The sequence below is a fragment of the Pseudomonas extremorientalis genome (assembly GCF_001870465.1).
GTDB classification, from domain to species: Bacteria; Pseudomonadota; Gammaproteobacteria; order Pseudomonadales; family Pseudomonadaceae; genus Aquipseudomonas; species Aquipseudomonas extremorientalis.
Window position 1 is genome coordinate 1 of sequence record NZ_MDGK01000031.1, and the last position, 221,884, is coordinate 221,884.

Annotated in this window: 222 protein-coding genes and 4 tRNA genes (1 of these 226 cut by a window edge); 142 read left to right on the forward strand and 84 right to left on the reverse strand. The window is 60.6% G+C overall.

Annotated features, from left to right (window positions below; all coding sequences use genetic code 11):
* The first annotated feature begins 160 nt into the window (after positions 1-160).
* The 49 genes from birA to bfr all read left to right on the forward strand — a co-directional run bounded on the left by birA (position 161) and on the right by bfr (position 35,580).
* Positions 161-1,120, forward strand: a complete 960-nt coding sequence (gene birA, locus BFN10_RS11710) for a bifunctional biotin--[acetyl-CoA-carboxylase] ligase/biotin operon repressor BirA (RefSeq protein ID WP_071489827.1) — start codon at positions 161-163, stop codon at positions 1,118-1,120.
* On the forward strand, positions 1,110-1,856 hold the full coding sequence (locus tag BFN10_RS11715; protein ID WP_071489828.1) for a pantothenate kinase: 747 nt from the start codon (positions 1,110-1,112) through the stop codon (positions 1,854-1,856). Before birA ends, BFN10_RS11715 begins: the two co-directional genes overlap by 11 nt.
* A gap of 7 nt (positions 1,857-1,863) precedes the next feature.
* Positions 1,864-2,310, forward strand: coding sequence for a hypothetical protein (locus tag BFN10_RS11720; protein WP_071489829.1), 447 nt, complete (start codon positions 1,864-1,866; stop codon positions 2,308-2,310).
* 143 nt (positions 2,311-2,453) lie between these two features.
* Positions 2,454-2,538, forward strand: a tRNA-Tyr gene (locus BFN10_RS11725).
* A gap of 24 nt (positions 2,539-2,562) precedes the next feature.
* A tRNA-Gly gene (locus BFN10_RS11730) sits at positions 2,563-2,636 on the forward strand.
* Positions 2,637-2,661: 25 nt separating this feature from the next.
* Positions 2,662-2,737: transfer RNA gene (locus BFN10_RS11735), tRNA-Thr, on the forward strand.
* A gap of 161 nt (positions 2,738-2,898) precedes the next feature.
* Positions 2,899-2,974, forward strand: a tRNA-Trp gene (locus tag BFN10_RS11740).
* A gap of 45 nt (positions 2,975-3,019) precedes the next feature.
* Positions 3,020-3,388 (forward strand): preprotein translocase subunit SecE, encoded by a 369-nt coding sequence (secE, locus tag BFN10_RS11745; RefSeq protein ID WP_071489830.1) that lies wholly within the window; start codon positions 3,020-3,022, stop codon positions 3,386-3,388.
* A gap of 9 nt (positions 3,389-3,397) precedes the next feature.
* The gene (gene nusG / locus BFN10_RS11750) at positions 3,398-3,931 is read left to right on the forward strand and encodes a transcription termination/antitermination protein NusG (RefSeq protein ID WP_003176436.1); all 534 of its coding nucleotides are present in this window, start codon (positions 3,398-3,400) and stop codon (positions 3,929-3,931) included.
* 117 nt (positions 3,932-4,048) lie between these two features.
* The gene (gene rplK / locus BFN10_RS11755; protein ID WP_003176435.1) at positions 4,049-4,480 is read left to right on the forward strand and encodes a 50S ribosomal protein L11; all 432 of its coding nucleotides are present in this window, start codon (positions 4,049-4,051) and stop codon (positions 4,478-4,480) included.
* Entirely contained in the window at positions 4,480-5,175 is a 696-nt protein-coding gene (gene rplA / locus BFN10_RS11760) for a 50S ribosomal protein L1 (protein WP_003232403.1), read from the forward strand. The genes rplK and rplA overlap by 1 nt, the downstream gene beginning before the upstream one ends.
* A 200-nt stretch (positions 5,176-5,375) precedes the next feature.
* Positions 5,376-5,876, forward strand: coding sequence for a 50S ribosomal protein L10 (rplJ, locus tag BFN10_RS11765; protein ID WP_016969477.1), 501 nt, complete (start codon positions 5,376-5,378; stop codon positions 5,874-5,876).
* Between the two features lie 78 nt (positions 5,877-5,954).
* Positions 5,955-6,320 carry a 50S ribosomal protein L7/L12 gene (rplL, locus tag BFN10_RS11770; protein WP_071489831.1) on the forward strand — a complete coding sequence of 122 codons (366 nt, stop codon included), beginning with the start codon at positions 5,955-5,957 and terminating at the stop codon, positions 6,318-6,320.
* 219 nt (positions 6,321-6,539) lie between these two features.
* Positions 6,540-10,613, forward strand: coding sequence for a DNA-directed RNA polymerase subunit beta (rpoB, locus tag BFN10_RS11775; RefSeq protein ID WP_019819139.1), 4,074 nt, complete (start codon positions 6,540-6,542; stop codon positions 10,611-10,613).
* 64 nt (positions 10,614-10,677) lie between these two features.
* Positions 10,678-14,877: a DNA-directed RNA polymerase subunit beta' gene (gene rpoC, locus BFN10_RS11780; protein WP_071489832.1), complete on the forward strand. Its 4,200-nt coding sequence runs from the start codon at positions 10,678-10,680 to the stop codon at positions 14,875-14,877.
* A gap of 217 nt (positions 14,878-15,094) precedes the next feature.
* Positions 15,095-15,466, forward strand: coding sequence for a 30S ribosomal protein S12 (rpsL, locus tag BFN10_RS11785; RefSeq protein WP_002555494.1), 372 nt, complete (start codon positions 15,095-15,097; stop codon positions 15,464-15,466).
* A 118-nt stretch (positions 15,467-15,584) separates the two neighbouring features.
* Positions 15,585-16,055 (forward strand): 30S ribosomal protein S7, encoded by a 471-nt coding sequence (gene rpsG, locus BFN10_RS11790; protein WP_002555493.1) that lies wholly within the window; start codon positions 15,585-15,587, stop codon positions 16,053-16,055.
* Positions 16,056-16,085: 30 nt separating this feature from the next.
* Positions 16,086-18,191: an elongation factor G gene (gene fusA / locus BFN10_RS11795; protein ID WP_010206921.1), complete on the forward strand. Its 2,106-nt coding sequence runs from the start codon at positions 16,086-16,088 to the stop codon at positions 18,189-18,191.
* Positions 18,192-18,221: 30 nt separating this feature from the next.
* Positions 18,222-19,415 carry an elongation factor Tu gene (gene tuf / locus BFN10_RS11800; protein WP_010206920.1) on the forward strand — a complete coding sequence of 398 codons (1,194 nt, stop codon included), beginning with the start codon at positions 18,222-18,224 and terminating at the stop codon, positions 19,413-19,415.
* A gap of 158 nt (positions 19,416-19,573) precedes the next feature.
* Positions 19,574-19,885, forward strand: coding sequence for a 30S ribosomal protein S10 (gene rpsJ / locus BFN10_RS11805; protein WP_003186070.1), 312 nt, complete (start codon positions 19,574-19,576; stop codon positions 19,883-19,885).
* An 81-nt stretch (positions 19,886-19,966) separates the two neighbouring features.
* Entirely contained in the window at positions 19,967-20,602 is a 636-nt protein-coding gene (gene rplC, locus BFN10_RS11810; protein ID WP_003194649.1) for a 50S ribosomal protein L3, read from the forward strand.
* A 12-nt stretch (positions 20,603-20,614) separates the two neighbouring features.
* Entirely contained in the window at positions 20,615-21,217 is a 603-nt protein-coding gene (gene rplD / locus BFN10_RS11815) for a 50S ribosomal protein L4 (protein ID WP_003176424.1), read from the forward strand.
* Positions 21,214-21,513: a 50S ribosomal protein L23 gene (rplW, locus tag BFN10_RS11820; protein WP_002555488.1), complete on the forward strand. Its 300-nt coding sequence runs from the start codon at positions 21,214-21,216 to the stop codon at positions 21,511-21,513. The genes rplD and rplW overlap by 4 nt, the downstream gene beginning before the upstream one ends.
* 14 nt (positions 21,514-21,527) lie before the next feature.
* Entirely contained in the window at positions 21,528-22,352 is an 825-nt protein-coding gene (gene rplB, locus BFN10_RS11825) for a 50S ribosomal protein L2 (RefSeq protein WP_003186055.1), read from the forward strand.
* 16 nt (positions 22,353-22,368) lie between these two features.
* Positions 22,369-22,644: a 30S ribosomal protein S19 gene (rpsS, locus tag BFN10_RS11830; RefSeq protein ID WP_003232420.1), complete on the forward strand. Its 276-nt coding sequence runs from the start codon at positions 22,369-22,371 to the stop codon at positions 22,642-22,644.
* A gap of 11 nt (positions 22,645-22,655) precedes the next feature.
* A complete protein-coding gene (gene rplV, locus BFN10_RS11835; protein ID WP_003103908.1) occupies positions 22,656-22,988 on the forward strand; it encodes a 50S ribosomal protein L22 in 333 nt (110 codons plus the stop codon).
* A 13-nt stretch (positions 22,989-23,001) separates the two neighbouring features.
* Complete coding sequence (rpsC, locus tag BFN10_RS11840; RefSeq protein ID WP_003176422.1) at positions 23,002-23,688, forward strand: 30S ribosomal protein S3; 687 nt, start codon at positions 23,002-23,004, stop codon at positions 23,686-23,688.
* 12 nt (positions 23,689-23,700) lie between these two features.
* Positions 23,701-24,114, forward strand: coding sequence for a 50S ribosomal protein L16 (gene rplP, locus BFN10_RS11845; protein WP_003176421.1), 414 nt, complete (start codon positions 23,701-23,703; stop codon positions 24,112-24,114).
* A complete protein-coding gene (gene rpmC, locus BFN10_RS11850) occupies positions 24,114-24,305 on the forward strand; it encodes a 50S ribosomal protein L29 (protein WP_002555481.1) in 192 nt (63 codons plus the stop codon). The genes rplP and rpmC overlap by 1 nt, the downstream gene beginning before the upstream one ends.
* A 2-nt stretch (positions 24,306-24,307) precedes the next feature.
* Positions 24,308-24,574, forward strand: coding sequence for a 30S ribosomal protein S17 (rpsQ, locus tag BFN10_RS11855; RefSeq protein WP_003176419.1), 267 nt, complete (start codon positions 24,308-24,310; stop codon positions 24,572-24,574).
* Positions 24,575-24,597: 23 nt separating this feature from the next.
* Complete coding sequence (rplN, locus tag BFN10_RS11860; RefSeq protein ID WP_002555479.1) at positions 24,598-24,966, forward strand: 50S ribosomal protein L14; 369 nt, start codon at positions 24,598-24,600, stop codon at positions 24,964-24,966.
* 11 nt (positions 24,967-24,977) lie between these two features.
* Complete coding sequence (gene rplX / locus BFN10_RS11865; RefSeq protein ID WP_003176416.1) at positions 24,978-25,292, forward strand: 50S ribosomal protein L24; 315 nt, start codon at positions 24,978-24,980, stop codon at positions 25,290-25,292.
* 22 nt (positions 25,293-25,314) lie between these two features.
* Entirely contained in the window at positions 25,315-25,854 is a 540-nt protein-coding gene (rplE, locus tag BFN10_RS11870; protein ID WP_003194642.1) for a 50S ribosomal protein L5, read from the forward strand.
* A gap of 13 nt (positions 25,855-25,867) precedes the next feature.
* Positions 25,868-26,173, forward strand: coding sequence for a 30S ribosomal protein S14 (gene rpsN / locus BFN10_RS11875; RefSeq protein WP_003176414.1), 306 nt, complete (start codon positions 25,868-25,870; stop codon positions 26,171-26,173).
* Positions 26,174-26,379: 206 nt separating this feature from the next.
* Entirely contained in the window at positions 26,380-26,772 is a 393-nt protein-coding gene (rpsH, locus tag BFN10_RS11880) for a 30S ribosomal protein S8 (RefSeq protein WP_010206883.1), read from the forward strand.
* A gap of 12 nt (positions 26,773-26,784) precedes the next feature.
* The gene (gene rplF / locus BFN10_RS11885) at positions 26,785-27,318 is read left to right on the forward strand and encodes a 50S ribosomal protein L6 (RefSeq protein ID WP_003194640.1); all 534 of its coding nucleotides are present in this window, start codon (positions 26,785-26,787) and stop codon (positions 27,316-27,318) included.
* Positions 27,319-27,328: 10 nt separating this feature from the next.
* Entirely contained in the window at positions 27,329-27,679 is a 351-nt protein-coding gene (gene rplR, locus BFN10_RS11890) for a 50S ribosomal protein L18 (RefSeq protein WP_003186037.1), read from the forward strand.
* 3 nt (positions 27,680-27,682) lie between these two features.
* The gene (rpsE, locus tag BFN10_RS11895; RefSeq protein WP_003176409.1) at positions 27,683-28,183 is read left to right on the forward strand and encodes a 30S ribosomal protein S5; all 501 of its coding nucleotides are present in this window, start codon (positions 27,683-27,685) and stop codon (positions 28,181-28,183) included.
* A 2-nt stretch (positions 28,184-28,185) separates the two neighbouring features.
* Positions 28,186-28,362 (forward strand): 50S ribosomal protein L30, encoded by a 177-nt coding sequence (gene rpmD / locus BFN10_RS11900; protein ID WP_003176408.1) that lies wholly within the window; start codon positions 28,186-28,188, stop codon positions 28,360-28,362.
* 3 nt (positions 28,363-28,365) lie between these two features.
* Complete coding sequence (rplO, locus tag BFN10_RS11905; protein ID WP_003176407.1) at positions 28,366-28,803, forward strand: 50S ribosomal protein L15; 438 nt, start codon at positions 28,366-28,368, stop codon at positions 28,801-28,803.
* Positions 28,804-30,132: a preprotein translocase subunit SecY gene (gene secY / locus BFN10_RS11910; protein WP_003176406.1), complete on the forward strand. Its 1,329-nt coding sequence runs from the start codon at positions 28,804-28,806 to the stop codon at positions 30,130-30,132.
* 28 nt (positions 30,133-30,160) lie between these two features.
* Positions 30,161-30,277, forward strand: coding sequence for a 50S ribosomal protein L36 (rpmJ, locus tag BFN10_RS28760; RefSeq protein ID WP_002555468.1), 117 nt, complete (start codon positions 30,161-30,163; stop codon positions 30,275-30,277).
* 129 nt (positions 30,278-30,406) lie between these two features.
* The gene (gene rpsM / locus BFN10_RS11915) at positions 30,407-30,763 is read left to right on the forward strand and encodes a 30S ribosomal protein S13 (RefSeq protein ID WP_003194635.1); all 357 of its coding nucleotides are present in this window, start codon (positions 30,407-30,409) and stop codon (positions 30,761-30,763) included.
* Positions 30,764-30,793: 30 nt separating this feature from the next.
* Complete coding sequence (gene rpsK / locus BFN10_RS11920) at positions 30,794-31,183, forward strand: 30S ribosomal protein S11 (protein WP_002555466.1); 390 nt, start codon at positions 30,794-30,796, stop codon at positions 31,181-31,183.
* Positions 31,184-31,201: 18 nt separating this feature from the next.
* Positions 31,202-31,822 (forward strand): 30S ribosomal protein S4, encoded by a 621-nt coding sequence (gene rpsD, locus BFN10_RS11925; RefSeq protein ID WP_003176404.1) that lies wholly within the window; start codon positions 31,202-31,204, stop codon positions 31,820-31,822.
* Between the two features lie 22 nt (positions 31,823-31,844).
* Positions 31,845-32,846 (forward strand): DNA-directed RNA polymerase subunit alpha, encoded by a 1,002-nt coding sequence (locus tag BFN10_RS11930; RefSeq protein ID WP_003176403.1) that lies wholly within the window; start codon positions 31,845-31,847, stop codon positions 32,844-32,846.
* A 41-nt stretch (positions 32,847-32,887) separates the two neighbouring features.
* Positions 32,888-33,274 carry a 50S ribosomal protein L17 gene (rplQ, locus tag BFN10_RS11935; RefSeq protein ID WP_003176402.1) on the forward strand — a complete coding sequence of 129 codons (387 nt, stop codon included), beginning with the start codon at positions 32,888-32,890 and terminating at the stop codon, positions 33,272-33,274.
* Positions 33,275-33,511: 237 nt separating this feature from the next.
* Positions 33,512-34,960 (forward strand): catalase, encoded by a 1,449-nt coding sequence (locus BFN10_RS11940; protein ID WP_071489833.1) that lies wholly within the window; start codon positions 33,512-33,514, stop codon positions 34,958-34,960.
* Between the two features lie 155 nt (positions 34,961-35,115).
* On the forward strand, positions 35,116-35,580 hold the full coding sequence (bfr, locus tag BFN10_RS11945) for a bacterioferritin (protein ID WP_033900044.1): 465 nt from the start codon (positions 35,116-35,118) through the stop codon (positions 35,578-35,580).
* A 65-nt stretch (positions 35,581-35,645) separates the two neighbouring features.
* Here the strand turns inward: bfr and uvrA are convergent, their stop codons facing one another.
* Entirely contained in the window at positions 35,646-38,480 is a 2,835-nt protein-coding gene (uvrA, locus tag BFN10_RS11950) for an excinuclease ABC subunit UvrA (RefSeq protein WP_071489834.1), read from the reverse strand.
* Positions 38,481-38,658: 178 nt separating this feature from the next.
* Here uvrA and BFN10_RS11955 point away from each other — a divergent pair, with 178 nt between their 5' ends.
* Together BFN10_RS11955 and BFN10_RS11960 are read left to right on the forward strand one after the other, a co-directional pair.
* Positions 38,659-40,053 (forward strand): MFS transporter, encoded by a 1,395-nt coding sequence (locus tag BFN10_RS11955; RefSeq protein WP_071489835.1) that lies wholly within the window; start codon positions 38,659-38,661, stop codon positions 40,051-40,053.
* 9 nt (positions 40,054-40,062) lie between these two features.
* Positions 40,063-40,578, forward strand: a complete 516-nt coding sequence (locus BFN10_RS11960) for a single-stranded DNA-binding protein (protein WP_071489836.1) — start codon at positions 40,063-40,065, stop codon at positions 40,576-40,578.
* A 57-nt stretch (positions 40,579-40,635) separates the two neighbouring features.
* Here the strand turns inward: BFN10_RS11960 and BFN10_RS11965 are convergent, their stop codons facing one another.
* Positions 40,636-41,553 carry a LysR family transcriptional regulator gene (locus tag BFN10_RS11965; protein ID WP_173668595.1) on the reverse strand — a complete coding sequence of 306 codons (918 nt, stop codon included), beginning with the start codon at positions 41,551-41,553 and terminating at the stop codon, positions 40,636-40,638.
* Between the two features lie 101 nt (positions 41,554-41,654).
* Here BFN10_RS11965 and tam point away from each other — a divergent pair, with 101 nt between their 5' ends.
* Positions 41,655-42,416: a trans-aconitate 2-methyltransferase gene (gene tam, locus BFN10_RS11970; RefSeq protein ID WP_071489838.1), complete on the forward strand. Its 762-nt coding sequence runs from the start codon at positions 41,655-41,657 to the stop codon at positions 42,414-42,416.
* A gap of 21 nt (positions 42,417-42,437) precedes the next feature.
* On the opposite strand, the gene BFN10_RS11975 is transcribed toward tam, so the two are convergent.
* Positions 42,438-42,998 carry a cysteine hydrolase family protein gene (locus BFN10_RS11975; protein ID WP_071489839.1) on the reverse strand — a complete coding sequence of 187 codons (561 nt, stop codon included), beginning with the start codon at positions 42,996-42,998 and terminating at the stop codon, positions 42,438-42,440.
* Positions 42,999-43,094: 96 nt separating this feature from the next.
* Here BFN10_RS11975 and BFN10_RS11980 point away from each other — a divergent pair, with 96 nt between their 5' ends.
* From BFN10_RS11980 to BFN10_RS11990, 3 genes are all read left to right on the forward strand, one after another.
* Entirely contained in the window at positions 43,095-44,054 is a 960-nt protein-coding gene (locus BFN10_RS11980; RefSeq protein WP_071489840.1) for a GlxA family transcriptional regulator, read from the forward strand.
* Positions 44,055-44,225: 171 nt separating this feature from the next.
* Complete coding sequence (locus BFN10_RS11985; RefSeq protein ID WP_071489841.1) at positions 44,226-45,335, forward strand: DUF3182 family protein; 1,110 nt, start codon at positions 44,226-44,228, stop codon at positions 45,333-45,335.
* The gene (locus BFN10_RS11990) at positions 45,325-46,080 is read left to right on the forward strand and encodes an alpha/beta hydrolase family protein (protein ID WP_071489842.1); all 756 of its coding nucleotides are present in this window, start codon (positions 45,325-45,327) and stop codon (positions 46,078-46,080) included. The genes BFN10_RS11985 and BFN10_RS11990 overlap by 11 nt, the downstream gene beginning before the upstream one ends.
* Before the next feature lie 4 nt (positions 46,081-46,084).
* Here BFN10_RS11990 and BFN10_RS11995 read toward each other — a convergent pair whose 3' ends face one another.
* Genes BFN10_RS11995 through BFN10_RS12005 form a run of 3 tightly spaced genes read right to left on the reverse strand, consistent with a single transcriptional unit; the run spans position 46,085 to position 49,060 of the window.
* Positions 46,085-47,032, reverse strand: coding sequence for a lysylphosphatidylglycerol synthase domain-containing protein (locus tag BFN10_RS11995; RefSeq protein ID WP_071489843.1), 948 nt, complete (start codon positions 47,030-47,032; stop codon positions 46,085-46,087).
* Positions 47,022-48,284 (reverse strand): cardiolipin synthase ClsB, encoded by a 1,263-nt coding sequence (gene clsB / locus BFN10_RS12000; RefSeq protein ID WP_071489844.1) that lies wholly within the window; start codon positions 48,282-48,284, stop codon positions 47,022-47,024. Before clsB ends, BFN10_RS11995 begins: the two co-directional genes overlap by 11 nt.
* Positions 48,281-49,060, reverse strand: a complete 780-nt coding sequence (locus tag BFN10_RS12005; RefSeq protein WP_071489845.1) for an endonuclease/exonuclease/phosphatase family protein — start codon at positions 49,058-49,060, stop codon at positions 48,281-48,283. The genes clsB and BFN10_RS12005 overlap by 4 nt, the downstream gene beginning before the upstream one ends.
* Positions 49,061-49,231: 171 nt before the next feature.
* On the opposite strand from BFN10_RS12005, the gene BFN10_RS12010 reads away from it, so the two are divergent.
* Positions 49,232-51,337, forward strand: coding sequence for a mechanosensitive ion channel family protein (locus BFN10_RS12010; protein ID WP_071489846.1), 2,106 nt, complete (start codon positions 49,232-49,234; stop codon positions 51,335-51,337).
* Positions 51,338-51,393: 56 nt separating this feature from the next.
* Here the strand turns inward: BFN10_RS12010 and BFN10_RS12015 are convergent, their stop codons facing one another.
* Positions 51,394-55,662, reverse strand: coding sequence for a DEAD/DEAH box helicase (locus BFN10_RS12015; protein ID WP_071489847.1), 4,269 nt, complete (start codon positions 55,660-55,662; stop codon positions 51,394-51,396).
* A 141-nt stretch (positions 55,663-55,803) separates the two neighbouring features.
* Between BFN10_RS12015 and BFN10_RS12020 the strand changes: the two genes are divergently transcribed.
* Positions 55,804-56,688, forward strand: coding sequence for a sugar nucleotide-binding protein (locus BFN10_RS12020; protein WP_083351508.1), 885 nt, complete (start codon positions 55,804-55,806; stop codon positions 56,686-56,688).
* Between the two features lie 92 nt (positions 56,689-56,780).
* On the opposite strand, the gene BFN10_RS12025 is transcribed toward BFN10_RS12020, so the two are convergent.
* The 5 genes from BFN10_RS12025 to BFN10_RS12045 all read right to left on the reverse strand — a co-directional run bounded on the left by BFN10_RS12025 (position 56,781) and on the right by BFN10_RS12045 (position 60,672).
* On the reverse strand, positions 56,781-57,479 hold the full coding sequence (locus tag BFN10_RS12025) for an OmpW/AlkL family protein (RefSeq protein ID WP_071489849.1): 699 nt from the start codon (positions 57,477-57,479) through the stop codon (positions 56,781-56,783).
* A 94-nt stretch (positions 57,480-57,573) separates the two neighbouring features.
* A complete protein-coding gene (locus BFN10_RS12030; protein ID WP_071489850.1) occupies positions 57,574-58,086 on the reverse strand; it encodes a DUF3299 domain-containing protein in 513 nt (170 codons plus the stop codon).
* An 11-nt stretch (positions 58,087-58,097) separates the two neighbouring features.
* Positions 58,098-59,363 carry an ABC transporter permease gene (locus BFN10_RS12035; RefSeq protein WP_071489851.1) on the reverse strand — a complete coding sequence of 422 codons (1,266 nt, stop codon included), beginning with the start codon at positions 59,361-59,363 and terminating at the stop codon, positions 58,098-58,100.
* Position 59,364: 1 nt separating this feature from the next.
* Positions 59,365-60,075: an ABC transporter ATP-binding protein gene (locus tag BFN10_RS12040; protein ID WP_071489852.1), complete on the reverse strand. Its 711-nt coding sequence runs from the start codon at positions 60,073-60,075 to the stop codon at positions 59,365-59,367.
* A gap of 6 nt (positions 60,076-60,081) precedes the next feature.
* The gene (locus BFN10_RS12045) at positions 60,082-60,672 is read right to left on the reverse strand and encodes a DUF2796 domain-containing protein (protein ID WP_071489853.1); all 591 of its coding nucleotides are present in this window, start codon (positions 60,670-60,672) and stop codon (positions 60,082-60,084) included.
* A gap of 131 nt (positions 60,673-60,803) precedes the next feature.
* Between BFN10_RS12045 and BFN10_RS12050 the strand changes: the two genes are divergently transcribed.
* On the forward strand, positions 60,804-61,151 hold the full coding sequence (locus tag BFN10_RS12050) for a hypothetical protein (RefSeq protein WP_071489854.1): 348 nt from the start codon (positions 60,804-60,806) through the stop codon (positions 61,149-61,151).
* On the opposite strand, the gene trxA is transcribed toward BFN10_RS12050, so the two are convergent.
* Genes trxA through BFN10_RS12065 form a run of 3 tightly spaced genes read right to left on the reverse strand, consistent with a single transcriptional unit; the run spans position 61,148 to position 63,167 of the window.
* Positions 61,148-62,020 carry a thioredoxin gene (gene trxA, locus BFN10_RS12055; protein WP_071489855.1) on the reverse strand — a complete coding sequence of 291 codons (873 nt, stop codon included), beginning with the start codon at positions 62,018-62,020 and terminating at the stop codon, positions 61,148-61,150. The two genes, BFN10_RS12050 and trxA, sit on opposite strands and share 4 nt — an antisense overlap.
* A gap of 32 nt (positions 62,021-62,052) precedes the next feature.
* Positions 62,053-62,715, reverse strand: a complete 663-nt coding sequence (locus BFN10_RS12060) for a class I SAM-dependent methyltransferase (RefSeq protein WP_071489856.1) — start codon at positions 62,713-62,715, stop codon at positions 62,053-62,055.
* Positions 62,712-63,167 carry a YbaY family lipoprotein gene (locus tag BFN10_RS12065; protein WP_071489857.1) on the reverse strand — a complete coding sequence of 152 codons (456 nt, stop codon included), beginning with the start codon at positions 63,165-63,167 and terminating at the stop codon, positions 62,712-62,714. Before BFN10_RS12065 ends, BFN10_RS12060 begins: the two co-directional genes overlap by 4 nt.
* 140 nt (positions 63,168-63,307) lie before the next feature.
* Here BFN10_RS12065 and nrdR point away from each other — a divergent pair, with 140 nt between their 5' ends.
* The 11 genes from nrdR to BFN10_RS12120 all read left to right on the forward strand — a co-directional run bounded on the left by nrdR (position 63,308) and on the right by BFN10_RS12120 (position 71,498).
* Complete coding sequence (gene nrdR / locus BFN10_RS12070; RefSeq protein WP_010206843.1) at positions 63,308-63,772, forward strand: transcriptional regulator NrdR; 465 nt, start codon at positions 63,308-63,310, stop codon at positions 63,770-63,772.
* Entirely contained in the window at positions 63,769-64,905 is a 1,137-nt protein-coding gene (gene ribD, locus BFN10_RS12075; RefSeq protein ID WP_071489858.1) for a bifunctional diaminohydroxyphosphoribosylaminopyrimidine deaminase/5-amino-6-(5-phosphoribosylamino)uracil reductase RibD, read from the forward strand. The genes nrdR and ribD overlap by 4 nt, the downstream gene beginning before the upstream one ends.
* A gap of 47 nt (positions 64,906-64,952) precedes the next feature.
* Positions 64,953-65,615, forward strand: coding sequence for a riboflavin synthase (locus BFN10_RS12080; protein ID WP_071489859.1), 663 nt, complete (start codon positions 64,953-64,955; stop codon positions 65,613-65,615).
* A 15-nt stretch (positions 65,616-65,630) separates the two neighbouring features.
* Positions 65,631-66,722 (forward strand): bifunctional 3,4-dihydroxy-2-butanone-4-phosphate synthase/GTP cyclohydrolase II, encoded by a 1,092-nt coding sequence (gene ribBA / locus BFN10_RS12085; RefSeq protein ID WP_071489860.1) that lies wholly within the window; start codon positions 65,631-65,633, stop codon positions 66,720-66,722.
* 90 nt (positions 66,723-66,812) lie between these two features.
* Positions 66,813-67,289 carry a 6,7-dimethyl-8-ribityllumazine synthase gene (gene ribH / locus BFN10_RS12090; protein ID WP_003176356.1) on the forward strand — a complete coding sequence of 159 codons (477 nt, stop codon included), beginning with the start codon at positions 66,813-66,815 and terminating at the stop codon, positions 67,287-67,289.
* On the forward strand, positions 67,286-67,786 hold the full coding sequence (gene nusB, locus BFN10_RS12095; RefSeq protein WP_010206836.1) for a transcription antitermination factor NusB: 501 nt from the start codon (positions 67,286-67,288) through the stop codon (positions 67,784-67,786). Before ribH ends, nusB begins: the two co-directional genes overlap by 4 nt.
* Before the next feature lie 18 nt (positions 67,787-67,804).
* The gene (gene thiL / locus BFN10_RS12100; protein ID WP_071489861.1) at positions 67,805-68,770 is read left to right on the forward strand and encodes a thiamine-phosphate kinase; all 966 of its coding nucleotides are present in this window, start codon (positions 67,805-67,807) and stop codon (positions 68,768-68,770) included.
* A gap of 66 nt (positions 68,771-68,836) precedes the next feature.
* Complete coding sequence (locus BFN10_RS12105; protein ID WP_071489862.1) at positions 68,837-69,556, forward strand: substrate-binding periplasmic protein; 720 nt, start codon at positions 68,837-68,839, stop codon at positions 69,554-69,556.
* A 129-nt stretch (positions 69,557-69,685) separates the two neighbouring features.
* Positions 69,686-70,303, forward strand: coding sequence for a GTP cyclohydrolase II (gene ribA / locus BFN10_RS12110; protein ID WP_016978544.1), 618 nt, complete (start codon positions 69,686-69,688; stop codon positions 70,301-70,303).
* The gene (locus tag BFN10_RS12115) at positions 70,300-70,719 is read left to right on the forward strand and encodes a nuclear FMR1 interacting 1 family protein (protein WP_071489863.1); all 420 of its coding nucleotides are present in this window, start codon (positions 70,300-70,302) and stop codon (positions 70,717-70,719) included. Before ribA ends, BFN10_RS12115 begins: the two co-directional genes overlap by 4 nt.
* Positions 70,716-71,498: a cobalamin-binding protein gene (locus tag BFN10_RS12120; RefSeq protein WP_071489864.1), complete on the forward strand. Its 783-nt coding sequence runs from the start codon at positions 70,716-70,718 to the stop codon at positions 71,496-71,498. The genes BFN10_RS12115 and BFN10_RS12120 overlap by 4 nt, the downstream gene beginning before the upstream one ends.
* Here BFN10_RS12120 and BFN10_RS12125 read toward each other — a convergent pair.
* The 6 genes from BFN10_RS12125 to BFN10_RS12150 all read right to left on the reverse strand — a co-directional run bounded on the left by BFN10_RS12125 (position 71,495) and on the right by BFN10_RS12150 (position 77,718).
* Positions 71,495-73,384 carry a TonB-dependent receptor domain-containing protein gene (locus BFN10_RS12125; protein WP_071489865.1) on the reverse strand — a complete coding sequence of 630 codons (1,890 nt, stop codon included), beginning with the start codon at positions 73,382-73,384 and terminating at the stop codon, positions 71,495-71,497. The two genes, BFN10_RS12120 and BFN10_RS12125, sit on opposite strands and share 4 nt — an antisense overlap.
* 79 nt (positions 73,385-73,463) lie before the next feature.
* Entirely contained in the window at positions 73,464-75,362 is a 1,899-nt protein-coding gene (gene dxs / locus BFN10_RS12130; protein WP_071489866.1) for a 1-deoxy-D-xylulose-5-phosphate synthase, read from the reverse strand.
* Between the two features lie 110 nt (positions 75,363-75,472).
* Entirely contained in the window at positions 75,473-76,360 is an 888-nt protein-coding gene (ispA, locus tag BFN10_RS12135; protein ID WP_071489867.1) for a (2E,6E)-farnesyl diphosphate synthase, read from the reverse strand.
* Entirely contained in the window at positions 76,357-76,599 is a 243-nt protein-coding gene (locus tag BFN10_RS12140) for an exodeoxyribonuclease VII small subunit (RefSeq protein WP_003176346.1), read from the reverse strand. Before BFN10_RS12140 ends, ispA begins: the two co-directional genes overlap by 4 nt.
* 158 nt (positions 76,600-76,757) lie before the next feature.
* Positions 76,758-77,135 (reverse strand): MerR family transcriptional regulator, encoded by a 378-nt coding sequence (locus BFN10_RS12145; protein WP_071489868.1) that lies wholly within the window; start codon positions 77,133-77,135, stop codon positions 76,758-76,760.
* Positions 77,074-77,718, reverse strand: coding sequence for an NAD(P)H-dependent oxidoreductase (locus BFN10_RS12150; protein WP_071489869.1), 645 nt, complete (start codon positions 77,716-77,718; stop codon positions 77,074-77,076). Before BFN10_RS12150 ends, BFN10_RS12145 begins: the two co-directional genes overlap by 62 nt.
* Positions 77,719-77,904: 186 nt before the next feature.
* Here BFN10_RS12150 and BFN10_RS12155 point away from each other — a divergent pair, with 186 nt between their 5' ends.
* Positions 77,905-78,936: a PDDEXK nuclease domain-containing protein gene (locus BFN10_RS12155; protein WP_071489870.1), complete on the forward strand. Its 1,032-nt coding sequence runs from the start codon at positions 77,905-77,907 to the stop codon at positions 78,934-78,936.
* 15 nt (positions 78,937-78,951) lie between these two features.
* Here BFN10_RS12155 and BFN10_RS12160 read toward each other — a convergent pair whose 3' ends face one another.
* The 12 genes from BFN10_RS12160 to exaC form a co-directional block, all read right to left on the reverse strand.
* Positions 78,952-79,386 (reverse strand): hypothetical protein, encoded by a 435-nt coding sequence (locus BFN10_RS12160; protein WP_071489871.1) that lies wholly within the window; start codon positions 79,384-79,386, stop codon positions 78,952-78,954.
* 29 nt (positions 79,387-79,415) lie between these two features.
* Positions 79,416-79,982: a hypothetical protein gene (locus BFN10_RS12165; protein WP_071489872.1), complete on the reverse strand. Its 567-nt coding sequence runs from the start codon at positions 79,980-79,982 to the stop codon at positions 79,416-79,418.
* 149 nt (positions 79,983-80,131) lie between these two features.
* Positions 80,132-80,764, reverse strand: coding sequence for an isochorismate family cysteine hydrolase YcaC (gene ycaC / locus BFN10_RS12170; protein WP_071489873.1), 633 nt, complete (start codon positions 80,762-80,764; stop codon positions 80,132-80,134).
* Between the two features lie 498 nt (positions 80,765-81,262).
* Positions 81,263-82,039 (reverse strand): LexA family transcriptional regulator, encoded by a 777-nt coding sequence (locus tag BFN10_RS12175; protein WP_071489874.1) that lies wholly within the window; start codon positions 82,037-82,039, stop codon positions 81,263-81,265.
* A gap of 214 nt (positions 82,040-82,253) precedes the next feature.
* Positions 82,254-82,781 carry an inorganic diphosphatase gene (gene ppa, locus BFN10_RS12180; protein ID WP_003219382.1) on the reverse strand — a complete coding sequence of 176 codons (528 nt, stop codon included), beginning with the start codon at positions 82,779-82,781 and terminating at the stop codon, positions 82,254-82,256.
* A 109-nt stretch (positions 82,782-82,890) separates the two neighbouring features.
* The gene (locus tag BFN10_RS12185; protein WP_071489875.1) at positions 82,891-83,706 is read right to left on the reverse strand and encodes a M90 family metallopeptidase; all 816 of its coding nucleotides are present in this window, start codon (positions 83,704-83,706) and stop codon (positions 82,891-82,893) included.
* Positions 83,707-83,712: 6 nt separating this feature from the next.
* Positions 83,713-84,369, reverse strand: coding sequence for a DedA family protein (locus BFN10_RS12190; protein ID WP_028618093.1), 657 nt, complete (start codon positions 84,367-84,369; stop codon positions 83,713-83,715).
* 305 nt (positions 84,370-84,674) lie between these two features.
* Positions 84,675-85,133, reverse strand: coding sequence for a GNAT family N-acetyltransferase (locus BFN10_RS12195; RefSeq protein WP_017528964.1), 459 nt, complete (start codon positions 85,131-85,133; stop codon positions 84,675-84,677).
* A gap of 92 nt (positions 85,134-85,225) precedes the next feature.
* Positions 85,226-86,059, reverse strand: a complete 834-nt coding sequence (eutC, locus tag BFN10_RS12200) for an ethanolamine ammonia-lyase subunit EutC (RefSeq protein ID WP_071489876.1) — start codon at positions 86,057-86,059, stop codon at positions 85,226-85,228.
* Entirely contained in the window at positions 86,056-87,450 is a 1,395-nt protein-coding gene (locus BFN10_RS12205; protein WP_071489877.1) for an ethanolamine ammonia-lyase subunit EutB, read from the reverse strand. The genes eutC and BFN10_RS12205 overlap by 4 nt, the downstream gene beginning before the upstream one ends.
* Positions 87,451-87,502: 52 nt before the next feature.
* On the reverse strand, positions 87,503-88,936 hold the full coding sequence (eat, locus tag BFN10_RS12210; RefSeq protein ID WP_071489878.1) for an ethanolamine permease: 1,434 nt from the start codon (positions 88,934-88,936) through the stop codon (positions 87,503-87,505).
* 118 nt (positions 88,937-89,054) lie between these two features.
* The gene (exaC, locus tag BFN10_RS12215; protein WP_071489879.1) at positions 89,055-90,575 is read right to left on the reverse strand and encodes an acetaldehyde dehydrogenase ExaC; all 1,521 of its coding nucleotides are present in this window, start codon (positions 90,573-90,575) and stop codon (positions 89,055-89,057) included.
* A gap of 272 nt (positions 90,576-90,847) precedes the next feature.
* On the opposite strand from exaC, the gene BFN10_RS12220 reads away from it, so the two are divergent.
* The 5 genes from BFN10_RS12220 (at position 90,848) to BFN10_RS12240 (ending at position 96,342) form a co-directional block, all read left to right on the forward strand.
* Entirely contained in the window at positions 90,848-92,764 is a 1,917-nt protein-coding gene (locus tag BFN10_RS12220) for a sigma-54-dependent Fis family transcriptional regulator (RefSeq protein WP_071489880.1), read from the forward strand.
* 490 nt (positions 92,765-93,254) lie between these two features.
* Entirely contained in the window at positions 93,255-93,992 is a 738-nt protein-coding gene (locus BFN10_RS12225) for a hypothetical protein (RefSeq protein WP_231999530.1), read from the forward strand.
* A gap of 97 nt (positions 93,993-94,089) precedes the next feature.
* Positions 94,090-95,439: a UDP-N-acetylmuramate:L-alanyl-gamma-D-glutamyl-meso-diaminopimelate ligase gene (gene mpl, locus BFN10_RS12230; protein ID WP_071489881.1), complete on the forward strand. Its 1,350-nt coding sequence runs from the start codon at positions 94,090-94,092 to the stop codon at positions 95,437-95,439.
* Positions 95,436-96,065 (forward strand): flavin prenyltransferase UbiX, encoded by a 630-nt coding sequence (ubiX, locus tag BFN10_RS12235; protein ID WP_028618086.1) that lies wholly within the window; start codon positions 95,436-95,438, stop codon positions 96,063-96,065. The genes mpl and ubiX overlap by 4 nt, the downstream gene beginning before the upstream one ends.
* Positions 96,058-96,342 (forward strand): YceK/YidQ family lipoprotein, encoded by a 285-nt coding sequence (locus BFN10_RS12240; protein WP_071489882.1) that lies wholly within the window; start codon positions 96,058-96,060, stop codon positions 96,340-96,342. Before ubiX ends, BFN10_RS12240 begins: the two co-directional genes overlap by 8 nt.
* A gap of 52 nt (positions 96,343-96,394) precedes the next feature.
* On the opposite strand, the gene BFN10_RS12245 is transcribed toward BFN10_RS12240, so the two are convergent.
* The 3 genes from BFN10_RS12245 to BFN10_RS12255 form a co-directional block, all read right to left on the reverse strand.
* Positions 96,395-97,036: an oxidoreductase gene (locus BFN10_RS12245; protein ID WP_071489883.1), complete on the reverse strand. Its 642-nt coding sequence runs from the start codon at positions 97,034-97,036 to the stop codon at positions 96,395-96,397.
* A 29-nt stretch (positions 97,037-97,065) separates the two neighbouring features.
* Positions 97,066-98,784 carry a C13 family peptidase gene (locus BFN10_RS12250; protein ID WP_071489884.1) on the reverse strand — a complete coding sequence of 573 codons (1,719 nt, stop codon included), beginning with the start codon at positions 98,782-98,784 and terminating at the stop codon, positions 97,066-97,068.
* Positions 98,785-98,889: 105 nt separating this feature from the next.
* Positions 98,890-99,345, reverse strand: coding sequence for a MaoC family dehydratase (locus BFN10_RS12255; RefSeq protein WP_071489885.1), 456 nt, complete (start codon positions 99,343-99,345; stop codon positions 98,890-98,892).
* Positions 99,346-99,508: 163 nt separating this feature from the next.
* On the opposite strand from BFN10_RS12255, the gene BFN10_RS12260 reads away from it, so the two are divergent.
* The 3 genes from BFN10_RS12260 to BFN10_RS12270 are packed head-to-tail and all read left to right on the forward strand — an operon-like array spanning position 99,509 to position 101,187.
* Entirely contained in the window at positions 99,509-99,862 is a 354-nt protein-coding gene (locus tag BFN10_RS12260; protein ID WP_015886074.1) for a CidA/LrgA family protein, read from the forward strand.
* The gene (locus BFN10_RS12265; protein WP_058427779.1) at positions 99,859-100,575 is read left to right on the forward strand and encodes an LrgB family protein; all 717 of its coding nucleotides are present in this window, start codon (positions 99,859-99,861) and stop codon (positions 100,573-100,575) included. Before BFN10_RS12260 ends, BFN10_RS12265 begins: the two co-directional genes overlap by 4 nt.
* A 21-nt stretch (positions 100,576-100,596) precedes the next feature.
* Positions 100,597-101,187, forward strand: a complete 591-nt coding sequence (locus tag BFN10_RS12270; RefSeq protein WP_058427778.1) for an LON peptidase substrate-binding domain-containing protein — start codon at positions 100,597-100,599, stop codon at positions 101,185-101,187.
* Here the strand turns inward: BFN10_RS12270 and BFN10_RS12275 are convergent.
* Together BFN10_RS12275 and BFN10_RS12280 are read right to left on the reverse strand one after the other, a co-directional pair.
* A complete protein-coding gene (locus BFN10_RS12275; RefSeq protein ID WP_071489886.1) occupies positions 101,184-102,500 on the reverse strand; it encodes a bifunctional DedA family/phosphatase PAP2 family protein in 1,317 nt (438 codons plus the stop codon). The two genes, BFN10_RS12270 and BFN10_RS12275, sit on opposite strands and share 4 nt — an antisense overlap.
* Before the next feature lie 16 nt (positions 102,501-102,516).
* Positions 102,517-103,200: a DNA-3-methyladenine glycosylase gene (locus BFN10_RS12280; protein WP_071490027.1), complete on the reverse strand. Its 684-nt coding sequence runs from the start codon at positions 103,198-103,200 to the stop codon at positions 102,517-102,519.
* 174 nt (positions 103,201-103,374) lie between these two features.
* On the opposite strand from BFN10_RS12280, the gene BFN10_RS12285 reads away from it, so the two are divergent.
* From BFN10_RS12285 to BFN10_RS12345, 13 genes are all read left to right on the forward strand, one after another.
* Positions 103,375-104,640 (forward strand): glutamate-5-semialdehyde dehydrogenase, encoded by a 1,266-nt coding sequence (locus BFN10_RS12285; RefSeq protein ID WP_071489887.1) that lies wholly within the window; start codon positions 103,375-103,377, stop codon positions 104,638-104,640.
* Positions 104,640-105,284 (forward strand): nicotinate-nucleotide adenylyltransferase, encoded by a 645-nt coding sequence (gene nadD / locus BFN10_RS12290; protein ID WP_071489888.1) that lies wholly within the window; start codon positions 104,640-104,642, stop codon positions 105,282-105,284. Before BFN10_RS12285 ends, nadD begins: the two co-directional genes overlap by 1 nt.
* A 69-nt stretch (positions 105,285-105,353) precedes the next feature.
* Positions 105,354-105,848, forward strand: coding sequence for a ribosome silencing factor (gene rsfS, locus BFN10_RS12295; RefSeq protein ID WP_071489889.1), 495 nt, complete (start codon positions 105,354-105,356; stop codon positions 105,846-105,848).
* A gap of 9 nt (positions 105,849-105,857) precedes the next feature.
* Complete coding sequence (gene rlmH / locus BFN10_RS12300) at positions 105,858-106,325, forward strand: 23S rRNA (pseudouridine(1915)-N(3))-methyltransferase RlmH (RefSeq protein ID WP_003176297.1); 468 nt, start codon at positions 105,858-105,860, stop codon at positions 106,323-106,325.
* A gap of 15 nt (positions 106,326-106,340) precedes the next feature.
* Positions 106,341-108,239 (forward strand): penicillin-binding protein 2, encoded by a 1,899-nt coding sequence (gene mrdA, locus BFN10_RS12305; RefSeq protein ID WP_071489890.1) that lies wholly within the window; start codon positions 106,341-106,343, stop codon positions 108,237-108,239.
* A gap of 31 nt (positions 108,240-108,270) precedes the next feature.
* Complete coding sequence (gene rodA / locus BFN10_RS12310) at positions 108,271-109,374, forward strand: rod shape-determining protein RodA (RefSeq protein ID WP_042570827.1); 1,104 nt, start codon at positions 108,271-108,273, stop codon at positions 109,372-109,374.
* A 17-nt stretch (positions 109,375-109,391) separates the two neighbouring features.
* The gene (mltB, locus tag BFN10_RS12315; protein ID WP_071489891.1) at positions 109,392-110,402 is read left to right on the forward strand and encodes a lytic murein transglycosylase B; all 1,011 of its coding nucleotides are present in this window, start codon (positions 109,392-109,394) and stop codon (positions 110,400-110,402) included.
* Complete coding sequence (locus BFN10_RS12320) at positions 110,402-111,400, forward strand: septal ring lytic transglycosylase RlpA family protein (protein ID WP_071489892.1); 999 nt, start codon at positions 110,402-110,404, stop codon at positions 111,398-111,400. The genes mltB and BFN10_RS12320 overlap by 1 nt, the downstream gene beginning before the upstream one ends.
* A gap of 179 nt (positions 111,401-111,579) precedes the next feature.
* Entirely contained in the window at positions 111,580-112,737 is a 1,158-nt protein-coding gene (locus tag BFN10_RS12325; RefSeq protein ID WP_071489893.1) for a D-alanyl-D-alanine carboxypeptidase family protein, read from the forward strand.
* Positions 112,738-112,821: 84 nt separating this feature from the next.
* Positions 112,822-113,103, forward strand: a complete 282-nt coding sequence (locus BFN10_RS12330; protein WP_071489894.1) for a DUF493 domain-containing protein — start codon at positions 112,822-112,824, stop codon at positions 113,101-113,103.
* Entirely contained in the window at positions 113,103-113,750 is a 648-nt protein-coding gene (gene lipB, locus BFN10_RS12335; RefSeq protein ID WP_071489895.1) for a lipoyl(octanoyl) transferase LipB, read from the forward strand. Before BFN10_RS12330 ends, lipB begins: the two co-directional genes overlap by 1 nt.
* Positions 113,751-113,776: 26 nt before the next feature.
* Positions 113,777-114,778 (forward strand): lipoyl synthase, encoded by a 1,002-nt coding sequence (lipA, locus tag BFN10_RS12340; protein ID WP_162276411.1) that lies wholly within the window; start codon positions 113,777-113,779, stop codon positions 114,776-114,778.
* Between the two features lie 148 nt (positions 114,779-114,926).
* A complete protein-coding gene (locus tag BFN10_RS12345; protein WP_071489897.1) occupies positions 114,927-115,847 on the forward strand; it encodes a S66 peptidase family protein in 921 nt (306 codons plus the stop codon).
* A gap of 110 nt (positions 115,848-115,957) precedes the next feature.
* On the opposite strand, the gene BFN10_RS12350 is transcribed toward BFN10_RS12345, so the two are convergent.
* The 5 genes from BFN10_RS12350 to leuS form a co-directional block, all read right to left on the reverse strand.
* Complete coding sequence (locus tag BFN10_RS12350) at positions 115,958-117,283, reverse strand: lytic murein transglycosylase (protein ID WP_071489898.1); 1,326 nt, start codon at positions 117,281-117,283, stop codon at positions 115,958-115,960.
* Positions 117,284-117,344: 61 nt separating this feature from the next.
* Positions 117,345-117,509, reverse strand: coding sequence for an alternative ribosome rescue factor ArfA (gene arfA / locus BFN10_RS12355; protein WP_071489899.1), 165 nt, complete (start codon positions 117,507-117,509; stop codon positions 117,345-117,347).
* Positions 117,510-117,592: 83 nt separating this feature from the next.
* Positions 117,593-118,630 (reverse strand): DNA polymerase III subunit delta, encoded by a 1,038-nt coding sequence (holA, locus tag BFN10_RS12360; protein ID WP_058427766.1) that lies wholly within the window; start codon positions 118,628-118,630, stop codon positions 117,593-117,595.
* A 39-nt stretch (positions 118,631-118,669) separates the two neighbouring features.
* Positions 118,670-119,275: an LPS-assembly lipoprotein LptE gene (locus tag BFN10_RS12365; RefSeq protein ID WP_071489900.1), complete on the reverse strand. Its 606-nt coding sequence runs from the start codon at positions 119,273-119,275 to the stop codon at positions 118,670-118,672.
* A gap of 88 nt (positions 119,276-119,363) precedes the next feature.
* Positions 119,364-121,970: a leucine--tRNA ligase gene (gene leuS, locus BFN10_RS12370; RefSeq protein WP_071489901.1), complete on the reverse strand. Its 2,607-nt coding sequence runs from the start codon at positions 121,968-121,970 to the stop codon at positions 119,364-119,366.
* Between the two features lie 261 nt (positions 121,971-122,231).
* Here leuS and BFN10_RS12375 point away from each other — a divergent pair, with 261 nt between their 5' ends.
* Both BFN10_RS12375 and BFN10_RS12380 read left to right on the forward strand, forming a co-directional pair.
* A complete protein-coding gene (locus BFN10_RS12375; RefSeq protein ID WP_071489902.1) occupies positions 122,232-122,549 on the forward strand; it encodes a hypothetical protein in 318 nt (105 codons plus the stop codon).
* Positions 122,550-122,647: 98 nt separating this feature from the next.
* Positions 122,648-123,409: a YdcF family protein gene (locus BFN10_RS12380; protein ID WP_071489903.1), complete on the forward strand. Its 762-nt coding sequence runs from the start codon at positions 122,648-122,650 to the stop codon at positions 123,407-123,409.
* Positions 123,410-123,471: 62 nt separating this feature from the next.
* Here the strand turns inward: BFN10_RS12380 and lnt are convergent, their stop codons facing one another.
* The 5 genes from lnt to miaB form a co-directional block, all read right to left on the reverse strand.
* On the reverse strand, positions 123,472-124,995 hold the full coding sequence (lnt, locus tag BFN10_RS12385) for an apolipoprotein N-acyltransferase (RefSeq protein ID WP_071489904.1): 1,524 nt from the start codon (positions 124,993-124,995) through the stop codon (positions 123,472-123,474).
* A gap of 8 nt (positions 124,996-125,003) precedes the next feature.
* Positions 125,004-125,843: an HlyC/CorC family transporter gene (locus BFN10_RS12390; protein WP_010206772.1), complete on the reverse strand. Its 840-nt coding sequence runs from the start codon at positions 125,841-125,843 to the stop codon at positions 125,004-125,006.
* A 41-nt stretch (positions 125,844-125,884) separates the two neighbouring features.
* Positions 125,885-126,343 (reverse strand): rRNA maturation RNase YbeY, encoded by a 459-nt coding sequence (gene ybeY / locus BFN10_RS12395; protein ID WP_071489905.1) that lies wholly within the window; start codon positions 126,341-126,343, stop codon positions 125,885-125,887.
* Entirely contained in the window at positions 126,336-127,340 is a 1,005-nt protein-coding gene (locus BFN10_RS12400; protein WP_071489906.1) for a PhoH family protein, read from the reverse strand. The genes ybeY and BFN10_RS12400 overlap by 8 nt, the downstream gene beginning before the upstream one ends.
* A gap of 203 nt (positions 127,341-127,543) precedes the next feature.
* A complete protein-coding gene (gene miaB, locus BFN10_RS12405; RefSeq protein ID WP_071489907.1) occupies positions 127,544-128,872 on the reverse strand; it encodes a tRNA (N6-isopentenyl adenosine(37)-C2)-methylthiotransferase MiaB in 1,329 nt (442 codons plus the stop codon).
* Positions 128,873-129,003: 131 nt separating this feature from the next.
* Here miaB and BFN10_RS12410 point away from each other — a divergent pair, with 131 nt between their 5' ends.
* Positions 129,004-129,330, forward strand: coding sequence for a DUF1820 family protein (locus tag BFN10_RS12410; protein WP_003194436.1), 327 nt, complete (start codon positions 129,004-129,006; stop codon positions 129,328-129,330).
* Positions 129,331-129,338: 8 nt separating this feature from the next.
* Here BFN10_RS12410 and BFN10_RS12415 read toward each other — a convergent pair whose 3' ends face one another.
* The 4 genes from BFN10_RS12415 to BFN10_RS12430 form a co-directional block, all read right to left on the reverse strand.
* The gene (locus BFN10_RS12415) at positions 129,339-129,893 is read right to left on the reverse strand and encodes a tetratricopeptide repeat protein (protein WP_071489908.1); all 555 of its coding nucleotides are present in this window, start codon (positions 129,891-129,893) and stop codon (positions 129,339-129,341) included.
* A gap of 225 nt (positions 129,894-130,118) precedes the next feature.
* The gene (gene hemL / locus BFN10_RS12420) at positions 130,119-131,402 is read right to left on the reverse strand and encodes a glutamate-1-semialdehyde 2,1-aminomutase (RefSeq protein WP_071489909.1); all 1,284 of its coding nucleotides are present in this window, start codon (positions 131,400-131,402) and stop codon (positions 130,119-130,121) included.
* An 11-nt stretch (positions 131,403-131,413) separates the two neighbouring features.
* On the reverse strand, positions 131,414-132,043 hold the full coding sequence (thiE, locus tag BFN10_RS12425) for a thiamine phosphate synthase (RefSeq protein WP_071489910.1): 630 nt from the start codon (positions 132,041-132,043) through the stop codon (positions 131,414-131,416).
* An 18-nt stretch (positions 132,044-132,061) separates the two neighbouring features.
* Positions 132,062-132,859: a hydroxymethylpyrimidine/phosphomethylpyrimidine kinase gene (locus tag BFN10_RS12430; RefSeq protein ID WP_071489911.1), complete on the reverse strand. Its 798-nt coding sequence runs from the start codon at positions 132,857-132,859 to the stop codon at positions 132,062-132,064.
* A 275-nt stretch (positions 132,860-133,134) separates the two neighbouring features.
* On the opposite strand from BFN10_RS12430, the gene BFN10_RS12435 reads away from it, so the two are divergent.
* The 4 genes from BFN10_RS12435 to BFN10_RS12450 all read left to right on the forward strand — a co-directional run bounded on the left by BFN10_RS12435 (position 133,135) and on the right by BFN10_RS12450 (position 139,609).
* A complete protein-coding gene (locus BFN10_RS12435; protein WP_071489912.1) occupies positions 133,135-135,525 on the forward strand; it encodes a hybrid sensor histidine kinase/response regulator in 2,391 nt (796 codons plus the stop codon).
* 69 nt (positions 135,526-135,594) lie between these two features.
* Positions 135,595-137,250: an acyl-CoA dehydrogenase family protein gene (locus BFN10_RS12440; protein WP_071489913.1), complete on the forward strand. Its 1,656-nt coding sequence runs from the start codon at positions 135,595-135,597 to the stop codon at positions 137,248-137,250.
* A gap of 179 nt (positions 137,251-137,429) precedes the next feature.
* Entirely contained in the window at positions 137,430-138,902 is a 1,473-nt protein-coding gene (amn, locus tag BFN10_RS12445; protein WP_161630243.1) for an AMP nucleosidase, read from the forward strand.
* 71 nt (positions 138,903-138,973) lie between these two features.
* The gene (locus BFN10_RS12450) at positions 138,974-139,609 is read left to right on the forward strand and encodes a pseudouridine synthase (RefSeq protein ID WP_071489914.1); all 636 of its coding nucleotides are present in this window, start codon (positions 138,974-138,976) and stop codon (positions 139,607-139,609) included.
* Here the strand turns inward: BFN10_RS12450 and BFN10_RS12455 are convergent.
* Both BFN10_RS12455 and BFN10_RS12460 read right to left on the reverse strand, forming a co-directional pair.
* On the reverse strand, positions 139,604-139,813 hold the full coding sequence (locus BFN10_RS12455) for a DUF2788 domain-containing protein (protein WP_025999909.1): 210 nt from the start codon (positions 139,811-139,813) through the stop codon (positions 139,604-139,606). The two genes, BFN10_RS12450 and BFN10_RS12455, sit on opposite strands and share 6 nt — an antisense overlap.
* 199 nt (positions 139,814-140,012) lie before the next feature.
* On the reverse strand, positions 140,013-140,492 hold the full coding sequence (locus tag BFN10_RS12460) for an Lrp/AsnC family transcriptional regulator (protein ID WP_003194418.1): 480 nt from the start codon (positions 140,490-140,492) through the stop codon (positions 140,013-140,015).
* Between the two features lie 397 nt (positions 140,493-140,889).
* Between BFN10_RS12460 and BFN10_RS12465 the strand changes: the two genes are divergently transcribed.
* Positions 140,890-141,918, forward strand: coding sequence for a DUF6515 family protein (locus BFN10_RS12465; protein WP_071489915.1), 1,029 nt, complete (start codon positions 140,890-140,892; stop codon positions 141,916-141,918).
* On the opposite strand, the gene BFN10_RS12470 is transcribed toward BFN10_RS12465, so the two are convergent.
* Both BFN10_RS12470 and BFN10_RS12475 read right to left on the reverse strand, forming a co-directional pair.
* Positions 141,915-142,808 carry a cation diffusion facilitator family transporter gene (locus tag BFN10_RS12470; protein WP_071489916.1) on the reverse strand — a complete coding sequence of 298 codons (894 nt, stop codon included), beginning with the start codon at positions 142,806-142,808 and terminating at the stop codon, positions 141,915-141,917. The two genes, BFN10_RS12465 and BFN10_RS12470, sit on opposite strands and share 4 nt — an antisense overlap.
* A gap of 9 nt (positions 142,809-142,817) precedes the next feature.
* Positions 142,818-143,237 carry a polyribonucleotide nucleotidyltransferase gene (locus BFN10_RS12475; RefSeq protein ID WP_071489917.1) on the reverse strand — a complete coding sequence of 140 codons (420 nt, stop codon included), beginning with the start codon at positions 143,235-143,237 and terminating at the stop codon, positions 142,818-142,820.
* Positions 143,238-143,361: 124 nt separating this feature from the next.
* On the opposite strand from BFN10_RS12475, the gene hrpB reads away from it, so the two are divergent.
* Positions 143,362-145,872, forward strand: a complete 2,511-nt coding sequence (hrpB, locus tag BFN10_RS12480; RefSeq protein WP_071489918.1) for an ATP-dependent helicase HrpB — start codon at positions 143,362-143,364, stop codon at positions 145,870-145,872.
* 122 nt (positions 145,873-145,994) lie between these two features.
* On the opposite strand, the gene BFN10_RS12485 is transcribed toward hrpB, so the two are convergent.
* Positions 145,995-147,083 (reverse strand): endonuclease/exonuclease/phosphatase family protein, encoded by a 1,089-nt coding sequence (locus BFN10_RS12485; protein ID WP_071489919.1) that lies wholly within the window; start codon positions 147,081-147,083, stop codon positions 145,995-145,997.
* Positions 147,084-147,123: 40 nt separating this feature from the next.
* Entirely contained in the window at positions 147,124-147,783 is a 660-nt protein-coding gene (locus BFN10_RS12490) for a YciC family protein (protein WP_071490028.1), read from the reverse strand.
* Between the two features lie 175 nt (positions 147,784-147,958).
* Between BFN10_RS12490 and BFN10_RS12495 the strand changes: the two genes are divergently transcribed.
* The 3 genes from BFN10_RS12495 (at position 147,959) to BFN10_RS12505 (ending at position 149,928) form a co-directional block, all read left to right on the forward strand.
* The gene (locus tag BFN10_RS12495) at positions 147,959-148,696 is read left to right on the forward strand and encodes a DUF2076 domain-containing protein (protein ID WP_068932002.1); all 738 of its coding nucleotides are present in this window, start codon (positions 147,959-147,961) and stop codon (positions 148,694-148,696) included.
* A 118-nt stretch (positions 148,697-148,814) separates the two neighbouring features.
* Entirely contained in the window at positions 148,815-149,291 is a 477-nt protein-coding gene (locus BFN10_RS12500; protein WP_025858209.1) for a LabA-like NYN domain-containing protein, read from the forward strand.
* A 25-nt stretch (positions 149,292-149,316) separates the two neighbouring features.
* A complete protein-coding gene (locus BFN10_RS12505; RefSeq protein WP_071489920.1) occupies positions 149,317-149,928 on the forward strand; it encodes a 3'-5' exonuclease in 612 nt (203 codons plus the stop codon).
* 151 nt (positions 149,929-150,079) lie between these two features.
* On the opposite strand, the gene BFN10_RS12510 is transcribed toward BFN10_RS12505, so the two are convergent.
* A complete protein-coding gene (locus BFN10_RS12510) occupies positions 150,080-150,376 on the reverse strand; it encodes a DUF6124 family protein (protein ID WP_071489921.1) in 297 nt (98 codons plus the stop codon).
* Between the two features lie 490 nt (positions 150,377-150,866).
* On the opposite strand from BFN10_RS12510, the gene BFN10_RS12515 reads away from it, so the two are divergent.
* Positions 150,867-151,433: a hypothetical protein gene (locus BFN10_RS12515; protein WP_071489922.1), complete on the forward strand. Its 567-nt coding sequence runs from the start codon at positions 150,867-150,869 to the stop codon at positions 151,431-151,433.
* Positions 151,423-151,686: an acyl carrier protein gene (locus tag BFN10_RS12520; RefSeq protein ID WP_071489923.1), complete on the forward strand. Its 264-nt coding sequence runs from the start codon at positions 151,423-151,425 to the stop codon at positions 151,684-151,686. Before BFN10_RS12515 ends, BFN10_RS12520 begins: the two co-directional genes overlap by 11 nt.
* A gap of 88 nt (positions 151,687-151,774) precedes the next feature.
* Here BFN10_RS12520 and BFN10_RS12525 read toward each other — a convergent pair whose 3' ends face one another.
* Positions 151,775-152,236, reverse strand: coding sequence for an Lrp/AsnC family transcriptional regulator (locus BFN10_RS12525; RefSeq protein WP_010174823.1), 462 nt, complete (start codon positions 152,234-152,236; stop codon positions 151,775-151,777).
* A gap of 161 nt (positions 152,237-152,397) precedes the next feature.
* Between BFN10_RS12525 and yedA the strand changes: the two genes are divergently transcribed.
* Both yedA and rhlE1 read left to right on the forward strand, forming a co-directional pair.
* On the forward strand, positions 152,398-153,294 hold the full coding sequence (gene yedA, locus BFN10_RS12530) for a drug/metabolite exporter YedA (protein ID WP_071489924.1): 897 nt from the start codon (positions 152,398-152,400) through the stop codon (positions 153,292-153,294).
* A gap of 48 nt (positions 153,295-153,342) precedes the next feature.
* Entirely contained in the window at positions 153,343-154,677 is a 1,335-nt protein-coding gene (gene rhlE1, locus BFN10_RS12535; protein WP_071489925.1) for an RNA helicase RhlE1, read from the forward strand.
* A 121-nt stretch (positions 154,678-154,798) separates the two neighbouring features.
* On the opposite strand, the gene BFN10_RS12540 is transcribed toward rhlE1, so the two are convergent.
* Together BFN10_RS12540 and BFN10_RS12545 are read right to left on the reverse strand one after the other, a co-directional pair.
* Complete coding sequence (locus BFN10_RS12540) at positions 154,799-156,025, reverse strand: TIGR03862 family flavoprotein (RefSeq protein ID WP_071489926.1); 1,227 nt, start codon at positions 156,023-156,025, stop codon at positions 154,799-154,801.
* A gap of 166 nt (positions 156,026-156,191) precedes the next feature.
* A complete protein-coding gene (locus tag BFN10_RS12545; protein ID WP_071489927.1) occupies positions 156,192-157,112 on the reverse strand; it encodes a histone deacetylase family protein in 921 nt (306 codons plus the stop codon).
* A 75-nt stretch (positions 157,113-157,187) separates the two neighbouring features.
* On the opposite strand from BFN10_RS12545, the gene BFN10_RS12550 reads away from it, so the two are divergent.
* Genes BFN10_RS12550 through BFN10_RS12560 form a run of 3 tightly spaced genes read left to right on the forward strand, consistent with a single transcriptional unit; the run spans position 157,188 to position 159,261 of the window.
* Positions 157,188-157,757 (forward strand): GNAT family N-acetyltransferase, encoded by a 570-nt coding sequence (locus BFN10_RS12550; protein WP_071489928.1) that lies wholly within the window; start codon positions 157,188-157,190, stop codon positions 157,755-157,757.
* Between the two features lie 38 nt (positions 157,758-157,795).
* A complete protein-coding gene (tesB, locus tag BFN10_RS12555; protein WP_025858197.1) occupies positions 157,796-158,665 on the forward strand; it encodes an acyl-CoA thioesterase II in 870 nt (289 codons plus the stop codon).
* Entirely contained in the window at positions 158,662-159,261 is a 600-nt protein-coding gene (locus BFN10_RS12560; protein WP_071489929.1) for an HAD family hydrolase, read from the forward strand. Before tesB ends, BFN10_RS12560 begins: the two co-directional genes overlap by 4 nt.
* Before the next feature lie 39 nt (positions 159,262-159,300).
* Here BFN10_RS12560 and BFN10_RS12565 read toward each other — a convergent pair whose 3' ends face one another.
* Genes BFN10_RS12565 through BFN10_RS12575 form a run of 3 tightly spaced genes read right to left on the reverse strand, consistent with a single transcriptional unit; the run spans position 159,301 to position 161,633 of the window.
* Positions 159,301-160,275: a hypothetical protein gene (locus tag BFN10_RS12565; RefSeq protein ID WP_071489930.1), complete on the reverse strand. Its 975-nt coding sequence runs from the start codon at positions 160,273-160,275 to the stop codon at positions 159,301-159,303.
* Positions 160,276-161,163, reverse strand: coding sequence for a KPN_02809 family neutral zinc metallopeptidase (gene ypfJ, locus BFN10_RS12570; RefSeq protein ID WP_071489931.1), 888 nt, complete (start codon positions 161,161-161,163; stop codon positions 160,276-160,278).
* Positions 161,164-161,216: 53 nt separating this feature from the next.
* Positions 161,217-161,633 (reverse strand): membrane lipoprotein lipid attachment site-containing protein, encoded by a 417-nt coding sequence (locus BFN10_RS12575; protein WP_071489932.1) that lies wholly within the window; start codon positions 161,631-161,633, stop codon positions 161,217-161,219.
* A gap of 184 nt (positions 161,634-161,817) precedes the next feature.
* On the opposite strand from BFN10_RS12575, the gene BFN10_RS12580 reads away from it, so the two are divergent.
* Positions 161,818-162,696, forward strand: a complete 879-nt coding sequence (locus BFN10_RS12580) for a DMT family transporter (protein ID WP_071489933.1) — start codon at positions 161,818-161,820, stop codon at positions 162,694-162,696.
* A 13-nt stretch (positions 162,697-162,709) separates the two neighbouring features.
* Here BFN10_RS12580 and BFN10_RS12585 read toward each other — a convergent pair whose 3' ends face one another.
* Positions 162,710-164,044, reverse strand: a complete 1,335-nt coding sequence (locus tag BFN10_RS12585) for an MFS transporter (RefSeq protein ID WP_071489934.1) — start codon at positions 164,042-164,044, stop codon at positions 162,710-162,712.
* 219 nt (positions 164,045-164,263) lie between these two features.
* Between BFN10_RS12585 and quiC the strand changes: the two genes are divergently transcribed.
* Both quiC and BFN10_RS12595 read left to right on the forward strand, forming a co-directional pair.
* Positions 164,264-166,165 carry a 3-dehydroshikimate dehydratase QuiC gene (gene quiC / locus BFN10_RS12590; RefSeq protein WP_071489935.1) on the forward strand — a complete coding sequence of 634 codons (1,902 nt, stop codon included), beginning with the start codon at positions 164,264-164,266 and terminating at the stop codon, positions 166,163-166,165.
* Between the two features lie 77 nt (positions 166,166-166,242).
* Positions 166,243-166,884: a TetR/AcrR family transcriptional regulator gene (locus tag BFN10_RS12595; RefSeq protein WP_033897904.1), complete on the forward strand. Its 642-nt coding sequence runs from the start codon at positions 166,243-166,245 to the stop codon at positions 166,882-166,884.
* A 138-nt stretch (positions 166,885-167,022) separates the two neighbouring features.
* On the opposite strand, the gene BFN10_RS12600 is transcribed toward BFN10_RS12595, so the two are convergent.
* Entirely contained in the window at positions 167,023-167,871 is an 849-nt protein-coding gene (locus BFN10_RS12600) for a shikimate dehydrogenase (RefSeq protein WP_071489936.1), read from the reverse strand.
* Positions 167,868-168,317, reverse strand: a complete 450-nt coding sequence (gene aroQ / locus BFN10_RS12605; RefSeq protein ID WP_010206717.1) for a type II 3-dehydroquinate dehydratase — start codon at positions 168,315-168,317, stop codon at positions 167,868-167,870. Before aroQ ends, BFN10_RS12600 begins: the two co-directional genes overlap by 4 nt.
* A 206-nt stretch (positions 168,318-168,523) precedes the next feature.
* On the opposite strand from aroQ, the gene BFN10_RS12610 reads away from it, so the two are divergent.
* The 9 genes from BFN10_RS12610 (at position 168,524) to BFN10_RS12650 (ending at position 179,175) form a co-directional block, all read left to right on the forward strand.
* On the forward strand, positions 168,524-169,045 hold the full coding sequence (locus tag BFN10_RS12610) for an RNA polymerase sigma factor (RefSeq protein WP_071489937.1): 522 nt from the start codon (positions 168,524-168,526) through the stop codon (positions 169,043-169,045).
* 63 nt (positions 169,046-169,108) lie between these two features.
* Positions 169,109-170,107: a FecR family protein gene (locus tag BFN10_RS12615; RefSeq protein WP_071489938.1), complete on the forward strand. Its 999-nt coding sequence runs from the start codon at positions 169,109-169,111 to the stop codon at positions 170,105-170,107.
* 150 nt (positions 170,108-170,257) lie between these two features.
* Positions 170,258-172,915: a TonB-dependent receptor gene (locus tag BFN10_RS12620; protein WP_071489939.1), complete on the forward strand. Its 2,658-nt coding sequence runs from the start codon at positions 170,258-170,260 to the stop codon at positions 172,913-172,915.
* 81 nt (positions 172,916-172,996) lie between these two features.
* Positions 172,997-173,617 carry a heme acquisition protein HasA gene (locus tag BFN10_RS12625; RefSeq protein WP_071489940.1) on the forward strand — a complete coding sequence of 207 codons (621 nt, stop codon included), beginning with the start codon at positions 172,997-172,999 and terminating at the stop codon, positions 173,615-173,617.
* A 162-nt stretch (positions 173,618-173,779) separates the two neighbouring features.
* Positions 173,780-175,516 (forward strand): type I secretion system permease/ATPase, encoded by a 1,737-nt coding sequence (locus tag BFN10_RS12630; protein WP_071489941.1) that lies wholly within the window; start codon positions 173,780-173,782, stop codon positions 175,514-175,516.
* Positions 175,513-176,838 (forward strand): HlyD family type I secretion periplasmic adaptor subunit, encoded by a 1,326-nt coding sequence (locus BFN10_RS12635; protein WP_071489942.1) that lies wholly within the window; start codon positions 175,513-175,515, stop codon positions 176,836-176,838. The genes BFN10_RS12630 and BFN10_RS12635 overlap by 4 nt, the downstream gene beginning before the upstream one ends.
* Complete coding sequence (locus tag BFN10_RS12640) at positions 176,835-178,148, forward strand: TolC family outer membrane protein (RefSeq protein WP_071489943.1); 1,314 nt, start codon at positions 176,835-176,837, stop codon at positions 178,146-178,148. Before BFN10_RS12635 ends, BFN10_RS12640 begins: the two co-directional genes overlap by 4 nt.
* Before the next feature lie 134 nt (positions 178,149-178,282).
* Positions 178,283-178,711, forward strand: coding sequence for a DUF4160 domain-containing protein (locus BFN10_RS12645; RefSeq protein ID WP_071489944.1), 429 nt, complete (start codon positions 178,283-178,285; stop codon positions 178,709-178,711).
* A complete protein-coding gene (locus tag BFN10_RS12650; protein WP_071489945.1) occupies positions 178,708-179,175 on the forward strand; it encodes a DUF2442 domain-containing protein in 468 nt (155 codons plus the stop codon). The genes BFN10_RS12645 and BFN10_RS12650 overlap by 4 nt, the downstream gene beginning before the upstream one ends.
* Here the strand turns inward: BFN10_RS12650 and trmA are convergent.
* The gene (gene trmA, locus BFN10_RS12655) at positions 179,158-180,237 is read right to left on the reverse strand and encodes a tRNA (uridine(54)-C5)-methyltransferase TrmA (RefSeq protein WP_071489946.1); all 1,080 of its coding nucleotides are present in this window, start codon (positions 180,235-180,237) and stop codon (positions 179,158-179,160) included. The two genes, BFN10_RS12650 and trmA, sit on opposite strands and share 18 nt — an antisense overlap.
* On the reverse strand, positions 180,234-181,529 hold the full coding sequence (locus BFN10_RS12660; RefSeq protein WP_058427718.1) for an NCS2 family permease: 1,296 nt from the start codon (positions 181,527-181,529) through the stop codon (positions 180,234-180,236). Before BFN10_RS12660 ends, trmA begins: the two co-directional genes overlap by 4 nt.
* A 173-nt stretch (positions 181,530-181,702) precedes the next feature.
* Between BFN10_RS12660 and BFN10_RS12665 the strand changes: the two genes are divergently transcribed.
* The 4 genes from BFN10_RS12665 to BFN10_RS12680 all read left to right on the forward strand — a co-directional run bounded on the left by BFN10_RS12665 (position 181,703) and on the right by BFN10_RS12680 (position 185,918).
* Positions 181,703-182,149 (forward strand): DUF4879 domain-containing protein, encoded by a 447-nt coding sequence (locus BFN10_RS12665; RefSeq protein WP_071489947.1) that lies wholly within the window; start codon positions 181,703-181,705, stop codon positions 182,147-182,149.
* Between the two features lie 96 nt (positions 182,150-182,245).
* Complete coding sequence (locus BFN10_RS12670) at positions 182,246-182,752, forward strand: (2Fe-2S)-binding protein (protein ID WP_071489948.1); 507 nt, start codon at positions 182,246-182,248, stop codon at positions 182,750-182,752.
* Positions 182,749-183,738, forward strand: coding sequence for an FAD binding domain-containing protein (locus BFN10_RS12675; RefSeq protein WP_071489949.1), 990 nt, complete (start codon positions 182,749-182,751; stop codon positions 183,736-183,738). Before BFN10_RS12670 ends, BFN10_RS12675 begins: the two co-directional genes overlap by 4 nt.
* On the forward strand, positions 183,735-185,918 hold the full coding sequence (locus tag BFN10_RS12680; protein WP_071489950.1) for a xanthine dehydrogenase family protein molybdopterin-binding subunit: 2,184 nt from the start codon (positions 183,735-183,737) through the stop codon (positions 185,916-185,918). Before BFN10_RS12675 ends, BFN10_RS12680 begins: the two co-directional genes overlap by 4 nt.
* Positions 185,919-186,039: 121 nt before the next feature.
* Here BFN10_RS12680 and BFN10_RS12685 read toward each other — a convergent pair whose 3' ends face one another.
* Positions 186,040-187,290: an MFS transporter gene (locus BFN10_RS12685; RefSeq protein WP_071489951.1), complete on the reverse strand. Its 1,251-nt coding sequence runs from the start codon at positions 187,288-187,290 to the stop codon at positions 186,040-186,042.
* A 319-nt stretch (positions 187,291-187,609) separates the two neighbouring features.
* On the opposite strand from BFN10_RS12685, the gene BFN10_RS12690 reads away from it, so the two are divergent.
* From BFN10_RS12690 to BFN10_RS12700, 3 genes are read left to right on the forward strand one after another with little or no spacing between them, the layout of a single operon-like run.
* Complete coding sequence (locus tag BFN10_RS12690) at positions 187,610-189,049, forward strand: cytochrome ubiquinol oxidase subunit I (protein ID WP_071489952.1); 1,440 nt, start codon at positions 187,610-187,612, stop codon at positions 189,047-189,049.
* Between the two features lies 1 nt (position 189,050).
* Entirely contained in the window at positions 189,051-190,058 is a 1,008-nt protein-coding gene (gene cydB / locus BFN10_RS12695; protein ID WP_071489953.1) for a cytochrome d ubiquinol oxidase subunit II, read from the forward strand.
* A 12-nt stretch (positions 190,059-190,070) separates the two neighbouring features.
* Positions 190,071-190,238 carry a DUF2474 domain-containing protein gene (locus BFN10_RS12700; RefSeq protein WP_071489954.1) on the forward strand — a complete coding sequence of 56 codons (168 nt, stop codon included), beginning with the start codon at positions 190,071-190,073 and terminating at the stop codon, positions 190,236-190,238.
* A 66-nt stretch (positions 190,239-190,304) separates the two neighbouring features.
* On the opposite strand, the gene BFN10_RS12705 is transcribed toward BFN10_RS12700, so the two are convergent.
* Both BFN10_RS12705 and BFN10_RS12710 read right to left on the reverse strand, forming a co-directional pair.
* Complete coding sequence (locus tag BFN10_RS12705) at positions 190,305-191,429, reverse strand: methyltransferase (protein ID WP_071489955.1); 1,125 nt, start codon at positions 191,427-191,429, stop codon at positions 190,305-190,307.
* Positions 191,430-191,580: 151 nt separating this feature from the next.
* On the reverse strand, positions 191,581-192,291 hold the full coding sequence (locus BFN10_RS12710; protein ID WP_071489956.1) for a helix-turn-helix transcriptional regulator: 711 nt from the start codon (positions 192,289-192,291) through the stop codon (positions 191,581-191,583).
* Positions 192,292-192,671: 380 nt separating this feature from the next.
* On the opposite strand from BFN10_RS12710, the gene BFN10_RS12715 reads away from it, so the two are divergent.
* Positions 192,672-193,448 carry a ferredoxin--NADP reductase gene (locus BFN10_RS12715; protein ID WP_071489957.1) on the forward strand — a complete coding sequence of 259 codons (777 nt, stop codon included), beginning with the start codon at positions 192,672-192,674 and terminating at the stop codon, positions 193,446-193,448.
* Between the two features lie 43 nt (positions 193,449-193,491).
* On the opposite strand, the gene mscL is transcribed toward BFN10_RS12715, so the two are convergent.
* The gene (gene mscL, locus BFN10_RS12720; protein ID WP_071489958.1) at positions 193,492-193,908 is read right to left on the reverse strand and encodes a large-conductance mechanosensitive channel protein MscL; all 417 of its coding nucleotides are present in this window, start codon (positions 193,906-193,908) and stop codon (positions 193,492-193,494) included.
* Positions 193,909-194,195: 287 nt separating this feature from the next.
* On the opposite strand from mscL, the gene katB reads away from it, so the two are divergent.
* The 4 genes from katB to BFN10_RS12740 are packed head-to-tail and all read left to right on the forward strand — an operon-like array spanning position 194,196 to position 198,479.
* Positions 194,196-195,737, forward strand: a complete 1,542-nt coding sequence (katB, locus tag BFN10_RS12725; RefSeq protein ID WP_071489959.1) for a catalase KatB — start codon at positions 194,196-194,198, stop codon at positions 195,735-195,737.
* A 58-nt stretch (positions 195,738-195,795) separates the two neighbouring features.
* Positions 195,796-196,335, forward strand: a complete 540-nt coding sequence (locus tag BFN10_RS12730) for an ankyrin repeat domain-containing protein (protein ID WP_071489960.1) — start codon at positions 195,796-195,798, stop codon at positions 196,333-196,335.
* Between the two features lie 35 nt (positions 196,336-196,370).
* Entirely contained in the window at positions 196,371-197,738 is a 1,368-nt protein-coding gene (gene radA, locus BFN10_RS12735) for a DNA repair protein RadA (protein WP_049711449.1), read from the forward strand.
* 15 nt (positions 197,739-197,753) lie between these two features.
* Positions 197,754-198,479 carry a hypothetical protein gene (locus BFN10_RS12740; protein ID WP_071490029.1) on the forward strand — a complete coding sequence of 242 codons (726 nt, stop codon included), beginning with the start codon at positions 197,754-197,756 and terminating at the stop codon, positions 198,477-198,479.
* Between the two features lie 4 nt (positions 198,480-198,483).
* On the opposite strand, the gene BFN10_RS12745 is transcribed toward BFN10_RS12740, so the two are convergent.
* The gene (locus BFN10_RS12745; protein WP_071489961.1) at positions 198,484-198,852 is read right to left on the reverse strand and encodes a PilZ domain-containing protein; all 369 of its coding nucleotides are present in this window, start codon (positions 198,850-198,852) and stop codon (positions 198,484-198,486) included.
* Positions 198,853-199,026: 174 nt separating this feature from the next.
* On the opposite strand from BFN10_RS12745, the gene BFN10_RS12750 reads away from it, so the two are divergent.
* The 3 genes from BFN10_RS12750 (at position 199,027) to yjiA (ending at position 202,403) form a co-directional block, all read left to right on the forward strand.
* Positions 199,027-201,093, forward strand: a complete 2,067-nt coding sequence (locus BFN10_RS12750; RefSeq protein ID WP_058427703.1) for a carbon starvation CstA family protein — start codon at positions 199,027-199,029, stop codon at positions 201,091-201,093.
* A 15-nt stretch (positions 201,094-201,108) separates the two neighbouring features.
* Positions 201,109-201,306, forward strand: coding sequence for a YbdD/YjiX family protein (locus BFN10_RS12755; RefSeq protein ID WP_003194308.1), 198 nt, complete (start codon positions 201,109-201,111; stop codon positions 201,304-201,306).
* Between the two features lie 137 nt (positions 201,307-201,443).
* Positions 201,444-202,403: a GTPase gene (gene yjiA, locus BFN10_RS12760; RefSeq protein WP_071489962.1), complete on the forward strand. Its 960-nt coding sequence runs from the start codon at positions 201,444-201,446 to the stop codon at positions 202,401-202,403.
* Between the two features lie 45 nt (positions 202,404-202,448).
* Here the strand turns inward: yjiA and glyA are convergent, their stop codons facing one another.
* Together glyA and BFN10_RS12770 are read right to left on the reverse strand one after the other, a co-directional pair.
* On the reverse strand, positions 202,449-203,702 hold the full coding sequence (gene glyA, locus BFN10_RS12765; RefSeq protein WP_058427701.1) for a serine hydroxymethyltransferase: 1,254 nt from the start codon (positions 203,700-203,702) through the stop codon (positions 202,449-202,451).
* Positions 203,703-203,932: 230 nt separating this feature from the next.
* Complete coding sequence (locus BFN10_RS12770; protein WP_071489963.1) at positions 203,933-207,784, reverse strand: sensor domain-containing protein; 3,852 nt, start codon at positions 207,782-207,784, stop codon at positions 203,933-203,935.
* Between the two features lie 287 nt (positions 207,785-208,071).
* On the opposite strand from BFN10_RS12770, the gene ettA reads away from it, so the two are divergent.
* Together ettA and gdhA are read left to right on the forward strand one after the other, a co-directional pair.
* Entirely contained in the window at positions 208,072-209,736 is a 1,665-nt protein-coding gene (gene ettA / locus BFN10_RS12775) for an energy-dependent translational throttle protein EttA (RefSeq protein ID WP_071489964.1), read from the forward strand.
* 246 nt (positions 209,737-209,982) lie between these two features.
* On the forward strand, positions 209,983-211,320 hold the full coding sequence (gene gdhA, locus BFN10_RS12780; protein ID WP_071489965.1) for an NADP-specific glutamate dehydrogenase: 1,338 nt from the start codon (positions 209,983-209,985) through the stop codon (positions 211,318-211,320).
* Here gdhA and BFN10_RS12785 read toward each other — a convergent pair.
* Both BFN10_RS12785 and BFN10_RS12790 read right to left on the reverse strand, forming a co-directional pair.
* Complete coding sequence (locus BFN10_RS12785; protein ID WP_071489966.1) at positions 211,317-211,805, reverse strand: GreA/GreB family elongation factor; 489 nt, start codon at positions 211,803-211,805, stop codon at positions 211,317-211,319. The genes gdhA and BFN10_RS12785 overlap by 4 nt on opposite strands.
* A 70-nt stretch (positions 211,806-211,875) precedes the next feature.
* Entirely contained in the window at positions 211,876-212,232 is a 357-nt protein-coding gene (locus BFN10_RS12790) for a hypothetical protein (protein ID WP_071489967.1), read from the reverse strand.
* Between the two features lie 427 nt (positions 212,233-212,659).
* Between BFN10_RS12790 and BFN10_RS12795 the strand changes: the two genes are divergently transcribed.
* On the forward strand, positions 212,660-212,950 hold the full coding sequence (locus BFN10_RS12795; protein WP_071489968.1) for a DUF3077 domain-containing protein: 291 nt from the start codon (positions 212,660-212,662) through the stop codon (positions 212,948-212,950).
* Between the two features lie 187 nt (positions 212,951-213,137).
* Here the strand turns inward: BFN10_RS12795 and BFN10_RS12800 are convergent, their stop codons facing one another.
* The 4 genes from BFN10_RS12800 to BFN10_RS12815 all read right to left on the reverse strand — a co-directional run bounded on the left by BFN10_RS12800 (position 213,138) and on the right by BFN10_RS12815 (position 217,333).
* Positions 213,138-214,223 carry a type I restriction endonuclease gene (locus tag BFN10_RS12800; RefSeq protein WP_071489969.1) on the reverse strand — a complete coding sequence of 362 codons (1,086 nt, stop codon included), beginning with the start codon at positions 214,221-214,223 and terminating at the stop codon, positions 213,138-213,140.
* A gap of 216 nt (positions 214,224-214,439) precedes the next feature.
* Complete coding sequence (locus BFN10_RS12805) at positions 214,440-214,739, reverse strand: chorismate mutase (RefSeq protein WP_071489970.1); 300 nt, start codon at positions 214,737-214,739, stop codon at positions 214,440-214,442.
* Positions 214,740-214,897: 158 nt separating this feature from the next.
* Entirely contained in the window at positions 214,898-216,751 is a 1,854-nt protein-coding gene (locus tag BFN10_RS12810) for an Lnb N-terminal periplasmic domain-containing protein (RefSeq protein ID WP_071489971.1), read from the reverse strand.
* Positions 216,752-216,844: 93 nt separating this feature from the next.
* The gene (locus BFN10_RS12815) at positions 216,845-217,333 is read right to left on the reverse strand and encodes a DUF3015 domain-containing protein (protein ID WP_015885974.1); all 489 of its coding nucleotides are present in this window, start codon (positions 217,331-217,333) and stop codon (positions 216,845-216,847) included.
* A 267-nt stretch (positions 217,334-217,600) separates the two neighbouring features.
* Here BFN10_RS12815 and BFN10_RS12820 point away from each other — a divergent pair, with 267 nt between their 5' ends.
* Positions 217,601-220,039: a Lon protease family protein gene (locus BFN10_RS12820; RefSeq protein WP_071489972.1), complete on the forward strand. Its 2,439-nt coding sequence runs from the start codon at positions 217,601-217,603 to the stop codon at positions 220,037-220,039.
* Positions 220,040-220,291: 252 nt separating this feature from the next.
* Positions 220,292-220,600 carry a PA4575 family protein gene (locus BFN10_RS12825; RefSeq protein ID WP_058427690.1) on the forward strand — a complete coding sequence of 103 codons (309 nt, stop codon included), beginning with the start codon at positions 220,292-220,294 and terminating at the stop codon, positions 220,598-220,600.
* Positions 220,601-220,603: 3 nt separating this feature from the next.
* On the opposite strand, the gene BFN10_RS12830 is transcribed toward BFN10_RS12825, so the two are convergent.
* Positions 220,604-221,884: the 3' portion of a hypothetical protein gene (locus tag BFN10_RS12830; protein ID WP_083351507.1), read on the reverse strand. It continues 543 nt past the right edge of the window; 1,281 of the gene's 1,824 nt are visible here — the last part of the coding sequence; its start codon lies off the right edge, out of view; it ends in the stop codon at positions 220,604-220,606.

Genomic DNA, 221,884 nt, shown 5'->3' on the forward strand with positions numbered 1-221,884 from the left:
ATTAAATTCCAGAACCCCTGATTGCTAACGCAGTCAGGGGTTTTGTTTTGGGCGGTCGGAAAGTGCGCTGGGTATGGCCTCCAGCGCTAAAGTCCGGCCTTTCTATGCAATGACCCTGCGCATGGCTATCATGCGTGCCTCATTGTAAGGCGATGCTTGCATGCTGACGTTGTTGAAACTTCTGAAAGATGGCCGATTCCATTCCGGAGAAGCACTGGGTGCCGCCCTTGGCGTCAGTCGCAGTGCTGTATGGAAGCAGCTGCAGCACCTGGAAGCAGAGTTGAATCTGCCAATTCATAAGGTGCGAGGCAAGGGGTATCAGCTGGCATCCCCATTGGTGTTCTTGAGTGCTGAAGAGATTTCGCGGAGTGCGCCATCGCTAAGATGGCCCGTTCATATCTCCGACTCCATTGACTCCACTAATGCTGAAGCTTTGCGGCTGGTAGACGCTGGATGCGCGGCGCCGTTCCTGGTGCTCGCGGAGCAGCAAACTGCGGGAAGAGGTAGGAGAGGGCGAAAGTGGGTCAGCCCGTTCGCGCAAAACGTTTATTACAGCCTCGTATTGCGTATTGAGGCGGGGCTGCGCCAACTGGAGGGACTAAGCCTGGTTGTGGGTTTGGCGGTCGTGCAGGCCTTGCGCGAGTCTGGTGTTCAGGGCCTGGCCTTGAAGTGGCCGAACGATGTTTTGGTAGGGCAGAAGAAAATTGCTGGAATTTTGCTGGAATTGGTAGGTGATCCCGCGGATATCTGCCACGTGGTCCTGGGAATAGGTATCAACGTGAATATGCAGAGGGCTGACGAGGTCGATCAACAATGGACCTCAGTGCAGCTTGAGACGGGGGTTCGGGTGGATCGCAACCTTCTGGTGTCGCAACTGGGGCGGCAGCTGCAAGGCTACCTTGAGCGGCATCGGGAAGGCGGTTTTGTCGCGCTTCAGGGAGAGTGGGAGCAAAATCACGCTTGGCAGGGGCGGCCGGTCTCCCTTATCGCGGGTGTCCACCAGGTCGATGGGGTTGTGTTGGGTGTAGATCGTCAAGGGGCATTGCGCTTGAGTGTTGATGGCGTTGAGAAAGTATACAGTGGTGGTGAGTTAAGCCTGAGGTTGCGTGATGATTCTTGAGCTCGACTGTGGGAATAGCTTTATCAAATGGCGTGTACTAGCTGATAGTCCCGGTGCCTCGTCGGAGGGGGTGGTTGGTTCGGACCTGGCATTGATTGAAAGCCTGTTAGCCCTTCCTGGATTGTTGCTGACGCGCTGTCGCTTGGTGAGCGTTCGTGCGCTGGAAGAAACCAGCAAGCTGGTCGCGGCTCTGCATGAGGCATTCGGTATTGCTGTTTCGTGCGCTGCTCCCGCGCGTGAAATGGGCGGAGTGCGCAACGGTTACGAAGATTTCGAGCGGCTCGGCCTTGACCGCTGGTTGGCGATGCTAGGTGGATTCAAGCTCGCGCGAGGCGCTTGCCTGGTGCTTGATTTTGGTACGGCAGCCACAGCGGATTTCATTGCGGCCGATGGCGAGCACTTGGGCGGGTTCATTTGCCCGGGTATGCCTCTCATGCGCAATCAACTGCGAACTCACACGCGTAAAATACGCTACGACGACGCAGCTGCTGAAAGGGCGCTTGAGCGCCTCTCCCCTGGCCGTACGACCGTCGAGGCAGTGGAGCGCGGATGCACACTGATGCTGAGAGGGTTTGTACTCACTCAGTTAGAGTTGGCGCGAAGCTACTGGGGTGATGACTTCATCGTGTTCCTGACTGGGGGGGATGCTGATTTAGTGGCTGATGCAGTGCCGCAGGCGCGGCTCGTGCCCGATCTGGTGTTTGTCGGTTTGGCGATGGCTTGTCCTTTGTCCTGAGGTGGTTATGCGTTGGTTGTTTTTGCTTTTGCTTGTCCTCAACGCCTTCTATTACATTTGGCATCAGCAAGAAGCGCCGCTGCGCGCCAAGGATGTCACGCCTCTAAGCCTGTACAGGGGAGCGCAGCAGGAGATTCGGCTTCTCAGCGAATCTTCTGATGCCGTGGTGCGCAGAGACCGCGTAAAAGCATCTGAAGCGCAAAATACTTGCTTGTACATCGGTGGTTTTGCGGATCAGCGTCAAGCACAGTCTGTTGAGCAGCGGCTCACAAGTCTGGATATAAAGGTCAAGCTTCTATTGCTCAATACTACGGACGCCTCCGGCTATTGGCTTCGAGTAGCCCCTGAAAGCCGACGCCTGGCTGACGATCTGCCCTTTGAAAACCTTGCTAAGGAATTCAATGAGTTAAAACATAAAATAATGTTGTGCGAAGGCGTTGCAACTCTCGAATAGTTTGCATAGAATGGCGCCCGCTTCGCAGTGAAGACCTTATAGGTCAGCAGTGTGAAGCGAAGGTCAATGCAGCTAACCTCATATTTTTAAATGAGAAAATGCTTGACAGAAGGTCGGCGTAATGTAAAATGCCGGCTCGCTTAGGAGGGGTTCCCGAGCGGCCAAAGGGATCAGACTGTAAATCTGACGTCTACGACTTCGAAGGTTCGAATCCTTCCCCCTCCACCATTTTTAGCGTGAGCTGCAGGCTCCGCGGGTATAGTTTAGTGGTAGAACCTCAGCCTTCCAAGCTGATGATGCGGGTTCGATTCCCGCTACCCGCTCCAAGTTTGCAGGTTGTGCAGGTGTTTTGCTCTTGTAGCTCAGTTGGTAGAGCACACCCTTGGTAAGGGTGAGGTCAGCGGTTCAAATCCGCTCAAGAGCTCCATATAACAAGGCAGATATGAAAATATCTGCCTTTGTTTTAACAGCTGCCTCGGCTTGAAGGTGTTGAGTCTGGCGTTATTGTCAGGTGATTTCAGGTCTAGTGGGGTTGGTTGTTGTAAAGTCTTTTTCAGGCCTGCATAATGGTCGGCCTGATTTTGTTTTAGGTCAGTAGCTCAATTGGCAGAGCGACGGTCTCCAAAACCGTAGGTTGGGGGTTCGATTCCCTCCTGACCTGCCAGATTCACGTGGTGTGTCTGGCTTTCTTTTCACAGGATCTTCATAGATGACTCCTAAGGCTGAAGCTCAAAGCTCTCGTTTCGATCTGGTCAAGTGGCTTGCTGTAGTCGCCTTGGTGGTCGTAGGCGTTGTTGGCAATCAGTACTACTCTGCTTCGCCGATCCTGTACCGCGTGCTCGCATTACTTGCCCTTGCTGCTGTGGCTGCCTTTGTGGGCCTGCAAACCGCCAAAGGCAAATCTTTCGCGATCCTGGTAAAGGAAGCTCGCACCGAAATTCGTAAAGTCGTTTGGCCGACTCGCCAAGAAACCACGCAGACCACGTTGATCGTTGTGGCTGTTGTTCTGGTTATGGCGTTGCTGTTGTGGGGGCTTGATTCCCTGCTCGGCTGGCTTGTTTCCTTGATTGTTGGCTAAGGGTGTCCCGTGGCTAAGCGTTGGTACGTTGTTCATGCTTACTCGGGTTACGAGAAGCATGTTATGCGCTCTTTGCTGGAGCGCGTAAAGCTGGCAGGCATGGAAGATGGCTTCGGCGAAATTCTGGTTCCCACTGAAGAAGTGGTTGAAATGCGGAATGGTCAGAAGCGCAAAAGCGAACGCAAGTTCTTCCCTGGCTATGTGCTGGTTCAGATGGACATGAATGAAGGTACTTGGCACTTGGTCAAGGATACCCCTCGTGTCATGGGTTTCATTGGCGGTACCGCTGATAAGCCTGCTCCTATCACCGACAAAGAGGCAGAAGCGATTCTGCGCCGCGTTGCTGATGGTAGCGACAAGCCTAAGCCGAAGACGCTTTTCGAGCCGGGTGAGGTTGTTCGTGTCACAGATGGTCCGTTTGCTGATTTCAACGGTACTGTCGAAGAAGTTAACTACGAAAAGAGCCGGATCCAAGTGGCAGTGCTCATTTTCGGTCGCTCTACTCCGGTAGAGCTGGAGTTCAGCCAGGTCGAGAAGGTCTAGCTGACCAAGCATCCCAACCCCGCAGCCTTAGGCTGTGGGGTTTTGTCGTCACTGGGATAAACGCGCAAGTAACCGGGGAGCCTTTCGAGGCGTTTGAACCCGTAATTGGAGTGCCTCATGGCCAAGAAGATTACCGCTTACATCAAGCTGCAAGTGAAGGCCGCTCAGGCCAACCCTAGCCCACCCGTCGGTCCAGCTCTGGGTCAGCACGGCGTGAACATCATGGAATTCTGCAAGGCCTTCAACGCCCGTACTCAGGGTCTTGAGCCAGGTCTGCCGACTCCAGTGATCATCACTGTATACAGCGACCGTAGCTTCACTTTCGAAACCAAGTCGACTCCGGCTTCGGTTCTGTTGAAGAAAGCTGCTGGTCTGACTAGCGGTTCCGCTCGTCCTAACACCGTTAAGGTTGGCACCGTAACTCGTGCTCAGCTGGAAGAAATCGCGAAAACCAAAAACGCGGATCTGACTGCAGCTGATATGGATGCAGCCGTGCGTACCATCGCCGGTTCTGCTCGTAGCATGGGCCTTAACGTGGAGGGTGTGTAATGGCTAAGCTGACCAAGCGCCAAAAGGCTATCGCCGGCAAAATCGAAGCAGGCAAGGCCTACAACTTTGTAGACGCCGCTGCCCTGCTGACCGAGCTGTCGACTGTCAAGTTCAGCGAGTCTGTTGACGTTGCTGTAAACCTGGGTGTTGACCCACGTAAATCCGACCAGGTCGTTCGTAGCGCTACTGTGCTGCCACACGGTACTGGCAAGACTGTACGTGTAGCTGTCTTCACCCAAGGCCCAGCAGCTGAAGCTGCTCTGGCCGCTGGCGCTGACCGCGTTGGCATGGACGACCTGGCTGCCGAAATGAAAGGCGGCGACCTGAATTACGACGTAGTTATTGCATCCCCGGATGCAATGCGCGTTGTAGGTCAGTTGGGTCAGATCCTGGGTCCACGTGGCCTGATGCCTAACCCTAAAGTCGGCACCGTAACTCCAGACGTAGCTACCGCGGTTAAAAACGCCAAGGCTGGTCAGGTTCGTTATCGCACCGACAAAAACGGCATCATTCACACCTCCGTTGGCAAAGTCGGCTTCGATGCCGTCAAGCTGAAGGAAAACGTTGAAGCCCTGATCGCTGATCTGAAGCGTATCAAGCCAGCTTCTTCGAAAGGTATCTACGTCAAGCGCGTTACCCTGAGCACTACTATGGGCCCAGGTCTGGTCATCGACCAAGGCTCACTGGACGTATAAGACACAGATTGGTGCGAGCGATCGCGCCAATTGAAAAAAATTGGGGTCCCTGCCTGGCGGGGGCTATCCAAGACCGTAGGCGACGCAAGTCTTAAACCACAAGCCTACGCAGATGGTGCTCCCGGTTCCTTACCGAATCAGACACCAAAACGACATCCGGCTCCGGCCAGATGAAACGGTAACAAGCAGGAGTTAAACCCGTGGCAATTAATCTCGAAGACAAGAAGGCCATCGTCGCTGAAGTCAACGAGGCTGCCAAAGCTGCTCTGTCCGCTGTCGTGGCTGATGCCCGTGGTGTGACAGTAGGCGCTATGACCGGACTCCGTAAAGAGGCTCGTGAAGCTGGCGTATACGTACGTGTTGTACGTAACACCCTGCTCAAGCGCGCTGTTGCTGACACTGAATACAGTGTCCTCAACGACGTGTTCACCGGCCCGACTCTGATCGCGTTCTCCAAGGAACATCCAGGCGCTGCTGCCCGTTTGTTCAAGGAATTCGCCAAGAGTCAGGATAAGTTCGAGATCAAGGCAGCTGCGTTCGAGGGCAAGTTCCTCGCAGCTAACCAAATCGACGTACTGGCAACACTGCCGACCCGCGACGAAGCCATTTCGCAGCTGATGAGCGTGATTCAAGGCGCTACCAGCAAGCTGGCTCGTACTCTGGCCGCAGTTCGCGAGCAAAAAGAAGCTGCCGCAGCCTAAGGCTGAGCGACTTCTCTCGCGTATTTTTGTTTATTTCGATGGCCGAGTAGGCCGTCCCCCAATTCAGGAAATACAGCAATGTCTATCTCCCAAGACGATATCCTCAACGCCGTAGCTGAAATGTCGGTTCTGCAGGTTGTTGAGCTGATCAAAGCTTTCGAAGAAAAATTCGGCGTTTCCGCTGCCGCTGCTTCCGCTGGCCCAGCTGTTGCTGCTGTTGCTGCTGAAGAGCAAACCGAATTCAACGTCATGCTGGTAGAAGCTGGCGAGAAGAAAGTAAACGTGATCAAGGCAGTACGTGAACTGACCGGTCTGGGCCTGAAAGAAGCCAAGGCTGTAGTTGACGGCGCTCCTGCCCAGGTTCTGGAAGCAGTGTCGAAAGACGCCGCTGACAAAGCTAAAGCAGTGCTGGAAGAAGCAGGCGCTAAAGTCGAGCTGAAGTAAGCATCGACCTTGCGTCTCCAGCCCAAGCGTTAAGCTGAAGGCTGATGGCTGGTGGCTCTTGCCACCGGCCTTTTTCCGTTCTTGGCTGTCGACTCGGTCGCCGCCACTAACGCGCTGTAACCACCCGATGCGGTGGTGCAAACCATGGGGTTTGCAAGATTTTCTGGCTGCTCCCGTCGGAGGGGCCAAACAAGCAGGTGACCAAGCTGGGGAACGCTGATGGCTTACTCATATACTGAGAAAAAACGTATCCGCAAGGACTTTAGCAAGTTGCCGGACGTCATGGATGTCCCGTACCTTCTGGCTATCCAGCTGGATTCGTATCGTGAATTCTTGCAGGCGGGAGCGACCAAAGATCAGTTCCGCGACGTGGGCCTGCATGCGGCCTTCAAATCCGTTTTCCCGATCATCAGCTACTCCGGCAATGCTGCGCTGGAGTACGTCGGTTATCGCCTGGGCGAACCGGCATTTGATGTCAAAGAATGCGTGTTGCGCGGTGTTACTTACGCCGTACCTTTGCGGGTAAAAGTGCGCCTGATCATTTTCGACAAAGAATCGTCGAACAAAGCGATCAAGGACATCAAAGAGCAAGAAGTCTACATGGGCGAAATCCCATTGATGACCGAGAACGGTACCTTCGTTATCAATGGTACCGAGCGTGTGATCGTTTCCCAGCTGCACCGTTCCCCGGGCGTGTTCTTCGACCACGACCGCGGCAAGACGCACAGCTCCGGCAAGCTCCTGTACTCCGCGCGGATCATTCCGTACCGTGGTTCGTGGTTGGACTTCGAGTTCGACCCGAAAGACTGCGTGTTCGTGCGTATCGACCGTCGTCGCAAGCTGCCGGCCTCGGTACTGCTGCGCGCGCTCGGCTACACCACTGAGCAAGTGCTGGACGCTTTCTATACCACCAACGTGTTCAGCCTGAAGGATGAAACCCTCAAGCTGGAGCTGATCGCTTCGCGTCTGCGTGGTGAAATTGCCGTCCTGGACATCCAGGATGAAAAAGGCAAGGTCATTGTTGAAGCTGGCCGTCGTATCACTGCGCGCCACATCAACCAGATCGAAAAAGCCGGTATCAAAGAGCTGGAAGTGCCTCTGGACTACGTCCTGGGTCGTACTACCGCCAAGGTCATCGTTCACCCGGCTACAGGCGAAATCCTGGCTGAGTGCAACACCGAGCTGAACACCGAGATCCTGGCCAAAATCGCCAAGGCTCAGGTCGTTCGCATCGAGACCCTGTACACCAACGACATCGACTGCGGTCCGTTCATCTCCGACACACTGAAGATCGACTCCACCAGCAACCAATTGGAAGCGCTGGTCGAGATCTATCGCATGATGCGTCCTGGTGAGCCACCAACCAAAGACGCTGCCGAGACCCTGTTCAACAACCTGTTCTTCAGCCCTGAGCGCTATGACCTGTCTGCGGTCGGCCGGATGAAGTTCAACCGTCGTATCGGTCGTACCGAGATCGAAGGTTCGGGTGTGCTGTGCAAGGAAGACATCGTCGCGGTACTGAAGACCCTGGTCGACATCCGTAATGGCAAAGGCATCGTCGATGACATCGACCACCTGGGTAACCGTCGTGTTCGCTGTGTAGGCGAAATGGCCGAGAACCAGTTCCGCGTTGGCCTGGTACGTGTTGAACGTGCGGTCAAAGAGCGTCTGTCGATGGCGGAAAGCGAAGGCCTGATGCCGCAAGACCTGATCAACGCCAAGCCAGTAGCTGCGGCGGTGAAAGAGTTCTTCGGTTCCAGCCAGCTGTCCCAGTTCATGGACCAGAACAACCCGCTCTCCGAGATCACCCACAAGCGCCGTGTCTCCGCACTGGGCCCGGGCGGTCTGACCCGTGAGCGTGCCGGCTTTGAAGTGCGTGACGTACACCCGACGCACTACGGTCGTGTTTGCCCGATCGAAACGCCGGAAGGTCCGAACATCGGTCTGATCAACTCCCTGGCCGCTTATGCGCGCACCAACCAATACGGCTTCCTCGAGAGCCCGTACCGCGTGGTGAAAGACGCCCTGGTCACCGACGAGATCGTGTTCCTGTCCGCCATCGAAGAAGCTGATCACGTGATCGCTCAGGCTTCGGCCACGATGAACGACAAGAAAGTCCTGATCGACGAGCTGGTAGCTGTTCGTCACTTGAACGAGTTCACCGTCAAGGCGCCGGAAGACGTCACCTTGATGGACGTTTCGCCGAAGCAGGTAGTTTCGGTAGCAGCGTCGCTGATCCCGTTCCTGGAGCACGATGACGCCAACCGTGCGTTGATGGGTTCCAACATGCAGCGTCAAGCTGTACCGACCCTGCGCGCTGACAAGCCGCTGGTAGGTACCGGCATGGAGCGTAACGTAGCCCGTGACTCCGGCGTTTGCGTCGTGGCTCGCCGTGGCGGCGTAATCGACTCCGTTGATGCCAGCCGTATCGTGGTTCGTGTTGCCGATGACGAAGTTGAAACTGGCGAAGCCGGTGTCGACATCTACAACCTGACCAAATACACCCGCTCGAACCAGAACACCTGCATCAACCAGCGTCCGCTGGTGAGCAAGGGTGATCGCGTTCAGCGTAGCGACATCATGGCCGACGGCCCGTCCACCGACATGGGTGAACTGGCGCTCGGTCAGAACATGCGCATCGCGTTCATGGCATGGAACGGCTTCAACTTCGAAGACTCCATCTGCCTGTCCGAGCGTGTTGTTCAAGAAGACCGTTTCACCACGATCCACATTCAGGAACTGACCTGTGTGGCCCGTGACACCAAGCTTGGCCCAGAGGAAATCACTGCAGACATCCCGAACGTGGGTGAAGCTGCACTGAACAAGCTGGACGAAGCCGGTATCGTCTACGTAGGGGCTGAAGTAGGCGCAGGTGACATCCTGGTCGGTAAGGTCACTCCGAAAGGCGAGACCCAGCTGACTCCGGAAGAGAAACTGTTGCGTGCCATCTTCGGTGAAAAAGCCAGCGACGTTAAAGACACCTCCCTGCGTGTACCTACCGGTACCAAAGGTACTGTCATCGACGTACAGGTCTTCACCCGTGACGGCGTCGAGCGTGATGCTCGTGCACTGTCCATCGAGAAGACCCAGCTCGACGAGATCCGCAAGGATCTGAACGAAGAGTTCCGTATCGTTGAAGGCGCGACTTTCGAACGTCTGCGTTCCGCCCTGGTAGGCCATAAGGCTGAAGGCGGCGCAGGTCTGAAGAAAGGTCAGGACATCACCGACGAAATCCTCGACGGTCTTGAGCACGGCCAGTGGTTCAAACTGCGCATGGCTGAAGACGCTCTGAACGAGCAGCTCGAGAAGGCCCAGGCCTACATCGTTGATCGCCGCCGTCTGCTGGACGACAAGTTCGAAGACAAGAAGCGCAAACTGCAGCAGGGCGATGACCTGGCTCCAGGCGTGCTGAAAATCGTCAAGGTTTACCTGGCAATCCGTCGCCGCATCCAGCCGGGCGACAAGATGGCCGGTCGTCACGGTAACAAAGGTGTGGTCTCCGTGATCATGCCGGTTGAAGACATGCCGCACGATGCCAATGGCACCCCAGTCGACGTCGTCCTCAACCCGTTGGGCGTACCTTCGCGTATGAACGTTGGTCAGATCCTTGAAACCCACCTGGGCCTCGCGGCCAAAGGTCTGGGCGAGAAGATCAACCGTATGATCGAAGAGCAGCGCAAGGTCGCCGACCTGCGTAAGTTCCTGCACGAGATCTACAACGAGATCGGCGGTCGCAACGAAGAGCTGGACACCTTCTCTGACCAGGAAATCCTGGATCTGGCGAAGAACCTGCGCGGCGGTGTTCCAATGGCGACCCCGGTGTTCGACGGTGCCAAGGAAAGCGAAATCAAGGCCATGCTGAAACTGGCGGACCTGCCAGAAAGCGGCCAGATGCAGCTGTTCGACGGCCGTACCGGCAACAAGTTCGAGCGTCCGGTTACTGTTGGCTACATGTACATGCTGAAGCTGAACCACTTGGTAGACGACAAGATGCACGCTCGTTCTACCGGTTCGTACAGCCTGGTTACCCAGCAGCCGCTGGGTGGTAAGGCTCAGTTCGGTGGTCAACGTTTCGGGGAGATGGAGGTCTGGGCACTGGAAGCATACGGTGCTGCTTACACTCTGCAAGAAATGCTCACAGTGAAGTCGGACGATGTGAACGGTCGGACCAAGATGTACAAAAACATCGTGGACGGCGATCACCGTATGGAGCCGGGCATGCCCGAGTCCTTCAACGTGTTGATCAAAGAAATTCGTTCCCTCGGCATCGATATCGATCTGGAAACCGAATAACACGTGACGCGAATCGAGAGCGGGGCTGTTTAGCCCGCTCTCTGCTCCGCCAGGAGGAAAGGCCTTGAAAGACCTACTGAATTTGCTGAAAAACCAGGGTCAAGTCGAAGAGTTCGACGCCATCCGTATTGGGTTGGCATCGCCTGAGATGATCCGTTCGTGGTCGTTCGGTGAAGTTAAAAAGCCGGAAACCATCAACTACCGTACGTTCAAACCTGAGCGTGACGGCCTGTTCTGCGCCAAGATCTTTGGCCCGGTTAAGGATTACGAGTGCCTGTGCGGTAAGTACAAGCGCTTGAAGCATCGTGGTGTGATCTGCGAGAAGTGCGGCGTTGAAGTTGCACTGGCCAAGGTTCGTCGTGAGCGTATGGCGCACATCGAACTGGCTTCGCCGGTTGCTCACATCTGGTTCCTGAAATCGCTGCCGTCCCGTATCGGCTTGCTGATGGACATGACCCTGCGTGATATCGAACGCGTTCTCTACTTCGAGAGCTATGTCGTTATCGATCCAGGCATGACCACCCTTGAAAAAGGTCAGTTGCTGAACGACGAGCAGTACTTCGAAGCGCTGGAAGAATTCGGTGACGATTTCGATGCCCGCATGGGTGCCGAAGCTGTCCGCGAACTGCTGCACGCTATCGACCTGGAACACGAGATTGGCCGCCTGCGTGAAGAAATTCCGCAAACCAACTCCGAAACCAAGATCAAGAAACTGTCCAAGCGTCTGAAGTTGATGGAAGCCTTCCAGGGTTCCGGCAACTTGCCAGAGTGGATGGTGCTGACCGTTCTGCCGGTTCTGCCGCCAGACCTGCGTCCGCTGGTACCGTTGGACGGTGGTCGTTTCGCGACGTCCGACCTCAACGACCTGTACCGCCGCGTGATCAACCGTAACAACCGCTTGAAGCGCCTGCTTGATCTGTCCGCTCCGGACATCATCGTGCGCAACGAAAAGCGTATGTTGCAAGAAGCTGTCGATGCCTTGCTCGACAACGGTCGCCGTGGCCGCGCTATCACCGGTTCCAACAAGCGTCCTCTGAAATCCTTGGCTGACATGATCAAGGGTAAGCAAGGTCGTTTCCGTCAGAACTTGCTCGGTAAGCGTGTTGACTACTCTGGTCGTTCGGTAATTACCGTAGGCCCGACCCTGCGTCTGCACCAGTGCGGCCTGCCTAAGAAGATGGCACTTGAGCTGTTCAAGCCATTCATCTTCGGCAAGCTGGAAATGCGCGGTCTTGCGACCACCATCAAAGCGGCCAAGAAAATGGTCGAGCGCGAACTGCCAGAGGTTTGGGACGTTCTCGCTGAGGTGATCCGCGAACACCCGGTTCTCCTCAACCGTGCACCGACCCTTCACCGTCTGGGTATCCAGGCGTTTGAACCGGTACTGATCGAAGGTAAGGCTATCCAGCTGCACCCGTTGGTCTGTGCTGCGTACAACGCCGACTTCGACGGCGACCAAATGGCCGTGCACGTACCGCTGACACTGGAAGCCCAGTTGGAAGCACGTGCATTGATGATGTCGACCAACAACATTCTGTCGCCAGCCAACGGTGAGCCAATCATCGTTCCGTCGCAGGACGTTGTATTGGGTCTGTACTACATGACGCGTGAAGCGATCAACGCCAAGGGCGAAGGTCGTGTGTTCGCTGACCTGCAAGAAGTTGACCGTGTGTTCCGTGCCGGCGAAGCCGCATTGCACGCCAAGGTCAAAGTGCGGATCAACGAAACCGTCAACGACCGTGACGGCGGCAGCGTGACCAACACTCGTATCGTCGACACCACTGTCGGCCGTGCGCTGTTGTATCAAGTTGTGCCAAAAGGTCTGTCGTACGACGTCGTCAACCTGCCGATGAAGAAAAAGGCGATCTCCAAGTTGATCAACCAGTGCTACCGCGTGGTTGGTTTGAAAGAGACCGTGATCTTCGCTGACCAGTTGATGTATACCGGTTTTGCTTACTCGACCATTTCCGGCGTTTCCATCGGCGTTAACGACTTTGTTATCCCGGATGAAAAAGCCCGCATCATCGGTGCTGCCACCGAAGAAGTGAAAGAAATCGAAAGCCAGTACGCCTCCGGCCTGGTAACCCAGGGTGAGAAGTACAACAAGGTAATCGACCTTTGGTCCAAAGCGAACGATGAAGTTTCCAAGGCGATGATGGCCAACCTCTCGAAAGAGAAAGTCATCGACCGTCATGGCGACGAAGTTGACCAAGAGTCCTTCAACTCGATGTACATGATGGCCGACTCGGGCGCACGGGGTTCTGCTGCGCAGATCCGTCAGCTCGCCGGTATGCGTGGCCTGATGGCCAAGCCGGACGGTTCCATCATCGAAACGCCGATTACTGCGAACTTCCGTGAAGGTTTGAGCGTACTTCAGTACTTCATCTCGACTCACGGTGCTCGTAAGGGTCTTGCGGATACCGCGTTGAAAACTGCTAACTCCGGTTACCTGACTCGTCGTCTGGTAGACGTTGCACAAGATCTTGTTGTAACCGAGATTGATTGCGGCACCGAGCATGGCCTGCTGATGACGCCGCACATTGAAGGCGGTGACGTTGTAGAACCGCTGGGTGAGCGCGTATTGGGTCGTGTGATTGCCCGTGACGTATTCAAGCCAGGTACCGAGGAAGTTATTGTTCCTGCCGGCACCCTGGTAGACGAGAAGTGGGTCGAGTTCATCGAACTCAACAGCATCGACGAAGTGATCGTTCGCTCGCCGATCAGCTGCGAAACCCGCTACGGCATCTGCGCCAAATGCTACGGCCGTGACTTGGCTCGTGGTCACCAGGTGAACATCGGTGAAGCGGTCGGCGTTATCGCTGCCCAGTCCATCGGTGAGCCGGGTACCCAGCTGACGATGCGTACGTTCCACATCGGTGGTGCGGCAAGCCGGACCTCCGCAGCCGACAGCGTTCAGGTGAAGAATGGCGGTACCGTCCGTCTGCATAACCTGAAACACGTTGAGCGAGTGGATGGCCACCTGGTTGCCGTGTCCCGTTCCGGTGAGCTGGCAATCGCTGATGACTACGGTCGTGAGCGCGAGCGTTACAAACTGCCGTACGGTGCTGTGATTTCGGTTAAAGAAGGTGACAAGGTCGACGCTGGCGCAATCGTGGCCAAGTGGGATCCGCACACTCACCCAATTGTTACCGAAATGAAAGGTACCGTGACCTACGTGGGCATGGAAGAAGGCATCACGATCAAGCGTCAGACTGACGAATTGACCGGTATGACCAACATTGAAGTACTCGACGCGAAAGATCGTCCAGCTGCCGGTAAAGACATCCGTCCTGCCGTGAAGATGGTCGATGACAACGGCAAGGACTTGTTGCTGCCAGGCACTGACGTAATCGCTCAGTACTTCCTGCCAGCCAACGCCCTGGTCGGTGTAGCGGATGGTGCGAAGATCGCGATCGGTGATGTTATCGCGCGTATCCCGCAAGAAACTTCGAAAACCCGTGACATCACCGGTGGTCTGCCGCGTGTTGCCGACTTGTTCGAAGCTCGTCGTCCGAAAGAAGCGTCGATTCTGGCTGAAGTCAGCGGCACCATCGCGTTCGGTAAAGAGACCAAGGGCAAGCGCCGTCTGGTCATTACGCCGAACGACGGTAGCGATCCGTATGAAGAGCTGATTCCGAAGTGGCGTCACCTGAACGTGTTCGAAGGCGAACAGGTAAACCGCGGCGAAGTTATCTCCGACGGCCCGAGCGATCCACACGACATCCTGCGTCTGCTGGGTGTGAGTGCGCTGGCCAAGTACATCGTTAACGAGATCCAGGACGTTTACCGCCTGCAAGGCGTGAAGATCAACGATAAGCACATCGAGACCATCCTGCGTCAGATGCTGCGTAAAGTTGAAATCGCTGAATCCGGCGATTCCAGTTTCATCAAGGGCGACCAGATGGAACTGACTCACGTGCTGGTGGAAAACGAGCGCTTGGCGACCGAAGACAAATTCGTGTCCAAGTTCACTCGCGTGCTGCTGGGTATCACCAAGGCGTCGTTGTCGACTGAATCGTTCATCTCGGCGGCCTCCTTCCAGGAGACCACTCGCGTACTGACCGAAGCAGCGGTAACCGGCAAGCGCGATTACCTGCGCGGCCTGAAAGAAAACGTGGTTGTGGGTCGTCTGATCCCAGCCGGTACCGGTTTGGCTTACCACAGCGAGCGTAAACGCCGCCGTGATGCTGACAAGCCGTTGCGCGTAAGCGCCAGTGAAGTGGAAGCTGCACTGACCGAAGCGCTGAACTCCAGCGGTAACTGAGTTCTGCGATAAATAAGTCCGGGCCCTGGTAGCCCCCATTCGTCGGATCGAGGCAGTTTTGTCCCGGTTCGATGAGAGGGGATGTCGGGGCCTTGCCTTGACTGGGGGCAAGATCCTCTTTAGACTCTTGTACCCCTAAATTTGGCGGGAATTCGTTCCTGCCATTTTGCTTTTCTTGCAAGACAATAGCGTCGCAAGACAACAGTGGAGCTAGTAGATGGCAACTATCAACCAGCTGGTACGTCAGCCGCGTAAGCGTATCGTCGAGAAATCCGACGTGCCTGCGCTGCAGAACTGCCCGCAACGTCGTGGCGTATGCACTCGCGTGTATACCACTACGCCGAAAAAACCTAACTCGGCACTGCGTAAAGTATGCCGTGTGCGCCTGACCAACGGTTTCGAGGTTTCCTCGTACATCGGTGGTGAAGGTCACAACCTGCAAGAGCACAGCGTGGTACTGATCCGCGGCGGTCGTGTAAAAGACTTGCCAGGTGTTCGTTATCACACCGTTCGCGGCTCCTTGGATACTTCCGGCGTTAAAGGTCGTAACCAGGGTCGTTCGAAGTACGGTACCAAGAAGCCTAAGTAGTAGCGGCTTTTTGTAACACTGAATCATCTTATTTTCTGAGTCGATAAGAGTAAGGTCGGAGGCGTCCCGAAAGGGCACCGATTCCGAGCGAACCTGAAGACCGTTTGAGGGCTTATCCATGCCAAGAAGACGCGTAGCAGCCAAGCGCGAAGTGCTTGACGATCCAAAATACGGAAGCCAAATTCTGGCCAAGTTCATGAACCACGTAATGGAGAGCGGCAAGAAAGCCGTTGCCGAGCGTATCGTTTATGGCGCGCTGGAAAAGGTTAAAGAACGCAAGAACAGCGACCCCCTGGAAATCTTCGAGAAAGCTCTCGACGCCATCGCTCCGCTGGTCGAAGTGAAGTCGCGCCGTGTAGGCGGTGCTACTTACCAGGTTCCGGTTGAAGTTCGTCCGTCCCGTCGTAACGCTCTGGCAATGCGCTGGTTGGTAGACTTCGCCCGTAAGCGCGGCGAGAAGTCTATGGCTCTGCGTTTGGCCGGCGAGCTGTTGGACGCTGCTGAAGGTAAAGGTGCTGCTGTTAAGAAGCGTGAAGACGTGCACCGTATGGCTGAAGCTAACAAAGCTTTCTCGCACTACCGCTTCTAATCTTAGCTTCACTAATTTTGCGAGGGCTTTATGGCTCGTACTACTCCGATTAGCCGCTACCGTAACATCGGTATCGTTGCTCACGTGGATGCTGGTAAAACCACCACCACCGAGCGCGTACTGTTTTACACCGGCAAAAGTCACAAAATGGGCGAGGTGCATGACGGCGCCGCGACCACAGACTGGATGGTTCAGGAGCAGGAGCGTGGTATTACCATTACTTCTGCTGCTATTACCGCCTTCTGGAAGGGTTCCGAGAAGCAGTACAAAGACGAGCATCGCTTCAACGTAATCGATACACCGGGCCACGTAGACTTCACCATTGAAGTTGAACGTTCCCTGCGCGTACTCGACGGCGCTGTCGTTGTGTTCTGCGGTACCTCGGGTGTTGAGCCTCAGTCGGAAACCGTATGGCGTCAAGCCAACAAATACGGCGTTCCACGTCTTGTTTACGTAAACAAGATGGACCGTGCTGGCGCCAACTTCCTGCGCGTGATCGGTCAGATCAAGCAGCGTCTGGGTCACACCCCGGTGCCAATCCAATTGGCTATCGGTTCCGAAGACAACTTCCAGGGTCAGATCGATCTGATCAACATGGAAGCGGTTTACTGGAATGACTCCGACAAAGGCATGGTGCCTGTTCGTAAGCCTATCCCTGCAGAACTGCAGGAGCTGGCTGACGAGTGGCGCAACAACATGGTCGAGGCTGCGGCCGAAGCCAGCGAAGAGCTGATGAACAAGTACCTCGAGGGTGAAGAACTCACCAACGTGGAAATCAAGGCTGCTCTGCGTCAGCGTACTATCGCTGGTGAGATCGTCCTGGCTGTTTGTGGTTCTTCCTTCAAGAACAAGGGTGTTCCCCTGGTTCTCGACGCTGTTATCGACTACCTGCCGGCTCCAACCGACATTCCTGCTATCAAGGGTACCAACCCTGATAACGAGGAAGAAGAAATGGAGCGTCACGCCGATGACAGCGAGCCGTTCTCGGCTCTGGCGTTCAAGATCGCTACCGACCCATTCGTGGGTACTTTGACCTTCGTCCGCGTTTACTCGGGCGTGTTGGCCTCCGGCGACGGCGTGATCAACTCGGTTAAAGGCAAGAAAGAGCGCGTGGGTCGTATGGTGCAAATGCACGCAAACGCCCGTGAAGAGATCAAGGAAGTACGCGCTGGTGACATCGCGGCCCTGATCGGCATGAAGGACGTCACCACGGGTGAGACTTTGTGCGACGCTGCCAAGCCAATCATCCTGGTTCGCATGGACTTCCCGGAGCCGGTTATTTCGGTTGCCGTAGAGCCTAAGACCAAGGATGACCAGGAAAAAATGGGTATCGCTCTGGGCAAGCTTGCTCAGGAAGATCCATCTTTCCGCGTCAAGACTGATGAAGAGACTGGTCAAACGATCATCTCCGGCATGGGCGAGCTGCACCTGGACATCCTGGTTGACCGGATGCGCCGTGAGTTCAACGTCGAAGCCAACATCGGTAAGCCTCAGGTTTCCTATCGTGAGCGCATCACGAAGAACTGTGAAATCGAAGGCAAGTTCGTTCGTCAGTCCGGCGGTCGTGGTCAGTTCGGTCACTGCTGGATCCGTTTTGCTCCTGCTGACGAAGGTCAGGAAGGTCTGCAATTCGTGAACGAAGTGGTAGGTGGTGTGGTTCCTAAGGAATACATCCCTGCTATCCAGAAGGGTATCGAAGAGCAGATGAAGAACGGTGTTGTTGCCGGCTATCCGCTGATCGGCCTGAAAGCAACCGTTTTTGACGGTTCTTACCACGACGTCGACTCCAACGAGATGGCGTTTAAGGTGGCTGCTTCCATGGCAACCAAGCAACTGGCCCAGAAGGGCGGTGGTGAGTTGCTTGAGCCAATCATGGCGGTAGAAGTTGTTACACCTGAAGACTATATGGGTGATGTCATGGGCGACCTTAACCGTCGTCGCGGCATGATCTTGGGTATGGAAGACACGGTTTCCGGCAAAGTGATTCGCGCCGAGGTTCCGTTGGGTGAGATGTTCGGTTACGCGACCGACGTTCGCTCCATGTCCCAGGGTCGCGCAAGCTACTCTATGGAATTCAAAAAATACAACACAGCTCCGGCGCACATCGCTGAAACTGTATCCAAAAAACAAGGCTGATTCAGTCCTTTAGGCAAGGAGTTAATTGTCGTGGCTAAAGAAAAATTTGATCGTTCCCTACCGCACGTAAACGTTGGCACCATCGGCCACGTTGACCACGGTAAAACTACTCTGACCGCTGCTCTGACTCGCGTCTGCTCCGAAGTTTTCGGTTCGGCTCGTGTTGACTTCGACAAGATCGACAGCGCACCAGAAGAAAAAGCTCGTGGTATCACCATCAACACCGCTCACGTTGAGTACAACTCGACTATTCGTCACTACGCTCACGTTGACTGCCCAGGTCACGCTGACTACGTGAAGAACATGATCACTGGTGCTGCCCAGATGGACGGCGCGATCCTGGTTTGCTCGGCCGCTGATGGTCCGATGCCACAAACCCGTGAACACATCCTGCTGTCCCGTCAGGTAGGCGTTCCGTACATCGTGGTTTTCCTGAACAAGGCTGACCTGGTAGACGACGCTGAGCTGCTGGAACTGGTTGAGATGGAAGTGCGCGATCTGCTGAGCACTTACGACTTCCCAGGTGACGACACTCCGATCATCATCGGTTCTGCTCGTATGGCTCTGGAAGGCAAAGACGACAACGAAATGGGCACCACTGCCGTTCGTAAACTGGTTGAGACTCTGGACAGCTACATCCCAGAACCAGTTCGTCTGACCGACAAGCCGTTCCTGATGCCAATCGAAGACGTATTCTCGATCTCCGGTCGCGGTACTGTTGTGACTGGTCGTATCGAGCGCGGTATCGTTCGCGTTCAAGATCCACTGGAAATCGTTGGCCTGCGTGACACTACCGTCACCACCTGCACCGGTGTTGAAATGTTCCGTAAGCTGCTCGACGAAGGTCGTGCTGGCGAGAACTGCGGTGTTCTGCTGCGTGGTACCAAGCGTGACGACGTTGAGCGTGGCCAGGTTCTGGTTAAACCAGGTTCGGTTAAGCCTCACACCAAGTTCACCGCAGAAGTTTACGTTCTGAGCAAGGAAGAAGGCGGTCGTCACACTCCGTTCTTCAAAGGCTACCGTCCACAGTTCTACTTCCGTACTACTGACGTGACCGGTAACTGCGAACTGCCAGAAGGCGTTGAAATGGTAATGCCAGGCGATAACATTCAAATGACTGTTACCCTGATCAAAACCATCGCAATGGAAGACGGTCTGCGCTTCGCTATCCGTGAAGGCGGCCGTACCGTTGGTGCTGGCGTTGTAGCTAAAATCATCGAGTAATTATCTCTTCTGAGATAGCTCGGTTTTTTGAGAAGGCCCCCGCTTAGCGGGGGCCTTTTTTATTGGGTTGACACCCATCGGGGGCGTCTATAGAATTGCGCCTCCTTTTAACGGGCGCATTGCGCCCGGTGGGAATAGCAGCCGGAGTCTGAAATCCAATGCAAAATCAGCAAATCCGTATCAGGTTGAAGGCTTTTGACCATCGCCTGATCGACCAATCCACCCAGGAAATCGTGGAAACCGCGAAACGTACTGGTGCTCAAGTGCGTGGTCCAATTCCACTGCCTACCCGTAAAGAGCGGTTCACCGTTCTGGTCTCCCCGCACGTCAACAAAGACGCGCGTGACCAGTACGAGATCCGTACTCATAAGCGCGTACTGGACATCGTCCAGCCAACGGATAAAACCGTTGATGCACTTATGAAGCTCGATCTGGCGGCCGGTGTGGAAGTACAGATCAGCCTCGGCTAAGACTCGGGTCTTAGTCGTGTAACGCTCTGAAATGGGCGGCCATAGCGGGTGAAAGCCCCGTACACTCATGAGGTTTACAACATGACTATTGGTGTAGTCGGTCGTAAATGCGGTATGACCCGTATTTTCACCGAAGAAGGTGTCTCCATTCCGGTCACGGTCATTGAGATCGAGCCGAATCGCGTCACCCAGTTCAAAACTGAAGAAACCGATGGCTATCGTGCAGTGCAAGTCACTGTCGGCGAGCGTCGTGCTTCGCGTGTGACTGCTGCTCAAGCAGGCCACTTCGCTAAAGCAAACGTTGCAGCTGGTCGCACCGTTATGGAGTTCCGTCTTGAAGACGGCGACTACCAGGCTGGCGATCTGATCAACGCTGAAATCTTCGCTGCTGGTCAACTGGTTGATGTAACCGGTCAGTCCAAAGGTAAAGGCTTCCAGGGTACGATCAAGCGTTGGAATTTCCGTGGCCAAGACAACACTCACGGTAACTCCGTTTCCCACCGCGTCCCGGGCTCTATTGGCCAGTGCCAGACTCCTGGTCGTGTATTCAAGGGCAAAAAAATGTCCGGTCATATGGGCGCTGAGCGCGTGACCGTGCAGTCCCTCGAAGTAGTGCGCGTCGACGCTGAACGCAATCTGTTGTTGGTCAAGGGTGCTGTTCCTGGCGCTACTGGCGGCAACCTGGTTGTACGTCCAGCGGCCAAGGCTCGCGGTTAAGGGGAAGCTGACATGCAATTAAATGTAAATGACGCTCAAGCGATCGAAGTTTCCGAACTGACATTTGGCGGCGAATTCAACGAGACGCTGGTTCACCAAGCAGTCGTGGCCTACATGGCCGGCGGCCGTCAAGGTAGCAAGCAGCAAAAGACCCGTTCCGACGTACGTGGTGGCGGTAAGCGCCCTTGGCGTCAGAAAGGTACTGGCCGTGCTCGTGCCGGTACTATCCGTAGCCCAATCTGGCGTGGCGGCGGTACCACTTTCGCAGCTCGTCCGCAGGATCACTCGCAGAAGCTCAACAAGAAGATGTACCGCGCAGCTCTGCGCTCCATCCTTGCTGAACTCGTGCGTACTGACCGTCTGGTCGTGGTTCAGGACTTCGCTGTTGAAAGCCCGAAAACCAAAGATCTGCTGGGCAAACTGAACAACATGAGCCTGACCGACGTTTTGATCGTGTCGGAAGCTGTTGATCAGAACCTGTACCTGGCTGCTCGCAACCTGCCACACGTTGATGTACGTGACGTGCAAGGTTCCGATCCAGTTAGTCTGATCGCATACGACAAGGTGTTGATCACCGTGTCGGCCGTGAAGAAATTCGAGGAGCTGCTGGGATGAACCAGGAACGCGTATTTAAAGTTCTGCTTGGCCCGCACGTTTCCGAAAAGGCTACGGTTCTGGCTGACAAGAAGGGCCAGTTCGTTTTCAAGGTTGCAACTGACGCAACCAAGCTGGAAATCAAGAAGGCCGTCGAAAGCCTGTTCAGCGTGAAAGTAGAGCGTGTTACTACCCTGAATGTTCTGGGTAAGAGCAAGCGCACTGCTCGCGGTCTGGGCAAGCGTAATGACTGGAAGAAGGCAGTTATCTCCCTTCAGCCAGGCCAAGATCTCGATTTCAGCAGCAGTGCTGAGTAAGGAAGGGGTGCATCATGGCAATCGTTAAATGCAAACCGACTTCCCCTGGCCGCCGTTTTGTGGTCAAGGTGGTCAACCAGGAGCTGCATAAAGGCGCTCCTCACGCACCGCTGCTCGAGAAAAAATCGAAGTCTGGTGGTCGTAACAACAATGGTCGCATTACCACTCGTCACATCGGTGGTGGCCATAAGCAGCATTATCGTCTGGTCGACTTCCGTCGCAACGACAAAGATGGCATCGCTGCCACTGTCGAGCGTATCGAATACGATCCAAACCGTACTGCTCACATCGCTCTGCTGTTGTACGCAGATGGCGAGCGTCGCTACATCATCGCCCCTAAAGGCGTGAGCGCTGGCGACCAGCTGATCGCAGGTGCCCTGGCACCGATCAAGCCGGGCAACGCTCTGCAACTGCGCAACATTCCAGTTGGTAGCACCGTACACGGCATCGAATTGAAGCCAGGTAAAGGCGCGCAAATCGCTCGTTCCGCTGGTGCTTCGGCTCAGCTGATCGCTCGTGAAGGTGTCTACGTGACCCTGCGTCTGCGTTCTGGTGAGATGCGTAAAGTGCTGGCTGAATGCCGCGCGACCCTGGGCGAAGTCTCGAACTCCGAGCACAGCCTGCGTTCGCTGGGTAAAGCTGGTGCCAAACGCTGGCGTGGCGTTCGCCCAACCGTTCGTGGTGTTGCCATGAACCCGGTTGACCACCCACACGGTGGTGGTGAAGGTCGTACCTCTGGTGGTCGTCATCCGGTATCGCCATGGGGCTTCCCGACTAAGGGCGCGAAGACTCGTGGTAATAAGCGTACCGACAAAATGATCGTCCGTCGTCGCAAGTAAATAGAGGGATACGACAGTGCCACGTTCTCTGAAAAAAGGTCCTTTTATTGATCTTCACCTACTGAAGAAGATCGAAGTGGCGGCGGAAAAGAACGATCGCAAACCAGTTAAGACCTGGTCGCGTCGTTCGATGATCCTGCCACAAATGGTCGGTCTGACCATCGCTGTACACAACGGTCGCTTGCACGTCCCAGTTCTCGTGAACGAAGACATGGTCGGCCACAAACTAGGCGAGTTTGCCGGTACCCGCACTTATCGTGGGCACGTGGCAGACAAGAAAGCCAAGCGTTAAGGGGTAAGGAAATGGAAGTAGCCGCTAAGTTGTCGGGCGCTCGAATCTCCGCCCAGAAAGCCCGCTTGGTCGCCGACCAGATCCGCGGGAAGAAGGTGGGCGAAGCGCTCAACCTGTTGGCTTTCAGCAGTAAGAAAGCCGCCGAGATCATGAAGAAAGTGCTGGAGTCGGCCGTAGCCAACGCCGAGCATAACGAAGGCGCAGACGTTGATGACCTGAAGGTCAGCACCGTTTTCGTCAACGAAGGGCGTTCGCTGAAGCGCATCATGCCACGTGCCAAAGGCCGTGCTGATCGCATCGTCAAGCGGTCTTGCCATATCACTGTCAAGGTTGCTGACAAGTAACGGAGTCGAAGAGATGGGTCAGAAAGTACATCCCATTGGCATTCGCCTGGGAATCGTCAAGGAGCACACCTCCGTCTGGTACGCAGACGGTCGGACTTATGCGGACTACTTGTTCGCTGATCTGAAGGTGCGTGAGTATCTCCAAGACAAACTAAAAAGCGCGTCCGTAAGCCGTATCGATATCCATCGTCCGGCGCAAACTGCACGTATCACCATCCACACCGCTCGTCCAGGTATCGTTATCGGGAAGAAAGGTGAAGATGTTGAGAAACTGCGTCAGGACCTGACCAAGCAAATGGGTGTGCCTGTGCACATCAATATCGAAGAGATCCGCAAGCCGGAGCTCGACGGTATGCTGGTTGCGCAGAGCGTAGCTCAGCAGCTGGAGCGTCGCGTAATGTTCCGTCGCGCTATGAAGCGCGCTGTACAGAACGCCATGCGCATTGGTGCCAAAGGCATCAAAATCCAAGTGAGCGGTCGTCTCGGCGGTGCTGAAATCGCACGTACTGAATGGTATCGCGAAGGTCGTGTGCCACTGCACACCCTGCGTGCCGACATCGACTATGCCAACTACGAAGCTCACACCACTTACGGTGTGATCGGTGTAAAGGTTTGGATCTTCAAAGGCGAAGTAATTGGTGGTCGCCAAGAAGAACTGAAACCACAAGCACCAGCGCCTCGTAAAAAAGCTGCTAAGTAAGGGGTACGCCAAATGTTGCAACCTAAGCGTACGAAGTTCCGCAAGCAGATGACAGGCCACAACCGTGGTCTGGCTCAGCGCGGTAGCAAAGTCAGCTTCGGCGAGTTCGCGCTGAAGTCTGTAGCTCGTGGTCGTCTCACCGCTCGTCAGATCGAGTCAGCGCGTCGTGCTCTGACCCGTCACGTAAAACGTGGCGGCAAGATCTGGATCCGTGTATTCCCGGACAAGCCGATCTCCAAAAAACCTCTCGAGGTTCGGATGGGTAAAGGTAAGGGTAACGTGGAGTACTGGGTAGCCCAGATTCAGCCAGGCAAAGTCCTGTATGAAATCGAGGGTGTTTCTGAAGAGCTGGCGCGTGAGGCTTTCGCCCTGGCTGCTGCAAAGCTGCCGCTCGCCACCTCCTTTGTTAAACGGACGGTGATGTGATGAAAGCGAATGAACTTCGTGAAAAATCCGCACAGCAGCTGAACGAGCAACTGCTCGGCCTGCTGCGCGACCAGTTCAATCTGCGTATGCAGAAAGCAACTGGCCAGTTGGGGCAGTCTCATCTGCTCTCGCAAGTTAAGCGTGACATCGCTCGCGTGAAGACTGTGCTCAACCAGCAGGCAGGTAAGTGATCATGGCTGAAGCCGAAAAGACTGTCCGTACGCTGACTGGCCGTGTTGTCAGCGACAAGATGGACAAAACCATCACCGTTCTGATCGAGCGTCGCGTTAAGCACCCGATCTACGGTAAATATGTTAAGCGTTCGACTAAGCTGCACGCGCACGACGAAACCAATCAGTGCCACATCGGCGACAAAGTCACTATTCGTGAAACTCGTCCGCTGGCCAAGACCAAGTCTTGGGCACTGGTTGATGTTCTCGAACGCGCTGTGGAAGTCTAAGGACTAGGGGTCGGAGAAATTATATGATTCAGACTCAATCCATGCTCGATGTGGCCGATAACAGCGGCGCTCGCCGTGTTATGTGCATCAAGGTGCTGGGTGGCTCCCATCGTCGTTACGCTGGTATCGGTGACATCATCAAAGTTACCGTGAAGGAAGCAATTCCTCGCGGTAAAGTGAAAAAAGGCCAAGTGATGACTGCTGTTGTAGTCCGCACTCGTCACGGCGTACGTCGTGCTGATGGCTCCATTATCCGCTTTGATGGCAACGCTGCTGTTCTTCTGAACAACAAGCAAGAGCCGATCGGCACCCGTATCTTTGGGCCAGTGACCCGTGAGCTTCGTACTGAGAAGTTCATGAAGATCGTCTCGCTCGCCCCAGAAGTGCTGTAAGGAGATCCGACATGCAAAAGATTCGTCGTGACGACGAGATCATCGTGATCGCCGGCAAAGACAAAGGTAAGCGCGGTAAGGTGCTTAAGGTTCTCGCTAATAACCGTCTGGTTATCGGTGGTCTGAACCTGGTCAAGCGTCATACCAAGCCTAACCCGATGTCGGGCGTGCAGGGCGGTATCGTCGAGAAAGAAGCTCCGCTGGACGCTTCTAACGTCGCCATCTTCAACGGCGAAACCAACAAGGCTGACCGCGTTGGTTTCAAAGTAGAAGACGGTAAGAAAATTCGTGTCTTCAAGTCGACCCAAAAAGCGGTTGATGCTTGAACACTGCTAGGTAGATTAGACCATGGCACGACTACAAGAGATTTACCGGAAGGAAATCGCCCCTAAGCTTAAGGAAGAACTTAAGCTTGGGAACGTGATGGAAGTTCCGCGCGTTACCAAAATCACCCTGAACATGGGTTTGGGCGAAGCGATCGGTGACAAAAAAGTCATCGAGCACGCTGTTGCTGACCTGGAAAAGATCACCGGCCAGAAAGTCGTTGTGACTTACGCTCGGAAATCCATCGCTGGCTTTAAAGTCCGTGAAGGTTGGCCGATCGGCGTCAAAGTGACCCTGCGCCGTGAGCGTATGTACGAATTCCTGGATCGTCTGCTGTCGATCTCCCTGCCTCGGGTTCGCGACTTCCGCGGCCTGAATGCCAAGTCCTTCGATGGTCGTGGTAACTACAGCATGGGCGTGAAAGAGCAGATCATCTTCCCGGAAATCGACTACGACAAGATCGATGCTCTCCGCGGTCTGGACATCACCCTGACCACCACTGCCAAGAACGATGATGAAGGTCGCGCCCTGTTGCGTGCTTTCAAATTCCCGTTCCGCAACTGATTGGAGTAGGACCATGGCCAAGATGAGCATGAAAAACCGCGAGCTGAAACGTCAGCTCACGGTTGCCAAGTACGCCAAGAAGCGTGCAGCACTGAAAGCAATCATCGTTGATCTGAACGCAAGTCCAGAAGCGCGTTGGGAAGCTACAGTTGCTCTGCAGAAGCAGCCACGTGATGCAAGCGCTTCGCGCATGCGTAACCGCTGCCGCCTGACTGGTCGTCCACACGGCGTTTACCGCAAGTTCGGCCTCGGCCGTAACAAACTGCGTGAAGCGGCAATGCGTGGTGACGTACCTGGTCTGGTTAAAGCCAGCTGGTAAGTACTTTCAACGTCCAGGTGGTCGATGTCGCAAGATACTGACCGCCGGTGACCTTGAATCTGGAACAAGCCCCTTTTGGGGCTTGTTTCATTTCTGGAGTGTGTCTAAAATACGCGGCTCGCCTGAGCCCGTGTGTTTTACCCGGAGATTCTCGGCGACATATGTAGCCGCAAGGCTAATTTTTTTGTATTAGGAGCGTCTAGCCCATGAGTATGCAGGACCCGTTAGCGGACATGCTAACTCGTATCCGTAATGCCCAGATGGCTGAAAAGTCCGTCGTAAGCATGCCATCTTCCAAGTTGAAGGTTGCTGTTGCCAAAGTCCTGAAAGACGAAGGCTACATTGCGGGTTATCAGATCAGCAGCGATGTAAAAGCACTGCTGTCCATCGAGCTGAAGTACTTCGAAGGCCGTTCGGTCATCGAGGAAGTGAAGCGCGTTAGCCGTCCAGGCCTGCGTCAGTACAAGTCCGCTGAAGATCTGCCGAAAGTTCGTGGCGGTCTGGGCGTGTCTATCGTCTCCACCAACAAAGGTGTGATGACGGATCGTGCTGCGCGCGCTGCCGGTGTCGGCGGCGAAGTTCTTTGCACTGTGTTCTAAGGGGGGATAAGCATGTCTCGCGTCGCTAAGAACCCCGTTAAGCTGCCAGCCGGTGTCGAAGTCAAATTCGCAGGCCAACAGCTTTCGGTGAAGGGTGCCAAGGGTACTCTTGAACTGAACATCCATTCGTCCGTTGAGATCGTTGAAGAAGCGGGTGAGCTGCGTTTTGCTGCTCGCAATGGCGATCAACAAACTCGCGCAATGGCCGGTACCACGCGTGCGTTGGTAAACAACATGGTCCAAGGCGTAAGCCAAGGCTTCGAGCGTAAGCTCCAGCTGGTCGGTGTTGGTTACAAAGCGCAAGCAAAAGGCACGGTTTTGAACCTGGCCCTTGGCTTCTCGCACCCTGTGGATTACGAACTGCCAGCGGGCATCACTGCTGAGACTCCTAGCCAGACCGATATCCTGATCAAGGGCATCGACAAGCAGCTGGTAGGTCAAGTGGCCGCTGAGATCCGCGACTTCCGTCCACCAGAGCCGTACAAAGGCAAAGGTGTGCGCTACGCGGACGAAGTCGTCCGTCGTAAAGAAGCCAAGAAGAAGTAGGGCATAGCAAATGACCGACAAAAAAGTTACTCGACTGCGTCGCGCTCGCAAAGCACGCCTGAAAATGCACGAACTCGAAGTCGTGCGTCTCTGCGTGTTCCGCTCGTCGCAGCACATCTACGCCCAGGTCATCTCGGCCGACGGCAACAAAGTCCTGGCAAGCGCCTCGACTTTGGATAAAGAACTGCGTGATGGTGCCACCGGCAACATCGACGCGGCCACAAAGGTTGGCCAGCTGGTCGCTACGCGTGCTAAGGCCGCTGGCGTCTCGCAAGTGGCTTTCGACCGCTCTGGCTTCAAGTACCACGGTCGCGTGAAAGCGCTGGCTGATGCTGCTCGTGAAGCTGGGCTGGAGTTCTAAGTTATGTCAAATAACGACCAAAAGCGCGACGAAGGCTACATTGAGAAGCTGGTTCAAGTTAACCGCGTAGCCAAAACCGTTAAAGGCGGCCGTATCTTCACTTTCACCGCGTTGACCGTGGTAGGTGATGGTAAAGGGCGTGTTGGCTTCGGCCGTGGCAAGTCACGTGAGGTGCCTGCTGCGATCCAGAAAGCAATGGAAGCTGCTCGTCGCAACATGATCCAAGTTGATCTGAACGGCACCACGCTGCAGTACGCAATGAAGTCCGCCCATGGCGCTTCGAAGGTGTACATGCAGCCTGCTTCTGAAGGTACCGGTATCATCGCTGGCGGCGCTATGCGTGCTGTCCTCGAAGTTGCTGGCGTTCAGAACGTTCTGGCCAAGTGCTACGGCTCGACTAACCCGGTTAACGTGGTTCACGCCACTTTCAAAGGTTTGAAAGCTATGCAATCTCCTGAGTCCATCGCTGCCAAGCGTGGTCTGACTGTCAAGGAGATCTTCTGATCATGGCTACCGTTAAAGTAACGCTGATCAAAAGCATGACCGGCCGCATCCCTAACCACAAACTGTGCGTTAAAGGTCTGGGTCTGCGTCGCATCGGTCACACTGTAGAAGTCCAGGATACTCCCGAGAATCGCGGGATGATCAACAAGGCTTACTACATGCTGCGTGTAGAGGGTTAATCGATGAAACTCAATGATCTGAGTCCAGCGCCGGGTTCCCGTCGCGAAAAGCATCGTCCGGGCCGTGGTATCGGTAGCGGTTTGGGTAAGACTGGTGGCCGTGGCCACAAAGGTCAAACCTCCCGCTCCGGTGGCACCATTGCTCCAGGCTTTGAAGGCGGTCAACAGCCGCTGCATCGTCGCCTGCCTAAGTTCGGTTTCGTATCCCTGAAAGCCATGGATCGCGCAGAAGTGCGTCTGTCCGAGCTGGCTAAAGTGGAAGGCGACATCGTTACTGTGCAGACCCTGAAAGATGCCAACGTGATTAACGTCAACGTACAGCGTGTGAAAATCATGCTGTCCGGTGAAGTGACTCGCGCTGTCACTATCGGCAAGGGAATCGGCGCCACCAAGGGTGCGCGTTCGGCTATCGAAGCAGCTGGCGGCAAGTTCGAGGAATAAATGGCTAAGCAAGGTGCTCTCTCAGCGCTCGGCAAAGGCGGTATGTCTGAACTTTGGGCTCGTCTGCGTTTTCTGTTCCTGGCGATTATCGTCTACCGAATAGGCGCACACATCCCGGTTCCAGGTATCAACCCGGACCGACTCGCAGACCTGTTTCGACAGAATGAGGGGACCATTCTTAGCTTGTTCAACATGTTTTCCGGCGGCGCGCTGGAGCGGATGAGCATCTTTGCACTGGGGATCATGCCGTACATCTCGGCATCGATCATCATGCAACTGATGACCGCCGTCAGTCCGCAGCTGGAGCAGTTGAAGAAGGAAGGTGAAGCTGGCCGTCGCAAGATTAGCCAGTACACCCGCTACGGCACTGTCATCCTCGCCCTGGTTCAAGCTATCGGCATGTCCGTTGGCCTGGCCGGGCAGGGTGTTGCGTTCACTGGTGACTTTGGCTTCCATTTCGTCGCGGTATCCACGTTTGTGGCTGGTGCGATGTTCATGATGTGGCTGGGTGAGCAGATTACTGAGCGTGGTGTTGGCAACGGTATCTCGATGTTGATTTTCGCAGGTATCGTCGCCGGTCTTCCGAGAGCGATTGGGCAGTCTTTCGAGTCTGCACGTCAGGGTGATATCAATATCTTTGCCTTGGTTGCCATCGGTTTGCTGGCAGTAGCGATTATCGGTTTTGTGGTGTTCATTGAGCGTGGTCAGCGTCGTATTGCTGTTCACTACGCCAAGCGTCAGCAGGGCCGTAAGGTTTTTGCTGCGCAGACCAGCCACTTGCCGCTGAAAGTGAATATGGCCGGTGTTATTCCGGCAATTTTCGCGAGCAGCATTTTGCTGTTTCCGGCTTCGTTGGGTACCTGGTTTGGTCAGTCTGAAAATATGGGCTGGCTGCAGGACCTCTCTCAGTCGATCGCTCCTGGTCAGCCGTTGAATATTCTGCTGTTTAGTGCAGGGATTATTTTCTTCTGCTTCTTCTATACGGCGTTGATGTTCAATCCGAAAGACGTAGCGGAAAACCTGAAGAAGTCCGGTGCCTTTATTCCGGGCATCCGTCCAGGTGAGCAGTCTGCGCGCTACATTGATGGCGTTCTGACTCGTTTGACCCTGTTCGGTGCTCTATATATGACGGCCGTGTGCTTGTTGCCCCAGTTCCTGGTGGTTGCAGCAAACGTTCCGTTCTACCTTGGCGGGACCTCGTTGCTGATCGTGGTCGTGGTTGTGATGGACTTCATGTCCCAAGTACAATCGCACCTCGTTTCGCACCAGTACGAATCCCTGATGAAGAAAGCCAACCTGAAGGGCTACGGCAGCGGCATGTTGCGCTGAGTACCCCATAAGGTTCGAGGAGTTGGTGATGAAAGTTCGTGCATCGGTGAAAAAGCTGTGCCGTAACTGCAAGATTATTCGCCGCGAAGGTGTTGTTCGAGTAATTTGCAGCGCGGAACCGCGTCACAAACAGCGCCAAGGCTGAGTGTGATCCGCTTGAAGCCCGGCAGCTAGTGCGCTGCCGGGTTGATTATTTGTTATTACAGCGATATTATCTCGCGCCCTATTTCTTGGCTTCCGGGGCGTAGGTAGCTGTCAATTGGAGTCCCACTGAATGGCCCGTATTGCAGGCGTTAACATTCCAGATAACAAGCACACTGTTATCTCGCTGACCTACATCTATGGTGTTGGTCGCACTACTGCGCAGAAAATTTGCGCAGTCGCTGGTGTAAATCCAGCCGCTAAGATCAAGGATCTGAGCGACGAGCAGATTGAACAGCTGCGTGGCGAAGTGGCGAAGTTCACCACTGAAGGTGACCTGCGTCGCGAAATCAACATGAAAATCAAGCGTTTGATGGACCTCGGTTGCTATCGCGGTCTGCGTCATCGTCGTGGTCTTCCAGTACGCGGTCAGCGTACCAAGACTAACGCGCGTACCCGTAAAGGTCCGCGTAAGCCGATCCGCAAGTAATCGCCCCAGCGAATCGACAGGAAAATTATCATGGCAAAACCTGCTGCTCGTCCTCGTAAAAAAGTTAAAAAGACAGTGGTTGATGGCATCGCCCACATCCATGCTTCTTTTAACAACACCATCGTGACCATCACCGACCGTCAAGGTAACGCGCTTTCTTGGGCTACCTCCGGTGGTTCGGGTTTCCGCGGTTCCCGCAAGTCCACCCCGTTTGCTGCTCAAGTAGCTGCTGAACGTGCTGGTCAAGCTGCGCTGGAATACGGCCTGAAAAACCTCGACGTTAACGTCAAAGGTCCAGGTCCAGGTCGTGAGTCTGCTGTCCGTGCTTTGAACGGCTGTGGCTATAAGATCGCCAGCATCACCGACGTGACGCCAATCCCGCACAACGGGTGCCGTCCGCCGAAGAAGCGCCGCGTGTAATCCAGGAGATTGTAAAGAATGGCTCGTTACATTGGTCCAAAATGCAAACTCGCTCGTCGCGAAGGCACCGATCTCTTTCTGAAGAGCGGCGTGCGCGCGATCGAATCGAAGTGCAACATCGAAGCAGCACCTGGTATCCACGGCCAACGCCGCGGTCGCCAGTCCGACTACGGCACCCAACTGCGTGAAAAGCAGAAGGTCCGTCGTATCTACGGCGTTCTCGAGCGTCAGTTCAGCGGCTACTACAAAGAAGCTGCTGGCAAGAAAGGTGCAACCGGTGAAAACCTGCTGCAACTGCTCGAATGCCGTCTGGACAACGTTGTATACCGTATGGGCTTTGGTTCGACTCGTGCCGAATCCCGTCAGCTGGTATCGCACAAGTCGATCAGCGTTAACGGTCAGACCGTAAACGTTCCGTCCTACCAGGTTCGTGCTGGTGACGTGGTCGCAGTTCGCGAGAAAGCAAAAAACCAACTTCGCATTGTCCAAGCTCTCGATCTGTGTGCCCAACGTGGCCGCGTAGAATGGGTAGAAGTAGACACTGAGAAGAAGTCGGGCGTTTTCAAGAACGTTCCTGCTCGCAGTGATCTGTCCGCCGACATCAACGAAAGCCTGATTGTCGAGCTCTACTCCAAGTAAGGGCTAGAAAATAGGTGCATCCATGCAGATTTCGGTAAATGAGTTCCTGACACCCCGCCACATTGATGTGCAGGTTGTCAGTCCAACCCGCGCTAAGATCACTCTCGAGCCTCTCGAGCGTGGTTTTGGCCACACCCTGGGCAACGCGCTGCGCCGCATCCTGTTGTCCTCAATGCCCGGCTGTGCAGTAGTCGAGGCCGAGATTGACGGTGTGCTCCACGAGTACAGCGCCATCGAAGGTGTACAGGAAGACGTAATTGAAATCCTGTTGAACCTTAAAGGTCTGGCTATCAAGCTGCACGGCCGTGACGAAGTTACGCTGACCTTGTCGAAGAAGGGTTCGGGGGTGGTTACCGCTGCCGATATTCAGCTGGATCATGATGTCGAGATCGTTAACCCCGATCACGTAATCGCTAACCTGGCGTCTAACGGCGCCCTGAACATGAAGCTCACCGTAGCTCGTGGTCGTGGTTATGAACCGGCCGACTCGCGTCAGAGCGATGAAGACGAAAGCCGCAGCATTGGTCGCTTGCAGCTTGACTCTTCGTTCAGCCCGGTTCGCCGCATCGCATACGTGGTGGAAAACGCCCGTGTCGAGCAGCGTACTAACCTGGACAAGCTGGTTATTGATCTGGAAACCAACGGTACTCTGGATCCTGAAGAGGCTATCCGCCGCGCTGCAACCATCCTGCAACAGCAGTTGGCTGCGTTCGTCGACCTCAAGGGTGACAGCGAACCAGTGGTAATCGAGCAGGAAGACGAGATCGATCCGATCCTGCTTCGCCCGGTTGACGATCTGGAACTGACTGTACGTTCGGCTAACTGCCTTAAGGCGGAAAACATTTACTACATCGGCGACCTGATTCAGCGTACCGAAGTAGAACTGTTGAAGACTCCGAACCTGGGCAAGAAATCCTTGACTGAAATTAAGGACGTTCTGGCCTCCCGCGGTCTGTCCCTCGGCATGCGCCTCGACAACTGGCCGCCTGCAAGTCTTAAGAAGGACGACAAGGCGACTGCCTGATCGTCGTAATCACCGAACGTGAGTTTGGTAAGGAATGAACCATGCGTCATCGTAAAAGTGGTCGTCACCTGAGCCGTACCAGCTCGCACCGCAAGGCCATGTTCCAAAACATGGCGGTGTCGCTGTTCGAGCACGAGCTGATCAAAACTACACTGCCGAAAGCTAAAGAACTGCGTCGCGTTGCTGAGCCGCTGATTACTTTGGCCAAGACAGACAGCCTGGCTAACCGCCGTCTGGCTTTCGACCGTACTCGTTCGAAAGCTATCGTTGGTAAGCTCTTCAACGACCTGGGCAAGCGTTACGCTACCCGTGAGGGTGGCTACCTGCGCATCCTCAAGTGCGGTTTCCGCGCTGGCGACAACGCGCCTATGGCGTACGTCGAGTTGGTTGATCGTGCTACTGCTGGCGAAGCTGTAAGCGCCGAGTAAGACGACAAGCTGTAACGAAGAACCGGGCCTAGTGCCCGGTTTTTTGTGCGCGTTAGAAAAGCGCGATTTGTACAAGCTTCCGTCGATTGTGCTTGGCACTATGCACGAGGGGAGTTTGGTAGTTATTTTCTATCGAGGCCTACAATTTAATGAATTTGTAGGCGTCATGTTGATGATCAATACTCCCTCCAAGCCGATTAGCCGGCAGTTTCAAGTCCGACCTGAGGGAAATTGAGCATGAGCCAGAATAAAATCCTTACGACCGCCAGCGGTGCTCCCGTTGCGGACAACCAGAATTCCCGTTCCGCAGGCCCGCGTGGCCCGTTGCTCCTCGACGATTTTCACCTGATTGAGAAGCTCGCTCACTTCAACCGTGAAAACATCCCTGAACGCCGCGTACACGCCAAAGGCTCGGGTGCCTATGGCACTTTCACGGTCACCAAAGACATTACCCAATACACCAGTGCTAAGTTGTTCGAGTCAGTCGGCAAGCAGACGCCGACTTTCCTGCGCTTTTCTACGGTAGGTGGTGAGCGCGGTTCGGCTGATACCGAGCGCGACCCACGCGGGTTCGCCCTTAAGTTCTACACCGAAGAAGGCAACTGGGACATCGTGGGTAACAACACCCCTGTGTTCTTCATTCGCGATCCGTTGAAGTTTCCTGACTTCATCCATACCCAGAAGCGCTTGCCGCAAAGCAACCTGAAAAGCGCGCAAATGATGTGGGACTTCTGGTCTCACTCCCCTGAGGCGTTGCACCAGGTCACCATTCTGTTTTCCGACCGTGGCATTCCCGATGGCTACCGCCATATGCACGGTTTTGGCAGCCACACCTATAGCCTGATCAACGCCAAGGGCGAGCGTCACTGGGTCAAGTGGCACTACAAAACCAAACAGGGCATCAAGAACCTGGCGCCGGCCGAAGCTGGACGTTTGGCCGGTACTGACCCTGATTACGCCCAGCGCGATCTCTTTGGCGCGATCGAGCGCGGTGACTTCCCGAAATGGCGCGTGTGCATCCAGATCATGACCGAGGCCCAGGCCAACGCTCATTACGAGAATCCTTTCGATGTGACCAAAACCTGGTCGCAGAAGGAATTCCCTTTGATCGAAGTCGGCGAACTGGAGTTGAACCGCAACCCGCAGAACTACTTTGCTGAAGTGGAGCAAGCCGCATTCGGTCCGAGCAATATGGTTCCAGGCGTAGGCCTGTCGCCAGACCGCATGCTGCAAGGTCGTGTATTCGCCTACGCAGATGCCCACCGCTACCGCGTTGGTACCAATCACCAGCAACTGCCGGTGAACGCCCCACGTAGCCCAGTAAACAGCTACCAGCGTGATGGCTCGATGGCATTCGGCAGTAACGGTGGTGCGGCGCCTAATTACGAGCCGAACAGCTACGCCGATGCACCGAAGCAAGCGCCACAGTATGCAGAGCCTGCACTGGCACTTAATGGCGCGGCTGACCGCTACGATCACAGAGAGGACACTGATTACTACAGTCACGCAGGTGCGCTGTTCCGCCTGATGAGCGATGAGCAGAAAGCGTTGCTCACCAACAACATTGCCGGCGCAATGGGTGGCGTTTCCAGCGACGTGGTTCAGCGCCAGCTGCAACACTTCTACAAGGCTGATCCTGCTTATGGAGAAGCAATCGCAAAGGCGTTGGGTGTATCGCTTAACTGACTCTAAACGATAAGCAGAACCGCCCTCATTTGGGCGGTTTTTGCGTTAAATCCGCTACTTTTCTCGGGAAATCTTCACTTTTCTGCCGTTGGTCCCGTGACCTTCGAGTCATCATGGTTCAAACTACAGACTTTCAAGCAGGGAGATGTAGGGCGATGCAAGGTCACCCCGACGTAATCGATTACCTCAACACGTTGCTGACGGGCGAACTGGCGGCTCGTGACCAATATTTCATCCATTCGCGCATGTACGAAGACTGGGGCTTTACCGAGCTCTACGAGCGTATCAACCACGAGATGGAAGAAGAAGCACAGCACGCCGACGCACTGATGCGCCGAATCCTCATGCTCGAAGGCACGCCGCGTATGCGTCCGGATGACCTGGATGTGGGTACTACGGTCCCTGACATGCTCGCTGCCGACCTGCGCCTCGAATACAAGGTCCGTGCCGCGCTTTGCAAAGGCATCGAGCTGTGTGAACAGCACAGCGACTTTGTCACTCGGGAAATCCTGCGGGTGCAGTTGAATGACACCGAAGAAGATCACACCTACTGGCTGGAAAAGCAGCTGGGCCTGATCAAGTTGATTGGCCTGGAGAATTACCTGCAATCGCAGTTCTGATTCCCGGCAGCAAAAAGCCCCTGTCACTGCAAAGTGACAGGGGCTTTTCATTGGGCCCGAAAAAGTCAGGCCCGGTCGCGTTCCAACAGTGGTTTCAAGTAGTAACCAGTGTGTGACTGCGGCATTTCGGAAACCTGCTCCGGCGTGCCCACGGCGATAATCTGACCGCCCTTGGAACCACCTTCCGGCCCCAGGTCTACCAGCCAGTCGGCCGTCTTGATCACATCAAGGTTGTGCTCGATCACCACCACGGTATTGCCGTGGTCGCGAAGGCGGTGCAGCACGTCCAACAGTTGCTGGATATCCGCGAAGTGCAGGCCGGTGGTCGGCTCATCGAGGATATACAGGGTCTTGCCGGTGTCGCGCTTGGACAGCTCACGAGACAACTTCACCCGTTGTGCTTCACCACCAGACAGCGTCGTAGCTGACTGCCCCAGCTTGATATATGAAAGGCCTACATCCATCAGGGTCTGTAGCTTGCGCGCCAGCGCCGGAACCGCGTCAAAGAACTCACGCGCTTCCTCGATGGTCATCTCGAGGGTTTCATGGATGCTCTTGCCTTTGTATTTGATCTCCAGCGTCTCGCGGTTATAGCGCTTGCTCTTGCACACATCGCACGGTACGTAGATGTCCGGGAGGAAGTGCATCTCCACCTTGATCAAGCCATCGCCCTGGCACGCTTCACAGCGGCCGCCCTTGACGTTGAACGAGAACCGGCCCGGTCCGTAGCCCCTTGAGCGTGATTCCGGAACGCCCGCAAACAGCTCACGAATCGGTGTGAACAGTCCGGTGTAGGTCGCCGGGTTGGAGCGTGGTGTACGGCCAATCGGGCTTTGGTCGATATCGACCACCTTATCCAGGTGTTCCAGGCCCTTGATGCTGTCATGGGCCGCCGCTTCCAGGGTGGTCGCGCCATTCAGGGCGGTGGCACTCAGCGGGAACAGCGTGTTGTTGATCAGCGTCGACTTGCCCGAGCCGGAAACACCGGTCACGCAGGTCAGCAGGCCCAGTGGAATTTCCAGGTCGACATTGCGCAGGTTGTTGCCACGCGCGCCCTTGAGGTGCAGCGCCAGCTTTTTGTTGCGTGGCGTACGTTTGGCGGGTACTTCGATCTTCACGCGGCCGGACAGGTACTTGCCGGTCAGCGAGTCCGGGTGCGCCATGACTTCGGCAGGCGTGCCCTCGGCGACAATATGCCCACCATGCACACCCGCACCCGGGCCGATGTCGACCACGTAATCCGCCAGGCGAATCGCGTCTTCATCGTGCTCGACCACGATCACCGTGTTACCGATATCCCGCAGGTGTTTCAACGTACCCAGCAGGCGATCGTTGTCACGTTGATGCAAACCAATCGACGGTTCATCAAGGATGTACAGCACACCCACGAGGCCGGCACCAATCTGGCTGGCCAGGCGAATCCGTTGGGCTTCGCCGCCGGACAAGGTATCGGCGCTGCGATCCAACGACAGGTAATCCAGGCCTACGTTGACCAGGAACTGCAGCCGCTCGCGAATCTCCTTGAGGATCTTGTCGGCGATCTCCCCACGGCGACCGGTCAGTTTGAGCACGCCAAAGTATTCGCAGGCATCGCCGATCGGCAGGCTGGTCACCGCCGGCAGGGTCTTTTCGCCCACCCATACATGCCGCGCCTCACGACGCAGGCGCGTGCCGCGGCAATCCGGGCAAGGCTGGGTGCTGAGGAATTTCGCCAGCTCTTCGCGCACGCTGGCCGATTCAGTCTCGCGGTAGCGACGCTCAAGGTTCGGCACAATGCCTTCGAACGGGTGGGAGCGCTTGACGATATCGCCACGGTCGTTCAGGTACTTGAAGTCGACGTTCTGCGAGCCGCTACCATGCAGGATGACCTTCTGCTGGTCCGCCGGCAGTTGGTTGAAAGGCACTTCCAGGCTGAATTTATAGTGCGACGCCAACGACCCCAGCATCTGGAAGTAATAGACGTTGCGCCTGTCCCAGCCGCGTATGGCCCCCTCCGCCAGCGTCAGGTCACCGTTGACCAGGCGCTTGATGTCGAAGAACTGCTTCACGCCCAGGCCATCACAGGTCGGGCAGGCGCCGGCCGGGTTGTTGAAGGAAAACAGCTTGGGTTCCAGCTCGCTGATGGCGTGGCCGCAGATCGGGCAGGCAAACCGGGCGGAGAAGATGATCTCTTCGCCTGGCTCGTCGTCCATCGGCGCCACCAGTGCAATACCGTCGGCCAGTTTCAATGCGGTTTCGAAGGATTCCGCCAGGCGCTGCTGCAGGTCGGCGCGCACCTTGAAGCGGTCGACCACGACATCGATCGAATGCTTCTTCTGCTTGTCGAGCTTCGGCGCTTCGTCCAGCTCATACAGCTTGCCGTTGATCCGCGCACGCACAAAACCTTGCGCACGCAGCTCTTCGAAAACGGAAAGATGTTCGCCCTTGCGCTCACGGATCACCGGTGCCAGCAGCATCAGCTTGGCACCTTCCGGCTGGGCCAGCACCAGGTCGACCATCTGGCTGACGGTCTGGGCTTCCAGGGGAATGTCGTGGTCCGGGCAACGAGGAATACCCACGCGTGCATACAGCAGGCGCAGGTAATCGTAGATTTCGGTAATGGTGCCCACGGTGGAACGCGGGTTATGGGAGGTCGACTTCTGCTCGATGGAAATGGCCGGCGACAGGCCTTCAATGGTGTCGACGTCGGGCTTCTCCATCATCGACAGGAACTGCCGGGCATAGGCCGACAGGGATTCCACATAGCGGCGCTGGCCTTCGGCATACAGCGTGTCGAACGCCAGCGAAGATTTGCCGGACCCGGACAAGCCGGTGATGACGATCAGTTTGTCCCGGGGCAGGGTCAGGTCGATGTTCTTCAGGTTGTGGGTTCTAGCCCCACGAATCAGGATCTTGTCCAAGATGGCCTCGCACGGCGGGCGTAAATAATGCCGGAGTATACGGCGAAAGACTGGATGAATATACACTGTCAAAAGGCCGCTTGCAGCCTTAGATGAAAGCTGCGCGGCAAAGCGCCGCATATACCCTCTCAATCGATGGGACTGGTAGAATCGCCGCCGGTTCACACGAGGTTTTTCCATGCACGATCCCCACAGCGAACGCATGAGTAGCGGCGAGACCCGAGCGGCAAGCGGTCTGGCCCTGGTGTTCGCCTTCCGTATGCTGGGCATGTTTATGGTGTTGCCGGTGCTGGCGACCTATGGAATGGATCTCGCAGGCGCAACCCCCGCGTTGATCGGCCTGGCGATTGGCGCCTATGGCCTGACCCAGGCGATTTTCCAGATTCCGTTCGGGATCATTTCCGACCGCATCGGTCGCCGCCCTGTGATCTACCTGGGGCTGATCGTGTTCGCCCTCGGCAGCGTGCTCGCGGCTCAATCCGATTCCATCTGGGGCGTGATCGCCGGGCGCATCCTGCAAGGCGCGGGCGCGATTTCCGCTGCGGTCATGGCGTTGCTGTCCGACCTGACCCGCGAACAACATCGCACCAAGGCCATGGCCATGATCGGCATGACCATCGGCCTGTCGTTTGCCGTGGCCATGGTGGTGGGGCCCTTGCTGACTCGCGCGTTTGGTTTGCACGGGCTGTTCCTGGCCACAGGCGGTATGGCACTGTTCGGCATCGTGATCGTGGCCTTCATGGTGCCGCGCTCCACTGGCACGTTGCAGCACCGTGAGTCAGGCGTTGCGCGCAAGGCCCTGTTGCCGACGCTCAAGCACCCGGACCTGCTGCGCCTGGATTTAGGTATCTTCGTATTACACGCCATGCTGATGTGCAGCTTTGTCGCCTTGCCTCTGGCCTTGGTAGAAAAAGCCGGCCTGCCCAAGGAGCAGCACTGGTGGGTCTACCTTACTGCGCTGCTGATTTCGTTCTTCGCCATGATCCCCTTCATCATCTACGGCGAAAAGAAACGCAAAATGAAACGAGTTTTGCTCGGCGCCGTCGCGACGCTGATGCTCACTGAGCTATTCTTCTGGCAGTTCGGCGACAGCCTGCGGGCGCTGGTAATCGGCACGGTGGTGTTCTTCACCGCGTTCAACCTGCTGGAGGCGTCGCTGCCTTCGCTGATCAGTAAAGTTTCACCGGCCGGCGGCAAAGGGACGGCGATGGGGGTGTATTCCACCAGCCAGTTCCTGGGTTCCGCACTGGGCGGCATCATGGGTGGCTGGATGTTCCAGCATGGCGGTTTGTCGGTTGTGTTCCTTGGATGCGCAGGTCTGGCTGCCCTCTGGCTGGCCTTTGCTGTTACCATGCGCGAACCTCCCTATGTGACGAGTCTGCGCTTGCCGTTATCGCCCGAAGCGATCCGCGAAGCCGGTCTGGTCGAGCGCCTTAAGGCCGTTACTGGGGTTACCGATGCCGTGGTTGTTGCTGAAGAAGCCGCCATCTACATCAAATTGGACACCGAATTATTGGATCGCGCGACGCTCGAGCAACTGGTCAACCCAGTGCCGACAGCGCGCCCAGCCTAGGAGAACGTTATGGCCCGTGGGGTTAACAAAGTCATATTGGTCGGTACGTGCGGCCAGGATCCCGAAGTTCGCTACTTGCCTAACGGTAACGCCGTGACCAACCTGAGTCTGGCGACCAGCGAACAGTGGACCGACAAGCAGACCGGCCAGAAGGTCGAGAAAACCGAATGGCACCGTGTGTCGATGTTCGGCAAGGTCGCAGAGATCGCCGGCGAGTACCTGCGCAAAGGTTCGCAGGTCTACATCGAAGGCAAGCTGCAGACCCGCGAGTGGGAAAAAGACGGCATCAAGCGTTACACCACTGAAATCGTGGTCGACATGCAAGGCACCATGCAACTGCTGGGCGGCCGTCCACAGGGCGACCAACAGGGCCAGGGCGGCATGTCCAACTCGGCTCCGCGTCCACAGCCGTCGCGCCCGCAGCCAAGTCAGCAGCCACAGCGTGAGTCGCGTCCAGCGCCACAACAGGCCGCGCCGCAACCGGCTCCGGATTTCGACAGCTTTGATGACGATATCCCGTTCTGAGGTTTAACACCCGGAACACACAGAACCCCCGCTGGCTCAGGCCTCGGGGGTTTTTTATCACCCGTGATCAGCTTCAGTCGAGGCGGCGGTGACAACCATCTCCTTGAACCGCTGCAGCATCGCCGAACCGTCATCGATCCGCGTCGCCAAATGCAACGGCGCCACCAGGCTGCGGCACTCCGTCAATTCCCGATAAACGATGCCATCCCCGCGCAAGCGCTGCATCGACGCTGGCACGATGGATACCCCAAGTCCAGCAGCCACCAGGCTTAGTGTGGCGGTCATGCGCGGAGCTTCCTGCACCACCTGCGGGCTGAACCCTGCTTCACGGCAGGCCACCAGAATTGCGTCGTACAAACCCAGCCCCACACGCCGGCGGTAGAGCACGAAGGACTCGGTCGCCAATGCCGACAAGGGCAGGGGAGATCCCGGATCGATTGCCAGAGGATGATCCGTGGGCAACGCCAGCAACATGGGCTCCACCAAAATCGGTTTGTCTTGCAGCGACTGGGTTGCGCTGAGGGGCGAGCGGATAAATGCTGCATCGAGCTTCTCATGGATCAACGCGTCCAGCAGTTCGCCGGTCCCGGCTTCCTCCAGCACCACTGTCACGCCGACAAAGGTTTCGCGAAACCGCCGCAATACACTCGGTACAAAGGGATGCAGCGCCGCCGAACTGGTAAACCCGATCGCCAGGCGCCCACGCTCGCCCCGTGCGGCGCGGCGCACCACCTCTGCAATCCTGTCTGCCTGGGCGAGAATCTCACGTGCTTCGTCCAGCAATGCGAGCCCGGCCGTCGTGGGCCGCACGCCACGGGGCAGGCGCTCCATCAAGACCACACCCAGTTCGGCCTCAAGGCTTTGCAGCATCCGCGTCAACGGCGGTTGCTGCATGCCCAGGCGTTCGGCGGCGCGGGTGATATAGCCTTCTTCGGCGATGGCCACAAAAGCCTTGAGTTGGCGAAGTTCCAGCATAGGGATACTTTTCAGGTATGGGAGTGCATCAATCCTGGCATTTGTTCTCATGGCTCACAAGATTTAGGCTGTGGACAACCTCAAGAAGAAGGAAAGCCGTGATGACCTGGTCAGCCAAGCAGTACACGATGTTCGAACAGCAGCGCACCCGCCCTGTCCGTGACCTGGTCGCGGCCATTCCGAACGTTGAAGTGTACAATGCCGTCGATTTGGGCTGCGGTCCCGGTAACTCGACTGAGGTGCTGGCCGAGCGTTTCCCGCAAGCGCACATCACCGGTATGGACAGTTCCGATGACATGCTGGTCGACGCCCGCAAACGGCTACCGACATTGAACTTCGAACTGGCGGATATCGGTGCCTGGAACCCTGTGTGCGCCTTCGATGTGATCCTGGCCAACGCGTCCCTGCAGTGGCTGCCGGACCACGCCACGCTGTACCCGCACCTGGTCCGCCAACTGACGCCCGGCGGTACGCTGGCGGTGCAAACCCCGGACAACCTCGACGAACCCGCCCACCAGCTCGCCCGCGAAGTCGCGGCAGAGGGTCCATGGTCGGCAAAGATCGGTGCGGTCAAACACAACGAGCGCCACACGGCGAGCTACTACTACGAACTGCTGAGCAAACATTGCAGTACGGTCGATGTGTGGCGCACCACCTACCAGCACCCGTTGGCGAGCCACGCGGCAGTAGTGGAGTGGTTCAAGGCATCGGCGCTGAGGCCCTTCCTCGCGCCTTTGGCCGACAGCGAAAAAACCGCTTTCCTGCAGGAATACCAGGCGCGAATGACCCGTGCCTATCCAGCCCTGGCTGACGGCACTGTACTACTACCGTTTCCGCGCCTGTTCATCATCGCGACCCGCTGACGTCCAAAGGACAAGTGGCGGTCATGCCGCCGCTTGCGCCTTCAAATACTCATCCGCCGACACCACGCTCGCATACCCAAACGCCAGCGACGCCATGTAAGCCCCATGCACCTGCGCCGCCGGAATCACCTGCCCATTGAACTCCAGGTCCCGCGTGGCGCACGCGTCATGAACCACCGTGACCGTGTAGCCCAGGTCCGCCGCCGCCCGCACCACCGCGTCGATGCACATGTGGCTCATGCTGCCGACCACTACCAGGTCCGTGATGCTGCGCTGTTCCAACAGGGCACGCAGGTTGGTCTCGCGGAACGCATTCACGAAATGCTTGAGCACCACCGGCTCGTTGCCCTCGTTCAACACTTTGCCATGCAGGTGCGCACCCTCGGAGCCCGGCGTGAAGAACGGTGCGTCATCGGAGGTGAACTCATGGCGCACATGAATCACCGCATCGCCCGCCTGGCGAAACGCTTGCAGCACCTGCGCGGCTTTGTCCGCTGCGGCGTCCACGCCGTCAAGTGGCCACTTGCCCTGGGGGAAGTAGTCGTTCTGGATATCGATTAGGATGAGCGCTTGCTTGGCCATGTGTGTTGCCTCGTGATGGGTTGATGGGGCCAGTATCTTAGCTGGCGCCCACACCTGGGATTGGCTGCACCGACAATAACAGGGGGAAAACTGACAATGGTCGTGGTTGAGCTGGGCGTGTTGATCTACCAGGGGGCGCAACTGGCCGCCGTGCACGGTTTGACTGACCTGTTTGGCGTGGCCAATCGCATCGCCGCCGAGCATCAATCCGCGCAGTTGCCATTGCTGCGGGTCAGCCATTGGCAGGTGGATAGCGCCGGCACACCGGTGCGTGTTTTCAGCAGCTATCCCGGTCCCGAGCAGCCGATGATGGCGGTGCTGGTGCCGCCGTCGATCGGCGAGTTTACAGAAGACCAGGCACCCCCGGCGCTGCTGGAATGGATTCGCCAGCAACATGCGGCAGGCACGGTACTGGGCGGTGTGTGCATTGGCTCGATCATGTTGGCGCGCAGCGGGTTGCTCGACGGGCGCAGCGCCACCACCCATTGGTCCTCCGCCAAATCCTTCGCCAGCCGCTACCCGGCGGTGCGCCTGGAGGCCGACAAGCCGATCGTCGATGATGGCGACCTGATCACCACCGCCGGCTTGATGGCCTGGTCCGAACTCGGCCTGCGCCTGGTCGACCGCCTGATGGGCCCAAGCATCGCAGCCGATACCGCGCGTTTCCTGGTGATCGAGCACAGTGACAGCGCCAGCCAGTGCGGCAGCAACTTCGCGCCGATTCTTGGCCACGGTGACACAGCCATCCTCAAGGTTCAGCACTGGTTGCAGGCCAGCGGTGCGGTGGATGTTTCCCTGGCGGCAATGGCCCAGGAAGCCGGTTTGGAAGAGCGGACTTTCCTGCGGCGTTTTCGCAGCGCCACCGGTTTGAAACCCACCGAATACTGCCAGCACCTGCGTGTGGGCAAGGCGCGGCAGATGCTGGAATTCACCAACGGCACCATCGACCATATCGCCTGGACCGTGGGCTACCAGGACCCCAGCGCCTTTCGCGCCACCTTCAAGAAAATCACCGGCCTTGCGCCCAGCGATTACCGCAGCCGTTTTGGCGTGTGAATCGTGCAGAACGCCGCTGCGTTAACGCGGCGTCGTGCAGAATAAAACAGGCTAACTGCCATCGGTTTTTTCGTAACGCCTTGATTTGAAAAGCATCCTCCATGGAAGAGCCTTGGCCTGATCCCTGCAACCTTCTGCGTACACACATGGCGGGATGGCCAAGGGGGACGCATGACCCCGATTCAACGCAAGAAGCTGGTCGTTGCTCACTCCACGCGTGATGGCGCGCCGCTGCATGAGGTCGAAACCAATCGTGCCTTGGCACGCTGGCTGGCGCAGATCCTCGGGCTGAAGTTCGGTGGAAGCTATGACGCTGATCTGCACGCGGGGAGGGCGTTATACCTGCTGCCCACACAAACCCTGGTCGGTCCCGGCCAGGCGCGGGCACTGAATATCCAAGGTCCGGAGGATTTGTGGGGCGGTTATGTCGACCACGACTTCATCTGCACCAAGGCGATCAGTCATGGCTTGCTCAGCCCTGAAGCCAAAGCGCCCGAAGGGTGGTCGGGGTTGTTTGGCGAACGTGTGCGAAAAGTCGTGCTGGAGGGCTTGAGCGTCTTTGCGCTGGAAGACGCGCGACCCGCCGCTGCACGCTTGCTGTCCAGCGGCCCCATTCGCCTGAAACCCGTGCACGCCTGCGCGGGCCGAGGCCAGGAAGTTATCCACAGTCTGGATGAATTCGAAGCGGTGCTGACGCGACCGGATGCCGCACAACTCTTCAACCTAGGCGTGGTGCTGGAGCAAGACCTGCACAACGTGGTCACCCACAGTGTCGGCCAGAGTTTTATCGGCGATCACGTGTTCAGCTACTGCGGCGAGCAATACCTGACGAAAGATGGACAGGGCGAAGAGGTCTACGGCGGCTCCAACCTGTTGGTGGTGCCCGGTTACTACGACGACCTGCTGCAACTCGAATTACCCGACGACGTTCGCGAGGCCATCGAGCAAGCCCAAGTCTTCGACGCGGCCGCCGATGAAGCCTATCCCGGCTTCTACGCATCACGGCGCAATTACGACATCGCCCAGGGTCTCGACAATAACGGCCAGCGTCGCAGCGGCGTGCTCGAACAATCCTGGCGCATGGGCGGGGCCAGCAGTGCCGAAGTCGCGGCCCTGCAAAGCTTTATCAACAATCCCGGCCTGCGTGCGATCCATGTGTCCTCCGTGGAAACCTATGTGGATCGACCCTTGCCGGCTGATGCCATCGAGGTGTATCGCGGCCCGGCGGAAAACAGCGAGTTCCTTCTCAAGTACGTGACGGTTGAATCTTATGACGGCTAGAAGCGAAAGCATTGCGATCGATATCGACGACGAACAGATGAGCGGCACCTTCCTGAGCCCCAAATCCAAAGTGCCTGGCGTGTTGTTTGTGCACGGTTGGGGTGGCAGCCAGGAGCGAGACCTTGAGCGCGCCAAAGGCATCGCCGGCTTGGGATGTGTATGCCTGACCTTCGACCTGCGCGGGCACGCTGGCACGGGTATTCCTTTGTCCCGCGTCACCCGCGAAGACAATCTGCGCGACCTGCTGGCGGCCTATGACCGGCTGCTGGCTCACCCGGCCATCGACACCTCGGCGGTGGCGGTAGTGGGCACCAGTTACGGCGGCTACCTCGCGGCGATCCTCACCTCGCTGCGCCCGGTACGCTGGCTGGCGCTGCGCGTGCCGGCGCTGTACCGCGACCAGGAATGGCTCAAGCCCAAGCGTGACTTGGATAAGGCCGACCTGATGGATTACCGCAGCACCTTGGTCCACGCCGAAACCAATCGCGCCTTGCATGCGTGTTCGGCATTTACCGGGGATGTATTGATCGTCGAATCGGAAGCCGATGACCACGTGCCCCACGCGACCATCATGAGCTACCGTGCGGCGTGCCAGCAGACCCATTCCCTGACCCATCGCATCATCGATGGCGCCGACCATTCCCTCAGCGATCCGGTGTCCCAACAGGCGTACACCTCAATCCTGGTGGATTGGATCACCGAGATGGTGGTGGGCGAACGGTTGAGCATCATCCAGTCCCAGTAAGGGTTCAGGCGGGTGTTTTCTTCACCCGCAACGCCTTGGCCTTGGCCTCCACACCGAGGTACATCACCAGCGCGATCAGCAGCGGCAAGATGAAGTAAATCGCCCGATACGCGATCAATCCGGCGAGCAGACTGCCCCGCGACGCCTCATGCTGCAGCAGTGCAATAAACACCGCCTCCAGCACGCCCAGCCCGGCGGGAATATGGGTGAGCACCCCGGCAATCGCGCTGATCAGCAACACGCCCAACACCAGTGGATAGTCCAGCTTGGCCGGCAGCAGGGTGAAAATCACCGCCGCCATCAGCGACCAGTTCAACGCGCCGAGCAGCAACTGCAGGCACGCCATGCGCACCGACGGCAGGTTGATTTCCATGCCGCGAATCGTCCACGCGCGCTTCTTCGAAAACTGGCAGGCCACCAGATAGCCGAGGCTGGCCAGTACCAACAACGCGCCAATGCCCTGCAATGCCGTGGTGCTGACCTTCCACCCCGGCGGCATGGTCACCAGGCCGCTGCTGAACACCACCCCGGCAATCGCCATGTAGCCAAACCAATTGGTGGCCAGGCTCAGGCCGAGAATTTTGGCGATATTGCCGGTGCTCACGCCCAGGCGCGAATACAGGCGATAACGCATGGCGATGCCGCCCACCCACGCGCTCAGGTTGAGGTTGAAGGCGTAGCTGATGATGCCCACCGGCAGGATCTGCTTCCACACCAGGTTCTGGCGGATGTAGGTGCGGCCGATCAAGTCGAAGCTGGCGTATACCAGAAAGCTGCACAACGTCAGTGCGCCCGCGATCACCAGAGTGCGCACCTTGAAGTCACCCAGGGTCTGCAGCACTTCGCTCCAGTCGATACGCCGCGCCAGCAGAGTGAACAGCACGATCAGCACCAGGAAAAAGGCGATAGTCAGCGGTTTCTTCCAGCGTTTGAACCGGGATTCAGCGGTCATTGGCCTGGCTCTCGATGGGTTTCAATCGTGGCTTGTGCGCCGGCAGCCATCCCGTCAACGCTGGGAAGTGGCGCATCACATGAAATACCAGAAAGCCCACGGTCAATCGCCACAGCCACAAGCGTGGTTTGCGGTTTTCCGGCATGGTCTGGCAATGATTGTTGGCGAGTGTTTCCAGGCGTTCGTACAAGTGCTGGTTGAAGGCTCGGTCGCGTATCAACACGTTGGCTTCCAGGTTCAGCGACAGGCTCAACGGGTCCAGGTTGCTCGACCCCACGGTGCTCCATTCGTCATCCACCAACGCGACTTTGCCGTGCAGGGGGCGCTGGCAATACTCGTGGATCACCACCCCGTCCTTGAGCAGATAGTCGTAGAGCATCCGCGCCGCCAACTTGGCCAGCAGCACATCGGGCTGGCCCTGCATGATCAATTGCACCCTCACGCCACGGCGCGCGGCGTTGCGGATTTCCCGCAGCAAGCGGTAGCCGGGGAAGAAATAGGCGTTGGCAATCACCGCACGTTTTTGCGCCTTGCTCAGTGCGTGGATGTACGCCTCTTCAATATCATCGCGATGTTGCACGTTGTCGCGGTAAATCAGCCGCACCAGGCCATCGCCCTGGTCGGTGGACCACAACGAAGGCCGCTGCTGGCGCCGCCGCCAGCCACGTCGCGCGCGGACTTGGCGACCACTTTGCGCCAGGGCAAAATGATGCAGGTCCGCCACCGCCGGGCCCACCACCCGCACTGCATAATCCTGCTTGGCTTCTGGACCGAAATCTCCCAAATGATCGGCGGAGAAATTGATCCCGCCAATAAACGCCACCTGCGCATCCACCACCACAATCTTGCGGTGCAGGCGACGAAACCAGTTGGTGCGAAAGCCTAGTGTCTTGGACGCCGGGTCAAACATCTGCACCGTCACCCCGGCGTCCGCCAGCTCACCGAGAAACGAGGGCGTCAGCTCGCCGCAACCAAAACCGTCCAGGCTTGCCACCACTTTCACTCCACGCTGCGCGGCCTCGATCAGGATGCCGTGCAGCTCATGACCCACCTTGTCTTCGAAGAGAATGAAGGTCTCCAGCAGAATCTCACGCTGCGCCGCGCGCAGGGCTTCGAACACCTTGGGAAAATACGCCTCGCCATTTTCCAGCAACTCGATCTGGTTGCCACTCTGCCAGCCATAATCCAGGTCGCGGGCCTTGGTTTCGTCCGGCGGCTGGTCGGTGGAGATATGTTCCACGGCCACGTTCATAGCTCGATCTCCACCGATAGCGGCACATGGTCGGAGAGGTGGGACCATGGCCGCGTCGTCAGCACCCTGGGGTTATGCACCTTCAGGTTGCGTACATAAATCCGGTCCAGCGGCAGCAACGGCAAACGCGCCGGGAAGGTGCGCGCGGGTTTGCCCATGGACTCGATAAACACTTCCTTCAAACCCGCCTTGCTCAGGTCGGCCTTCTGGCGCCAATCGTTGAAATCACCGGCCACCACTAACGGTGCATCGGCCGGGATTTCGCTGATGCGCTGCTCGATCAAGCGTAATTGCTGCTGGCGGTGCACTTCACGCAAACCCAGGTGGATGCAGATCGCATGGATCTCCTGGCCGGTGCCCGGCAAGCGCAGCACGCAATGCAGCAGGCCCCTGTTTTCATGGCCGCTTTGGGAGATATCGAGATTGTCGTAACGCACAATCTGGAACTTCGACAGCAATGCATTACCGTGGTCGCCATGGGGATAGACCGCGTTACGACCGTAGGCGAATTGCGGCCAGATACTGTCGGCGAGGAACTCGTACTGCGGCATGTTCGGCCAGTCACTGAAGCGCTGGGGGTGGCGCTCGTGGGTGCCGTGGATTTCCTGCAGGAACACCATGTCGGCGCCCACGCTGCGCACGGCTTCACGCAATTCGGGCAGGATGAAGCGTCGATTCAGTGCGGTGAAGCCCTTGTGGATATTGACCGTCAACACCGTGAAGCGAGTGATGGCGACGCTGGGGGTGATGGGCACCCAGTCGGGAATCGCAGCCATAGTTGCTCCTGTGAAAAAGTGGTGGGGCCTGGCCCTCGTTTATGGCTGACTGTGATTTTTGACGGAAAGTTTCCAGCGTCCTACAGACGGCATAAAGATGCCGTTGAAGGGGAACGATCAACGCGCAAACCCGTCAGTTCCTTACAGACCCTTCTGAAGGAGCTCGGTGTTTTGCTGAATCTCAAGACTGCATTACTGCTCGGCGCGCTGCTGTTTTGCGGCAGCGGTGCGCTGCAAGCGGCGGCCACCGCGCCGGAACCTGAAGCGCCGGCCAAGCCGGAGTTGCTGGTGGAAGGCGGCCTTCTCGGTGCGATCAGTTCCAGCATTGATGATGTGCAGCAAAAACTGGACCTCAACCAGAACTTCATTGACGAATGGCGCCTGCGGGCCGACCGGGCTGCCAACGAAGTCGGTCGCCTGGTCAACCAGACCGCTGAGCGTTCGCCGTGGAGCGTGGCCGGGGACTTCCTGTTGCTGTCCGGTGTGTGGATCGGCGCCTTTACGCTGCTGACGTTACTGGGGCGCGTGATAGTGAGACGACTGGGGCAACGCAGGTTTTTCGAACGGCGCAAACGCCTCCTTGCGGTGCTGGGCTATGTGGTGCCTTACACGATCCCGGCGCTGATATGCCTGCCCCTGACCTTGTATGTCAGCCATTTCCTGCCCACCTCCGTGGGGCGGGCGCTGGCGCTGTGTTTTGCCTATGCCACCAGCAGTGGCATCTTCTCCACGTCAATGCTGCTGTGTGTGATCGTCATGTTCAATGTCGGCCACAAGCGCCCGGCGGTGCAGATCATTCGCGGCTACTGCCCCAAGCCGCTGTTCCTCATCGGCTTTCTCGCCGCCCTCAGCGACGCCTTGACCAGTCCGCAGATCGCACGCCAACTGGGCGGCAATATCACCAGCAGCATTGCGGTATTCACCGGCCTGCTTGCGACAGTAATCTTTGGCGTATTAGTGGTTCGCCTGCGCCGTCCGGTCGCCCACCTGATCCGCAACCGGCCGTTGGCGCAGCGCTTGAAACATCCGGCGCTCCAGCAATCTCTGCGGGTGTTTTCCGGGTTGTGGTACTGGCCGATCCTGTTGATGGTACTGGTCTCGGCAATCAACTTGATCGGTGCCGGCGACGATAATCAGAAGGCCCTGCGTTGCGCGTTGTTCACCACGATCCTGCTGATCGGCACGGTATTCCTCAGCACCGTGTTGCAACACCTGTTCAAATCCCGCAGCCAGGTGGCGATCCAGCGCAGCAGCGCCTACAAGGAACGTTTTCTCAGCCTGTTGCACGCGATCCTGCGCATCGCCATGGCCATTGCTTTTATTGAAATCCTCGGGCGGATCTGGGGCGTGTCGCTGTTCGAGTTCGCCCAACGCAACTCGGTGGGCCGCGCGATCAGCGATTCGCTGAGCAGCATCGGCCTGATCCTGCTGATGACCTGGCTGTTCTGGGTGGTACTCGACACGGCGATCCAGGAAGCCTTGAAACCACCGGTCAACAAGCGCTCCGGTCGCCAACCGAGCACGCGGGTGAAAACCATCCTGCCGCTGCTGCGCAATGCGGTGAAGATCGTCCTGGTGGTGATCTGCGCGATCACCACCATGGCCAACCTCGGGATCAACGTAGCGCCGCTGCTGGCCGGTGCCGGGGTGGTCGGCCTGGCCATTGGTTTTGGTTCGCAACAACTGGTGCAGGATGTGATCACCGGCCTGTTCATCATTATCGAAGACACGCTGTCCATCGGCGACTGGGTGGTGCTCGACTCCGGTCACGCCGGCACTGTCGAAGGCCTGACCATCCGTACCCTGCGCCTGCGCGACGGCAAGGGCTTTGTGCATTCGGTGCCGTTCGGGCAGATCAAGGCGGTCACCAACCAGTCGCGGCAATTTGCCTATGCGTTCTTCTCGGTACAGTTCACCTATGACACGGATGTGGACAAGGCGGTGGAACTGATCCGCGAGGCGGGGCAGTCGATCCGCGATGACGTGTTCCTCAAGTACAACCTGCAAGGCCCGCTGGAGGTGTTTGGCGTGGACAAGATGGACCTCAACGGCGTGGTGCTCACGGCACAGTTCCGCACGGTGTCGGGTGGGCAATATGCAGTGAGCCGCGCGTTCAACCAGCGCCTGAAAAAGCTTGTGGATAACTGTGACGAGGTGCATTTCGCGCAGACTTATCCACAGCAGGTGTTGCTGCCCAAACGTACGCCGCAGGTGGATGAGCCGGATGAAGACGTGCCCGCTTCGGTGGTGCTGACCGAGCAACCGCGAACGCAGTGACCCATGTGGTAAGCGGGCTTGGCCAACGCGGAACAAGCCTGCTCACCACAAAAGGTTCATCGTTTGATCAGTTTTTCTTGCAGCAGCGTGGTCTCGGGTGGACTCAGTTCCAGCAACATTTGTTGCGTGCCGCCGACCATTACCGCCGCCGGCAACCCATCCCGGTACACAATCCGATTACCGCTCACTGCCGGCACCTTGTTGCCGGGCAACAGTGTACCGACCAGGTTCAGCGGATCGGCCCCACACACTGCGATCAAACTCCCGTCATGGGGCCGCCGCCGTACTTCACGCAGCAACGGGATCGCCTCCGGCAGCGCAAACTGCTCACCTGCCAAACCACTGACAAACCGCCCGCCGCGAATTTCCCCGCGTGCTTCCAGCCGGTGAAACGTGCGCAGCAGCTCGCGCCAACTCGGCAGCCAATCTGCCTCACGCTCCAGCAAGCGCCAGAACACCACGCCATAGCGGCGCAGCAGGGTCATGGCGACATGCTCAAGTGCCTCGGCTGAATGGGGCCCGGCAGCCGTTGATGAACGTCGCACCAAGGCCCAGCGCCCGGCATCGTCCATGCCGCCGACAAACGCGCCGCGCCCGCGTCGGCTGCTGCGCGCCTGGCGTTTGCTGGCGGGGGTGGTCAGGGCGCGCAGGCCGGCGAAGCTGTCGGCGTTCACCAGCCCTGCGCCGACCAACTCCTGCAACGTGGTTTCCAGCTCGCTGCGCAACAGATGGGCTTCGTGGGACAGCTCATCAAAAAACAGCGCGCCGTGATCACACAGGGCCTGATGCACTTTCTGCGCCTTGGGCGACAGGGTGGTGACATCGGTAACTTCGGTCAATCCGCTCCATAACCCTACTTGGCTACGGGGCAGCAACACCACCGGCGTGCTGCGCAAGGCCATGGCGCTGGCCTTGTTGCTCAAGCGCAGCCACACCAGTTTGCCGCTGCGGCAGAGTTCGTCGAGCCATGTGGATGAATAATCCTTGAGGCGTGCGCTGAGCAGGTCGTTGTCCCAGGCGGACGTGGCGGCGGCATAGCCTTCAAACTGCCCGACGATTTGCGGCAGCATCGCGCTGCCCTGGCCACGGGTGCCGCCGGACAGGTGCTGCCAGTCGAACAGAAAACGCATGAAATCCTGTAACGCCACCGGTTCGATTTCCCGGCGCAGGCGCTTGACCGTGTAGCGATGAATGCGCGCCAGCAGGTGGCGTTCGCACCACTGCTCTTGTGTGGCCTCGGGGCTGAAATAGCCGCGTAACACGTAGCCTTCCTGTTCCAGGCGGGCCAGTGCTTGAGTGACCTGCGTGACCGACAACGCCAGGGGCGCGGCGATCTCGATCAGGCTCACCGGGCCGAACCCACCGAGGCGCGCGCGCAACACTTCCGTCACGGCATCCTTGTAGGTCCACGACTCATCGAAGCCGGGCAGCAACGGCAAGTTGCTCGGATAGATCGCCTGCAGGCAACCCAGGCGCTCAACGGCGACCCACAGGTTGGTGTGTAAGTGAGTGTACAGCTGATAGGCGCGGCCAGACTTGGCCAGGGCGTGCAGCCATTGCGCCCATTGCGGCGTGACTTCGTTGCCGGCGATACACGCCAGGCTCATCAGCGCCTCATGCATTTCATCCGGCCCGTTGGGCGCCGGCCAGGCTTCTTCGCGCACGGCGGCGATGGCATCGGCGTCCAGCGCACCGAGGTCGTCGGTGCTTTGCGGGTCGCTCCAGCGTCGTGTGAGCACGGCCTGGGTGCGGCGTTCCTCCAGCGGCGCATCGTCGAGAAAAGTGTACGGACGGGCGCTGAGAATCTCCGCCGCCATGGGCGAGGGTGCCGACAGGTCGCGGCTGATCAGGCGCACGTCGCCGCGCTCCATGCGCCGCAGCAGGGCCAGCCAGGCGTCGCAGTCCATGGCTTCATGCAGGCAGTCGTCGAGGGTTTGTTCCACTAACGGGTGCTCGGGCACGTCGCGCTCACCGGCGAGGTTTTCCAGGCAGGCAATCTGGTCCGGGAACACGCTGGCGATCAGGTCTTCGCTTTTCATGCGCTGGATCTGCGGCGCGACCTTGCGCCCACCGGCATAACGCGGCAACGCCAAGGCCACACCGGCATTCCAGCGCCAGCGCACGCCGAACAGCGGCGCATCCAGCACGGCCTGGATCAGGATATGTTCGGCGCTTTGGCTGTTGAGGTAGCGCCACACCTCATCCAGCTCGAAGCTGTGGCTGGTGGACAGCGACAGCACGATCGCATTTTCGCTGGCCGCCGCCTGCAACTCGAAGTTGAACGTGCGGCAAAACCGCTTGCGCAGGGCCAGGCCCCAGGCACGGTTGACGCGGCTGCCGAACGGCGTGTGGATGATCAATTGGGTGCCACCGGACGCGTCGAAAAACCGCTCCATGATCAGCGTGTCCTGGGACGGCAATGCACTCAGGGCCAGGCGTGCGCGGGCGAGGTAGTCGAGGAGCTGTTCGGCGCTGGCGCGGTTCAGGCCGAGTTCGCCGGTCAGCCAGGCCTGTGCGGCTTGCAGGTCGCCGGGTGTGGCGCCGAGCAGCGTGTCCAGTTGACCTTGCAAACGCGCCACCGCCGCCGACAGCTCGTGACTGCGCCCAGGCGCTTCGCCTAGCCAGAAGGGGATGGTCGGCGGTTGGCCATGGGCGTCCTCGACCCGCACTTTGCCGGCTTCGACCCGCAAGATCCGATAGGAGGAATTGCCAAGCTGGAAGATATCCCCGGCGATGCTTTCCACCGCGAAGTCTTCGTTGACGCTGCCGATGTTCAGGCTCTGGGGTTCGAGCAACACGCTGTAGTCGGCGTTGTCGGGGATGGTGCCGCCGCTGGTCACGGCGGTCAGCTTGGCGCCGCGCCGACCACGCAAGGTGCGGGTCAGGGCGTCGCGGTGCAGGTAGGCGCTGCGCATGCCCTGGCGACCGTTGTAGCCGTCGCAGAGCATCTGCAACAGTGCCTGGTAATGACGTTCGTCGAGTTCGGCGTAGGGCGCGGCGCGATGGATCATCTCCAGCAAGCCTTGCTCCGACCATTCACGGGCGCTGACTTCGGCGATGATTTGTTGGGCCAGCACGTCCAGTGGCGCCACCGGTATATGTAGGGTGTCCAGTTCGCCTCGACGCACGCAGTCGAGCAGGGCGGCGCATTCGATCAGATCGTCGCGGGTGGTAGCGAACAGGCGCCCTTTGGGTGTGCCGCCAACCTGGTGACCGGAGCGGCCGACCCGTTGCAGAAAACCGTTGATGGAACCCGGCGAACCGATCTGGCACACCAGGTCCACATCGCCGATATCAATCCCCAGCTCCAGGGATGCCGTGGCGATCAGCACTTGCAGCTCGCCGCCCTTGAGGCGCTGCTCGGCATCCAGGCGCATCTCCTTGGCCAGGCTGCCGTGGTGGGCAGCCACCGCAGTTTTGCCCAGGCGCTCGCTCAAGTGCCGGGCCAGGCGTTCGGCCAGGCGTCGGGTGTTGACGAACACCAGAGTGGTGCGGTGCTCGCGCGCCAGTTCGGCGAGGCGGTCGTAGACCAGCTCCCACACGTCATTGGCCATCACCGCCGAGAGCGGCACGGGCGGCACCTCGATATCCAGATCACGTGGGCGGGCGTGGCCGATATCCACAATCGCGCAGTCCCGACCAGTGCCCACCAGGAACCGCGACACCGCGTCGATGGGCTTTTGTGTGGCCGACAAACCAATGCGCATCAGCGGCCCGGCGCACAAGCCTTGCAGGCGCTCCAGGCTCAGGGCGAGATGGCTGCCACGTTTGCCGGCGGCGATGGCGTGGATTTCATCGACGATCACCGTGCGTGTGCTGGCGAGCATCTGGCGACCGGAGTCCGAGCCCAGCAGCACGTAGAGCGATTCCGGGGTGGTCACCAGGATATGCGGCGGGCGCTTGCGCATCTGGGCGCGGTCTTTTTGTGGGGTGTCGCCCGTGCGCACGGCGGTGCGGATGATCAGCGGCGGCAGACCCAGGCGCTGCAGGTGCTCGGTGATCCCGGTCAGCGGGTTTTGCAGGTTGATCTGTATATCATTGGACAGCGCCTTGAGCGGCGACACGTAGACCACCAGCGTCTCATCCGGCAGCTCACCGCCGTTGGCCAGGCCTCGGTGGACCAGGTCGTCCAGCACCGCCAGGAACGCGGTGAGGGTCTTGCCGGAGCCGGTGGGCGCGGCGATCAGGGTCGATTGACGCTGGCGGATCAGCGGCCAGGCCTGGGCCTGGGCGCCGGTCACCGAGGGGAACGTGCTGCGCAACCAGGCGCTGACGGCGGGGTGGAAGCCGGTCAATGCGGTATCAGTGGATTCAGGAAGGCTCATGCAATGATTGATAGCCCCAGTTCCAACAAGTTGCAATGGCACAGTTAATCCGTGACGGTTGCGCGATGAACCCGCAAAATGCAACGATTCTGACAAATACCTGAATAACCTTCGTTCCAACAGACCGGGCCTGCTCAATCTATGCGAATGCGCCTTATGTTACTGGGCGGCGGGAATGCCCTCGGGCAGGCGCTGATTCGCCTCGGTGCAGAGGAAGACATCGGTTTCCTCGCACCCAAACCGCCCCAAGACGGCTGGGATGCCGCAAGCCTCACCCAATTGCTCGACGACACCCGTCCCGACGCGTTGATCAACCTCGCCTACTACTTCGACTGGTTCCAGGCCGAAGCGGTCAGCGAGCCCCGTCTGGCTGCCCAGGAGTTCGCCATCGAGCGCCTGGCCGAGCTGTGCCAGCACCACAGCATCACCCTGTTGCAGCCATCCAGCTACCGCGTGTTCGATGGCTCCCGCGCCACCGCCTACAGCGAAAAAGACGAGCCGGTACCCCTGGGCCTGCGCGGCCAGGCGCTGTGGCGTATTGAACAGAGCGTGCGCGCCACCTGCCCGCAACATGTGTTATTGCGCTTTGGCTGGCTGCTGGATGACAGCGTCGACGGCACCCTCGGGCGCTTCCTGGCCCGGGCCGAGAAGCCGGATGAGTTGCTGATGGCGGACGACCGTCGCGGCAACCCGACACCGGTGGATGACGCGGCGCGGGTGATCATTTCGGTGCTCAAGCAACTCGATTGCGCGGCGCCGCTGTGGGGCACTTACCACTACGCCGGCCATGAGGCGACCACGCCGTTGGCGCTGGGCCAGGCGATCCTCACTGAAGCGCGCAACTACCACCCGCTGGCAATCGAATCCCCCACCGCCCAGGCCCACGCGGCCCGACCGGATGCGAGCGAAGAACCGCAACACGCGGTGCTCGCCTGCAAGAAAATCCTCCACACCTTCGGCATCAAGCCTCGGGCGTGGCGAGCGGGGTTACCGGCGTTGCTGGACCGGTTCTACCGCCATGGCTGACCCAACACAAAACCCAATGTGGGCATGAGCTAAATGTGGGAGGGGGCTTGCCCCCTCCCACATTGGTTTTTGTGTTGTTGGTCAGGTCGGTGTCAGAACTTGTAGCCGATACCCACCATGTAAACCATCGGGTCCACGTCCACATTGACCTTGGCGCGAGTGCCAGGGGCGACCGCGTTGTTTTCCACGGTGGCCTTGGTGCTGATGTCGATGTAGCGCGCCTGGGCGTTGATCATCCACTTGTCGTTGATCATGTAGTCGGCGCCGATCTGCGCGGCCCAGCCCCAGGAGTTCTCAGCCTTGAAGTTGCTGAAGCCTGCGCCTTGGGCACGGCTGCCGACGTGCTCGTCGTAGATCCAGGTGTAGTTGATACCGGCGCCCACGTACGGTTGGAAGGCCGACTTGTTGTCCAGCGGGTAGTACACGACGCTCAGGGTCGGCGGCAGGTGTTTCAGGGTGCCGAGCTTGCCGTTGGCGGCGCCGAGGGCGGTGCCCTTGATCTTCACGTCATGCTCGAACGGCGTGGCGGCCAGCAGTTCGATACCCACGTGATTGGTCAGCATGTAGGCGAAGTTCAGGCCCAACTGAGTGTCGCTGCTCATGGTCGCCTTGCCGCCCAGGTTGGCGCCGGCCAATGGGCCTTGGTCAACCTTGACGTGGCCGCTGTCGGCCTTCGGGTTCACGGTGATTGCACCGGCGCGAACCAGAATGTCGCCCGCTTCGTGAGCGTGTGCGACGGGGGCAACGAGGGCGAGCGCGAAGAGGGACGCGCCGAGCAGAGACTTGTTCATGGGAGCTCCAAAGGACGTTTAAAAGTTGTACGTCCAATGGTAAAGATCGTTCCGTTCGGTCTTTTGACTCAGCTCAATGAAAGGGCGATAAGCGTTATTCGGGCAATTCGTACATGTAAATCTTCTCGGCCTCCATCTGGTAACCGGCATCGGCCAGTTCGCTGGTGGACGGTTTGACCTGCATCGCGCCCTCGATCCAGTACGGCTGATACAGCTCATCGAGCTTCACGCCGATTTCGCTTTTGACATGCACGATCTGGTTCGACGGCGGCGGTGGCACATGGATACACGCGCCGAAATACGGCACCAGCAAGAACTCGGTGGTGCGGCCGTTTTCGCTGACCTCCAGTGGCACGATGTAGCCGGGCAAGCGAATGTGCTGGCCATCAAGCGCTGGCACCACCGGTGCGTTGGGCAGGTCCTGCTTGGCTGCGGGTGCCGATTCCAGCGCATCCGCCATGCTGGAGAGATTGTGCAGTGGTTGCATGTTCGGCACTTCTGGCGGGGCATCCGGCGGTATCAGTTCCGACCACGTCAGTTCTCTGGGCTCGGCTGCCCAGGCGGGCAGGGCAAGCAGCAGCAACAGTGCAAACAGGACGCGACGCATCAAAGCCTTCCTCATAAACGTATGGACAGGCCATCGGCCAGGGATTGCCGATAGGCGCGCCACGCGGGCACGCTGCCCATCAACAGCGCGGCGCCCAGGATACCGGCGAGCAGCGTCCATTCATATTCGCTCGGCCACGACATCGGCAGGTCCAGGCCGTAGTTGGCCTGCAGATACCCGCGCGACGCGGCGATGCACACGTAGAGCAAACCAACGCCCGCCACCACGCCGGACAGCGCCAGGGCGAAGGCTTCGAAGATCAGCAGCGTCGCGATATGCCAGGGCCGTGCGCCCACCGAACGCAAGATCGCCATTTCGCGGCGGCGCTCGTTGAGACTGGTGAGGATCGCCGTGAGCATGCCGATCAGGCCGGTAAGCACCACGAACAGCGAGATCACGAACAGCGCTTTTTCGGCGGTGCCCATCATGCTCCACAACTCTTGCAGCGCCACGCCTGGCAGGATCGCCAGCATCGGCTCGCCACGGAATTCGTTGATCTCCCGTTGCAGGGCGAAGGTGGAAATCTTGTTGTTCAGGCCGAGCATGAACGCGGTGATGGCTTGGGGCGTGAGGTCCATATTGCGCGCCTGGTCGGCGCTGATGCGGCCTTTGCCCTGGGCCGGTACGCCGTTGTGCCAGTCGATATGGATCGCTTCCATGCCGCCGAGGCTGATGTGCAAGGTGCGGTCCACCGGGGTGCCGGTGCGCTTGAGAATGCCGACCACGGTGAAGGGCTTGTCGTCGTGCTTGACCAGGCTGACCACTGCCACGCCATGGGCCAGCACCAGTTTGTCGCCAAGTTTGTAGTGCAACGCGTCGGCGACTTCGGCGCCCAGCACCACTTCGAACGGGTCGGTGGCGAAGGCACGACCGCTGGCCAGTTCGAGGTTCTGCTTGCGCCCGTACTGGTAGTGCTCGAAGTAGGACTCGTTGGTGCCCATCACGCGGTAGCCGCGATGGGAGTCGCCGAGGGAAATCGGAATCGCCCATTTCACCTGCGGGCTGGCGGCGAAGTGTTCGAAGCTGTCCCAGCGGATGTTGTTGGTGGCGTTGCCGATGCGGAATACCGAGTACAGCAACAGGTTCACCGAACCGGAACGGGCGCCGACGATCAGGTCGGTGCCGCTGATGGTACTGGCGAAACTGTTGCGCGCTTCAACGCGTACGCGCTCCACCGCGAGCAGCAAGCAGACTGAAAGCGCGATGGCGAACGCGGTGAGGAGCGCGGTAAAGCGGCGGTTAGCCAGGCTGGCCATGGCTAGACGGAACAGATACATCTCAAACCTCTGCGGGCGTGGCGGCGCGATTGAGTTCGGCCAGCGACAGGTTGCGGTCGAACAGCGAGGCCAGGCTCTGGTCATGGCTGACAAACAACAGGCTGGCGCCCGCTTCGCGGCATTCGGCGAACAGCAGTTGCAGGAAAGCTTCGCGGGCGTCGTAGTCCAGGGCCGAGGTGGGCTCGTCGGCGATCACCAGCTCCGGTTGGCCGATCAGCGCCCGGGCGGCGGCGACACGTTGTTGCTGGCCGATGGACAGCGAGTCGGCGCGGCGTTCCAGCAGGTTTTTGTCTTTCAAACCCAGGTGCGCGAGCAGGGCGGCGGCGGCCTGATCCACGCTGCCGTGGCGCTGCTTGGCGCGTTGCGCCCGCAATTTGGAGAAGTGGCAAGGCAACTCGACGTTCTCGCGCACCGACAGGAACGGCAGCAGGTTGAACTGCTGGAAGATATAGCCGGTGTGGTCGACGCGAAAACGGTCGCGAGCGCCGGCCGAGAGTTCGGTCAGCTCCTGGCCGAGCAGGCGGATGCTGCCCTGGCTGGGTTTCTGCACACCGCCGAGCAAGCCGAGCAGGGTGGTTTTGCCACTGCCGCTCGGGCCCTTGAGAAACAGGGTTTCCCCCGCTTCCAGGCGGAACGCGGGGATGTCCAGCAACTGCGGGTGGCCGGGCCAGTTGAAGCCCAGGCCGGACAGTTCGATCAATGCGTGGGTCATGTGAACTCAGAATTTCAGGGTGGCTGCGGTGGCCGTTGCTTCAACCCCTTGCTGGCCGCTCGGGCCGATCAGTTGTACCTGAATTTTCTGGGTGGCGGGGAAGGTCTTGAACACCTGGGTCAGGTCCAGGTTGCTCAGCGCAGTCGGCGTGGCGCAGGTGAACTGGTAGTGGGCGTGGATTTCGCTGTGGTCGTGATGATGCTCGTGGGCGCCGTCTTTGGCGTCATCATCATCGTCGTCATGGTCGGCTTCGGGCTTGTCGCCAAACAGCGGGCTGTTGAGTTCCTGGCTGCTGACCACACACCCGGCGGCCTTGGGCAGGTTGAACAACGCTACGGGGTTTTCCAGTTGTTTGCGTGCGGCGGCGACCTTGGCTTTGTCGGCAGGCGTGGTGGCCTGGTGTTCAAAACCCACCAGGTTCATTGCCGGGCTGTCCAGTTCAAGCTCCAGGGCCTGGCCGTCGAGTACCGCGTTGAGGCGGCCGACGCCATGCTCGTGCGCGCCAAGGCTGCCATGTTCATGGTCGTGCTCGTCATGAGCATGGGCAACCGCCAATGGCAGCAGGGCGAACGGCAAAGCAAGCAACAGACGGCGCATGGGAAGACTCCAGAACATGAAAGTTTTGTTATGTGATCTTATAACAATAGCGTCAGAGTTTGACCGCCCGCTTGGCGTTGCGCAAGCCGCATGGGAGCATGCCCGTCAGAAAAAGTGCAGGAGTGAGGACGATGTTGCGAATTCGTGGAACCGTTGGCGACTTGCCGGTGGACTTGACCCTGGAGCTGGATGACGGCGACTGGGCCCGCCTGGGCGCGCAATTGCAGGCCACGCCCGTTGCCAGCGCGACCGCCGCGCCGGTGGCTCCGGTCAAACCCAATGACGACCTGTGGCAGGGCGCCCAGGACCTGTTGCGCAAGGCCGGCCAGCTCAGCGGTCTGGAGTTGCTCGATCAACTGGAAGGCTTGGCTGGCGACGCCTCGGCGGGCAAGCGCCTGCTGGTGCGCCTGCGTCATAGCGCCAAGGTGAAGGTCAGCAGCGGCGCGGATACGCCGCTGTACAGCTGGGTCGGCGACTAGTACAACGCGGCAAACAACTTGCGACGGTACACGCTCACCAGCGGGTGATCGTTGCCCAGCAATTCGAACACCTGCAGCAAGGTCTTGTGCGGCAGGCCTTCGCTGTAGCTGCGGTTGCGGATGAACAACTTGAGCAAACCTTCCAGTGCCGCGTCGTACTGCTGGCGCGCCAGTTGCTGGATCGTCAACTGGTAGGCCGCTTCATCGTCCTGCGGGTTTTGCGCCAGGCGGCTTTTCAGGTCGGCGGCGTCCGGCAGGTCGGCTGCCTGGCGCAGGAAGGTGATCTGCGCCTTGGCCCCGGCGAGGGCGGCCTTGTGATCGTCGCTTTTCACCGCGTCCAGCACGGTCTGGGCTTCGCCCAATTCACCGCGCTCGGCCAGGCAACGTGCGTACAGGATCAACGCGCCAGCGTTGGTGTTGTCTTCGCCCAGCAGCGCCACCAGCACTGCTTCGGCGTCGCTGATGCGACCTTCGGCAAACAGTGCTTGAGCCTGTTCCAGCGGATCGGCTGCAGCCGGCGGTGGCATCTGCACATGCGGCTCCAGCATCGCTCGCACCGCCGACTCCGGCTGCGCCCCCGCAAACCCGTCCACCGGCTGGCCATCCTTGAACAACACTACCGTCGGCAGGCTGCGAATGCCAAAACGTGCAACGATATCCTGCTCGGCCTCGCAGTCCACCTTGGCCAGCAGCAACTCCCCCTGATAACTCTCGGCAATCTGCGCCAGCAGTGGCATCAATGCTTTGCACGGCGCGCACCACTCGGCCCAGAAATCTACCAGTACGGGTTTTTCAAAAGAGTTCTGGATCACTGCCTGGTCAAAGTTGGCGGTAGTGACGTCGAAGATATACGGCGTGGGCTCACTCATGGGGCGTCTCGAATAAAGCGGGAATGGGGCAACTATAAGGGCTGGCGCCGCGAATGGTACAGGCTCACCTTGCGAAACTCCCAAGGCTCCGCCAGATCCGGCAACGTCAGCGCATCAAGGATCTCCAGCCTTTGATAATCCGGGTGCTGAAAGTCCCGCACCCGCGAATCCGCCACCAGCGCTTCGCGGCCACGGGTCAGGAACTGATCCAGCAGCGGCAGGTTCGCGCGGTCGTAGAGCACGTCGGCCACCAGGATCAGGTCGAAGCGATCGGCTTCGGCGAAGAAATCCGCCGAATAACCCAGCTCTACGCCATTGAGTTCGGCATTCGCCCGGCAGGACGCCAGCGCCAGTGGGTCCAGGTCGCAGGCCACCACTTCCAGGGCGCCTGCCTTGACGGCGGCAATCCCGGCGACACCGGAGCCGGCGCCAAAGTCCAGCACACGTTTACCGGCGACCCATTCAGGGTTCGCCGCCAGATAGCGCGCCAAGGCCAAGCCACTGGCCCAGCAAAAACTCCAGTACGGCGGTTCATGCAGGATGCGCCGGGTTTCTTCGGGGCTGAAGGCGCGGTCCATGTTGTCCGCATCCAGCAGCCATAACGACAACTCAGTGCCTGGCAGCGGGCAGGGCACCAATTGCGCGTCGCCGATCAGTGCGCTGAGGGCGGCTTGCAGACCAAGCGGTGGTGTCATGGGGCCTTGACGAGTTGCAGGGGGCCGGTGGTCTGGGTGATCGCCTGGGTGATGCGCACGGCGGGCAGGTGCAGGATCAACTGGCCGGACTGGCTGGCGCGACCGCGCAATTCAACCCGGGCACCAGCCGGGAACGCTTCAGGATTGAAGCGCAGGCGGAAGGCCAGGGGCTTGCCGTTGCCGGTCAGCACGCTGCTGGCCAGCAATTGTTGCGGGCGCGAGCGGTCGTCGATCACCAACAGCGCCATCTCCACTTCGGCACCGGCCGGAATGTTGGTCAGGCTGCCGCTGATTTCACGCTGATAGACGGGCAGGGGGCCGAGGTCTTCAATACCCGGGACTTTTTTCTCTTGCGCGGGCGTCGGTTGAGGCGTGGTCGGTTTGGGGGCTTCGCTGCTGCAGGCGACCAGGAAACTGAACAGGGTGAGCAAAACAAGTGGTCGTAACTGCATGTACGGCTCCAGAAAGGACAAAATCCGTGGCTTGAAAAATATGAAACATAATAGTCAGCCTATATACCGTAAAGGCTATGGCTTGTCTTGCCACGGGGATGCGCTACCATGGCCCTCCCTTTATTTGTTGCCTGCCTACCATGCACTGTCCCTTCTGCGGTGCCAACGACACCAAGGTCATTGACTCGCGTCTGGTCGCCGAGGGCGATCAAGTGCGTCGCCGGCGCGAATGCCTGGCCTGCGGTGAACGTTTCACCACCTTCGAAACCGCCGAACTGGTATTGCCGCGCCTGATCAAATCCGACGGCAGCCGCCAGCCTTTCGACGAAGAAAAACTGCGCGCCGGTATGCAGCGTGCCCTGGAAAAACGCCCGGTGAGTGTCGAGCGGCTAGAGGCGGCGCTGGTGCACATCAAGCACAAGCTGCGTGCGACCGGCGAGCGCGAGGTCAAGAGCCTGGTGGTAGGAGAGTTGGTGATGGGCGAGCTGCAAAAGCTCGACGAAGTCGCCTACATCCGTTTCGCCTCGGTGTATCGACGCTTCCAGGACCTCAATGAGTTCCGCGAAGAGATCGACCGTCTGGCCCGGGAGCCTGCCAAAGAATGAACCCACCGTCTGCCGAACAAGCGGTGCTCGACGCCCATTACATGGCCCGCGCCTTGGAACTCGCGCGCAAAGGCTTGTACACCACCCATCCCAACCCGCGTGTAGGTTGTGTGATCGTGCGCGATGGGCAGGTTGTCGGCGAAGGCTGGCATGAGCGCACCGGCGAACCCCATGCCGAACCCAACGCCCTGCGTGCCGCCGGTGACAAGGCCCGTGGCGCCACGGTGTACGTGACCCTCGAGCCGTGCAGCCACCATGGGCGTACGCCGCCTTGCGCCGATGCCCTGGTCACGGCCGGTGTCGCCCGTGTCGTGGCTGGCATGCAGGACCCTAACCCCGAAGTGGCCGGGCGCGGCATGCAGCGCCTGGCGCAAGCCGGGATCGAGGTCTTGAGTGGCGTGCTGGAAGCCCAGGCCCGCGCGTTGAATCCGGGATTCCTCAAGCGCATGGAGCACGGCCTGCCCTTCGTGCGGGTCAAGCTGGCGATGAGCCTGGACGGCCGCACTGCCATGGCCAGCGGCGAAAGCCAATGGATCACCGGCCCTGCGGCCCGCGCCGCCGTGCAGCGCCTGCGTGCCGAGGCCAGTGTGGTGCTGACCGGCGCCGACACGGTGTTGGCCGACGGCGCCCGCCTGACCGTGCGCGCCGCCGAACTCGGCCTGGACGAAGCCACCACTGCGCTGGCCATGTCGCGCCCGCCGTTGCGCGTGCTGATCGATGGCCGTTTGCGCGTGCCGCTCAACGCACCGTTCTTCAAGGCCGGGCCGGCGCTGGTCATCACCTGCGTGACCCCGGAAAACCAGTTTCCCCGTGGCCCCGAGTGCCTGGTGGTGCCCGGCGTCGATGGCCAGGTCGACCTGCGTTCGGCGCTGGTCGCCTTGGCCGCCCGTGGCGTCAACGAAGTGTTGGTAGAGGCAGGCCCAAGCCTGGCGGGGGCCTTTGCCCAGCAAGGCCTCGTAGATGAGTACGTGATATTCGTCGCCGGCAAGTTCCTGGGCTCCGCCGCCCGGCCTTTGCTGGACTGGCCGCTTGAGAAACTGGCCGATGCCCCCCAACTCAAGATCACTGAAATGCGCGCTGTAGGCGACGACTGGCGAGTCACTGCCATCCCGCTTCCACCCGCGAGCGTATAATTCTGACCGGGCGCTCAAGTGCCCGTCCCGTTTTCCAGGAGAAGGCCATGTTCACCGGCATTATCGAATCCATCGGCAGCATCCGCGCCATGACCCCCAAAGGCGGCGACGTGCGCCTGCTGGTTGAAACCGGCAAGCTGGACCTGGGCGACGTCAAGCTGGGCGACAGCATCGCCGTCAGCGGCGTGTGCCTCACCGTCATCGACCTGCCGGGCAACGGCTTTGCCGCCGATGTCAGCCGGGAAACCCTGGACTGCACCGCGATGAACGACCTCAAGGCCGGCAGCCCGGTGAACCTGGAAAAAGCCCTGACCCCGACCACCCGCCTCGGCGGTCACCTGGTCAGCGGCCACGTCGACGGCGTCGGCGAAGTGGTAGCGCGCAGCGAAAACGCGCGTGCCGTGGAATTCCGCATCCGCGCGCCCAAAGAGCTGGCCAAGTACATCGCCCACAAAGGCTCGATCACCGTCGATGGCACCAGCCTCACCGTGAACGCCGTGAACGGCGCCGAATTTGAACTGACCATCATTCCCCACACCCTCAGCGAAACCATCATGGCGTCTTACCAGCCAGGTCGCCGGGTGAACCTGGAAGTGGACTTGCTTGCCCGTTACCTGGAGCGCCTGTTGTTGGGCGAAAAGGCCGCAGAGCCTGCAACCGGGAACATCACCGAAAGTTTTCTGGCCGCTAACGGCTACCTGAAATCCTGACCAAGGGGGTGCCGCGTGGCGCTCAATAGCATCGAAGAACTGGTTGAAGACATCCGCCAAGGCAAGATGGTCATCCTGATGGATGACGAAGACCGCGAGAACGAAGGCGACATCATCATGGCCGCCGAGGCCTGCCAGGCCGAGCACATCAACTTCATGGCCAAGCACGCCCGCGGGCTGATCTGCATGCCAATGAGCCGTGAGCGCTGCGAATTGCTCAAGCTGCCGTTGATGGCGCCGCGCAATGGCTCGGGTTTTGGCACCAAGTTCACTGTATCGATCGAGGCCACTACCGGCGTCACCACCGGCATTTCCGCCGCCGACCGCGCCCGCACCGTGCAAGCCGCTGCTGCCAAGGACGCCAAGGCCGAAGACATCGTCAGCCCCGGCCACATCTTCCCGCTGATGGCCCAGCCGGGTGGCACCCTGGCCCGTGCCGGCCACACCGAAGCCGCCTGCGACCTGGCGCGCATGGCCGGTTTCGAGCCCTGCGGCGTGATCTGCGAAGTGATGAACGACGACGGCACCATGGCCCGTCGTGCTGAACTCGAAGCCTTTGCCGCCGAACACAACATCAAGGTGGGCACCATTGCCGACCTGATTCACTACCGCATGATCCACGAACGTACCGTTCAGCGGATTGCCGAGCAGCCACTGGACAGCGAACTGGGCCAATTCAATTTGGTGACCTACCGTGATTCCGTGGAAGGCGACGTGCACATGGCGTTGACCCTGGGCACCATTTGCGCCGAAGAGCCGACCCTGGTGCGTGTGCACAACATGGACCCATTGCGCGACCTGCTGATGGTCAAGCAACCGGGTCGCTGGAGCCTGCGCGCTGCCATGGCTGCGGTCTCCGAGGCTGGCAGCGGTGTGGTGCTGCTGCTCGGTCACCCGCTGGATGGCGATGTGCTGCTGGCGCATATCCGCGAAACGGCGGACCACACGCCGGTGAAAAAACCGACCACCTACAGCATCGTCGGGGCCGGTTCGCAGATCCTGCGTGACCTGGGCGTGCGCAAAATGCGCCTGATGAGCGCACCGATGAAATTTAATGCGATATCCGGTTTCGACCTGGAAGTAGTAGAATACGTGCCCTCCGAATAAAGGCCGGCGATTTTCGCCCCTTGTTCGCGGTTCAAATATCACTAAGGGACGCGTCATACACGCGTCCCGGCTCTTTAAGAGATTTGTCGAATGACCCTGAAGACCATCGAAGGTACCTTCATCGCCCCCAAAGGCCGCTATGCCCTGGTGGTTGGCCGCTTCAACAGCTTCGTGGTTGAAAGCCTGGTAAGCGGTGCCGTTGACGCCCTGGTTCGCCACGGTGTGAGCGAAAGCGACATCACCATCATCCGTGCCCCTGGCGCCTTCGAAATTCCACTGGTTGCGCAGAAAGTTGCTCAACAGGGTGAATACGCGGCGATCATCGCCCTGGGCGCGGTCATTCGTGGCGGCACGCCGCACTTCGAATACGTGGCTGGCGAATGCACCAAGGGCCTGGCCCAGGTGTCCATGGAGTTCGGCGTACCGGTTGCGTTCGGCGTGCTGACCGTGGATTCCATCGAGCAAGCCATCGAGCGTTCCGGCACCAAGGCCGGCAACAAAGGCGCTGAAGCGGCCCTGTCCGCCCTGGAAATGGTCAGCCTGCTGTCGCAGTTGGAGGCCAAGTGATTTCCGACGAGAGCGACAACTTCAACCCGCGCGAGCCACGTCCAGCCGATGCTGGCAAGCCTTCGAAGAACGAGAAGCGTCGCGCTGCTCGTCAGTTGGCGACCCAGGCGCTGTATCAGCGTCACCTGGCGGGCGCGTCGTTGAACGAGATCGAAGCACAGTTTCGCGTCGACAACGATTTCACCTTTGCCGACCTGCCGTATTTCCACGACATCCTGCACGGTGTGCACGCGCACCTGACCGAGATCGACACCGCCCTGGCGCCTTGCCTGGACCTGACCATCGAAGAGCTGGACCCGGTTGAGCTGTGCGTGATGCGCCTGTCGGCCTGGGAGCTGCTGTATCGCGTCGACGTGCCGTACCGCGTGGTGATCAACGAAGGTATCGAACTGGCGAAAGTCTACGGTTCGACCGACGGCCACAAGTTCGTCAACGGCGTGCTCGACAAGCTGGCGCCGCGCCTGCGTGAAGCCGAAGTGAAGGCGTACAAGCGCTGAATCGCGCTTGAAACCTGAATGGGCGAGTTTGAGCTGATCCGCAACTACTTCGCCGCCGCGCCTTGTGCGCAGGGCGGCGAAGGCATTGCTCTGGGGATCGGCGATGACTGCGCCTTGCTGGCGCTTCCCGCTGGGGAGCAATTGGCAATCTCCACCGATACCTTGGTCGCCGGGGTGCATTTTGCCGACCCCTGTGACCCGTTCCTGCTGGGGCAGCGCTCGTTGGCCGTGGCGGTGAGCGACCTGGCGGCCATGGGCGCCAACCCCCTCGCATTTACCCTTGCCCTGACCACACCAACCGTCGATGCCGATTGGCTGCAACGCTATGCCCAGGGGTTGAACCTCATGGCGCAAAACTGTGGCGTGGGTCTGGTGGGCGGCGATACCACCCGTGGCCCCCTGAGTTTGACGCTGACCGTGTTCGGCCGCGTGCCGGCCGGGCAAGCCTTGACCCGCAGCGGTGCACAGCCGGGTGACCTGCTGTGTGTCGGCGGCGAGCTGGGCAATGCCGCCGGCGCCTTGCCGTTGGTATTGGGCCAGCGCAGCGCCGACGCAGCCATCGCCGAGCCGTTGCTCGCTCATTACTGGTCGCCCCGACCGCAGTTGGCCCTGGGTCTGGCGCTGCGTGGCAAGGCTACGTCTGCGATGGATATTTCCGACGGGCTCCTGGCCGATTGCGGGCATATCGCGATGGCGTCAAAGGTCAGCCTGTTGATCGAACGCGAGCGGTTGCCAATGTCCCAGGCACTGTTGTCGTTTGTCGGCGATGATGACGCGCGCGTGGCAGCCCTGAGTGGGGGCGACGACTATGTACTGGTGTTCACCCTGCCACCTGTCGAACTGGCGCCGTTGCTGGCTGATGGCTGGCCGATCCATGTGATCGGCCGGGTCGACGCGGGGCAGGGCGTCACGTTGCTCGATGGCCGCGGGCAGGACATCACCCCGGCCATCCGTGGTTATCAGCATTTTCGCGAGACACCCTGAATCGGCAAGCTGCGCTACCCTTCGTAGCGTTATCACGGATGCAAGGCCCTGTAGGAGGTCGTCACCATGGATGTGCGCCGTTGGCTGCTGATCGTGCTGTGTGTCTTCACAGCGGTGGTCCAGGCGCAGGACGTGCCCGGCAAGGTCATGCTGGCGAGTGAGGAATGGAGCGACTACACCAACAAAGACGGCACGGGCCTGGCCTGGGACGTACTGCGTCAGGTCTTCGAGCCGGCCGGCATCAACTTGCAGACCCGTTCCGTGCCCTACACGCGCTCGGTCGGCCTGGCCCAGCGCGGCGAGGTGGATGGTTGGGTCGGTTCCTACCGCAATGAAGCCGAAGGTGTGTTGTACCCCCACTGGAACTTCGATTCCGACCACATCTACGCCCTGGGGCTGGCCAGCCTACCGACGCCCACCGTAGCCACGCTGGGTAACTACCGCCTGGCCTGGGTGCGCGGCTACAAGTACGAGGAGTACTTGCCCAATGTGCGCCGTTTCAACCAGGTCGAGCGTCGCGATGGCATTTTGGCAATGCTGCTACACGGCCGTGCGGACTTCTACATTGATGCGTTGGCCGAGGCCAAGTACGTGCTCAGTCAGGCGGATGATCACTCGAAGTTCACGCTGACGCCGATTGCCGAACTGCCGTTGTACATCGGGTTTGCCGATAACGAACGGGGCAGGGGCTTGATGGCTGTCTTTGACCAGCGCATGGCGGCCCTGGTGAAAAGCGGTGAGTTAAAGCCGATATTCGAGCGCTGGAAACAACCCTATCCGTTCTGACGTGCATAGAACCAGGTCGAAGGCCAATCGAACCTATTGATCTTTATCAGCGATAATTCAGCTTAAGCGTCTGTAGGAACCTGCTGTTACAATGGCCGCCTCTGTAAAAACTGAAATCAGGAGCACACGGTGCCCGTCGTTTTCGTCGCCGCTTCCAAGCTGCCTACCCCTTTTGCCACGTTCACCATGAACGGCTTTCTCGAAGAAGCCACCGGGCGCGAGCACGTCGTGCTCAGCCTGGGCGATATCGCCGATGGCGCACCGGTGCTTGGCCGGGTGCACTCCGAATGCCTGACCGGTGATGCGTTGTTCAGCCAGCGTTGCGACTGTGGTTCGCAACTGGAGGCCGCCATGCGCGCGATCGCCCGTGAAGGCCGTGGTGTGCTGTTGTACCTGCGCCAGGAAGGCCGTGGCATTGGCCTGATGAACAAGATCCGCGCCTACGAGCTGCAAGATGGCGGCGCCGATACCGTCGAGGCCAACGAGCGCCTGGGCTTTGCCGCCGACCAGCGTGACTACGCGATCTGCTTGCCGATGCTCGAGCACCTGGGCGTCAAATCCCTGCGCCTGATGACCAATAACCCGCGCAAGGTCAAAGCCTTGACCGAGATGGGCATCACTGTGGCCGAGCGTGTGCCGCTGCACACCGGGCACAACCCGCACAACAAACTCTACCTGGCCACCAAGGCCAGCAAGCTCGACCATATGATGGGCAACGAGCACCAGGGCGAGGTCGACCGCGCGTGACCCGAGGCCAGGTGAAACGGCGACTGTCCTTCAATTGGTGGCAGTACCTGGCCCTGGCGCTGCTCCCCCTGTTTGTGCTCAACCTGGTGTTCGGCCAGGCCGAATCCCTGCTGCCGGTGCTGGCCATGCCGTTCTTCATTGCCGGCGTGGCCTCGATGTTCCTCAGCCTGCGCTACTTCAACGGCTATAAACACGCGTTGATTGCCACCTCCAAAGCCCTCGATACCCCCGAAGAACCGGCTGCCTGGATCACCCTGGCGGCGCGTCGGCGCACGGCATTGCTGGTTGCTGCCGTACCGGCCTGGATCGGGGCGTTGTCGGTCTTCGTCGGGTTGGAAGCGGTGCCACTGTTTCTGTTGGCGCTGTCGACCGTGGTGCTGTTCTTCCTCTACCGCATTCCCCGTCAACTGGGATGATTCGCCACTGGCTGGCCGTGTTGCTGGTATTCAGTGCCCAGGCGCTGGCGGCCGAGCGAGTGGTGAGCCTGGCGCCGTCCCTGTCTGAAATCGTGGTCGAACTGGGCGCAGCCGATGTGCTGGTGGGCGTGCTCGACGGCGGCGAACGCCCGGCGGCCTTGGCGCAAGTGCCGTCAGTGGGGCATTACGGTCAGTTGGACATGGAGCGCCTGATCAGCCTCAAGCCCGACCTGATCCTGCTCTGGCCCGGCAGCGTCGGCCCGGCCCAGCGTGAGCAATTGCAGCGCCTGAATATCCCGGTGTACGTCGCCGAACCCCATAGTCTTGAACAGCTCACCACCCAGGTCCAGGCCATTGCCGAGCAATTGGGCCGCGCTGACGCGGGTCGAGAGTTGGCCGCGCAGTTGCGCCAACGCCTGGCCGAGCTGCGACAGCGCTATCAGCGCGCCGAGCCATTGCGCGTGTTTTACCAGGTATGGAATAAGCCGCTGTTCACCGTGGGTGGCGGGCAGATCATCAGCGATGCGTTAAGGGTGTGCGGCGCGCGCAATGTATTTGATGACCTCAAGCTGCCGGCGCCGCAGGTGAGCATCGAATCAGTGTTGCAGCGTGACCCCGAGATGATTCTGGTGGGCGACCAGGCGCAGAAGGAGGCCTGGAAGGTCTGGCCGACGATGGCTGAGCGGGTGCGACGGGTGCCGGATAAAGGCCTGGAGCGGCCCAGCGGGCAGATGCTGGAAGCCGTAGCCCGATTGTGTGAGGTAATCGCGCCCCGCTAGAGGTCCGGCGTCCAGGTCACGCCAACCATCAGCGCCCGGCCTTCTTCCCGGTAGCCATATTGCTGGCCTTGGTACTGATACAGTGCCCGGCTGTAGGCCTTGTCCAGCAAGTTATCGAGCTTCATGCTCAGCGTGACTTCACGGTTCAGCGTCCAAGTGGCGCGCAGCCCGAGCAATCCATAGCCAGCCAACGGTTGCTGGTTCTTCGCGTCGTCGTAGCTGCTGCTGACCGCTTGCCAACTGGCGCCGACGCCGAATTGGTCGAATTGGCGATCCAGGTCCAGGCTCACGGTGCGCCTGGCGCGACGCGCCAGCGTACGTCCGGAATCGCGGTCTCGTGGATCAATCAGTGCCAGTCCCAGGCTGCCTTGCCAGCCGAACAGCTCTTGCTTGAGCGCGGCTTCGAAGCCGTTGATGCGCGCCGAACTGACGTTTTGCGGGCCGTCGCTGCCGAACACGATCGCATCCTGGATATCGGTGCGGTACAGCGAAGCTTCCAGGCGGCTGGTGTCGCTGAGTTGGCTACGCCATTGCACTTCGTAGCTTTTCGAGGTTTCGGGCTTCAGGTTTGGGTTGCTGTTCTTGAAGCCGTATTCGTCCGGGTAATACAGGTCATTGAACGTCGGGGCGCGGAAGCCCTCGCTGTAGCTCAGCAGCAGGTCGTTGTCCGGGTTGACTGGCAACGTGAGCGTGCCGCTCCAGCTGTTCTGCCCGCCAAACTGCTGGTTCTGGTCACGCCGCAGGCCCAGCTCGGTGGAAAACCATTCGCCATGGAAGCGATGCTGCACAAAGGCCGCGCGGTTCCAGCGACTGTTTTCGGTGAGGGTGGTGGAGCCGTGGAAGCGGTCCTCGTACCAGTCACCGCCGAGAATCAGGCTGTTCTGCTCATTCAGTGTCAGGTCGTTCTGCCAGTTGACCGAGTCGCGGTAAGTGTTGAACACACTGAAGTCATCACTGAGGGTGTCGCGCTTGGTGTCGCGGTTCTCGCTATGGCCCAGCTCCAGGCGCGATTGCCAGCGCTCGTTGAGCGTGGCGTCGACATAGCCGCTGGCGCTACTCAGGGTGTAGTCGGTGTAGGGCTTTTGCCCCACCGTTTGCCCGATGGCGACGTCGTAGCGGCCAAAGCTGTTGTCGTACTCCGACTTGCCGCGGTTATCCAACAGGTTGAACCCCGCCTCCAGCGCATCGCTGAAGGAATGGCTGAGGTTCAGGCTGAGGGACTGGTTGCGGTAGGCGTCATGATCGCCATCGCTGGGGAATGAGGTGTGCGTCGAGTTGATGCCGGCGGTCTCATCCAGGCTCGCGCCTAGGTTGAAGCGCGTGTATTCATCGCCACCGGACAGGCCGAGGCTGCGCTCCCAGGTCTTGTTGCTGCCAAACCCGAGCTTCAGACGCGGTTGCAGGCCTTGCCCGGCATTGCGCCGGGTAAACACCTGGATCACCCCGCCAATCGCATCGCTGCCGTAGATTACCGAACGTGAACCGCGCAGCACTTCCACCCGTTCGATCTGGTCGACGTTCAGGTATTGCAAGCCGCTGTCGCCGGAGGTGCTATTGGCAATGCGCTGGCCGTCCACCAACACCAGGCTTTGTGCGGATTTGGTGCCACGGATATAAATTCCCGGCAGGCTGCCGCGACCACCGGTAGGCGCTACCTGCACGCCGGGTACGCGGCTGATCAGGTCAGTGAGGCTGGTGGGTTGCAGGCGGTCGATGTCGTCGCGGGTGAACACGGTGTTGGCGGCGCTGCTGTCGTTGCGCGCCTGGACCTGGCGGTTGGCGCTGATGACCACGTTGGGAAGTTTCAGTGCGTCGTCGCGGGTGTCGGCGAGTAGTTCCGGGGAGGTCAGCAGTAACAGGGGCAAGGTGAGACTAAGATGTTTCATCGGCTGTCCATGGCATTTGAAGGTGCCGCAAATCAAATGTGGAAGGGGGCAAGCCCCCTCCCACATGTTGATCCGGTTTCTACAGGCCCAGCAGTGCCATGCGCTCGCGCACCGATGCCTCAATGCCGGCCTCATCCAACCCACACTCGGCCAGCATCTGCGCCGGCTTGGCGTGTTCGACATACACATCCGGCAAGCCCAGGTGCAGCACCGACTTGAGGATATTCTCCCGCGCCAGGAACTCGCTGACCGCCGCACCGGCGCCACCCATTATTGCGTTTTCTTCGACGGTCACCAGCAGCTCATGGTTGCCGGCAATCTCGTGTACCAAGGCTTCGTCCAACGGTTTGACGAAACGCATGTCGACCACGGTGGCGTCGATCTTCTCGGCGACTTTCAGCGCTTCGGCCAATTGCACGCCGAACACCAGGAAAGCGGTCTTGCTGCCTTGGCGACGCACGATGCCCTTGCCGATCTCGATAGGCTCCAGGTCCTTTTCGATCACCGCATTCGGGCCATTGCCGCGCGGGTAACGTACGGCGGCCGGGCCGTTATACAGGTGGCCGGTGCTGAGCATCTTGCGCAGTTCGTTTTCATCACTTGGCGTCATCACCAGCATGCCGGGGATGCAACGCAGGTAGGACAGGTCGAAGCTGCCGGCGTGGGTCGGGCCGTCTTCGCCCACCAGGCCGGCGCGGTCGATGGCGAACAGTACGTCGAGGTTCTGCACTGCCACGTCATGCACCAACTGGTCGTAGCCACGCTGCAGGAACGTGGAGTAGATCGCTACTACTGGCTTGGCGCCTTCGCAGGCCATGCCGGCGGCAAACGTGACCGCGTGCTGCTCGGCAATTGCCACGTCGAAGTAGCGCAGCGGGAAACGCTCGCTGAACGCCACCAGGTCGGAGCCTTCCTTCATCGCCGGGGTAATGCCCACCAAGCGCGGGTCGGCGGCGGCCATGTCGCACAGCCATTCGCCGAACACACCGGAGTACTTCGGCCCGCTGGCCTTTTTCGGCGCGGCGGCAGGAGCGTCCAGGGGTTCCAGCTTGGTGATGGCGTGATAGCCAATCGGGTCGACTTCCGCCGGGGCGAAGCCTTTGCCTTTCTTGGTGACGATATGCAGGAACTGCGGGCCCTTGAGGTCACGCATGTTGCGCAGCGTGGCGATCAGGGTCGGCAGGTCGTGACCATCGATGGGGCCGATGTAATTCCAGCCCAGCTCTTCGAACAGCGTGCCGGGCACCAGCATGCCCTTGGCATACTCTTCGGTGCGCCGGGCAATTTCCCACGCGCCGGGCAGGCGCGAGAGCACCTTCTTGCTGCCTTCACGCATGCTCGCATACGTGCGGCTGGAAAGGATCTTGGCCAGGTAATTGGACAGGCCACCGACGTTGCGCGAGATCGACATATCGTTGTCGTTGAGGATCACCAGCATATTGGCGTCCACTTCCGGTGCATGGTTGAGCGCTTCGAACGCCATGCCGGCGGTCAGCGCGCCATCACCGATCACCGCGATCGCCTTGCGGTCGCTGCCTTGCAGGCGGGCGGCAATCGCCATGCCCAGCGCGGCACTGATGGAGGTGCTGGAGTGGCCGACGCCGAAGGTGTCGTACTCGCTCTCGGCGCGGCGCGGGAAGGCGGCAATGCCGTCCTTCTGGCGCAGGGTGCCCATTTGCTCGCGGCGGCCCGTGAGGATTTTATGCGGGTACGCCTGATGGCCCACGTCCCACACCAGCCGGTCGTCCGGGGTGTCGAACACGTAATGCAGGGCGATGGTCAGCTCGATGACGCCCAGGCCGGCACCAAAATGCCCACCGGTCTGGCCGACCGTGTAGAGCAATTCCAGGCGCAACTCATCGGCCAGGGTTTCCAGCTCGGCTTCACCGAGTCGACGCAGGCCGGCCGGCGTGACAGCACGGTCGAGCAGGGGCGTGGACGGGCGCTTGCGGGGAATCTCTTGAAACGTCGTGGGCATCAGGCGAATCGTTATAGGTATAGAAGAGGCGGCAGTTTACCTCAAGCATCGCAAACTGCCCACGCGGAGCGCCGAACTTGGCCGATATGCGGCCGCAAAGGCCGCCGTTATCAGTGCCGACGTTCGACGATATACCGCGCCAGGTCACGCAGTGGCTCGGCAGCCGCGTCGAAAGGTCGCAGGGCATCCAGGGCTTGGTCGCGCAGTTCCAGGGCATAGGCCTTGGCGGCTTGCAGCCCGAGCAGCGCAGGATAAGTCGGTTTGTCCCGAGCGATATCGGCGCCTTGGCGTTTGCCCAGGGTGGCCGTGTCACTTTCTACGTCGAGAATGTCGTCCTGCACCTGGAATGCCAGGCCAATGGCCCGCGCGTAGGTCTTCAGCGAGGCCAACTGAGCGGCTTCGGCCCGCCCGCTGGCAAGTGCTCCCAGGTGTACGGCGGCCTCGATCAGGGCACCGGTCTTGTGGCGGTGCATGTATTCCAGCGCCTGTTGATCAAGCTTCTGGCCGACCGAGCCGAGGTCGATGGCCTGGCCGCCGACCATGCCGGCCGGGCCTGCCGCCATCGCCAGGGCGGTGACCATGCGCAAGCGGATCTCGGCATTCACGCTGCTCAATGTCGGGTCCAGCAGTGCGCTGAACGCCAGGCTTTGCAGGCCATCACCGGCGAGGATCGCGCAGGCTTCATCGAAGGCTTTGTGGGTGGTGGGCTGGCCGCGACGCAAATCGTCGTCGTCCATCGCCGGCAAATCGTCATGCACCAGGGAGTAGGCGTGGATCAACTCCACCGCACAGGCCGCGCCGTTGGCCTGTTCGGCGGCTGCGCCCAAGGCTTCGCACGCTGCATAGGCCAGCAACGGACGCACGCGCTTGCCGCCATTCATCACGCTGTAGCGCATGGCTTCATAAAGACGCTTGAGTTCGGGGCTTGGCGCAACAAACAAGGGTTCCAACGCCGCATTGACCCGGGCTTGGCTACTGGCCTGATACGCGTCGATCATTCGGGCTGTTCCGCATCGAAAGGTTCTTCGGCCAACTCCCCATCACGCTCCAGCAACACCTGCACCTTCTGCTCCGCCTGCGCCAGCGCGCTCTGGCAGTCACGGGTCAGGCCGATGCCTTGCTCAAACGCCGTCAGCGAGTCTTCCAGCGACAACTCGCCGTTCTCCAGCCGCTCGACCAGGGTTTGCAGGTCGGCGAGGGATTGTTCGAAATCGAGTGCAACTTTTTTGCGGGCCATGGCGGCTATTCCGGTAGACGGTAAACCGGCGGGACACTAGCAGACATGGGGATTCTGGGCAAATGAGCGGGGGAGGGTGTTCAGGCGGTGAGCCGAATAAGCGCCCTATACGGCTCATCAAATGAGCCGTATACCCATTTTATTCGGCTCACCGCCGGTCAGGATCTTTGCGCCATTGACGAGCATTGTTCTTGTGATGTTTTCAACTGTGCTTCAAATGTCTGCAATCCCACGTGCATTTCCTGTAGCGCGGCAATTTTCAGGGCTAGTTCCTGCTTCTTGTCTGCGATTGCCTGGTCCGCCCGCTCCCAGGGCAATACATCGCCTACGTGACCTGCAAGAATCTCCTGCAACTCCTTGAGCTTGAACCCCAATTGCTGCGCGCACTTGATAAACATCAGCAGCTCAACGTTCTGCGCCGAATAGACCCGGTATTGGCCCTGACGCCGCGGTTCTGGCAGCAGTCCGATCGCCTCATAGTGACGAATCGCCTTGATGGTCGTGCCCGACAACTGCGCGGCTTTGCCGATGTACATGAAAACTCCTTTTTTCCGTTAAAGCGCCGGCCTGTTTCAGCCATTTATCCCGCTGCGCCGCAGTGGAGCCCAGCACCGGCCCGAACAGCAGCGTGTTTGCAGTCTTGACACCACAAAGCCCCAGCGTGGTCTTGCGCATCTGGTGAATGCCCGGCATGCGATAGAACCAACGGTAATACCATGGCGGCGTGTCCAGGGTCACCAGTAGATGTGCCGTTCGGCCGTGGAGCAGTTTGTCAGGAAAAGCCTTGCCCGCTCGGTATTTAAAGGCAAAACCGGGTAGGAAGATTCGGTCGATAAAGCCCTTCATCAACGCCGGGATGCCACCCCACCAGATCGGGAAGACAAATGTCAGGTGAGTGGCCCAGAGGATGTCGGATTGCGCGCTGAGCAGGTCGGGCTCCAGCGGCTGAATCTGGGTGTAACCGTGATGAAGGACGGGGTCGAAAGCCAGGTCGCCCAAGCGTACGACACGTACTTCATGGCCGGCGGTTTTTGCCGCCTGGATGTAGGTATCGGCCAGGGCTGAACAAAAGCTGGAGGCGGAAGGATGGCCGAGGATCACCAGGGTACGCGGGGTCATGGGGAGGTCCTGAACAGGGTGTTCCAGGGTAAAGGCTGCTGTATAGGGGAGAGTCAAGTCAGTAGTCCGCAATGGCCAGCAGGACGTTTCTGTGGTTATTGAAGGGGCCTTCCTGGAACGACCTTCGCCCCTTGTGACCGTCAATGCGCCTGACTAGCCTGCCTCAAACCTCCAGAGTGACATGGCATGAGCGAACCCTGTATCGGCTTGACCGCACCACCAGCGGGCTACAGTGACTGGCTGACCGACCTGAAAGGCCGTATTCATGCGGCGCAACAGCGCGCAACACTGGCGGTGAATCGGGAATTGGTGTTGCTCTATTGGCAGATTGGCCACGACATTTTGACCCGCCAGGCGGAGCAGGGTTGGGGCAGCAAAGTCATTGATCGACTTGCCCAGGATTTGCGTGCGGCCTTTCCCCGAATGAAGGGTTTTTCGCCGCGAAATCTCAAGTACATGCGTGCTTTTGCCGAGGCGTGGCCAGATGCTGAATTTGTGCAAGAGGTGCTTGCACAATTGCCCTGGTATCACCATTTGGCATTACTGGACAAACTCCCCGGCCCCGAAACCCGCCGCTGGTACATAGCCCAGGCGATAGAGAACAACTGGTCGCGTAACTCGCTGGTGATGCACATCGAAAACCGCTTGTTGGAGCGCAGTGGCAAAGCGGTCAGCAACTTCGAGACCCACCTGCCCAAACCGCAATCCGACCTGGCGCGTGAGTCGCTGAAAGACCCTTACCGTTTTGACTTCCTCAGCCTGGCCCTGGACGCGCAGGAGCGCGACATAGAAAACGCCTTGATCAAGCACGTCACCGACTTTTTGTTGGAGCTGGGCGCCGGTTTCGCCTTTGTCGGCCAGCAAGTACTGCTGGATGTCGGAGGCGATGAGTTCTTTGTCGACCTGCTGTTCTATCACGTGAAGCTACGCTGCTACGTGGTCATCGAACTGAAAGCCGGCAAGTTCAAACCCGAGCATCTGGGGAAACTGAGCTTTTATCTGGCTGCCGTCGATGCCCAGCTTAAACATCCACAAGACGGGCCCACCATCGGCCTGCTGTTGTGCAAGAGCAAGAACGAAGTCGTCGCCGAATATGCGTTGCGCGATAACAATCGGCCGATTGGTGTAGCGGAATATCAACTGGTTGAGTCGTTGCCCGCAGAGCTGCGAACCAGCCTGCCAAGCATCGAGCAGATCGAGCGGGAGCTGGCGGGTTAAAACCGACTGATAGCCTCAAAACCCCGGCGGAATGTACCCCGGCACAAATGGCACATTCAGGCACTTGCCATGCAGGATCCGGCCATCCTCAATCCTGAACAGCACGATCTTCTTCGTCTTATCCACCGTGGCTTCCAGCTTGCAATCCGAACTGTGCCCGACCTGCTGGTAATACTCGGTGTACACCATCCCGTTCCCGGTGTGATTCATTGAAGTCCCGGCGGCTTCAGTGGTCGTCCATGAAGAGGATTTGTGCCAGGTCATCACCACCTGCGTGTCGCCATTGGGCGCATTCTGCTTCTTCATCGAGTCGGGCTTGCCGAACAAATCCAACGCCTCTTGCACGTCCCGGCCTTCCCAGCGCGATTGTGCAATAAGGTGGCACCCGTTGATAAACAGCACGGCGGGCAACCAAAGCCCAGCCAGCAACAGCCTTGTCCATTTAGGCATGGTGAATCCTTCTTGTAGGTGAGTGTTGCTCAGCGCTTGTTGCCCAGCATGTCGTCGAGGTCATCGATCATCTGGCTCTTCTCCTGAGTCGGCCCCAATTGCTGGAACATGGCCTTGGTGGTCTGGATCATCTGCAGGTGGGTCATCTTGCCCATGGCGATGGTGTCCTTGCTCTTGCCCGGTTCGCAGACATACGCGAGCGTGCGGTCGAGCCAGAACTCCTTCGGCGTCTGCCACGTGTTGGAGACCTTCAAGTGCGTAAGGGTGTAGGAAAATGGCGCAACCGACTGCCCGTTAAGAAAGCGCAGCTTGCGCGTGGAGCACTGCACTTCGATGTTGTACACATCGATCATGGGCTTGCCCGGTTCTTCATACACCACCGTGACGGCCACCAGTTTTGCGCCCTTGTTGTGGTTCGACGGCACCACCGAAGTGCGATCGGCCACATACATCACGTTTTTATGGGCCCGACCGCTGCCGTAGATGATCGACCAGTCGCCGATCGGTGTTTCTTCATCGGCCAATACCGACGTTGTGCTGATCAGCAAGACGGGCAGCAGTGCCAGGCAGCGCCCGATTTTGGTTAAGGTATTCAATAGCGTCCTTCCTTGAGACTCGAAATAAGCGAAGGACTTTAGTGGTGAGGCGGTGCCGTCTCAATTAGGGCGAGTGTGCTAATGGCGCATTGCTAGTTAACCAAAAAAGCCTGCGTTTCAAGGCAGGCTTAGTGTGTGCAGCGGTTGAATTAGTCCTTACGCGCCGTCAATGCCGCATACCCATTCATCAAGTTGCGATAGTTGGGAATGCGCTGGGACAACAGGTTCCCCAGGCCCTCGATATCGTTGCGCCAGTCGCGGTGCAACTCACACGCCACCGAGAACCAGTTCATCAATTGCGCACCCGCTTGCGTCATTCGGCTCCACGCCGCCTGCTGTACCGTGGTATTGAACGTGCCCGACGCATCGGTCACCACAAACACCTCAAACCCTTCCGCCAGCGCCGACAGGGTCGGGAACGCTACGCACACATCGGTGACCACGCCGGCAATGATGATCTGCTTGCGACCGGTGGCCTTGATTGCCTTGACGAAGTCTTCGTTATCCCACGCATTGATCTGACCAGGGCGGGCGATGTAGGGCGCGTCCGGGAACATCTCTTTCAGTTCCGGCACCAGCGGGCCATTGGGGCCTTGCTCGAAGCTGGTGGTGAGGATGGTCGGCAGGTTGAAGAACTTGGCCAGGTCAGCCAGGGCGAGCACGTTGTTCTTGAACTCGTTGGGCGAGAAGTCCTGTACCAGGGAAATCAGGCCGGTCTGGTGGTCGACCAGCAGGACTACGGCGTCGTCTTTGTTCAAGCGGTTGTAGGTTGCAGTGCTCATGGTTGAATCCTTTTTTGTTCAGGTTGGTAGGGCGTTGCGTTCAACATGGGCACAGATTAATGGGTGGGCTGTGAGGGATAAATCGGGTGAAACCGGTAATACCGTCAACTCATAGGGGACAATGGTAGCTGCGTCGCGGGTGCTTGGGGAGCCACTGGGTACGCCGCAGAGGGCGGTGTTGTATTTGATGGAGATGGAGAAGAGGGTGGCGAATCGGACTGTAAGCCGCCCGCTTTTGGTCATTCAATTGTCCAGCAGCTTGCTGGACAATTGACTTGGGATTTTCACGGGCATTAAAAAGCCGGCTTGTGGCCGGCTTCTCGGGGACTGCCTCAGCTTGTTTTTGACAAACCTCACCAGCCTTCAAATCGCTCAGCCCACAACACGTCTGGCTGAATAGTAGGGGCATCCGCGGGAACTCCTCCGCTTCGCCAGGCAAGGTGGATAGCGTAAAGCCACCCCCTGCCGAATGTGCGGCGCATGATACCCATATTCACCTCAGTTGCCCACCTCCGGGTCCGATTTAGAGCCTTCCCAGCCCAACAGATGCTCATCCAGCGGCACGGGCGGGCGTCGGTTATTCAGGGTGGACCACCAGAATACCCACCCCACAATCTGGAAGTTCTGCTCAAAGCGTTGTTCGTAGGTGAGGTATTCGTCGGGATGCTCGCCGGCATTGTGACTGCGCATGCGCAAACCTCCGCCGGGCCTGTTGTAGAGGTATTTGATACGCAGCATCCCGTCATGCTCTACCGCGTAGATTTCTCCGTCGATGATTTGCGTGCGGCCTCGGTCGATGGCGAGGGTGGCGCCTTGTTGGATGATGTCGATCATGCTGTTGTCGACCATGTAGGCGCCCAAAGCGCGGTCGGGGTTTACGTTCAGGGCCTGAAGGGTGTGCAGCGAGAGGCGGATGCGCTCGTTGGAGGTGAATGAAGGGTGGAGATCGATCTCCACGTCGGTTTTTTCCGGGAGGCAGGCGGGGCCTGTGAGGTATTTGCCGCTGGCTTCGCGGGTGGTGGGCAGTCCTTTTCGTGAGCTCGGGCCATCCAGCAGGAAGTTGGCCGGTGGGTGTTTGGGGCCTTCGCCGGTGCGCAGCCAACGGCTGGAGATGCACAGCAGTTCTGCGATCTCGTTGAGTCGGCCCATGGGTACACCGCGCTTGAACCAGTTGTTCACGTGCTGGGGCGTGACACCGCGGTTCTTGGCGAAGTCGGAGGCGGAAAGATGAACTTCCTGTAGTAGCGCTTTTAAACGATCACCTGATGTATTCATAAACGCAGAGTTTACTGGCCGGAATTACAGATCAAATAAACCATGCGTTGAGTTGCGCTTGTAGGGATTTACTTAGTTGTAGCCTGATACTTCGGATTTTGATTTAAACTAAACGTTGTTTATAAATCATTGAACTTTCCGTTTAATTTTTCCCACAAAAAAAGCCCCGAATAATCGGGGCTTTTTCAATTGCCGGGGCAATGAGGAGCGGGTATCAGCCTTTGTAGGCGGCAACCGACTTCAGGATCTCGGCGCGGGCGGCGTCTGCGTTGCCCCAACCGTCGATCTTCACCCATTTGCCTTTTTCGAGGTCTTTGTAGTTCTCGAAGAAGTGTTTGATCTGCTCCAGCAACAGTGGCGGCAGGTCGGTGTATTCCTTCACGTCCACGTACAGCTGGGACAGCTTGTCGTGTGGAACCGCGATCACTTTAGCGTCGCCGCCGCCGTCGTCGGTCATGTTCAGGATGCCGACTGGACGCGCACGGATAACCGAGCCTGGGGTAACCGGGTAAGGGGTTACCACCAGCACGTCGAGGGGGTCACCGTCGTCAGCCAGCGTGTTGGGGATAAAACCGTAGTTGGCCGGGTAGAACATCGGGGTGGCCATGAAACGGTCAACGAACAGGCAGTCGCTGTCTTTGTCGATTTCGTATTTGATCGGCGCGTGGTTGGCCGGAATCTCGATGGCGACGTAGATGTCGTTCGGCAGGTCTTTGCCAGCCGGAATCTTGCTGTAGCTCATTGGGCGTTGCCCCCGTTAATTGGCCATGAAACATGGCCGGATTGGCCTAAAAGTGGCGGCGATTATAGGCACATTCTGACGCCGATGCCATGCGCCAGACGTCGTACGGTCATTCGCCCGGTGGCTGATAGCGCGGGTCGCTGGCTTGCAGTTGAATGAGGCGGGCCAGGGGATCCTGGCGATAAAAGCGGCTGAGTTGGGCGTACACCTGTGGATAACTGCTGACCAGCAAATCCGGGGCGCTGAAAAAATATTCGCTGGTGACGGCAAAGAATTCAGCGGGGTTTTCGGCGGCGTAGGGGTCGATCTCGGTCTCGGCATCCGGGTTGGCATCGAGTTGGCGATTGAGATCGTCGTAGGCGCTCTGCATCACGTTGGCCCACTCCTGCACGCGCATGTCATGGTGCAGCGGCGGCAGGCCGTTGGCGTCGCCGTTGAGCATGTCGAGCTTGTGGGCCAGTTCGTGGATGACCAGGTTGTAGCCTTCCCACTGACCGCTGGCCAGCACGCCGGGCCAGGCGAGGATAACCGGGCCTTGTTGCCAGGCTTCGCCGCTGTGTTCGCCGTCCCACTCGTGTTCGATGCCGCTGCTGTCGCGGTGACGCTGGGGGCTGAGGAAGTCGTCGGGGTACAGCACGATTTCGTGGAAGCCCTGGTACCAGTCGAGGTCGCCCAGGTTCATCAGCGGCAATTGCGCCTGGGCGGCGAGCAGCAGGCGTTGTTCCTGATGCAGTTCGACGCCGGGCAGGGCGGTCAGGTGTTTTTCGGCGAGGAACAGCACGCAGGCTTCGCGCAGCCACTGGTCCTGCTCGGTGCTGATGCCGTCGAGGAAGGTCAGGTGATGGCGCACCCGTTGCCAGGTGTCATCGGCAATCGGGTGTTTGGCCAGCAAGCGCCGGCGACGCCAGGCGCTGAGCGACCACATCGCAGGTTACTGCGGCTTGGCTTCGGAGGATGTGCGGCCAAACCGGCTGCGGAACACCCCAATGATCATCGGCACGAGCGACAGCAGGATGATGAACACCACCAGCAGCGACAGATTTTTCTTGATGAACGGCACATTGCCGAAGAAATAGCCCAGGGTTACCAGGCCGCCGACCCAGAGGATGGTGCCGAATACGCTGAAGCCGAAGAAGCGCGGGTAGGGCATTTTCGCGATGCCGGCAACGAACGGCGCGAACGTGCGCAGGATCGGCAGGAAGCGCGCCAGGGTCACAGTTTTGCCGCCGTGTTTGTCGTAGAAGTCGTGGGTCTTTTGCAGGTAGTCGCGACGGAAAATCTTCGAGTTCGGGTTGCTGAACAAGCGCTCCCCGGCCGTTCGCCCGATCACATAGTTGGTGCTGTCGCCGAGGATTGCCGCCAGCATCAGCAGGCCGGCCAACAGCACCGGGTCCATGCCGCCACCCGCAGCGACTGCGCCGGCGATGAACAGCAATGAATCGCCTGGCAGGAACGGCATGACCACCAGGCCGGTTTCGCAAAAGATGACCAGGAACAGAATGGCGTAGATCCACGGACCGTAATTGGTTACCAGCAGGTCGAGGTAGACGTCGAGATGCAGGATAAGGTCGAGCGGGTTGAAATCCATGGATGGCACCTGTGTGAATGGCCCGGCTCAGCAGGCCTGTGCGGAAGCTCGGGTAATAAGGCTACAAGTGTATGCCGCATTTCTTACAACCCTGAAAGGTCCGCATTATACGGATTGAGAGGTGAAAAGCGTGTTGGTTTTGTAGCGAAGGATGTCGTGGTAGTTTCAGGCAAACATCCAGTCTGAACGTGGGAGGGGGCTTGCCCCGATGGGGTAGTGTCAGTCAACAGATCTGATACTGACCTACCGCAATCGGGGGCAAGCCCCCTCCCACAGCGGATTTATGGTGTTTTTGATAGCGGTGATCAATCCTCGCTGATCGGCAGCGTGTAGTTCTTGAACTCCGTGTCTTCGCGAAACCCAATGGACTCATAGGTCTTCTGCGCCACTTCGTTGTCGCTGCTGGTCGACACGCGCAGTCGCACCGCGTGGGTCTCCTTGGCCATTTTCTTCGCCGTGCGCATCAGGTTGTCCGCCACCAATTGCCGGCGGGCGTCTTCAGCCACATAGATGTCATTGAGGATCCACACCCGCTTGAGCGACAGCGACGAAAAGCTCGGGTACAGCTGGCAAAACCCCAGCAGCTTCTTGTCATCATCATCCGCCAGGGCCAGGTAGATCACCGACTCCTTGCGCCGCAGGCGCTTCTCCAGGAAGGCCCGCGACGAATCCGGGAACGGCAACGCCCCGTAGAACTCACGGTATTTGACGAACAGCGGGGTCAACAGGTCCAGGTGTTCCAGGGTCGCTTGAGTAATCCGCATGCCAGGCCTCAACTTCCAAATGGGGGATGACCACACAAGCGGCCGTGACTCGATGCTGCCTAATGGCGCGAAAAAGCGCAATCGTGCAGCGTTCAGTCATCCGGTGAACTGAGCAGGAAATTGCCTTTCATCAGGTCCGGATCATCCGACTCGAGGGTCTGCACCTGCGCCTCGTCCTTGAGATTGACCCCCGACAGCTGCCGGCGACACGCCTCTCGCATCAAGTAAAGCAAGCGATGGGCGGCCATGCCGTAGCTCAGGCCTTCCAGGCGCACATTGGAGATGCAGTTGCGGTAGGCGTCGGTGAGGCCGACCTTGGGGTTGTAGGTGAAATACAGGCCCAGGCTGTCCGGCGAGCTGAGGCCGGGCCGTTCGCCGATCAGAATGACGGTCATCTTGGCCCCGAGCAACTGGCCCACTTCATCCGCCACCGCCACGCGGCCCTGTTCCACCAGAATGACCGGCGACAAGGACCAACCGTCTGCGCTGCTCTGTTCTTCCAGGCGCGTCAGAAACGGCAAGGTGTGTTTATGCACCGCCAGTGCCGACAGGCCATCAGCGACCACCACCGCCAAGTCCACGCCGCCGGAGTTGGCCGATGCATGATCGCGCAGCAACTGGGCTGACTCATCGCTCAGGCGCCGCCCCAGGTCCGGGCGTTGCAGGTAAAGGTGACGGTCAGTGGCAGCACTGTGCAGCAACAGGCTGTCACGCCCGCGTTCGGCCAACTGACCGCGCAGGCCCGCATGGTCGAAGGGCAAGTGCACAGCATCCCGTGCCTGGGCGTGGGCAAATTGGAAATCCAGCTGCGCGCTAGTGGGGATGCTGGTGCCGGTGCGGCCCAGGGCTATTCGGGCTGGCGTCAGGCGGCGCAGTTCCAGCCAAGGGTTGTCAGGCAGGTCGAGTTGCACAGGCGGCTCCTTCATCCCAATTGCGCCAAGGCTTGGCGAAACGCCGGTGGAAGGCTGTTGCCGAAGTGCACCTTGCCGTCGGCTTGCGTGAAGATGCCCATCTTCGCCAGCCACTGTTCAAACTCCGGCGCCGGCTTTAAACCCAATGTTTGGCGGGCGTACAGGGCGTCGTGGAACGAAGTGGTCTGGTAGTTGAGCATGATGTCGTCGGAGCCGGGAATGCCCATGATGAAGTTGATCCCGGCCACACCCAGCAGGGTCAGCAGAGTGTCCATGTCGTCCTGGTCGGCTTCGGCGTGATTGGTGTAACAGATGTCGCAACCCATCGGCACGCCGAGCAGCTTGCCGCAGAAGTGGTCTTCGAGGCCGGCGCGGATGATCTGCTTGCCGTTGTACAGGTACTCGGGGCCGATAAAGCCTACGACGGTATTCACCAAAAATGGTTTGAAATGTCGCGCCACCGCGTAGGCGCGGGTTTCGCAGGTTTGCTGGTCGACGCCAAAGTGCGCGTTGGCCGACAGGGCGCTGCCCTGGCCGGTTTCGAAGTACATCAGGTTCTGGCCCAAGGTGCCGCGATTGAGGCTCAGGCCTGCTTCGTAACCTTCCTGCAGCACACTCAGGCTGATGCCGAAGCTGGCGTTGGCCGCCTCGGTGCCGGCAATCGACTGGAACACCAGGTCCAGCGGCACGCCACGGTTGATCGCCTCGATGGAGGTGGTGACGTGGGTGAGTACGCAGGCCTGGGTCGGGATCTCGTAGCGCTGGATGATCGCGTCGAGCATCTCCAGCATGGCGCAGATGGAGGCGATGCTGTCGGTAGCCGGGTTGATGCCGATCATGGCGTCACCGTTGCCGTACAACAGGCCATCGAGAATGCTCGCGGCGATGCCGGCCGGCTCATCTGTAGGATGGTTGGGCTGCAGCCGCGTGGACAAGCGCCCGCGCAGGCCCAGGGTGCCGCGAAACTGCGTGACCACGCGGATCTTCTGCGCCACCAGCACCAGGTCCTGCACACGCATGATCTTCGACACGGCGGCGGCCATTTCCGGTGTCAGCCCCGGCGCCAAGGCGCGTAGGGAATGTTCGTCGGCCGCGTCGCTGAGCAGCCAGTCGCGCAAGCCGCCGACGGTCAGGTGGCTGACCACGCTAAACGCCTGTTTATCGTGGGTGTCGATGATCAGTCGGGTGACTTCATCGCTTTCATAGGGGATCAGCACTTCTTCTAAAAAGTGTTTGAGCGGGATATTCGCCAACGCCATCTGCGCCGCCACGCGTTCACCGTCGTTCTGTGCGGCGACGCCGGCGAGAAAGTCACCGGAGCGTGCGGGGCTGGCCTTGGCCATCACGTCCTTGAGGCTGTCGAAGCGGTAGGTCTGTGCACCCACCGCGTGGGAAAAACTTGCCATACAGTGTCTCCTTGGCGACGCAGGCACGCGCCTGCGTCGAGGTTTACGGCTATCAGTGCAAGGCGGCCTCTGCGGCCTGGATCGCCGCGAATTCCTCTTCGGGCGTGCCCGCTACCAAGTGATGCCGGCTGTAGAAAGCAAAGTAAGCAATTAATACTCCATAGATGATCGCGGCGCCAATCACCACCCGTGGATCCACCAGAAAGCCCGCTACCACGGCCACGCAGGCCAGCACGAGGGCAACGCCGGAGGTGAAGACGCCGCCCGGCGTGCGGTACGGACGGTCCATTTTGGGGCGACGGATGCGCAGGGTGATGTGCGCGGCCATCATCAGCACGTAGGAAATGGTCGCGCCAAACACCGCCACCAGGATCAGCAGGTCACCCTGGCCGGTCAGCGACAGGCCAAAGCCGATGATGCCGGGGATCACCAACGCCAGCACGGGCGCCTTGCTTTTGTTGGTCTCGGACAGTTTGCGTGGCAGGTAGCCAGCACGCGACAGCGCGAAGATTTGTCGCGAATAGGCGTAGATGATCGAGAAAAAGCTGGCGATCAGGCCCGCCAGGCCTACCAGATTGACGAAGCTGCCCATCCAGGTCGAGCCGCCATAGGACAAGGCCAGCGCCTCCACCAGCGGGTTGCCGGACTTGATCAACGCGAACGTGCCGGCGCCGCCCGGTGCTATTACCAGGATCAGCAGGGCAAAGCTGGTCAGCACCACAATGGCGCCGATCAGGCCGCGCGGCAGGTCGCGCTTGGGGTTCTTGGTTTCTTCGGCGGCCAGCGGCACGCCCTCGACGGCCAGGAAAAACCAGATGGCATAGGGGATTGCCGCCCACACACCCACATAGCCGAACGGCAGGAAGGTGCTGGCACCCTTGGCCTCGGTCACCGGGATGTCCAGCAGGTTGGCAACACTGAAGTGCGGCACCATCGACACGAGGAACACGCCCAGGGCAATCGCAGCCACGGCGGTAATCACGAACATCAGCTTCAAGGCTTCGCCGACACCCAAGATGTGGATGCCGATAAAAATGATGTAGAACGCCAGGTAAATCATCCAGCCGCCAATGCCGAACAGCGACTCGCAATACGCGCCGATAAACACCGCGATGGCGGCGGGGGCGATGGCGTATTCGATCAGGATGGCGGTGCCGGTGAGGAACCCACCCCACGGCCCGAATGCGCTGCGGGCAAAGCCGTAGCCACCACCTGCAGTGGGGATCATGGACGACAGCTCGGCCAGGGAAAAACACATGCACAGGTACATGGTGGCCATCAGCAATGTGGCCAGGAACATCCCGCCCCAGCCACCTTGGGCCAGGCCGAAGTTCCAGCCGGCGTAGTCGCCGGAGATCACGTAGGCGACGCCAAGGCCGACCAGCAGTACCCAGCCGGCGGCGCCTTTTTTCAGTTCGCGTTGTTGGAAGTATTGGGAGTCGACTTTTTCGAAGTCGACAGAAGATCCAGTCGGTTCGCTAGGCATGGGAAAGTACCTTTCATTCTTATTGTTTTTAATTTGGCGTCTTTGTGTCGAACGCAAAATGTGGGAGGGGATAAGCCCCTCCCACATTTGATTGCATTTCAAATGTGCGAGGGGGTAATTAGAAGAAGCCCAGCGGATTAATGTCGTAACTCACCAGCAAGTTCTTGGTCTGCTGGTAGTGATCCAACATCATCTTGTGGGTTTCACGGCCAACGCCGGACTTCTTGTAACCACCGAACGCGGCATGGGCCGGGTACAGGTGGTAGCAGTTGGTCCACACGCGGCCCGCCTTGATCGCGCGGCCCATGCGGTAGGCGCGGTTGATGTCGCGGGTCCATACGCCGGCGCCCAGGCCGAACTCGGTATCATTGGCAATCGCCAGGGCTTCGGCTTCGTCCTTGAAGGTGGTGATGCTCACCACCGGGCCGAAGATTTCTTCCTGGAACACGCGCATTCTGTTGGTGCCTTTGAGCAGGGTCGGTTGGATGTAATAGCCGCCAGCCATGTCTCCGGTAAGCTTCTCGACTTTGCCGCCGGTCAGCAGTTGCGCGCCTTCGCCCTTGGCGATTTCCAGGTAGGACAGGATCTTGTCGAACTGCTGCTCGGACGCCTGGGCGCCGACCATCGTGTCGGTATCCAGCGGGTCGCCGCGTTTGATCGACTCGATCTTCTTCATCACCACTTTCATGAAGTCGTCGTAGATCGATTCTTCCACCAGTGCACGGGAAGGGCAGGTGCACACTTCGCCCTGGTTGAAGAACGCCAGCACCAGGCCTTCGGCGGCCTTTTCGATGAACGAAGGTTCGGCTTTCATGATGTCAGCGAAGAAGATGTTCGGCGACTTGCCGCCCAGCTCAACGGTCGACGGAATAATGTTCTCGGCCGCCGCATGCATGATGTGCGAACCCACCGGGGTGGAGCCGGTGAAGGCAATCTTGGCGATGCGCTTGCTGGTGGCCAGGGCTTCGCCGGCTTCCTTGCCGAAACCGTGCACCACGTTCAGCACGCCCGGTGGCAGCAGGTCGCCGATCACTTCCAGCAGCACGTTGATGCCCAGCGGGGTTTGCTCGGCGGGCTTGAGCACCACGCAGTTACCGGCGGCCAGCGCCGGGGCGAGTTTCCACGCGGCCATCAGCAGCGGGAAGTTCCACGGGATGATCTGGCCAACCACGCCCAGCGGTTCGTGGAAGTGGTAGGAGGCGGTGTGTTCGTTGATCTCGGCGCTGGTGCCTTCCTGGGCGCGAATGCAGCCGGCGAAGTAGCGGAAGTGGTCGGCCGCCAGCGGGATGTCGGCGTTGAGGGTTTCACGCACGGCCTTGCCGTTGTCCCAGGTTTCGGTGATGGCCAGCAGTTCGAGGTTCTGTTCGATGCGGTCGGCGATCTTCAGCAGCACCAGCGAACGGTCCTGGGCCGAGGTCTTGCCCCAGGCGTCGGCGGCGGCGTGGGCGGCGTCCAGGGCTTTGTCGATGTCTTTGGCGGTGGAGCGCGGGAATTCGGCAATTGCCTTGCCGTTGACCGGCGAAGTGTTGGTGAAATATTTGCCATCGACCGGCTCAACGAATTCGCCACCGATGTAGTTGCCGTACTTGGCCTTGAACGAAACGATGGCGCCTTCAGTACCGGGGTGTGCGTAACGCATGGTGGGTATCTCCTGGCTTTTATGTTTATTGGGAGCGCAGCGCAACGAGCGCTTGATAAGCGTAGAGCAAAGGTTGGGCCACCGCTGTGTGAGCCAGCTAAATCAAGGGGTTGGGCATTGTTGCAAGGCGTTGCTGTGGCAGGGTTGATACAGCCTGTGTGACAGTTTGTGCCGTAAACGGTACAGCCCGTGACCGGCGGGTCGGCACGGGATTGCATTGCCTGGATGGCTGGGGGATGCTGGGGGTTCTCACGCAGGGAGAATAATAAGAAATGCACAACGATCATTTCAGTCGCCATGCCCAGCAAGTGCTCACCGTGGCCCATGGTCGCGACCCGTCCAGCGATCCCTCCATCGCCCGCTCCTGGCTGCGCTGCCTGGAGGACTATCACCTCGACCCTGCGCAAACCATTGCCCCCACCGTGCTTGAACATGGCCGCCTGCTGGAAAGCCGCGAGCGCCTGCAACAAGTGCTGCATATCGCCGGCAGTGAGATGAACAGCCTGCACCAGCAGCTCTCGGGCGCCGGCCATGCGGTGTTGCTGACCGATGCGCGAGGCGTGATCCTCAACTGTGTCACTGCGCCATCCGAACGCAAGATCTTCGAGCGCGCCGGGCTGTGGCTCGGTGCCGATTGGAGCGAAGCGTGCGAAGGCACCAATGGCATCGGCACCTGCCTGGTGGAGCGCCAATCCCTGACCATTCACCGTGATGAGCATTTTCGTGGCCGGCACACCGGGCTGACCTGTTCGGCCAGCCCGGTGTTTGATCCCCATGGCGATCTGCTGGCGGTGCTGGATGTGTCCTCGGCGCGCGAAGCGGTGTCGCGCCAGAGCCAGTTCCACACCATGGCGCTGGTCAACCTGTCGGCGAAGATGATCGAGAGTTGCTATTTCCTGCGCCACTTTGAAAATCACTGGTTGCTGCGCTTTCACCTGCAGGCTGAGTCGGTGGGGTTGTTCAGTGAAGGATTGCTGGCGTTCGATGGCGATGGGCGCATCTGCGCGGTGAACCAAAGTGCGCTGAACCTGTTGGGGCAGTTGCGTGGCGGCCTGCTGGGCCAGCCGGTGGAGGCATTTTTCGAATGCACCCTCGATCAGTTGCTCGGCCGCGCCAGCGCCAATGCCACCGCCAGTTGGCCGTTGCGTACCCGCGATGGCCGGCATTTGTTCGCGGCGCTGCGCGGTCAGGTGCGCAGTATTCCCACACCCGTTGCCAAACCTGCGGTGGTGGAACGGCCGCGCCTGCCCGGCATCTGCCTGGGCGATCCGGTCCTGCAACAGGACTTCAGCAAGGCGTTGCGGGTTTTCGAGCGCGATGTGCCGTTGCTGATCAATGGCGAAACCGGTTCCGGCAAAGAGGCCTTTGCCAAGGCCGTGCATCAGGCCAGCCAGCGGGCCGACAAGGCATTTGTGGCACTCAACTGTGCCGCCATCCCGGAAAGCCTGATCGAAAGTGAATTGTTCGGCTATCGGGGAGGCAGCTTTACCGGTGCGCGCAAAGAAGGCATGCAAGGCAAGTTGCAGCAAGCCGATGGCGGCACCCTGTTTCTCGACGAAATCGGCGATATGCCCCTGGCGCTGCAAACCCGTCTGCTAAGAGTGCTGGAGGACCGGCTGGTGGTGCCGCTCGGCGGTGAGCCCCAGGCGGTAAACGTACGAATTATCAGCGCCACCCATCGGAATTTGTTGGCGCGTGTGCAGGACGGCACCTTTCGCGAAGACTTGTACTACCGGCTCAATGGTCTGGAAATTTCCCTGCCGGCACTGCGTGATCGCGCGGACAAATCCCAGTTGCTGGATTTTCTGCTGGGCCAGGAGGCGGGTGAGCAACCGGTCGCGCTGGATCCTGCTGCACGCCGAGTGTTGTTGGCGTTCGCCTGGCCGGGCAATGTGCGACAACTGCGCATGGTGCTGCGCACGTTGATTGCGTTATGTGCGGACGGCCTCGTTCGGCTTGAAGACGTGCCCGCCCGTGTCCGTGATTCGCAGACCGCACAGGTAAACGACACCCTGCCATCGGCTGATTCATCGCTTGATGTTGCCGAACGTGGCGCGTTGCTGGCCGCCTTGGCGCAGCAACACTGGCACATGAGCCAGACCGCAGTTTTATTGGGCATCAGTCGAAATACGTTATATAGAAAGTTGCGCAAGTACGGAATCGCTCGTCAATTGCGCCAGGAGTGTTAGTTGCCGGTTGCTTATTAACTGCGGTGTGTAAGTCACGGTTATTACTCACCGTCCGAGGGATCGGCTTTGTTTGCGCGGCATTGGTTTTCTGGAACTGGTGGCTGGTTTTTCAAGACGCAGAGGATAAGGCCAATGTGCAATTTGGCCTTGCCTGTCTCAACAACTATCCGTTTCAGAAGCTATTAGGGTGAAGGTTATGCGCATAACAGGTCAGACTCCGTCAATACCTATGCAAACTGAACAACCGTCCACTGAGTTATCAAAAGAGCCCACTGCACCGACCATTAATTATCCCAGTGATGAAGCCCAAAACGGGCAAGAGGTACACAGCCGTCGCAAGAGGGACTTGTTTTTCAACCCGTTCAGGCGGCGTCCGCCATCACCACCGACACGGGGATCCAGCGTTGGAGGCTCACCGCCACGCCTCAATCCCCCGCCTGCAAGCCCAGCGCCGCCGACGGGGTCTGTGGGAAGTGCCTTCAGGAGTATTTTGCCAAAGATCACTGGCCAGCCGGTGGCCAATGTGATTCCGTCCCAGAGCCATGCTGCTCCCAAGACCTTGGCCGAGGTGACGCAAAACCTGATCGTCGCGGACCGATTGCACAAGGCGGGTGTGTTTTCCACTTCCCCCCAACTCGGCACGGTGGCCCGTGATGCCTTTGTAAATGCGGGGATCAATGGGTTTGTCAGTGCGCCACTCAGTATTGCAACCTACGCAGGGTCCGCTTGGACAGGAGAGGCGATCAAAGGCCAGTACACCTCGCAGACCCCGATTCTGCCACCGGTGCACCAACCGGCCCCCAGCACTCAGGGAGCAACGTACGCGGGCAATGTTTCGACGCAGAATGCCAATGTGGACACGCGACTGGCCCTGGCCGAACTGCGTATCGAGGTCGTGGCGAATAACATCATGGCAATACGGGAGGGGACGGATGCGAAGGCCCTCAAATTGGTTGAACGTGATTCACAGTCTCCGAGTGAGCGACTGGCCGCGCTTGAGGCCTTGTACGACGTCGCCGAAAATCAACTCAAGATGATCGGTGAGGAAAACGACATGATCTTGCGACCTTACAAAGGCGCTTCCGGCGCAACGGCTGGTACCGACGGCAGCCGGCTGGACAGCCTGGATAAGCGTTTTGAGGCGGTGAACAAGTTCATCGGCAAACTCATCGTGCTCAAGGCCACCGACCTACCCGCTGAACCAATGGCTGATACGCCGACTGTCTGAGTTCCTGGGCGGCCTTCCGGGGCCGCCACCTGACAGCTAAAGAGTGCGATTTTCGCCCCCCTGCGCTAACCTGCCTCGATGTTTTACGAGGTCGACTATGCACATTCATATTCTCGGTATTTGCGGCACATTCATGGGCTCGATGGCCGTTCTGGCCAAAGAACTGGGCCACCATGTCACCGGCTCCGACGCCAACGTCTACCCGCCCATGAGCACGCAACTCGAGGCCCAGGGCATCGAGCTGACCCAAGGCTACGACCCGGCGCAATTCGACCCGGTCCCTGACCTGGTGGTTATCGGCAATGCCATGTCTCGTGGCAACCCGGCGGTCGAATACGTCCTCAATAAAGGTTTGCCTTATATGTCCGGCCCGCAGTGGCTGGCGGATCATGTGCTGCAAGGTCGTTGGGTCTTGGCGGTCGCCGGCACCCACGGCAAGACCACCACCAGCAGCATGCTGGCCTGGGTACTGGAGCACGCGGGCATGAGCCCGGGCTTTTTGATCGGCGGTGTGCCGCAGAACTTTTCGGTGTCGGCGCGCCTGGGCGACACGCCGTTCTTCGTGATCGAGGCGGATGAATACGACAGCGCCTTCTTCGACAAGCGCTCCAAGTTCGTTCACTACCGCCCGCGCACGGCAATCCTGAACAACCTGGAATTCGATCACGCTGACATCTTCACCGACCTGGCGGCCATCGAGCGCCAGTTCCACCACTTGGTGCGGACCATTCCGAGCGAAGGCCTGGTGATCCACCCGACCACCGAGCCTGCCTTGCAGCGCGTGATCGAGATGGGCTGCTGGACCCCGGTACAAACCACCGGCGCGGGCGGGCAGTGGCAGGTCAAGTTGCTCAGCGAAGACGGTTCCCGCTTTGAAGTGCTGTTCGAGGGCGAGGCCCAAGGCATCGTCGAGTGGGACATGACCGGCCAGCATAACGTCGCCAACGCTTTGGTGACCCTGGCGGCTGCGCGGCATGTAGGCGTAGTGCCGTCCATGGGCATCGCCGCGCTGAGTGCATTCAAGAGCGTGAAACGGCGTATGGAAAAGGTCGCCGACGTGAATGGGGTTACCATCTACGACGACTTTGCCCACCACCCGACGGCGATTGCCACCACCCTGGATGGCCTGCGCAAGCGCGTTGGCGATGCGCCGATCATTGCGATTGTCGAGCCGCGCTCCAACTCCATGAAGCTTGGCGCGCACCGCGACGGCCTGCCGGAAAGCGTCAACGATGCCGACCAGGTGGTCTGGTACGCACCGGCCAATCTCGGCTGGGACCTGCCGGCGATTGCCGCCCTGTGCACGGTGCCGTCCAGCGTCTGCGACTCCATCGAAGGCATCATCGAACACGTCAAGCACCAGGCCAAGCCCGGCACTCACGTAGTGGTCATGAGCAACGGCGGCTTTGGCGGCCTGCATGGCAAGTTGGCCGAGGCGCTGAAATGAGCGGCCCGGAGCGCGTCACCCTGGCGATGACCGGTGCATCCGGCGCACCCTATGGTTTGCGTCTGCTCGATTGCCTGGTGCGTGAAGACCGCGAAGTGCATTTCCTGATCTCCAAGGCCGCGCAGCTGGTGATGGCCACCGAGACCGACGTGGCGCTGCCGCCCAAGGTGCAGACCATGCAGGCCTTCCTCACCGAATACACCGGTGCGGCGGCGGGGCAGATCAAGGTCTACGGCAAAGAGGACTGGATGTCGCCGGTGGCGTCCGGCTCGGGAGCGCCGGCGGCGATGGTGGTGGTGCCGTGTTCCACGGGCACCTTGTCGGCGATTGCCACGGGGGCCTGCAACAACCTGATCGAGCGGGCGGCGGACGTCACGCTGAAGGAGCGCCGCCAGTTGATCCTGGTGCCGCGAGAAGCGCCGTATTCGAGCATTCACCTGGAGCACATGCTCAAGTTGTCGAACATGGGCGTGACCATTCTGCCGGCCTCGCCGGGTTTCTATCACCAGCCGCAGACCATCGATGACCTGGTGGACTTTGTGGTGGCGCGCATTCTCAACCTGCTGAACATTCCCCAGGACATGCTGCCACGTTGGGGCGAGCACCATTTGAGCAGCGATGAATAAGGCGCTGCTGGTCCTGCTGGCGCTGCAACTGACGGGCTGCGCCACCGCGCGTACGTTGGACGCGGCGCAACCGGGTGCGCCGGTGGTGTATGCCGGCACGCGCTTGGATTTGTATGCAATGAATGGTGGCTGCTGCGCCAAGGACAGGTTTGGTGCCGAGGCGCCGAGTTATCCTGGGGTGGATCTGCCGGCGAGTGCGTTGCTCGATACCTTGTTGTTGCCGCTGTCGGTTTTGACGGTGTTGGGCGTTGGTTTCAACGCCACGGGCGGCCTGTAACCCTGTGGCGAGCCCGCTCGCCACAGCAAGCCCTTCAGTGGGAAGGGACCGGTTATTTGCCGAGTTTGCGCAACTCGTCCGACTCCACTACCCGCACCCCATCCTGCTCTTCCAGCGCCAGGCGCCACATGGCGCGGGCCAGTTCGCACACTTCAATGCCGTGGTATTTGCCCGGAATCAACCGCGACAGCGGCCCGGCCAATTGCTCCGCCAGGCGCGGTTGCAAGCGTTCCCCCAGCAACAACGACGGCCGCACGATGGTCAGCTGTGGCCAGTCCTGGGCCCTCAAGGCTTGTTCCATTTCCCCCTTGACGCGGTTGTAGAACACCGAGGATTTGGAGTCGGCGCCAATCGCGCTGATCACGATCAGGTGCCGCGCACCCATTTCCCGCGCACGCTTGGCGAAGGCCACGACCATATCCAGGTCAACCGCGCGAAAGGCGGCTTCGGAACCGGCTTGTTTGAGGGTGGTGCCCAGGCAGCAGAAGGCGATATCTACCCGGCCGCTCAGTTGTGGCAGGAGCACCGCCGGGTCGCCCACCGGGTTGTCCAAATGCGGGTGTTGGGCCAGCGGCTTGCGGCTGGGCGCAAGCACGCGGGTCACGGTGGGTTCGTTGAGCAGGCGGTCGAGCAGGTGTTCGCCGGTAAGGCCGGTGGCTCCGGCGAGCAAGATATGCTGAGGCGTCAGGTACATGGTGTTTCCCCCTTGTTACACGTTACAGCTTAGTTGCCTTTGGCTTCCTTGCTATTCATTGAGACGCTTTCCAGCGCCTTTCGTGCCTGCTGTTTGCGTAATAATTGCCAGTGGGCGATCACACCCTTGGGGGCCCAGATCTGCGGTTCGGAGGCTTCGAAGTTGTCCGCCTGTTCGCGTTCGGCCACATGCAGTTGCGCCAGCTTGAAGGCTTGCTGCAAGTCGTCGGTCTGGTTGAGGGCTTGGGCGAAGAGGGCGTCGCCGAAGTAGGTGAAGTCGGCTTCCTCGGAGCAGCCGAAGGACACGCGGTCGGCCCGGGACGCGGTCATGATCAGCGTGTGCTCATCCTTCAGGGCCGGGATGAAGCCGCCGGAGTAGCAGGCCGAAATCACCACGATCTTGTCGCGGTTCTTCAGCGGTGCCAGCACGGCCGCCAGCTCATCGGCTGGCAGGTCGGCCAGCTCCATACGCGGCTGGTCCAGCACCAATTCGTGTTCGTGGGTACCGTGGCTGGTCATGTAGATGAACACCAGGTCTTCCGGGCCGGTGCGCTCGGCCAGGGTTTGCACGGCGCGCCGCAGGCTTTCGCGGGTGGCCAGGGGGCGATCGGTGATGTGGTCGCGGTGATTGACCAGGCGAATCTGCCCGCGTGCGCCGAAGCGGGTGGCGAGCATATTGCTGACGTAATCGGCTTCGCGCAGGAACACGCTTTGTTTACCGTCGCCAGCCACGGCCAGGGTGTACAGCTCCACGGCGGGGGTGGAGGCGGGCACGGCGGCGAGGGCTGCATCCAGCAGGCGGCCTTGGGCCAGCACGCCGATTTCCAGGGGGTCGGGCAGCAGTTTGCCGTCGGCGTCACGCACGCGCATGCCATTGACCCAGGTACCGGCCTGCACGGTGCCGTCGGTGAGGACCAGGGTGCCTTTGCCTTGATAGTTGTCGCCGTCGAAACCGCCGATATAGAAGCTGCCATCGGTGAGGTTCAGGCGGCCTTCACCGGTAAAGCGCCAGTCGCTGAACTGGCCGACGTAGTGGCTGCCATCCACACCGATCAATTCGCCCTTGCCGCTGAGCGCGCCTTCCTTGAATTGGCCGATCCACACGTCGCCGTCGGCGTTCTCGTAGCGGCCCTTGCCGTTGAGTTGGTTCTGCTTGAACTGGCCGACATAGATGTCGCCGTCGGCGCTGTTGAAGGTGCCGTTGCCTTCCAATTGGCCATCGACGAAATGGCCGCTGAACTGGTTGCCGCTGTCGTCGTTGCGCTGGCCTTCGCCATTGGGCTTGCCGTGGGCGAACTGGCCCTGGTACTGGCTGCCGTCCGCCAGTTCCAGGCGACCAAGGCCGGAATACTGGTCGTCCTTGAATTCGCCGCGATAGGTCATCTGCCCCTCTTTGAGGGTGCCTTCGCCATTGCGTCGTCCGTTCTTGAAGCCGCCCACGTAGTGGCTGCCCGCCGTGGTCAGGCTGCCCTGGCCATCGAACAGGCCTTGCTGGAACCGGCCTTTATAGACTTCGCCGTTACTGCCATGCCATTCGCCCTGGCCGTGCCACTGGCCCTTGTCGAACTGCCCGGCATACCAGCTGCCGTTGGGGTAGTCCACGCGGCCCTGGCCCTGCAGCAAGCCATCGACCACATCACCCCGGTAGCGGCCGCCATCAGGCAGGCGCGCATCGGGCGGCAACAGCGATTCGCCATCTCCGCAAGCGGTGAGCAACAGGGCAAGGGCGAGGGGAGCGAGTGGGCGCATAGCGGGATCCGGATAATTGAGCGCCGAGTATGCCGCAGCTGCGAGTTTCATACATAAATTTACATACGCTGTGGTGAGGTTTATTTCCCCACCACAGGCACGGCCTTATACAAAGCAGAGTGACAACGACTCGGCAATGTAAGCCGGTTTTTCCTGGCCTTCGATTTCCAGGGTGCAGGTTGCCTTGAGCAACCACTGGCCGGGCTTTTTCTCGGACACGTCGGTGAGGGTGACCGCCAGGCGCACGTTGGAGTTGACCTTCACCGGCTGGATGAAACGCACGCTGTCCAAACCATAATTGACTGCCATCTTCAGGCCTTCGGGCATGATCAGGATGTCTTCGATCAGCTTGGGAATCAGCGACAACGACAGGAAGCCGTGGGCGATGGTGCTGCCGAATGGCGTTTGCGCGGCCTTGACCGGGTCGACGTGGATGAACTGATGATCGCCCGTGGCCTCGGCGAACAGGTTGATGCGTGCCTGGTCGATGGTGAGCCATTCGGAACGTCCCAGTTCCTTGCCGACATAGTCTTTGAGCTGCGCTACGGGTACATGGGGCATTGCGTCTCTCCTTGGTTCATCGGTGCTGTTTTTATCGATTACAGAGAACCAATGTAGATCATCATGGCCAATCGGCTCGGTCAACCCACCATGCTTTTGGCGAATGCCGGCGCATAGGGCGGGCATGCTTATAATGCGGGCGAGTTTCGAGGGGGAAGAACGGATGCTGTTACGGGGCCTGACCTGGCTGGTGCTGTTTCAATTGATCGGCACCGCGATCAATCATTTGCTGTTGCCGGTACTGCCGGGGCCGATCATCGGGCTGCTGCTGATGCTGGGCTTCCTGGTCTGGCGTGGCGAAGTCGGCGAGCCATTGAGCCTGGCCGCCAGCAGCCTGTTGCGCTACTTGCCGTTGCTGCTGGTGCCGCCGGCGGTAGGCGTGATGGTGTATGCCAAGGACATCGCCGCGGACTTCTGGGCCATTGTCGGTGCGCTGGTGTTGTCACTGGTGATTGCCATGGGCTTTGTCGGCGTGTTGATGCAGCAGATGGTCAAGCGCAAGGAGAAGGATCAATGACCGTCGACTGGCAGGGCGCCTGGACGGCCGTAATCCATCACCCGCTGTTCGGCATTGGCATCACCCTGGGTGCCTATCAACTGGTACTGGCCGGTTTCGAGAAAACCCGCTGGATCTTCCTGCAGCCTGTACTGGTTTCCATGCTGCTGGTGATCGGCGTACTGATCAGCTGTGGCCTGAGCTACGCCGAGTACCGCAAGAGCACCGAGATCATGGGCATCCTGCTGGGCCCGGCGACGGTGGCCCTGGCGGTGCCGCTCTATTTGAACCTGCGGCGCATTCGCCAATTGTTCTGGCCGATTTTTACTACGCTGGTGATAGGCGGGGTGTTGGCCACCGGCCTGTGTGTACTGCTGGGCTGGTGGTTTGGCGCCGAACACAGGATGTTGATGACCATGGCGCCCAAGTCGGTGACCTCGCCGATCGCCATGCTGGTGGCCGAGCAGATTGGCGGTGTGGCGGCATTGGCGGCGGTGTTTGTGCTGATCACCGGGGTGATCGGCGCGATGATCGGCCCGGCATACCTGTCGCGCCTGGGCGTGCACAGCCCTGAGGCGCGGGGCATGGCCCTGGGCATGACCGCCCACGCGGTCGGCACCTCAGTGGCGTTGCAGGAAAGCGAAGAGTGCGGCGCCTTTGCGGCGCTGGCCATGAGTCTGATGGGCGTGGCCACGGCAGTGTTCCTGCCGCTGGCTGTGTCGGTGATCGTTTAAACCGGGTTTAAGGAAACCTTTATGAGTCTGGCGCTGTTCCCACTCAATACCGTGCTGTTCCCAGGCTGCACCCTCGACCTGCAATTGTTCGAGGCGCGCTATCTGGACATGGTCGCCCGCTGCATGAAAAAGGGCGAAAGCTTCGGCGTGGTGTGCATCCTCGACGGCAAGGAAGTGGGTCTGGCCCCGGACGGCTACGCGCTGATCGGCTGTGAAGCGCTGATCCGCGACTTCAAGCAGCAGGACAATGGCCTGCTGGGGATTCGTGTCGAAGGCGGTCGCCGGTTCCGGGTGCGTGACGCGGGCGTGCAGAAAGACCAACTGCTGGTGGCTGATGTGCAGTGGCTCGAAGAACTGCCGGATCAACCGCTGGAAGAAGAGGACGCCGACCTGCTGGCATTGCTCCAGGCGTTGGCCGAGCATCCGATGGTGGCCTCTCTGGACATGGACGCCCACGCCGACGGGCAGCAAGCCTTGGGCAATCAACTGGCGTATCTGCTGCCATTCACCGAGGCCGACAAGATCGACCTGCTGCAACTCGACGACCCGCAGCAGCGCCTGGATGCGATCCAGATGCTGCTCGATGAGTTGCAGGGTGAGTTGTTCACTTAATAGGCATAACGCAGCAGGGCGTGGGGCGTGCCGGTGAGGGCGATAAAGCTGAGCACCGCCACCAATGCTGGCAGCAACAGCCACCAGGCTTTTTGCGGCATCGCCGGCAGCGGGCTGCGGTACTGGCTGACCCCCAGGCTGAACGCACATACCGTCATCGCCAGCAGCGTGCCGGCCAGGATGTCTGTGGGCCAATGCGCGCCCAGGTAGACCCGCGACAATGCGATAAAGGCGGCGGGAATGCAGCCCAGCAGCATCCAGGTCAGGCGTAGTCGGATGGGTTGCCCGCGCCCGGCCAGGACCGCGAGGGCCAGGAAAAACGCAAACGCGCCGGATGCATGGCCGCTGGGCATACTGAAACTGGTCAGTGGGTCTGTGAGGATTTCCGGGCGGCCACGGGCGAAAAACAACTTGGTTCCGGTGTTGATCACCGCCGCACCGGCGAGGGTCGCGCCGACAAACACCGCATGGCGCCATTGCCGAGCCACTAGCAGCAAGCCGGTAAACACGGCGCTGGCGACGAACATCTTCTTGAATTCGCCCAGTTGGGTGATGCGCACCATCACTTCGTCCAGCCAGGGGCTGCGGTGCTCCTGTACCAGGGCGCTCAGGCCCTGGTCAAAGTCATTGAGGTGGGGGTAGCCGATAAACAAGGCGATCAACATCGTCAGGCTGGCGCAACCGATCCAAAGGGTGGCGCGACGATGGCCGCGCAGGCTGCTGTTCAAGCTCAGGCCCACCACCACCGCGATACAGGCTGCTACCACTCCCGCTTCAGGCCAGAAACCCTCCGGCAATGGCAGGCGGAACGCGGCGCCGGTCGCCCAGCCTGGCAGCAGGTACGCCACCGACCAGCCCGCCGCCGCCACGAGGCTGACAATCGCAAAACGCGGGAAGGGCATGTCGCACATCCCGGCCACCATCGGCAGCATGGGCCGCAGCGGGCCGATGAAGCGCCCGACCAGCAGGCTGGCAATGCCGTACTTGTGGAAGTAGGTTTCGGCGCCGTTCATCCATTCCGGGTGATGACGCAAGCCGGGCAAGCGCCGGATGTTCTGGTGGAAATGTCGCCCCAAGTAGTAGGAAACCCCGTCACCCAACAATCCGCCGAGGAAGCCCAGCAGCAGGGTCTCGCTCAGTGACAGCGCGCCGCTGCCGGCGAGGGCGGCAATGGCAAACAACAATACCGTGCCCGGCACGATCAGCCCGGCGATGGCCAGGCACTCCACGCAGGCGACAATAAACACCGCGACCGCCAGCCATTCGGGGTTCAGGGTCAACCAGCCGGTAATGCTATCGAGCCATTGGCCCATACAATCCACTCCATGCTCAAATCAAAAAATAATCGCGGCCTTCGACCTGGCCCCTGCGCAGCGGGTTCCGCGTGCAATAAGGCGCGTAGCCAGCATCGACGAAGCGGTACATCAGGTGTTCATCACGCCCGCTGGGGATCCCCAGGCGGGTGGTCTGGATGATCTGGGTCGGGGTCTGCCCCACATCCTCCACGTAGAGCCGTTCCTGATCGAAGCGCTTGGCATCCCACATCGGCACCTTCAGGCCCAAGGCCTTACACAGCAGGGTCTGGCCGGCGCACAGTTTTTGCGAGGCGCGGGGGCTGCCGTCGGGGTTCGGGTTGTTCAACAACATCTGTGCCAGGCTGGCCGGGCCTGATACGTCATCGACCCATGGATAGGCCGATTTGATCAACACGGCATTGCCTGGTCCATGGGCGCTGAAGTTCAGCGAATCGCCACCCCGGGCGTAGTACATGTAGATATGCCCGCCATCCAGAAACAAAGCCTTACGCTTTTCTGTGTAGCCCAATGAGGCGTGACTGCCTTTTTCCGCCACGTAATAGGCTTCGGTTTCAATAATCCGTGCTGAAAGCCAGGTTTCACCGACGCGATGGCGGATGACTTTGCCGAGCAATTCTTGCGCAAGCAGTTGCGCGTCACGGTCGAAGAAGCAGTCGGGCAGGGCGCTGGCGGGGAGTTGCGGCGATGAACTGGGCATGGCGGTCAGGGTAAATACGGCTAAATGTGACGGAATCATAACAACTCCCACCTTAATTACTGCTGAACCCCAGGTTTTTACAGTTCATTTCGACCATCCGCCCCTCACCGCTGTCAGTCGGGCGGCGTCACAGCTATAATCTGCCGCTTTCCTCCCTGCCAAGACTCCCTGACCATGACTGAGTCCGTTCTTGACTACATGACCCGCCTGGGTCGCGCTGCCCGTCAGGCCTCGCGGTTGATCGCCCGTGCGAGCACTGCGCAGAAGAACCGCGCCTTGCTGGCCGCCGCCGATGCCCTGGATGCTTCGCGCTCCGAGCTCAGCGCCGCCAACGAGCAAGACCTGGCCAACGGCCGCGCCAATGGCCTGGAGCCGGCCCTGCTGGACCGCCTGGCACTGACCCCGGCACGTATCGACGACATGATCGAAGGCCTGCGTCAGGTGGCCAAGCTGCCTGACCCCATCGGTGAAATCCGCGACATGCGTTACCTGCCGTCCGGCATTCAGGTCGGCAAGATGCGCGTGCCCCTGGGCGTGATCGGTATCATTTACGAGTCGCGTCCGAACGTGACCATCGACGCCGCGAGCCTGTGCCTGAAGTCTGGCAACGCCACCATCCTGCGCGGCGGTTCCGAGGCGATCAATTCCAACCGTGCCATCGCGGCCTGCATCCAGCAGGGCCTGGCCGTGGCCGAGCTGCCCGCCGAAGTGGTGCAAGTGGTGGAAACCACCGACCGCGCCGCCGTGGGTGCGCTGATCACCATGCCGGAATTCGTCGACGTGATCGTGCCGCGTGGCGGCAAGAGCCTGATCGAGCGCGTCAGCCGCGATGCCAAGGTGCCCGTGATCAAGCACCTGGACGGCGTGTGCCACGTGTACATCGACATCGCCGCCGACATCGACAAGGCGATCCGCATCGCCGACAACGCCAAGACCCACCGCTACGCCCCGTGCAACACCATGGAAACCCTGCTGGTGCACGTCGGCATTGCCGAGCGCGTGCTACCGCCGCTGGCTGCCATCTACCGCGACAAGGGCGTCGAGCTGCGCGGTTGCGAGCGCACCCGTGCGCTGCTGGGCGCGGACGTGATCGAGGCGACCGAGCTGGACTGGTACACCGAATACACCGCGCCGATCCTGTCGATCAAGATCGTCGATGACCTCGACGAAGCCATCGAACACATCAACACCTACGGCTCGAAGCACACCGACGCTATTGTTTCCGAGCATTTCAGCGATGCGCGGCGCTTCCTCAACGAAGTGGATTCCGCCTCGGTGATGATCAACGCTTCGACACGCTTTGCCGACGGCTTCGAATACGGCCTGGGCGCAGAGATCGGCATTTCCACCGACAAGCTCCACGCCCGTGGCCCGGTCGGGCTGGAAGGCCTGACCAGCGAGAAGTACGTGGTGTTCGGCGACGGTCATGTGCGCACTTGATGGGTAAACGCATCGGGCTGCTCGGCGGTACCTTCGACCCCGTGCACATCGGCCATTTGCGCAGTGCCCTGGAAGTTGCGGATGCCCTCGCGCTGGACGAGCTGCGCGTGATGCCCAATGCGCGGCCGCCCCATCGCGATACGCCGCAGGTATCGCCGCAGCAGCGCCTGGAAATGGTGCGCCTGGCGGTGGAAGGCATAACGCCGCTGGTGGTGGACGACCGCGAGCTCAAGCGCGATAAACCGTCCTACACTGTTGACACCCTGGAGCTGATGCGCGCCGAGTTGGCCGCGGATGACCAGTTGTTTTTGCTTCTGGGCTGGGACGCTTTTTGCGGCCTGCCCTCTTGGCATCGCTGGGAGGAACTCCTCCAGCATTGCCACATCCTGGTTCTGCAACGCCCGGATGCCGACAGCGAACCGCCGGATGCCTTGCGCAACCTGCTGGCCGCGCGGTCGGTAAGTGACCCCTTGGCCCTGACCGGGCCGAACGGGAATATTGCATTCGTCTGGCAGACCCCGCTTGCGGTGTCCGCCACCCAGATCCGTCAACTGCTGGCCAGCGGGAAGTCGGTACGTTTCCTGGTGCCTGACGCGGTCCTGGCCTACATCGATGCGCACGGGCTTTACCGTGCGTCGAACTGAAAAGGCGCGCTTGAACGCACGAAAAATCGTACGGCAGGCGCCCGAACATACGAGCAAAACGAGTTTTATATGATGAACAAAGACGTAAGCAAAGTTAAGCGCAAAGGCACTTTCAAAAGCGCGCCGTTGCCGGTTGAAGCCCACGTAGGCCCGGAACTGGCCGGCGAAGAGCTGGTAAAGGTTGCCGTGGCTGCCCTGGAGGACGTCAAGGCCCAGGATATCCAGGTGCTGGACGTGCGCGACAAGCAGAGCATCACCGACTTCATGATCATCGCCACCGGTACCTCGAACCGCCAGATCGGCGCGATGCTCGACAAGGTTCGCGAAGCCGTCAAAGCCCAAGGCGTGAAGCCGCTGGGTGAAGAAGGCAAGGGCGACAGCGACTGGGTGCTGCTGGACATGGACGATGTGATCGTTCACATGATGACCTCCAACGCCCGCCAGTTCTACGACCTGGAGCGTCTGTGGAAAGGCGCCGAGCAGAGCCGTGCCGCCGATGGCAAGCACCACAGCCCGGAAGTGGGCCACGCGCACTTCGACAAGCTGAACAAAGACCAGGAATAAGGAACGGCTGTGCGCCTGCGTCTGATTGCTGTCGGTTCACGCATGCCCAAGTGGGTGGAAGAAGGCTGGCACGAGTATGCCAAGCGTCTGCCCGCCGAGCTGTCGCTGGAACTGGTAGAGATACCGCTCAATACCCGGGGCAAGAATGCCGACGTGGCGCGCTTTATCCGTCAGGAAGGCGAAGCCATGCTGGCCAAGGTCGGCCCCAACGAGCGCATCGTCACCCTCGAAGTGCACGGCAAGCCCTGGAGCACCGAGCAGCTGGCGGTGGAACTGGATCGCTGGCGCCTGGACTCGCGTACGGTCAACTTCATGGTCGGCGGCCCCGAAGGGCTGGCGCCGGAAGTCTGTGCGCGGGCGGACCAGCGCTGGTCGCTGTCGGCGCTGACGCTGCCGCACCCGTTGGTAAGGATCCTGATCGGTGAACAGCTGTATCGCGCCTGGACAGTCCTGTCCGGGCACCCTTACCACAAATAATCTGCGCCCCTCCCGATGACCCAACCGATCCGCATCAAGGACCACGAGAAAGACGCACGTCTCGTACGCGCACGCGTGGTGTTTGGCGCGATCATGGTGGTGGCGTTGTTGGGCGTGCTGATCGCCCGTCTGTATTTCCTGCAGGTGATCCAGTACGACTATCACTCCACGCTGTCGGAAAACAACCGGGTGCATGTGCAGCCGATCCCGCCGACCCGTGGGCTGATTTTCGACCGTAATGGCGTGGTGGTGGCGGACAACCGGCCCAGCTTCAGCCTGAGCATGACCCGCGAGCGCTCTGGCGACTGGCAGCAGATCCTCGATGTGATCGTCGAGGTGCTGCAGCTGACGCCGGAAGACCGGGTGATCTTCGAGAAACGCATGAAGCAGGGGCGCCGGCCTTTCGAGCCGGTGCCGATCCTGTTCGAGCTGACCGAAGAGCAGATCGCGCGGATCGCGGTGAACCAGTTCCGCCTGCCGGGTGTGGAAGTGGTGGCGCAGTTGGTGCGGCATTACCCGCAGGGGCCGCACTTTGCTCACTCCGTCGGCTATATGGGGCGGATCAACGAGAAAGAGCTGAAAACCCTCGATCCGGTGAATTACAGCGGCACCCACCATATCGGCAAGACCGGCATCGAGCGTTTTTATGAGCCCGAGCTGCACGGCCAGGTGGGTTACGAGGAAGTCGAGACCAACGCCCGTGGCCGCGTGCTGCGGGTGCTCAAGCGCACCGACCCGGTACCGGGCAAGGACATCGTGCTGAGCCTGGACATCAAGTTGCAGGAAGCGGCTGAGATGGCCCTGGGCGGGCGTCGCGGCGCAGTGGTTGCCCTGGACCCCGCTACCGGTGAAGTCCTGGCGATGGTCAGCCAGCCGAGTTTCGACCCCAACCTGTTTGTGACCGGGATCAGCTTCAAGGCCTACGCCGAGTTGCGCGATTCCATTGATCGTCCGCTGTTCAATCGCGTGCTGCGCGGTCTGTACCCGCCGGGTTCGACCATCAAGCCGGCGGTGGCGATTGCCGGCCTGGACGCGGGTGTGGTTACCGCTTCCAGCCGCGTGTTCGACCCGGGCTACTACATGCTGCCCAACTACGATCACAAATACCGTAACTGGAACCGCACCGGCGACGGCTTTGTCGACCTGGACACCGCAATCATGCGCTCCAACGACACCTATTTTTACGACCTGGCCCATAAGCTCGGGATCGATCGCCTCTCTGCCTACATGGGCAAGTTCGGCCTCGGCCAGAAAGTCTCCCTGGACATGTTCGAAGAGTCCCCCGGCCTGATGCCGTCGCGGGAGTGGAAGCGCGCAACCCGCCGCCAGGCGTGGTTCCCGGGCGAAACTCTGATCCTCGGTATCGGCCAGGGCTACATGCAGGCCACGCCGCTGCAACTGGCCCAGGCCACGGCGTTGGTCGCCAACAAAGGCATCTGGAACCGTCCGCACCTGGCCAAGACCATCGAGGGCGAGAAGCCTCTGGATGAAAACCCGATCCCGAACATCGTGCTGCGCGATCCGTCCGACTGGACCAAGGTCAACCATGGCATGCAGCAAGTGATGCACGGTGCACGCGGCACCGCACGCAAGGCGGCCATTGGTGCGCAGTACCGCATTGCCGGCAAGAGCGGTACTGCCCAGGTGGTGGCGATCAAGCAGGGCGAAAAATACGACCGCTCCAAGGTTCAGGAACGCCACCGCGACCACGCCTTGTTTGTCGGCTTTGCCCCGGCGGACGACCCGAAAATCGTGGTCGCGGTGATGGTCGAGAACGGCGAGTCCGGCTCCGGCGTCGCGGCGCCCGTGGTGCGCCAGGTGATGGACGCCTGGCTGCTGGCCGACGACGGCAGGCTCAAGCCCGAATATGGCGGCCCCCCTTCAAGCACCGAGGTTACGGCCCGTGAAGAGTAATTTTGACCGCATCCTCTCCAGTGAGGATGTGATGCGTCGCCGTGCGACGTTGCTGCAACGCATGCACATTGATGGCCCGCTGCTGATCCTGCTGCTGACCCTGGCGGCCGGCAGCCTGTTCGTGCTGTATTCGGCCAGCGGCAAGAACTGGGACCTGCTGATCAAGCAGGCGTCGTCGTTCGGCCTGGGCTTGTTGTCGATGGTGGTGATCGCCCAGCTCGAGCCGCGTTTCATGGCGCGCTGGGTGCCGTTGGGCTACGTCGCCGGGGTGTTGTTGCTGGTGGTGGTCGACGTGATGGGCCACAACGCCATGGGTGCGACCCGCTGGATCAACATCCCGGGGGTGATTCGCTTCCAACCGTCGGAATTCATGAAGATCCTGATGCCCGCGACCATTGCCTGGTACCTGTCCAAGCGCACCTTGCCGCCGCAGCTCAAACATGTGGGCATCAGCCTGATCCTGATTGGCGTGCCGTTCATCCTGATCGTGCGCCAACCCGACCTCGGCACCTCGCTGCTGATCCTGGCGGGTGGCGCGTTCGTGCTGTTCATGGGCGGCTTGCGCTGGCGCTGGATCCTCAGCGTGCTTGCCGCTGCCGTGCCGGTGGCCGTGGCCATGTGGTTCTTCTTTATGCACGACTACCAGAAGCAGCGGATCCTCACGTTCCTCGACCCGGAAAGCGATCCGCTGGGTACCGGCTGGAACATCATCCAGTCGAAGGCCGCCATCGGCTCCGGCGGGGTATTTGGTAAGGGTTGGTTACTGGGCACCCAGTCGCACCTGGACTTTTTGCCCGAGAGCCACACCGACTTCATTATTGCGGTGATGGGCGAAGAGTTCGGCCTGGTGGGCATTTGCGCGCTGTTGCTGATCTATCTGCTGTTGATTGGTCGCGGCCTGGTGATCACCGCGCAGGCGCAGACGCTGTTCGGCAAATTGCTCGCCGGCGCCCTGACCATGACTTTTTTTGTTTACGTTTTCGTCAACATCGGTATGGTCAGTGGCCTGTTGCCGGTGGTTGGGGTGCCGTTGCCATTCATTAGCTACGGCGGAACTTCGCTGGTGACATTGCTGTCAGCGTTTGGGGTTTTGATGTCGATTCATACGCATCGCAAATGGATCGCACAGGTTTGAATAAGGTGAAGATGTCAATGCAAGTAATGCGCGGCTGGGCGACTCGGCACGCGTCCTGGATGGGCCTGATTGGGCTGCTGGGCGCAACGCAGGAGGCGCAGGCCGGTGACTATGATGGTTCACCCCAGGTCGCCGAATTTGTCGGTGAGATGACCCGCGACTATGGTTTCGCCGGTGAACAGCTGATGGGCGTGTTCCGCGAAGCCCAGAAAAAGCAGGCGATCCTCGACGCCATCTCGCGCCCCGCCGAACGTGTGAAGCAGTGGAAGGAATATCGCCCGATGTTCCTCACCGACGCCCGCGTGGCCCGTGGTGTGGACTTCTGGCGCCAGCACGAGGCCGTGCTGGCCCGCGCCGAGCAGGAGTACGGCGTGCCGGCCCAGGTCATCGTTGCGATCATTGGCATTGAAACCTTCTACGGGCGCAATACCGGCAGCTATCGGGTGATCGACGCCTTGTCGACCCTGGGCTTCGATTATCCGCCCCGCGCCGAGTTCTTCCGCAAGGAACTGCGCGAATTCCTGCTGCTGGCCCGCGAAGAGCAGGTCGACCCGCTGAGCCTCAAAGGTTCCTATGCCGGTGCGATGGGCTTGCCGCAGTTCATGCCGAGCAGCTTCCGCGCCTATGCAGTGGACTTCGACGGCGACGGGCATATCAATATCTGGAGCAACCCCGACGACGCCGTCGGCAGCGTGGCCAGCTACTTCAAGCGCCATGGCTGGGTCGCCGGCGAGCCGGTGGTGATCCGCGCCGATGTCAGTGGGGACCGCGTCGATGAAGGTCTGACTCAGGGCATCGAGCCGGCCAAGACGGTCGGGGAGTTGCGGGCGCTGGGCTGGTCGAGTCAGAATGCGCTGCCTGACGATATGCCGGTCACGGCATTCCGCCTTGAGGGCGAAAACGGCCCGGAATACTGGATGGGCCTGAAGAATTTCTACGCAATCACGCGTTATAACCGCAGTGTGATGTACGCCATGGCCGTGCATCAGCTGTCAGACATGCTGGTCCAAGCACGGGGCACTAAGTAATGCGGGCATCGCCGTTCAATCAACCGCTCAAGCTGGTGGCGTTCGTCGCGTTGTCCCTGCTGGTCGTCAGTTGCTCCACCAGCCGCGGTCCGGCGCAGAAGTCCGGGGGCACCGCAGTTCGTTCCCAGCCGGGCCTGGACATCAACCGTGCGCACAAAGACGGCGCGCCGTGGTGGGATGTCGATGTGTCGAAGATCCCGGACGCCACGCCCACCCTGCACACCGGTGCCTACAAGGCCAACCCGTACACCGTGCTGGGCAAGACCTATTTCCCGTTGCAGGACTCCAAGACCTACGTGCAATCGGGCACGGCGTCCTGGTACGGCACCAAGTTCCATGGCCAGAACACTGCCAACGGCGAAGTGTATGACCTGTATGGCATGAGTGCGGCGCACAAGACCCTGCCGCTGCCGAGCTATGTGCGGGTGACCAACCTGGACAACAACCGCACGGTGATCCTGCGCGTCAACGACCGTGGCCCGTTTTACTCGGACCGTATCATCGACCTGTCCTACGCCGCCGCCAAGAAACTCGGCTACGCCGAAACCGGCACTGCGCGGGTCAAGGTCGAAGGCATCGACCCGGCGCAGTACTGGGCCCAGCGCGGCAAGCCGGCGCCGTTGATGCTCAACGAGCCGCAGACACCACAACCGCAAATTACCGCATCGGCCGGCAAGGTCGAGCAGTGGACACCGCCGCCACAGCAGCACGCCCCGGACACCGTGGCTGTGCCGCAGGCTGCCCAGGGCGCGTCGCTGGCTGGCGGCCAATACTTGCAGGTGGGCGCTTTCGCCAACCCGGATGCGGCAGAACTGTTAAGGTCCAAGCTCAGCAGCATGGTCAACGCGCCGGTCTTCATCAGTTCCATCGTGCGTAACCAGCAGACATTGCACCGTGTGCGCATGGGCCCGATCGGCTCGCCGAGCGAAGTGGCGCAAGTGCAGAACAGCGTGCGCCTGGCCAACCTGGGGCAACCCAGCGTGGTCACCGCTGAATAAACAGAATTGATGGTTCTGGCCCGTGTGCGGGGCAGGGCTGTGGTTGTTGGCTCGTTGAACAATAAAAACCCGGGGGCAAGGGGTGAGCGGGCAACCGAACACGTGACAGTCTGGTAGCGGGCTGTCTGAATAAGTTTTGCCCGCGAGGGCAAGTTTCCATAAGCAATTTCGAGAGACGGATGAACATCACCACCTTAGCCAAACGCACGTGCCTGCTTCTTTCGCTGATCATCACCCCGGCCGCCTGGGCGGTTGAAATGGTGCCGGCTTCCCCGCAACTGGCTGCCAAGGCCTGGGTCCTCATGGATGCCGCCAGCGGCAACGTGCTGGTCGAGAACAACGGTGACCAGCGCCTGCCACCGGCCAGCCTGACCAAACTGATGACCGCCTACATCGCGACCCTGGAAATCCGTCGCGGCCAGATCGGCGAGAACGACCCGGTTACCGTCAGTGAAAACGCCTGGCGTACCGGCGGTTCGCGGATGTTCATCAAGGTGGGTTCGCAGGTGACTGTGAGCGACCTGCTGCACGGCATCATCATCCAGTCCGGTAACGACGCCAGCGTCGCCCTGGCCGAGCACATCGCCGGCAGCGAAGACGCGTTCGCCGACATGATGAACAAAACCGTGGCCGACCTGGGCATGACCAACAGCCACTTCATGAACCCGACCGGCCTGCCGAACCCGGAGCACTACTCGTCGGCGCACGACATGGCGATCCTGGCGCGCGCGATCATTCGTGTCGACCCGGTGCACTACGCGATCTACTCCCAGAAGGAGTTCTTCTGGAACAACATCAAGCAGCCTAACCGCAACCTGCTGCTGTGGCGCGACAAGACCGTCGACGGTCTGAAAACCGGCCACACCGAAGAAGCCGGCTACTGCATGGTGTCGTCCGCTGTGCGCGACGGCCAACGCCTGATCGCCGTAGTCTTCGGCACCAACAGCGAGCAGGCCCGTGCGGCCGAGACGCAGAAACTGCTGACCTACGGTTTCCGTTTCTTCGAAACCCAGACCTTCTACCAGAAGGGTACTGAGCTGGCGACCGCGCCGGTGTGGAAGGGCGCTACCTCCCAAGTCAAGGCCGGCCTGGCTGAAGACCTGACCCTGACCATGCCTAAAGGCCAGCTGAAGAAGCTGGCTGCCAGCATGACCATGAACCCGCAACTGGTTGCGCCCATCGCCAAGGGCGACGTGATCGGTAAAGTCGAAGTGAAGCTGGACGACAAGGTGGTGCACAGCGCCGACCTGATCGCCCTGGACGCCGTCGACGAAGGTGGTATCTTCCGCCGCGTGTGGGATAGCATCCGTCTATTCTTCTACAGCCTGTTCAACTGATTGTGTGCACCTGCAAAGCCCCGTGTTGATCCGACGCGGGGCTTTGCCCGTCGCCACGGCTTACGCTTACGAGGCCGTTACGCCATGACCGATAAAGAAGCAGAAGTAAAGGCGCCCAAGATCGAATTCCCAGTGACGGATTATCCCGTCAAGGTGATCAGCGATACCGGCGTGGGCCGTAAGGACACGATTCTCGCGATCGTTCGCAAATACGCGACGATCAATGACAACCGCGTGGACGAGCGTCAAAGCTCCACCGGCAAATACACCACGATCCAGTTGCACATCGTTGCGACGGATCAGGACCAGCTCTACAACATCAACAGCGAACTGCGGGCCACCGGCTTCGTGCACATGGTGCTGTGATGTCACAGGTTCTGGGCTTTCGCGAGCTCGGCCGGATGGACTACGAGCCCGTCTGGCACGCCATGCAGCGCTTCACTAATGAGCGCGGCACGTCGGCCCCCGATGAGATCTGGCTGGTGGAACACCCGCCCGTGTTCACCCAGGGCCAGGCCGGCAAGGCCGAACATCTGCTGCTGCCGGGGGAAATTCCGGTGGTGCAGGTCGACCGAGGTGGCCAAGTGACTTACCATGGGCCCGGCCAACTCGTGGCTTATTTGCTGCTGGATGTGCGCAAGCTGGGGTTTGGCGTGCGCGACCTGGTCAGCCGCATGGAGGCTTGCCTGATCGAGCTGCTGGCCAGTTACGGAGTGACTGCTGCGGCCAAGCCGGATGCGCCGGGTGTGTACGTTGACGGCGCGAAGATCGCCTCCCTGGGGCTGCGGATCCGCCACGGTTGCTCTTTTCATGGCCTGGCCCTGAACGTGGACATGGACCTGGCACCGTTCCGGCGGATCAACCCGTGTGGCTATGCCGGGTTGGCGATGACGCAACTGAGCGACCACGCCACACCGATTAAATTTGCCGAGGTAAGTGCCCGGCTGCGTGCGCAGCTCGTCAAACACCTCGACTATGCTGAGCAGACGACCCTTACGGGCGGAATCGACTGATTATGACTACTGATGCAGTGCAAACCATGATCCCGACGGTGGACGTTACCGAACGCCCAGCCCCGGTCCCGCGTGCCAAGGTAGAAGCCGGCGTCAAGCTGCGCGGCGCCGAGAAGGTTGCACGCATCCCGGTGAAGATCATTCCGACCACCGAACTGCCGAAGAAACCCGACTGGATCCGCGTGCGCATCCCGGTTTCGCCGGAAGTCGACCGTATCAAGGCGCTGCTGCGCAAACACAAGCTGCACAGCGTCTGCGAAGAGGCCTCCTGCCCGAACCTGGGCGAGTGCTTCTCCGGCGGCACCGCCACCTTCATGATCATGGGTGACATCTGCACCCGTCGTTGCCCGTTCTGCGACGTTGGCCACGGCCGTCCGAAGCCACTGGACGTCAACGAGCCGGAAAGCCTGGCCATCGCCATCGCCGACCTGCGCCTCAAGTACGTGGTGATCACCTCGGTAGACCGCGACGACCTGCGTGACGGCGGTGCGCAGCACTTTGCCGACTGCATCCGCGAAATCCGCAAGCTGTCGCCGAACGTGATGCTCGAAACCCTGGTGCCGGACTACCGCGGTCGCATGGACGTGGCGCTGGAAATCACCGCAGCCGAGCCGCCGGATGTGTTCAACCACAACCTGGAAACCGTGCCACGCCTGTACAAGGCCGCGCGTCCGGGTTCGGACTACCAGTGGTCGCTGACCCTGCTGCAGAAATTCAAGCAGATGATGCCGCACATCCCGACCAAGTCCGGCTTGATGCTGGGCCTGGGCGAGACCGACGAAGAAGTCATCGAAGTCATGAAGCGCATGCGCGAACACGACATCGACATGCTGACCCTCGGCCAGTACCTCCAACCGTCCCGCAGCCACTTGCCGGTGCAGCGTTTCGTGCACCCGGACACCTTCGCCTGGTTCGCCGAGGAAGGCTACAAGATGGGCTTCAAGAACGTGGCGTCTGGCCCGCTGGTGCGTTCTTCGTACCATGCGGACGAGCAGGCCAAGCTGGTCAAGGCAAGCCTGGTTTCCTGATAGCGCTGTGAGCGGCACCGCAGGTTAATGTGGGAGGGGGCTTGCCCCCGATAGCGGACTGTCAGTCAGCACTTCTGATACTGATACACCGCCATCGGGGACAAGCCCCCTCCCACAGTTGTTTCGCGTTAGCCAAGGAGAGTCGTGGATGACCGCTGCAGTACCTGCCCTCCGTAGCGAAGGCACCATCGCCCTGATCGCCCCCGCCGGCCCCGCCACCCTGGACGTTGAAAGAGCCGGCCAATGGATGCGCACCCGCGGCTACGACCTGCGCATCTTCCCGGGTGTCTATGAACGCGACGGCTACCTCGCCGGCGGCGATAAAACCCGCCTCAACGACCTGCACAAAGCTTTCGCCGACCCTGAAATCGACGCCATCTTCTGCCTGCGTGGCGGCTACGGCACGCCGCGCCTGCTCGATAGCCTGGACTTCGACCTGCTACGCGCCAATGCCAAACCCTTCGTGGGTTACAGCGACATCACCGCGCTGCACCTGGCAATCAGCCGTTACGCCGGCTTCGTGACCTTCCATGGGCCGATGCTCAACGCCGATCTCTTGGGCGACAAGCAACCACCTACCGAGTCTTCATTGTTCAGCATGCTGCGCGGCCAGTTGGGCGCTGGTAGCGAGTTAATGCACCCCGTGGCGTACCCGCTGACCACAATCGAGCCTGGCATTGCCTGTGGACGCTTGCTGGGTGGCAATCTGTCGATGATCGCGGCAGTCATGGGCACATCCTTTGAGATCGACGCAGATGGCATCATCCTGTTGATCGAGGACGTCAACGAGCCGATCTACCGTATCGACCGCCTGCTGACGCACCTGCGCCTGGCGGGCAAGCTGGAGCAGGTCGCCGGCGTGCTGGTAGGGGACGTGGCGGGTGTAGATCAGGGTGCGCTGGAGCGCTTGCTCAAGCAGACCTTCGAGCCATTGCGCATCCCGGTGTTGTCCGGTTGGCGCAGTGGGCATTGCGACCCGAACCTGACGTTGCCGATGGGCGCATTGGTGCGGTTGGATGCGGGGGAGCAGCGGGTGGTGTTGGAGCAGGATGTAGTGCTCAAAGCCTGAGTTTTTGTGGCCTGTCAGGCGTCATCGGGGCAAGCCCCCTCCCACAATGGAATGCTGTTGGAATGTGGGAGGGGGCTTGCCCCCGATAGCGATAGCCGCCATAGGCAGATCTATCGATTCTGCAACGACTCCAGCAGCTTCACCGTCGGATACCCATCCGCCGGCCAGCCCAAGGCCTGCTGCGCCGCACGAATCGCCTTGCGCGTATTGGCGCCGATAATCCCATCCGGGTTGCCCGCGTCATAGCCGTTGGCACTCAAGGCCGTCTGCAAGTCGATGCGCTGCGAGCGGCTCAATGGCAGCTCATCCTTCGGCCAATCGCCACGAATCACTCCACCGCCACCAAAGCGTTCCGACAACAAGCCAACCGCCAGTGCATAGGACGAAGAGTTGTTGTACTTGAGGATCGCACGGAAGTTATCCAGCACCAGGAACGCCGGGCCACGGTAGCCGGCCGGCAACAGCAGCGCAGCGGAGAGTTGGTCGACGTTGGGCGGCATGCTTGCGCCTGGCGGCAGTTGGATACCCAGTTTCAGCCATTCTGCGACCGTCTTGCGGATGCCGCCATCGGCCAGGGCGTAATCGAAGTTCGCCGGCAGTTGTTTCACTTCGAAACCCCACGGTTGGCCTTTCTGCCAGCCGGAGCTCTGCAGGTAGTGTGCGGTGGAGGCGAGGGCGTCTGACGGGCTGTTCCAGATATCGCGGCGACCGTCGCCATCGAAGTCGACGGCGTGGGTGTTGTAGGTGGTCGGGATAAATTGGGTCTGGCCCATGGCGCCGGCCCAGGAGCCTTTCATCTGGTCGGCCTGGATATCGCCGTGCTGGATGATCTGCAGCGCCGCCAGCAATTGCGCCTGGGCAAATGCCGGGCGGCGGCCTTCGTAGGCCAGGGTCGCCAGCGAGCGGATCACCGAGTTGTTGCCCTGGAACTGGCCGAAGTTACTTTCCATGCCCCATACCGACACCAGCGCCTGGCGGTCGACGCCATAACGTTGTTCGATGCTTTGCAGGATGTCGGCGTACTTGACCAGCAACGCCTGGCCGTTGCGCACGCGCACGGGCGACAGGGCACCGTCGAGGTATTCCCACACCGGGCGGGAAAACTCCGGCTGGCTGCGGTCGGCGCGGATCACCGCCATGTCGGGGGTAACGTTGGCGAATGCGTTGTCGAACACGGCGGCGGTGATGCCGGCCTGCAGGGCTTGCACGCGGAAGGCCGCCTGCCATTCGGCGAAGGTCTGGGTCGGCTGGATATCAAGATTATCCACAGCCAGCGGGGCCACGACAGCGGGCGCAACCGCAGGGGCGGTCTGGAGCTTGGGCAGCGGTTGAGCGTCGGCGGCGGTGGGTTTCTCCGCACAGGCGACGAGCAGGATGAGGCTGGAGGCAGCGATCAGTTGGCGAAAGTGCCAACGACGGGAAAGACTAGAGGGCATGCACAGGTCCAGGGATTGCAAATCAGGTGCAGACCTTATCATGCCAGAGGGCTGCTTGCCTTCAGGCAGCCAGAAAGTAAGAAGCCTCCCAGCTTTTAGACTGGAAGGCTTCGCGGCGGTAGCTGCCTTTGCCCTTGCCGGCGCGTTCCTGACGGCTACGGAACAGTGGCTGGGCGATGATGGATTTGGCCTTGTTGGGGCCATGCTTGGATGGCTTTTTGCTCATGGTCGTTACTCTCGTTGGGTGGTTGAAACGGTGCAAATCATCTGCCGATGTTGCGCCGCTGTAAAGCCCTTCGAGAGGTAGGACTATTCTGCCGGCAATGTCAGGCGCTGGCCGGCCATCAACAATGATAAACGGCTCAGGCTCATCCACGGCGAACCCGCCGCCTGGCCCTTGATCTGCGCGTCGATGCGTTGCGCTTCCAGCAGCAATTGCGCCCAGCGTTGCGCCGAGTGCCGCTGCAGTGCTTTGCTCATCAAGGGTTTGCGCTTGTCCCACACCGGTGGCTTGGCCTGGCTGAAGCATTTGTCCAGCGGCGTACCCTGGCTATATTGCAGGGCAATATTGGCCAGCACCCGCAGTTCCCGGGCCAGGGCCCAGAGAATCACCGGCGGTTCCACACCTTCGCCGCGCAGGCCTTCGAGCATGCGCAGGGCGTGGGCGGGCTCACCGTTGAGGATCGCATCCACCAGCCCGAACACATCAAAGCGTGCACTGTCAGCCACGGCGCCCTGGACGGTCTCGACGGTAATCTGCCCGTCTTCGGCCATCAGCTTGAGCTTTTCGATCTCCTGGGCAGCGGCCAGCAAATTGCCTTCAACCCGGGCGGCGATCAACTCCACTGCGTCCTGGGTCGCCGACAGTCCCGACTGCGACAGCCGCTGGCGAATCCATTGCGGCAACTGGCTGCTGTCCACCGGCCAGATCTGGATGAACTGGGTCTGCGCCCCTTCCACCAGAGCCTTGCCCCACTTGGTTTTCTGCGCGCTGCCATCAAGCTTGGGCAGGCTGATCAACAGCACGGTGTCTTCGGCGGGGCGCGAGCAGTATTCCATCAGGGCGGCCGCGCCTTTGTCGCCAGGCTTGCCCGAAGGCAGGCGCAGTTCCAGCAGGCGCTTCTCGGCAAACAGTGACATGCTCGCACCGGCCTGCAGCAGCGTGCCCCAGTCGAAGCTGGCGTCGGCGCTGAAGACCTGGCGTTCGTCGAAACCTTGCTGGCGTGCCGCCGTGCGAATGGCGTCGGCGGCTTCCTGACACAGCAGCGGATCATCACCGCTGACAATGTAGACAGGCGCAAGGCCACCTTGCAGGTGTTTGGCGAGTTGGGCGGGGGCGAGCTTCATAGGCGGGGTAAACGGGGCGCTTGGGGCGCCCCGTCCGGCTTACTCGACAGGGACTTCAACAGGCGACTGTTTCGGTGTGTTGTCTTCGTACTCTTGGGCGGCTTTCAGCGCGTCGGCGTCAGCCTTGGCCTTGTTGTCAGCTTGTTGCTGCAAGGCTTCCAGCTGCTGTGGCGTCAGGAACTGCAGGCGAACCATCATGCGCTGGATCAGTTCCCGGCGCATTTCCTTGCGCACCTGGACAACTTCCGAGTCCGAACCCACCAAGTTGTTGCCGTCGTGGCTGACAACCTTCTGCACCTGAACCTTGTCGCCCATCAACGGCTGATTATTCAGGCCTTGCACTTCAAAATTGAGCACCGTGCTCAGCTCGATATCCGACGCACGGCCGGCGCTGGCGTAGCTCAGGCTGCGCTGGGTTTCTTTCTCATCCACCAGCACCAGTTTGTAGGTCGCGCCGGTGTAGACGTGCACGCCGCTGTTTTCCAGGACCTGACGCAGTTGCACCACAGTATCGCCGTAAGCATTGCGGGCGCTGACGTCCAGTTCCTTGATCGCCAGTTGATTGGTGCCGGTGCCGCGTAGTTGGAAGCCGCAAGCGCTCAGCAGCACGGCAAGGCCCATCACCAGCAAATTGCGTTTGATCATTTTGTTGCTCCCCTTGAAACCATGTGGGCCTTATAGAGGCCCTGAAGGCTTTGTTCGACGCAGGGCCCAAGCCCTGCGCCCGATCCGATTAGCTCGCGACGATATTGACCAGTTTGCCAGGCACCACGATCACTTTGCGAATCGTCAGGCCTTCGGTAAAGCGCAGCACGTTTTCGTTGACGCGGGCAGCCGCTTCAACGTCTTCGCGGCTGGCGGTGGCTGGCATGTCGATCTGACCACGCAGTTTACCGTTGACCTGGATCACCAGTTGCAGCGTGTCCTGTACCAGGGCGCTGTCATCCTGCACCGGCCAGCGCGCATCGATGACGGCGTCGCTGTGGCCCAGGCGGTTCCACAGGTCGTGGCTGATGTGCGGCGTGATCGGCGCCAGCAGCAGGGTGACCGTTTCCAGGCCTTCCTGTACCAGTGCACGATCCTGCTCAGTCACTTGTGGGGCTTTTTCCAGCACGTTCATCAGCGTCATCACCTGGGCGATAGCGGTGTTGAACTTGTGGTTCTGGCCCACATCCTGGCTGGCTTGCTTGATGGCCAGGTGGGTGCTGCGGCGAATGAGTTTCTGCTCGTCGCTCAAGGCGGCCACGTCCAGTTTGCCCGGCAGGCCCTGGCTGATGTGAGCGTGCGCCAGGCGCCAGACGCGCTTGAGGAAACGGTGCGAGCCTTCGACGCCGGAGTCGGACCATTCGGCGCTCATGTCAGGCGGCGATGCGAACATCATGAACAGGCGGCAGGTGTCCGCGCCGAACTGATCGATCATCGACTGCGGGTCAACGCCATTGTTCTTGGACTTGGCCATCTTCTCGGTGCCGCCGATTTCCACCGGCAGGCCGTCGGCGATCAGCTTGGCGCTGACGACCTTGGCTTTGCTGTCGCGCTCAAGCTCGACGTCGGCCGGGTTGAACCAGGTATAAGCGCCGTTGGCTTCGCGGCGATAGTAAGTCTCGGCGACCACCATGCCTTGTGTCAGCAGGTTCTTGAACGGTTCATCGGAACTCACCAGGCCTTCGTCACGCATCAGCTTGTGGAAGAAGCGCGCGTACAACAGGTGAAGGATGGCGTGTTCGATACCGCCGATATACTGGTCAACCGGCAACCAGTGGTCGGCCGCGGATTTCTCTACCAGGCCGCCTTCATAGTGCGGCGAGGCGTAGCGGGCGTAGTACCACGAGGACTCCACGAAGGTGTCCATGGTGTCGGTTTCACGTTTGGCAGGCGCGCCGCATTTCGGGCAACTGCACTCGTAGAATTCGGGCATGCGCGCCAATGGCGAACCGGCGCCGTCCGGCACCACGTCTTCAGGCAGGACGACCGGCAGTTGGTCTTCCGGTACTGGCACGTCGCCACAGCTTTCGCAGTGGATGATCGGGATCGGGCAGCCCCAGTAGCGCTGGCGGCTGATGCCCCAGTCGCGCAGGCGGAACTGGGTGCGCGAGGCACCGAGGTTTTTCTTGATCAGGGCGACTTCAATGGCGTCGAAGGCGCCCTGGAAGTCCAGGCCATCAAACTCGCCGGAATTGATCAGCTCACCGTGCTCGCCGTAGGCGTCCTGCCACGGGGCCGGGTTGGTGTCGCCCGAGCTGGTACGCACCACGGACTTGATCGGCAGGCTGTACTTGGTGGCGAATTCGAAATCGCGCTCGTCGTGAGCCGGCACAGCCATGACAGCGCCATCGCCGTAGTGCATCAGCACGTAGTTGGCCACCCACACCGGCAGCTTTTCACCGGTAAGTGGGTGCTCGACGAACAGGCCGGTCGGCAGGCCTTTTTTCTCCTGGGTAGCGACGTCGGCCTCGGCCACGCTACCGCCTTTGCATTCGGCGATGAACGCCTGCAACTCAGGGTTGTTCTGTGCAGCCTGGGTGGCCAGCGGGTGTTCGGCGGCCACGGCGACGTAGGTCGCGCCCATCAGGGTGTCCGGGCGGGTGGTGAAGACTTTCAGTGCGCCCGCTTCGCCGATCGAGTCGACGTTGTACGGGAACTGCACTTCCATGCCCTTGGATTTGCCGATCCAGTTGCGTTGCATGGTCTTGACCTGCTCCGGCCAGCCCGGCAGGTCGTCGAGGCTCGACAACAGTTCATCCGCGTAGGCGGTGATCTTGAAGTAGTACATCGGGATTTCGCGCTTTTCGATCAGCGCGCCGGAGCGCCAGCCGCGACCGTCGATCACTTGCTCGTTGGCAAGGACGGTCTGGTCGATCGGGTCCCAGTTCACGGTGCCGTTTTTTTTGTAGATCACACCTTTTTCGAACAGGCGCGTGAACAGCCATTGTTCCCAGCGGTAGTAATCCGGCTTGCAGGTGGTGACTTCGCGGGACCAGTCCACCGCCAGGCCCAGGCTGCGCAGCTGGGTCTTCATGTAGGCGATGTTTTCGTAGGTCCACTTGGCGGGGGCCACGTTGTTTTTCATCGCGGCGTTTTCCGCCGGCATGCCGAAGGCGTCCCAACCCATGGGTTGCAGGACGTTCTTGCCTTGCATGCGCTGGTAACGGGAAATCACGTCGCCGATGGTGTAGTTACGCACGTGCCCCATGTGTAGTTTGCCGCTGGGGTAAGGGAACATCGATAGGCAGTAGTAAGTCTCCTTGCCTGGCTGTTCACTGACTTCAAAGGACTTGTGCTCGTCCCAGAAGGTTTGGGCGGCATTTTCTATTTCACGGGGCTGATATTGTTCGTGCATGGCTACTTTTGAACTGAATAGGGGTGGCCTAATCCTCTTCGGTGCAACATTCAGGTTGATCGACACCAAAAAGCGGCGCGTCCGTGCCCAAACCCTGCGGGAAGTGGAGTTACAGGAAGCGCCGTAGCATACATGACCCCACTCTATCGAGGGAAACCCTGATTGCTCTGGCAGGGCCGTCTGTCGCGGCGCCGGGCAGGCGCAGCCACGGGGGCTACGCTGTTTATTGGGGAGCAAGTCTTTCTTCAATGAGGTGAGGGGATGGTTGAATCGCAGCGAATCGTAACGAAACCGGAAATCTACGAAGGACTGATCGACCGATTGGGTCGTGCATTGGATGCAGCGAGGACAGCGGGCCGATTGCGTGATGAACGGCCTGTGGAGTTGGAACTGCGCGGTTTGACCCGCGCGGAGCTGGAACTGATCAAGGCTTATCTGGAACGGAATGGGCGCGGTGCGCCTCCTCTGGTGGCAACCCCGCCACCCAAGGAGGCCACGCACTCTGCCAAGGTGGTGTGGCTCAAGGACTTGTCGGTCGGTCGCGGCCCGGAAAAACGCCGCTTCGTACGCTACAAGTAGTTCACTCCCCCAGAGCAACACCTTCGCGTCATGTCACGGTAAAGATTGTCGCTAAACCCCGTTACACCTTAGGCTTCGGGCATCTTTGGAGATGCCCGATGCCTATTCGTTACTTCATCAAACAACTGCTCCTGCCGCCCGGCATTCTTTTGCTGTTGCTGGCCCTTGCCTGGTGGTTTCGGCGCAGCCGGCCACGCTTGGCGGGTTGCTGCTTTGCGCTGGGGTTTGGCGGTATGTGGCTGATCAGCCTGCCGGTGATGGTGGAGTGGGGCGCGCGAGCCCTGGAGACCGAGCCGCCGTTGGCGCGGGAAGACTGGTCGACGCTGGCGCAGCGCGCCGATGCGATTGTGGTGTTGGGCTCCGGGCGGGAGCGCGGGGACCCGGCCTGGGGCACCGATCAGCCGACGGGGACCGGCCTGGAGCGCCAGCGCTATGCCGCACGATTGGCCAAGGCCTCCGGGCTGCCGGTGCTGACTACCGGCGGCCTGCATTACGGCACACCACCCAGCGAGGCGGAACTGATGGCGGTATCGATGCAGGATGACTTCGGCGTGACAGTGCGCTGGAAGGAAGAACGCAGCCGAACCACCTGGGAAAACGCGCAGATGAGCGCGGAAATTCTCTTGCCCGAAGGCATCAAGCGCGTGGTGGTGGTGACCCAGGCCTGGCACATGCCGCGTTCGGTGTGGAGCTTCGAGAAGGCCGGTTTCACCGTGGTGCCTGCGCCGGTGGGCTTCCTGGGCGTGGATAACGCCCGGCCACTGGGTGGCTGGATGCCCGAGTTCGTATCAGTGTGGCGCAGCGGGCAGTTGATCAACGAAGCGGTGGGGCAGCTGGGTTATCGGTTGTTCTATCGATAACACGGCAGATCAACATCTGGGAGGGGGGCAAGCCCCCTTCCACATTGGTTATGGGGTGTCTGTCAGACGGTTTTGGACATGCGGCCCGCCAGCAGCGCCCAACCGAACAGCCCCAGGCACAGGATAATCAACGGCCACGAACGCCATTGCAGGTACGGCGTGAGGTTGTGCATCGGCACCACTTCGCCGTAGAGAATGCCGCGTTCGAATTGCGGGATCTGCGCCGTGATCTGTCCAAACGGGTTGATCAGGCCGGTCACGCCATTGTTGGTGGCGCGGATCATCCAGCGCCCGGCTTCCAGCGCGCGCATCTGCGCCATTTGCAGGTGCTGCAACGGGCCGATGGAGCGGCCGAACCAGGTGTCGTTGCTGATGGTCAGCAGCAGATCGCTCTGGGCCGACAGGCCGGCGGCGAATTCCGGGTACACCACTTCGTAGCAAATGAACGGCGCAATCTGATAACCCTTGGCCTGCAGCATCGCCTGATCAGAGGGACCGCGGGCGAAGTCCGACATCGGTAGATCAAAAAAGGCAATCAGGCCACGCAACATGTCCTGCAGCGGCACGTATTCACCGAACGGCACCAGCTTCTGCTTGAGGTAGGTACCGTCGCCTTCGCCGACCACGGTGATGCCATTGAAGTAGCGCTTCTGGTGGTGCACTTCCTGGCGAATCGGTACCCCGGTGATCAGCGCGGTGTGCCGGTCGGCGGCGAACTTGCCCATCATGCCCAGGTAGCCTTCGACAGACTCCTTGAGCACCGGCACCGCCGTTTCCGGCCATACCAGCAAGTCGACACGCTTGGAGCTGAAGCTCATGTCGCGATACAGCGCCAGCTGCGCGTTGAGCTGCTCCGGGTCCCACTTCATGCTCTGTTCGACGTTGCCCTGGATGGCGGCCACGCTCAGCGGCGCGCCGGACGGACTGGTCCAGGCGTGATGCTTGAGTGCCAGGCCGATCGCCCAGGGTGCTACCAGCAATACCAGGCCGGCACCGATAAAGGCGTTGCGCTTGCCGGCCAGCAGGCGCGGCAGGTTGCACAGCAGCGCGGCGGTGAGTGCCAGGGCAAAGGAGATCAGCCACATCCCGCCCAGCGGCGCGAGGCCGGTGAGCGGGCCATCGAGTTGGCTGTACCCGGAATACAACCATGGGAAACCGGTGAGGAACCAGCCGCGAAATGCTTCCTGGCCCACCCACAACGCCGCGAAGGTCAGGGCATCGGCCAGCGGCGCTTCGTTGCGACGCAACCAGCGCGCCCACAGCCAGGCGGGCAGGGCGAAGAACCAGGCGATGGCAGCGGTGAACAGCAGCATCAGGAACCCCGCCAGCAACACCGAAGCGCCTCCGAAGTGGTGGATGCTGTAGTAGATCCAGCTGGTGCCGGCGCCGAACAGGCCGAAGCCGAAACACCAGCCACGGCCCAGGGCCTGGCGTGGGCTCAGTTCCCGCAGCCCGATATAGAACAGGCCGACCGCCACCAGCGCAAAAGGCCACAGGTCGAACGGCGCCAGCGCCAGGGTGGTGATGGCGCCGGCCACCACGGCCAGCAAATTACCGGGCCAGCCGGGGCGGGTTAGGCGCTGCATGTCATTCCTTAGCGGGCAATTGGTGTCAGGCGGATCAGATGGATGCGACGGCTGTCGGCATTCAGGATGCGGAAGCGATACGCGCCGATCTCGGTGGTTTCGTTACGCTTGGGCAGGTGCCCGAACGCACTCATCACCAGGCCGCCCACGGTGTCGAACTCGTCATCGGAGAATTCGCTGTCGAAGAACTCGTTGAAGTTCTCGATCGGCGTCAGCGCCTTGATCAGGAAGTCACCGCTGGGCAGTGGCTTGATGTAGCTGTCTTCTTCCACGTCGTGTTCGTCTTCGATATCGCCGACGATCTGTTCCAGCACGTCTTCAATCGTCACCAGGCCAGCGACGCCGCCGTATTCGTCGATCACAATGGCCATGTGATTGTGGTTGGCGCGGAATTCGCGCAGCAACACATTCAGGCGCTTGGATTCAGGCACGAAGGTGGCCGGACGCAGCAAGTCCTTGATATTGAAGCTGTCGCCGTTTTCCTTGAGGATCAGCGGCAGCAGGTCCTTGGCCAGCAGGACGCCCATGACATCGTCATGGCTTTCACCGATCACCGGGTAGCGCGAGTGCGCCGAGTCGATCACGGCCGGGAGGAACTCCCGTGGGGTCTGGGTCGCCTTGATGCTGATCATCTGCGAGCGCGGGACCATGATGTCCCGTACTTGCAGGTCAGCCACCTGGATGGCGCCCTCGACAATGGCCAGCGCTTCGCTGTCCAGCAACTTGTTCTGATGGGCCTCGCGCAGCAGCTCCAAGAGCTCCTGGCGGTTTTTCGGCTCGTGGGCAAAAGCCTGGGTCAGTTTACCCAGCCATGACTTCTGCCCGTTGCTCGATCGGTCTTCGCTCATAGCGATTACTCTGAATCCTTTATTGTTACAGTTGAGTGTTTTTAAGCTTCGTCGTCGGCATATGGGTCCGGATGACCCAATTCTGCAAGCAACGTTTGTTCCAGTGTTTCCATTTCCTCGGCTTCCTCATCGTCTATATGGTCGTAACCCAAGAGATGCAAGCAGCCGTGGATGACTAGATGGGCCCAGTGGGCTTCAAGTTCCTTGCCTTGTTCCTTTGCCTCGCGCTCCACCACGGCGACACAGATGACCAGATCGCCCAGCAACGGGATATCCAGCAGCTCATCCGGCACATCGGCGGGGAAGGACAGCACGTTGGTCGCGTAATCCTTCTGGCGCCAGGTGTGATTCAGTTCGCGGCCCTCGGGCTCGTCCACCAGGCGAATGGTCAGTTCCGAGTCGGCGGTGCGCTGGCGCAGGGCCAGGTCGCACCACTGACGGAACTGGGCTTCGCTGGGGGCGGGCGCTTCGGTGGCCAGCTGCAGGTCTAGCTCAAGCATCGCGGCGAATGTCCTTGGCCGGTGCTTCGTCGCGATGGTCGAAGCGCTCGTAGGCTTCGACGATGCGCTGCACCAGCGGGTGACGAACCACATCCTTGGGCATGAAGTGCGTGAAGCTGATGCCCGGCACGTCCTTGAGCACCTCGATCACCTGGGCCAGGCCCGACTTGGTGCCTTTGGGCAGGTCGACCTGGGTGACATCACCGGTGATCACGGCGGTGGAGCCGAAACCGATGCGGGTGAGGAACATCTTCATCTGCTCGACCGTGGTGTTCTGGCTTTCGTCGAGGATGATGAAGCTGTTGTTCAAGGTACGACCACGCATGTAGGCCAGCGGGGCGATCTCGATCACCTGGCGTTCGATCAGCTTGGCCACGTATTCGAAGCCGAGCATCTCGTACAGTGCGTCGTAGAGCGGGCGCAGGTACGGGTCGATCTTCTGGGCGAGGTCGCCGGGCAGGAAGCCGAGCTTCTCGCCAGCCTCGACCGCCGGGCGTACCAGCAGGATGCGGCGCACTTGCTCGCGCTCCAGCGCATCGACCGCACAGGCCACGGCCAGGTAAGTCTTGCCGGTACCGGCGGGGCCGATGCCGAAGTTGATGTCGTTGCCGAGGATTTCCTTGACGTACTTCTGCTGATTCAAGCCGCGCGGGCGAATCATGCCTTTTTTGGTACGCAGGGCCACGCTGGCTTCGGCCACGGGGTTATTGGCCAGGTCTTCGACAGCCGATTCCTGCAGGTACAGGTGCACGGTTTCCGGCGACAGCTCGCTACCCTTGGTTTCACGGTAGAGGCGGCGCAGCAGGTTTTCTGCGGACGTGGTGTGTTGGGGTTCACCAATGAGCTCGAACTGATTGCCGCGATTGCGGATCTCGATGCTCAGGCGTTGTTCGATGAGGCGCAGGTGCTCGTCGAACTGTCCGCACAGATTGGCGAAACGGCGAGCCTCAAAGGGCTCGAGGAGAAAACGATGGGGTTCTGCTATGGGTGCGTTCAAGGTTGTTTTTAGCCGCCCTTTGGCTGTTGAGGTGAAAGAGAGAATAACGCCAGCTGCCCGTGCGCGAAAGCACTTACGTCATCGGAATGTTGCGCGGTCAGAATGTGGGAGGGCGCTTGCCCCCGATAGCGCCGGTTCAGATAAAACATCTGTATCTGACACGCCGTCAGCGGGGGCAAGCCCCCTCCCACCTAATCAGGCAATTATTGCCGCAATGACCCGCGCAACGAATGCGGCTGCGCCGCATCGATGTGCACATCGGCAAACTGGCCGATCAGGGTCGGATTATCGCAACGGAAGTTTACGATTCGGTTGTTCTCGGTACGCCCCTGCAATTCGCCCGGGTCTTTTTTCGAATAGTCGGTGACCAGGATGCGCTGGACAGACCCGACCATTTGTCGGCTGATCTCGAAACCCTGCTGGTTCAAGCGGTGTTGCAGCGCATTGAGGCGCTCTTTTTTCAGCGCTTCCGGGGTGTCGTCCGCCAGGTCGGCCGCCGGGGTACCGGGGCGTTGGCTGTAGACGAACGAATAGGAGAAGTCGAAACCGACGTCTTCGATCAGCTTCATGGTCTGCTCGAAGTCTTTCTCGGTCTCGCCGGGGAAGCCGACGATAAAGTCCGAACTGATGCAGATGCCCGGCACCGCTGCGCGCAATTTGCGCAGTTTGGATTTGTATTCCAGGGCGGTGTGGTTGCGCTTCATGGCCGCCAGGATGCGGTCCGAGCCCGATTGCACCGGCAAGTGCAGGTGCTTGACCAGTTCCGGCACTTCAGCGTGGGCCTGGATCAGGCTGTCGGAGAACTCCAGCGGGTGTGAGGTGGTGTAGCGGATGCGCTCGATACCGTCCACGGCAGCCACCACGCGGATCAGCTCCGCCAGGTCGGCCAGGCGGCCATCCTCGGTCAGGCCGCGGTAGCCATTGACGTTCTGGCCCAGCAGGGTCACTTCGCGCACGCCGTTTTCGGCCAGGTGGATGATTTCCGACAGCACATCATCAAATGGCCGGCTGACTTCTTCACCGCGTGTGTAGGGCACCACGCAGAAGGTGCAGTACTTGCTGCAGCCTTCCATCACTGACACGTAGGCGCTTGGCCCATCGATACGGGGTTCGGGCAAGTGGTCGAATTTTTCGATCTCCGGGAACGACACATCCACCTGCGGCAGCTTGGTAACGCGCGCGGCATCGATCATTTCCGGCAGGCGGTGCAGGGTCTGCGGACCGAAGACCACGTCGACATAAGGTGCGCGGTCGCGGATCGCGGCGCCTTCCTGGCTGGCCACGCAACCGCCGACGGCGATCACCATGTCCGGGTTGGCCAGCTTCAATTCGCGCCAGCGGCCCAGCTGCGAGTACACACGGTCCTGGGCCCGCTCGCGGATCGAGCAGGTATTGAGCAGGATCACGTCGGCATCTTCGGCGCGGGCGGTGACTTCCAGGGCCTGGTGTTCGCCCAGCAGATCGACCATGCGCGAGCTGTCGTACTCGTTCATCTGGCAACCGTGGGTTTCGATGTAAAGCTTCTTGGCCATGGGAATCGTCAACTGGTGGTAAAGAACCGCGCATTATAGGGGGCATGCCCATTGGTTCCTAGCGTTGTGCATCGGGTGCCATGCTATAGTTCGCGCCCTCTTTTATATCCCCGATGTGTTGTTCGCCCACCATGACCAAACGTGAAGCTCCAATCTACAAGGTGATTTTCCTCAACCAGGGCCAGGTGTTCGAAATGTACGCCAAGCAGATCTATCAAAGTGATCTGTGGGGTTTCCTGGAGGTGGAAGAGTTCGTCTTTGGCGAGCGCACCCAGTTGGTCGTCGACCCGGGCGAAGAGAAGCTCAAGGCGCAGTTCGAAGGCGTGGTGCGCAGCTTTGTGCCGATGCATTCGATTGTGCGAATCGATGAAGTCGAGCGCCTGGGCACGCCGAAGATCAGCGAGGCGCGGGGCACCAGCAATGTGATGCCATTTCCGATGCCAATGCCGGAGAAGTAAGGCGGCTGTCAGGGCAGCGGTGAGAAGGGCGAACGCCCATCGGCGCTCTGCAGTTCCAGAAGGTAGTTGCGGAAAATCTGGCCCAGCACCTGGGTCGCCACTTCCAGTTCATCGCGCTGCATGTGCTCGGCGACTTCGTCGGCGGTGTCCAGCGCGTCTTCAGCGCCGTTGACCGCGGCCATTTTCAGCACGATGTAGGCCTGGACGTTGTTGGCCGGCACGCCTTCGCCCTTGAAGAACATGTTGCCCAACTGGAATTGCGCTTGGGCATGGCCCTGCAACGACGCTTTCTCGAAGTAGCTCAAGGCCTTGTTGAGGTCGCGGGCAGGGTTCTTGCTGTCGTGGAAGTACTCGCCCAACTCGTATTGCGCCTGCGCATCCCCGCCGTCGGCCTGCTTCTGGCACGCGCTCAGGGCTTCGGCCTGGCTGTCTGGCTGGGTATTGAGGGTGCAACGACCCATCGCTGGGATTAACAACGAGTTGCCGCCTGCTTGTGCATGTGCCAGCAGCGGCTGAAGGAGCAACAGGCAGCCCAGAACCAGGGTGCGGCCGGTGCGTTTCATGGGAATCGACTTACCTCTGACGGGGCACGCGGACCCTCGGGGGATCCAATAAGCGCGCATTATGAAATAAGCAGGCCTCTGCTTACAAAGTCTTTACTCGTTTTTCTGCTGCTTGGCCAAGTTATCTGCCGGATTGCAGGTGAATTCTCGGAAAAACTCGGAAATATCTGTAAGCAAAGTAGCAAATCAGACACCGTTTGCGGGGTGCCTGATGGTTGCGGCCTATTACTTCAGTGCGGCGAAGGCGCGTTCGGCGGCGTCGAGGGTCAGTTTCAGCTCGGCTTCGCCGTGGGCGATCGAGGTGAAGCCGGCTTCGAAAGCGCTCGGTGCCAGGTATACGCCGCCTTCCAGCATCAGGTGGAAGAAGCGTTTGAACAGATCGGCATCGCTGCCCATTACGTCGTCAAAAGTGACGATATCGTCGGCACCGCTGAAGTACAGGCCGAACATACCGCCCGCCTGGGTGGTGACAAACGGAATGCCGGCGGCATCGGCGCGCTGTTGCAGGCCGTCGAGCAGGCGCGTGGTGTAGTCGGTCAGCTCGGCGTGGAAGCCCGGGCGGCTGATCAGGCGCAGGGTGGTCAGGCCGGCGGCCATGGCCAGTGGGTTACCCGACAAGGTGCCCGCCTGGTACACCGGGCCCAGCGGCGCGATGTGCTGCATGATCTCGCGCTTGCCGCCGAAGCAGCCCACCGGCATGCCGCCGCCGATGATCTTGCCGAAGGTGCTCAGGTCCGGCGTGACGCCGTAGTGCGCCTGGGCGCCGCCGAGGGCGACGCGGAAACCGGTCATCACTTCGTCGAAAATCAGCACCACGCCGTGTTTGTCGCACTGTTCGCGCAGGCCTTCGAGAAAGCCCGGCGCGGGCGGCACGCAGTTCATATTGCCGGCCACCGGCTCGACGATGATGCAGGCCACGTCCTGGCCCACTTCATTGAGCATCTGCTCGACGGCGGCGATGTCGTTGAACGGCAGGGTCAGGGTGTGCTTGGCAAACGCGGCTGGCACGCCCGCCGAGCTAGGGACACCTTGGGTCAGCGCGCCAGAACCGGCCTTGACCAACAGGCTGTCGGAATGGCCGTGATAGCAGCCTTCGAACTTGATGATGCTGTCGCGGCCGGTGAAACCACGGGCCAGGCGGATCGCGCTCATGGTGGCTTCGGTGCCGGAGCTGACCATACGCACCATTTCCATCGACGGCACGATCGAGCAGACCAGGTCCGCCATCTCGGTTTCCATGGCGGTCGGCGCGCCGTAGGACAGGCCGTGTTCCAGTTGCTTGCGCACCGCGTCCAGCACGTCCGGGTGGCTGTGGCCGAGGATCATCGGGCCCCAGGAGCCGACGTAGTCCACGTAGCGCTTGTCATCTTCGTCGGTGACGTAGGCGCCTTCGGCATGCTTGAAGAACAGCGGCGTGCCGCCCACGCTCTTGAACGCACGCACGGGGGAGTTCACACCGCCGGGTATGTGTTTCTGGGCATTGGCAAACAGCGTTTCGGAACGGGACATGATCGGGCTCTCTAAACTGAAATTTTAAGAAGGTCGTTGAACGCACGGGCGCGGCGCGTGACTTCCTGGGTGCTATCGGCGCCAAACAGGCCGTGCACCACCGCCAGCAGGTCGGCACCGTGGGCCACCAGGGGTTCGGCGTTCTCCAGGGTGATGCCGCCGATCACGCAGATCGGCAGCTGCAGGCGCGCACGGGCCTGGGCCAGCATTTCGAGGGTGGCGGCCGGGGCGCCGGGCTTGGTACTGGAATTGAAGAAGCGACCGAAGGCGACGTAGCTCGCACCTTCCTTGGCAGCCTGCTCGGCCAGTTCGATCTGGCTGTGGCAGGTGGAACCGATGATGGCCTTGGAGCCGAGCAGGGCACGGGCCGGGGTCAGCGGGCCGTCGGTCTGGCCCAGGTGCACGCCGACGCCGAGGCGCGCGGCCAGTTCGGCGTCGTCGTTGATAATGAGTTGGGTTTTGTAGCGCGAGCACAGCTCCCGCAGCTTTTCTGCTTCACGCAGGCGCCGGGCTTCGTCGCTGCTTTTGTCGCGGTATTGCAGCAGAGTCACGCCACCGTCCAGCGCCGCTTCGACGTAGGCGAGGAATTTGCCGGCCAACAGTTGGCTGTCGGTAATGGCGTAAAGGCCACGTAGTTTCATCAGGCAGGCCTCGTGCTGTTAAGAGCAGAAATCCAGCGGCAGACGGCGCGGCACGAACTGGCCCTGGCCGAGTTGTTCAGCGTCACGCAGGGTGCGCCAAGTGTAGTTGAGGGCCGATTGCACGGCGCTCACCAGGCCTTCGCCCTGGGCGATCCGGCCCGACAGGGCACTGGCCAGCGTGCAGCCCGAACCGTGATAACTGCCAGGCAGGCGCTGGCAGGTAAAGGTCTGGCGCGTGCCGTCGCGGCTGTAGAGGCGGTTGTGTACTTCGTGCTCGTCGCCATGCCCGCCGGTGATCAGCAAATGCCTGATATACGGCAGCAGCTTCTCGGCGCATTCGTCTGCCGAGCCGTCCGGCAGCTCGGCGAGGATGCGCGCTTCGGGCAGGTTCGGCGTGGCGATCAGCGACAACGGCAACAGCCGCTCGCGCATCGCATAACCGACCTCGTCCTTGCCCAGGCTACCGCCGCCACCGGCGCGCAGTACCGGGTCGCACACCACCGGCAGGTGCGGATGCGCCTGCAGCAGTTCGACCACGGTGTCGACCATCGCGGTGGAACCGAGCATGCCGAGCTTGACCGCCGCCACTTCGGAGTCGCCGAGCACGGCATTGGCCTGGGCCAGTACCCATTCGCGGTCGAGCACGCGGAAGTCGCTGACGTTGACCGTGTTCTGCACGGTCAGTGCGGTGATGGCCGGAGCCGCATGGCAACCCTGGGCGAGCAGGGCTTCGATATCTGCCTGCAAGCCGGCGCCACCACTGGGGTCATGGCCGGAGAGACAGAGGACAACGGGGCGAGAGCTGTAGATATTCATGGTGCGCGAGCTTACCACCAAACGCTTTTGGCGGGGCTGTTGCGCGAAAGAGGATTTTCACCGCGGGTGGAAGGTTTCAGCAATCCAGGTCAGTGCATGAATATTGCTGAAAGCACCGTTCTAGAGCCTTTCAAAAAATTATTTCAATGGTGTCCAATAGCCTTTAGTGGCTATGCTAGAGTGGATCCAAACTACTAACTGTATTGCCGGTGTACGTCTTCTCAAAAGGAATGGGGGGCTTTTTGACATAACCGGGCAGGCCACGCTGGGGCTCTATGCGCTATTTGCTGATTTTATTGTTGTGCGGGCTGCCGCTGCTCGCCAGCGCCATCGAGTTCAACCAGGACACGCGCAGCCTGCCGCTGGGTCGAGCCTTGCAAGTGCTCGAAGACCCGACCGATGCCCTCACGATCGCCGATGTCAGCGCACCCTCTGCCGTCACGCAGTTCAAGCCCCACGATAAAGACACGCTCAACGCCGGTTACTCACGTTCGGTGTTCTGGCTCAAGGTCAATCTGCACTACCTGCCTCAGAATCCTGAAGCCCAACGCACCTGGTTGCTGGAGCTGGCCTACCCGCCGCTCGACCATCTGGACCTGTACCTGCCCGACAGCACAGGCACCTATCGCCTCGCCGGGCGCACAGGGGATGCGCTGCCGTTTGCCGCCCGTGAGATTCGCCAGAACAACTACCTGTTCAAGCTCGACTTCACGCCGGGCGAAGCGAAAACCGTCTACCTGCGCCTGCAAAGCGAAGGCTCGATCCAGGCGCCCTTGACGCTGTGGTCCAGCACCGCCTACCTGGAACAACAGCCGCTGCGCCTGTATGTGTTGGGCCTGATCTACGGCGTGTTGCTGGGCATGCTGGTGTACAACCTGTTCATCTATCTCAGCGTGCGCGACACCAGCTACCTCTATTACATCCTGTATATCGCTTCATTCGGCATGTACCAGCTGTCGGTCAACGGCGCGGCAGTGGAGTACTTCTGGCCGGACAATCCCTGGTGGGCGAATGCCGCGACGCCGTTCCTGATTGGCTCGGCAGCGTTGTTCGGCAGCCTGTTTGCGCGCAGCTTTCTGCACACGGCCCAGCACAGCCGCTGGATCAACCGTCTGTTGCTGGGGCTGGTGGCGTGTGGCGGTGTGGTGATGCTGCTGTCGTTGATGACCAGCTACGCCCTGGCGCTGCGCCTGGCCACCGGCTTGGCGCTGGTATTTACCGTGACCATCTTTGTCGCGGCCATCAAGGCCTGGTATTGCGGGCAGCGGGTGGCGCGCTATTTCATCATTGCCTGGTCGGCGTTCCTGCTCGGCGGGGTGGTCAATACCCTGATGGTGCTGGGCTACCTGCCGAATGTGTTCCTGACCATGTACGCCAGCCAGATCGGTTCGGCGATCGAAGTAGCGTTGTTGTCCCTGGCCCTGGCCGACCGCATCAACGCAATGCGTGAGCAACAGGCGCAGATCCTGTTCGATGCCAGCCAGAAGCTCGAAGTGCTCAACCTCCAATTAGCCCGCAGCAACCGTCTCAAGGATGAATTCCTCGCCACCCTGACTCACGAACTGCGCACCCCGATGAACGGCGTGATCGGCTCCCTCGAACTCATGCAAACCGTGCCGCTGGATGCGGACCTGGCGCAGTACCAGCAAACCGCCGCCGGCTCGGCGCGGGACATGATGCGCATGGTCAACGGCATCCTTACCCTCACCGAGTTGCAGGCCGGGCGCCTGGTTGCGCGGCCCGAGGTGTTCAGCCTGCGCGGTACGCTCGACACCTTGCGCCAGCAGTTCAGCGCCAGCGCCCAGAGCAAGGGCCTGGCGTTTTCCATCGATGTAGCGGACGAGCTGCCGGACCGCGTGCTGGGCGATGCCGACAAACTGCTGCAGTGCCTCGATTGCCTGCTGGATAACGCCTTCAAGTTCACCCACGAAGGTTCGGTGCGCCTGCGGGTGGTCGGTGTGCCCCACAGCGATGGTCGCCTTCGCCTGAGTTTTATCGTCACCGACACCGGGATCGGCTTTGCTTTCCTTGATGAAGCCACCCTGTACCAGCGCTTTTTCCAGCTGGATGGCTCCACCACTCGCGAGTACGGCGGCCTGGGCATCGGCCTGGCCATCTGCCGGCAACTGGTCGAACTGCTGGGCGGGCGCCTCACCCATCATTCCGAGCCGCGCAAAGGCAGCCGCTTTCAGCTGGAAGTGGAGGTCAGCCCGGTCCCGTCCGAGTCAAAGCCTGGACCGGACAAACAACGTGCGCCCCAGGAATGCTCGGTGCTGTTGGTGGATGACAACAGCGTCGGCCAATTGGCGGTGCGCGGTATGTTGCTCAAGCTCGGTTACCGGGTGAAAACCGTGGACAGCGGCCCGAGCGCGTTGGCGGCGTTGCAGGCAGCGGATTTCGATGCAGTGCTGTTGGATGTTCCAGAAGGCGGTTTCTCGTTGTGCTGTCAGATTCGTGCGTTGCCTGGCTGCGGCGAATTACCGGTGATCGCCTTGAGCTCGTCACCGAATGTGTCGGAGCGCGAGGGCTGCCATGGCATCGGGATTTCCGAGCGCCTGGCCAAGCCTGTACGTTTCGAGGCGTTGCAGGTGGTATTGGAGCGTCGGTTGTTGTGTCCGTTAGAGGGCAAAAGCGCCGGACAATCGGCGGGTATGTCACTTTTTTAAGCGGTATGACGGTGCTTAACTGAAATGCAGGCCTCAACTGAACGTGGCCTTTTTTCTTGGAGGCCCGTCATGAACCTGCATCAATTTGCCGAAACCCACGACGTCACCAACCAGCCGCCGTCCCTGGACGGCACCAACCTGTACCGTATCGATCTGCCCCTGCAGGAATGGTCGCGCCGCTTTGGCGCCGGCTGGGCGCAGGCGCGTATCGATGCCTACGGTGTGTTGGCGGGCGGGCCGTTGATGGAAGCCGGGTTCCTGGCCAACCAGAACAAGCCGGTGTTCAACAGCCATGACCGTTATGGTCGTCGCATCGACCTCGTGGAATTTCACCCGGCTTATCACGAGCTGATGCGCACCGCCGTCGAACACGGCCTGCCGTCACTGCCCTGGGCCCATCCGCAGTCCGGCGCCCACGTGGCCCGCGCCGCCATGACCTACCTGCACAGCCAGGCCGAAGCGGGCACCGGCTGTCCGCTGACCATGACCTTCGCCTGTGTGCCGACGCTGCGTTTGCAGCCTGACCTGGCCGATATCTGGCTGCCGAAAGTCCTCAGCACCCAATACGATTCGCGCAACGTTGGCATCGCCCACAAGGCCGGTGCCACCATCGGCATGGCCATGACCGAGAAGCAGGGCGGCACCGATGTGCGTGCCAACACCACCCGGGCATATCCGGTGGGCGCCGGCGGGCCAGGGCAGGCTTATGAACTGGTGGGCCACAAGTGGTTCTGTTCGGCACCGATGTGTGATGCGTTCTTGACCCTGGCGCAAACCGACAAGGGCCTCACCTGTTTCCTGCTGCCCCGGCACCGACCGGATGACACACGCAACGAGTTCTACATCCAGCGCCTGAAAAACAAACTCGGCAACTGCTCCAACGCTTCCAGCGAAGTGGAATTCCGTGGCGCCCTGGCCTGGATGATCGGCGAAGAAGGCCGTGGCGTGCCGACCATCATCGAGATGGTCGCCATGACTCGCTTCGATTGCATGGTCGGCTCCAGCGCCCTGATGCGCCAGGCGCTGACCCAGGCCAGCCATCATTGTGCCCATCGTTCGGTCGGCGGCCGCGTGCTCAGCGAGCAGCCGTTGATGCAGAACGTGCTGGCGGACCTGGCGCTGGAAAGCGAATCCGCACTGGCCCTGAGCCTGCGCATGGGCCGGGCGCTGGATCATCTGGACGATGAACAGGAAGCCAAGTTCGCCCGGCTGGTGACGGCGGTGGGCAAGTATTGGATCTGCAAACGTGCGCCAGCGATGATCAACGAGGCCGCTGAGTGCATGGGCGGCGCGGGGTATGTCGAAGACAGCATTCTGCCGCGCCTGTACCGCGAGGCACCGGTGAACTCGACGTGGGAAGGGTCCGGCAATGTGCAGTGCCTGGACGTGCTGCGGGCGTTGTCGAAAGAGCCGGGCGTGCTGGAGGCACTGTTTGTCGAACTGGGCGATGGGCACGGCGACCGGCAGCTGGCGCGGCATATCGAGCAGTTGAAGTCGGCATTCATGGACACCCAGGACATCCAGTACCGTGCGCGGCAACTCACCGAAGACATCGCCGTGGCATTGCAGGCCAAGTTGTTGCTGGAGGCGGGGAATGCGGCGGTGAGTGATGGGTTTATTGCCAGTCGGTTGGGTGGCTCGTCTGGCCGTGTGTATGGAACCTTGCCACGCGGCGTAGATGTGGAGGCTCTCATCGCCCGCTCCACCCCCAATCTATCGGACTAAAATGCGGTAAACATGTGGGAGGGGGCTTGCCCCTGATAACGGTGTGTCAGCGATAGATGTGTTGGCTGACAGTCAGCTATCGGGGGCAAGCCCCCTCCCACATTTACCGCATTCCAACTCTGGTGTTTCGGTGAGGCCGGGATACAGGCAAGATAAAGGCCTGCAAGTCAGAACACAGGATGCTTACCGTGACCGAAGCTTTTGTTGTCGTTCAAACCGCTGAAGAAGCCGTGGACCGGCTGGCGGCCCTGCATGAGCGTGCCACTGGCGCGCTCAATCAAGCCCTCAAGCAATACCTCAAAGATCGCGTCGAGCCCGACGCCGAACAACGTGCGCTGTTTCGCTACCCGGAACTGCGCCTGACCTACCACTGCCACGGTGAAGTCCCACAGACCACCCGGGCGTATGCCAAGGTCCAGTTGCCGGGAACCTACAGCGTCACCGTCACCCATCCTGCGGCGTTCCGTAAGTACCTGCTGGAGCAACTGGTGCCGTTGATGCACGACTTCACCGTGACCGTGGAAGTCGGCGTGAGCCAGCAGAACATTCCGTACCCGTACGTGGTGGAGCAGGGCGACGAACTGGCCGGTTCCGGCGTGACCGCCGCGACCCTGGCCCGTGTATTCCCCAGCACCGACCTGTCGGCCGCCACCGATGGCATCGCCGACGGCTTGTACGACTGGGAAAACACCGACCCACTGCCCCTGGCACTGTTCGATGCGGCCCGCGTGGACTTCTCCCTGCGCCGCCTGGTGCACTACACCGGCAGCGACTGGCGCCATGTGCAGCCGTGGATCCTGCTGACCAACTACCACCGGTATGTCGACCAGTTCATCCTGCATGGCCTGGAGCAACTGCGCAGCGACCCGCGCTTTATCCGCATGGTGCTGCCGGGCAACGTGGTGATCGACAAGAGCATGGATCACGGTGAGGCGTCGGCAATTGCCGCCGGTGTGGTGTGGCACCGTTACCAGATGCCGGCCTATCACCTGCAGGCCACTGATGGCCATGGCGTGACCCTGGTGAACATCGGCGTCGGCCCGTCCAACGCCAAGAACATCACCGACCATCTGGCCGTGCTGCGTCCGCATTGCTGGCTGATGATCGGCCACTGCGGCGGCCTGCGCCAATCCCAGACCATCGGCGACTACGTACTGGCGCACGCCTACATGCGCCGCGACGGTATTCTCGACCGCGTGGTGCCGCCGAACATCCCGATCCCGGCGCTGGCTGAAGTGCAGCTTGCGTTGCAGCAAGCGGCGGCTAACGTTACCGGCGAAAAAGGCGAAGAGCTGAAAAAACGCCTGCGTACCGGCACCGTGTTGACCTACGACGACCGTAACTGGGAACTGCGCTGGGCCCAGGAACGCCCACTGATCAACCTGTCCCGCGCCGTGGCCGTGGACATGGAGAGCGGCACCATCGCCGCGCAAGGCTATCGTTTGCGGGTGCCGTACGGCACCTTGTTGTGTGTATCGGACAAACCGCTGCATAGCGAAATCAAGCTGCCGGGTTCGGCCAACGCGTTCTATGAGCGTGCGGTCAGCCAGCACTTGAAGATCGGCATCGAGGCGGTGGACCTGTTGCGCACCGAACTCAACTCGCTGCACTCGCGCAAACTGCGCAGCTTCGACGAGCCGCCGTTCCGCTAAGCGGTTGGGATGGTCATTTAACGGTCAGGCCACTAGCATTGTCGGTCCTGACCGTTAGATGTTCCTTTGCCATGTCCCGTCCCACCCGTCCCGATTCGCGCCGCCCTGGCGTGAAACCCCCGTATTCCGCTGCGCGGCGTGTCGCCAAGGCGCCTCCGGCCGAACCGAAGTTGATCCTGTTCAATAAACCGTTCGATGTGCTGACTCAGTTCAGCGACGAAGGCGGCCGCGCGACGCTCAAGGATTTCATCGATATTCCCGGCATCTACCCGGCGGGCCGTTTGGACCGTGACAGCGAAGGCCTGCTGCTGCTGACCAATGACGGCCAGTTGCAGGCACGGATTGCCGATCCCAAACACAAGCTGGCGAAAACCTACTGGGTGCAGGTGGAAGGCGAACCCACCGAAGAACAGTTGCAACGCCTGCGCAAAGGCGTCGAACTGAACGACGGCATGACCTTGCCCGCCGAGGCTCGGCAGTTGGATGAGCCCGAGCTGTGGCCGCGCAACCCGCCCGTGCGCTTTCGCAAAAGCGTCCCGACGCACTGGCTGGAACTGGTCATTCGTGAGGGGCGCAACCGACAGGTACGGCGCATGACCGCTGCTGTCGGTTTGCCTACTTTGCGCCTGGTGCGCGTGCGGATTGGCGATTGGTCGATCGACGGCCTGGACCAAGGCCAGTGGAAGGAAGTGCCGGCGCGCTTATAACGCGCCGGACTCGATCAGTCCGATCACCACGCTCTTGATGATGAACGCGGCCACGCCCAGGCCCAGCACGAAGAACAGAATGAACGAGCCAAAGCGCCCGGCCTTGGACTTCTTCGCCAGGTCCCAGACGATAAAGCCCATGAAAATGATCAGGATCGTGACCAGGCCGGTCATCATCCATTCTTCGAAGAGGGCGGGGTCGATGTTGTTCATGGGGGATTTTTCCGACAGGGCAGGCGGGCAGTATACGGCAGCGTTACCGACGCAACATTGACCTGGATCGAAGTGCAATCCAAATGTGGGAGGGGGCTTGCCCCCGATAGCGGTGGGTCAGTTGATAAATAACTGACTGACACTCAGCCATCGGGGGCAAGCCCCCTCCCACATTTGACCTTCACCGATCTTAAGTGCGCAGGTGGGTCAGGGGCAGTTCGGTGCTGTTCAATACCTGATTGAGCACAAAGCTGGAGCGCACGCTGGTCACCCCTTCGATACGGGTCAAATGCCCCAGCAGCAATTTCTGGTAGTGGTCCATGTCCGGCACCACCACCTTCAACTGATAGTCCGCATCCATCCCCGTCACCAAACTGCACTCCAGCACCTGGGGCAGGGTGCGGATCGCCGCCTCGAAATTCTCGAAACGCTCGGGGGTATGGCGGTCCATGCCGATCAGCACGTAGGCGGTCAGGCTCAGGCCGAGCATCTTTCGGTCGAGCAACGCGACCTGGCGGGCGATGTAGCCGTCATCCTCCAGTTGCTTGACCCGGCGTGAGCAGGGCGACGGCGACAGGCCGATGCGTTCGGCCAACTCCTGGTTGGAGATCCTCGCGTCGCGCTGCAATTCCGCCAAAATACTCAGGTCGTATCGGTCAAGCTTGCTCATTGGGTTGGCCTTTGTCGTAACTATTGCGGCGAATTATCCATGAAGGGTTAAAAATTGCGCAAGCACTGTTTATTGACGCAATCTTCGCAATCATCCGTCGGGCGCCTACGGGTATCTTTATCAACAGAATCACCGCCTGGACAACAGTCCACAGCAGCCCGCCCAATCAGGCTCGCTGCGGCCGCTACCCCAGCAGGGTTGAGCCGGCCTCCAGGCTGCACAATGTCCACAAGACGGCGTGAGGTGAGCCAACGTCAAAAGCGTTGAGCCAGGACGAAGTTCTCAAGGGGTGGCCGACGGGTCGCCCCTTTTCTTTTGCCTGCTGATAACCTGTGCGAGAACCGGGCCTGGCTTTTCCAGTCTCATGGACAGGCCCTAATCCGCAGTGAGGAATAGCATGAAGCGCATCTGGCGTATGGCAGGTGTAGGTTTGCTGGTGGTCACCGTTGGCGCCCAGGCAGTGGCCGACGAACGTGACAACGGGCCGCGTGGTGAAGGCGGTGGTCAGCATGAAAGAGGGCCGGAGGGCGGACGGCCAGGGGGCAATGAACAGCCGCGCCCGCAGAGCAACCCGCCACGGCCGGAAAACAATCAGCCACGCCCGCAGAATCAGCACTTTGATCGCGGCGGCCAGAACGGTGGCGGCCAATGGCAGGGACGTCCCCAGGGCAATGAGCAGGGGCGGCCGGTGCAACCCCCACCGCCACAACCGTCGAACAACCTGCCGATCCAGGGCCGCCCCGACACCGTACGCCAGACCCAGGAGCCCCGTCAGGGCTACTACCGCGACATCCCGCGCCGCAATGACGGCAATCAACACTGGGAAGCCGGCGGGCCCGGCTCGCGTCCCGGCGACAACCGCTGGCCAGGGCGCCCCGACGGTCATGGCAATGGCTGGGGCCCCGGCCCGCAACATCGCCCAGGCTATGTGATCGACCGTTTCCCCGACCGCAACTACCGTGTGCCTTACCGTGGCCAGGATTATTTCTACTCCGGCGGCTATTGGTATCGCCCGCAAGGCCCGCGTTATGTGGTGGTGACGCCACCGTACGGCATCCGTGTGCATTACCTGCCGGACTACGCGCGTGAAGTGTGGGTGGGCGGCGCGCTGTTCTTCCTCGCCGCAGGTGCCTATTACACCTACGAAAGCAGCTCCCAGCAGTACGTGGTCGTGCAACCACCGACGCAGGTGCCGCCGCCGCCCGCGCCGCAAGGCAATGGCTATGACGTGGTGGCGTACCCCGTCAACGGCCAATCGCCGGCCCAGGTGCAGCAGGACGGTTATGACTGCTATCGCTGGGCGGTGCAGCAAAGCGGTTTCGACCCGCAGCAAGTGACCTACGCCCCCGACCCGGCAGTGGTGCAAACCTATCGCCAGGCCCAGGGCAACTGCCTGAGCAGTCGCGGCTATCAGGTGCAGTACTAGGGTTTATTGCCCGTGACCACTTCCCGTGGGTCGGCGTGCACCAGCACTTCGGCACGCGGGTAGGCTTTGTGAATGGCATCGGCGGCCTGGTCGCTGATGCCGTGGGCCACTGACAGCGTCAATTCCCCCGGCAATTCCAAGTGCAACTGTACGAACCAGTGGCTGCCGGAAATCCGCGTGCGCAAATCATGGGCGCCCAACACTCCGGGCACACCACGGGCCAGTTCCAGCATGTGCTGGCTGACCTCCGGCGGCAGCTCCTCGTCCATCAGTACCGCAAAACTTTCCCGGGCGATCTGGATCGCGCTCCACAAGATATAGGCGGCAATGCCCAGGCCGAACCAGGCGTCCACCTGATGGTAGCCAAACCCTGCCAGCACCAGCGCCACCAGGATGCTGCCGTTGAGCAGCAGGTCCGAGCGATAGTGCAGTGAGTCGGCGCGCACGGCGTTGGAGCCGGTTTCGCGGATCACCCGGTGTTGCAGCATCAACAAGGCCACGGTCAGGACCAGGGAAAACACAATCACGCCAATGCTCAGCCACGGTGCGCCGACCGGCTCCGGGTGTTGCAGGCGCTGGTAGGCCTGGAACGCGATCAACACCGCACTGACGCCGATGAATAGCGCCTGGGCCATGCCGGACAGCGACTCAGCCTTGCCATGCCCATAGCGGTGATCGTCATCGGCCGGGCGCAGGGCGTAGTGCACCGCGAGCAAATTCAACAGCGAGGTCACGCCGTCCAACAGCGAATCGGTCAAGCCGGCGAGCATGCTCACCGAGCCGCTGAGCCACCAGGCGATGGCCTTGGTGATAATCAGCGCACAGGCCACGCCCACCGAAGCGCGGGTGGCCAGGCGCAAGAGCCTGGCGTGTTCGGGACTGCTGGTCATGGACGGTCCTTATGCGGCGGGTTGCAGGCCCAGGGACGCGAGTTGCTGCACACTCCCTTTGAACTGGATCATGCGCGGGTCGTCCAGCGGCAGGCTGCGGCCGGTTTCCTTCTGGATGATGCTTTGCAGCTTGGCATTGTCGACCTTGCCGTCGGCGCCAATGGCGTCGTGGAGTTTGGCCGGGTCGACCTGGGCAGTCTTGCCCGGTTCGAAATAGATGGCGCCGGTGGCGAAGTCCACGCCGAACGCGATCAGGCCGGGGATCACATAGAACAGCAGGCCCACGGCGTCGAGCACGGCAATGGTCGGGTCGATCTTGCCGTCTATCTGGCCACGGCGGTCGGGGTAGAAAATCGACCCGCAGGCGGTGAGTTGGCTCAGCAGGGTGACGGCGAGGACACCGCCGATGACACGGGAAGCGATACGCATGGGGACTCTCCTGAACACGGTGGATACGCGACTATATAGCAACGGCCTTACAGCAATGGCCTTGAGACCATCGTCGGCATTCGGCAGTTCGCCGTTATACTCGCCGCTCTGCTTTGGAGCCAGTATGAATTCGTTGCCGATCGATGAAGTTTTACCCGCGCTGCGTGACGCCTTGGCGAATCGCCATGAAGCCGTGTTGGAAGCACCGCCCGGCGCCGGTAAAACCACCCGTGTGCCTTTGGCGTTGTTGAACGAGCCCTGGCTGGCCGGGCAGACCATCCTCATGCTCGAACCCCGCCGCCTGGCCGCCCGTGCCGCGGCCGAGCGCCTGGCCAGCGAGCTGGGTGAAAAGGTCGGCGAAACGGTCGGCTATCGCATCCGCCTGGACAGCAAAGTCGGCCCTGACACCCGTATCGAAGTGGTCACCGAAGGCATCCTCACCCGCCGTCTGCAGGACGACCCGGCGCTGGACGGTGTGGGCCTGTTGATCTTCGACGAGTTCCACGAGCGCAGCCTCGACGCCGACCTGGCGCTGGCCCTGAGCCTCAACGGCCGCGAACTGTTTCGCGATGAGCAACCGCTGAAGATCCTGCTGATGTCCGCCACTCTGGAAGGCGAGCGTCTGGCCAGCCTGCTGGATGACGCGCCGATCCTGCGCAGTGAAGGCCGCATGTTCCCGGTGCAGATGCGCTGGGGCCGCCCTTATCAGCCCGGTGAATTCATCGAACCGCGGGTGGTGCAAACCATCCTCGAAGCCCTGCACGACGAAACCGGCAGCGTGCTGGTCTTCCTGCCAGGGCAGGCAGAAATTCGTCGGGTCCACCAGCAACTGGTCGACGTCCTCGGCGGGCGCCCCGATGTGCTGTTGTGTCCGCTGCATGGCGAGTTGGACCTCAACGCTCAACGCGCCGCCATCGACCCGGCGCCCGCCGGTAAACGCAAAGTCGTGCTGGCGACCAACATTGCCGAGACCAGCCTCACCATTAACAGCGTGCGCGTGGTGATCGATGCCGGGCTGGCACGCGTACCGCGTTTCGACCCGGGCAGCGGCATGACTCGCCTCGACACCCAGCGCATCTCCCGCGCCAGCGCCACCCAGCGCGCCGGTCGGGCAGGGCGCCTTGAGCCGGGCGTGTGTTATCGCCTGTGGTCCGAAGACCAGCATGAAGGCCTGGCCGCCTACGGCAGTGCGGAAATCCTCGCCGCCGACCTGGCTGGCCTGGCTCTGCAGCTGTCGCGCTGGGGCGTTACACCCAATCAATTGGTGTGGCTGGATGTGCCGCCGACCGCCGCGTATGCCCAGGCCCAGGATTTGCTGGTGCGCCTCGGTGCATTGAATGACGACGCACTCACCGCCCACGGCCAGAAAATGGCCGAACTGCCGGCCCACCCGCGTATCGCCCATCTGCTGTTGCGCGGGCAGGACCTGGGGCTGGCAAGCACCGCGTGCGATGTCGCCGCGCTGTTGGGCGAGCGCGATATCTTGCGCGGCGGCGGTGCGGACTTGCACAGTCGCCTGGCGCTGCTGTCCGGTGAAGAGCGCTCGCGCGGTACGCAAGGCGGCGTGCAACGGGCCAGGCAGTTGGCCCGGCAATACCGCGGCTATTTAAGAGCGCAGGCGACTCAAGCAGTGGCCGACCCCGATCATCCGCGCTGGCTCGGCGCCTTGCTGGCACTGGCCTACCCGGACCGCGTCGCCCAGCAACGTCGCCCAGGCGGTGCCGAGTACCGCCTGGCCAACGGCCGCGCGGCGCTGTTCGCCGAGGCCGATAGCCTGATGAAACAACCCTGGCTGGTCATCGCCGACCTGGGCAGCCGCCAGGGCCAGCGTGAAGAGCGCATCTACCTGGCGGCGGATTTTGACCCGGCGCTGTTCGACACGGTGCTTGCCGAACAAGTGCGCAACGTCGATCAACTCGACTGGGACGAGCGCGAAGGCGTGCTGCGCGCCGAGCGCCAACGCAAAGTTGGTGAGTTAGTGCTCAGCCGCGAACCCCTCACCGGCCTCGATGAGTCCGCGCGCAGTCAGGCACTGGTCAACCTGGTGCGTCGCAAAGGCCTGGAACTGCTGCCGTGGACGCCGGAACTGCGCCAATGGCAGGCCCGCGTCATGCTGCTGCGCCACCTTGACGCCGGCAAAACCAGTGAATGGCCGGATATCAGCGACAGTGCCTTGCTCGCCAGCCTCGAACACTGGCTGATGCCCTACCTGGGCAAAGTGTCGCGCCTGAGTCATTTCGCCAACCTGGATATCTCCAGTTTCCTGCACAACCTGCTGCCGTGGCCGCTGCCCCAGCGTCTCGATGAACTGGCGCCGCAGCATGTGAAAGTGCCGTCGGGCTCGTCGGTGCGGCTGGACTACAGCGAACAGCCACCGATCCTCGCGGTGCGCTTGCAGGAGTTGTTCGGGCTGGCCGACACCCCGCGCATTGCCGGTGGGCGCCAGGTGGTGAAGCTGCACCTGCTGTCCCCAGCGCGACGGCCGGTGCAGGTCACCCAGGATCTGGCGAACTTCTGGCGCAGCACCTACGCCGAGGTGAAGAAGGATCTGAAGGGGCGCTACCCCAAGCATTACTGGCCGGATGATCCGTTGGTGGCCGAGGCAACGGCGCGGATCAAGCCCCGCAAGTCGTAACACCACAGGCTCCAAATGTGGGAGGGGGCTTGCCCCCGATAGCGTTCTGTCAGCTAGAGAGGTATTGGCTGGCACACTGTAATCGGGGGCAAGCCCCCTCCCACATGGGCTTGTGTTGTTGGTTATGGCGCGGGGGGGAGCAGGAACCGGGCGATCACGGGCAGGTGGTTGGAAATGCGCAAGGTATCTTCCTGCCGCACTTTCGCTTCGACCCGCTTGATCTGCGGGCTGTAGAACAGGTAATCCAGTGTTCGGTCCGGCCCTTCCACACTGGGGTCGTTGGGGAAGTGGGTCAGCCACTTCTCACGGTCGATGCCGCTGGATTGGCTGTTGCTCGGGACCATCGGGTATTTGTCCCACAGCAGATGCAGCTCGCTGTCCGGCGAATACTGCCCGCGCTTGCCGGCGTCCAGGCGCAGGAATTGGCCCAGGGGCAGCAGGTTGAAATCCCCGCCGATCAGCCAGGGCGTGCCGCGCCCTTCGAATTTATCCAGCAGCTTGACCGTGGTCTGTACTTGTTCCAATACCGCGCTGCGCCCTGGGGCGTCACCGTCCAGGCGCGTGTTGAGCACCGCCAGTTGGCCGCCGTCGCTCAGGGGCAGGTAAGTCAGCAGCAAGGCCGGCTTGGGCTGGAACTGGCGGCTGAGGATGTTGGCCTCGGACGCCGGCAATTGCAGGCGTTCGGCGTGTTCGATCTGATAGCGGCTGAGTGTCGCGAGCTTGCGGCCGACGCTGCCGAAGATATGCCAATCGGGCACGAAGTCGGCTTTCCAGTCGAAGGCCTGGGCGCTGCATGGGTACAGGTCGACCAGGCGTTCTTGCAGCAGGGCCAGTTGGTCCTGATAGTGGGAAGGCTTGGCGTTTTCGTCGAGCTCCTGCAAGAGCAGGATGTCGGGTTGTTCGTCGCGGATCACCCGCGCCACTTCGTCAAGGCTGGCGGCCATGTCTTCCACGGTAGGCCGATCATCCGGGCCGCTGCCATCGGCCGTGTCGTACCAGAACACGTAGTTCTTGCCGGCAAGGTATTGCACGTTCCAGGTCATGACCTTGAGCGCCTGCCCCGGCAGCAGCGTGGGCGCAGGGGGCGCAACGCAACTCACCGGCAGGGTTTCCTTGGGCTCGGGACGCCAGGTCAGGCTGTAGACCATGGCTGCAAACAGCCCCGCGATGATCAGCAGGCTCAGCAAGGTGATGCGCAATAAACGGGTCATCGGCTCGGCTTATAGCGTTTCAGAAGTGGCACGGAGCATATCACCGCGCGTCGGCATCGCCACCGATCAGCATGAATAAACGGAACAGTACCACGCTGGTAAACAGCTGCAGGAAGCTGTGGGCGCTGTCCAGTAACAGGCCCAGCAGCGGCGCGGGCTCGGGGTAGGCCGCTACGCTGGCGCCCTTGAGCAGCCACAACGGCGTCATCACACACAGCAGGCACACCAGGATCCGCCAGAAATGCCCACGGCTCAGGCGGAAACTTTCCTTCATCGCCTCCAGCGCTGGCATGCCGCGCAGCACCAGCAGGTACTCGGCAAACGCCAGCACCACCATCAGCCACAGCCCCGGCAGGAAATACAGCGACAGCCCCAGCAGGATCAGCAGTGTGCTCATGGCCGTCAGCAGGGCAAAGCGCGGCCACAGGGTCAGGGCCATGGCCCAGACATCCTTGGTGCGCGGCGACTCGCCACGGGTGCGGGCATCCAGAAACAGGATCAAGGCCCCGGTGTACAGCGGGTACACCAGCAACCCCACCACCACGCTGTAGCCGGGGAATGCATCCTCGCCCACCACGTGATTCAGCACCTGTTGCAGCAGGGCTTCGAAAATCACCAACGGCAAGCACAACTGGACGATGGCGCCCAGGTTGCGTTGGGTGAAACGGAAGGAGTCGCGCAGCACGTCTAACGGATTCATCAAGTTCATCGCAGGCCTGAAAGCAAGGGCAACACTTTAACCGATCATCACCGGCGGTGAGCAAACGTAAACCTTGAGTAAAGACCATTGAAACAACTCGTAACACCCCCATAACTAGAGCGGCGCCTGATGACAGGCACACCACGATTTCTACCGGCAATCTAACGAGGTCGCCATGAACAGCGAAGAGCAAACCCTGATCGATGGACTGTTTTCACGGTTGCAACAAGCCGAAACGGACTCAGCCCCCCGCGACGCCCAGGCCGAAGCGCGGATCAAGGAGCACATGACGCGCCAACCGGCGGCCGGGTACTACATGACCCAGTCGATCCTGGTGCAGGAACATGCGCTCAAGAGCCTCGACGCGCAGAACAAGCAGCAGGCGCAGCAGATCCAGCAATTGCAGGATGAACTGCAGAGGGCCAAATCCGCGCAGCCTGCTCCGGCGAGCAGCGGCGGTTTCCTGTCGAGCATCTTTGGCGGCGGTGGTTCCCGTGATCAGCAGCCGGCTCAAAGTGCACCGCCTTCTTCTGGTGGCGGCTGGCGCGAACCGGCGCGGCCTGGGTTCAGCCAACCTGCCCCGCAGCAGAATTATCAACAGCCTGCTCCAGCCGCTCCGGTGGGCAGCGGCTTCCTTGGCGGCGCGATGAAAACCGCAGCCGGCGTGGCCGGTGGTGTATTGCTGGCCGAAGGCATCAGCAGCCTGTTCAACCACAATTCGCAACAGCCGCAAGTCGTGGAAGAAATCATTCGTGAGGAGCCAGCGCCTGCCAGTGACAACGGCAACTGGGGCAATGATGACCAGAAGTACGCCGGCAACGACAGCTGGGGCAGCAACAATTCGGACAGCTTTGCCGACAGCGATTATTCCGACGATTCTTCCTCCTTCGGCGACGACGATTCCTTCGTCTGACCTACCTTGGCCCGGGGCGCTGCGTCGCCCCGGTCTGATTTTTCCCGGCAACCCTCTCGCGGCTGGCATACTTGCACCCTTTCCGGGCCCTGGCGCCTGGCTGTCATGAGGAAGTGCGGTGAAGAAAATTGCAGTGTTCGCCGATGTGCAAAACCTCTACTACACCGTCCGCCAGGCCTATGGTTGCCACTTCAACTACGCCGCGCTGTGGGCTGACATCAGCGCGCGCGGGCAGATCGTCGAGGCGTACGCCTATGCCATCGACCGTGGCGACAGCAAGCAGCAGCAATTCCAGCAGATCCTGCGCAACCTGGGCTTCACGGTAAAACTCAAGCCCTACATCCAGCGCAGCGACGGCTCGGCCAAGGGCGACTGGGACGTGGGCATCACCCTCGACATCATGGACGCCGCCGACCACGTCGATGAAATTGTGCTGGCCTCCGGCGACGGTGATTTCGACATGCTGCTCGACCGGGTTATCCACAAGCATGGCGTCGAGGCCGTGGCCTATGGCGTACCGGGGCTGACGGCCAATTCATTGATACGCGCCGCCAGCCGCTACGTGCCGATCGAAGGCGCTTTGTTGCTTAAATAGATCTTCAGATGGAGTTGGAACAGGTTTGGAACGTATAGCGGTCATCGACTTTGAAACCACCGGCATCACCCCGAGCAGCCGTTGCCGGGCCACGGAAATCGCGGTGGTCATCCTTGAGCGTGGCCAGATCGTGGACCGCTACCAGAGCCTGATGAAAACCGGCGTGCACGTGCCGGCGTTCATCGAACAACTCACCGGCATCAGCAACGCCATGCTGCGCAGCGCGCCGCCGGCGGAGCGGGTGATGAACGAGGTCAATGAGTTCGTCGGGACTATGCCGCTGATGGCGCACAACGCTGCGTTCGACCAGAAGTTCTGGGATTACGAATTGGGCTTGATCCGCCGCACGCGTTTGCAGAAGTTTGCGTGTTCTCTGTTATTGGCGCGACGCCTGATGCCGTCGGCGCCAAACCATAAGCTCGGCACGTTGAACGCCTTCGCTCAACTGCCCCACACCGGCCAGGCTCACCGGGCGCTGGCGGATGCGGAGATGGCGGCCAACCTCACGGCGCACCTGGCTCAGGAGCTGCGCCGTACCCACGGCCTGCGCGAACTGTCCCACGACCTGCTGTGCACCTTGCAGAAAGTGCCGGCGGCGAAGATCAATGAGCACTTGAAGAAGCATCGCGGGTTCTGACCTCGCCACACGCTCCAGAACACTGGGCTCTGAATGTGAAACTCAACATGTGGGAGGGGGCTTGCCCGCGATAGCGGTCTGACAGCTACAGGTGTATTGGCTGACACACTGCCATCGGGGCAAGCCCCCTCCCACATGGGTTCTGCGGTGTTTAGCGAGGCTGCACACAGGCCAACGCCCGATCCACTACACCCTTGGCCATCTCTACTAAATGCATCACGGCCCGCTGTTGCGCCTTCATCGCTTCACTCGACGCGTGCGCCGTCTCCACCGCGCAATGCAGCAAATCCGCCGCATGGGCCAGGGCCTCTTCGAAACTCAGGTTGTCGTTCGGGGTGAAGGTGGGCGCATCCGGGGCGGACGCTTTGAGGTAGTAGTCGATGGCGCGGCGGTTGAGCAGGGCGTCTTCGCTGAGGAAGCATGGTGGGTCGGGGATTACTTTGACCATGGTGAACACTCCTTGCTGGTAAGAAGTCGACACCCTTCGCTTGCACGCGAATGAGGGTGGCAACTGTACGTAGGTGTGCAAGACCGGGGCAAGGAGCTAAACCCAGCAGACCCGAAGGTCTCCCACGCACAGCCGCCATAACGGGCGAACGCCAAGCATCAAGCTGGGCATTAAGCTGTAGGTTTATTTGTGGATTCTGCTTGCCGTCGGACTTGCACGTCCGGTCACCGAACATTCGATGACTGAGCGAGACTAGCTACCTGATCCGACGGAAACAAGGCCGTCGGATTCTCTCGGAAACGTCCTTCAAATGAAAGAGATGGGTCTTGCTGGCCATTGAAAACCTGGCTTTTGAAGGCGGGTTTCTGAATGGTCAGTAGGCAGAATCCTAGCGCTGCCTAGGACCCTTCTGTTTTTCCGCTTCATCCGCCTACCACCTCTTTTTGCGACCTGCCATCCCGCCTGCCATTTACGTACCGGGATTACAGGCATGCGGGAAAGCGATCTTCATACAGCGATCATGAGAAGTCACCTCGAACTCGGGTTAAATCGTATTGATCTAGGCTCAACCTCTAGCCTGGTGTTTCATTTGGGTAACACGATGACAAGCTGTCCTGCGGTCATGGCACTGCCGAACTCCCCAGGAATTAGCAGCGGCGGCAGTTATCACCTGCTTAAACCCATTCATGCCGATTCGACGGGTCCAAACACCACGGCTGAGGACCTCTGGAAATGCACTCAGGAGCACTATGGGTTGACGGCAGCAACATTTGTCACCGCGTCGGCAGGCATACCAATCAGCAAAATAGCCGTGGGTACTTGGGTTCACGTGGGTTCAAGCAAAACGACAAACCTGGCTAGCCTCATTGGCATGCGCTTTTTCCCTCGCACGCTAATCAGGCAGCCCACAATGGCTAGGATGGCCAAGGCAACGTTTGGCACAGTCGGGGTATTTGGCATTATCGGGCGAGGTATTCCCTTCGTTGCTGCGGGACTGGCCGTCTTTGATTTAATCAGTATTGGTAAGTGTGCCTATGAGGCAAGAAATGGGCGGTAATCTGACCAGGGCCGAGATCAGCGAAAAGGTGATTCAACTGTTCGTCGACATCATTGGCTTCATCGACCGAAGCCAGGTGACGGAACAAACGGATTTCATCCGCGACTTCAAGATCATTGATGACGACCTGACCTGCTTCGTCATGCAGATCAAGTGGCAATTCAATCTGCAAGCCACTCAGGCAGATTGGGATCACATCACCACGATCAAGCAGATTGTCGATTTGATTGTTGAGCGCTCAAGTCTGCTTTGATGCAACTGACGTCATCGCAGGCAAGCCAGCTCCCGCCGTTGGAATGCATTTCAACTGTGGGAGCTGGCTTGCCTGCGATGGCGGCGGTTCAGCCACCATTTTTCCCATTGCCCTCCAACTGCCCCAACGGCACCCGCCGCTCTATCGCACTCGACAAAATAATCGAGGTCTTGCTGAACCCGAACTTCGCCACGCGGTTGATCAAGCTCTCCAACTCCGGCATCGACCCCACCGCCGCCTGCATGATCACGCACGGGTCGCCGGTCACCCGATGGCATTCTGTCAGCTCGGGAATTTCCGCCAGCGCGTCGTACACCTTCTGACTGCCATGATTGGTCAACCGCAGTTCAATCACGCACTGGATCGGCAACCCCACCTTGGATAAATCCACCTTGGCCTGATACCCGGTGATCACCCCGCTGGCCTCCAATTTGGCCACGCGCTCGGCCACGGCAGGGGCGGAGAGGTTTACCGTGCGGGCCAGTTGCGCGTAGGACGCACGGCCGTCTTCGAGCAGGGCGCTGAGGAGCATGCGGTCGTATTTGTCCATGATAAGGCTCCGGTTACGCGTGACTTTCGAAAGCACGGTTTATAGCCTTCACAACCATGCTTTGAAAAGTGTAACGGCGTTTTAAACAGGTTTTGTAACTTATGTTTAACGACCTGCCTTTTTAGAATAAGCCTCTCTTCTCTCTGCCTTAGAGCTGCCCAATGCCTGGCCCACGTCGCTTTCCCTTACCGTTGATCGCTGCCTTTTTTGCGCTGTATGTGATTTGGGGTTCCACCTACCTGGTGATCCGCATCGGCGTTGAGTACTGGCCGCCGTTGTTGCTGGCGGGGATTCGGTTCTGCACGGCGGGGGCGTTGATGTATGGCTTCCTGCGCTGGCGTGGGGTGCCGGCGCCGACGTGGCCGCAGTGGAAAGCAGCCGGGATGATTGGTCTTTTGCTGCTCACCGTGGGCAACGGCGGTGTCAGCGTGGCGGAACACATGGGGGTGTCGTCCGGCGTGGCGGCGCTGGCCGTGGCGACGGTGCCGTTGTTCACCTTGCTGTGTGGGTATTTCTGGGGCGCGCGCAACACTCGCTTGGAGTGGGCGGGGGTGATTCTGGGGATCATCGGCATCGCCATGCTCAATATGGGCAGCACGTTGCAGTCGAGCCCGATGGGTGCTGTGTTGCTGTTGGTGGCGGCGGCTTCCTGGGCGTTTGGTTCGGTGTGGAGCCGGCAATTGCCGTTGCCCCAGGGCGCGATGGCCAGTGCTGCGGAGATGCTGGTCGCCGGTGTGGCGCTGTTGTTCGTCAGCGCGCTATCCGGTGAACGCCTGCAGGCCCCGCCGCCGCTGGAAGGCTGGCTGGCCCTGGCCTATCTGACGGTATTCGGCTCGATCATCGCCTTCAATGCCTACATGTACCTGCTCAAGCACGTACGCCCGGCGGCGGCGACCAGCTATGCCTACGTCAACCCGGCGGTGGCGGTATTGCTGGGGATTGTGTTCGTGGGCGAGACCATCGGCCTGGAAGAAGCCCTGGCCATGCTGGTGATCATTAGCGCCGTCCTGCTGATCAGCCTGCCCCAGTGGCGCAAGCCCAAGCCGGAAATAAGGTAAACTGCGGCGCATTGCGACCTTGCGCTGAATTTTTCCTACGGTAAACACATGACTTTCGCCACCCTTGGCCTGATCGAACCCTTGCTGCGCGCCCTTGAGACGCTTGGCTACCAGACCCCGACGCCGGTGCAGGCGCAAGCCATTCCGGCAGTGCTGGCCGGTCGCGACCTGATGGCCGCGGCCCAGACCGGTACCGGCAAGACCGCCGGTTTCGCCCTGCCGCTCCTGCAACTGTTGACGATGGAAGGGCCGAAAGTCGCCGCCAACTCGGCGCGTGCGCTGATCCTGTGCCCGACCCGCGAGCTGGCCGAGCAGGTGCACGCCAGCGTCGCCGAGTACGCCCAACACCTGCCACTCACCACCTACGCGGTGTACGGCGGCGTGAGCATCAACCCGCAGATGATGAAGCTGCGCAAGGGCGTCGACATTCTGGTCGCCACGCCCGGTCGCCTGATCGACCTGTTCCGCCAGAACGCGCTGAAGCTCAACCAACTGCAAACCCTGGTGCTCGACGAAGCCGACCGCATGCTCGACCTGGGCTTCTCGGAAGAGCTGGCGAACATCTACCGCATGCTGCCGAAAAAGCGCCAGACCCTGCTGTTCTCCGCGACCTTCTCCGATGACATCCGCCTGCTGGCCGGGCAGATGCTCAACGACCCGCTGAGCATCGAAGTCAGCCCGCGCAACGTTGCTGCCAACACCGTGAAGCAGTGGATCGTGCCGGTGGACAAGAAGCGCAAGCCGGAGCTGTTTGTGCACCTGATGCGCAAAGGCCGCTGGAAGCAGGTGCTGGTGTTCGCCAAGACCCGTAACGGCGTGGATGCGCTGGTGGATAAGTTGCAGGGCCTGGGCATCAATGCCGACGGCATCCATGGCGACAAGCCTCAAGCGACCCGCCAACGTGCGCTGGACCGTTTCAAATCCAGTGAAGTGCAGATCCTGGTAGCCACTGATGTGGCTGCCCGTGGCCTGGACATCGAAGACTTGCCGCTGGTGGTCAACTTCGACTTGCCGATCGTGGCTGAAGACTACATCCACCGAATCGGCCGTACCGGGCGTGCGGGCAATACCGGTGAGGCGATTTCCCTGGTGTGTGCCGATGAAGTGAACATGCTGTCGGCCATCGAGATGCTCACGCGTCAGACCCTGACCCGCAAGATGGAGCCGGACTTCGAACCGGAGCACCGCGTGCCGGACACCGACGCCAGCGGGCAGGTGGTGAAGAAGCCGAAGAAACCGAAGAAGCCTAAAACGTCCGGTGGTGGCGGTAAGCGCAACCTGGGCAAGTGGGTGGACAGCGGTGAAGTGACGCCAGCGGAGCCTTCGATCAAGCCGGTGCGCAAGGTGCCCGTTTTTAATACCGGGCCACGCAAGAAGAAGTAAGTTCTTCAGCGCGGCTGATGGCCTCATCGGGGGCAAGCCCCCTCCCACATTTGACTGTATTCACAAATCAAAGTGTGGGAGGGGGCTTGCCCCCGATGGCGGCTTTGAATTCACCGCAATCTCAGCGATTGAGCCACTCCAACATCCCCCGCCCAGCCGCCCGGCCGCTGGCAAAACACCCCGTCAGCAAATACCCCCCGGTCGGCGCCTCCCAATCCAGCATTTCCCCCGCACAAAACACTCCCGGCAACTGCTTGAGCATCAAGCGCTCATCCAGCGCCTCAAATGGCACGCCGCCTGCGGTGCTGATGGCCTCATCCATCGGCCGTGTCTTCACCAGCGTCAATGGCAGCGCCTTGATCGCCACCGCCAACTTCGCCGGATCGTTGAAGTGCTCAGCCGGCGCCAACTCGCGCAGCAGTGCCGCTTTGACCCCCTCCAACCCCAACTGACTGTGCAGGTGTTTGCTCATCGAGCGCGAACCACGCGGCTTGGCCAGGGCAGCCAGGACCTTGTCCAGCGGCTTGCTCGGCAACAGGTCGATATGCACGGTGGCCGCACCGTCGCGGTTGATCGCTTCGCGAATCGGCGCTGACAGCGCGTAGATCAAGCTGCCTTCGATGCCGGTAGCGGTGATCACGCATTCGCCCAGCCGAGGCTTGTCGTCCCCCAGCCCGATGGCGACGTTTTTCAACGGCGCGCCAGCGAATTTGCTGACCATCAATTCGCTCCAGGCCGACACCTCGAAACCGCAGTTGCTCGGTTGCAGCGGGGCGTAAGGCACGCCTTTGTCCTCCAGCAACCTGAGCCAGGCGCCGTCAGATCCCAACCGTGACCAACTGCCGCCGCCCAGCGCCAGCAGCACGGCATCGCTGCGGACCGTTTTTTCGCCTTCGGGGCTGTGGATAAGTAAGTCGCCCTCGGCATTCCAGCCTACCCAACGATGCCGGGTGTGGATAACCACGCCCTGGTCGCGCAGACGCTTGAGCCAGGCGCGCAGCAGCGGGGCGGCTTTCATATCTGTAGGAAACACTCTGCCCGAGCTGCCGACAAAGGTCTCGATCCCCAAGCCATGAATCCACTCGCACAACGCCTCGGCCCCAAAACTACGCAGCAGTGGCGCCATGTGCGGCGCACGTTCGGCATAGCGCGACAGAAACGCCGGGTACGCCTCGGAGTGGGTGATGTTCATGCCGCCCACGCCGGCCAGCAGGAACTTGCGCCCCACGGACGGCATGCCGTCGTATAGGTCCACCCGTACGCCTGCCTGGCTCAGGACTTCGGCGGCCGTCAATCCGGCAGGGCCGCCGCCGATGATGATGACGTGTGGGGGAGGGGTATCGGGCATGGGCTGCGCTCGCATAAATTAGCCGAGCATTCTACCCGACGAGAGTGAAAACGCCTGATCAAAAAACGTACAGCTTCCTACAGGCCTTATGATTAGTAGCTCTCACACGCTTACACTCAAGTTATCCACAGGTGGTTCCACAGGCATTGTGGGTAACGCCCACAGTTCAGTGACAACCTGATGACGTCCATACCCGTTGCGCACTGTGGTGCAGAATGCCGTGGCGGCGGGCCAGGGCCGGGCGGTCCTTGCTGTAGCCGCCGCCGATCACGCCCATCACCGGGATGTCGCGGCCCAGGCAATGGCGCATCACGCTTTCGTCGCGGGCGGCGACGCCTTGGTCTGTCAGCTTGAGGTAACCGAGGGCGTCGTCCTTGTGCACATCGACGCCGGCGTCGTACAGCACCAGGTCCGGCTGGTAGAGCGGCAGCAGGTAGTTGAGCGCGTCGTCCACCACCTTGAGGTAATCGGCGTCGCCCATGCCCATCGGCAGAGGGATGTCCCAGTCGCTCTGGGCCTTGCGCGCGGGGAAGTTCTTTTCGCAGTGCAGCGATACGGTGATGGCGTCCGGCGTGTCGTGGAGGATGCGTGCCGTGCCATCGCCCTGGTGCACGTCGCAATCGAAGATCAGCACGCGGTTGACCCGGCCGCTGGCCAGCAGGTAATGGCTGATCACCGCCAGGTCATTGAAGATGCAGAAGCCCGCCGGGTAATCGTAGTGCGCGTGGTGGGTGCCGCCGGCCAGGTGGCAGGCCAGGCCGTGTTCCAATGCTTGCTCCGCTGCCAGGATGGAGCCACCGACCGCGCGCACGGTGCGCCGGGCCAGGGCTTCGTTCCAGGGCAGGCCGAGGCGACGTTGGTCCTCGCGGGACAACTCGCCGCCCATGTAGCGTTCGATATACCCAGCGTCATGGGCCAGGGCCAGAATCTCTGGCGGGCACAGCTGCGGGCGCAGCAGTTGGCTGTCCTCGGTCAGTCCGGTGGACACCAGGTGGTCGCGCAGCAGGCGGAACTTGTCCATGGGGAACCGGTGGTCCGCCGGGAACTCGGGGCTGTAGTCATCGTGGTAGATCAATGGCAGAGGCATGGGATTTTCTGACGGGAACCTGCGAGGCATCTTACCCGCGTTGTACACTCACGCACATGGCAAGGGAGGGGACCCATGGAGCCGATACTCGAATTGGAAAGCGCACGCCTTTTGTTGCGTCAATGGCGCGACAGCGACCTGCCGGACTTTGCGCGCATGTGCGCCGACCCGCAGGTGATGCGTTATTTCCCGGCCACACTGAGCCACCTGGAAAGCGCCGCGTTGATCGGCCGGATTCGCGGCCACTTCGCCGAATACGGCTTTGGCCTGTGGGCGTTGCAACGCAAGGACACAGGGGAATTCATCGGTCTCACCGGGTTGCTGAATGTCAGCTTCGATGCCGACTTTACCCCGGCGGTGGAAATCGGCTGGCGCCTGGCTCGCGAACACTGGGGCCTGGGCTATGCCAGCGAGGCCGCCTGGACCGCATTGCGCTGTGGTTTTGATCGTCTGAACCTGGACGAGATTGTCGCCTTCACCACCGAATCCAATCTGCCATCACAAAAAGTCATGCAGGCCATCGGTATGCATTACGATCCCCAGGCAGATTTTGAACACCCCAAGGTCGCAGCCGATGACCCGCTGCGCCATCATGTTTTGTACCGCATCACCCGCGCCCAATGGTTGGACACGCTGCACGGATAGGCAGCCCGGAATGCCCGATAGATTTTAGGAGTTGCTCTATGAGCCAAGTATTGGAAGATCTGGTGGACCTGCTGACCCTGGAGCCGATCGAGGAAAACCTCTTTCGCGGCCGCAGCCAGGACCTGGGTTTTCGCCAACTGTTCGGCGGCCAGGTGCTCGGCCAGTCGCTGTCGGCGGCCAGCCAGACCGTAGAAGAAGCGCGGCACGTGCATTCCCTGCACGGTTATTTCCTGCGCCCTGGCGACGCGAAGTTGCCGGTGGTGTACTCGGTGGACCGCGTGCGCGACGGCGGCAGTTTCAGCACGCGCCGGGTGACGGCGATCCAGAAGGGCCACCCGATCTTCACCTGCACCACCTCGTTCCAGTACGACGAACAAGGCTTCGATCACCAGACCACCATGCCCGTGGTGGTCGGCCCGGAAAACCTGCCGTCGGAGCTGGAACTGACCCAGCAACGCGCGCACCTGATTCCCGAGCACATGCGCGACAAGCTGCTGTGCCCCAAGCCGATCGAAGTGCGCCCGGTCACCGAGAAAGACCCGTTCAACCCGCAACCGTCCGACCCGGTCAAGTACGTGTGGTTCCGCGCCGACGGCGCCCTGGCCGATGCACCGGCGCTGCACAAATACCTGCTGGCCTACGCCTCGGACTTCGGCCTGCTGACCACTTCGCTGCTGCCCCACGGCAAGACCGTGTGGCAGAAAGACATGCAGGTCGCCAGCCTCGATCACGCGCTGTGGTTCCACGCCGACCTGCGTGCCGATGACTGGTTGCTCTACGCCATGGACAGCCCGTGGGCCGGCAATTCCCGGGGGTTCTCCCGAGGCAGCGTGTACAACCGCGCCGGGCAACTGGTGGCCTCGGTCACCCAGGAAGGCCTGATTCGCCATCGCAAGGATTGGGCATGAGCCTGACAGAGGTTAAACATTGGGTGTTCGACATGGACGGCACCCTGACGGTGGCCGTGCATGATTTCGCGGCCATTCGCGTGGCCCTGGAGATTCCACCCGAAGACGACATCCTCACGCACCTGGCGGCGTTGCCGAAGGAGGTTGCGGCGGCCAAGCATGCCTGGTTGCTGGAGCACGAGCGTGAGCTGGCGTTGGAGTCGGTGGCCGCCGAAGGCGCGGTAGAACTGGTGCGCGAACTGGCCGGGCGTGGCTATCGCCTGGGCATCCTGACGCGCAATGCGCGGGAGCTGGCGCATATCACCCTGGACGCGATTGGCCTGGCGGACTGTTTTGCCATGGAGGACGTGCTGGGGCGTGACGATGCGCAACCGAAGCCGGATCCGGACGGCCTGCTGAAACTCGCGGCGGCGTGGGATGTGTCGCCAAGCGAGATGGTGATGGTCGGTGATTACCGCTTTGACCTGGACTGCGGCCGGGCGGCGGGGACGCGAACGGTGTTGGTGAATCTGCCGGAGAACCCGTGGCCGGAGTTGGCGGATTGGCATGCTGAGGATTGTGCAGCGCTGCGCCAAATGCTCCAGCCCAGACAATAAAGACCCACTGTGGGGAGGGGGCAATCCCCCTCCCACATCTTATTGCGTGAACAGCACTTTCTGGCCTTCCGGCGACGTAAACATCCCGTCTCCGTCATGCCCCACCCCCGGCACTTCCACCAACTTATGACTCAGCTGCGGATGCCGCTGCTTGAGGTAGTCAAAGTAGTTGTGCCCACGAATCAGGCGGTACGCGCCCTGGGTCTCGGCGGCGCAGCTTTTGTCCAGCGCGGGGTGGTTCGGGTCGGTGTCCTGCTGGCCCAGCAGGTAGGTGATATTGCGTGACACGTAAGCCTGCTCGAGCTGTTGGGCGCTCTGGCCCTTGGCGTAGTCGGGCAGGTCTTGCAGGCCGTACTTCCAGTCGTTGAAGCCTGGGCAACGGGCGGTATCGAACTTCACCGGGCGTTGGGGGGTGAAGTAGGCGTAGGACGAAGGGTTGGCCACCACGTAACGCAGGCTGATGCCTTCGGTTTGCAGCAGCGGATGGTCGTGCCCGGTGAGGGCGAAGCGCTGCACCACCTGGCCGCCACCGGAGTGGCCGGCCACGACGATTTCCTTCAGCGCCGGGAACAGCGTGCGGTTGCCCAGGTGCTTGATGATCTGGTCGAGGGCGCCGTAGGAGCTGATGTGTCCCGGACCGGTGGAGGGCTCGCCGGCCATCCAGTCATTGCCGTTCCAGCGCAGTACCTGATTGTCCAGGTGGTTGCGCTTGACGTCGGACGTATTCAGAAACTGCGGCGCAATCACCAGTGTGTTGGCGCTCTGGCCTGCGTGCTCGGCGGCGTCTTCAGCGCTTTGCAGGTAGGTCTGCGCATTGCGCAGGCGGCCGTGCACGATGATCAATGCGCGGGTGACCTGGGGCAGTGGCTGGCGCCAATCCTGGCTCAAACCGAGGCTGAGATCGCCGGCCTCCAGGTGGAAACGATGGGGGCTGACGTCCTTGACGCCGTGTTCGGCGGCCCAGGTTGAACACGTGACTAACAAGCCCAGCAGCAATCCCAAGCGTTTATTCATTCAAAGACTCTTGGCGGTAAACGTGTCGCATTGAGTGATCTGGCCCTGGGCGAAGCCGGTCTTGAACCAGCGAACCCGCTGTGCCGAGGTGCCGTGGGTAAACGAGTCCGGCACAACACGCCCCTGACCCTGTTGCTGCAAGCGGTCATCGCCAATGGCGTTGGCCGCGTTCAGTGCTTCTTCGATATCGCCGGGTTCCAGCCAGTTGAGGCGCTTTTGCGCACGGTTGGCCCACACCCCGGCGAAGCAGTCGGCCTGCAGTTCCTGGCGCACCAGCAGGCCGCCATCACCTTGCATCTGTCGACCCTGCTGGCGTGCGGCCTGGATTTTCGACGAGATGCCCAGCAAGGTCTGCACGTGGTGCCCGACTTCGTGGGCGATCACGTAGGCCTGGGCGAAATCACCGGCGGCCTGGAAGCGCTGCGACATTTCCCGGAAGAAATCCAGGTCCAGGTACACCTGCTGGTCAGCCGGGCAATAGAACGGGCCGCTGGCCGAGGTGGCTCCCCCGCAGGCGGAATTGACCCGGCCACGGAACAGAATCAGTTTCGGATTCTTGTAGGCCAGGCCGTTTTCCTGGAACACCTGGCCCCAGGTGTCTTCGGTATCGCCCAGCACGGCGCGGACAAAGTCCGCTTGCTCGTCGTTGGCCGGCGGCGCCTGACGTGTCTGCGTACTCACCGAGGGTGCCTGTTCCATCTGGCCGGTCAGTTGGCCGAGGATCTGCAACGGGTCCTGGCCGGTCAACCAGCCGATGCCGACAATCAGCACGATGGCCGTGAGGCTCAGGCCCTTGCCGCCCCCAAAGCGCATACCGCCCCCACCACCGCCGCTGTCATCGCGGGCGTCGACCACGTTGTCGCTGCGTCGGCCTTTTTTCCATAGCATGGGGCAATCCTCTCGGTGAACGGTCCTACATTAATTGGGGAAGAGTATGGCCGTTAATCGCGGCAATAGCCTTCGCCGGTATCGACAATCAGGCAATCCTTTTTATCCGCCAACCATTTCAAACCGGTGGCTTCGCCGTCGCCGGCGCTCAATTGCTGGGGGCCGTCCGGGCGGGTAAAGGCGATGCCGTCTTCGTTGGCTTCACCTTTGAAGGTGCCGGAGTCGTCGTCATCAAGGCCATATTTCATGGTCAGAATGTAGTGACCACGGCCAATACTGTCGTCCTTGGCGATGGTGAGGTAGAGGCCTTCTACGCCGATCCACTTGCCGAGCCATTTGTCGGTGGGCGGCGTTGCCGGCACCAGGGTGGCCTGCACGGACGCCGGTGCCGGCTTGGGGGCTGGCTGCTCTTGCTGGTTGCACGCGGTGAGCAGGGCAAGGGCAGACAGGACAAAGAGGATTTTTTTCATAGCAGCAAGGCCTTGATTAAAAAGTGTGCAACACGGCGGTCAACGTGCAGCGTTGGACTCGAATCCCGTGATTTAGTGCGCTGTTCGCACGGTGTTTGGTTATGCTCTAGGGGCAGACGCAGGCCCGGCTGCTAGATTACCGGGTTGAGTGCCACGCGTTCAGCTCGCCACGCAAGAGAATTCCATGACTGTCAGCACCCCCCTTTCCGGCGTCAACCACCCCTTCAAAGGCATTTTGCTGATTGTACTGGCGACGTTCCTGTTCTCCAGCCATGACGCCTTGTCCAAATACCTGGCCGGGTTCTACCCGATCGTGATGGTGGTGTGGGCGCGTTACCTGGTGCACACCCTGTTGATGGCCGGCATCTTCCTGCCGCAATCGGGCTTGCGCGTGCTGCGCAGCAAACGGCCGGGTATGCAGGTGGTGCGGGCGCTGTGCCTGTTGGGCACCAGCCTGTTTTTCACCTCGGCGCTGCACTTCATCCCCCTGGCGGAAGCCACGGCGGTGAACTTCCTTGCACCGATCCTGGTAACGGCGCTCTCGGTGCCGCTGCTCGGCGAACATGTGACACGTGGCCAGTGGCTGGCGGTGATCTGCGGGTTTGTCGGGGTGCTGGTCATCATCCACCCGGGCGGCGAACTGTTCACCCCGGCGGTCTTGTTGCCCCTGTGTTCGGCGCTGTTCTTCTGCTTCTATCAACTGCTCACGCGCATTCTCAGCCAATACGACACGCCCACCACCAGCAACTTCTTCGCCGGCCTGTGCAATACCTTGGTGATGAGTGCGATGGTGCCGTTCTTCTGGCAAGTGCCGACGCTGTGGCACGGCGTGTTGATGCTGGCCCTGGGCACCTGCGGGATGACCGCGCACTTGATGCTGACCCAGGCGTTCCGCTTCGCGGCACCGGCCTTGCTGGCGCCGTTTGGCTATTGCCAGATCGTGTTTGCGGGGTTGTTGGGCTGGCTGGTGTTCAACCACACCCCGGACCTGACCACGGTGGTCGGTATCGGGGTGATCTGCATGAGCGGGCTGGCCGCTGCCTGGCAGCAGCGGCGCCGGTAGCTGAGACGGTAGATCAAACGTCCACGGTAGGGATCTTGCGCGGTGCCATGAAGTACATCCAGGTCAGCGCAATGAAGTACATCGCCGGGATCAGGGTGAACAACACGGTGTAGTTGTTGTTCGTGACCGTGAGGATGTGGCCGACGATCTGGGTCATGAACATGCCGCCGATGGCCGCGCACATGCCACCAAAACCGAACACCGTGCTCATCATGTGCTTGGGTGTGTAGTCCATCACCAGGCTCCAGATGTTGGCGGTCCAGGCCTGGTGTGCGCCAATCGCCAGGGAGATGGCAAACACCGCGACCCACAGCTGGCTGGAACCGGCGGCCATGATCACGCCGACGATGCAGCAGGCAAACAGCAGCATCGACAGCAGCCGCGCCTTGATCGAGTTCATGCCTCGGCCGATCAGGAACGACGACAGAATCCCACCCCCCACGCTGCCGAAGTCGGCGGTCAGGTAGATGATGATCAGCGGGATACCCATCTGGGTCACGTTGATGCCCAGGTTGTATTGCTGGTTCAGGAACGGCGGCAGCCAGTACAGGTAGAACCAGAACACCGGCGCGGTCATCGCGTAGGCGAGGGCGAAGGCCCAGGTGCCACGCATGCGCAGGATGCGGCTGAAGGGCACGCGGGGTTGTTCCGGTTCGACTTCCTGTTGCACGTAGTCCAGTTCGGATTGTTTGACGGTGGGGTGGTCTTCCGGGTTGAAGTACTTCAAGCCCCAGAACAGCAGCCAGATTCCGCCGAGCGCCGACATGCACAGGAACGCCGCCTGCCAGCCCCACACGTGCAGGATCAACGGCAGCAGCATCGGCGTCATCATCGCACCCACGTTGGTGCCGGCGTTGAAGATACCGGTGGCCACTGCCCGTTCACCGGCCGGGAACCACAGGCGCGTGGTCTTGACGCAGGCCGGGTAGTTGGCGGCTTCGGTCAGCCCGAGAATGAAACGACAGACCATGAAGCCCACCGCCGAGGTGGCCAGGCCATGGGCGCCGGTGGCCAGGCTCCACAACAGGACCGCGCAGAAGAACACGCGTTTCACACCGACCCGGTCGATCAAGCGGCCCTGCAGCACAAAGCCGATGGCATAGCCGACCTGGAACCAGAAGTTAATGTTGGCGTAGTCCATCGCCGTCCAGCTCATCTCCTTGGCGAGGATAGGCTGCATCACGCCCAATGCGGCGCGGTCGATGTAGTTGAGGGTGGTGGCGAAGAACACCAGGGCCAACATGCCCCAGCGCGTTTTACCCACGGCCAGGGCGCCGCGGATCTTGTCGCCGATGCCGGCGTGCGGTGTGCCCGGGCGGTCGGCCAGGACGGAGTTTTGCAGAGGCATGAGGTCGTACCCGTTTTTTGAAATTTTTATGGTGTGTTCTGGGTCTTGTTACTGAATCGATGGTGCGCAGCGGCTAAAAAATCGTCAATTCGCCAAAACGGCTTTGTGTTCGATAATCGCACCAAAAACTAACCGGTTCGTACATTTTAATTGCTGTGAACAGTTTAGCGGCCAATAATTTGCCGTAAACAAGACGCGCCTAAATGCCGGGAGTCGCCCATGCAACGCTCCATTGCCACCGTTTCCTTGAGCGGAACCCTGCCGGAGAAACTCGAAGCCATCGCGGCCGCCGGGTTCGACGGCGTAGAAATTTTCGAAAACGATCTGTTGTATTACGATGGCAGCCCCCGTGAAGTCAGGCAAATGTGTGCCGACCTGGGCATTGCCATCACCTTGTTCCAGCCGTTTCGCGATTTTGAAGGCTGCCGTCGAGACCGCCTTGCACGCAATCTGGAGCGCGCCGAGCGCAAATTCGACTTGATGCAGGAACTGGGCACCGACCTGGTGCTGGTGTGCAGCAATGCCTCCGCCGATTGCGTGGGCGACGAGCGCATTCTGCTCGATGACCTCGGCCTGCTCGCCGAACACGCCGGCCGTCGTGGCTTGCGCATTGGCTATGAAGCGCTGGCCTGGGGCAAGCATGTAAATACCTGGCAACAGGTGTGGGACCTGGTGCGTCAGGTCGATCACCCGAGCCTTGGTGTATTGCTCGACAGCTTTCATACCCTGTCCCTCAAGGGCGACCCGAGCGCCATCGCCGAGATCCCCGGCGACAAGATCTTCTTCGTACAAATGGCCGACGCGCCGATCCTGGCCATGGACGTGCTGGAGTGGAGTCGGCACTTCCGCTGCTTCCCCGGCCAAGGCGAATTCGACCTGGCTGGGTTCCTCGGGCCGATCATCAAGAGCGGCTACACCGGGCCGCTGTCCCTGGAAATTTTCAACGACGGCTTCCGCGCCGCGCCCACCCGTGCGAACGCGGCGGATGGCCTGCGCTCCCTGCTGTACCTCGAAGAGAAAACCCGCGAACGCCTGAAACAGGAAGCGCCGGCGCAACCGGTCGAGATTCTGTTTGATACCCCGCCTGCCAGCGAATACGACGGCATCGAGTTCCTTGAATTTGCCGTGGACGAGAGCCTTGGCGCCAAGCTCACCCACTGGCTGGAACGCCTGGGGTTCGTCAAGGCCGGGCAGCATCGCTCCAAGAGCGTGAGCCTGTTGCGCCAGGGCGATATCAACCTGATCCTCAACTGCGAACCCTATTCGTTTGCCCACAACTTTTTCGAGGCCCATGGGCCGTCGCTGTGTGCCACCGCGATTCGGGTCAAGGACAGCGCCAAGGCCCTGGAGCGGGCGGTGGCGTACAAAGGCCAGCCGTATCGCGGCCTGGTCGGGCCGAATGAGCTGGAGCTGGCGGCGGTACGTGCGCCGGATGGCAGCCTGATTTACCTGGTGGATCAGAGTGAAGGCGGGCTGTACGACACCGACTTCAACCTGCAGCCCGGCGTGTCATCCAGCGGCGGCTTGCTGCGTATCGACCATATGGCCATGGCCCTGCCAGCCGACAGCCTCGACAGCTGGGTGCTGTTCTACAAGAGCCTGCTGGATTTCGAAGCCGATGACGAAGTGGTACTGCCCGACCCTTACGGCCTGGTGAAAAGCCGCGCGTTGCGCAGCCGTTGCAGCTCGATCCGTCTGCCGCTGAACATCTCCGAGAACCGCAACACGGCGATTTCCCACGCGCTGTCGAGCTATCGCGGCTCGGGTGTGCACCATATTGCCTTCGACTGCGCGGATATCTTTGCCGAAGTGCGCCGCGCCAAGGAGGCCGGTGTGCCGCTGCTGGATATCCCGCTCAACTACTACGACGACCTGGCGGCGCGTTTCGATTTCGACGATGAGTTCCTCAGTGAGCTGGCGTACTACAACGTGCTGTACGACCGCGATGCCCAGGGCGGCGAGTTGTTTCACGTCTACACCGAACCCTTCGAAGGGCGGTTTTTCTTCGAGATCATCCAGCGCAAGAATGGTTATGCCGGCTACGGCGCAGCCAACGTGGCGGTGCGCCTGGCCGCCATGGCCAAATCGCGCAGCGGTGCGGTGCGCCAGGCGCGTTTATAACGGCGGTGCGGTGCTTTCTTTCGGGGAGCGTCGCGGCCCATAATCACGGCCTGCATAACACTGGCCGTGAGCGCACCATGACCACCGAGGCACCTCGCAAGAGTCGTAAGAACAATCCGGAAAAGACCCGCGAAAACATACTCCAGGAAGCCATCGTCGAGTTTGTCCAGCAGGGCCTTTCCGGCGCTCGCGTGGACGCGATCGCCGAGCGTATCCACACCTCCAAGCGCATGATCTATTACTACTTCGGCAGCAAGGAGCAGTTGTACGTCGAGGTGCTGGAGAAACTCTACGGCGACATCCGCAACACCGAGACCCGCATGAACCTCACGGCCCTGGAGCCGCGTGAAGCGATCCGGCGGCTGGTGGAGTTCACCTTTGATCACCATGACCAGAATGTGGATTTTGTGCGCATTGTCAGCATCGAAAATATCCACAATGCCGAGTACGTGAAGCGTACAGACACCATCAAGGCGATGAACAGCAAGATCCTTGAAGGGTTGGGGGAGACCTTGCGCCGTGGCGCCGAGCTGGGCTTGTTCCGGGAAGGGCTGGAACCGTTGGACGTGCACCTGCTGATCAACTCGTTCAGCTTTTACCGGGTGTCCAACCGCCATACCTTCAGTGAGATTTTTCAGATCGACCTGTCGGATGAGGCGGTTAAACAGCGGCATCGGGACATGATTTGTGATTCGGTGATGCGTTACCTCCAGGCCTGAAGTCTCAGGTTGGAATGCATTTAAAATGTGGGAGGGGGCTTGCCCCCGATGACAGTGGGTCAGCTACAGATAAGCTGGCTGATCCACCGCTATCGGGGGCAAGCCCCCTCCCACATTTGGATTTTTATTCCAACTCAGTCAGGTATTCATGCACTGGAAGTGCGCCAGCATGCGCTGCGCATCCGGCACTTCCCCACAGAACAGCTCAAACGCCTTCACCGCCTGAAACACCGCCATGTTGCCGCCATCCAGGGTGCGACAGCCCAATGCGCGGGCATCGCGCAGCAGTTCGGTTTCCAGCGGGAAATACACGATTTCCGCCACCCACAGGTCTGCTCTTAGCAAAGCGGCGGGCACCGGTGTGCCGGGCAGCTTGGCCATGCCCATCGGCGTGGTGTTCACCAGCCCATCGGCCTCGGCCACGGCGTTTTCTACGTGGTTGCCCACTTGGGCGCGCCCTGGGCCGAAACGTAGCGTGAGGTTCTCCACCAGGTCGCGGGCACGGGCGGGGTCCACGTCGAAAATACTCAACTGTTGCACTCCCTCGGCCAGCAGCGCATGGGCCACTGCGGCACCTGCACCGCCGGCGCCCATCTGCACCACGCGTTGGCGGGCGACATCACTCAAGTTGCGCCGGAACCCTTCGGCAAATCCCAGGCAATCGGTGTTGTGGCCGATGCGCTTGCCGTCCTTGAACACCACCGTGTTGACCGCGCCAATGCCATGGGCCTCGTCGGACAGTTCATCGAGCAGCGGTAGGATAGCCTGCTTGCACGGGTAGGTAATGTTCAGCCCGGTAAAGCCCATGAGCTCGGCGGCGCGCAGCAGATCGGGCAAGGCGTCGATGCCCAACTGCCGGGGCTCAAGGTCGATCAGGCGGTACAAGTAGCGCAAACCTTGGGCATCGCCTTCCTGTTCATGCAGCGCGGGCGTGCGGGAAGCCTGGATGCCAGCGCCGATCAGGCCGGCGAGGATGCGTGTTTTCATCGGGCCGATCCTTTGAGCAACTGGCTGAAGTGTTCCAGCGCCAGGTGGTAGCCGTGGCTGCCGAACCCCGCGAGCACGGCCTTGGCGATGGGTGACACAAAGGAGTGATGACGGAACGCTTCGCGGGCATGCACGTTGGAGAGATGCACTTCGATCACCGGCACTTCACTGGCCACCAGCGCATCACGGATCGCCACCGAGGTGTGGGTCCAGGCCGCCGGGTTGATCACGATCCCGGCGCAGCGGGCGCGGGCGCCGTGGATCCAGTCGAGCAGTTCGCCTTCATGATTGGTCTGGCGGAATTCGATTTTCAGGCCCAGCTGTTCAGCGCTGCGGCCGCACAAGGCAGCCACATCGGCCAGGGTTTCATGGCCGTAGGTAGCGGGCTCGCGGGTGCCGAGCAGGTTGAGATTGGGACCGTTGAGCACCAGCACGATAGGCGGCATGGGGTGTTCTCCACAATTCTTGTTAGTTGTGCAGATAAAATGTACTGAATGGTTAATTTGGTCAATTGATGGCGGCGTATGTGTTCGATTATCGAACCGTTAATCAGGCCGTTCATAAAGGCGGATCAGATTAGATATCAATTGAAAATCATTCTCGACAACGCTTAAGATGCCCGCCTGTTTCCTTAACATTCCAGGGAGTCGGTTTGTCGGACGTGGATCTCAAAGGCCTGTTTCTCAAGCATGCCGATGCCTTGCGCGGGTATCTGGCGCGCAAGGTACGGGACCCGCAGTTGGCCGCAGACCTGGTGCAGGAGAGCTTCCTGCGCCTGGCGGAAAAGCCGGCGGGCGAGCGCATCGACAACTCCCAGGGCTATCTCTATCGAACGGCAAGCAATCTGCTGATCGACCATATTCGCCAGGAAGCGCGGCGCAAGACTGACTCCGTGCCCCATGAGGCGCTGGCCGAGATTGAAGATGACGTGGCCGGGTTGGAGGTTCAGGCAATGGCGCAGCAACAGCGACAGGCATTGAAGCAGGCACTGGCGGAGTTGCCGGAGCGCACCCAGCAGATTTTCCGCCTCAACCGCATCGAAGGCATGACCCACGCCCAGGTCGCCCGGCACCTGGACATCTCTGACAGCTGTGTCCAAAAGCACCTGGCCAAAGCGTTGGCCTACGTGATGCAACGCTTGCAGGAAGGCGAGAGGGCGTCATCCGACGAATGAATTACCGAAAAACGCCCGTTCACTCGTCACAGCGTTATATAACGAAAAATTCGAGATTCACACGTGAATAGCCAGGGTCCGCAGCAGCACAGCATTACCGAGGCGGCCGCCGAGTGGGCGGTGCGCCTGCACGCCGGTGCCCTGACCGAACAGGAGCAGGCCGAGTTGCGGCATTGGATCGCCTGCGACAGCCGCCACGAAGCGGCATTGCGTTTTGCCGAACAGACCTGGGCGGCACTGGGCGAGGTGTACAAGGAACCCCCGGTGAACCGCCAGCGCCCGTCGACGGCGACGCAGCCTGTGCGCGGGACCAGGCGGCGCCGGCCATGGCAACGTGCGGCGGCCGTCGCGCTGGTCGTGGTGGTAGCCGGTGTCGGCTGGGTGCGTGGTCCGGACTTGTTGCTGCACATGCAGGCCGACTACATCACCGAGAAAGGCGAAGTGCGCACCGTGCACCTGGCCGATGGCAGCAAGGTCGAACTGGATTCCGCCAGTGCCATCCGCCTGGATTACGACAGTGTGCAACGCCGCATCAGCCTGCTGCAGGGCTCGGCGATCTTTGATGTGGCACCGAAGGTGGGCGAGGAAACCCGACCGTTCGTGGTGCAGAGCGCTGGCGGGCAGACCCGGGCGCTGGGCACGAAGTTTGTGGTGGAGCGCGAGGGCGACAGCCAGGCGTGGACCGGGGTGTTGGAACACAGTGTCGAGGTCACGCTGCAAGCCATCCCGAAAAAAGGCCCGGCCGACAAAGTGGTCAAACAAGGCCAGGCCGTACGCTACAGCACTCAGGAAGGCATCGTGCCTTTGGATCAACTCGACGTCGCGCGCGCCACCAGTTGGCGACGCGGTGTGTTGATCTTTGATCGCCAGCCGTTGGCCAATGTCATCGAACAACTCAACCGCTACCGTCCCGGGCGCGTTGTGTTGACTGACTCGGCCCTCGGCGAGCGTGAAGTCAGCGGCGTGTTCCGCCTCGACATGCTCGACACCGCCCTTGCCACGCTGACCCAGGAACTGCAGGTGCAACGCCTGGACCTGGCTGGCCTCAGCCTGATCTATTGATGACCCGGTGGGGGCCTGCTCCCACTGCCTGAAATCCCCCTTCCTGAAAAACTTTCAAAAAACCTTACTGACTTCCTGCGCGTCGCACGTCTTGCTAGGTGAGAAGCATTCGCATAAACAAGAAAGCGCTCAGCGCAGGGAACAACAGAAATGTCAGCACTCAACAAGGGGCGTATCACCGCAAGCCGGTTAGCCCTGGTCATCCACCTGGGCCTGTTCGCCGCTGTGGCTCCGGTATTCGCTGCTCAGTCTCAGGCGAATGCTGCACACCCTGCGGTGCTGATGCTGGATATCCCCGCGCAGTCCCTGGGCAGTGCTGTGCTGGCATTCGCCGACCAGGCCGGCCTGCAAGTGCTGTTCGACAGCCAGCGCCTGGCCGGTTTGCAGAGTACGGCCGTGGAAGGGCAATACAGCGTGCAGGAAGGTTTGGCGCGTCTGTTGGGGAATGCGCCGGTGGAGTATCGCTTCAATGGCGAACGCCAAGTCACCCTGACCCGCGTCGAGCAGAGCGGCGCCGCGTTGGCACTGGCGACCACCACGATCACCGGCCTGCACCCCAACGACTGGGTGTATTCATCGCCACGGTCGGTGAGTGTGGTCGCGCGTGAGCAACTGGATCGCAACCCACCACGGCATGCCGCCGAGATGCTCGAAGAGGCGCCGGGCGTCTACTCGGCGGTCAGCCAGCAAGACCCCGGTTTGTCGGTGAATATTCGCGGCATCCAGGACTATGGCCGGGTCAACATGTCGGTGGACGGCATGCGTCAGAACTACCAGCAAAGTGGCCACCAGCAACGCAATGGCACGCTGTATGTCGACCCGGAATTGCTGTCGGAGGTGGTGATCGAAAAGGGCGCCACGTCCACGATGGGCGGCGCCGGGGTGATCGGTGGTGTGGCCAATTTTCGCACCGTGGAAGCCGCCGACCTGCTCAAGGGCGGCAAGGAAATCGGTGGGCGCATCCGCTTGACCACCGGGCTGGGTGGGCGCAGCAACGGCACGCATTTTATCGGCAGTTCGGCGTTTGCCGTGGGCACCGATGTGTGGGACATGTTGGTGGCTGCCAGTGAACGTCATCTCGGCGACTACAAACCCGGCACCCGGGGCAGCATCGGCGAGTTGCGTACCGGCAGTTCTTTCCTGCCGGCCAGTGAAGACCGGATCAAAAACTCCACCGTCGAGTACACCGGCTCGGTGATGCGTTCACGCCTGCTCAAGCTGGGTCTGAACCTGCCGGTGGATCAGCGTCTGCAATTGAGCTACCTGACCACCGAGGTCGACTACGACGACGTCAACATGATGACCGCCGAAAAGGCCCAGCTCTGGGAGAAGCTCGGCAGCAGCAATGTCACGGCGCAGAACTTCGCACTGGACTACAGCTACACGCCGGACAACCCGCTGATCGATTTCAAGGCCAAGCTCTACTACGTCGACACCCGCAATGACCAGACCACACTGACCCGTGGCAGCAGCAAGGGCTACGACGTTACCTATCAGACCAACACCTATGGTTTGCAGGCGCAGAACATCTCGACCTTCGCCTTGAGCGAGCTGTCGGTGATCAAGGCCAACTACGGCCTGGAGTTTTTCTACGACAAGGTCCGGCCGGCTTCCAATCAAATGGTGGCCGCCGATTCGGCGGTGACGGCCTCGGCGGCGGAAAGCATCACGCCTAAAGGTGACCGGGCGATGGGCAGCCTGTTCGCGCGCCTGGACTACGACTACGACAACTGGCTGAACCTCAATGCCGGGTTGCGTTACGACCGCTATCGGCTGCGCGGCGAAACCGGCCTGAACACCCGTACCTTCATCATCGGCACCACGCGACAAATCGGCTTGCCCATGACTTATGACGTGGATCGGGAAGAGGGGCACTTCTCGCCGACCTTCGGCCTGTCAGTCAAGCCCGGCGTGGATTGGCTGCAACTGTTCGCCACGTACGGCAAGGGCTGGCGCCCTCCGGCCGTCACCGAAACACTGGTCAGCGGCCGGCCCCACGGCGGCGGTTCGGAGTCGATTTTCCCCAACCCGTACTTGAAGCCCGAGACGTCCACGGCCTGGGAGGTCGGCTTCAACGTGCTCAAGGAAGACCTGCTGTTCGCGGAGGACCGCGTGGGCATGAAGGTGTCCTACTTCAACACCCGTGTGGATGACTTTTCCTATATGGCCCTGGGGGTGCAGCCGCCCGGTTATGGCATCGCCAATATCGGCAATGCGGCGTATGTGAACAACCTGGAAACCACCCGTTTTCGCGGCCTCGAGTACCAGTTGGATTACGACGCCGGGTTCGCCTACGGCCAGTTCAACTACACGCGGATGCTCGGCAGTAATACGTTCTGCAGCAAGACCGCGTGGCTGGGTGGAGTCACCAAGATCCAGAAGGGGCCGGGCAGCCGAGCGCCGGTAGACGCGATGGTGCCGGACGACATGGTCAATGCGGGTCAGAGCTGCAGCGCGATCCTGGGTTCCTCCGAACACATGCCGATGGACCGCGGCACCGCGACGCTGGGCGCACGTTTGTTCGAGCGCAAGTTGGATGTGGGGGTTCGTGCGCGCTACAGCGGCGGTTACTACGTCAAAGGTGGCGTCGGCGTGACCACCTCGCAAACCGGCGTCTACCCGGCCGACTGGAAGCCCTACACCGTCTATGACCTCTACAGCAGCTACCGCGCTACCGAGCAGTTGACCCTGCGCCTGGCCATGGAAAACGTCACCGACCGCGCCTACCTGGTGCCGCTGGGCGACGTACTGGCCTTCACCCTCGGGCGTGGGCGCACCTTGCAGGGCACCGTTGAATATCAGTTCTGACCGATTTTGCCCAGTGACGGGCAAAACCACAGCAGGCACTGGCTTGCTGCGGAGATACCACCCCATGACTTGGAGTTTTGCATGAGCATTTCTATTTCATACAGCACCGCCTACGCCGCGAGCACCGTTGCCGAGTACCTGAGCGACTGGTCGGCTTACTTTGGTGACCTGAACCACCGTGAAGGGTCGGTCAAAGAGGGTTCGAATACCGGTGGTTTCAATCCTGGCCCGTTCGACGGCACCCAATATGGCGTGTCGAGCACCGTCAGCAATGCCGCGGTGGTGGCCAACGGCGACCTGCATTACACCTTGTTCAACCCGCCGTCGCACACCTTGTGGGGTTCGATCGACTCGCTGGACCTGGGCACCATTCTGACGGGCGGCGCTGCCGGCGGTAGCTACGCCCTCGCTGAGCAGGAAGTCAGCTTCGCCAACCTGGGCCTGTCGAGCCTGCAGTCCGAAGGCCGCGACGGCCAGGTGCACAAAATCGTCTACGGCCTGATGAGCGGCGACAGCTCGGCACTGGCGTCGGCGATCGACTCCCTGCTCAAGGACATCGACCCAAGCCTGTCGATCAACTCGACGTTCGACCAACTGGCCGCTGCCGGTGTGGCGCATGTGGACTCGGCTGCTGTCGCCGCCTCCGACGTGGCGCTGGTGGGCGTACAAGACGTGCCTCAGGACTTCGCCCTGGCCGCTTAAGCAAAAAAGCGAATGGAAGATCGCTCTCCCATTCGCCGCATGACACACCGCCGTCGCCCAAGCCTTCTATCTCTTCAGCGACGGCGGTGCCGAATTCTGCGCAGCGTCGTACAGCCTGTCAACGCGACGGCGCTGCCCGCTCAACCCTTTGAGAATCCCCAGATGCGCCACGCCGGCAACGAAACCCTGGCTGCCCTCACGGCCTATAAAAGTGGCTTCTTCAACATCGGCCTGTTCTCGGCGGTGATCAACCTGCTGATGCTCGCCCCGGCGCTGTACATGCTGCAGGTGTACGACCGGGTGCTGGCTTCGGGCAACCAGATGACCCTGCTCATGCTGACGCTGATGATCCTTGGCCTGTTCGGCCTGATGGGCGCGTTGGAGTGGGTGCGCAGCCAGGTGGTGATCCGTCTCGGCACGCAGATGGACATGCGTTTGAACCAGCGGGTGTACGACGCCGCGTATGAAGCGCAACTCAAGGGCGGCACCCAGGCGGCCGGCCAGGCGTTGCATGACCTGACCACGCTGCGTCAGTTCGCCACCGGCCAGGCGTTGTTCGCGTTTTTCGATGCGCCTTGGTTTCCGGTGTACCTGTTGGTGATCTTCCTGTTCCACCCCTGGCTCGGGCTGTTGGCGCTGGTCGGCGCAGTGCTGTTGATCGTGCTGGCGTGGGTCAACCACAACGTCAGCCAGGCGCCGATGGCGCTGGCCAGCCAACTGTCGATCAGCGCCAGCCAGCAGGCCACGGCTAACCTGCGCAATGCCGACACCATCGAAGCCATGGGCATGCTCGCTACCTTGCGCGCGCGTTGGTTCGGCCAGCACCAGGCGTTCCTGGCGCAGCAGAACCTGGCCAGTGAAAAGACCGCGACGGTCACCGCCTGGTCCAAGGGCGTGCGCCTGGCATTGCAGTCGCTGGTGCTGGGCCTGGGCGCGTTGCTCGCGGTGCAGGGCGACATCACGCCGGGGATGATGATCGCCGGTTCGATCCTCATGGGCCGCGTGCTCAGCCCCATCGACCAGTTGATCGGCGTGTGGAAGCAGTGGGGCTCGGCGCGCCTGGCGTTTGATCGCCTGTCACAGATGCTGGAGGCCAACCCGGCCCGGCCCGAACGCATGAGCCTGCCGGTGCCCAAGGGCCAACTGAGCGTCGAGCAAATCAGCGCCTGCGCCCCCGGCAGCCGTCGACCGGCGCTGGCCAACCTGGGTTTCAGCCTGGCGGCGGGCGAGGTACTGGGGGTGATCGGGCCGTCAGGCTGCGGCAAATCCACCCTGGCCCGGATCCTGGTGGGCGCCTGGGCACCCTTGGCCGGCAAGGTGCGGCTGGACGGTGCCGACCTGGCCTTGTGGGACAAACAGCAACTGGGCCCGCACATTGGCTACCTGCCGCAGGACATCCAGCTGTTCGCTGGCAGCATCGCGCAAAACATCGCGCGGTTTGCCGAGGTCGACGCGGACAAGGTCCTTGCCGCCGCACAAATGGCCGGCGTGCATGAGCTGATCCTGCAACTGCCGCAAGGCTACGACACGCCGTTGGGCGAAGGCGGCGCCGGGCTGTCCGGTGGCCAGAAACAGCGGGTCGGCCTGGCGCGTGCGCTGTACGGCCTGCCTGCGCTGATCGTGCTGGACGAGCCCAACGCCAACCTCGACGAAGTGGGCGAACAGGCCCTGCTCCAGGCCATCGGCCAGCTCAAGCAACAGCGTCGCACGGTGATCCTGATCACCCACAAGCCCAACGTACTGACCCTGACGGACCAGTTGCTGATCCTCAAGGACGGCCAGTTGCAGGCCTTCGGGCCGACGGCCCGCGTGTTGGAGGCACGGCAGAAACCGGCAGCGAGCAAGCCAGTGTCGACCCTGAACATGAGTTACCGCCTTGGTGAAGGAAAACAGGCATGAGCCAGAGCAAACCCGTGCTGATCAGTGACGCGCCGAACAATGTGCTGGCGCTGGATGATAAAAAATATTCGCGCCTGGGTTGGCTGCTGGTGCTCGGCGGTTTTGCCGGGTTCCTTGGCTGGGCAGCGTTGGCGCCGTTGGACAAGGGTGTTGCGGTGCCGGGCAAGGTCATGGTCTCGGGCCATCGCAAGACGGTGCAGCACCCGGCCGGGGGGATCGTGGAGCGCATCGAGGTGCGCGACGGTGATGTGGTCAGCGCCGGCCAGGTCCTGCTGCGCTTGAAAGAAACGCCTTTGCGCGGGCAGATGCAGTCCCTGCGCAGCCAGTACCTGGCATCCCTGGCCAGTGAGGCGCGCTTGAGTGCCGAAAGCGAAGGGCTGGCGGCGATCAGCTTCGGCCCCGAGCTGCTCAACGATCCCGAGGCGGCGGGCACGCTGAGCCTGCAACGGCAACTGTTCCAGAGCCGGGCCCAGGCACTGGCCACCGAGCAGCAAGGCCTGCGCGAAACCATCGCCGGCGCCGAGGCGCAGTTGCGTGGCACGCGGGATTCGCAAGCGAGCAAAGTCCGGCAGCGGGCGGCGTTGAATGAGCAACTGCAAGGCCTGCGCGAGTTGGCGCGTGACGGTTACATCCCGCGCAACCGCCTGCTCGACAGCGAGCGGCTGTACTCCCAGATCGACGGCGCCATCGCCGAAGACGACGGGCGCATCGGCCAATTGCAGCGCCAGGTGATGGAACTGCGCCTGCGCATCCGCCAGCTTGGCGAAGACTTCCAGAAAGACCTGCGCGGCCAGTTGGCCGAGACCCGCACCCGCAGCGACGACCTGCGCAATCGCCTGGCCTCGGCCGAGTTCGAACTGGCCAACAGCCTGGTGCGAGCGCCGGCGTCGGGCGTGGTGGTGGGGTTGGACGTGTACACCGAAGGTGGCGTGATCAAGCCCGGCCAGGCGTTGATGGACATCGTACCCCAGGGCGAGCCCTTGCTGGTGGAGGCGCGGGTGCCGGTGCAGATGGTCGACAAAGTGCATCCGGGCTTGCCGGTGGAGTTGATGTTCTCGGCGTTCAACCAATCCACCACGCCACGGGTGGCCGGTGAGGTGACCCTGGTTTCGGCGGACCGCCAGGTCGATGAGCGCACCGACGAGCCCTACTACACGCTGCGTGCCCAGGTCAGCGCGGCGGGAATGCAGCAACTGGACGGCGTGCAGATCCGTCCGGGCATGCCGGTGGAAACCTTCGTCAAGACCGGGGAGCGCTCGATGCTCAACTACCTGTTCAAACCGTTGATGGATCGCACCCACATGGCGCTGGTGGAAGAATGAAGGCGCTGCTGTTTACCTTGTGTTTGGGGTGTACCTCGGCGCACGCCTTGGGTTTGCTGGATGCCTACGACCTGGCCCTGCGCAATGACCCGACCTTTCAGGCCGCGATCCAGGAGCGTGAAGCCGGTGAAGAAAACCGCGTGATCGGCCGCGCGGCGCTGTTGCCGAACCTATCGTGGAGCTACAACAACTCGCGCAACGAATCCGAAGTGACGGCGGGTGATGTCACCAGTGACCGTGACTACCGCAGTTACGCGTCGACCCTGACCTTGCAACAACCGCTGCTGGATTACGAGGCCTACGCGCGCTTTCGCCAGGGCACCGCCCAGGCGTTGATGGCCGATGAACGCTTTCGCGGCAAGAGCCAGGAGTTGGCGGTGCGGGTGCTCAACGCCTACAGCCAGGCTTTATTGGCCCAGGAGCGAATCGAGCTGAGCCGCGCACAGAAACGTGCGTATGCCGAGCGCCTGCAACTCAATGACCGCCTGCTCAAAGGCGGCGAAGGCACGCGCACCGATGTGCTGGAAACCCAGGCGCGCCTGAGTCTGGCCCAGGCCGAAGAGATCGAATCCCAGGATGCCCAGGACAGCGCCCTGCGCGAGTTGGAAGCCATCGTCGGCCAACCGTTGCAGATCGAAGAACTGGCGCCACTGACGCGCCAATTCGAGATCCCGCCGCTGGAACCCAACCGTTTCGAAACCTGGCGCGAACTGGCCATGGCCAACAACCCGGAACTCCAATCCCAGCACCACGCCCTGGACGTGGCCGCCTATGAAGTGGAGCGCAAACGCGCCGGGCACCTGCCCAAGGTCAGCCTGTACGCCACCAGCCGCCAGACCCACTCCGACTCGGAAAGCAGCTACAACCAGAAGTACGACACCAACACCGTTGGCATCCAGGTCAGCCTGCCGCTGTTTGCCGGTGGCGGCGTATCGGCCTCCACGCGGCAGGCGGCGAACCAGCTGTCTCAAGCCCAGTACGAGCTGGACGCGCAAACCTCGGCCACGCTGGTGGCGTTGCGCAAACAGTTCAACCTCAATACCAGCGGCGCGGCCAAAGTGCGTGCTTATGAAATGGCCGTCAGCTCTGCCACGGCTTTAGTCGCTGCGACGAAAAAGAGTGTGGCCGGCGGTGAACGGGTCAACCTCGACGTACTCGACGCCGAGCAGCAACTGTTCACTGCCCGCCGCGACCTGGCGAATGCGCGGCATGCGTATCTGCTGGCGAGGATTCAGTTGAAGTATTACGCGGGGTTGCTGAGCGAGCAGGACTTGCGGGCCTTGGCGGGGTATTTCCAGCCCTCGGCGTGAGTGGTTACAACCCGGCATTCGCCGGGTTTTTTGTGCTTACTAATCTGTGAATCAGCTTCGGGAAATGGGGCCGGTTGTCGGGTGACAGGGGAAAATTGTTACCTGGCGGAAAATAACCTAACGGATGGGTTACGATGAGAGTAGGCAATTACAAAGGATATGTGATTTCGGTGTTTATCAGGGATGAGCATTGCCCGCCCCATGTGCATGTGCGGGGGAAGGAATGGGATGCGCGTTTTCGTTTCAGCTTTCTGGACGGGGACGTGGAGTTGTGGGACGTAGAGCCTGAGCGGCGGCGGCCACCCATGGCGGTTTTGAAAGAAATACGCTGGGCGATCATGCAGCGGCATTACTTGGCGCGGGCACGTAGGCTCTGGTGGGAATACCCGCAAACGGTCTGCCTCGAGAATCATTCCTGGGATTGGGAGGCCGGTGAGTGGGTGCCAGGGTTGGTTATTCGACGTGGAGTCCACGTCATCGCAAGTGCTCGGCACGATGTCGTAGCGCAGAGGACAATTTTGAATCTGGTACGAGCACCAGACTGCGTGGGGATTGATCTATGAAAATCGTAAAAGCCAAAGTTGTACCCTATAAACCGCTCACTGAGGCCGACGTCGAAAAGGCGATAGCCCGAGGGCGCAAGACACGGCACCTTTATGCCCGTGCCAGCGCTGTGCGTTATGAAGACAACTGCATTTCCATCGGCTTCAGCGACGGTAGTCGCGTTGTACTGCCGGTAGCGGGTCTGCCCGAGTTCGCAGGGTTTTCCCTGGAGGACTTTGAGCAACTGGAAGTCGGCTTTGGCGGAAAGGCGCTGTGCTGTGAGGCCCAAGACCTGGATGTTTCGATCACGGGCCTGATTGCCACCAGCAAACCCCTGATGGACCTGGCGATCAGCCTGGTTGCTTCGCGCAACGGTCGCAAAAGCAGCGCCGCCAAAGCCGCCGCCGCCCGCGCCAATGGCAAGAAGGGCGGGCGGCCGCGCAAGAAGGAACCGGAGGACGTCGAGTTACCGCCGAGTCAATAACACCCCGGATTCCATATGGTGCGTCCACGGAAACTGGTCAAACATCGCGCATTTCGTAATCTTATGCGTGTCATGCAGTTGCGCGATGTTCGCCGCCAACGTCTCCGGGTTGCAGGAGATGTACAGGATGTTGTCGAAACGTCGGGTCAGTTCGCAGGTGTCCGGGTCCATGCCGGCGCGCGGTGGGTCGACGAACACGCTGCCGAATTCGTAGCTTTTCAGGTCGATGCCGTGCAGGCGGCGGAACGGGCGCACTTCGTTGAGGGCTTCGGTGAGTTCTTCGGCAGAGAGACGCACCAGCGTGACGTTACCCACCGCGTTTTCATCGAGGTTGCTCAGGGCCGCATTCACCGAGGTCTTGCTGATTTCGGTAGCCAGCACGTTGCGCACGCGCGTCGCCAGGGGCAGGGTGAAGTTGCCGTTGCCGCAGTACAGCTCCAGCAAATCATCCGGGCGATCGCCCAGGGCGTCGTAGGCCCAGTTGAGCATCTTCTGGTTCACCGTGCCGTTGGGCTGGGTGAAGGCACCTTCGGGCTGGCGGTAGCTGAAGGTACGGCCGCCGACTTCGAGCTTTTCCACCACGTAGTCATGGCCGATCACATCGCGCTTGCCCTTGGAGCGGCCGATGATGCTGACATTCAAGTCGGCAGCCAGCTGGTTGGCGGCGGTGTGCCAGTGCTCGTCCAGCGGGCGGTGATAGCACAGGGTGATCATCGCGTCGCCGGCCAGGGTGGTGAGGAACTCCACCTGGAACAGCTTGTGGCTCAGGGCGGCACTGGCTTGCCAGGCGGCCTTGAGCTGCGGCATCAACTGGTTGATGCGCTGGCTGGCGATGGGGAACGCTTCGATCAGGATCGGCGTGCGCTTGTCGTCCTGGGAGAACATCGCGTAGTGGCGTTCACCGCCTTCGCGCCACAGGCGGAACTCCGCGCGCAGGCGGAAGTGCTGCATCGGCGAGTCGAAGACCTGCGGCTCGGGCGCGTCGAACGGTGCCAACAGGTCACGCAAGCGCGTGACCTTGTCTTGCAGTTGAGCGGTGTAGCGTGCGGCGTCAAAAGTCATGCGTTGAACCAGCCCAGCTTGATCACGAACAGAATCGACAGAATCACCAGCGCCGGGTTCAGCTCACGGTAGCGGCCCGAAAGCAGCTTGATGGCGGTCCAGGCGATGAAACCGAAGGCGATGCCGTTGGCGATGGAGTAGGTGAAAGGCATTGCCAGGGCGGTGATCACCACCGGCGCTGCTACGGTAATGTCGTCCCAGTCGATTTCGGCCAGGCCCTGGGTCATCAGCACCGCCACGAACAGCAGGGCCGGCGCGGTGGCGAAGGCTGGGACGCTGGCGGCCAGTGGCGAGAAGAACAACGCCAGCAGGAACAGGATCGCGACCACGATGGCGGTCAAGCCGGTGCGGCCGCCGGCGCTCACGCCCGCCGCCGACTCGATGTAGCTGGTGGTGGTCGAGGTGCCGAGCAGGGAACCGGCCATGGCGGCGGTGCTGTCGGCGATCAGCGCACGGCCCATTTTTGGCATGTGGCCATCCTTGCCCATCAGGCCGGCACGCTTTGCCACGCCGATCAGGGTGCCGGAGTTATCGAACAGGTCGACGAACAGGAAGGCGAAGATCACGCTGACCAGGCCGATATCCAGCGCGCCCTTGATATCCAGCTGCAGGAAGGTCGGGGCCAGGGACGGTGGCATCGACGTGACGCCGCCAAAAGGCGTGACGCCCAGCAGGATGGACACGAGGGTCACCGCCAGGATGCCGATCAGCACCGCGCCGCGCACGGCCAGGGCTTCCAGTGCCACGATCAGCACGAAGCCGAGGGTGGCGAGAATCGGTGCCGGTTGTTTCAAGTCGCCCAGGCCCACCATGGTGGCCGGGTTGCTGACCACGATGCCGGCGTTGTGCAGGGCGATCAAAGCCAGGAACAGGCCGATACCGGCGGCAATCGCCGAGCGCAGGGGCAGGGGGATGGCGTTGATGATCCACTCACGGATACGGAAGATCGACAACAGGAAGAACAACACCGCCGAAATGAACACCGCACCCAGCGCCACCTGCCAGGTGTGGCCCATGTGCAGCACCACGGTGTAGGTAAAGAAGGCGTTGAGGCCCATGCCCGGCGCGAGGGCGATCGGGTAGTTGGCGATCAGGCCCATCACGGTCGAGCCGATGGCGGCCGCCAGGCAGGTCGCGACGAACACCGCGCCCTTGTCCATGCCGGTCTCGCCGAGGATGCTCGGGTTCACGAACAGGATGTAGGCCATGGCCAGGAATGTCGTGATGCCCGCGAGGATCTCGGTGCGCACGTTGGTGTTGTGTGCCTTGAGTTGAAACAGCTTTTCCAGCATGCCTGCTCCCTGTGACGCTCTGTGGCGTCGTGATTTGTTGACCTCTAAGTCAAAGCACAAACTGCGCCAAGCGCCTTTGGTTTCAGAGAGGATCGGAAAAAGCGGCGCATCATACCAGCAGCCGAGGCCTTGAGGCATACTGCGCCGACGTTTAAACCAAGGTCATCTGCAACATGAAAAACGCCAGCCCGTGGAGTCTAGCCCTGATCCCCTGTATCAGCCTGTTGCTCGGCGCAGCACCGGCCTGGGGCGCGACTGCACCGCCGTTGAGCGAAGTGCGCGTGTTCAAGGTTGAATCGGCGGCGTGCACGGAAACCATCCCCGAGCGCGCACAAAGCACGCAGATGTGCACGCACCGTGGGCCCACCAAGGTGTCAGTCATGGAAGTCGGCCTGGGAAACAACCCCATGGGCCGCTTTGATGGCGCAGAGCTCAATGGGCAGCGCACGGCGGTCTGCCAGGTCGGCAACATCAGCGAAGCCTGCAACGGGGCCGGCACACTGATGGGCTACATCTATGTATTTGACCTGAACGTGGAGGCCCAGGGCTGGTTCCAATACAGCAATTCCTCGATCAACCCCCCGCAGAACACCCTGACGACGCTGCTCAATATCCGCTGATCAATCACCTTGAACGCTCATTACCCCGGGAAGTCGTACCCCTGAGACGGCGATTTCCCTGAACGCCGCGGATGTCCACCAACCCGTGAGGTGTTTATGAGCGCAACCCCCAATGGCGCGGCGGCCCAACCGTTCGTCAGCCACTCGATACGCCTGAGCCTCAACGGCCAGGACCGCCAACTGGATGTGTTGCCGTGGACCACACTGCTCGACCTTCTGCGCGAGCAACTTGACCTTGTCGGTAGCAAAAAAGGCTGCGACCACGGCCAATGCGGCGCCTGCACGGTATTGCGCGACGGCAAGCGGATCAATGCCTGCCTGACCCTGGCGGTGATGTGCGACGGCGCCGAGCTGACCACTATCGAAGGCCTGGCCGACGGCGACCAACTGCACCCGATGCAGCAGGCGTTTATCAAGCACGACGCCTTCCAGTGCGGCTACTGCACCCCCGGCCAGATCTGTTCCGCCGTGGGCCTGGCCAATGAAGGCCGTGCCCACGACACCGCGCAGATTCAGGAGCTGATGAGCGGCAACCTTTGCCGTTGTGGCGCCTACAGCAATATCCGCGCTGCCATCGAGGAAGTCCTGGAGGGCAAACCATGAACCCCTTCCATTACAGCAGGCCGACCGGCGTACAGGAGGCCGTGCACCTCAGCAGCGCCGCATCGCGCTTTATCGCCGGCGGCACCAACCTGCTGGACCTGATGAAAGAAAACATCAGCCGCCCCGAACACCTCATCGACATCACCGGCCTGCCGCTGCATGACATTCAGCAAACGTCCAGTGGCGGACTGTTGATCGGCGCCCTGGTGAGCAATGCCGACCTGGCCTGGCACCCGTTGATCGAACAGCGTTACCCGTTGCTCTCCCAAGCCATCCTCGCCGGTGCCTCGCCGCAGCTGCGCAATATGGCCAGTACCGGCGGCAACCTGTTGCAGCGCACCCGCTGCTACTACTTCTATGACGCCACGGTACCGTGCAACAAGCGCGAGCCCGGCAGTGGCTGCCCGGCGCGCACCGGCTTGAACCGCATCCATGCGATCCTCGGTGCCAGTGAGCAGTGTGTCGCTACCCATCCTTCGGACATGTGTGTCGCCCTGGCGGCATTGGCGGCGCGGGTGCATGTCGAGGGCCGTGGCGGTGCGCGGATCATCGAGTTCGCCGACTTCCACCGCCTGCCCGGTGATACGCCGCAACGGGACAACCTGCTGGCCGACGATGAGCTGATCACCGCCGTCGAACTGCCTGCCGACAACCTGGCAAGCCATAGCAACTACCTGAAGATTCGCGACCGCGCCTCGTACGCCTTCGCCTTGGTGTCTGTCGCTGCAGCCCTTGAGCTGGACGGCGACCGCATCATTGATGCGCGCCTGGCGCTCGGCGGCGTGGCCCACAAACCCTGGCGCGACCGCGCGGTGGAAGCCGGGCTGATCGGCCAGGTTGTCAGCCGCGAAACCTTCAGCCAAGCCGCCGACGCCCTGTTGCAAGACGCGGAACCCTTGGAACACAACGGCTTCAAGATCAAGTTGGCGCGCCGGGGCATCATTCGTGCCCTGAGTGACGCCGCTGTTGCAGGAGAACGCCCATGACTGCCATCGGCAAACCCTTGGACCGGGTCGACGGTCTGCTCAAGGTTACCGGCCAGGCGCGTTACGCCGGTGAGTTTCCCGAGGAGCGCCTGCTGCATGGCAGCGTGGTGTCCAGCACCGTCGCCAAGGGCCGCGTGCTGCGTATCGACGCTTCCAGGGCGTTGGCGCTGCCGGGGGTGGTGGCGGTAATTGATCACCTCAACCGGCCAAGAATCGCCAGCTACGACGACGCTTTCCAGGACGACGACGCGGCCGACGGCTCGCCGTTCCGCCCGCTGTACAACGACCGTGTGCTGTACAGCGGCCAACCCCTGGCCTTGGTGATCGCCGACAACCTTGAATTGGCGCGGCATGCCGGCTCCCTGGTGGAGATCGAGTACGCAACCGAAGCCTTCGAAACCGACCTGCTGGCCATGCAGGAACAGGCCTATGCCTCGCCGCAAACCCCGCCCAAGCCGCGCGGCAACTTCCAGGCCGAGTGGAGCGGCGCCGCCGTCAGCCTGGACCTGCACTACAGCACGCCCGTCGAACATCACAACCCGATGGAGCCCCACGCCAGCACCGTGCTGTATCAGCCGGACGGCACCCTGCATATCCATGACAAGACCCAGGGCCCGCAGAACTGCCAGGCCTATGTGCAAAAAGTCTTCGGCCTGGATAAAAGCCAGGTGCGCATCTTTGCCGCGTTCGTCGGCGGTGCGTTTGGCTCCGGTTTGCGCCCGCAGTACCAATTGCCGCTGGCGGTGATGGCGTCCCTGGCGCTCAAACGCTCGGTGCGCGTTACCCTGACTCGCCAACAGATGTTTACCTTCGGCTACCGCCCGCGCACCCTGCAGCGTTTGCAAATGGGCGCGGCCGCCGACGGTCGTTTGCTCGCGCTGGGCCACACCGCTATCGGCCAGACCTCGCGCTTCGAGGATTTCAGCGAACATGTGGTGGAGTGGAGCGGCATGCTCTATCACTGCGACAACGTGCAACTGACCTACAACCTGGTGCCCCTGGACGTGTTCACGCCCCTGGACATGCGCGCACCTGGCGCAGCGCTCGGGGTGATCGGCCTGGAGTGCGCCATGGATGAACTGGCCTGCGCCTTGGGAATCGACCCGGTGCAACTGCGGCTGATCAACTACGCCGAGCGCAACCAGAACGAAGACAAACCCTGGTCAAGCAAGGCCCTGCGCGAATGCTACAGCGAAGGTGCCGAGCGTTTCGGCTGGAGCCAGCGTAACCCGGAACCGCGCAGCATGCGCGACGGTCGCCAGTTGATCGGCTGGGGCATGGCCGGCGGGGTGTGGGAAGCCATGCAGATGAAGGCCAGCGCCAAGGCGCGGATCGACGGGCAGGGCAAGTTGACGGTCAGCAGCGCCACCACCGATATCGGCACCGGCACTTACACGGTGATGACCCAGATTGCCGCGCAGGCCAGTGGCGTGGCGGTCGAGGACGTGGTCTTTGTGTTGGGCGATTCCTCATTGCCTACCGCGCCACTGCAGGGCGGCTCGTTTACCGTGTCTTCGGTGGGCACGGCGGTGCAGCAGGCCTGCGAAGCGTTGACAGGCAAACTGCTGGCTATTGCTCGGCAGACTTACCCGGTCTTCACGCAGGCCGAATCCGTACGCTTTGAAGACGGCCAGTTGCACACCGGTGACGTGAGTGTGTCGTTGGCGCAATTGGTCAAGGACAGTGGCGAAGACGCGCTGGAGGTGCAGGTCGACAGCGAACCCGGCAAAAAACGCGAGGGCTACAGCACCGCCACCCATTCGGCCGTCTTCGTCGAGGTGCAGGTGGATGAGGACCTGGGCACCATCAAGGTCAGCCGCGTGGTCAGTGCGATTGCCGCCGGGCGCGTGGTCAACCCCAAGATGGCCCGCAGCCAGATTCTCGGCGGGGTGGTGTGGGGCATCGGTATGGCGCTGCATGAGGAAACCCAGACGGATCATCAGTTGGGGCGCTTCATGAATCACAGCCTGGCCGAGTACCACATCCCGGTGAACGCGGACATCGGCGAGATAGACGTGGTGTTTGTCGAGGAGCATGACGAGATCGTCAACGCCCTCGGGTCCAAGGGCGTGGGGGAGATCGGCATCGTCGGCGTCGCGGCGGCGGTGGCCAATGCGATTTATCACGCCACCGGCAAACGGGTGCGGGAATTTCCCATCACCCTCGATAAGGTGCTCTGACACGCTCTAGCCAGCACTGGTTATCCAAGTGTGGGAGGGGGCTTGCCCCCGATGGGGGGTGTCAGTCAACGATGCTGTGACTGACATGGCGCTATCGGGGGCAAGCCCCCTCTCACATGGGTTATACGCTGGTTTTTTGAATGGGCTCTTCCACGGGTACATGCATGCGATCTCGATTCGCCAGGGTCGGGAACAGCTTGATCCACACGCCTGTTACCACCAGGGTACCGAGCCCGCCCATGACCACGGCGGGCACGGTGCCGAACCAGTGGGCCGTGATCCCGGATTCGAATTCGCCCAACTGGTTCGACGCTCCGATAAACAGGCCATTGACCGCACTGACCCGACCGCGCATTTCATCCGGGGTTTCCAGCTGCACGAAGGACGCACGGATGACCATGCTGATCATGTCCGCCGCCCCCAGCACCACCAGCACCGCCAGGGAAAACCAGAAGGAGGTGGACAGGCCGAAGGCGATGGTCGCCACGCCGAACACACCGACAGCGGTGAACATCACGCGGCCCACATGGCGCTCCACCGAGAACCGCGCCAGCCACAGCGACATCAGCAACGCCCCCACCGCCGGCGCCGAGCGCAGCAGGCCCAGGCCCCAGGCGCCGGTCAGCAGGATGTCCTTGGCGAACACCGGCAACAGCGCGGTCGCACCGCCCAGCAGCACCGCAAACAGGTCGAGGGAAATGGCGCCGAGAATGTCCGGGCGGCTGCGGATAAACCGAATGCCGGCCAGCAGCGAATCCAGGGTGGCCTTGCCTTTATTCAACGGGGTCTGGCGGGCGGGCAGGTTGAGGGTCAGCACGCAGGCAATGAGGTACAGCACCACGGTAGGGCCATACACCCACACGCTGCCGAACGCGTAGAGCAAACCGCCGAGCGCCGGCGCGACAATGGTCGCCAGTTGCTGGGCTGACTGCGACGAGGCCACGGCGCGTGGGAACAGCGCGCTGGGCACGATGCTTGGCAGCAGTGCCTGAGTGGTGGGCATTTCGAACGAGCGCGCGGCACCCAGCAGGAAGGCGAGGATAAAGATCATCTCGCGGGTCACGTTGCCGGTCAGGCCGCCGATGGCCAGGCTCAGGGCAATCAGCGCCTGCACGGTCTGGCAGATGGCGGCCACCTTGCGTCGCTCATAGCGGTCGGCCACATGCCCGGTGTGCAGCATGAACAGTACGCGCGGTACGAACTCCACGAGGCCGACCAGCCCCAGGTCCAGCACATTGCCGGTCAGTTGGTAGAGGTTCCAGCCGATGGCCACGGTGAGCATCTGGAAGCCGCTGGCGGTGAAGATGCGCGCCAGCCAGAACGCGATGAAAGGGCGGTGGTGACGCAACAGCAACGCGGGTTCACTAGGCATCGGGGAATTCAGATCAGAGCCAAAGGAAGCGCCGAGATTATCATTAAGTTGTAACAGATAGTTGCAACAACTGAGCTGAGGCAGTCTGTCACGCGGCAAAAGACCACACAGTTCATTCCTGAAAATGGGACTACTCTTTCAGCAATGCTTGATCCAGATCAATGCCCGCCCGGGCATCGGCCTGGCGGCCTCCGGGCCAGATTCCCTACGCGGTTGGCTAAAAAAAGAAACGAATCGAAATTCGCCAGACTCCATATCCGTGGGGGCAGTGGGTGCAGGCTCCCGCCAGCAGCCGGTATTACCTGACAGAGGAAGACTTATGTTCGGTTTGGAGGCGCTCGATCTCGCCCGAATTCAATTTGCGTTCACCATCTCGTTCCACATCCTGTTCCCGGCGATCACCATCGGCCTGGCCAGTTACCTCGCGGTGCTGGAAGGCTTGTGGCTCAAGACCCACAACGACACCTACCGTGACCTCTACCACTTCTGGTCGAAGATCTTTGCCGTCAACTTCGGCATGGGCGTGGTATCCGGCCTGGTCATGGCCTACCAGTTCGGCACCAACTGGAGCCGCTTCTCGGACTTTGCCGGCGCCGTCACCGGCCCGCTGCTTACGTACGAAGTGCTCACGGCGTTCTTCCTCGAGGCGGGTTTCCTCGGCGTGATGCTGTTCGGCTGGAACAAGGTCGGGCGCAACCTGCACTTCTTCTCCACCGTGATGGTGGCCGTGGGGACGTTGATTTCCACGTTCTGGATCCTCTCGTCCAACAGCTGGATGCAGACGCCCCAGGGGTTTGAAATCATCGATGGCCGTGTGATCCCGACCGACTGGTTCGCCGTGGTCTTCAACCCGTCGTTCCCCTATCGCCTGGCGCACATGGCCACGGCGGCCTTTGTGGCCACGGCGTTCTTCGTCGGCTCCTCGGCAGCCTGGCACTTGCTGCGCGGCAAGGACAACCCGGCGATCCGCAAGATGCTCTCCATGGCAATGTGGATGGCCCTGATCGTTGCGCCCATCCAGGCGGTGATCGGTGATTTCCATGGCCTCAATACCTTGAAGCACCAACCGGCGAAAATTGCCGCGATTGAAGGCCACTGGGAAAACATCGGCAACGAACCAACGCCATTGATCCTGTTTGGCTGGCCCGACATGAAGGCCGAGAAAACCAAGTACGCGGTGGAGATCCCTTACCTGGGCAGCCTGATCCTCACTCACTCCCTGGATAAGCAAGTGCCGGCCCTCAAGGAATTTCCACCGGAGGACCGCCCCAACTCGACCATCGTGTTCTGGTCGTTCCGGGTCATGGTCGGCCTGGGCTTCCTGATGATCTTCACCGGCCTGTTCAGCCTCTGGCTACGCCGGGGCGACAAGATGTACACGTCCAAACCGTTCCTGTACTTGGCGTTGTGGATGGGGCCGTCCGGCCTGATCGCCATACTTGCGGGTTGGTTCACCACCGAGATCGGCCGCCAGCCGTGGGTGGTCTACGGGCTGATGCGCACGGCGGACGCGTCCTCCGGGCATAGCCTGGCGCAGATGACCATCACCCTGGTGTTGTTCGTGGTGGTGTACTTCGCGCTGTTCGGCGCAGGCCTGGGCTACATGATGCGCCTGGTGCGCAAAGGGCCTCAGACCCACGAAGGCAGCGAGCCCACCCATGGTGGCCCGGGCCAGAAACGTACACCGGCCCGTCCGTTGTCCGCCGCCGATGATGGCAGCGACGACGATCACGCGCACATCCAGCACAAGGGGCATTGAGATGGGTATTGATCTTCCGCTGATCTGGGCCGTGATCATTATCTTCGGCATCATGATGTACGTGGTCATGGACGGCTTCGACCTGGGTATCGGCATCCTGTTTCCGTTTATCCCGGGCAAGACCGACCGAGACGTGATGATGAACACCGTGGCCCCGGTGTGGGACGGCAACGAAACCTGGCTGGTACTGGGCGGCGCAGCGTTGTTCGGTGCGTTCCCGCTGGCCTATTCGGTGGTGTTGTCGGCGCTGTACCTGCCGCTGATCCTGATGCTGATCGGGCTGATCTTCCGCGGTGTGGCCTTCGAGTTCCGCTTCAAGGCCAAGGACCACAAGCGTCATCTATGGGACAAGGCCTTTATCGGCGGTTCACTGGCGGCCACGTTCTTCCAGGGCGTGGCGCTGGGCGCATTCATCGATGGCATCCCGGTGGTGAATCGCCAGTTTGCCGGCGGTTCGCTGGACTGGCTCACGCCGTTCACGATGTTCTGCGGCGTGGCGCTGATCGTGGCCTACGCGTTGCTCGGCTGCACCTGGTTGATCATGAAGACCGAAGGCCCGCTTCAGGAAAAAATGCACAACCTGGCGCGACCGTTGGCCTTCGTGGTGCTGGCGGTGATCGGCATCGTGAGTATCTGGACGCCGCTGACGCACCCGGAAATCGCCTCGCGCTGGTTCACCCTGCCGAACCTGTTCTGGTTCCTGCCGGTGCCGATCCTGGTGCTGGTGACCCTGTACGGGTTGTTCCGTGCCGTGGGGCGTAATGCGCACTACACGCCGTTCCTGCTGACGCTGGTGCTGATCTTCCTGGGCTACAGCGGCTTGGGTATCAGCCTGTGGCCCAACATCATTCCGCCATCGGTGTCGATCTGGGACGCTGCCGCGCCGCCCCAGAGCCAGGGCTTCATGCTGGTGGGTACGCTATTCATTATCCCGTTCATCCTGGGCTATACCTTCTGGAGCTACTACGTGTTCCGCGGCAAGGTCACCCACGAAGACGGTTACCACTAGGAGGGGCGTTCCATGTCCGGCAAACCTTCGTTGCACGAGATTGAACAGGCCGAGAAGCAGCCGTTGTGGCGGCGCCTGGGGTGGCTGGCGATGATCTGGACGGGCAGTGTGCTGGCCCTGTTCGTCGTGGCGAGCCTGATGCGCATGTTTATGAGTGCGGCTGGCCTGACCACCCACTGACATCCCGATCCGGGCTTTGCGGCCCGGCTTTCCAGCCCTGCTTTTCGCCAGAGAAGCAGGGTTTTTTTATTTGCGCGCCTTGAGGATCACGAATTTTGGCGTGGTGGCGACTTGCTCGACACCCCGGAACAGGCGCGCCAGTTTGGTGTGATAACCGAGGTGGCGGTTGCCGACGATATAAAGGGCGCCGCCCACCACCAGGGCTTCCCGTGCCTGTTGGAACATGCGCCAGGCGAGGAAATCGCCGACCACCTGCTGCTGGTGGAACGGTGGATTGCACAGCACCACGTCCAGGGATTGCGGCTCTTGCCCTGCCAGGCCGTCGGCGGCACGCACGACCACATCACGCTCACCGAGGGCCGCTTGCCAGTTTTCGGCCGCCGATTGCACCGCCATGTAGGACTCGTCCACCAAGGTGTAATGCGCTTCGGGGTTTTGCAGGGCGCTGGCAATCGCCAGTACGCCGTTGCCGCAACCCAGGTCTGCCACGCGGGCGTTGCCCAGGTTTTTCGGCAGGTGGGGCAGGAAGGCGCGAGTGCCGATGTCCAGGCTTTCGCGGCAGAACACGTTGGCATGGTTCAGCAGTTCGATAGCCGGTGCGTCCAGGGTGTAGCGGGTGGGGTAGGGCGACACGGCAGCGGGGCGATCTTCAACGGTGGCGATCAGCAATCGCGCCTTTTTTACCGCGAGCGATGCGTGCATCGGGCCAATGTAACGCTCCAGCAACTCGCCCGCCGCCCGTGGCAAATGCTTGATCATCGCCCCGGCGATCACCTCGGCACCCGGGGCCAGTTGGCCTTGCAAGCGAATCAGTTGTTCTTCCAGCAATGCCAGGGTTTTGGGTACGCGGATCAGCACCCGGTCGAACGGCCCGGTGGGGATGTGGCTGGCCGGGATGAACGCAACGGCGTCAAACGCCTTGCCGTTGCGCACCAGGTTTTTTTCCAGGCCTTGCGCCGCCAGGAACGAATCGCCACTGGAGGTCAGTTGCACCTTGCCTTGAAGGCTGGCGGCAAGGGCGCCGAAGCTGTCGTTGAGCACCAGCACCCGGGTTTGCGCGCCCGGCTGCTGTTCGGCCAAGTGGCTGAGCAGGTACTCGTCGGCGGCATCGAAGGCTTGCAGCGGATCGTTGTGTTGCTCTGGCTGGCGGATCAGATCGAGCTGGGCAAAGGGGCTTTCGAGCAGGGGCATGGCGGGGGAGACTCTGGGTAAACGATGGGTGTTCGACAGCGGTTGCCGAACCGTCTGAGTGAACCACGGGCGACTCCCCGAAAGGGGCTGCTCAGCACTCAGAATGCGCGGTAAATGTTACGTTTTTTTCAAGAGAATTACATGGCGTGTTTTAAATGATCCCGGCCCGAGCGGCGCGAAGCACGGCGGCGATTTTGTTGTTGACGCCCAGTTTCTTGAGGCAACTGCTGATATGAAAGCCTACCGTACGCTCGGACAAACAAAGGATGGTGGCGATATCTGCTGCGGTCTTGCCCATGCCAGACCACATAAGGACTTCCGTTTCCCGCTCAGTCAATTTGCTGGTTGGGTGGATACTGGGTTTTTCGTCAAACTTCTGCGCCAGCACGGCATGCATGGCGTGGCAGAGCCATAGCGCCATTCCTGCTTTTTCATACAATTCTTCCGGGCTGATGTCACCCTTGCCACGGCTCAACGTCAGCATGCTGAAGACCCCCCGGAAATCATGCACGCTGATGGTCAACGCCTTGTGTACCTCCAAGGTTGCGGCCAAAGACCAAAGGCTGGGCACGTCTTTGAATGTTTCCTCCTTCCAGACAAGGGGTAACACGCCCTCCCTACAATGTTTCACTACAGGGTCTACATCGGAGTAGTGCGCTTGGTTGTATAGTTTTTTCCATTCAATTGGATAGTTTGTAAGCTCTACGGGTTTGATTTGACCCTTGGTGAGTTGAGAACTCATCTTGAAGGAACAGTATTGGAAGCCGAGTTCGTAGGCCTTGTTGATGGTCATTTCAAATACGCTGGTGACCTCGTCCTCACCTTCGAGCGAGTGGAGTCGTGTATTTCGCCAGTTAAGCATGGGTAAATCTCCATGGGATCTCCGTGACTTGGGGTACGTCCTTTATCCCCAACGTTGCACGAAAATCAGTGTAGGACACGTACTACATGGCGAGAGGAAAATTTCGTTCTTGCGCTGTAAGGTTTAAGAATTTTTTCACTGGAAGGTAGTTAGCCAAGCAATTGGCAAGTTTGAAACTCGCGATTTATTAGGGGGTTGAAGCCCCTGTAACAACCCACTAACAGCGGCTATATGAGGTAGTTTTTAAAACTAATAGCGAATTGATCGAAGGTGAAATTAATTTGCCATCATTGAGTAGTGGTGTGATGCCACTCCCTATCGTGGGTGTTTCCGCGCACGACTTTGAGCGACACTAGGGCACCTGTAGAACGGAGCCCCCCATGACGGCCAGTGCTGAGAAATTTACCCGCCAGATCTTGCTCGACGTGCAATCGCTGACCCCCAGCCTGTTTACCCTGCGCACCACCCGCGACCCGGGCTTTCGTTTTACTGCGGGCCAGTTTGTACGCCTGGGTGTCACCAAGGCGGATGGCAGCACGGTATGGCGTGCGTATTCCTTGGTGTCCTCGCCGTTTGATGAGCACCTGGATTTTTTCTCGATTGTCGTGCCGGACGGTGAGTTCACCAGCGAGCTGAGCCGTCTGCGAGTCGGCGATACCTTGATGGTGGAGCGCCAGGCCACGGGGTTCCTGACCTTGAACCGCTTCGTCGACGGTCGGGATTTGTGGATGCTTGGCACCGGCACCGGGGTGGCGCCGTTTTTGTCGATCCTGCAAGACTTCGAGGTCTGGGAGAAATTCGAGCGCATCATCCTGGTGTACAGCGCACGGGAAGCCAAAGAGCTGGCTTACCAGGCGCTCATCAACACATTGGGTGAACGCGAACACCTGGCCGAATACGCACACAAACTGACCTACATCCCCATTGTTACCCGCGAACAACACCCCGGCGCATTGAATGGACGCATCACCACGCTGATCGAAAATGGCGAACTGGAACGCGCGGCCGGCGTCGAACTGACCCCGGAGCATTCCCGCGTGTTGATTTGCGGCAACCCGCAGATGGTCGATGACACGCGCCAACTGCTCAAGCTGCGCGATATGAACCTGAGCTTGAGCCGGCGACCCGGCCAGGTGGCGGTGGAGAACTACTGGTAATAAAAAAGGCGCCTCAAACAGGCGCCTTTTCATGCCGGCTCGATTAGAGCGGCTTGTCGTTCTGTGCCTTGAGCAGATCGCGGATCTCACCCAGCAGCACTTCTTCCTTGGTCGGCGTCGGCGGCAGGCTTGGCGCCACGGCCTCTTCACGTTTGAGGCGATTGATCGCCTTCACGCCCATGAAGATCGCAAACGCGATGATCACAAAGTCGATGACGCTCTGGATGAACTTGCCGTATGCCAGGACCACCGCAGGCACATCGCCTTGGGCAGCCTTTAGTGTTATCGCCAGGTCACCGAAGTCCACGCCACCGATCAACAGACCAATGGGCGGCATCACCACGTCGCCTACAAACGAGGAAACAATTTTGCCGAAGGCTGCGCCGATGATAATACCGACGGCCATGTCGACCACATTACCTTTGACCGCGAAGGCCTTGAACTCACTGATCACGCCCATAGGTTATTCCTTGTTACAGATGAGAAGGGTGGTACCCAGTGTAAGTCAGTCGTAGAGGGCTTGCCTGAAACAACCGCTCACACTGTTAGCTTTTATCGACACATTAAAACGCAATTAGTTTGCAAAGTGCCATCAATCGCGCGCGAAATACCCGCCAAATCAGAGACTTACCAGATTATTTTATCAATCGGGTTGTTATGGCTTTTCTATTTATCTTCTGACTCGCGGGTCACTAGCCTCTGGCAAGCACAACTGAATGTGCACTAAAAAAACCAGAGGAAACCTCGATGAACAATCCAATGAGCCGCGGGCCTGTTACCGCGCGATCCGCGCTGGTACTGGTGACCGCCAGCCTGCTTTCCCTGTCTGTACACGCCGCCAACCTGACCCGCGACAACGGTGCCGCCGTCGGTGACAACCAGAACTCGCAAACCGCCGGCGCCAATGGCCCGGTGCTACTCCAGGATGTGCAGCTTATTCAGAAATTGCAGCGCTTCGACCGCGAACGCATCCCCGAGCGCGTCGTACACGCCCGTGGTACCGGTGCCCACGGCACCTTTACCGTCACTGACAGCCTCAGCGACCTGACCAAGGCCAAGGTGTTTGCCGCCGGCGAGGCCACCCCGGTGTTCGTGCGCTTCTCCGCCGTGGTCCACGGCAACCACTCCCCGGAAACCCTGCGTGACCCACGCGGTTTCGCCACCAAGTTCTATACCGCCGAAGGCAATTGGGATTTGGTGGGCAACAACTTCCCGACGTTCTTCATCCGTGATGCCATCAAGTTCCCTGACATGGTCCACGCGTTCAAGCCAGACCCACGTACCAACCTGGATGACGATTCGCGGCGCTTCGACTTCTTCTCCCACGTGCCCGAAGCCACCCGTACGCTGACCGAGTTGTACTCCGACTCCGGCACCCCGGCCAGTTATCGGGAGATGGACGGCAACGGTGTGCACGCCTACAAGCTGATCAACGCCAAGGGTGAAGTGCACTACGTCAAGTTCCACTGGAAAAGCCTGCAAGGCATCAAGAACCTCGATCCCAAGCAGGTCACCGAAGTGCAGGGCCGCGACTACAGCCACATGACCAATGACTTGGTCACCCACATCAACAAGGGCGACTTCCCCAAGTGGGACCTGTACGTGCAGGTGCTCAAGCCTGAAGACCTGGCCAAGTTCGATTTCGACCCGCTGGACGCCACCAAGATCTGGCCGAACGTGCCTGAGCGCAAAGTCGGGCAAATGGTGTTGAACCGCAACCCGGCCAACGTGTTCCAGGAAACCGAGCAGGTAGCCATGGCCCCGGCCAACCTGGTGCCGGGCATCGAGCCGTCGGAAGATCGCCTGCTGCAAGGCCGGGTGTTCTCCTACGCCGACACCCAGATGTATCGCCTGGGCGCCAATGCCCTGCAACTGCCGATCAACGCGCCACGGGTGACCGTCAACAACGGCAACCAGGACGGCGCGATGAACTTCGGCAAGACCACCACCGGTGTGAACTACCAGCCAAGTCGCCTGTTGCCACGGGAAGAACCGCAAACCGCGCGCTACAGCCAGTCGGCGCTGTCAGGCAGCACCCAGCAGGCGAAGATCCAGCGTGAGCAGAACTTCAAGCAAGCGGGTGACTTGTACCGCTCCTACAGCAAGAAAGAGCGTCAGGACTTGATCGAAAACTTCGGCGGCTCGCTGGCCACCACCGATGACGAGAGCAAGCACATCATCCTGTCGTTCCTCTACAAAGCCGACCCGGAGTACGGCACCGGTGTGGCCAAGGTGGCCAAGGGTGACCTGGCGCGCGTGAAGGCGCTGGCGGAAAAACTGACTGACTGATCCGTTGGTTACGGTCGACGCCCCCATACGGGCGTCGACCCCTGGCAGGAGAACAACCATGCGAATTTCTATCGGCTTGCTGATGACCATGCTGGCCTTTGTCGCCCAGGCCGAGACTCCCGACCCGGTGGCGCTCAAGGCCCAATTGCAGGACTACTATTTCGACGCCGCCCGCCGTGGCGACCTCGACATGCTCAATACTTTTATCGACTCCGGCTACAGCCTCAACACCCAGGACGACAAGGGCTACACCGCGCTGATCCTCGCTGCCTACCACGGCCAGGGGCCTTTCGTGGAGCGCCTGCTCAACGCCGGTGCCGACGCCTGCGTGCAGGACAAACGCGGCAACACCGCGCTGATGGGCGCGATCTTCAAGGGCGAGTTGAAAATCGCCCAGCGCCTGCTGGCCACCGACTGCAACCCCGACCAGCGCAACGGTGCCGGACAGACCGCGGCCATGTACGCCGGGCTGTTCAAGCGTGTCGAGCTGCTGGATGAACTCAAGGCCAGGGGGGCCGATCTCAATGCCGAAGACCCGGTCGGTAACACCGCTTCACGCTTGGCCAGTGGTGAAATCCGGACCCCGGCGCCGCGCTGAGCTATCATCGCGGTTTTTCGGTTGGAGGTTCTCAAATGGCAAAGGCCAAGCGCATGTACGGCTGCACGGAGTGCGGCGCGACCTTTCCCAAGTGGGCCGGCCAGTGCTCCGAGTGCGGTGCGTGGAACACCCTGACTGAAACCATGATTGAGAGTGGCGGTGCGGCGGCCCCCACCGGCCGCGCCGGCTGGACCGGGCAGCAGGCGCAGATCAAGACCCTGGCTGAAGTCAGCGTCGAAGAGATCCCGCGTTTTTCCACGGCATCCGGCGAATTGGACCGCGTGCTGGGCGGCGGCCTGGTGGACGGCTCGGTGGTGCTGATCGGCGGCGACCCGGGCATCGGCAAGTCGACGATTTTGCTGCAAACCCTGTGCAGCATCGCCAGCCGCATGCCGGCGCTGTACGTCACCGGCGAAGAATCCCAGCAACAAGTGGCCATGCGCGCCCGCCGCCTGGGGTTGCCCCAGGATCAGCTGCGGGTCATGACCGAGACCTGCATCGAAAGCATCATTGCCACGGCCCGTATCGAAAAGCCCAAGGTCATGGTGATCGACTCGATCCAGACCATTTTCACCGAGCAGTTGCAATCGGCGCCGGGCGGCGTGTCCCAGGTGCGCGAGAGTGCGGCGCTGCTGGTGCGGTATGCCAAGCAGAGCGGCACGGCGATCTTCCTGGTCGGCCACGTCACCAAGGAAGGCGCGCTGGCCGGGCCTCGGGTGCTCGAGCATATGGTCGACACGGTGCTGTATTTCGAGGGCGAGTCCGATGGTCGCCTGCGCTTGCTGCGGGCGGTGAAGAACCGCTTCGGGGCGGTGAACGAGTTGGGTGTATTCGCCATGACCGACCGGGGGCTGAAAGAAGTCTCCAACCCATCAGCGATTTTCCTGACGCGTGCCCAGGAAGAAGTCCCAGGCAGTGTGGTGATGGCAACGTGGGAAGGCACCCGGCCGATGCTGGTGGAAGTGCAGGCGTTGGTGGATGACAGCCACCTGGCCAACCCGCGCCGCGTGACCCTGGGCCTGGACCAGAACCGCCTGGCGATGCTGTTGGCGGTCCTGCACCGCCACGGTGGCATCCCGACCCATGACCAGGACGTGTTCCTCAACGTGGTCGGCGGGGTCAAGGTGCTGGAGACCGCCTCCGACCTGGCGTTGATGGCGGCAGTCATGTCCAGCCTGCGTAACCGGCCATTGCCCCATGACCTGCTGGTGTTTGGTGAAGTCGGTTTGTCCGGTGAAGTTCGCCCGGTGCCCAGCGGCCAGGAGCGCTTGAAGGAAGCGGCCAAGCATGGTTTCAAGCGCGCCATCGTGCCCAAGGGCAACGCACCGAAGGAATCGCCGCCCGGGATACAGATTATTGGGGTGACCCGCCTGGAGCAGGCACTGGATGCACTTTTCGAGTAAACAGGGATGGGCGCAATGCAACGAACGAATCGCTGGGGCGTGCTCGCCCTGTTCATGACCTTGGCCGGTCTGCCTGTCCTGGCGTGGGCCGACTTGCCGGCGGGATATCGCCTGGCGCAAAAGCTGGTCACGGAAGAAGGCAGCGTGCTGCAGGTGCTGGAAGACCAGCGCATCAGCGCTCAATTGCACAAGGACAGTTGGGGCAACGGGTTGGACGAAGACTCGTTCGACGAGCCCGGTGACCTGGTTGAAAACCCGTTGCTCGACGCCCAGGTGCGTCTGGTGTCGGCCGCCGGCGAGGTGATCGCGCGCAAGGACCTCGGCTACCCGCTGGCCAAGGTCAAGAAAGCCCCGCTCAAGGGACAGCCCGCGCCTGTGTATTTTTTGATCATTGATCAGACCGCGCCCATGGGCAGCTACAGTGGCCCGGCCACGCAACTGTTACTGCCTGCCAAACAGCAACTGGAACCGGTGAGCTACCAGGACACCGATGGCAAACTCAAACCACTGACCCTGGCCAGCACCGGCAAGGCGGCCTGGAAGGTTTCGACGCCCGTCGACGGTAGTGCGGATGAGCTGTTGCAAATCTCGTGCTTTATGGACGGCGACGGTGACGATGATTTTGCCACGCGTTACCAGACCTACCGTTGGGTGGATGGCCAGTGGCAGGCGGCATCGACGCAGAAAGCCGGTTACTGGGACACGGAAAGCGACTTCCCGGCGCGTACGGCATTTCCCTGAGCCGTCATACTTCCAGCAAGGCGGCCAACTCCCGGTGCAGCTCGTCCTCGTCACCCAGGTTCAACTCGATCAACCGCCGCAAGTGGCTGATCGAATCCAGTTCGATGTGCTGACACACAAACCCCAGTTGCCCATGATCCTCATGGGTCAGTCGCACTTGCATCTTTATATGTGCCTTCGGATCCAGGCGTATATCGACGTCGAACGGCAGCGCCTTGTTGCCCTTCCAGTCTTCCGGCCGTTGCACCAGCAGGCCTTTTAGCGACAGGTCCACCAATTGCACTGGCCATTCGCGGCCGTTTTGCCGAATTTCGGTCTTGGCATCAAAGGCGATGCGGCGGAAACGACGGCGGTCAGACGGTTGCTCGGTCATGGTGAAGCCCTCCGGGGATAGGGGGATTGTAGCCGTGCGCCACTATTGGCTCGGTTTTTCTGCTTTTTTTGTCCGCAGAAGGCTCTAGACCAACGTAGGGGGGTGGCCTTTAAGTCCAGTAGCGCTAAACTCCGGATGGCTGTCCTTTCTGTCCACCCTGGCTGGAATATAAAAATGAAAAATAATAATAGCCTGCTACGCCACCTACCCTGGCTGGTGCTGGCAATCGTAGGAGCGTGCGCCCTGGGCGTAGTGGCCTTGCGCCGCGGCGAGGCGATCAACGCCTTGTGGATTGTGGTCGCTGCTGTGGCCATCTACCTGGTTGCGTACCGTTACTACAGTCTGTTCATCGCTAACAATGTGATGCAACTCGACCCACGGCGGGCCACCCCCGCAGTGCTCAACAACGACGGTCTGGACTATGTGCCGACCAACAAACACATCCTTTTTGGTCACCACTTTGCGGCGATTGCCGGTGCAGGCCCGCTGGTCGGCCCGGTATTGGCGGCGCAAATGGGTTACCTGCCCGGCACGCTCTGGCTGATTGCCGGCGTGGTGCTGGCCGGTGCGGTGCAGGACTTCATGGTCCTGTTCCTGTCCACCCGTCGCAACGGCCGTTCCCTGGGCGACATGGTTCGCGAAGAGATGGGCCGCATCCCGGGGACCATCGCGCTGTTCGGCTGCTTCCTGATCATGATCATCATCCTCGCGGTGCTGGCGCTGATCGTGGTCAAGGCCCTGGCCGAGAGCCCATGGGGCATTTTCACGGTGATGGCGACCATCCCGATCGCGATGTTCATGGGCATCTACATGCGCTACATCCGCCCGGGCCGCATCGGTGAAATCTCGATCATCGGCGTGCTGTTGCTGCTGGGTTCGATCTGGCTGGGCGGGCAGATTGCCGCTGATCCGGTCTGGGCCAAGGCGTTCACCTTCACCGGTATCCAGATCACCTGGATGCTGATCGGCTACGGTTTCGTCGCCGCCGTTCTGCCGGTGTGGCTGATCCTGGCTCCGCGTGACTACCTTTCCACCTTCCTCAAGATCGGCACCATCATCGCCCTGGCGATCGGCATCCTGGTCACCATGCCAGAACTGAAAATGCCGGCCTTGACCCAGTTCATCGACGGTACCGGCCCGGTGTGGAAGGGCGGCCTCTTCCCGTTCCTGTTCATCACCATCGCCTGTGGCGCGGTCTCGGGTTTCCACGCGCTGATCTCCTCGGGCACCACGCCCAAGCTGCTGGATAACGAAACCAACGCCCGCTACATCGGTTACGGCGGCATGCTGATGGAGTCGTTCGTGGCCATCATGGCGATGGTCGCCGCTTCGGTGATCGAACCTGGCGTGTACTTCGCCATGAACAGCCCGGCCGCTGTGGTCGGTGGTGATGTGGTGGCCGTGGCGCAAACCGTCAGCAGTTGGGGCTTTGCGATCACGCCTGAGGCGCTGCAAGCCGTGGCCCATGATATTGGCGAAACCACCATTCTGGCCCGTGCCGGTGGTGCGCCGACATTGGCGGTGGGTATCGCACAGATCCTGCACAGCGTACTGCCGGGTGAAAACACCATGGCATTCTGGTACCACTTTGCGATCCTGTTCGAAGCCCTGTTCATCCTGACGGCGGTGGATGCGGGCACCCGTGCCGGCCGCTTCATGCTGCAGGACCTGCTGGGTTCCTTCGTGCCGGCGCTGAAACGCACCGAGTCGTGGACCGCCAACCTCATTGCAACCGCCGGTTGCGTGGCGATGTGGGGTTACCTGCTGTACCAGGGCGTGATCGACCCACTGGGCGGTATCAACACCTTGTGGCCACTGTTCGGTATCTCCAACCAGATGCTGGCAGGTATCGCGCTGATGCTGGCAACCGTTGTGCTGATCAAAATGAAACGCCAACGCTACATCTGGGTGACCATGCTGCCGGCTGTCTGGCTGCTGATCTGCACCACCACGGCGGGCTTCATCAAGCTGTTCGACGCGAACCCTGCGATTGGCTTCCTGTCGCTGGCCAAGAAGTACAGCGATGCATTGGCCAACGGCCAGATCCTCGCCCCGGCGAAGAGCATCGACCAGATGCAGCACGTGATCTACAACGCCTACACCAACGCAACGCTGACGGCGCTGTTCCTGTTCGTGGTGTTCAGCATCCTGTTCTATGCGCTCAAGGTCGGCGTCGCCGCCTGGGGCAACAAAGAACGTACGGATAAAGAAGCCCCGTTCCAGGCTGTGCCGGACGCGTAATCGAGGGTTGCAACCATGTTCAATGACATCAGTCGCCTCGGTAAATACCTCGGTCAGGCCGCGCGCCTGATGGTCGGCATGCCCGACTACGACACCTACGTCGAGCATATGCAAACCAAACACCCGGACAAGCCGGTGATGGACTACAAGGCGTTCTTCCGGGAACGCCAGGAAGCCCGTTACGGCGGCAAGGGTGGGCCCAAGTGCTGTTGAGTTAACGCAATATCCCTGTGGGAGGGGGCTTGCCCCCGATAGCGGTGTGTCAGTGACAGGTAAGTGCCTGACACGCTGCTATCGGGGGCGAGCCCCCTCCCACATTTGTTTCTGTGTTCCTTCAAGGAGAATTTCTTTTGTCCTCTCCCATTCCAGTCACGGTCCTCAGCGGCTTCCTCGGCGCCGGCAAGACCACCTTGCTGCGCCACCTGCTCAAAGCCGAGCACGGCCTGAAAATCGCCGTGATCGAAAACGAATTCAGTGACGCCGGTATCGACACCCAGCTGTTGGGCGCAGAACCGGTGCAAGTCATGACCCTGTCCAACGGCTGCGTGTGCTGCACCATCCACACCGACCTGACCAAGGCCCTGTACCTGCTGCTCGAGCGCCTGGACAGCGGCGAGATCGCCTTCGACCGCCTGGTGATCGAGTGCACCGGCCTGGCCGACCCGGCACCTGTGGCCCAGACCTTTTTCATCGACGAGGAACTGCGCGAGCGCTACATCCTCGACGGCATCATCACCCTGGTGGACGCGGCCCACGCCGAGCACCACCTGACCCAGACCATTGCCCAGGCCCAGATCGGCTTTGCCGACCGCCTGTTGGTGAGCAAACGCGACCTGGTGGATGACGCTACCTTCGATGCGCTCAGTGAGCGCCTGACCCGCATCAATCGTCGTGCGCCGATCCGGGTGGTGGATCATGGCAAGATCGACCTGGCCGAGTTGCTCGATGTGCGCGGCTTCAACCTTAATGCCGGCATGAGCTTGCGTCCGGTGAGCAAGGCGCCGTCCATCGATCGTATCTCCAGCCTGGTATTGCGCACCGACCAGCCGCTGGATATCGACCGACTCAGTGAGTTCATGAACGAACTGCTGGAAGACCACGGCAAGCAACTGCTGCGCTACAAAGGCGTGCTGAACATTGCCGGGGAAGACCGGCGCATGGTGTTCCAGGGCGTGCTCAAGCTCTACGGTTTCGATTGGGATACCGAATGGGCCGAAGGCGAGGTGCGAGAGAGTGTGATCGTGTTCATTGCCGATGAGTTGCCCGAAGACAAGATTCGCGAAGGTTTCCGGCGCGTTTATCAGGAATAAAAAAGCCCGGCTCAAGAGCCGGGCTTTTTAGTCAAGCAACTGCAATCAAGCGCCGTACACCGGCAGCTTCTTGCAGATGGCCTTGACCTTCTCACGTACCGCGTCGATCACGGCTTCGTTGTTCAGGTCGGCCAGGATGTCGCAGATCCAGCCGGCCAGTTCCTTGCACTCTGCTTCCTTGAAGCCGCGAGTGGTCACAGCCGGGGTGCCGAAGCGCAGGCCGGAGGTGACGAACGGCGAACGTGGGTCGTTCGGCACGGAGTTCTTGTTCACGGTGATGAAGGCTTTGCCCAGAGCCGCGTCAGCATCCTTACCGGAGATGTCCTGCTTGATCAGCGACAGCAGGAACAGGTGGTTTTCAGTACCGCCAGACACTACGTCAAAGCCGCGCTCGATGAACACGCTGGCCATGGCCTGGGCGTTCTTTACCACTTGTTGCTGGTAGGTCTTGAACTCAGGCTGCAGCGCTTCCTTGAAGCAGATCGCTTTGGCGGCGATCACGTGCTCCAGCGGGCCACCCTGGGCGCCTGGGAATACGGCGGAGTTCAGCTTCTTCTCGATGTCGGCGTTGGCACGAGCCAGGATCAGGCCGCCACGTGGACCGCGCAGGGTCTTGTGGGTGGTGGTGGTCACGACGTCAGCGAAAGGTACTGGGTTCGGGTAGACGCCAGCGGCGACCAGACCGGCCACGTGGGCCATGTCGACGAACAGGTACGCACCGACCTTGTCAGCGATGGCGCGGAAGCGTGGGAAGTCCAGGATCTGCGAGTAGGCAGAGAAACCGGCCACGATCATTTTTGGCTTGTGTTCAACCGCCAGGCGCTCGACTTCGTCGTAGTCGATCAGGCCGTTGGCATCGATACCGTATTGAACGGCGTTGTACAGCTTGCCGGAGGAGGAAACGCTGGCGCCGTGGGTCAGGTGACCGCCGTGGGCCAGGCTCATGCCCAGGATGGTGTCGCCGCCTTGCAGCAGGGCCAGGTACACGGCGCTGTTGGCTTGGGAACCGGCGTGCGGCTGGACGTTGGCGTAGTCGGCGCCGAACAGTTCCTTGGCACGGTCAATGGCCAGTTGCTCAACCACGTCGACGTACTCGCAACCACCGTAGTAGCGCTTGCCCGGGTAGCCTTCGGCGTACTTGTTGGTCAGAACCGAACCTTGAGCCTCCATTACCGCAGGGCTGGTGTAGTTTTCCGAAGCGATCAGCTCAATGTGCTCTTCCTGGCGCACGGCTTCTTGCTCCATGGCGGCGAAGAGATCGGCGTCGTACTTGGCAATAGTCAAATCACGGCTGAACATGGCGGTCCTCAAGGATCGGGGGCAGAAAAGGAGGGCATTCTAACCCAATGGGTTTTAGATGGCATATGAAAGGACATCATGTCGCGGACAAGTGGGGCTCATCTGGGGATAGGCGGTGGCTGTGAGTGCCTTATCGGGGGGCAAGCCCCTTCCACAGTTGAATGTGTTCGCAGATCAGAATGTGGGAGGGGGCTTGCCCCCGATGAGGCCAGTGGCCTCACCGCAGAATTTCAGTCGAACATGAACAGCGCATCATTGCTGAACTGCGCTTCGAACCGATTCGCCGGCATCGGCCGCCCGAACAGGTAGCCCTGCACCTCATCGCAGCCATGCTCACGCAGGAAATCCAGCTGTTCATGGGTTTCCACCCCCTCGGCGATCACCGCCAGGTTCAGGCTGTGGGCCATGGCGATAATGGCGCGGGCGATCTGGGCGTCCTGTTCGCCGGAGGGCAGGCCGTCGACGAAGGTGCGGTCGATCTTCAACACGTCGATGGGGAACTGCTTGAGGTAGTTGAGCGACGAGTAACCGGTGCCAAAGTCGTCGACCGCAATGCTCAGGCCCAGGTTCTTCAGGCTGTCGAGGATCTGCATGGCCTCGTTGACCTCACGCATCAGGATGCTTTCGGTCAGCTCCAGCTCCAGGCACGCCGGCGGCAGGCCGGTGTCCTTGAGGATGGTGGCGATGCGCGTACCCAACTGGCCGTCGGAGAATTGTCGCGCCGAGATATTCACCGAGACTTTCGGCACTCGCACCTTGTTCTGGTGCCAGGTCTTGAGCTGGCGACAGGCTTCGCTGATCACCCAGTCGCCCACGTCCACCACCAGGCCCAACTCTTCCAGCACCGGGATGAAGTCTCCCGGCGGCACCAGCCCGCGTCGAGGGTGGCGCCAGCGCAGCAGGGCTTCGGCGCCGGTCAGGCGTTTACCGTCGCCGCTGAACTGCGGCTGGTAATAGAGCACGAATTCGTTCTGGTCCAGGGCGTGGCGCAGGTCGCTTTCCAGCTCCAGGCGTTCCAGGGCGCTGGCGTTCATGTCGGCCTGGTAGAACTGGAAGTTGTTCTTGCCGCGTTCCTTGGCGTGATACATCGCCGTGTCGGCGTTTTTCATCAACTGGCTCAGTTCGTTACCGTCCTGCGGGCTCAGGGCGATACCGATACTGGCGGTCACGAAGAACTCACGACCTTCCAGTACGAAAGGTTTCACCAGGCTGGCGAGGATCTGCTCGGCCACATGAATCGCACGGTTGAGTGCCATGTCACGGTTGACCCGTGGCTGCAGGAGCAAGGTGAACTCATCACCGCCCATGCGCGCCACAGTGTCGTCTTCGGCGACGCAGCCCAGCAGGCGGGTGGCCATTTCCTTGAGCATGCGGTCGCCGGCGGCGTGGCCCAGGGAGTCGTTGATCGGCTTGAAGCGGTCGAGATCGAGGAACATCAGCACCACCCACGACTTCTGCCGTTCGGCGGACTGCAGCGCGGTGTGCAGGCGGTCCTGGAACAGTGTGCGGTTGGGCAGGTGGGTCAGGGCGTCGTAGTAGGCCAGGCGGTGGATGCGCTGCTCGCTGGCCTTGCGCTCGCTGATGTCGCTGAAGAAGCATACATAGCTGGCCAGGTCGCCTTCATCGTCGAACACCGCAGTAATGCCGACCCACGCCGGGTAATGCTCGCCATTGCGGCGCTTGAGCCACACTTCGCCTTCCCAGGTGCTGTGCTGGTGCAACTGCTTGAGCACATAGCGCAGGTGGGCTTCCTGCTGTTCATCGACGGTGAGCATGTTCGGCAACTGGTCGAGTACATCGCTGACCGCATAGCCGCTGACCCGACTGAACGCCTCGTTGGCCTGCACGATATAGCCGGCGGGGTCAGTGATCAGGATCGCCGAGGTGGAGTGCTCGAATACCGTGGCCGCCATGCGCAGGTCTTTCTCGGCGCGGCGTTGCTGGCTGATGTCGCGGCCCACCCCAAGGATGCCCTCGAAAGCGCCGTGTTCGTCCCACACCAGCACCAGGCGCAGTTCGATCGGCACCTTGCGACCGTCGGCGCGCAGGCAGTCGAACAGGAAGAGCTGGGTCTGGATCTCATCACGCAGCCTGTTCAGTGCATCAGGATCGCCCAGCGCGCGGCTGACCTGTTCCATCAGGCTGTAAATGCCGGTCAGTTGCTGCGGGTTGGCGATGATCGACTGCCAGCCGTTCTTGAACACCCAGTCCACGTCATAGCCGAGCACGGCGTTGACCGACGGGCTGACGTAGTTGAGGGCCAACTGACTGTCGGTGGAACAGATCACGTCGCTGATGCTTTCGGCCAGCATGCGGTAGCGTTGTTCGCTGTCACGCAGGGATTCGCTGGCTTCGATCTGGTCGGTGATGTCCTTGGCCACGCCGATGATGCGGGTGATCTGCGCGGTCTTGTCCCGCGCCAGGGCTTGTTCGCGGATATCGAAGCGCCGCCATTCATTATTGCGGTGACGGAAGCGCAACTGGCATTGCAGTTGGGTGGTATAGCCGACCTGTCGCTGTTGCTGGCGCAAGTCGTGGTAATGCTCGGCGTCTTCGGGGTGCAGCAGGATTTCCCAGAAGTACTCGCCCATTTGCTGCAATTCGGCCTTGTTATAGCCGAGGGTGTGGCCCAGATGGTGGTTGCTGAAAATCATGCGCTGGCTGATTACGTCCTGCACATACAGGTGGTCGGGCACGGTGCGCACCACATCCGACCAGAAACTCTCGCGTTCCACCAGCGACAGTTCGATCAGCTTGCGGCTGGTGATATCGCTGATGCTGAGGATCACCGCCTTGAAATCGTCCTGCTGCTCGGGCAGGCGCATCACCAGCCACAGGTACTGCTCGTTGCCGACCACGTCCTTGAGCTGGATTTCCAGCTCCAACTGGCTTTGTCGGGTCAGCACGGCTTCGAGTATCTGGTAACCGATGGACGTGGCGTTGCGTGGGCAGTCATCGATCAGGCGTTCCCAGGCCTGCTCGCAGGAACCTACGTTCAACAGGCTGACCGCCACCTGGTTGACCTCGGTGACGCGCAGCTCCTTGAGCAGTTGCTGGCGCTCGCTGGGGTTGTGCTGCAGCCAGGCGTGCAGCTGCTCGCGAGTCTCCAGCCGCGTCTTGTCGAAGAACGCGTTCAGCCCCGACAGGTCCAGCACGCACAGGGCCACGCCGGTGCCTTCGAAAATATCCTGGTAGCGCCGCCGCCCCTCATGCACCTGGCGCTGACGGCGGCGCATGTTCAGCAGCACGATCACCGGGATCAACGAGAACGCCAGGCCCAGCAGGCATTTGCCGATGAAGGCCGGCAGCAGTTGCTCCAGCACCGCGCTGCGGTCGAACAGCCCGCGCAGTTGCCAGTCGCTTTTGCTCAACGGCGTGATCAGCACGCTTTTATTCAGTTCGTCCGGGGTCAATGCAGACGCCCACTGCGCGGGCATGCCGCTGTCGCGGCTGACCACGCGATGGTTGATGCGGTTCTCGATGGCCCACATCGGGCGCTGGCCCTGGCCGTCCTGGCGGGTGAGGTTGGTCAGGTAGTTGGGGGCCAGGCGCAGCGCCCAATACATCCGTGAGCCGCCACTGGGCTGATGCAACAGTAGATAGATGAGGGTGCCGTCGTTGCTGTTGCTCAGGTAATAAGACTGGCCGTGGCTGCGTTGCACCAGTTCTTCGAGCCAGGCGCTGTCCTGGCTGTCGCTGGCACTGTCGCTGATCATCGCGCCGCTGGGGGCAAGCAGGGCGATGCTGCGCAGTTCCGGCAGCGAACGTTGCAAGGTCCGCATCAAGGCCTGTTGCTGTTCGCTGTCACGCGGTGGCTCGACCATCGGCAGCAGGTTCAGGGCAATCTTTGCGCTGAGGGCCATGTTCAGGCTGATCTGTTCAGCCAGGTCGGCGCTGTAGTCGATGGTGTATTGCTGCTGGTTCTTCTGGTTTTGCTGCAACTGGTCCAGCAGTTGCCAGAACAATAACGCGAGCAGCATAAGGACAAGCGTCGCCAATGCGCCCTTGAGGGTGCCGTGCAGGGGCGCTCCCGGCGCTATATGAGCGGCGCGCAGGGGAGTTGGCGGCGTGACTTTGGACAAGCTGTGATCCTGCGGTTTGGCTGGACTGGCGCGCGACGTGCACTATAAGCCGGACGCCCGGAGGGCGGCTAGCATGCCTTGACTTGTGGCAAAGTGCCAGCCCTTGCCTGGCTGGACTGACCAAGCGCATTCAGGTAGCTTTGCCGGTTACGCGGGGGCGTTCCAGCCCCAGATATTCAGGCTTTATACCGCACGCTGGCATTGATGATAGTCAACGGCCCGCGCCGCGCATGGCCTGGCACGGGCTTCGCCCGCTTAATTCATCAGTCACTGACGCTAGGTTCACCATGGCTCAATACGTCTTCACCATGCATCGGCTGGGCAAAGTTGTCCCCCCGAAGCGGGAAATCCTGAAAAACATTTCGTTGTCCTTTTTCCCCGGCGCCAAGATCGGCGTACTCGGCCTCAACGGTTCGGGTAAATCCACGCTGCTGAAAATCATGGCCGGCGTCGACACCGAGTTCGAAGGCGAAGCCCGCCCGATGCCAGACCTGAACATCGGCTACCTGCCGCAAGAGCCGATCCTGGATCCGACCAAGACCGTGCGTGAAGTGGTCGAAGAAGCCGTCAGCGTGATCAAGGACGCCCAGGCGCGCCTGGACGAGGTCTACGCTGCCTACGCCGAACCGGACGCCGACTTCGACAAGCTCGCCGCCGAACAGGCCAAGCTCGAAGCCATCCTGCAGGCCGGCGACGGTCATAACCTGGAGCGCCAGCTGGAAGTCGCCGCCGACGCGCTGCGCCTGCCGGCATGGGACGCCAAGGTCGAACACCTGTCCGGTGGCGAGAAGCGCCGCGTGGCCCTGTGCCGCCTGCTGCTGTCGGCCCCCGACATGCTGCTGCTCGACGAACCGACCAACCACCTGGACGCCGATTCCGTCGCCTGGCTGGAACACTTCCTCCACGATTTCCCAGGCACCGTGGTTGCGATCACGCACGACCGCTACTTTCTGGACAACGTCGCCGGCTGGATCCTCGAGCTCGACCGTGGCGCCGGTATCCCTTACGAGGGCAACTACTCCGGTTGGCTGGAAGCCAAGTCCGACCGTCTGGCCGCCGAATCCAAGCAGCAATCGGCCCATGAAAAAGCCATGAAGGAAGAACTGGAGTGGGTGCGCAAAGGCGCCAAGGCCCGCCAGTCCAAGTCCAAGGCGCGTCTGCAACGCTTTGAAGAAATGCAATCGCAGGAATTCCAGAAGCGCTCGGAAACCAACGAGATCTACATCCCGGCCGGTCCGCGCCTGGGTGACAAGGTCATCGAGTTCAAAAACGTTACGAAAGGCTATGGCGACCGCGTACTGATCGACAACCTGTCGTTCTCCATGCCAAAAGGCGCGATCGTCGGCGTAATCGGCGGTAACGGTGCGGGTAAATCCACGCTGTTCCGCATGCTGATGGGCAAGGAAACCCCGGATTCGGGCACCATCGAAGTCGGCGAAACCGTGCAACTGGCCTGCGTGGACCAGAGCCGTGAAGACCTCGACGGCAGCAAGACCGTGTTCCAGCAGATTTCCGACGGCTCCGACCAGATCCGCATCGGCAACTATGAAATCCCGTCGCGTACCTATGTAGGCCGTTTCAACTTCAAGGGCGGCGACCAACAGAAGTTCGTCAAGGACCTGTCCGGTGGTGAGCGCGGTCGCTTGCACCTGGCCCTGACCCTGAAGGAGGGCGGCAACGTCCTGCTGCTCGACGAACCGTCCAACGACCTCGACGTTGAAACCCTGCGTTCCCTGGAAGAAGCCCTGCTGGACTTCCCGGGTGCTGCCATTGTGATCTCTCACGATCGGTGGTTCCTTGACCGCGTCGCGACGCACATCCTGGCGTACGAAGACGACTCGCAAGCGGTGTTCTTCGAAGGTAACTACACCGAGTACGAAGCGGACCGTAAAAAACGCTTGGGCGAAGCTGCTGCCCAGCCGCACCGTGTGCGTCACAAAAAACTGGCCTGATCCGGGCTGGTGGTTTGAAAGAGCGGAGCCTTCGGGCTCCGTTTTTTTTGCCTGGAATTTGATGGTGCGTGCGGTTTGATTTGAATCCCTGAAAGGGTGCATAAAAGCCCCTGAAACTGGATATATTTATATAAAGCGCACCATTTAAATTCACAAATGCGACATTTTGCCCTGTCGCAGTGCGGAATGAATTGATAAAGTCCGGCTCAATCTCCGTTAACAATTAAAAATTTGCCGAGACTTTTCATGATCGAATCCGTCGAATCTTTCCTCGCCCGCCTCAAGAAACGCGACCCTGACCAGCCGGAATTCCACCAGGCCGTAGAAGAAGTCCTACGCAGCCTGTGGCCGTTTCTTGAAGCCAACCCCCACTACCTGACCTCGGGCATCCTGGAGCGCATCTGCGAGCCGGAACGCGCGATTACCTTCCGGGTGTCGTGGGTGGATGATCATGGCAGGGTCCAGGTCAATCGCGGTTTCCGTATCCAGATGAACAGCGCCATCGGCCCTTACAAAGGCGGCTTGCGCTTCCACCCGTCGGTCAACCTGGGCGTGCTGAAATTCCTCGCCTTCGAGCAGACCTTCAAGAATTCCCTGACGTCGCTGCCCATGGGCGGCGGCAAAGGCGGCTCGGACTTTGATCCAAAAGGTAAGAGCGACGCCGAAGTCATGCGCTTCTGCCAGGCCTTCATGAGCGAGTTGTATCGCCATATCGGCGCGGATGTGGACGTGCCGGCCGGTGACATCGGCGTTGGCGCCCGTGAGATCGGCTTCCTGTTCGGCCAGTACAAACGCCTGAGCAACCAGTTCACCTCGGTGCTGACCGGCAAGGGCATGACCTACGGCGGCAGCCTGATTCGCCCGGAAGCCACCGGTTTTGGCTGCGTGTACTTCGCCGAAGAAATGCTCAAGCGCAACAACCAGCGGGTTGAAGGCAAGCGCGTGGCGGTGTCCGGTTCCGGCAACGTGGCGCAATACGCGGCGCGCAAGGTCATGGACCTGGGTGGCAAAGTGATTTCCTTGTCCGATTCCGAAGGCACCCTGTACGCCGAAAGCGGTTTGACCGAGGAGCAATGGTCGGCCCTGTTGGAGCTGAAAAACGTGCAGCGCGGGCGCATCAGCGAACTGGCTTCGCGTTATGGCCTGGAATTCCGCGCCGGTAAAACCCCCTGGGAACTGGCTTGCGATATTGCACTGCCCTGCGCTACCCAGAACGAACTCGATGCCGAGGCCGCCCGCACTCTACTGCGCAACGGCTGCATCTGCGTGGCCGAAGGCGCCAACATGCCGACCACCCTGGAGGCTGTGGATATCTTTATCGAGGCCGGCATTCTGTTCGCCCCGGGCAAGGCGTCCAATGCCGGTGGCGTGGCGGTGAGTGGCCTGGAAATGTCACAGAACGCCATGCGCCTGCTGTGGACCGCCGGTGAGGTGGACAGCAAGCTGCACAACATCATGCAGTCGATCCACCATGCCTGCGTGCACTACGGCGAAGAAAACGGCCGCATCAACTACGTCAAAGGCGCGAACATCGCAGGTTTTGTCAAAGTTGCCGACGCGATGCTGGCCCAAGGCATCGTCTAGGCCTCGGGCTCGACCCGCAGCACTTCGATCAACTGATCGCCGACGGGGCGTTGCCACAACACCTCGTCGCCGACCTGGGCGCCCAGCAAGGCGCGGCCCAGGGGCGAACCCCAGTTGATCAAGCCTGCGCCGGCATCGGCCTGGTCTTCACCGACCAATTGGATGCGTTGCTGTTCGTCCAGCTCATTGGCGAAGGTCACCCAACTGCCGATCTGCACCTTGTCGGTGGACGTTGCGGGTGCCACCACTTGGGCGCTTTGCACCCTTTGGTTGAAGTAACGCAAATCCCGCTCAAGATCCGCCTGGCGCTGTTTATCGTCTTTGGCGGATTCCAGGCCATATTCGTGCTGCAACTGCGCAACCTTGGCCTGCAACTGCGCCAGCCCTTGCGCGGTGAGGCGGTTGGGTTGCTCGCTGACCTGGCGCTCCACCGGCTGGTCGGCCTGGGCGGCGGCGTTGTCCTCGTTTACAAAAGCTCGGCTCATGACGTTCTCCCTCAATGGAGTTTGGGCCATGATCGCCGCGCATTAGTTTCGATGGATGTCTGAAAGCGACCTACTGCGAACGATAGGCCCTGGCGGCGTCGCGGTCCTTTTCGTGTTGCCAGGCGCGTTCGCGGTCATCCCAGTGATTGTCCTTGTAGTCGCGCAGCTCTTCGTTCTCGCGCATGGCCTTGCACTGGCGAAAGCCATCTTCCCAGCCCTCGGCGTATTCACGGACCTTGAGATAACGCGGCACGTTCTTGCGAAATTCCCCGCTGATCACCCCGGCCGCCTGGCGACCGCTGCTGCACCCGTCATCGAAACCATCGGCAAACGCCGGTGGGTAACCCTTGGCCAACAACTCTTGATGGGTCGACTGGCAACCCGCCAACACCACCACTGCACACAGCATTACCGCACACCGCCACATGGCGTACTCCCTGGCCGTTTCACGGCTGATAGGGGAAGTCTAGAAGGGTAATTGTCGGGGAGGTGTGAAAGGGAGGTGAGAATGGCGTTGGGTTAAAGGGGCATCAACGACGATTCGCTTTAAATTGCAGGACGTTTCCTAGAGAATCTCTGGCCTATTGTGCCGTACCGTTTGGATCATTAGCCTCTTTGGGTCGCTGCATATCAGCGACCGGGTTTAGCGATCCGAGCCTCAAGAGTGGCACCGCTCCCAACAGTATTAGCTGGCATCTGTTAGCTTTTAGCGTTTTATGGCGGCTGTGTGCGGGAGACTTTTGAGTCTACCCGGGGTGCTCTCAGACCCGGATCGCTAACCTGCACACAGCTGCCACCCTCTTCATGTTTAGCGATGTGATCTGGTGGCTCGACTTCACAAGAGAGCAATCATCATGAGCAAAGTCGTCCCTGATCCACCCTTGTCCGCAATCACCACACTCGGTGTCGTCACTTTCGGCGACTACGGCGAAAACGAAAAACTGCTGTTTCGTGTCAATTCCGGCATGCCGATTGAGGAAGCCTTGGAACACGCCTCCACTTTGCTTTTTTATTCCAAGAAACTCGCCATGGAAGCCGCGATGGATGTACGTGGCGAGCAATACGCCTGGGCGGCGCACTATCTGTGTGAGATGGGCAAAGCCGTAGTGGATGACCTGACCCAGGCGATGACATCTGCAACTTAAGAGGTGAAATTGCTTCTGTGGTGAGCGGGCTTGCTCCGCGTTGGGCTGCGCAGCAGCCCCAATAAAGAGTAGCGCGGTGTGTCTGGCACTCCTCAATTGATTGTTATGGGGCTGCTGCGCAGCCCAACGCGGGGCAAGCCCGCTCGCCACGGGGTTATCGACGGCTGAAAATATTCCGGTGCGGCCTTCAGTCGTAATAACCCACTGTTTTTTTCAGTTGATCCGCGTATTCGTAAATCTCATCAATGGATGAAATGGCGTGCCGGGTTTCATTTTTTTCCTCGTCGAATATCCCGAGGTATTTTTGGCTGCGATTGAAGTGAAGACGGCAGATAGGCTTGCGATTGTTGTCGTCCAGTAATATCCCAAAATAGCTTTGGGTATCGCGTTGAACGATTCGTTTGGCATCTACAACGGAGCGTACGACAGCGCGGACGATGTGATAGCCCTCCAGTTCTTCAAGCGTCGTCAGGATCTTGTCTTCCGATTCGTCTCGTTCCTGAAGATCCGTATTTGCGCTGTTCGTGACGGTCAATGAAGCTATCGTCGGTTGAATTACCCCGCTCATGGCCGACTTGAGTCGATCATTGATCTGGTCATTCAGAAACTGAGCCAAGGCTTTACGTGTCAGTTCGAAAAACTGCTCACGGACTCTCTGAGTGATGACTCCCTCGTAAACGCGGGAGGCAAAGAATTTAACGAAGTCGTCTTCCGGTTTACTGACTTGAGCGCCAATCAGCTTCTTGAGCTGGCTGACATATTTCAGCTCTCCCGCAGCGCTGATGATTGAATCGACGTCGAAGGCTGACTTGGTCAGCTTTATCAACTCCGGTACGGAGTATTCATCAATGTCCAGCAGGTCTAGCTCAAGAAATGGCTTTTCGTCCATTTTATTCGGTGCGTCCAAGTCAGTAAAAAACCGATAGACCTGGCCGTTGGTGAGAATTGAGATTCTTGCGCTGGTGACATGAAAATACCGAAACAGTTGCGAGGCATGATTGATGCTCAGTGACTCGCCGATCTTTTTGCATTCAATGAGTATCTGAACTTCACCGTCTTTCATGATGGCGTAGTCGATTTTTTCACCTTTCTTCGTCCCGACATCGCAGACAAACTCAGGCGTCACCTCCTGCGGATCAAACACGTCATAACCCAGTACCGTGTTGATAAACGGCATTACAAAAGCATTTTTGGTCGCTTCTTCTGTTTGAATGGCCGGGCCTTGCAACCGAACCTTAGCGGCCAGACTGGTGAGCTTTTCGAAAAATTCCATAGTAAGACTCTTACCTATTCAGATCCGTGTATAGACGTGATGGCAATTTGATTGCTACCCGAGATTAGACACAAATCCCCATAAAGCGAGGCTTCGTCGGAGCAAGTTTTCGATGACTCAAAAAAGCTAAAAAAACCGCAAGATTTCCTTCTTAGTAATCAGGGGCTTGAGGATGGCTTGTGAGTTTGCTGTGTAGGCGAATAATTTGGGTAATTCTTAGCGAGTTTCCGTGAACGCAGCATGCTCCGCCAATTCCTGCTGGATAAACGCCGCAATCATCGCGCGATACACCTGTTCCGTGACCTCGGGATTGGCACCCACTGCCTGGGATATCTCCCGCACCTTGGCGATTACCTGTTCAACCCGTTGTGGGGCCTTGACGCTGTCCGTGTCTTTCTTGAAGCGCGCGGCCTGGGAGACGTAGCCGCCACGCTCGGCCAGCAGGGTGACGATCTGCTGGTCGAGGCGGTCGATGTGGGTGCGGACTTCTTCGAGGCTGGTGCAGTTAACGGCCATGTTGGTGGGGCTCCTTTTAGAAGAAACTGAATAGACGCTGACCCAATGTGGGAGGAGGCTTGCCTCCGATGGCGGCGTGTCAGGCGATGGATATGTGACTGATGCACTGCTATCGGGGGCAAGCCCCCTCCCACAGGCTGATCTCGGCCAGGCTTTAGTCAGTAGTGATACCACTTCACTTCAAGCATCACTTCATTCACTGGGGTCGATAGGTGGCTGTACTCGCGCTGTGCACTCAGGCGTAGCCCCAGGTTGCGCGACAATTCCCACTGTTGATTCAGGCTGATACTGCGGCGCACTTCGCCATTGGTGAAGAAGTCACCCTTGGCTTCCAGGCTCAGGTTGCCCAGCGGGTTCTTCCACAGCACGCCGGTGTTGAACCCGGCCGCCGGGGAGATGGCTTCGCTGAAGTCGTTGTTGTGCTCCACGCGCACGGTGCCGAGGGCGAAGCCGAGCATGTCGTCACTCAACTGCCAGGTGCCGCCGGCGCCGCCGTTGACGTGGGCGACCAGGGTTTCGTCGTCGTGTTTGCCGGGCACGCGTTCAAGGCCGCCAGTGACTTGCCAGGACCACGGCTGCAACAGGGCGTTGCGTGGGGTCAGGGAGCGGATGGTGGCCAGGTCCAGTTGCTGCAGCTGCCAGTGGTTGCCTTCGTACTGGCGCAGTTTCATTTGCAGGATTTCGATCTGTGCGCCGAGGGGGAAACCTTCAGCGTTGTCGTTGAGGTCGTGGTAGGCCATGCGCAGGCCGTATTCGCCGAAGGCCTTGTCGCCCCGGGTGCCGATGCCGGCTTGCCAGGTGCGCGATTCGTGGCCGTTTTCCGGCAGGCCGGGCGGTGTGATCTTGAGGTCGGGCGCCGGGTTCTGGTTGATCGCGCGCAGCAGTTCGAAGCTGCGTTGGGAGCGGACGGTGTCGCGTTCCAGGCCGTTGGCGCGGTAGCGGCCGAGGCGGTAGGCGGCGTCGATGATCAGGGCCTGGCGGTCGCGGGGCAGGGCTTTGAAGGCCGGCTCCTGCAATTGCTGCTGGTCATCGCTGACCTTCAACACCCATTGCTGTTCGTCGCTGTCCAGCGGCTTGGCGCGCTCCAACAGCTCGCGTTCGCGGGACGGGCGGTAGTCTATCCTTTCCACCAGGCCCGCATCTTTCACGGCCTTGACCGTGTCGGTCGGGATGGCGGTCAGTGGAAACTGTTCGGTCAGGCGCAGGCCGGGGCGGGCCACTTGCAGCAGTTCGAGCAGGCGATAGGAGCAGTTTTCGTCGAAAAAGAAGTAATCGAACTGGATCTGCTTGAGCTCCCACACGTGCTCGACCATGCGCTCGGTCTCCACCTGGGTGAGGTTGAGGCGGTATTCCCACAGGTCGCGGTTCTCAAGGCTACGGTATTCGGAGAGTTTTTCCTGGTAGGGCACCAGGGCGAACAGGCCGGGATAACCACCCATCAGGCCTTTCCAGGCATAGAGGATGCTGTTGTCGGAGCCTTCGATATAGGCACCGAAGTTGATCGCGTAGCTGAGCAGGGCGGTGTTGTTGCTTTGCACGTCGGCCTGGTCGATGCGCAGCAGGGTGTGGCCGAACATCGACGACGGGCTGTTGAGGTAGGCCGCCGGGAAGATCATCACCGCGCTGTGAGGGGCGACGTCCTTGAACCATTGCTTGAATTCCGTGCAGTCCACGGCGGGCAGGTCAGTGAGGTGCAACTGATCCTTGAGCCAGCGGGTACGTGCGGGGTAAACGCATTGGGCATGTTTTTCACCCAGGCTGACCGGCGCGTAGAGCGCGTCAACGGTGGCCTTGAGTTCGGCGTCCGGGTGGTGGGCGCCATCGGCTGCGAGGAAGAATTTCTTGTCGCTGACATAACTGCGCCAGCCACTGATTTTGCCGGCTTCATAATGGCCGAGGGACAGCCAGAACGGATCGTTGGCCAATTGCTGCAAACGTTGATCATCAAGATGCGGTGCCGCGTACAGCGGGGCGCAGGCGAAGAGTGCCGTCCAGGCAAAGCGTTTGAGCATAGGGGCAACTTAAGTCGGAAATAAGAGAGACCCAAAGGGGAGGCGGGCCCAAAAATAAAACCCGCGCCTTAAGCAGGCGCGGGCTGGACGAGCTTAAGCCTGGGTAGCGTATTTCGCCAGACGGGCATCGCTTTTCAGTACAGCAATGGTGTTGTTGTGCACGTCGTCAGCGGTCACGTCAGCCTTGCTGAAGATCTGCTGGAAGTGCTCGTGGGTCACGGCCGCGAAGTGTTCGCGATCTTCCGGGGCCACGCCCAGTACCACGGCGTAGGTGGTCAGCGCTTCGCCATTACCCTTGGCCATGTCTTCGGACAGCTCGTTCATCATGCCATTCATGGCAATCCACGATTTGCCGCCGTAAGTCAGGGCGCTGTTGGTGCTGCAACCGTTGGTGCCCGAGGTCATGCCGAACGTGGCGTTACCCGATGTACCGTTGGTGGTGGAAGCCAGGAAGTGAGCTGGAGTGCCGCGCTGGCCTTCGAACAACATGTTGCCCCAACCGCAGTTCGGGCCACCTGGTGCTTCTGCCATTGCATTGAGGGAGACGACGGTGAAGAGAGTACCGAGAAGGATCCGTTTCATAGCTTTGTTCTCTTTGTGTGCAAACCAATGGACAAGGGTTCAGGCGCATCGCGGCGCCCTAGGGGCCAGTTATTAGTCCAACCCGCGCAGTTTGGAGTTTAGGCATGTTCCAAGGGTTCCGTGCATTTTTCTAAAACATTCGATGATGACGCGATATTTTTGCAGGGCGCGTCCCGTGTCTATGCTTTCCCATAGGCGCGCCTTGCCAGAGCGCGTAACCGGGAGCCAGAATGCCGTCATCTGCCCCGCCTGATGTAAGGAAGCCCGATGCCTGATCCTGTTGCTGCCAGCTTGCGTCTAGCGCCCGAAGCGCTGACTCGCCCTTTCTCCGCTGAACAGTTCAGCTTCTCGACCACCAATGATTTGGAGCCCTTTCGCGGTGTGCTTGGCCAGGAACGTGCGGTTGAAGCGTTGCAGTTCGGTGTGGCCATGCCACGCCCCGGTTACAACGTGTTTGTCATGGGCGAGCCCGGGACCGGTCGCTTTTCGTTCGTCAAACGCTACCTGAAGGCCGAAGGCAAGCGCCTGCAGACCCCGTCGGACTGGGTCTATGTAAATAATTTCGATGAGCCTCGCGAGCCGCGTGCTCTTGAATTACCGGGCGGCGGTGCGGCGGCGTTCATCAACGACATCAACGGTCTGGTCGACAACCTTGTCGCCACCTTCCCGGCAGTCTTTGAGCACCCGACTTATCAACAGCGCAAGAGCGCGATCGACCGCGCCTTCAACCAGCGCTACGACAAGGCCCTGGACGTGATCGAACGCCTGGCCCTGGAAAAGGACGTGGCGCTGTACCGCGACAGCTCCAACATTGCCTTCACGCCGATGCTCGACGGCAAGGCGCTGGACGAGGCCGAGTTCTCGCAGCTGCCGGAAGCCGACCGCGAGCGCTTCCACACGGATATTTCCGAGCTGGAAGAGCGCCTCAACGAAGAGCTGGCCAGCCTGCCGCAGTGGAAGCGTGAGTCGAACAACCAACTGCGCCAGTTCAACGAAGAAACCATCACCCTGGCCCTGCAGCCTCTGCTTGCGCCATTGTCGGAAAAGTACGCGGAAAACGCAGGCGTCTGCGGCTACCTGCAAGCCATGCAGGTGTACTTGCTCAAGACCGTGGTCGAGCAATTGGTGGACGATGCCAAGACCGACGCCCAGGCGCGCAAGCTGCTTGAAGAGCAGTACTGCCCAAGCCTGGTGGTGGGCCATCCGGTCAACGGTGGCGCGCCGGTGGTGTTTGAGCCGCACCCGACCTACGACAACCTGTTCGGCCGCATCGAGTACAGCACCGACCAGGGCGCGCTCTACACCACCTATCGCCAGTTGCGCCCGGGCGCCTTGCACCGTGCCAACGGCGGCTTCCTGATTCTCGAAGCCGAAAAAATGCTCGGCGAGCCGTTCGTGTGGGACGCCCTCAAGCGCTCCCTGCAATCGCGCAAGCTGAAGATGGAATCGCCGCTGGGCGAACTGGGCCGCCTGGCCACCGTGACCCTCAACCCGCAGATGATCCCGTTGCAGGTCAAGGTGATCATCATTGGTTCGCGCCAGTTGTACTACGCGTTGCAGGACGCTGATCCGGACTTCCAGGAGATGTTCCGCGTACTGGTGGACTTCGACGAAGACATCCCGATGGTCGACGAAAGCCTGGAGCAGTTCGCCCAATTGCTGAAAACCCGCACGTCGGAAGAAGGCATGGCACCGCTGACCTCGGACGCGGTGGCGCGGTTGGCCACCTACAGTGCCCGGCTGGCGGAGCACCAGGGGCGCTTGTCGGCGCGTATCGGGGATTTGTTCCAGCTGGTCAGCGAGGCGGATTTCATTCGCCATCTGGCAGGCGACGAGATGACCGATGCCGGGCATATCGAACGCGCACTCAAGGCCAAGGCCACGCGTACCGGGCGGGTGTCGGCGCGGATTCTTGACGACATGCTCGCCGGGGTGATCCTGATCGACACCGCCGGTGCGGCGGTGGGCAAGTGCAACGGGCTGACGGTGCTGGAGGTGGGCGATTCGGCATTCGGTGTGCCGGCGCGGATTTCCGCCACGGTGTACCCGGGCGGCAGCGGTATTGTCGACATCGAGCGTGAGGTCAACCTCGGCCAGCCGATCCACTCCAAGGGCGTGATGATCCTCACCGGTTACCTGGGCAGCCGTTACGCCCAGGAATTCCCGCTGGCGATCTCGGCGAGTATCGCGCTGGAGCAGTCCTACGGTTATGTGGACGGCGACAGTGCCTCCCTGGGCGAAGCGTGCACCTTGATCTCGGCCTTGTCGAAAACCCCGCTCAAGCAGTGCTTCGCCATCACCGGCTCCATCAACCAGTTTGGTGAAGTGCAGGCGGTGGGCGGGGTCAACGAGAAGATCGAAGGGTTCTTCCGCCTCTGCGAAGCGCGTGGCCTGACCGGTGAACAGGGCGCGATCATTCCCCAGGCCAACGTCGCTACGCTGATGCTGGATGAGAAGGTGCTGCAGGCCGTGCGTGCCGGGCAGTTCCATATCTATGCGGTGCGCCAGGCGGACGAGGCGTTGAGCCTGTTGGTGGGCGAGGATGCCGGTGAGCCGGATGCCGAAGGGCAGTTTCCGGAAGGCACGGTGAATGCGCGGGTGGTAGAGCGGTTGCGCGCGATTGCCGAGATGATCAGCGAGGATGACCTGAAGGAAGCGGAAAAGGAGTTGGCGCAGGAAGCGTTGGCGGAAGCCAAGCCCATCTGATGGCGACGTGAATTGTGGCGAGCGGGCTCGCCACAACTAGCACCATAGCCACAACAATCCCATCACCACATGACGGGTAAAACCGTCATGAATTTGGCGCGACTGTAAGACCAACGCCCGTTGGTCCCTACAACCTTGGTTTGTCGTGGTTTTCTTCTATTCTGTGCTCAAGGGATATCCACAGGAGTCGCGGGATAGAAACAGCCTCGCCCCAGGCGCAGGTTGAACACCGATCTACCGAGGGTCGCCGCCATGCCGCGCAACCTTTGCCTTACCCGCCAGTGCTTTGGCCTGGTCACCCGTATCGAATGTTCCATTCGCCCTCTTGCGGGGGATAACGGGATGTGGACCTTGTTGTTTGCCGCCGGAATGACCGGTGAACAGCCGTCCACCATCAAGTCTCAAGGCCCGTTCCCCGGGCCCTTCGTCGCGGAAAACATGCTGGAGTCCATCGTCGACAGCCTGACCCAGCACGGCTACGAGAAGGCGGGTGACCCGCAGATCTGGTGCCTGCACATGCAGGCCCATCTGCGACAGCTCAATGGTGACACCCAGCACTGACCTCTATTTGCTCTCGGGTTTGTCCAACTTGACCTCGAAGCCATATTGCACGGTGCTCAGGTCGGTGCGCTGGTAGCTTTCCAGGGTGGTCGGCCGGCCGTAGAAGTAGTGCACGTCAAACAGCGCCGTGCCGTATTCCTCGGCGCGGTGGCTGACGCCGAGGATTTCCTTGAGGTAGTTGCCGCTGGCGTCCTTGGCGTAAAAGCGCCAGCTGTCGGCGGGGAAGGCCTTCTGGTCGACGATCAGCGCGTTGTCCTTGAGCGACAGCCCCTTGGGCAGCTTGGCCACGTCGATCTCGGCTTTGTCGATGGTCGCCAGGAACAGCGGAATCGAGCCCACCACATACGCCGGGTTTTCCGGGAACAGGTTCAGGTCGTAGGTGAGGGTGCCGCGTGCCGGGTTCAGTTCAAACGCCTCGGCCGGCAGTTCGATCGGCTCGCCGCGTTCGCCTTTTTCGTCGGCGGTGAAGAAGGTCACCGGTGATTCGCTGCTGTTGCGCTCGCTGCCCACCAGGTCGTCATTGAAGGTGAACGGGTGGTCGAACACGATGTGCGCAGCGCTGGCGTCTTCAACCGACTGGCTGATGGTGACGCTGTTTTTCAGCTGATCCTCGGTCATGCCCGCGTCTTTGAGCCAGCTGGCGGCGCCGTCGTCATACACGGTGACCGGCATCGGCAGGGCCTGGACGGTGTTCTGCAGGCTGTTCTTGTCGAAGCGCATCACGGGCAGGTCGAGGTCTTTGCGCGTGCGCGTGGCGGTGGAAAAATCCAGTACGTTGACCTGCAGGTTGTCGATCACGCCATTGAAATACACCTTGGCGTAATGGCTGCTCTGTTTGTGTTCGAAAGCTTTTTGTTCCTCGGTGAGCTGTTTTTCGAACGCCTCCGACCAGGCTTTCTGCTTTTGCATCTCGGCCAGTTGTTTTTCGTAGAACGCCACCTGGGCGCTGCTTTCGTTGATCGAGCCCGACCGGGTGAGGAACTGCCCGGTGCTGTCCCGCGCCTGCACCAGCAGCGGGTTGGGCGATTCGTCACCGACTTCAGGCGCCAGCGGTTGGCTGTTGGTCAGCTCGATCTCGGCGTAGTTTTTTTCCAGGAGCAACAGGTTGAGGGTGATGTTGCCCTCGGTGCGCTTGTGGCCTACGTCTTTTTTCGACAGATCAAAGGTCAACACCTTGCCCGGCGCGACCACTTCCACCGTGCCCTTGAGGCTGACGGGCTGTGGCTGGCTCTTGTTTTCCGTCTCGATGCCGTCGATGAACGGGTAGGTCACCGTCAGGTCGTC

What these genes read in the sequence shown, in the direction of transcription:
- birA (WP_071489827.1), top strand. Translation starts at nt 161, where the DNA reads ATGCTGACGTTGTTGAAACTTCTGAAAGATGGCCGATTCCATTCCGGA.
- BFN10_RS11715 (WP_071489828.1), top strand. Translation starts at nt 1,110, where the DNA reads ATGATTCTTGAGCTCGACTGTGGGAATAGCTTTATCAAATGGCGTGTA.
- BFN10_RS11720 (WP_071489829.1), top strand. Translation starts at nt 1,864, where the DNA reads ATGCGTTGGTTGTTTTTGCTTTTGCTTGTCCTCAACGCCTTCTATTAC.
- secE (WP_071489830.1), top strand. Translation starts at nt 3,020, where the DNA reads ATGACTCCTAAGGCTGAAGCTCAAAGCTCTCGTTTCGATCTGGTCAAG.
- rplK (WP_003176435.1), top strand. Translation starts at nt 4,049, where the DNA reads ATGGCCAAGAAGATTACCGCTTACATCAAGCTGCAAGTGAAGGCCGCT.
- rplA (WP_003232403.1), top strand. Translation starts at nt 4,480, where the DNA reads ATGGCTAAGCTGACCAAGCGCCAAAAGGCTATCGCCGGCAAAATCGAA.
- rplL (WP_071489831.1), top strand. Translation starts at nt 5,955, where the DNA reads ATGTCTATCTCCCAAGACGATATCCTCAACGCCGTAGCTGAAATGTCG.
- rpoB (WP_019819139.1), top strand. Translation starts at nt 6,540, where the DNA reads ATGGCTTACTCATATACTGAGAAAAAACGTATCCGCAAGGACTTTAGC.
- rpsL (WP_002555494.1), top strand. Translation starts at nt 15,095, where the DNA reads ATGGCAACTATCAACCAGCTGGTACGTCAGCCGCGTAAGCGTATCGTC.
- rpsG (WP_002555493.1), top strand. Translation starts at nt 15,585, where the DNA reads ATGCCAAGAAGACGCGTAGCAGCCAAGCGCGAAGTGCTTGACGATCCA.
- fusA (WP_010206921.1), top strand. Translation starts at nt 16,086, where the DNA reads ATGGCTCGTACTACTCCGATTAGCCGCTACCGTAACATCGGTATCGTT.
- rpsJ (WP_003186070.1), top strand. Translation starts at nt 19,574, where the DNA reads ATGCAAAATCAGCAAATCCGTATCAGGTTGAAGGCTTTTGACCATCGC.
- rplC (WP_003194649.1), top strand. Translation starts at nt 19,967, where the DNA reads ATGACTATTGGTGTAGTCGGTCGTAAATGCGGTATGACCCGTATTTTC.
- rplD (WP_003176424.1), top strand. Translation starts at nt 20,615, where the DNA reads ATGCAATTAAATGTAAATGACGCTCAAGCGATCGAAGTTTCCGAACTG.
- rplW (WP_002555488.1), top strand. Translation starts at nt 21,214, where the DNA reads ATGAACCAGGAACGCGTATTTAAAGTTCTGCTTGGCCCGCACGTTTCC.
- rplB (WP_003186055.1), top strand. Translation starts at nt 21,528, where the DNA reads ATGGCAATCGTTAAATGCAAACCGACTTCCCCTGGCCGCCGTTTTGTG.
- rplV (WP_003103908.1), top strand. Translation starts at nt 22,656, where the DNA reads ATGGAAGTAGCCGCTAAGTTGTCGGGCGCTCGAATCTCCGCCCAGAAA.
- rpsC (WP_003176422.1), top strand. Translation starts at nt 23,002, where the DNA reads ATGGGTCAGAAAGTACATCCCATTGGCATTCGCCTGGGAATCGTCAAG.
- rplP (WP_003176421.1), top strand. Translation starts at nt 23,701, where the DNA reads ATGTTGCAACCTAAGCGTACGAAGTTCCGCAAGCAGATGACAGGCCAC.
- rpmC (WP_002555481.1), top strand. Translation starts at nt 24,114, where the DNA reads ATGAAAGCGAATGAACTTCGTGAAAAATCCGCACAGCAGCTGAACGAG.
- rpsQ (WP_003176419.1), top strand. Translation starts at nt 24,308, where the DNA reads ATGGCTGAAGCCGAAAAGACTGTCCGTACGCTGACTGGCCGTGTTGTC.
- rplN (WP_002555479.1), top strand. Translation starts at nt 24,598, where the DNA reads ATGATTCAGACTCAATCCATGCTCGATGTGGCCGATAACAGCGGCGCT.
- rplX (WP_003176416.1), top strand. Translation starts at nt 24,978, where the DNA reads ATGCAAAAGATTCGTCGTGACGACGAGATCATCGTGATCGCCGGCAAA.
- rplE (WP_003194642.1), top strand. Translation starts at nt 25,315, where the DNA reads ATGGCACGACTACAAGAGATTTACCGGAAGGAAATCGCCCCTAAGCTT.
- rpsN (WP_003176414.1), top strand. Translation starts at nt 25,868, where the DNA reads ATGGCCAAGATGAGCATGAAAAACCGCGAGCTGAAACGTCAGCTCACG.
- rpsH (WP_010206883.1), top strand. Translation starts at nt 26,380, where the DNA reads ATGAGTATGCAGGACCCGTTAGCGGACATGCTAACTCGTATCCGTAAT.
- rplF (WP_003194640.1), top strand. Translation starts at nt 26,785, where the DNA reads ATGTCTCGCGTCGCTAAGAACCCCGTTAAGCTGCCAGCCGGTGTCGAA.
- rplR (WP_003186037.1), top strand. Translation starts at nt 27,329, where the DNA reads ATGACCGACAAAAAAGTTACTCGACTGCGTCGCGCTCGCAAAGCACGC.
- rpsE (WP_003176409.1), top strand. Translation starts at nt 27,683, where the DNA reads ATGTCAAATAACGACCAAAAGCGCGACGAAGGCTACATTGAGAAGCTG.
- rpmD (WP_003176408.1), top strand. Translation starts at nt 28,186, where the DNA reads ATGGCTACCGTTAAAGTAACGCTGATCAAAAGCATGACCGGCCGCATC.
- rplO (WP_003176407.1), top strand. Translation starts at nt 28,366, where the DNA reads ATGAAACTCAATGATCTGAGTCCAGCGCCGGGTTCCCGTCGCGAAAAG.
- secY (WP_003176406.1), top strand. Translation starts at nt 28,804, where the DNA reads ATGGCTAAGCAAGGTGCTCTCTCAGCGCTCGGCAAAGGCGGTATGTCT.
- rpmJ (WP_002555468.1), top strand. Translation starts at nt 30,161, where the DNA reads ATGAAAGTTCGTGCATCGGTGAAAAAGCTGTGCCGTAACTGCAAGATT.
- rpsM (WP_003194635.1), top strand. Translation starts at nt 30,407, where the DNA reads ATGGCCCGTATTGCAGGCGTTAACATTCCAGATAACAAGCACACTGTT.
- rpsK (WP_002555466.1), top strand. Translation starts at nt 30,794, where the DNA reads ATGGCAAAACCTGCTGCTCGTCCTCGTAAAAAAGTTAAAAAGACAGTG.
- rpsD (WP_003176404.1), top strand. Translation starts at nt 31,202, where the DNA reads ATGGCTCGTTACATTGGTCCAAAATGCAAACTCGCTCGTCGCGAAGGC.
- BFN10_RS11930 (WP_003176403.1), top strand. Translation starts at nt 31,845, where the DNA reads ATGCAGATTTCGGTAAATGAGTTCCTGACACCCCGCCACATTGATGTG.
- rplQ (WP_003176402.1), top strand. Translation starts at nt 32,888, where the DNA reads ATGCGTCATCGTAAAAGTGGTCGTCACCTGAGCCGTACCAGCTCGCAC.
- BFN10_RS11940 (WP_071489833.1), top strand. Translation starts at nt 33,512, where the DNA reads ATGAGCCAGAATAAAATCCTTACGACCGCCAGCGGTGCTCCCGTTGCG.
- bfr (WP_033900044.1), top strand. Translation starts at nt 35,116, where the DNA reads ATGCAAGGTCACCCCGACGTAATCGATTACCTCAACACGTTGCTGACG.
- BFN10_RS11955 (WP_071489835.1), top strand. Translation starts at nt 38,659, where the DNA reads ATGCACGATCCCCACAGCGAACGCATGAGTAGCGGCGAGACCCGAGCG.
- BFN10_RS11960 (WP_071489836.1), top strand. Translation starts at nt 40,063, where the DNA reads ATGGCCCGTGGGGTTAACAAAGTCATATTGGTCGGTACGTGCGGCCAG.
- BFN10_RS11965 (WP_173668595.1), bottom strand. Translation starts at nt 41,553, where the DNA reads ATGCTGGAACTTCGCCAACTCAAGGCTTTTGTGGCCATCGCCGAAGAA.
- tam (WP_071489838.1), top strand. Translation starts at nt 41,655, where the DNA reads ATGACCTGGTCAGCCAAGCAGTACACGATGTTCGAACAGCAGCGCACC.
- BFN10_RS11975 (WP_071489839.1), bottom strand. Translation starts at nt 42,998, where the DNA reads ATGGCCAAGCAAGCGCTCATCCTAATCGATATCCAGAACGACTACTTC.
- BFN10_RS11980 (WP_071489840.1), top strand. Translation starts at nt 43,095, where the DNA reads ATGGTCGTGGTTGAGCTGGGCGTGTTGATCTACCAGGGGGCGCAACTG.
- BFN10_RS11985 (WP_071489841.1), top strand. Translation starts at nt 44,226, where the DNA reads ATGACCCCGATTCAACGCAAGAAGCTGGTCGTTGCTCACTCCACGCGT.
- BFN10_RS11990 (WP_071489842.1), top strand. Translation starts at nt 45,325, where the DNA reads ATGACGGCTAGAAGCGAAAGCATTGCGATCGATATCGACGACGAACAG.
- BFN10_RS11995 (WP_071489843.1), bottom strand. Translation starts at nt 47,032, where the DNA reads ATGACCGCTGAATCCCGGTTCAAACGCTGGAAGAAACCGCTGACTATC.
- clsB (WP_071489844.1), bottom strand. Translation starts at nt 48,284, where the DNA reads ATGAACGTGGCCGTGGAACATATCTCCACCGACCAGCCGCCGGACGAA.
- BFN10_RS12005 (WP_071489845.1), bottom strand. Translation starts at nt 49,060, where the DNA reads ATGGCTGCGATTCCCGACTGGGTGCCCATCACCCCCAGCGTCGCCATC.
- BFN10_RS12015 (WP_071489847.1), bottom strand. Translation starts at nt 55,662, where the DNA reads ATGAGCCTTCCTGAATCCACTGATACCGCATTGACCGGCTTCCACCCC.
- BFN10_RS12020 (WP_083351508.1), top strand. Translation starts at nt 55,804, where the DNA reads ATGCGAATGCGCCTTATGTTACTGGGCGGCGGGAATGCCCTCGGGCAG.
- BFN10_RS12025 (WP_071489849.1), bottom strand. Translation starts at nt 57,479, where the DNA reads ATGAACAAGTCTCTGCTCGGCGCGTCCCTCTTCGCGCTCGCCCTCGTT.
- BFN10_RS12030 (WP_071489850.1), bottom strand. Translation starts at nt 58,086, where the DNA reads ATGCGTCGCGTCCTGTTTGCACTGTTGCTGCTGCTTGCCCTGCCCGCC.
- BFN10_RS12035 (WP_071489851.1), bottom strand. Translation starts at nt 59,363, where the DNA reads ATGTATCTGTTCCGTCTAGCCATGGCCAGCCTGGCTAACCGCCGCTTT.
- BFN10_RS12040 (WP_071489852.1), bottom strand. Translation starts at nt 60,075, where the DNA reads ATGACCCACGCATTGATCGAACTGTCCGGCCTGGGCTTCAACTGGCCC.
- BFN10_RS12045 (WP_071489853.1), bottom strand. Translation starts at nt 60,672, where the DNA reads ATGCGCCGTCTGTTGCTTGCTTTGCCGTTCGCCCTGCTGCCATTGGCG.
- BFN10_RS12050 (WP_071489854.1), top strand. Translation starts at nt 60,804, where the DNA reads ATGTTGCGAATTCGTGGAACCGTTGGCGACTTGCCGGTGGACTTGACC.
- trxA (WP_071489855.1), bottom strand. Translation starts at nt 62,020, where the DNA reads ATGAGTGAGCCCACGCCGTATATCTTCGACGTCACTACCGCCAACTTT.
- BFN10_RS12060 (WP_071489856.1), bottom strand. Translation starts at nt 62,715, where the DNA reads ATGACACCACCGCTTGGTCTGCAAGCCGCCCTCAGCGCACTGATCGGC.
- BFN10_RS12065 (WP_071489857.1), bottom strand. Translation starts at nt 63,167, where the DNA reads ATGCAGTTACGACCACTTGTTTTGCTCACCCTGTTCAGTTTCCTGGTC.
- nrdR (WP_010206843.1), top strand. Translation starts at nt 63,308, where the DNA reads ATGCACTGTCCCTTCTGCGGTGCCAACGACACCAAGGTCATTGACTCG.
- ribD (WP_071489858.1), top strand. Translation starts at nt 63,769, where the DNA reads ATGAACCCACCGTCTGCCGAACAAGCGGTGCTCGACGCCCATTACATG.
- BFN10_RS12080 (WP_071489859.1), top strand. Translation starts at nt 64,953, where the DNA reads ATGTTCACCGGCATTATCGAATCCATCGGCAGCATCCGCGCCATGACC.
- ribH (WP_003176356.1), top strand. Translation starts at nt 66,813, where the DNA reads ATGACCCTGAAGACCATCGAAGGTACCTTCATCGCCCCCAAAGGCCGC.
- thiL (WP_071489861.1), top strand. Translation starts at nt 67,805, where the DNA reads ATGGGCGAGTTTGAGCTGATCCGCAACTACTTCGCCGCCGCGCCTTGT.
- BFN10_RS12105 (WP_071489862.1), top strand. Translation starts at nt 68,837, where the DNA reads ATGGATGTGCGCCGTTGGCTGCTGATCGTGCTGTGTGTCTTCACAGCG.
- BFN10_RS12120 (WP_071489864.1), top strand. Translation starts at nt 70,716, where the DNA reads ATGATTCGCCACTGGCTGGCCGTGTTGCTGGTATTCAGTGCCCAGGCG.
- BFN10_RS12125 (WP_071489865.1), bottom strand. Translation starts at nt 73,384, where the DNA reads ATGAAACATCTTAGTCTCACCTTGCCCCTGTTACTGCTGACCTCCCCG.
- dxs (WP_071489866.1), bottom strand. Translation starts at nt 75,362, where the DNA reads ATGCCCACGACGTTTCAAGAGATTCCCCGCAAGCGCCCGTCCACGCCC.
- ispA (WP_071489867.1), bottom strand. Translation starts at nt 76,360, where the DNA reads ATGATCGACGCGTATCAGGCCAGTAGCCAAGCCCGGGTCAATGCGGCG.
- BFN10_RS12140 (WP_003176346.1), bottom strand. Translation starts at nt 76,599, where the DNA reads ATGGCCCGCAAAAAAGTTGCACTCGATTTCGAACAATCCCTCGCCGAC.
- BFN10_RS12145 (WP_071489868.1), bottom strand. Translation starts at nt 77,135, where the DNA reads ATGTACATCGGCAAAGCCGCGCAGTTGTCGGGCACGACCATCAAGGCG.
- BFN10_RS12150 (WP_071489869.1), bottom strand. Translation starts at nt 77,718, where the DNA reads ATGACCCCGCGTACCCTGGTGATCCTCGGCCATCCTTCCGCCTCCAGC.
- BFN10_RS12155 (WP_071489870.1), top strand. Translation starts at nt 77,905, where the DNA reads ATGAGCGAACCCTGTATCGGCTTGACCGCACCACCAGCGGGCTACAGT.
- BFN10_RS12160 (WP_071489871.1), bottom strand. Translation starts at nt 79,386, where the DNA reads ATGCCTAAATGGACAAGGCTGTTGCTGGCTGGGCTTTGGTTGCCCGCC.
- ycaC (WP_071489873.1), bottom strand. Translation starts at nt 80,764, where the DNA reads ATGAGCACTGCAACCTACAACCGCTTGAACAAAGACGACGCCGTAGTC.
- BFN10_RS12175 (WP_071489874.1), bottom strand. Translation starts at nt 82,039, where the DNA reads ATGAATACATCAGGTGATCGTTTAAAAGCGCTACTACAGGAAGTTCAT.
- ppa (WP_003219382.1), bottom strand. Translation starts at nt 82,781, where the DNA reads ATGAGCTACAGCAAGATTCCGGCTGGCAAAGACCTGCCGAACGACATC.
- BFN10_RS12185 (WP_071489875.1), bottom strand. Translation starts at nt 83,706, where the DNA reads ATGTGGTCGCTCAGCGCCTGGCGTCGCCGGCGCTTGCTGGCCAAACAC.
- BFN10_RS12190 (WP_028618093.1), bottom strand. Translation starts at nt 84,369, where the DNA reads ATGGATTTCAACCCGCTCGACCTTATCCTGCATCTCGACGTCTACCTC.
- BFN10_RS12195 (WP_017528964.1), bottom strand. Translation starts at nt 85,133, where the DNA reads ATGCGGATTACTCAAGCGACCCTGGAACACCTGGACCTGTTGACCCCG.
- eutC (WP_071489876.1), bottom strand. Translation starts at nt 86,059, where the DNA reads ATGAAGGAGCCGCCTGTGCAACTCGACCTGCCTGACAACCCTTGGCTG.
- BFN10_RS12205 (WP_071489877.1), bottom strand. Translation starts at nt 87,450, where the DNA reads ATGGCAAGTTTTTCCCACGCGGTGGGTGCACAGACCTACCGCTTCGAC.
- eat (WP_071489878.1), bottom strand. Translation starts at nt 88,936, where the DNA reads ATGCCTAGCGAACCGACTGGATCTTCTGTCGACTTCGAAAAAGTCGAC.
- exaC (WP_071489879.1), bottom strand. Translation starts at nt 90,575, where the DNA reads ATGCGTTACGCACACCCCGGTACTGAAGGCGCCATCGTTTCGTTCAAG.
- BFN10_RS12220 (WP_071489880.1), top strand. Translation starts at nt 90,848, where the DNA reads ATGCACAACGATCATTTCAGTCGCCATGCCCAGCAAGTGCTCACCGTG.
- mpl (WP_071489881.1), top strand. Translation starts at nt 94,090, where the DNA reads ATGCACATTCATATTCTCGGTATTTGCGGCACATTCATGGGCTCGATG.
- ubiX (WP_028618086.1), top strand. Translation starts at nt 95,436, where the DNA reads ATGAGCGGCCCGGAGCGCGTCACCCTGGCGATGACCGGTGCATCCGGC.
- BFN10_RS12240 (WP_071489882.1), top strand. Translation starts at nt 96,058, where the DNA reads ATGAATAAGGCGCTGCTGGTCCTGCTGGCGCTGCAACTGACGGGCTGC.
- BFN10_RS12245 (WP_071489883.1), bottom strand. Translation starts at nt 97,036, where the DNA reads ATGTACCTGACGCCTCAGCATATCTTGCTCGCCGGAGCCACCGGCCTT.
- BFN10_RS12250 (WP_071489884.1), bottom strand. Translation starts at nt 98,784, where the DNA reads ATGCGCCCACTCGCTCCCCTCGCCCTTGCCCTGTTGCTCACCGCTTGC.
- BFN10_RS12255 (WP_071489885.1), bottom strand. Translation starts at nt 99,345, where the DNA reads ATGCCCCATGTACCCGTAGCGCAGCTCAAAGACTATGTCGGCAAGGAA.
- BFN10_RS12260 (WP_015886074.1), top strand. Translation starts at nt 99,509, where the DNA reads ATGCTGTTACGGGGCCTGACCTGGCTGGTGCTGTTTCAATTGATCGGC.
- BFN10_RS12265 (WP_058427779.1), top strand. Translation starts at nt 99,859, where the DNA reads ATGACCGTCGACTGGCAGGGCGCCTGGACGGCCGTAATCCATCACCCG.
- BFN10_RS12270 (WP_058427778.1), top strand. Translation starts at nt 100,597, where the DNA reads ATGAGTCTGGCGCTGTTCCCACTCAATACCGTGCTGTTCCCAGGCTGC.
- BFN10_RS12275 (WP_071489886.1), bottom strand. Translation starts at nt 102,500, where the DNA reads ATGGGCCAATGGCTCGATAGCATTACCGGCTGGTTGACCCTGAACCCC.
- BFN10_RS12280 (WP_071490027.1), bottom strand. Translation starts at nt 103,200, where the DNA reads ATGCCCAGTTCATCGCCGCAACTCCCCGCCAGCGCCCTGCCCGACTGC.
- BFN10_RS12285 (WP_071489887.1), top strand. Translation starts at nt 103,375, where the DNA reads ATGACTGAGTCCGTTCTTGACTACATGACCCGCCTGGGTCGCGCTGCC.
- nadD (WP_071489888.1), top strand. Translation starts at nt 104,640, where the DNA reads ATGGGTAAACGCATCGGGCTGCTCGGCGGTACCTTCGACCCCGTGCAC.
- rsfS (WP_071489889.1), top strand. Translation starts at nt 105,354, where the DNA reads ATGATGAACAAAGACGTAAGCAAAGTTAAGCGCAAAGGCACTTTCAAA.
- mrdA (WP_071489890.1), top strand. Translation starts at nt 106,341, where the DNA reads ATGACCCAACCGATCCGCATCAAGGACCACGAGAAAGACGCACGTCTC.
- rodA (WP_042570827.1), top strand. Translation starts at nt 108,271, where the DNA reads ATGCGTCGCCGTGCGACGTTGCTGCAACGCATGCACATTGATGGCCCG.
- mltB (WP_071489891.1), top strand. Translation starts at nt 109,392, where the DNA reads ATGCAAGTAATGCGCGGCTGGGCGACTCGGCACGCGTCCTGGATGGGC.
- BFN10_RS12320 (WP_071489892.1), top strand. Translation starts at nt 110,402, where the DNA reads ATGCGGGCATCGCCGTTCAATCAACCGCTCAAGCTGGTGGCGTTCGTC.
- BFN10_RS12325 (WP_071489893.1), top strand. Translation starts at nt 111,580, where the DNA reads ATGAACATCACCACCTTAGCCAAACGCACGTGCCTGCTTCTTTCGCTG.
- BFN10_RS12330 (WP_071489894.1), top strand. Translation starts at nt 112,822, where the DNA reads ATGACCGATAAAGAAGCAGAAGTAAAGGCGCCCAAGATCGAATTCCCA.
- lipB (WP_071489895.1), top strand. Translation starts at nt 113,103, where the DNA reads ATGTCACAGGTTCTGGGCTTTCGCGAGCTCGGCCGGATGGACTACGAG.
- lipA (WP_162276411.1), top strand. Translation starts at nt 113,777, where the DNA reads ATGATCCCGACGGTGGACGTTACCGAACGCCCAGCCCCGGTCCCGCGT.
- BFN10_RS12345 (WP_071489897.1), top strand. Translation starts at nt 114,927, where the DNA reads ATGACCGCTGCAGTACCTGCCCTCCGTAGCGAAGGCACCATCGCCCTG.
- BFN10_RS12350 (WP_071489898.1), bottom strand. Translation starts at nt 117,283, where the DNA reads ATGCCCTCTAGTCTTTCCCGTCGTTGGCACTTTCGCCAACTGATCGCT.
- arfA (WP_071489899.1), bottom strand. Translation starts at nt 117,509, where the DNA reads ATGAGCAAAAAGCCATCCAAGCATGGCCCCAACAAGGCCAAATCCATC.
- holA (WP_058427766.1), bottom strand. Translation starts at nt 118,630, where the DNA reads ATGAAGCTCGCCCCCGCCCAACTCGCCAAACACCTGCAAGGTGGCCTT.
- BFN10_RS12365 (WP_071489900.1), bottom strand. Translation starts at nt 119,275, where the DNA reads ATGATCAAACGCAATTTGCTGGTGATGGGCCTTGCCGTGCTGCTGAGC.
- leuS (WP_071489901.1), bottom strand. Translation starts at nt 121,970, where the DNA reads ATGCACGAACAATATCAGCCCCGTGAAATAGAAAATGCCGCCCAAACC.
- BFN10_RS12375 (WP_071489902.1), top strand. Translation starts at nt 122,232, where the DNA reads ATGGTTGAATCGCAGCGAATCGTAACGAAACCGGAAATCTACGAAGGA.
- BFN10_RS12380 (WP_071489903.1), top strand. Translation starts at nt 122,648, where the DNA reads ATGCCTATTCGTTACTTCATCAAACAACTGCTCCTGCCGCCCGGCATT.
- lnt (WP_071489904.1), bottom strand. Translation starts at nt 124,995, where the DNA reads ATGCAGCGCCTAACCCGCCCCGGCTGGCCCGGTAATTTGCTGGCCGTG.
- BFN10_RS12390 (WP_010206772.1), bottom strand. Translation starts at nt 125,843, where the DNA reads ATGAGCGAAGACCGATCGAGCAACGGGCAGAAGTCATGGCTGGGTAAA.
- ybeY (WP_071489905.1), bottom strand. Translation starts at nt 126,343, where the DNA reads ATGCTTGAGCTAGACCTGCAGCTGGCCACCGAAGCGCCCGCCCCCAGC.
- miaB (WP_071489907.1), bottom strand. Translation starts at nt 128,872, where the DNA reads ATGGCCAAGAAGCTTTACATCGAAACCCACGGTTGCCAGATGAACGAG.
- BFN10_RS12410 (WP_003194436.1), top strand. Translation starts at nt 129,004, where the DNA reads ATGACCAAACGTGAAGCTCCAATCTACAAGGTGATTTTCCTCAACCAG.
- BFN10_RS12415 (WP_071489908.1), bottom strand. Translation starts at nt 129,893, where the DNA reads ATGAAACGCACCGGCCGCACCCTGGTTCTGGGCTGCCTGTTGCTCCTT.
- hemL (WP_071489909.1), bottom strand. Translation starts at nt 131,402, where the DNA reads ATGTCCCGTTCCGAAACGCTGTTTGCCAATGCCCAGAAACACATACCC.
- thiE (WP_071489910.1), bottom strand. Translation starts at nt 132,043, where the DNA reads ATGAAACTACGTGGCCTTTACGCCATTACCGACAGCCAACTGTTGGCC.
- BFN10_RS12430 (WP_071489911.1), bottom strand. Translation starts at nt 132,859, where the DNA reads ATGAATATCTACAGCTCTCGCCCCGTTGTCCTCTGTCTCTCCGGCCAT.
- BFN10_RS12435 (WP_071489912.1), top strand. Translation starts at nt 133,135, where the DNA reads ATGCGCTATTTGCTGATTTTATTGTTGTGCGGGCTGCCGCTGCTCGCC.
- BFN10_RS12440 (WP_071489913.1), top strand. Translation starts at nt 135,595, where the DNA reads ATGAACCTGCATCAATTTGCCGAAACCCACGACGTCACCAACCAGCCG.
- amn (WP_161630243.1), top strand. Translation starts at nt 137,430, where the DNA reads ATGCTTACCGTGACCGAAGCTTTTGTTGTCGTTCAAACCGCTGAAGAA.
- BFN10_RS12450 (WP_071489914.1), top strand. Translation starts at nt 138,974, where the DNA reads ATGTCCCGTCCCACCCGTCCCGATTCGCGCCGCCCTGGCGTGAAACCC.
- BFN10_RS12460 (WP_003194418.1), bottom strand. Translation starts at nt 140,492, where the DNA reads ATGAGCAAGCTTGACCGATACGACCTGAGTATTTTGGCGGAATTGCAG.
- BFN10_RS12465 (WP_071489915.1), top strand. Translation starts at nt 140,890, where the DNA reads ATGAAGCGCATCTGGCGTATGGCAGGTGTAGGTTTGCTGGTGGTCACC.
- BFN10_RS12470 (WP_071489916.1), bottom strand. Translation starts at nt 142,808, where the DNA reads ATGACCAGCAGTCCCGAACACGCCAGGCTCTTGCGCCTGGCCACCCGC.
- BFN10_RS12475 (WP_071489917.1), bottom strand. Translation starts at nt 143,237, where the DNA reads ATGCGTATCGCTTCCCGTGTCATCGGCGGTGTCCTCGCCGTCACCCTG.
- hrpB (WP_071489918.1), top strand. Translation starts at nt 143,362, where the DNA reads ATGAATTCGTTGCCGATCGATGAAGTTTTACCCGCGCTGCGTGACGCC.
- BFN10_RS12485 (WP_071489919.1), bottom strand. Translation starts at nt 147,083, where the DNA reads ATGACCCGTTTATTGCGCATCACCTTGCTGAGCCTGCTGATCATCGCG.
- BFN10_RS12490 (WP_071490028.1), bottom strand. Translation starts at nt 147,783, where the DNA reads ATGAATCCGTTAGACGTGCTGCGCGACTCCTTCCGTTTCACCCAACGC.
- BFN10_RS12495 (WP_068932002.1), top strand. Translation starts at nt 147,959, where the DNA reads ATGAACAGCGAAGAGCAAACCCTGATCGATGGACTGTTTTCACGGTTG.
- BFN10_RS12510 (WP_071489921.1), bottom strand. Translation starts at nt 150,376, where the DNA reads ATGGTCAAAGTAATCCCCGACCCACCATGCTTCCTCAGCGAAGACGCC.
- BFN10_RS12515 (WP_071489922.1), top strand. Translation starts at nt 150,867, where the DNA reads ATGCGGGAAAGCGATCTTCATACAGCGATCATGAGAAGTCACCTCGAA.
- BFN10_RS12520 (WP_071489923.1), top strand. Translation starts at nt 151,423, where the DNA reads ATGGGCGGTAATCTGACCAGGGCCGAGATCAGCGAAAAGGTGATTCAA.
- BFN10_RS12525 (WP_010174823.1), bottom strand. Translation starts at nt 152,236, where the DNA reads ATGGACAAATACGACCGCATGCTCCTCAGCGCCCTGCTCGAAGACGGC.
- yedA (WP_071489924.1), top strand. Translation starts at nt 152,398, where the DNA reads ATGCCTGGCCCACGTCGCTTTCCCTTACCGTTGATCGCTGCCTTTTTT.
- rhlE1 (WP_071489925.1), top strand. Translation starts at nt 153,343, where the DNA reads ATGACTTTCGCCACCCTTGGCCTGATCGAACCCTTGCTGCGCGCCCTT.
- BFN10_RS12540 (WP_071489926.1), bottom strand. Translation starts at nt 156,025, where the DNA reads ATGCCCGATACCCCTCCCCCACACGTCATCATCATCGGCGGCGGCCCT.
- BFN10_RS12545 (WP_071489927.1), bottom strand. Translation starts at nt 157,112, where the DNA reads ATGCCTCTGCCATTGATCTACCACGATGACTACAGCCCCGAGTTCCCG.
- BFN10_RS12550 (WP_071489928.1), top strand. Translation starts at nt 157,188, where the DNA reads ATGGAGCCGATACTCGAATTGGAAAGCGCACGCCTTTTGTTGCGTCAA.
- tesB (WP_025858197.1), top strand. Translation starts at nt 157,796, where the DNA reads ATGAGCCAAGTATTGGAAGATCTGGTGGACCTGCTGACCCTGGAGCCG.
- BFN10_RS12560 (WP_071489929.1), top strand. Translation starts at nt 158,662, where the DNA reads ATGAGCCTGACAGAGGTTAAACATTGGGTGTTCGACATGGACGGCACC.
- BFN10_RS12565 (WP_071489930.1), bottom strand. Translation starts at nt 160,275, where the DNA reads ATGAATAAACGCTTGGGATTGCTGCTGGGCTTGTTAGTCACGTGTTCA.
- ypfJ (WP_071489931.1), bottom strand. Translation starts at nt 161,163, where the DNA reads ATGCTATGGAAAAAAGGCCGACGCAGCGACAACGTGGTCGACGCCCGC.
- BFN10_RS12575 (WP_071489932.1), bottom strand. Translation starts at nt 161,633, where the DNA reads ATGAAAAAAATCCTCTTTGTCCTGTCTGCCCTTGCCCTGCTCACCGCG.
- BFN10_RS12580 (WP_071489933.1), top strand. Translation starts at nt 161,818, where the DNA reads ATGACTGTCAGCACCCCCCTTTCCGGCGTCAACCACCCCTTCAAAGGC.
- BFN10_RS12585 (WP_071489934.1), bottom strand. Translation starts at nt 164,044, where the DNA reads ATGCCTCTGCAAAACTCCGTCCTGGCCGACCGCCCGGGCACACCGCAC.
- quiC (WP_071489935.1), top strand. Translation starts at nt 164,264, where the DNA reads ATGCAACGCTCCATTGCCACCGTTTCCTTGAGCGGAACCCTGCCGGAG.
- BFN10_RS12595 (WP_033897904.1), top strand. Translation starts at nt 166,243, where the DNA reads ATGACCACCGAGGCACCTCGCAAGAGTCGTAAGAACAATCCGGAAAAG.
- BFN10_RS12600 (WP_071489936.1), bottom strand. Translation starts at nt 167,871, where the DNA reads ATGAAAACACGCATCCTCGCCGGCCTGATCGGCGCTGGCATCCAGGCT.
- aroQ (WP_010206717.1), bottom strand. Translation starts at nt 168,317, where the DNA reads ATGCCGCCTATCGTGCTGGTGCTCAACGGTCCCAATCTCAACCTGCTC.
- BFN10_RS12620 (WP_071489939.1), top strand. Translation starts at nt 170,258, where the DNA reads ATGTCAGCACTCAACAAGGGGCGTATCACCGCAAGCCGGTTAGCCCTG.
- BFN10_RS12625 (WP_071489940.1), top strand. Translation starts at nt 172,997, where the DNA reads ATGAGCATTTCTATTTCATACAGCACCGCCTACGCCGCGAGCACCGTT.
- BFN10_RS12630 (WP_071489941.1), top strand. Translation starts at nt 173,780, where the DNA reads ATGCGCCACGCCGGCAACGAAACCCTGGCTGCCCTCACGGCCTATAAA.
- BFN10_RS12635 (WP_071489942.1), top strand. Translation starts at nt 175,513, where the DNA reads ATGAGCCAGAGCAAACCCGTGCTGATCAGTGACGCGCCGAACAATGTG.
- BFN10_RS12640 (WP_071489943.1), top strand. Translation starts at nt 176,835, where the DNA reads ATGAAGGCGCTGCTGTTTACCTTGTGTTTGGGGTGTACCTCGGCGCAC.
- BFN10_RS12645 (WP_071489944.1), top strand. Translation starts at nt 178,283, where the DNA reads ATGAGAGTAGGCAATTACAAAGGATATGTGATTTCGGTGTTTATCAGG.
- BFN10_RS12650 (WP_071489945.1), top strand. Translation starts at nt 178,708, where the DNA reads ATGAAAATCGTAAAAGCCAAAGTTGTACCCTATAAACCGCTCACTGAG.
- trmA (WP_071489946.1), bottom strand. Translation starts at nt 180,237, where the DNA reads ATGACTTTTGACGCCGCACGCTACACCGCTCAACTGCAAGACAAGGTC.
- BFN10_RS12660 (WP_058427718.1), bottom strand. Translation starts at nt 181,529, where the DNA reads ATGCTGGAAAAGCTGTTTCAACTCAAGGCACACAACACCAACGTGCGC.
- BFN10_RS12665 (WP_071489947.1), top strand. Translation starts at nt 181,703, where the DNA reads ATGAAAAACGCCAGCCCGTGGAGTCTAGCCCTGATCCCCTGTATCAGC.
- BFN10_RS12670 (WP_071489948.1), top strand. Translation starts at nt 182,246, where the DNA reads ATGAGCGCAACCCCCAATGGCGCGGCGGCCCAACCGTTCGTCAGCCAC.
- BFN10_RS12675 (WP_071489949.1), top strand. Translation starts at nt 182,749, where the DNA reads ATGAACCCCTTCCATTACAGCAGGCCGACCGGCGTACAGGAGGCCGTG.
- BFN10_RS12680 (WP_071489950.1), top strand. Translation starts at nt 183,735, where the DNA reads ATGACTGCCATCGGCAAACCCTTGGACCGGGTCGACGGTCTGCTCAAG.
- BFN10_RS12685 (WP_071489951.1), bottom strand. Translation starts at nt 187,290, where the DNA reads ATGCCTAGTGAACCCGCGTTGCTGTTGCGTCACCACCGCCCTTTCATC.
- BFN10_RS12690 (WP_071489952.1), top strand. Translation starts at nt 187,610, where the DNA reads ATGTTCGGTTTGGAGGCGCTCGATCTCGCCCGAATTCAATTTGCGTTC.
- cydB (WP_071489953.1), top strand. Translation starts at nt 189,051, where the DNA reads ATGGGTATTGATCTTCCGCTGATCTGGGCCGTGATCATTATCTTCGGC.
- BFN10_RS12700 (WP_071489954.1), top strand. Translation starts at nt 190,071, where the DNA reads ATGTCCGGCAAACCTTCGTTGCACGAGATTGAACAGGCCGAGAAGCAG.
- BFN10_RS12705 (WP_071489955.1), bottom strand. Translation starts at nt 191,429, where the DNA reads ATGCCCCTGCTCGAAAGCCCCTTTGCCCAGCTCGATCTGATCCGCCAG.
- BFN10_RS12710 (WP_071489956.1), bottom strand. Translation starts at nt 192,291, where the DNA reads ATGCTTAACTGGCGAAATACACGACTCCACTCGCTCGAAGGTGAGGAC.
- BFN10_RS12715 (WP_071489957.1), top strand. Translation starts at nt 192,672, where the DNA reads ATGACGGCCAGTGCTGAGAAATTTACCCGCCAGATCTTGCTCGACGTG.
- mscL (WP_071489958.1), bottom strand. Translation starts at nt 193,908, where the DNA reads ATGGGCGTGATCAGTGAGTTCAAGGCCTTCGCGGTCAAAGGTAATGTG.
- katB (WP_071489959.1), top strand. Translation starts at nt 194,196, where the DNA reads ATGAACAATCCAATGAGCCGCGGGCCTGTTACCGCGCGATCCGCGCTG.
- BFN10_RS12730 (WP_071489960.1), top strand. Translation starts at nt 195,796, where the DNA reads ATGCGAATTTCTATCGGCTTGCTGATGACCATGCTGGCCTTTGTCGCC.
- radA (WP_049711449.1), top strand. Translation starts at nt 196,371, where the DNA reads ATGGCAAAGGCCAAGCGCATGTACGGCTGCACGGAGTGCGGCGCGACC.
- BFN10_RS12740 (WP_071490029.1), top strand. Translation starts at nt 197,754, where the DNA reads ATGCAACGAACGAATCGCTGGGGCGTGCTCGCCCTGTTCATGACCTTG.
- BFN10_RS12745 (WP_071489961.1), bottom strand. Translation starts at nt 198,852, where the DNA reads ATGACCGAGCAACCGTCTGACCGCCGTCGTTTCCGCCGCATCGCCTTT.
- BFN10_RS12750 (WP_058427703.1), top strand. Translation starts at nt 199,027, where the DNA reads ATGAAAAATAATAATAGCCTGCTACGCCACCTACCCTGGCTGGTGCTG.
- BFN10_RS12755 (WP_003194308.1), top strand. Translation starts at nt 201,109, where the DNA reads ATGTTCAATGACATCAGTCGCCTCGGTAAATACCTCGGTCAGGCCGCG.
- glyA (WP_058427701.1), bottom strand. Translation starts at nt 203,702, where the DNA reads ATGTTCAGCCGTGATTTGACTATTGCCAAGTACGACGCCGATCTCTTC.
- ettA (WP_071489964.1), top strand. Translation starts at nt 208,072, where the DNA reads ATGGCTCAATACGTCTTCACCATGCATCGGCTGGGCAAAGTTGTCCCC.
- gdhA (WP_071489965.1), top strand. Translation starts at nt 209,983, where the DNA reads ATGATCGAATCCGTCGAATCTTTCCTCGCCCGCCTCAAGAAACGCGAC.
- BFN10_RS12785 (WP_071489966.1), bottom strand. Translation starts at nt 211,805, where the DNA reads ATGAGCCGAGCTTTTGTAAACGAGGACAACGCCGCCGCCCAGGCCGAC.
- BFN10_RS12790 (WP_071489967.1), bottom strand. Translation starts at nt 212,232, where the DNA reads ATGTGGCGGTGTGCGGTAATGCTGTGTGCAGTGGTGGTGTTGGCGGGT.
- BFN10_RS12795 (WP_071489968.1), top strand. Translation starts at nt 212,660, where the DNA reads ATGAGCAAAGTCGTCCCTGATCCACCCTTGTCCGCAATCACCACACTC.
- BFN10_RS12800 (WP_071489969.1), bottom strand. Translation starts at nt 214,223, where the DNA reads ATGGAATTTTTCGAAAAGCTCACCAGTCTGGCCGCTAAGGTTCGGTTG.
- BFN10_RS12805 (WP_071489970.1), bottom strand. Translation starts at nt 214,739, where the DNA reads ATGGCCGTTAACTGCACCAGCCTCGAAGAAGTCCGCACCCACATCGAC.
- BFN10_RS12810 (WP_071489971.1), bottom strand. Translation starts at nt 216,751, where the DNA reads ATGCTCAAACGCTTTGCCTGGACGGCACTCTTCGCCTGCGCCCCGCTG.
- BFN10_RS12815 (WP_015885974.1), bottom strand. Translation starts at nt 217,333, where the DNA reads ATGAAACGGATCCTTCTCGGTACTCTCTTCACCGTCGTCTCCCTCAAT.
- BFN10_RS12820 (WP_071489972.1), top strand. Translation starts at nt 217,601, where the DNA reads ATGCCTGATCCTGTTGCTGCCAGCTTGCGTCTAGCGCCCGAAGCGCTG.
- BFN10_RS12825 (WP_058427690.1), top strand. Translation starts at nt 220,292, where the DNA reads ATGCCGCGCAACCTTTGCCTTACCCGCCAGTGCTTTGGCCTGGTCACC.